207 protein-coding genes, 2 tRNA genes and 2 pseudogenes (2 of these 211 running past the window's edge) are annotated in these 229,056 nt (G+C 66.1%); 108 read left to right on the top strand and 103 right to left on the bottom strand.

The features are described 5' to 3' along the window. Positions 1–381 carry the 5' portion of a CAP domain-containing protein gene (locus SPHN_RS08820; protein WP_248522757.1) on the bottom strand. The gene continues 177 nt to the left of window position 1, outside the view, so the window shows 381 of its 558 coding nt (coding positions 1–381); the start codon lies at positions 379–381; its stop codon lies beyond the left edge, outside the window. A gap of 43 nt (positions 382–424) precedes the next feature. On the opposite strand from SPHN_RS08820, the gene hemW reads away from it, so the two are divergent. The 8 genes from hemW (at position 425) to SPHN_RS08780 (ending at position 9,320) form a co-directional block, all read left to right on the top strand. Next, positions 425–1,597, top strand: coding sequence for a radical SAM family heme chaperone HemW (gene hemW, locus SPHN_RS08815; protein ID WP_248522980.1), 1,173 nt, complete (start codon positions 425–427; stop codon positions 1,595–1,597). Between the two features lie 99 nt (positions 1,598–1,696). Then, positions 1,697–2,422 carry a peptidylprolyl isomerase gene (locus tag SPHN_RS08810; protein ID WP_248522756.1) on the top strand — a complete coding sequence of 242 codons (726 nt, stop codon included), beginning with the start codon at positions 1,697–1,699 and terminating at the stop codon, positions 2,420–2,422. A 7-nt stretch (positions 2,423–2,429) separates the two neighbouring features. Further along, positions 2,430–3,455 carry a tRNA preQ1(34) S-adenosylmethionine ribosyltransferase-isomerase QueA gene (gene queA / locus SPHN_RS08805; RefSeq protein ID WP_248522755.1) on the top strand — a complete coding sequence of 342 codons (1,026 nt, stop codon included), beginning with the start codon at positions 2,430–2,432 and terminating at the stop codon, positions 3,453–3,455. An 8-nt stretch (positions 3,456–3,463) separates the two neighbouring features. Continuing rightward, a complete protein-coding gene (locus SPHN_RS08800; RefSeq protein WP_248522754.1) occupies positions 3,464–3,919 on the top strand; it encodes an EF-hand domain-containing protein in 456 nt (151 codons plus the stop codon). 1 nt (position 3,920) lies between these two features. Further along, positions 3,921–5,072, top strand: a complete 1,152-nt coding sequence (gene tgt, locus SPHN_RS08795) for a tRNA guanosine(34) transglycosylase Tgt (protein ID WP_248522753.1) — start codon at positions 3,921–3,923, stop codon at positions 5,070–5,072. Continuing rightward, positions 5,069–5,266, top strand: coding sequence for a hypothetical protein (locus SPHN_RS08790; protein WP_197978314.1), 198 nt, complete (start codon positions 5,069–5,071; stop codon positions 5,264–5,266). The genes tgt and SPHN_RS08790 overlap by 4 nt, the downstream gene beginning before the upstream one ends. Before the next feature lie 8 nt (positions 5,267–5,274). Beyond that, positions 5,275–8,100: a M16 family metallopeptidase gene (locus tag SPHN_RS08785; RefSeq protein WP_248522752.1), complete on the top strand. Its 2,826-nt coding sequence runs from the start codon at positions 5,275–5,277 to the stop codon at positions 8,098–8,100. Positions 8,101–8,336: 236 nt separating this feature from the next. Continuing rightward, complete coding sequence (locus tag SPHN_RS08780) at positions 8,337–9,320, top strand: cell wall hydrolase (RefSeq protein ID WP_248522751.1); 984 nt, start codon at positions 8,337–8,339, stop codon at positions 9,318–9,320. Between the two features lie 630 nt (positions 9,321–9,950). On the opposite strand, the gene SPHN_RS08775 is transcribed toward SPHN_RS08780, so the two are convergent. From SPHN_RS08775 to SPHN_RS08755, 5 genes are all read right to left on the bottom strand, one after another. Then, entirely contained in the window at positions 9,951–10,181 is a 231-nt protein-coding gene (locus SPHN_RS08775) for a hypothetical protein (protein ID WP_056060610.1), read from the bottom strand. A 102-nt stretch (positions 10,182–10,283) separates the two neighbouring features. Next, a complete protein-coding gene (locus SPHN_RS08770) occupies positions 10,284–10,496 on the bottom strand; it encodes a cold-shock protein (RefSeq protein WP_031394996.1) in 213 nt (70 codons plus the stop codon). Between the two features lie 278 nt (positions 10,497–10,774). Continuing rightward, positions 10,775–11,188, bottom strand: a complete 414-nt coding sequence (locus SPHN_RS08765) for a glycine zipper 2TM domain-containing protein (protein WP_248522750.1) — start codon at positions 11,186–11,188, stop codon at positions 10,775–10,777. Between the two features lie 77 nt (positions 11,189–11,265). After that, positions 11,266–11,721, bottom strand: coding sequence for a DUF3597 domain-containing protein (locus tag SPHN_RS08760; RefSeq protein WP_248522749.1), 456 nt, complete (start codon positions 11,719–11,721; stop codon positions 11,266–11,268). 231 nt (positions 11,722–11,952) lie between these two features. Continuing rightward, positions 11,953–12,285 (bottom strand): hypothetical protein, encoded by a 333-nt coding sequence (locus SPHN_RS08755; protein ID WP_248522748.1) that lies wholly within the window; start codon positions 12,283–12,285, stop codon positions 11,953–11,955. A gap of 105 nt (positions 12,286–12,390) precedes the next feature. On the opposite strand from SPHN_RS08755, the gene SPHN_RS08750 reads away from it, so the two are divergent. Together SPHN_RS08750 and SPHN_RS08745 are read left to right on the top strand one after the other, a co-directional pair. Further along, positions 12,391–12,624, top strand: coding sequence for a DUF433 domain-containing protein (locus tag SPHN_RS08750; RefSeq protein ID WP_248522747.1), 234 nt, complete (start codon positions 12,391–12,393; stop codon positions 12,622–12,624). A gap of 59 nt (positions 12,625–12,683) precedes the next feature. Continuing rightward, positions 12,684–12,944, top strand: a pseudogene (locus SPHN_RS08745) (DUF5615 family PIN-like protein); the annotation flags it as partial. A 64-nt stretch (positions 12,945–13,008) separates the two neighbouring features. Here the strand turns inward: SPHN_RS08745 and relB are convergent. The 4 genes from relB to uvrA all read right to left on the bottom strand — a co-directional run bounded on the left by relB (position 13,009) and on the right by uvrA (position 17,574). After that, on the bottom strand, positions 13,009–13,185 hold the full coding sequence (relB, locus tag SPHN_RS08740; protein WP_248522744.1) for a type II toxin-antitoxin system RelB family antitoxin: 177 nt from the start codon (positions 13,183–13,185) through the stop codon (positions 13,009–13,011). An 82-nt stretch (positions 13,186–13,267) separates the two neighbouring features. Further along, positions 13,268–13,687, bottom strand: a complete 420-nt coding sequence (locus tag SPHN_RS08735) for a hypothetical protein (protein WP_248522743.1) — start codon at positions 13,685–13,687, stop codon at positions 13,268–13,270. Between the two features lie 35 nt (positions 13,688–13,722). After that, entirely contained in the window at positions 13,723–14,625 is a 903-nt protein-coding gene (locus SPHN_RS08730; RefSeq protein WP_248522742.1) for a hypothetical protein, read from the bottom strand. Between the two features lie 51 nt (positions 14,626–14,676). Further along, complete coding sequence (gene uvrA / locus SPHN_RS08725; protein WP_248522741.1) at positions 14,677–17,574, bottom strand: excinuclease ABC subunit UvrA; 2,898 nt, start codon at positions 17,572–17,574, stop codon at positions 14,677–14,679. A gap of 104 nt (positions 17,575–17,678) precedes the next feature. Between uvrA and SPHN_RS08720 the strand changes: the two genes are divergently transcribed. From SPHN_RS08720 to SPHN_RS08700, 5 genes are all read left to right on the top strand, one after another. Then, the gene (locus SPHN_RS08720; RefSeq protein WP_248522740.1) at positions 17,679–18,305 is read left to right on the top strand and encodes a hypothetical protein; all 627 of its coding nucleotides are present in this window, start codon (positions 17,679–17,681) and stop codon (positions 18,303–18,305) included. Positions 18,306–18,574: 269 nt separating this feature from the next. Beyond that, positions 18,575–18,763, top strand: a complete 189-nt coding sequence (locus SPHN_RS08715; RefSeq protein ID WP_248522739.1) for a hypothetical protein — start codon at positions 18,575–18,577, stop codon at positions 18,761–18,763. A gap of 100 nt (positions 18,764–18,863) precedes the next feature. After that, positions 18,864–19,154: a hypothetical protein gene (locus SPHN_RS08710; RefSeq protein ID WP_248522738.1), complete on the top strand. Its 291-nt coding sequence runs from the start codon at positions 18,864–18,866 to the stop codon at positions 19,152–19,154. Then, positions 19,144–19,497: a hypothetical protein gene (locus SPHN_RS08705; RefSeq protein WP_248522737.1), complete on the top strand. Its 354-nt coding sequence runs from the start codon at positions 19,144–19,146 to the stop codon at positions 19,495–19,497. Before SPHN_RS08710 ends, SPHN_RS08705 begins: the two co-directional genes overlap by 11 nt. Further along, positions 19,484–20,389, top strand: coding sequence for an aldo/keto reductase (locus SPHN_RS08700; RefSeq protein WP_248522736.1), 906 nt, complete (start codon positions 19,484–19,486; stop codon positions 20,387–20,389). The genes SPHN_RS08705 and SPHN_RS08700 overlap by 14 nt, the downstream gene beginning before the upstream one ends. A 28-nt stretch (positions 20,390–20,417) precedes the next feature. On the opposite strand, the gene SPHN_RS18510 is transcribed toward SPHN_RS08700, so the two are convergent. The 13 genes from SPHN_RS18510 to SPHN_RS08635 form a co-directional block, all read right to left on the bottom strand. After that, on the bottom strand, positions 20,418–21,572 hold the full coding sequence (locus tag SPHN_RS18510) for a GGDEF domain-containing protein (protein WP_248522735.1): 1,155 nt from the start codon (positions 21,570–21,572) through the stop codon (positions 20,418–20,420). A gap of 430 nt (positions 21,573–22,002) precedes the next feature. Beyond that, positions 22,003–23,397, bottom strand: coding sequence for a dihydrolipoyl dehydrogenase (gene lpdA / locus SPHN_RS08690; protein ID WP_248522734.1), 1,395 nt, complete (start codon positions 23,395–23,397; stop codon positions 22,003–22,005). Then, the gene (locus SPHN_RS18585) at positions 23,390–23,752 is read right to left on the bottom strand and encodes a DUF5615 family PIN-like protein (protein WP_353460642.1); all 363 of its coding nucleotides are present in this window, start codon (positions 23,750–23,752) and stop codon (positions 23,390–23,392) included. Before SPHN_RS18585 ends, lpdA begins: the two co-directional genes overlap by 8 nt. Positions 23,753–23,757: 5 nt before the next feature. Further along, positions 23,758–24,000: a DUF433 domain-containing protein gene (locus SPHN_RS08680; RefSeq protein ID WP_147079310.1), complete on the bottom strand. Its 243-nt coding sequence runs from the start codon at positions 23,998–24,000 to the stop codon at positions 23,758–23,760. Positions 24,001–24,007: 7 nt separating this feature from the next. Further along, a complete protein-coding gene (gene odhB / locus SPHN_RS08675; protein WP_248522732.1) occupies positions 24,008–25,258 on the bottom strand; it encodes a 2-oxoglutarate dehydrogenase complex dihydrolipoyllysine-residue succinyltransferase in 1,251 nt (416 codons plus the stop codon). A gap of 120 nt (positions 25,259–25,378) precedes the next feature. Further along, entirely contained in the window at positions 25,379–28,315 is a 2,937-nt protein-coding gene (locus SPHN_RS08670) for a 2-oxoglutarate dehydrogenase E1 component (RefSeq protein WP_248522731.1), read from the bottom strand. Between the two features lie 116 nt (positions 28,316–28,431). Beyond that, positions 28,432–29,316 carry a succinate--CoA ligase subunit alpha gene (gene sucD / locus SPHN_RS08665; RefSeq protein ID WP_056047458.1) on the bottom strand — a complete coding sequence of 295 codons (885 nt, stop codon included), beginning with the start codon at positions 29,314–29,316 and terminating at the stop codon, positions 28,432–28,434. Between the two features lie 54 nt (positions 29,317–29,370). Then, positions 29,371–29,667 (bottom strand): GIY-YIG nuclease family protein, encoded by a 297-nt coding sequence (locus tag SPHN_RS08660; RefSeq protein WP_248522730.1) that lies wholly within the window; start codon positions 29,665–29,667, stop codon positions 29,371–29,373. 75 nt (positions 29,668–29,742) lie between these two features. After that, complete coding sequence (gene mdh / locus SPHN_RS08655) at positions 29,743–30,714, bottom strand: malate dehydrogenase (RefSeq protein ID WP_248522729.1); 972 nt, start codon at positions 30,712–30,714, stop codon at positions 29,743–29,745. 230 nt (positions 30,715–30,944) lie between these two features. Further along, positions 30,945–32,036 carry a cell division protein ZapE gene (zapE, locus tag SPHN_RS08650; RefSeq protein ID WP_248522728.1) on the bottom strand — a complete coding sequence of 364 codons (1,092 nt, stop codon included), beginning with the start codon at positions 32,034–32,036 and terminating at the stop codon, positions 30,945–30,947. A 122-nt stretch (positions 32,037–32,158) separates the two neighbouring features. Then, positions 32,159–32,635: a PaaI family thioesterase gene (locus SPHN_RS08645; RefSeq protein ID WP_248522726.1), complete on the bottom strand. Its 477-nt coding sequence runs from the start codon at positions 32,633–32,635 to the stop codon at positions 32,159–32,161. A gap of 196 nt (positions 32,636–32,831) precedes the next feature. Then, on the bottom strand, positions 32,832–33,626 hold the full coding sequence (locus SPHN_RS08640) for a succinate dehydrogenase iron-sulfur subunit (RefSeq protein WP_248522725.1): 795 nt from the start codon (positions 33,624–33,626) through the stop codon (positions 32,832–32,834). A 133-nt stretch (positions 33,627–33,759) separates the two neighbouring features. Next, a complete protein-coding gene (locus tag SPHN_RS08635) occupies positions 33,760–34,341 on the bottom strand; it encodes a ClpP family protease (RefSeq protein WP_248522724.1) in 582 nt (193 codons plus the stop codon). Between the two features lie 99 nt (positions 34,342–34,440). On the opposite strand from SPHN_RS08635, the gene SPHN_RS08630 reads away from it, so the two are divergent. Both SPHN_RS08630 and SPHN_RS08625 read left to right on the top strand, forming a co-directional pair. Then, positions 34,441–34,689, top strand: a complete 249-nt coding sequence (locus SPHN_RS08630; protein ID WP_248522723.1) for a type II toxin-antitoxin system Phd/YefM family antitoxin — start codon at positions 34,441–34,443, stop codon at positions 34,687–34,689. After that, positions 34,676–34,969 (top strand): type II toxin-antitoxin system RelE family toxin, encoded by a 294-nt coding sequence (locus SPHN_RS08625; RefSeq protein WP_282580500.1) that lies wholly within the window; start codon positions 34,676–34,678, stop codon positions 34,967–34,969. Before SPHN_RS08630 ends, SPHN_RS08625 begins: the two co-directional genes overlap by 14 nt. Before the next feature lie 103 nt (positions 34,970–35,072). Here SPHN_RS08625 and SPHN_RS08620 read toward each other — a convergent pair whose 3' ends face one another. Genes SPHN_RS08620 through sdhC form a run of 4 tightly spaced genes read right to left on the bottom strand, consistent with a single transcriptional unit; the run spans position 35,073 to position 37,946 of the window. Then, positions 35,073–35,348 carry a hypothetical protein gene (locus tag SPHN_RS08620; protein ID WP_248522722.1) on the bottom strand — a complete coding sequence of 92 codons (276 nt, stop codon included), beginning with the start codon at positions 35,346–35,348 and terminating at the stop codon, positions 35,073–35,075. Further along, complete coding sequence (gene sdhA, locus SPHN_RS08615) at positions 35,348–37,150, bottom strand: succinate dehydrogenase flavoprotein subunit (protein ID WP_056016680.1); 1,803 nt, start codon at positions 37,148–37,150, stop codon at positions 35,348–35,350. The genes SPHN_RS08620 and sdhA overlap by 1 nt, the downstream gene beginning before the upstream one ends. Further along, a complete protein-coding gene (gene sdhD / locus SPHN_RS08610; RefSeq protein ID WP_248522721.1) occupies positions 37,150–37,536 on the bottom strand; it encodes a succinate dehydrogenase, hydrophobic membrane anchor protein in 387 nt (128 codons plus the stop codon). The genes sdhA and sdhD overlap by 1 nt, the downstream gene beginning before the upstream one ends. After that, on the bottom strand, positions 37,536–37,946 hold the full coding sequence (gene sdhC, locus SPHN_RS08605) for a succinate dehydrogenase, cytochrome b556 subunit (protein WP_282580499.1): 411 nt from the start codon (positions 37,944–37,946) through the stop codon (positions 37,536–37,538). Before sdhC ends, sdhD begins: the two co-directional genes overlap by 1 nt. 309 nt (positions 37,947–38,255) lie before the next feature. Between sdhC and SPHN_RS08600 the strand changes: the two genes are divergently transcribed. Both SPHN_RS08600 and SPHN_RS08595 read left to right on the top strand, forming a co-directional pair. Further along, entirely contained in the window at positions 38,256–39,599 is a 1,344-nt protein-coding gene (locus SPHN_RS08600) for a methyl-accepting chemotaxis protein (RefSeq protein ID WP_248522977.1), read from the top strand. Between the two features lie 20 nt (positions 39,600–39,619). Then, a complete protein-coding gene (locus SPHN_RS08595) occupies positions 39,620–41,062 on the top strand; it encodes a methyl-accepting chemotaxis protein (protein WP_248522720.1) in 1,443 nt (480 codons plus the stop codon). Positions 41,063–41,083: 21 nt separating this feature from the next. On the opposite strand, the gene SPHN_RS08590 is transcribed toward SPHN_RS08595, so the two are convergent. After that, complete coding sequence (locus tag SPHN_RS08590; RefSeq protein WP_248522719.1) at positions 41,084–42,178, bottom strand: GNAT family N-acetyltransferase; 1,095 nt, start codon at positions 42,176–42,178, stop codon at positions 41,084–41,086. A 92-nt stretch (positions 42,179–42,270) separates the two neighbouring features. On the opposite strand from SPHN_RS08590, the gene SPHN_RS08585 reads away from it, so the two are divergent. After that, positions 42,271–42,729, top strand: a complete 459-nt coding sequence (locus SPHN_RS08585; RefSeq protein WP_093398747.1) for a DUF2721 domain-containing protein — start codon at positions 42,271–42,273, stop codon at positions 42,727–42,729. Continuing rightward, a complete protein-coding gene (locus tag SPHN_RS08580) occupies positions 42,726–43,115 on the top strand; it encodes a DUF4345 domain-containing protein (protein WP_248522718.1) in 390 nt (129 codons plus the stop codon). The genes SPHN_RS08585 and SPHN_RS08580 overlap by 4 nt, the downstream gene beginning before the upstream one ends. Before the next feature lie 140 nt (positions 43,116–43,255). Here the strand turns inward: SPHN_RS08580 and SPHN_RS08575 are convergent, their stop codons facing one another. Then, a complete protein-coding gene (locus SPHN_RS08575) occupies positions 43,256–44,836 on the bottom strand; it encodes an amidase (protein WP_248522717.1) in 1,581 nt (526 codons plus the stop codon). 119 nt (positions 44,837–44,955) lie between these two features. Between SPHN_RS08575 and SPHN_RS08570 the strand changes: the two genes are divergently transcribed. Next, positions 44,956–46,125, top strand: coding sequence for an MBL fold metallo-hydrolase (locus tag SPHN_RS08570; RefSeq protein ID WP_248522976.1), 1,170 nt, complete (start codon positions 44,956–44,958; stop codon positions 46,123–46,125). A 149-nt stretch (positions 46,126–46,274) separates the two neighbouring features. On the opposite strand, the gene SPHN_RS08565 is transcribed toward SPHN_RS08570, so the two are convergent. After that, entirely contained in the window at positions 46,275–46,661 is a 387-nt protein-coding gene (locus SPHN_RS08565) for a VOC family protein (protein ID WP_248522716.1), read from the bottom strand. Between the two features lie 160 nt (positions 46,662–46,821). Continuing rightward, a complete protein-coding gene (locus SPHN_RS08560) occupies positions 46,822–47,652 on the bottom strand; it encodes a ferredoxin--NADP reductase (protein WP_282580498.1) in 831 nt (276 codons plus the stop codon). 363 nt (positions 47,653–48,015) lie between these two features. On the opposite strand from SPHN_RS08560, the gene uvrB reads away from it, so the two are divergent. The 3 genes from uvrB (at position 48,016) to SPHN_RS08545 (ending at position 50,852) form a co-directional block, all read left to right on the top strand. After that, a complete protein-coding gene (gene uvrB, locus SPHN_RS08555; RefSeq protein WP_248522715.1) occupies positions 48,016–50,214 on the top strand; it encodes an excinuclease ABC subunit UvrB in 2,199 nt (732 codons plus the stop codon). A gap of 64 nt (positions 50,215–50,278) precedes the next feature. Continuing rightward, positions 50,279–50,560, top strand: a complete 282-nt coding sequence (locus SPHN_RS08550) for a type II toxin-antitoxin system RelE/ParE family toxin (protein WP_248522714.1) — start codon at positions 50,279–50,281, stop codon at positions 50,558–50,560. After that, positions 50,535–50,852, top strand: a complete 318-nt coding sequence (locus tag SPHN_RS08545; protein ID WP_248522713.1) for a HigA family addiction module antitoxin — start codon at positions 50,535–50,537, stop codon at positions 50,850–50,852. Before SPHN_RS08550 ends, SPHN_RS08545 begins: the two co-directional genes overlap by 26 nt. On the opposite strand, the gene SPHN_RS08540 is transcribed toward SPHN_RS08545, so the two are convergent. Then, entirely contained in the window at positions 50,849–51,226 is a 378-nt protein-coding gene (locus tag SPHN_RS08540) for a PRC-barrel domain-containing protein (RefSeq protein WP_248522712.1), read from the bottom strand. The genes SPHN_RS08545 and SPHN_RS08540 overlap by 4 nt on opposite strands. Positions 51,227–51,338: 112 nt before the next feature. Here SPHN_RS08540 and SPHN_RS08535 point away from each other — a divergent pair, with 112 nt between their 5' ends. Beyond that, positions 51,339–51,920, top strand: a complete 582-nt coding sequence (locus SPHN_RS08535; RefSeq protein WP_248522711.1) for a hypothetical protein — start codon at positions 51,339–51,341, stop codon at positions 51,918–51,920. Positions 51,921–52,744: 824 nt separating this feature from the next. Here SPHN_RS08535 and SPHN_RS08530 read toward each other — a convergent pair. The 4 genes from SPHN_RS08530 to SPHN_RS08515 all read right to left on the bottom strand — a co-directional run bounded on the left by SPHN_RS08530 (position 52,745) and on the right by SPHN_RS08515 (position 55,951). Next, the gene (locus tag SPHN_RS08530) at positions 52,745–53,251 is read right to left on the bottom strand and encodes a DUF2501 domain-containing protein (protein WP_248522710.1); all 507 of its coding nucleotides are present in this window, start codon (positions 53,249–53,251) and stop codon (positions 52,745–52,747) included. A 67-nt stretch (positions 53,252–53,318) separates the two neighbouring features. Then, positions 53,319–53,993 (bottom strand): hypothetical protein, encoded by a 675-nt coding sequence (locus SPHN_RS08525; protein WP_248522709.1) that lies wholly within the window; start codon positions 53,991–53,993, stop codon positions 53,319–53,321. Beyond that, complete coding sequence (locus tag SPHN_RS08520; RefSeq protein WP_248522708.1) at positions 53,990–55,507, bottom strand: fumarate hydratase; 1,518 nt, start codon at positions 55,505–55,507, stop codon at positions 53,990–53,992. Before SPHN_RS08520 ends, SPHN_RS08525 begins: the two co-directional genes overlap by 4 nt. A 108-nt stretch (positions 55,508–55,615) precedes the next feature. Then, positions 55,616–55,951, bottom strand: coding sequence for a hypothetical protein (locus tag SPHN_RS08515; RefSeq protein ID WP_248522707.1), 336 nt, complete (start codon positions 55,949–55,951; stop codon positions 55,616–55,618). A 127-nt stretch (positions 55,952–56,078) separates the two neighbouring features. Between SPHN_RS08515 and SPHN_RS08510 the strand changes: the two genes are divergently transcribed. Further along, positions 56,079–56,783 (top strand): NAD-dependent deacylase, encoded by a 705-nt coding sequence (locus SPHN_RS08510; RefSeq protein WP_248522706.1) that lies wholly within the window; start codon positions 56,079–56,081, stop codon positions 56,781–56,783. A gap of 125 nt (positions 56,784–56,908) precedes the next feature. On the opposite strand, the gene era is transcribed toward SPHN_RS08510, so the two are convergent. The 3 genes from era to lepB form a co-directional block, all read right to left on the bottom strand. Beyond that, positions 56,909–57,832, bottom strand: a complete 924-nt coding sequence (gene era, locus SPHN_RS08505; RefSeq protein WP_248522705.1) for a GTPase Era — start codon at positions 57,830–57,832, stop codon at positions 56,909–56,911. 278 nt (positions 57,833–58,110) lie between these two features. After that, positions 58,111–58,773, bottom strand: coding sequence for a ribonuclease III (rnc, locus tag SPHN_RS08500; protein ID WP_248522704.1), 663 nt, complete (start codon positions 58,771–58,773; stop codon positions 58,111–58,113). Further along, the gene (gene lepB / locus SPHN_RS08495; protein WP_248522703.1) at positions 58,770–59,579 is read right to left on the bottom strand and encodes a signal peptidase I; all 810 of its coding nucleotides are present in this window, start codon (positions 59,577–59,579) and stop codon (positions 58,770–58,772) included. Before lepB ends, rnc begins: the two co-directional genes overlap by 4 nt. A 125-nt stretch (positions 59,580–59,704) precedes the next feature. Between lepB and pgi the strand changes: the two genes are divergently transcribed. From pgi to SPHN_RS08475, 4 genes are all read left to right on the top strand, one after another. Next, complete coding sequence (gene pgi / locus SPHN_RS08490) at positions 59,705–61,195, top strand: glucose-6-phosphate isomerase (RefSeq protein ID WP_248522702.1); 1,491 nt, start codon at positions 59,705–59,707, stop codon at positions 61,193–61,195. Between the two features lie 289 nt (positions 61,196–61,484). Continuing rightward, positions 61,485–61,862, top strand: coding sequence for a DUF4174 domain-containing protein (locus SPHN_RS08485; RefSeq protein ID WP_248522701.1), 378 nt, complete (start codon positions 61,485–61,487; stop codon positions 61,860–61,862). Between the two features lie 106 nt (positions 61,863–61,968). Next, positions 61,969–63,324 carry a glutathione-disulfide reductase gene (gene gorA / locus SPHN_RS08480; RefSeq protein WP_248522700.1) on the top strand — a complete coding sequence of 452 codons (1,356 nt, stop codon included), beginning with the start codon at positions 61,969–61,971 and terminating at the stop codon, positions 63,322–63,324. 73 nt (positions 63,325–63,397) lie between these two features. Further along, entirely contained in the window at positions 63,398–64,594 is a 1,197-nt protein-coding gene (locus tag SPHN_RS08475; protein ID WP_248522699.1) for a thiolase family protein, read from the top strand. 119 nt (positions 64,595–64,713) lie between these two features. Here SPHN_RS08475 and SPHN_RS08470 read toward each other — a convergent pair whose 3' ends face one another. The 5 genes from SPHN_RS08470 to SPHN_RS08450 all read right to left on the bottom strand — a co-directional run bounded on the left by SPHN_RS08470 (position 64,714) and on the right by SPHN_RS08450 (position 71,736). Further along, positions 64,714–66,300, bottom strand: coding sequence for a hypothetical protein (locus SPHN_RS08470; protein WP_248522698.1), 1,587 nt, complete (start codon positions 66,298–66,300; stop codon positions 64,714–64,716). A gap of 253 nt (positions 66,301–66,553) precedes the next feature. Then, positions 66,554–67,933, bottom strand: a complete 1,380-nt coding sequence (locus SPHN_RS08465; protein ID WP_248522697.1) for a dihydrolipoamide acetyltransferase family protein — start codon at positions 67,931–67,933, stop codon at positions 66,554–66,556. Then, the gene (locus SPHN_RS08460) at positions 67,933–68,940 is read right to left on the bottom strand and encodes an alpha-ketoacid dehydrogenase subunit beta (protein WP_248522974.1); all 1,008 of its coding nucleotides are present in this window, start codon (positions 68,938–68,940) and stop codon (positions 67,933–67,935) included. Before SPHN_RS08460 ends, SPHN_RS08465 begins: the two co-directional genes overlap by 1 nt. Before the next feature lie 244 nt (positions 68,941–69,184). After that, a complete protein-coding gene (locus SPHN_RS08455; protein ID WP_248522973.1) occupies positions 69,185–70,474 on the bottom strand; it encodes a thiamine pyrophosphate-dependent enzyme in 1,290 nt (429 codons plus the stop codon). A 233-nt stretch (positions 70,475–70,707) separates the two neighbouring features. Beyond that, positions 70,708–71,736: a fumarylacetoacetate hydrolase family protein gene (locus SPHN_RS08450; RefSeq protein WP_248522696.1), complete on the bottom strand. Its 1,029-nt coding sequence runs from the start codon at positions 71,734–71,736 to the stop codon at positions 70,708–70,710. A 150-nt stretch (positions 71,737–71,886) separates the two neighbouring features. Here SPHN_RS08450 and SPHN_RS08445 point away from each other — a divergent pair, with 150 nt between their 5' ends. The 4 genes from SPHN_RS08445 (at position 71,887) to SPHN_RS08430 (ending at position 75,071) form a co-directional block, all read left to right on the top strand. Beyond that, positions 71,887–72,177 (top strand): DUF6894 family protein, encoded by a 291-nt coding sequence (locus tag SPHN_RS08445; protein WP_248522695.1) that lies wholly within the window; start codon positions 71,887–71,889, stop codon positions 72,175–72,177. Positions 72,178–72,362: 185 nt separating this feature from the next. Then, the gene (locus tag SPHN_RS08440; RefSeq protein ID WP_248522694.1) at positions 72,363–73,091 is read left to right on the top strand and encodes a Crp/Fnr family transcriptional regulator; all 729 of its coding nucleotides are present in this window, start codon (positions 72,363–72,365) and stop codon (positions 73,089–73,091) included. A gap of 225 nt (positions 73,092–73,316) precedes the next feature. Beyond that, complete coding sequence (locus SPHN_RS08435; protein ID WP_248522693.1) at positions 73,317–74,750, top strand: DEAD/DEAH box helicase; 1,434 nt, start codon at positions 73,317–73,319, stop codon at positions 74,748–74,750. Between the two features lie 54 nt (positions 74,751–74,804). Next, complete coding sequence (locus tag SPHN_RS08430; RefSeq protein ID WP_248522692.1) at positions 74,805–75,071, top strand: hypothetical protein; 267 nt, start codon at positions 74,805–74,807, stop codon at positions 75,069–75,071. 74 nt (positions 75,072–75,145) lie between these two features. Here the strand turns inward: SPHN_RS08430 and SPHN_RS08425 are convergent, their stop codons facing one another. The 5 genes and pseudogenes from SPHN_RS08425 to SPHN_RS08405 all read right to left on the bottom strand — a co-directional run bounded on the left by SPHN_RS08425 (position 75,146) and on the right by SPHN_RS08405 (position 79,061). Beyond that, positions 75,146–75,820, bottom strand: a complete 675-nt coding sequence (locus SPHN_RS08425) for a nitroreductase (RefSeq protein ID WP_248522691.1) — start codon at positions 75,818–75,820, stop codon at positions 75,146–75,148. 204 nt (positions 75,821–76,024) lie between these two features. Continuing rightward, positions 76,025–77,338, bottom strand: a complete 1,314-nt coding sequence (gene hslU / locus SPHN_RS08420; protein ID WP_248522690.1) for an ATP-dependent protease ATPase subunit HslU — start codon at positions 77,336–77,338, stop codon at positions 76,025–76,027. Between the two features lie 117 nt (positions 77,339–77,455). Further along, the gene (gene hslV, locus SPHN_RS08415; protein WP_056053053.1) at positions 77,456–77,998 is read right to left on the bottom strand and encodes an ATP-dependent protease subunit HslV; all 543 of its coding nucleotides are present in this window, start codon (positions 77,996–77,998) and stop codon (positions 77,456–77,458) included. Between the two features lie 190 nt (positions 77,999–78,188). Then, a pseudogene (locus SPHN_RS08410) lies at positions 78,189–78,416 on the bottom strand (3TM-type holin); the annotation flags it as partial. 108 nt (positions 78,417–78,524) lie between these two features. Then, positions 78,525–79,061 carry a glycoside hydrolase family 108 protein gene (locus SPHN_RS08405; protein WP_248522689.1) on the bottom strand — a complete coding sequence of 179 codons (537 nt, stop codon included), beginning with the start codon at positions 79,059–79,061 and terminating at the stop codon, positions 78,525–78,527. Between the two features lie 521 nt (positions 79,062–79,582). On the opposite strand from SPHN_RS08405, the gene SPHN_RS08400 reads away from it, so the two are divergent. The 8 genes from SPHN_RS08400 (at position 79,583) to SPHN_RS08365 (ending at position 90,615) form a co-directional block, all read left to right on the top strand. Beyond that, positions 79,583–81,865, top strand: a complete 2,283-nt coding sequence (locus SPHN_RS08400; RefSeq protein WP_248522688.1) for an NADP-dependent malic enzyme — start codon at positions 79,583–79,585, stop codon at positions 81,863–81,865. A 692-nt stretch (positions 81,866–82,557) separates the two neighbouring features. After that, positions 82,558–83,178 carry a sugar transferase gene (locus SPHN_RS08395; protein WP_248522687.1) on the top strand — a complete coding sequence of 207 codons (621 nt, stop codon included), beginning with the start codon at positions 82,558–82,560 and terminating at the stop codon, positions 83,176–83,178. 104 nt (positions 83,179–83,282) lie between these two features. Beyond that, complete coding sequence (locus tag SPHN_RS08390; protein ID WP_248522686.1) at positions 83,283–84,410, top strand: glycosyltransferase family 4 protein; 1,128 nt, start codon at positions 83,283–83,285, stop codon at positions 84,408–84,410. Further along, a complete protein-coding gene (locus SPHN_RS08385) occupies positions 84,407–85,543 on the top strand; it encodes a glycosyltransferase family 4 protein (RefSeq protein WP_248522685.1) in 1,137 nt (378 codons plus the stop codon). The genes SPHN_RS08390 and SPHN_RS08385 overlap by 4 nt, the downstream gene beginning before the upstream one ends. Beyond that, positions 85,540–86,571, top strand: a complete 1,032-nt coding sequence (locus SPHN_RS08380) for a glycosyltransferase family 2 protein (protein ID WP_248522684.1) — start codon at positions 85,540–85,542, stop codon at positions 86,569–86,571. Before SPHN_RS08385 ends, SPHN_RS08380 begins: the two co-directional genes overlap by 4 nt. Continuing rightward, on the top strand, positions 86,568–87,140 hold the full coding sequence (locus tag SPHN_RS08375; RefSeq protein ID WP_248522683.1) for a polysaccharide biosynthesis/export family protein: 573 nt from the start codon (positions 86,568–86,570) through the stop codon (positions 87,138–87,140). Before SPHN_RS08380 ends, SPHN_RS08375 begins: the two co-directional genes overlap by 4 nt. Before the next feature lie 68 nt (positions 87,141–87,208). Then, entirely contained in the window at positions 87,209–88,450 is a 1,242-nt protein-coding gene (locus SPHN_RS08370; protein ID WP_248522682.1) for an outer membrane beta-barrel protein, read from the top strand. A 5-nt stretch (positions 88,451–88,455) separates the two neighbouring features. After that, entirely contained in the window at positions 88,456–90,615 is a 2,160-nt protein-coding gene (locus SPHN_RS08365) for a GumC family protein (RefSeq protein WP_248522681.1), read from the top strand. Positions 90,616–90,628: 13 nt separating this feature from the next. Here the strand turns inward: SPHN_RS08365 and SPHN_RS08360 are convergent, their stop codons facing one another. Continuing rightward, positions 90,629–91,540 (bottom strand): glycoside hydrolase family 26 protein, encoded by a 912-nt coding sequence (locus SPHN_RS08360; RefSeq protein WP_248522680.1) that lies wholly within the window; start codon positions 91,538–91,540, stop codon positions 90,629–90,631. Between the two features lie 215 nt (positions 91,541–91,755). Here SPHN_RS08360 and SPHN_RS08355 point away from each other — a divergent pair, with 215 nt between their 5' ends. Then, positions 91,756–93,051 (top strand): hypothetical protein, encoded by a 1,296-nt coding sequence (locus SPHN_RS08355; protein ID WP_248522679.1) that lies wholly within the window; start codon positions 91,756–91,758, stop codon positions 93,049–93,051. On the opposite strand, the gene SPHN_RS08350 is transcribed toward SPHN_RS08355, so the two are convergent. Then, the gene (locus tag SPHN_RS08350; protein WP_248522678.1) at positions 93,035–93,265 is read right to left on the bottom strand and encodes a hypothetical protein; all 231 of its coding nucleotides are present in this window, start codon (positions 93,263–93,265) and stop codon (positions 93,035–93,037) included. The two genes, SPHN_RS08355 and SPHN_RS08350, sit on opposite strands and share 17 nt — an antisense overlap. Positions 93,266–93,410: 145 nt before the next feature. After that, positions 93,411–94,391, bottom strand: a complete 981-nt coding sequence (locus tag SPHN_RS08345; RefSeq protein WP_248522677.1) for a glycosyltransferase family 2 protein — start codon at positions 94,389–94,391, stop codon at positions 93,411–93,413. A gap of 50 nt (positions 94,392–94,441) precedes the next feature. Here SPHN_RS08345 and SPHN_RS08340 point away from each other — a divergent pair, with 50 nt between their 5' ends. Beyond that, positions 94,442–95,419 (top strand): glycosyltransferase family 2 protein, encoded by a 978-nt coding sequence (locus SPHN_RS08340; protein ID WP_248522676.1) that lies wholly within the window; start codon positions 94,442–94,444, stop codon positions 95,417–95,419. Beyond that, positions 95,416–96,954, top strand: a complete 1,539-nt coding sequence (locus tag SPHN_RS08335; protein WP_248522675.1) for a lipopolysaccharide biosynthesis protein — start codon at positions 95,416–95,418, stop codon at positions 96,952–96,954. Before SPHN_RS08340 ends, SPHN_RS08335 begins: the two co-directional genes overlap by 4 nt. On the opposite strand, the gene SPHN_RS08330 is transcribed toward SPHN_RS08335, so the two are convergent. Continuing rightward, on the bottom strand, positions 96,951–97,967 hold the full coding sequence (locus SPHN_RS08330) for a polysaccharide pyruvyl transferase family protein (RefSeq protein ID WP_248522674.1): 1,017 nt from the start codon (positions 97,965–97,967) through the stop codon (positions 96,951–96,953). The genes SPHN_RS08335 and SPHN_RS08330 overlap by 4 nt on opposite strands. A 508-nt stretch (positions 97,968–98,475) precedes the next feature. Here SPHN_RS08330 and SPHN_RS08325 point away from each other — a divergent pair. After that, positions 98,476–99,480: an acyltransferase family protein gene (locus SPHN_RS08325; RefSeq protein WP_248522673.1), complete on the top strand. Its 1,005-nt coding sequence runs from the start codon at positions 98,476–98,478 to the stop codon at positions 99,478–99,480. A gap of 125 nt (positions 99,481–99,605) precedes the next feature. Here the strand turns inward: SPHN_RS08325 and SPHN_RS08320 are convergent. After that, positions 99,606–99,682 (bottom strand) — tRNA-Pro (locus SPHN_RS08320). Between the two features lie 125 nt (positions 99,683–99,807). Between SPHN_RS08320 and yajC the strand changes: the two genes are divergently transcribed. Genes yajC through SPHN_RS08300 form a run of 4 tightly spaced genes read left to right on the top strand, consistent with a single transcriptional unit; the run spans position 99,808 to position 103,246 of the window. Continuing rightward, positions 99,808–100,278 (top strand): preprotein translocase subunit YajC, encoded by a 471-nt coding sequence (gene yajC, locus SPHN_RS08315; RefSeq protein WP_248522672.1) that lies wholly within the window; start codon positions 99,808–99,810, stop codon positions 100,276–100,278. Continuing rightward, positions 100,278–101,882, top strand: coding sequence for a protein translocase subunit SecD (secD, locus tag SPHN_RS08310; protein ID WP_248522671.1), 1,605 nt, complete (start codon positions 100,278–100,280; stop codon positions 101,880–101,882). The genes yajC and secD overlap by 1 nt, the downstream gene beginning before the upstream one ends. A 14-nt stretch (positions 101,883–101,896) precedes the next feature. Then, entirely contained in the window at positions 101,897–102,871 is a 975-nt protein-coding gene (gene secF, locus SPHN_RS08305; RefSeq protein WP_248522670.1) for a protein translocase subunit SecF, read from the top strand. Then, positions 102,872–103,246, top strand: a complete 375-nt coding sequence (locus SPHN_RS08300) for an Mth938-like domain-containing protein (RefSeq protein WP_248522669.1) — start codon at positions 102,872–102,874, stop codon at positions 103,244–103,246. 145 nt (positions 103,247–103,391) lie between these two features. Here SPHN_RS08300 and SPHN_RS08295 read toward each other — a convergent pair whose 3' ends face one another. Then, positions 103,392–104,567 carry a glycosyltransferase gene (locus SPHN_RS08295; RefSeq protein ID WP_248522668.1) on the bottom strand — a complete coding sequence of 392 codons (1,176 nt, stop codon included), beginning with the start codon at positions 104,565–104,567 and terminating at the stop codon, positions 103,392–103,394. Positions 104,568–104,877: 310 nt separating this feature from the next. Beyond that, positions 104,878–105,702, bottom strand: coding sequence for a class I mannose-6-phosphate isomerase (locus tag SPHN_RS08290; protein ID WP_248522667.1), 825 nt, complete (start codon positions 105,700–105,702; stop codon positions 104,878–104,880). A gap of 146 nt (positions 105,703–105,848) precedes the next feature. Here SPHN_RS08290 and SPHN_RS08285 point away from each other — a divergent pair, with 146 nt between their 5' ends. Next, positions 105,849–106,811 (top strand): outer membrane protein assembly factor BamD, encoded by a 963-nt coding sequence (locus tag SPHN_RS08285; RefSeq protein ID WP_248522666.1) that lies wholly within the window; start codon positions 105,849–105,851, stop codon positions 106,809–106,811. 83 nt (positions 106,812–106,894) lie between these two features. Then, positions 106,895–108,559, top strand: coding sequence for a DNA repair protein RecN (recN, locus tag SPHN_RS08280; protein ID WP_248522665.1), 1,665 nt, complete (start codon positions 106,895–106,897; stop codon positions 108,557–108,559). A gap of 164 nt (positions 108,560–108,723) precedes the next feature. On the opposite strand, the gene SPHN_RS08275 is transcribed toward recN, so the two are convergent. Continuing rightward, positions 108,724–109,503: a class II aldolase/adducin family protein gene (locus SPHN_RS08275; RefSeq protein ID WP_248522664.1), complete on the bottom strand. Its 780-nt coding sequence runs from the start codon at positions 109,501–109,503 to the stop codon at positions 108,724–108,726. A gap of 97 nt (positions 109,504–109,600) precedes the next feature. Between SPHN_RS08275 and SPHN_RS08270 the strand changes: the two genes are divergently transcribed. Next, entirely contained in the window at positions 109,601–110,269 is a 669-nt protein-coding gene (locus SPHN_RS08270) for a Crp/Fnr family transcriptional regulator (protein WP_248522663.1), read from the top strand. A 156-nt stretch (positions 110,270–110,425) separates the two neighbouring features. Here SPHN_RS08270 and SPHN_RS08265 read toward each other — a convergent pair whose 3' ends face one another. Continuing rightward, the gene (locus tag SPHN_RS08265; RefSeq protein WP_248522662.1) at positions 110,426–111,409 is read right to left on the bottom strand and encodes an SDR family oxidoreductase; all 984 of its coding nucleotides are present in this window, start codon (positions 111,407–111,409) and stop codon (positions 110,426–110,428) included. 115 nt (positions 111,410–111,524) lie between these two features. On the opposite strand from SPHN_RS08265, the gene ligA reads away from it, so the two are divergent. The 6 genes from ligA (at position 111,525) to SPHN_RS08235 (ending at position 122,730) form a co-directional block, all read left to right on the top strand. Next, entirely contained in the window at positions 111,525–113,705 is a 2,181-nt protein-coding gene (gene ligA / locus SPHN_RS08260; protein WP_248522661.1) for an NAD-dependent DNA ligase LigA, read from the top strand. Positions 113,706–113,916: 211 nt separating this feature from the next. After that, positions 113,917–117,216, top strand: coding sequence for a TonB-dependent receptor (locus tag SPHN_RS08255; protein ID WP_248522660.1), 3,300 nt, complete (start codon positions 113,917–113,919; stop codon positions 117,214–117,216). Positions 117,217–117,352: 136 nt separating this feature from the next. Beyond that, positions 117,353–118,483, top strand: coding sequence for a sensor histidine kinase (locus tag SPHN_RS08250; RefSeq protein ID WP_248522659.1), 1,131 nt, complete (start codon positions 117,353–117,355; stop codon positions 118,481–118,483). Beyond that, on the top strand, positions 118,480–119,277 hold the full coding sequence (locus SPHN_RS08245) for a LytR/AlgR family response regulator transcription factor (RefSeq protein WP_031393111.1): 798 nt from the start codon (positions 118,480–118,482) through the stop codon (positions 119,275–119,277). Before SPHN_RS08250 ends, SPHN_RS08245 begins: the two co-directional genes overlap by 4 nt. Positions 119,278–119,471: 194 nt before the next feature. Continuing rightward, positions 119,472–120,488, top strand: coding sequence for a cell wall hydrolase (locus tag SPHN_RS08240; RefSeq protein WP_248522658.1), 1,017 nt, complete (start codon positions 119,472–119,474; stop codon positions 120,486–120,488). Positions 120,489–120,861: 373 nt separating this feature from the next. Continuing rightward, complete coding sequence (locus tag SPHN_RS08235) at positions 120,862–122,730, top strand: ABC-F family ATP-binding cassette domain-containing protein (RefSeq protein WP_248522657.1); 1,869 nt, start codon at positions 120,862–120,864, stop codon at positions 122,728–122,730. A gap of 150 nt (positions 122,731–122,880) precedes the next feature. Here SPHN_RS08235 and SPHN_RS08230 read toward each other — a convergent pair whose 3' ends face one another. Both SPHN_RS08230 and SPHN_RS08225 read right to left on the bottom strand, forming a co-directional pair. After that, positions 122,881–123,198 carry a DUF3297 family protein gene (locus tag SPHN_RS08230; RefSeq protein ID WP_248522656.1) on the bottom strand — a complete coding sequence of 106 codons (318 nt, stop codon included), beginning with the start codon at positions 123,196–123,198 and terminating at the stop codon, positions 122,881–122,883. A 108-nt stretch (positions 123,199–123,306) separates the two neighbouring features. Further along, on the bottom strand, positions 123,307–123,699 hold the full coding sequence (locus SPHN_RS08225; RefSeq protein WP_248522655.1) for a hypothetical protein: 393 nt from the start codon (positions 123,697–123,699) through the stop codon (positions 123,307–123,309). 209 nt (positions 123,700–123,908) lie between these two features. Between SPHN_RS08225 and SPHN_RS08220 the strand changes: the two genes are divergently transcribed. Further along, a complete protein-coding gene (locus SPHN_RS08220) occupies positions 123,909–124,586 on the top strand; it encodes a L,D-transpeptidase family protein (RefSeq protein ID WP_248522654.1) in 678 nt (225 codons plus the stop codon). Positions 124,587–124,719: 133 nt separating this feature from the next. Next, positions 124,720–125,712 (top strand): GGDEF domain-containing protein, encoded by a 993-nt coding sequence (locus tag SPHN_RS08215; RefSeq protein WP_248522653.1) that lies wholly within the window; start codon positions 124,720–124,722, stop codon positions 125,710–125,712. A 301-nt stretch (positions 125,713–126,013) separates the two neighbouring features. Here SPHN_RS08215 and typA read toward each other — a convergent pair whose 3' ends face one another. The 3 genes from typA to SPHN_RS08200 form a co-directional block, all read right to left on the bottom strand. After that, on the bottom strand, positions 126,014–127,858 hold the full coding sequence (typA, locus tag SPHN_RS08210) for a translational GTPase TypA (RefSeq protein WP_056674093.1): 1,845 nt from the start codon (positions 127,856–127,858) through the stop codon (positions 126,014–126,016). Between the two features lie 197 nt (positions 127,859–128,055). After that, positions 128,056–129,021 (bottom strand): hypothetical protein, encoded by a 966-nt coding sequence (locus SPHN_RS08205; protein WP_248522652.1) that lies wholly within the window; start codon positions 129,019–129,021, stop codon positions 128,056–128,058. Positions 129,022–129,459: 438 nt separating this feature from the next. After that, positions 129,460–130,473: a zinc-binding alcohol dehydrogenase family protein gene (locus SPHN_RS08200; RefSeq protein WP_248522651.1), complete on the bottom strand. Its 1,014-nt coding sequence runs from the start codon at positions 130,471–130,473 to the stop codon at positions 129,460–129,462. A 148-nt stretch (positions 130,474–130,621) separates the two neighbouring features. Between SPHN_RS08200 and SPHN_RS08195 the strand changes: the two genes are divergently transcribed. Further along, the gene (locus tag SPHN_RS08195; RefSeq protein ID WP_248522650.1) at positions 130,622–131,833 is read left to right on the top strand and encodes a toxic anion resistance protein; all 1,212 of its coding nucleotides are present in this window, start codon (positions 130,622–130,624) and stop codon (positions 131,831–131,833) included. A 5-nt stretch (positions 131,834–131,838) separates the two neighbouring features. Next, positions 131,839–132,546: a hypothetical protein gene (locus SPHN_RS08190; protein ID WP_248522649.1), complete on the top strand. Its 708-nt coding sequence runs from the start codon at positions 131,839–131,841 to the stop codon at positions 132,544–132,546. Between the two features lie 353 nt (positions 132,547–132,899). On the opposite strand, the gene SPHN_RS08185 is transcribed toward SPHN_RS08190, so the two are convergent. From SPHN_RS08185 to ubiA, 4 genes are all read right to left on the bottom strand, one after another. After that, a complete protein-coding gene (locus SPHN_RS08185) occupies positions 132,900–133,739 on the bottom strand; it encodes a hypothetical protein (protein ID WP_248522648.1) in 840 nt (279 codons plus the stop codon). Between the two features lie 424 nt (positions 133,740–134,163). Then, on the bottom strand, positions 134,164–134,928 hold the full coding sequence (locus tag SPHN_RS08180; protein ID WP_248522972.1) for a 3'(2'),5'-bisphosphate nucleotidase CysQ: 765 nt from the start codon (positions 134,926–134,928) through the stop codon (positions 134,164–134,166). Between the two features lie 46 nt (positions 134,929–134,974). After that, on the bottom strand, positions 134,975–136,321 hold the full coding sequence (locus tag SPHN_RS08175) for a TldD/PmbA family protein (protein ID WP_248522647.1): 1,347 nt from the start codon (positions 136,319–136,321) through the stop codon (positions 134,975–134,977). 9 nt (positions 136,322–136,330) lie between these two features. Continuing rightward, a complete protein-coding gene (gene ubiA, locus SPHN_RS08170; protein WP_248522646.1) occupies positions 136,331–137,272 on the bottom strand; it encodes a 4-hydroxybenzoate octaprenyltransferase in 942 nt (313 codons plus the stop codon). Between the two features lie 82 nt (positions 137,273–137,354). Here ubiA and SPHN_RS08165 point away from each other — a divergent pair, with 82 nt between their 5' ends. The 3 genes from SPHN_RS08165 to SPHN_RS08155 all read left to right on the top strand — a co-directional run bounded on the left by SPHN_RS08165 (position 137,355) and on the right by SPHN_RS08155 (position 139,988). Next, complete coding sequence (locus SPHN_RS08165; RefSeq protein WP_248522645.1) at positions 137,355–137,516, top strand: hypothetical protein; 162 nt, start codon at positions 137,355–137,357, stop codon at positions 137,514–137,516. 237 nt (positions 137,517–137,753) lie between these two features. Then, a complete protein-coding gene (locus SPHN_RS08160) occupies positions 137,754–138,524 on the top strand; it encodes a 16S rRNA (uracil(1498)-N(3))-methyltransferase (protein ID WP_248522644.1) in 771 nt (256 codons plus the stop codon). Positions 138,525–138,614: 90 nt separating this feature from the next. Continuing rightward, on the top strand, positions 138,615–139,988 hold the full coding sequence (locus SPHN_RS08155; protein ID WP_248522643.1) for a glutamate--cysteine ligase: 1,374 nt from the start codon (positions 138,615–138,617) through the stop codon (positions 139,986–139,988). A 113-nt stretch (positions 139,989–140,101) separates the two neighbouring features. Here the strand turns inward: SPHN_RS08155 and SPHN_RS08150 are convergent, their stop codons facing one another. Beyond that, positions 140,102–141,409 carry a methyltransferase family protein gene (locus tag SPHN_RS08150; protein WP_248522642.1) on the bottom strand — a complete coding sequence of 436 codons (1,308 nt, stop codon included), beginning with the start codon at positions 141,407–141,409 and terminating at the stop codon, positions 140,102–140,104. A gap of 118 nt (positions 141,410–141,527) precedes the next feature. Between SPHN_RS08150 and SPHN_RS08145 the strand changes: the two genes are divergently transcribed. Next, positions 141,528–141,601: transfer RNA gene (locus SPHN_RS08145), tRNA-Gly, on the top strand. Positions 141,602–141,637: 36 nt separating this feature from the next. On the opposite strand, the gene SPHN_RS08140 is transcribed toward SPHN_RS08145, so the two are convergent. The 6 genes from SPHN_RS08140 to groES all read right to left on the bottom strand — a co-directional run bounded on the left by SPHN_RS08140 (position 141,638) and on the right by groES (position 146,736). After that, entirely contained in the window at positions 141,638–142,093 is a 456-nt protein-coding gene (locus SPHN_RS08140) for a winged helix DNA-binding protein (protein WP_248522641.1), read from the bottom strand. A 22-nt stretch (positions 142,094–142,115) separates the two neighbouring features. After that, positions 142,116–142,574 carry a hypothetical protein gene (locus SPHN_RS08135; protein ID WP_248522640.1) on the bottom strand — a complete coding sequence of 153 codons (459 nt, stop codon included), beginning with the start codon at positions 142,572–142,574 and terminating at the stop codon, positions 142,116–142,118. Between the two features lie 43 nt (positions 142,575–142,617). Beyond that, positions 142,618–143,646, bottom strand: a complete 1,029-nt coding sequence (locus SPHN_RS08130) for a sigma factor-like helix-turn-helix DNA-binding protein (protein ID WP_248522639.1) — start codon at positions 143,644–143,646, stop codon at positions 142,618–142,620. A gap of 291 nt (positions 143,647–143,937) precedes the next feature. After that, on the bottom strand, positions 143,938–144,507 hold the full coding sequence (locus SPHN_RS08125; RefSeq protein WP_282580497.1) for a Uma2 family endonuclease: 570 nt from the start codon (positions 144,505–144,507) through the stop codon (positions 143,938–143,940). Positions 144,508–144,705: 198 nt separating this feature from the next. Then, positions 144,706–146,349 (bottom strand): chaperonin GroEL, encoded by a 1,644-nt coding sequence (gene groL, locus SPHN_RS08120; RefSeq protein ID WP_248522637.1) that lies wholly within the window; start codon positions 146,347–146,349, stop codon positions 144,706–144,708. Positions 146,350–146,448: 99 nt separating this feature from the next. Beyond that, positions 146,449–146,736, bottom strand: coding sequence for a co-chaperone GroES (gene groES / locus SPHN_RS08115; protein ID WP_056052039.1), 288 nt, complete (start codon positions 146,734–146,736; stop codon positions 146,449–146,451). A 502-nt stretch (positions 146,737–147,238) separates the two neighbouring features. Here groES and sppA point away from each other — a divergent pair. Both sppA and SPHN_RS08105 read left to right on the top strand, forming a co-directional pair. Continuing rightward, a complete protein-coding gene (sppA, locus tag SPHN_RS08110; RefSeq protein ID WP_248522636.1) occupies positions 147,239–149,185 on the top strand; it encodes a signal peptide peptidase SppA in 1,947 nt (648 codons plus the stop codon). Beyond that, positions 149,185–149,769 (top strand): GNAT family N-acetyltransferase, encoded by a 585-nt coding sequence (locus SPHN_RS08105; RefSeq protein WP_248522635.1) that lies wholly within the window; start codon positions 149,185–149,187, stop codon positions 149,767–149,769. Before sppA ends, SPHN_RS08105 begins: the two co-directional genes overlap by 1 nt. Before the next feature lie 252 nt (positions 149,770–150,021). Here SPHN_RS08105 and SPHN_RS08100 read toward each other — a convergent pair whose 3' ends face one another. Continuing rightward, entirely contained in the window at positions 150,022–150,660 is a 639-nt protein-coding gene (locus SPHN_RS08100) for a trimeric intracellular cation channel family protein (RefSeq protein ID WP_187503526.1), read from the bottom strand. Positions 150,661–150,868: 208 nt separating this feature from the next. Between SPHN_RS08100 and SPHN_RS08095 the strand changes: the two genes are divergently transcribed. The 3 genes from SPHN_RS08095 to SPHN_RS08085 all read left to right on the top strand — a co-directional run bounded on the left by SPHN_RS08095 (position 150,869) and on the right by SPHN_RS08085 (position 152,422). After that, positions 150,869–151,174 carry a glycine zipper 2TM domain-containing protein gene (locus SPHN_RS08095; RefSeq protein ID WP_131583811.1) on the top strand — a complete coding sequence of 102 codons (306 nt, stop codon included), beginning with the start codon at positions 150,869–150,871 and terminating at the stop codon, positions 151,172–151,174. A gap of 107 nt (positions 151,175–151,281) precedes the next feature. After that, on the top strand, positions 151,282–151,710 hold the full coding sequence (locus tag SPHN_RS08090) for an OsmC family protein (protein ID WP_248522634.1): 429 nt from the start codon (positions 151,282–151,284) through the stop codon (positions 151,708–151,710). Positions 151,711–151,822: 112 nt separating this feature from the next. Continuing rightward, positions 151,823–152,422 carry a glycine zipper 2TM domain-containing protein gene (locus SPHN_RS08085; protein WP_248522633.1) on the top strand — a complete coding sequence of 200 codons (600 nt, stop codon included), beginning with the start codon at positions 151,823–151,825 and terminating at the stop codon, positions 152,420–152,422. A gap of 80 nt (positions 152,423–152,502) precedes the next feature. On the opposite strand, the gene SPHN_RS08080 is transcribed toward SPHN_RS08085, so the two are convergent. After that, complete coding sequence (locus SPHN_RS08080; RefSeq protein WP_056052052.1) at positions 152,503–152,724, bottom strand: hypothetical protein; 222 nt, start codon at positions 152,722–152,724, stop codon at positions 152,503–152,505. Positions 152,725–152,958: 234 nt separating this feature from the next. Here SPHN_RS08080 and SPHN_RS08075 point away from each other — a divergent pair, with 234 nt between their 5' ends. The 6 genes from SPHN_RS08075 to SPHN_RS08050 all read left to right on the top strand — a co-directional run bounded on the left by SPHN_RS08075 (position 152,959) and on the right by SPHN_RS08050 (position 157,733). After that, positions 152,959–153,687 (top strand): hypothetical protein, encoded by a 729-nt coding sequence (locus tag SPHN_RS08075; protein WP_248522632.1) that lies wholly within the window; start codon positions 152,959–152,961, stop codon positions 153,685–153,687. A 300-nt stretch (positions 153,688–153,987) separates the two neighbouring features. Further along, on the top strand, positions 153,988–154,362 hold the full coding sequence (gene crcB, locus SPHN_RS08070; RefSeq protein WP_248522631.1) for a fluoride efflux transporter CrcB: 375 nt from the start codon (positions 153,988–153,990) through the stop codon (positions 154,360–154,362). Beyond that, positions 154,359–155,675, top strand: coding sequence for an RluA family pseudouridine synthase (locus tag SPHN_RS08065; RefSeq protein ID WP_248522630.1), 1,317 nt, complete (start codon positions 154,359–154,361; stop codon positions 155,673–155,675). Before crcB ends, SPHN_RS08065 begins: the two co-directional genes overlap by 4 nt. 486 nt (positions 155,676–156,161) lie before the next feature. Beyond that, positions 156,162–156,821: an HAD-IA family hydrolase gene (locus SPHN_RS08060; RefSeq protein WP_248522629.1), complete on the top strand. Its 660-nt coding sequence runs from the start codon at positions 156,162–156,164 to the stop codon at positions 156,819–156,821. Then, positions 156,818–157,033, top strand: coding sequence for a hypothetical protein (locus SPHN_RS08055; protein ID WP_248522628.1), 216 nt, complete (start codon positions 156,818–156,820; stop codon positions 157,031–157,033). The genes SPHN_RS08060 and SPHN_RS08055 overlap by 4 nt, the downstream gene beginning before the upstream one ends. Before the next feature lie 13 nt (positions 157,034–157,046). After that, on the top strand, positions 157,047–157,733 hold the full coding sequence (locus SPHN_RS08050; protein ID WP_248522627.1) for an ATP12 family chaperone protein: 687 nt from the start codon (positions 157,047–157,049) through the stop codon (positions 157,731–157,733). 119 nt (positions 157,734–157,852) lie between these two features. Here SPHN_RS08050 and gmk read toward each other — a convergent pair whose 3' ends face one another. From gmk to SPHN_RS08025, 5 genes are all read right to left on the bottom strand, one after another. Further along, a complete protein-coding gene (gmk, locus tag SPHN_RS08045; protein WP_248522626.1) occupies positions 157,853–158,503 on the bottom strand; it encodes a guanylate kinase in 651 nt (216 codons plus the stop codon). Between the two features lie 72 nt (positions 158,504–158,575). Beyond that, positions 158,576–158,776, bottom strand: coding sequence for a hypothetical protein (locus SPHN_RS08040; protein WP_128453992.1), 201 nt, complete (start codon positions 158,774–158,776; stop codon positions 158,576–158,578). Then, a complete protein-coding gene (locus SPHN_RS08035) occupies positions 158,773–158,985 on the bottom strand; it encodes a hypothetical protein (RefSeq protein WP_248522625.1) in 213 nt (70 codons plus the stop codon). Before SPHN_RS08035 ends, SPHN_RS08040 begins: the two co-directional genes overlap by 4 nt. Positions 158,986–159,091: 106 nt before the next feature. Beyond that, positions 159,092–160,483 carry a class II fumarate hydratase gene (gene fumC / locus SPHN_RS08030; RefSeq protein ID WP_248522624.1) on the bottom strand — a complete coding sequence of 464 codons (1,392 nt, stop codon included), beginning with the start codon at positions 160,481–160,483 and terminating at the stop codon, positions 159,092–159,094. A 184-nt stretch (positions 160,484–160,667) separates the two neighbouring features. Next, a complete protein-coding gene (locus SPHN_RS08025; protein ID WP_056489744.1) occupies positions 160,668–161,153 on the bottom strand; it encodes an SspB family protein in 486 nt (161 codons plus the stop codon). A 71-nt stretch (positions 161,154–161,224) separates the two neighbouring features. Between SPHN_RS08025 and hisB the strand changes: the two genes are divergently transcribed. The 8 genes from hisB (at position 161,225) to SPHN_RS07985 (ending at position 167,054) form a co-directional block, all read left to right on the top strand. After that, positions 161,225–161,812 (top strand): imidazoleglycerol-phosphate dehydratase HisB, encoded by a 588-nt coding sequence (hisB, locus tag SPHN_RS08020; protein WP_248522623.1) that lies wholly within the window; start codon positions 161,225–161,227, stop codon positions 161,810–161,812. 163 nt (positions 161,813–161,975) lie between these two features. Further along, a complete protein-coding gene (gene hisH / locus SPHN_RS08015) occupies positions 161,976–162,581 on the top strand; it encodes an imidazole glycerol phosphate synthase subunit HisH (protein WP_248522622.1) in 606 nt (201 codons plus the stop codon). Further along, entirely contained in the window at positions 162,578–163,315 is a 738-nt protein-coding gene (gene hisA, locus SPHN_RS08010; protein WP_248522621.1) for a 1-(5-phosphoribosyl)-5-[(5-phosphoribosylamino)methylideneamino]imidazole-4-carboxamide isomerase, read from the top strand. Before hisH ends, hisA begins: the two co-directional genes overlap by 4 nt. Before the next feature lie 238 nt (positions 163,316–163,553). Continuing rightward, on the top strand, positions 163,554–164,327 hold the full coding sequence (gene hisF, locus SPHN_RS08005) for an imidazole glycerol phosphate synthase subunit HisF (protein WP_248522620.1): 774 nt from the start codon (positions 163,554–163,556) through the stop codon (positions 164,325–164,327). Positions 164,328–164,332: 5 nt separating this feature from the next. Beyond that, complete coding sequence (locus SPHN_RS08000; RefSeq protein ID WP_248522619.1) at positions 164,333–164,542, top strand: hypothetical protein; 210 nt, start codon at positions 164,333–164,335, stop codon at positions 164,540–164,542. Between the two features lie 32 nt (positions 164,543–164,574). Then, complete coding sequence (locus SPHN_RS07995; RefSeq protein ID WP_248522618.1) at positions 164,575–164,895, top strand: phosphoribosyl-ATP diphosphatase; 321 nt, start codon at positions 164,575–164,577, stop codon at positions 164,893–164,895. Positions 164,896–165,010: 115 nt separating this feature from the next. Next, positions 165,011–165,388, top strand: a complete 378-nt coding sequence (locus SPHN_RS07990; protein ID WP_187504988.1) for a histidine triad nucleotide-binding protein — start codon at positions 165,011–165,013, stop codon at positions 165,386–165,388. A 112-nt stretch (positions 165,389–165,500) separates the two neighbouring features. Beyond that, positions 165,501–167,054 (top strand): amino acid permease, encoded by a 1,554-nt coding sequence (locus SPHN_RS07985; RefSeq protein ID WP_248522617.1) that lies wholly within the window; start codon positions 165,501–165,503, stop codon positions 167,052–167,054. Positions 167,055–167,185: 131 nt separating this feature from the next. Here the strand turns inward: SPHN_RS07985 and SPHN_RS07980 are convergent, their stop codons facing one another. Further along, positions 167,186–168,184, bottom strand: coding sequence for an adenosine kinase (locus tag SPHN_RS07980; RefSeq protein WP_248522616.1), 999 nt, complete (start codon positions 168,182–168,184; stop codon positions 167,186–167,188). Between the two features lie 552 nt (positions 168,185–168,736). Between SPHN_RS07980 and SPHN_RS07975 the strand changes: the two genes are divergently transcribed. Continuing rightward, positions 168,737–169,426, top strand: coding sequence for an EI24 domain-containing protein (locus SPHN_RS07975; RefSeq protein ID WP_248522615.1), 690 nt, complete (start codon positions 168,737–168,739; stop codon positions 169,424–169,426). Beyond that, on the top strand, positions 169,423–169,794 hold the full coding sequence (locus SPHN_RS07970; protein WP_248522614.1) for a hypothetical protein: 372 nt from the start codon (positions 169,423–169,425) through the stop codon (positions 169,792–169,794). Before SPHN_RS07975 ends, SPHN_RS07970 begins: the two co-directional genes overlap by 4 nt. A 38-nt stretch (positions 169,795–169,832) precedes the next feature. Here the strand turns inward: SPHN_RS07970 and SPHN_RS07965 are convergent, their stop codons facing one another. The 6 genes from SPHN_RS07965 to queG all read right to left on the bottom strand — a co-directional run bounded on the left by SPHN_RS07965 (position 169,833) and on the right by queG (position 186,630). Continuing rightward, complete coding sequence (locus SPHN_RS07965) at positions 169,833–170,318, bottom strand: MarR family winged helix-turn-helix transcriptional regulator (protein WP_248522613.1); 486 nt, start codon at positions 170,316–170,318, stop codon at positions 169,833–169,835. Positions 170,319–170,382: 64 nt separating this feature from the next. After that, positions 170,383–171,570: an HlyD family type I secretion periplasmic adaptor subunit gene (locus tag SPHN_RS07960; protein WP_248522612.1), complete on the bottom strand. Its 1,188-nt coding sequence runs from the start codon at positions 171,568–171,570 to the stop codon at positions 170,383–170,385. Next, positions 171,567–173,711, bottom strand: coding sequence for a type I secretion system permease/ATPase (locus SPHN_RS07955; RefSeq protein ID WP_248522611.1), 2,145 nt, complete (start codon positions 173,709–173,711; stop codon positions 171,567–171,569). The genes SPHN_RS07960 and SPHN_RS07955 overlap by 4 nt, the downstream gene beginning before the upstream one ends. Then, on the bottom strand, positions 173,708–175,069 hold the full coding sequence (locus tag SPHN_RS07950; protein ID WP_248522610.1) for a TolC family protein: 1,362 nt from the start codon (positions 175,067–175,069) through the stop codon (positions 173,708–173,710). Before SPHN_RS07950 ends, SPHN_RS07955 begins: the two co-directional genes overlap by 4 nt. 113 nt (positions 175,070–175,182) lie before the next feature. Beyond that, positions 175,183–185,106, bottom strand: a complete 9,924-nt coding sequence (locus tag SPHN_RS07945) for a BapA/Bap/LapF family large adhesin (protein ID WP_248522609.1) — start codon at positions 185,104–185,106, stop codon at positions 175,183–175,185. Between the two features lie 369 nt (positions 185,107–185,475). Next, the gene (gene queG / locus SPHN_RS07940) at positions 185,476–186,630 is read right to left on the bottom strand and encodes a tRNA epoxyqueuosine(34) reductase QueG (RefSeq protein ID WP_248522608.1); all 1,155 of its coding nucleotides are present in this window, start codon (positions 186,628–186,630) and stop codon (positions 185,476–185,478) included. Positions 186,631–186,674: 44 nt separating this feature from the next. Between queG and SPHN_RS07935 the strand changes: the two genes are divergently transcribed. The 4 genes from SPHN_RS07935 (at position 186,675) to msrB (ending at position 190,832) form a co-directional block, all read left to right on the top strand. Continuing rightward, positions 186,675–187,601, top strand: a complete 927-nt coding sequence (locus SPHN_RS07935) for an ABC transporter ATP-binding protein (RefSeq protein ID WP_248522607.1) — start codon at positions 186,675–186,677, stop codon at positions 187,599–187,601. Continuing rightward, a complete protein-coding gene (locus SPHN_RS07930; RefSeq protein ID WP_248522606.1) occupies positions 187,598–188,833 on the top strand; it encodes an ABC transporter permease in 1,236 nt (411 codons plus the stop codon). The genes SPHN_RS07935 and SPHN_RS07930 overlap by 4 nt, the downstream gene beginning before the upstream one ends. A gap of 209 nt (positions 188,834–189,042) precedes the next feature. Then, on the top strand, positions 189,043–190,281 hold the full coding sequence (locus tag SPHN_RS07925; RefSeq protein ID WP_248522605.1) for a cytochrome P450: 1,239 nt from the start codon (positions 189,043–189,045) through the stop codon (positions 190,279–190,281). Between the two features lie 62 nt (positions 190,282–190,343). Further along, positions 190,344–190,832, top strand: coding sequence for a peptide-methionine (R)-S-oxide reductase MsrB (msrB, locus tag SPHN_RS07920; protein ID WP_248522604.1), 489 nt, complete (start codon positions 190,344–190,346; stop codon positions 190,830–190,832). Positions 190,833–191,222: 390 nt separating this feature from the next. Here msrB and SPHN_RS07915 read toward each other — a convergent pair whose 3' ends face one another. The 4 genes from SPHN_RS07915 to SPHN_RS07900 all read right to left on the bottom strand — a co-directional run bounded on the left by SPHN_RS07915 (position 191,223) and on the right by SPHN_RS07900 (position 196,362). Further along, positions 191,223–191,840, bottom strand: coding sequence for a CHAP domain-containing protein (locus SPHN_RS07915; RefSeq protein WP_248522603.1), 618 nt, complete (start codon positions 191,838–191,840; stop codon positions 191,223–191,225). Positions 191,841–191,976: 136 nt separating this feature from the next. Continuing rightward, positions 191,977–193,854 (bottom strand): M1 family metallopeptidase, encoded by a 1,878-nt coding sequence (locus SPHN_RS07910; RefSeq protein WP_248522602.1) that lies wholly within the window; start codon positions 193,852–193,854, stop codon positions 191,977–191,979. Between the two features lie 250 nt (positions 193,855–194,104). Then, on the bottom strand, positions 194,105–195,538 hold the full coding sequence (locus SPHN_RS07905; RefSeq protein WP_248522601.1) for an MFS transporter: 1,434 nt from the start codon (positions 195,536–195,538) through the stop codon (positions 194,105–194,107). Then, complete coding sequence (locus SPHN_RS07900) at positions 195,535–196,362, bottom strand: SDR family NAD(P)-dependent oxidoreductase (RefSeq protein WP_248522600.1); 828 nt, start codon at positions 196,360–196,362, stop codon at positions 195,535–195,537. The genes SPHN_RS07905 and SPHN_RS07900 overlap by 4 nt, the downstream gene beginning before the upstream one ends. A gap of 132 nt (positions 196,363–196,494) precedes the next feature. Here SPHN_RS07900 and SPHN_RS07895 point away from each other — a divergent pair, with 132 nt between their 5' ends. Then, complete coding sequence (locus tag SPHN_RS07895) at positions 196,495–197,283, top strand: SDR family oxidoreductase (RefSeq protein ID WP_248522599.1); 789 nt, start codon at positions 196,495–196,497, stop codon at positions 197,281–197,283. Positions 197,284–197,439: 156 nt separating this feature from the next. On the opposite strand, the gene SPHN_RS07890 is transcribed toward SPHN_RS07895, so the two are convergent. Beyond that, the gene (locus tag SPHN_RS07890) at positions 197,440–199,695 is read right to left on the bottom strand and encodes an NADP-dependent malic enzyme (RefSeq protein ID WP_060526371.1); all 2,256 of its coding nucleotides are present in this window, start codon (positions 199,693–199,695) and stop codon (positions 197,440–197,442) included. A gap of 295 nt (positions 199,696–199,990) precedes the next feature. Here SPHN_RS07890 and mutS point away from each other — a divergent pair, with 295 nt between their 5' ends. Together mutS and SPHN_RS07880 are read left to right on the top strand one after the other, a co-directional pair. After that, complete coding sequence (gene mutS / locus SPHN_RS07885; protein WP_248522971.1) at positions 199,991–202,570, top strand: DNA mismatch repair protein MutS; 2,580 nt, start codon at positions 199,991–199,993, stop codon at positions 202,568–202,570. A 206-nt stretch (positions 202,571–202,776) separates the two neighbouring features. Beyond that, positions 202,777–203,745 (top strand): cation diffusion facilitator family transporter, encoded by a 969-nt coding sequence (locus SPHN_RS07880; protein ID WP_248522598.1) that lies wholly within the window; start codon positions 202,777–202,779, stop codon positions 203,743–203,745. 25 nt (positions 203,746–203,770) lie between these two features. Here SPHN_RS07880 and SPHN_RS07875 read toward each other — a convergent pair whose 3' ends face one another. Beyond that, the gene (locus SPHN_RS07875; protein WP_248522597.1) at positions 203,771–204,460 is read right to left on the bottom strand and encodes a hypothetical protein; all 690 of its coding nucleotides are present in this window, start codon (positions 204,458–204,460) and stop codon (positions 203,771–203,773) included. Between the two features lie 81 nt (positions 204,461–204,541). On the opposite strand from SPHN_RS07875, the gene SPHN_RS07870 reads away from it, so the two are divergent. Beyond that, positions 204,542–204,961: a glycine zipper 2TM domain-containing protein gene (locus SPHN_RS07870; protein WP_248522596.1), complete on the top strand. Its 420-nt coding sequence runs from the start codon at positions 204,542–204,544 to the stop codon at positions 204,959–204,961. Positions 204,962–205,132: 171 nt separating this feature from the next. On the opposite strand, the gene SPHN_RS07865 is transcribed toward SPHN_RS07870, so the two are convergent. After that, positions 205,133–206,161, bottom strand: a complete 1,029-nt coding sequence (locus SPHN_RS07865) for a polyprenyl synthetase family protein (RefSeq protein ID WP_248522595.1) — start codon at positions 206,159–206,161, stop codon at positions 205,133–205,135. A gap of 109 nt (positions 206,162–206,270) precedes the next feature. Between SPHN_RS07865 and SPHN_RS07860 the strand changes: the two genes are divergently transcribed. The 11 genes from SPHN_RS07860 (at position 206,271) to SPHN_RS07810 (ending at position 218,326) form a co-directional block, all read left to right on the top strand. After that, a complete protein-coding gene (locus tag SPHN_RS07860; RefSeq protein WP_248522594.1) occupies positions 206,271–206,558 on the top strand; it encodes a chorismate mutase in 288 nt (95 codons plus the stop codon). A gap of 305 nt (positions 206,559–206,863) precedes the next feature. Further along, positions 206,864–207,577, top strand: a complete 714-nt coding sequence (locus SPHN_RS07855) for a virulence factor (protein WP_248522593.1) — start codon at positions 206,864–206,866, stop codon at positions 207,575–207,577. Positions 207,578–207,587: 10 nt separating this feature from the next. Then, complete coding sequence (locus SPHN_RS07850; protein WP_248522592.1) at positions 207,588–208,004, top strand: DUF2147 domain-containing protein; 417 nt, start codon at positions 207,588–207,590, stop codon at positions 208,002–208,004. Continuing rightward, positions 207,989–210,583 (top strand): bifunctional lysylphosphatidylglycerol flippase/synthetase MprF, encoded by a 2,595-nt coding sequence (mprF, locus tag SPHN_RS07845; RefSeq protein ID WP_248522591.1) that lies wholly within the window; start codon positions 207,989–207,991, stop codon positions 210,581–210,583. The genes SPHN_RS07850 and mprF overlap by 16 nt, the downstream gene beginning before the upstream one ends. Positions 210,584–210,753: 170 nt before the next feature. Beyond that, positions 210,754–211,413, top strand: coding sequence for a dTMP kinase (locus SPHN_RS07840; protein ID WP_248522590.1), 660 nt, complete (start codon positions 210,754–210,756; stop codon positions 211,411–211,413). 202 nt (positions 211,414–211,615) lie between these two features. Beyond that, a complete protein-coding gene (locus SPHN_RS07835; protein WP_248522589.1) occupies positions 211,616–212,068 on the top strand; it encodes a MarR family winged helix-turn-helix transcriptional regulator in 453 nt (150 codons plus the stop codon). 10 nt (positions 212,069–212,078) lie between these two features. Continuing rightward, complete coding sequence (locus SPHN_RS07830) at positions 212,079–214,136, top strand: FUSC family protein (RefSeq protein WP_248522588.1); 2,058 nt, start codon at positions 212,079–212,081, stop codon at positions 214,134–214,136. Beyond that, the gene (locus SPHN_RS07825) at positions 214,133–214,339 is read left to right on the top strand and encodes a DUF1656 domain-containing protein (protein WP_248522587.1); all 207 of its coding nucleotides are present in this window, start codon (positions 214,133–214,135) and stop codon (positions 214,337–214,339) included. Before SPHN_RS07830 ends, SPHN_RS07825 begins: the two co-directional genes overlap by 4 nt. Next, entirely contained in the window at positions 214,339–215,238 is a 900-nt protein-coding gene (locus SPHN_RS07820) for an efflux RND transporter periplasmic adaptor subunit (RefSeq protein ID WP_248522970.1), read from the top strand. Before SPHN_RS07825 ends, SPHN_RS07820 begins: the two co-directional genes overlap by 1 nt. A 116-nt stretch (positions 215,239–215,354) precedes the next feature. Beyond that, the gene (locus SPHN_RS07815; RefSeq protein ID WP_248522586.1) at positions 215,355–216,776 is read left to right on the top strand and encodes an efflux transporter outer membrane subunit; all 1,422 of its coding nucleotides are present in this window, start codon (positions 215,355–215,357) and stop codon (positions 216,774–216,776) included. Beyond that, complete coding sequence (locus SPHN_RS07810; RefSeq protein WP_248522585.1) at positions 216,773–218,326, top strand: MFS transporter; 1,554 nt, start codon at positions 216,773–216,775, stop codon at positions 218,324–218,326. Before SPHN_RS07815 ends, SPHN_RS07810 begins: the two co-directional genes overlap by 4 nt. 44 nt (positions 218,327–218,370) lie before the next feature. Here SPHN_RS07810 and mdoH read toward each other — a convergent pair whose 3' ends face one another. The 8 genes from mdoH to kdpA all read right to left on the bottom strand — a co-directional run. Further along, positions 218,371–220,179, bottom strand: coding sequence for a glucans biosynthesis glucosyltransferase MdoH (mdoH, locus tag SPHN_RS07805; RefSeq protein ID WP_248522584.1), 1,809 nt, complete (start codon positions 220,177–220,179; stop codon positions 218,371–218,373). Continuing rightward, positions 220,179–221,672, bottom strand: a complete 1,494-nt coding sequence (locus SPHN_RS07800; protein ID WP_248522583.1) for a glucan biosynthesis protein — start codon at positions 221,670–221,672, stop codon at positions 220,179–220,181. Before SPHN_RS07800 ends, mdoH begins: the two co-directional genes overlap by 1 nt. Before the next feature lie 87 nt (positions 221,673–221,759). Beyond that, entirely contained in the window at positions 221,760–222,005 is a 246-nt protein-coding gene (locus SPHN_RS07795; RefSeq protein ID WP_248522582.1) for a hypothetical protein, read from the bottom strand. Positions 222,006–222,281: 276 nt separating this feature from the next. Continuing rightward, the gene (locus SPHN_RS07790; RefSeq protein ID WP_248522581.1) at positions 222,282–222,971 is read right to left on the bottom strand and encodes a response regulator transcription factor; all 690 of its coding nucleotides are present in this window, start codon (positions 222,969–222,971) and stop codon (positions 222,282–222,284) included. After that, on the bottom strand, positions 222,968–225,628 hold the full coding sequence (locus tag SPHN_RS07785; RefSeq protein ID WP_248522580.1) for a sensor histidine kinase: 2,661 nt from the start codon (positions 225,626–225,628) through the stop codon (positions 222,968–222,970). The genes SPHN_RS07790 and SPHN_RS07785 overlap by 4 nt, the downstream gene beginning before the upstream one ends. Continuing rightward, positions 225,625–226,206 carry a potassium-transporting ATPase subunit KdpC gene (kdpC, locus tag SPHN_RS07780; protein ID WP_248522579.1) on the bottom strand — a complete coding sequence of 194 codons (582 nt, stop codon included), beginning with the start codon at positions 226,204–226,206 and terminating at the stop codon, positions 225,625–225,627. Before kdpC ends, SPHN_RS07785 begins: the two co-directional genes overlap by 4 nt. Positions 226,207–226,468: 262 nt before the next feature. Beyond that, on the bottom strand, positions 226,469–228,499 hold the full coding sequence (gene kdpB / locus SPHN_RS07775) for a potassium-transporting ATPase subunit KdpB (protein ID WP_248522578.1): 2,031 nt from the start codon (positions 228,497–228,499) through the stop codon (positions 226,469–226,471). Between the two features lie 14 nt (positions 228,500–228,513). Continuing rightward, positions 228,514–229,056: the 3' end of a potassium-transporting ATPase subunit KdpA gene (kdpA, locus tag SPHN_RS07770; RefSeq protein WP_248522577.1), read on the bottom strand. The gene runs 1,161 nt beyond the window's last position; only the last 543 of its 1,704 coding nucleotides appear in the window; the start codon falls outside the window, past its right edge; it ends in the stop codon at positions 228,514–228,516.

Genomic DNA, 229,056 nt, shown 5'->3' with positions numbered 1-229,056 from the left:
GTTGGTAAAATCGCGCTTCTCGGCGACCCAGTGGCCGATCATCTCGCGATAGGCATAGGCATAGCGCGTGCCGGTCCACAAATTCTCGCCTTCGCGGCTCATGCCCTGCGGTTGCGGGGCGTGCGCGAATTTCCGCGTGCGCGCCATCTCCTCGGCATAGGCGCGCGCGGTGGTCGCCAGCGTGTCGCTCCAGGTCAGCGGCGCGACGCCGACGGCAGCGCGCGCAGCGTTGTGGCCGTCCATCATCGCTGCCTTGAGCAGGCTCGCACCACGCGGGGCCGGCGCCATCGATTCGCGCGGCTCGACGACTCGCTCGGGCCCCTGCGCGCAGCCTGCCAGCATCAGCGCCCCGGCGATCGCCAAACCCATCCGTGCCGTCATTGCGCTTCCTTCGGCCGCCCCGTGCGACCATATGCGCGAGATAATGCTCGCCACCGAAACACCAAGCCCCATCCCCCATCAAGCGGGCGATCTCGCGCTCTACGTCCATTGGCCGTTCTGCGTGTCGAAATGCCCGTATTGCGACTTCAACAGCCATGTCCGCGACGAGGTGGACCAGGCAGCCTGGCGCGCCGCGCTGCTGACCGATCTCGACTGTGAAGCGCGCGTGCTGCCGGGGCGGAAGTTGCAGTCGATCTTCTTCGGGGGTGGCACGCCGTCGCTGATGCCGCCCGAAACCGTCGCGGCCGTGCTGAATGCGGCGGAGAAGGCGTGGGGGTTCGCCGAGGGGATCGAGATCACGCTGGAGGCGAATCCGTCCTCGGTCGAGGCGGCACGGTTCGCCGATCTGGCCAGCGCAGGCGTGAACCGCGTGTCGCTCGGGCTGCAGTCGCTCGATGACGAGGCGCTGAAGTTCCTCGGCCGCGCGCATGACGTAAACGAGGGACAGGCGGCGCTCGCGACCGCGCAGAGCGTCTTTCCCCGCGTCAGTTTCGACCTGATCTATGCGCTCCCCGGCCAGCGGCTCGACGACTGGCGCGCAGAACTCGCGCGTGCGCTCAGCCTGGGGACGGAACATCTCTCGCTGTATCAGCTGACGATCGAGGCCGGCACGCGGTTCGCGACCGAGGCGCTCGCGGGGCGGATCGTGATCCCGGACGGCGATTCGGCGGCGGACCTGTTCGAGGCGACGCGCGCCGACACCGCGGCGGCAGGCTTGCCCGCATACGAGACGTCGAACCACGCGCGGCCGGGGTCGGAGAGCCGCCACAATCTCGCGTACTGGCGGTACCAGGATTATGCCGGGATCGGCCCGGGCGCGCATGGCCGCCGGGGCGGGCTGGCGACGGTGCGACGCAAGAAGCCGGAGAACTGGCTGGCCGCGGTCGACCGCAACGGCCACGGGATGGAAGTCGAGGACCCGCTGACGCCATCGACTCGCGCGACGGAGGCTTTGCTGATGGGATTGCGGCTCGCGGAAGGGGTCGATCTGGACCGGATCACGGCGCTGAACGCGGGTATCGTGCCGGTCGATCTGACCGCGGTGGCGCGACTCGAGACGCTCGGACTGATCGCACACACGCCGGGGCGCCTGCGGGTTACCGAGGCTGGGGCGTTGCTGCTCGACGCGATCCTGCCGGAGATCGTGACGGCCTGACGCGCCGTTCGCACCCGCACGTTCAGATTGGCGCAAGCGGGGATTTGCTCTAAGTGGCGGCAGCCTGGTTGCGCCGGGCCTCTTGCGAGTGGGAATTTGATGCGCTTTTTCGCCGGTATGTTCGCGTTGCTCGGGTGCCTTGTCGCGGTGCCGGCGGGCGCCGCGCAAAACAAGGAAGTCGCGGCGCCTGCCGTTCGCGCGACCCCGCCCCTGACAACGGATACACAGAATCTGCTGCTGCTCGACCTGTCGACCGGCGGCCGCGTGACGATATGGCTGCGGCCCGACGTCGCGCCGCTGATGGTCGAGCGGATCAAGACGCTGACCCGCCAGCATTTCTATGACGGCCTAGCGTTCCACCGCGTGATCGACGGCTTCATGGCGCAGGGCGGCGATCCCAAGGGCGACGGCACGGGCGGCTCGACGCTTCCCGACGTGAAGGCCGAGTTCAATTACCTGCCGCATGTTCGCGGGGCCGTCTCGGCAGCGCGGTCGGAGAAAGAGGACAGCGCGAACAGCCAGTTCTTCATCGTCTTCCAGCCGCGCCTCAGCCTCGACAAGAAATACACGGTGTTCGGTCGCGTGATCGACGGAATGCAGTATGTCGACGCGATCGTCCGCGGAGAGCCGCCCGCGAACCCGTCGCGAATCCTGCATGCGTATATCGCCGCGGACAATCCTCCGGCATATGTCGCGGGTCCTCCTGCCCCGGCGCTGGGTGCACCGGTGACGTTGCCGGGGACGGCTTCGGGTCCGGACGCGGCCAAGCCCAAGCTCGCGCCGGCCCGCAAGGCGCCGGTCAAAAAGGCTCCTGCAAAGAAGTGACCTCGCGTTGAACGTCGACCTTTTCGACTTCGACCTGCCGACCGACAACATCGCGCTCCGCCCCGCGGCGCCGCGCGATGCTGCGCGGATGTTGGTGCTCGAAGGTGACACGACCCGGGATGCGGGCGTGTCGGATCTGCCGTCGCTGCTGCGACGCGGCGATCTGCTCGTGTTCAACGATACGCGCGTGATCCCGGCGCAGCTCGACGGCCGCCGCGGCGATGCGAAGATCGGCGCGACGCTGCACAAGCGCGAGGGACCGCGGCGCTGGCGCGCGTTCATCCGCAACGCAAGGCGGCTACGCGATGGCGACGTGATCGCGTTCGGCAATGGCGTCAGCGCGGCGGCGGTCGATCGCGAGGACGACGGGAGTTACGCGCTGGTGTTCGCGGGCGACGAGCCGGTCGAGCTGTTGCTGGAACGCGCGGGCCACATGCCCCTGCCCCCGTATATCGCCGGCAAGCGCCCGACCGACGAACGCGATGCGGACGATTACCAGACGATGTTCGCGTCCGAGCCGGGTGCGGTGGCGGCTCCGACGGCGGCGCTGCATTTCACGCCGAAGCTGATGGCGGCGCTTGAGGCCGCGGGTATCGAGCATGCGACGCTTACCCTGCATGTCGGCGCGGGCACGTTCCTTCCCGTGAAGGCGACCGACACGACCGAGCACAAGATGCACGCCGAATGGGGTCGGATCGATGCCGCGACTGCCGACCGGCTGAACGCCGTGCGCGCTGGGGGTGGCCGTGTGATCGCGGTCGGGACTACGTCGCTACGGTTGATCGAGAGCGCGACCGGCGAAGACGACGTGATCCGTCCATTCGATAGCGACACCGCGATCTTCATCACGCCGGGCTATCGGTTCCGCGGGATCGATGGGTTGATGACCAATTTCCATCTGCCGCGCTCGACGTTGTTCATGCTGGTGTCGGCGCTGATGGGGCGCGAGCGGATGCAGGCGGCGTATGCGCATGCGATCGCTGAAAAGTATCGCTTCTACAGCTATGGCGACGCCTCGCTTCTGCTGCCATGACTGGCGGCATGCTGCTCGCCTTCGCTTTGCTCCAGGCTATTATCGCTGCCCCGCCGCCCGCGGGGACGCCACAGCCGCCTGCAACGATCTTCGCCGAGCCCGCGGCCATGTTCATCGCCGCTTGCGATGCGAATGGCGATGGCCGCGTGACGCAGGCCGAGCTGACCGCGTGTGTCGCGCGGAGCTATGCCACCGCCGAGGGCGCGGCGACGGGATCGATCGGGTACATCGCCTATGCCGATTGGGCGCAGGCTTGGCTCGGCGACCGTAACGCGTTGCCGAGCCCGTTCGAGGTCGATCGCGACGGCGACAATCGGATCACACTCGCTGAACTTCAGGCGCGGTTCGCGCAATTCTTCGCAAGGTTCGACCGCGACAAGGATGGCGTGCTGACCCGCGCCGAACTCATCACCATCCGCGGCGCGCCGGTCGGCGATCGCTACGGCATCCGCAAGAAAAAGTAATATGACCACCCGTCCCCGCTTCGACTTCACCATATTCGCCACCGACGGCAAGGCTCGCACCGGCGTCATCGCGATGCAGCGCGGCGACATCCGCACGCCCGCCTTCATGCCAGTCGGCACCGCGGCGACCGTGAAGGGGATGAAGCCCGCCGACGTTGTAGCTGCGGGCGCCGACATCATCCTCGGCAACACCTATCACCTGATGCTGCGGCCGGGTGCGGAACGGGTCGCGCGGCTCGGCGGGCTGCATGCGTTTTCGGGCTGGTCGAAGCCGATCCTGACCGATTCCGGCGGCTATCAGGTTATGAGCCTCGCCGATCTGACCAAGCGCTCCGAGGAGGGGGTGTCGTTCAAGTCGCATCTCGACGGCACGCGACATCTGCTTAGCCCGGAGCGGTCGATCGAGATCCAGCGATTGCTCGGCTCGAACATCGTGATGGCGTTCGACGAACTGGTGCCGACGACCTCGACGCGCGAGGTGCAGGCGGCGGCGATGGAGCGGTCGATGCGCTGGGCCAAGCGATCACGCACGGCGTTCGATGCGGGCGAAGCGCATGCCGAGAACAATGCGATCTTCGGGATCCAACAGGGCGCGCTGAACGAGGGTTTCCGCAAGTCGTCGGCGGATGCGCTGATCGATATCGGCTTCGACGGCTATGCTGTCGGCGGGCTGGCGGTCGGCGAGGGCCAGGAGGCTATGTTCGGATGCCTCGACTTTGCGCCGGGGCAGTTGCCGGTCGACAAACCGCGCTATCTGATGGGGGTCGGCAAGCCGGACGACATCGTCGGCGCGGTCGAGCGCGGGATCGACATGTTCGACTGTGTGATGCCGACTAGGTCGGGGCGCACCGGCCAGGCGTTCACGCGGACCGGGCCGATCAACATCCGCAACGCCAAGTTCGCCGAGGATATGGGGCCGCTCGACCCCGCCTGCCCCTGCCCCGTCTGCGCGACCTGGGGCCGGGCGTATCTGCATCACCTCGTCCGGTCGGGCGAAATGCTTGGCGCAATGCTCATGACGGAGCATAACATCTGGTTCTACGAAACGCTGATGGCGGACCTGCGGGCGGCGATCGCCGCGGGGACGCTGACGCAGTTCGCGAATGATTTCCGTGGCGTGTATGCCCGGAAGAGTGAAGGAGAGCCCAAGTGACCATCAAGATCGACAGCGATACCCCGAACGAGATCCTCGCCGCCGCGAAGGAGGCCAAGCTGCAGGCCGAAGCCGCCGCGCACAACGCCGCCGAGAAAGCCAAGAGTTGGCCGCTCGCGAAGATCGGCCTGGGCGTCGGCATCGGCTCGGCGGCGATTGCGGGCGCGGTGCTGTTCGCGAACCGCAACAAGTAAGGACCTCCATGCGCCACCTCCGCTCCGCTCTGCTGCTGACCGCGGCATGTCTTCCCGTGGCGGCGGTGGCGCAGACCGCTCCCGCACAAGTTTCGGTCAAGCCGATCGCCTATACCGAGCGTACGCTGCCCAATGGCCTGCGCGTCTATGCGATCCGCGATACCGGCACGCCGAACGTGTCGGTGCAGGTCTGGTACGACGTCGGCTCGAAGGACGACCCCAAGGGCAAGTCCGGGTTCGCGCACATGTTCGAACATCTCATGTTCAAGTCGACGCGCAACCTCGTGTCGGAGCAGATGGACCGGCTGACCGAGGACGTCGGCGGGTATAACAACGCGTCGACCAACGACGACTACACCAATTATTACGAGGTGATCCCCGCCAACCACCTCCAGCGGCTCCTGTTCGCGGAGGCCGACCGGATGGCGAGCCTCGTCGTCGAGCCCAAGAGCTTCGGGTCCGAGCGCGACGTCGTGAAGGAGGAACTGCGCCAGCGGACGCTCGCCCAGCCGTACGGCAAGCTGTTCTCGATCTATTATCCTGAGCTCGCCTATCAGGTTCATCCCTATGCGCGGCCGGGGATCGGCAGCCTGGAGAATCTGGAAGCTGCCGGGATCGACGACGTCCGTGCGTTTCATGCGACCTATTATCGGCCCGACAACGCGATCCTCGTCGTGTCAGGCAATTTCGACCCGGCGCAGCTGAACGGCTGGGTCGACCAGTATTTCGGGGGGATCAAGAAGCCGACCGCGGCGATCCCGCGCGTGACGGTAGCGGAGCCCGCGCGGACCAAGGCCGTCACGCGGACGGTGTACGAGCCGAACACGCCGTTGCCCGCGGTGCTGGTCAGCTATCACCTGCCGCCGGATCGCGACGCCGACATTCCCGCGCTGATGGTGCTGAAGGCGGTGCTGGCGACGGGCGAGAGTTCGCGACTGTACGAAAGCGTCGTGTACCGCGATCAGCTCGCGCAGTCGGCCGAGGCCTTCCTCGATACCAAGCAGGCGACCGGTAACATGGTCGTCTACGCCATCCTCGCCGGCGGCAAGACGGTCGAGGCGGGCGAAACCGCGTTGAAGCGCGAGATCGCCCGGTTCCGCGATACGCCGGTGACCGCCGCCGAACTGGCCGAGGCCAAGAACGAGATCCTGACCCAGTCGATCCAGTCGCGCGAGACCGCCGAGGGCAAGGCGAGCACGCTGGCCGCCGCCGTGCTGGTCGACGGTGATCCACAAGCAGCGGACAACCAACTTGCAGCGATTACACGGGTAACGGCGGCGGATATCCAGCGCGTGGCGCGGAAATATCTAGGCGAGGGCCAGTCGGCGACGATCCGGTACATGCCGCTTGCCGCCAAGCCCGCCGCCGGCGTTGCAGATACGATCGCGGTAGCGCCGACCGTGCAGGTTGCCGACCTGAAGGCACCTGCGAACATCGCAATCGTGACGCCCGCGCCTGAGGGGCAGCGCGTCCAGCCACCCGCGCCGAGCGCGCCGATATCACCGACGATCCCGCAGCCGGTCGAGGTTCGTCTCGCCAACGGCATGCGGCTGGTCACGGTAGAGCGGCACGACCTGCCGATCGTTACCGCGTATCTGGTGACCGCGGGCGGCGCGGCGACCGATCCGGCGAACCGCGCAGGGGTCAGCAGTCTGTCGGCGGAGTTGCTCACCAAGGGCACGAAGACGCGCTCGGCAACGCAGATCGCGCGGGCAATCGAGGGGCTTGGCGGCGCGATTGGCAGTTCGGCGGGGAGCGATGGCGCAGCGGTCGACGTGACCGTGAAGTCGGACCAGCTCGCACCAGCGATGGCGATCCTCGCGGATGTCGCGATCAACCCGGCGTTTGCGTCAGAGGAGATCGAGCGTGCGCGGACACAACAGATCGACGCGGTAACGCTGGCGTTGAAGGATCCGGCGCAGGTCGCAGGGCTCGTTGCGGATCGGGCCGTCCTCGGCGCGTCGCCTTATGGCGCACCGAACGGAGGCACGCCGTTGTCGCTCAAGGCGATCACGCGAAACGACATTACCGCGGCGTATGCGCGGAGTTTCCAGCCGGGTCAGGCGACGCTGATCATGGTCGGCGACGTCACCGCAGCGCAGGCGAAGACGCTTGCCGAGGCACAGTTCGGCGGGTGGACGTCGGGCAGCGTCGTGGCGGCCACGGCGCCCCAGGTCACCTACCCCAAGCCTCGGGTGATCGTCGTCGACATGCCCGAAGCGGGTCAGGCGGGCGTCGTGGTGGCGCGGCCAGCGATCGCGCGGAACGATCCGCGCTATTATCCTCTGGCGGTCGGCAACACGGTGCTGGGCGGCGGCTTCTCGTCGCGGCTGAACCAGGAAATCCGGATCACGCGCGGGCTGGCCTATGGCGCAGGCAGCGGGCTCGATGCGGGCAAGACGCAGGGCACGGTCGCGGCGCGGACGCAGACCAAGAACCCGACCGCCGCCGAAGTGGTGACGCTGATCGCCGCCGAGATGACGCGGATGGGGTCTGCCCCCGTCCCTGCCGCTGAACTCGATACGCGCAAGGCGGTGCTGGTCGGCAATTTCGGGCGCGGAATCGAGACGACGTCGGGGGTTGCCGGGATCCTCGGGGCGTATGTCCAGAACGGCGTGCCGCTGGGTGAACTGCAGCGCTACACCGGCGCGGTCGGCGCGGTCGATCCCGCGTCGGTGCAGGCAGCTGCGGTCGTGTTGCTCGACCCGAAGGCGGCCAGCATCGTCGTGGTCGGCGACGCCAAGCAGTTCATCGAACCGCTGCGCAAGGCCTATCCGAACGTGGAATTGATCCCCGAGGCCGCATTGAAGCTGGATACCGCAACCTTACGGTAAGCCATCGCTGCTAAGCCGATCCGTGACCCGACAAGGCGAGGTTCGCCAACGGCGGCAGATGGAGGGCCGGGAGCAATCGGCAATCGGTATCGTCCCGTGGTGGCACGATCGAAATCCGGGCGCGATCGGATCGCGGAAATCGGCTATCGATCAGCGTTGTCTGGCGCATGAGCATTCCGCTCATCCACACGATATGAGGTAGCAGCGTGCGCGTTCGGGTGCGAACAGTTCGGCTTATGCGCCGCATTTGGTTGGCGATGATGGCCACAGTGCTGGTGATCGGCGCAGGCATCTCTGCGCACGCAACACTCCGCGTCATCTCCGCGCGCAATGCGGCACGGGACCAAGCGATGGTCGCGGCCGAAGCGCGCGGGGTGTCGAGCCACGTGTCGTCCACCGATCAGGAAACCGCGGCGCCGGCGGCTGGCGTGACGGGGACAATCGACCTGCCCGATCTGCCGATCCCCGCGGGTGCGATCCTGGATGCGGGCGTCGTGCCGGCGCGACCGTTCTCGATGGCAGGCGCGTCGGCGCTCGACCGCGACCGTGCGCTGCAGTGCCTTACCGCCGCGATCTATTATGAGGCCGCGTCCGAGTCCGACGCCGGGCAACAGGCGGTGGCGCAGGTCATCCTCAATCGCGCGCGCCACCCGGCGTTCCCGGGGACAGTGTGCGGCGTGGTATATCAGGGATCGGAGCATGCAGGCTGCCAGTTCAGCTTCGCCTGCGACGGTGCGCTCGCCCATATGCCGGCGCGAGCAGCGTGGGTGCGCGCGGCGCGCGCGGCGGGGATGGCGCTGGCGGGCTATGTCTATGCGCCGGTCGGGCTGGCCACGCATTATCACACCTATGCGGTGACGCCGGCGTGGAACCGGGCGCTGGTCATGACCGACGTGGTCGGCGCGCATTTCTTCCATCGATGGAAGGGGTATTGGGGCACGTCCGCCGCGTTCAATCAGCGCTATGCGGGCGGCGAGCCGGTGCCGGGGCCGCATATGACCTTGCCCCCAGTCGCGCCGCCGACACCGCAGATGATCGCTACGGCTGGGGCAGCGGCGGGGGCAGCGGCGGTCGCCGTTCCGGTGCCGGTCGCGCCGGTGGTGCTCGCGGAGGTTAAGCCGGTGTCTGCCAAGCCAGCCGTGCCGGTCGTGACGGATATGTTACCACCGGAATCGCAGATTCTCGATCGGTGGAAGGATTCGGGGAAGCCGTTGAAATAGGCTCCGGTATCGGGCCTGTACCTTTCTTGCCCTGCCGCTGCCGGTTGGAAAATTGTCCCTTGCTCTGACGCGAGCACCGGTTGGATCAGGGCGGGCGAAGAGTTTTTGCGCGCGGAGGCGCGGAGGACGCGGAGATGGTGCGCTCGGGGCCCCTACCCGACTTGCATGGGCAGATCGACTTTGGATTTGGTCTTCCGACCCGCTGTGACTCGGCATTGTGCAGGACCTTCAGCCATGCGCGGAGTACCTCCAGTCTAGAACCGACAGAGCGCGTCACATCTCAGTGTCATTCCCGCGCAGGCGGAGATCCCTGTTGGCAAGACTCGGCGAACAGTGCGGGACATCTGAGGATATGGGTCCCCGCCTCCGCGGGGATGACCAGGGATCGTAAAGTTGCTCAGGCTCCTTGTGGCAGCGCAGCGCTAAAGCCGTGCAACTTCGCAATATGTAGAATGCCGAAGCGCCGGTGTTCGATCACGGGCGGCTCGGCTGAAATCTCCGCGCTCTCTGCGTCTCCGCGCGAACCCCTTCATCTTTGACCGAGGTCCAATACATCGAAGCGCAAGAAAAAACCCGAGCGCATCGCTGCACTCGGGTTTCATTAAATGCGATCTGTCGTCGACGGTTCGCCTATTCGGCGGGGACCATCGACGGGGTGCCGATCATCATGCGTTCGCCACCGGGGGGGGCGGCTTCGCGCGCGGCGCGGAGGATCTGGGTGCGTTCTGCGCGCGAGGCCATGTCGTCCCAGGCCTTTTCGGCGCGGCGGCAGCGATCGCGGACGTTGTCGAGGAGGGCAGCATCGCCGTTGCGACGCTCTTCATCAGCGCGGGCCCGGTAAAATTCTGGATTATCGGCCATGCTGGTGCGCTCCTGCGAGAGAATTAGATAGAGTTGGTGCGGCGATCCGAAGACCGCCGCACCGCAACCGAGATCAGGCGGCGGATTTCTCCGCCAGCGAGATCAATCGGCTGGCTGGAGGTTCACGGCCGACTGCTTGCCGCGCTTGTCGGGCTCGAGCTCGTAGGTGACGCGCTGGTTCTGGTTCAGCGTCGGCATGCCGGCGCGCTCGACTGCGGTGATGTGCACGAATGCATCATTGCCGCCGCCATCCGGCGCGATGAAGCCATAGCCCTTGTCGGCGTTGAAAAACTTGACGGTTCCGGTGATAGCCATGAAGTGGCTCCTTCTTAGTAGAGAGTAACCCGACGTTCGGGCGACCCGTGCCGCGGAGCAGGGAAAGAAGGAGAAAGGTGCCGCAAAGCGCCAAGAACCGTCGATATGCGACTGTAGCTGAGCCCTATATGGGCCAAGATCGCCGTAATTGCAAATCTCGCCGGTAAAATGGGTCAAGAACTGCGTCGATTACCGCCCATAATATTTTCGCGCGAACCGTGTCGGGCGATCAGAATTCAAAACGACCGGCGCCGATATTTCGGCGCCGGTCGAGGACTTTAGCGGCAGCGCGTGTCGTTGCCGGAGCGATCGACCGCACGCCCGGCGAGCGCACCGCCAGCCGCACCCAGGACGGTACCGAGCAAGCCGGAGCCGCCCGGTGCGATGACGTTGCCCAGCACCCCGCCCGCGACTCCGCCGACGATCAGCCCGGTGGTACCGTCGTTGCGGCGGCAGTAATACCGGCCGTCGTTGCCGCGATAGACGCGTTCGTTGCGCGACAGGCGGCGCTCGCGATAGCGGCGGTCGTCGCGATAATAGCGCCCCGCATCGTAGCTGCCATAGGCAGGATCCGGGCGATTATAGTCGTAGGAACGATAGCGCGGGTCGACGCCGTAGCGGCTGCCTCCGTCGCCGACGCAGCCGGCAACCAGGGTAGAGGCGGCCAGCAGGCCCAGCATCGCAACGCGCATTTCGTGTCCTTTCAGAAGGTTGATACTGACAACGTAATGATCGGCGTCGACCTTTGGTTGCCGACGCCGATTGAGGCTCAGTCCTTGAGGTTGGCGGGCACGGTGCCGCCGTTCTTCTCGAGCTCGCGCATCACCGCCTTGATCAGCCACATGTTCATTTCCGCGCTGCCGTCCTTGGCGCCGGTATAGCCGAGCTCGGTGGCAAGTTCCTTGCGGTTATCGAGGCTCGAATCGAGATCGAGCAGCTTCATCAGGTCGACGATCGAGGTGCGCCAGTTGAGATCGACGCCCTTCTTCGCTGCGATGCCCGAGAGCACGGCCTCGACGTCGACCGCCGGGGCGGGTGCGGCGGGTGCAGCCTGCGGGGTCGGCGCGGCGGTGGTCGGCGCTGGCTGGGCGGCGGTAGTCTGCGGCGCTGGGGTCTGCGGCGTAGGGGTCGGGGCGGCGTCCGCCTTGGGCGTGCCGAAATGCCCGCTGCCAAGCGGACCCTTCTCACCGAAGATAGCGGACTTGATCTTGCTGAAGATGCTCATGGGGGTCTCCGTCGTGTAAGAGTCTGACGGCGGGAGAACGCCCGGTGTGGGATTTGGGTGCAGGCTCCGCGACGGGTGACGACGGAACGTCGGGGCGCTGCGATCTGCCCGGTCAAGATCGGGGGCAAGATTGGACGCCGGGGCGGGCGCAGGACGAGGCTCCAAGTCCAGCTCGGCGCCGCGGAGGGAATGAGGCCCCGCCCCGCCCCGCCCCGCCCTGCCCCGCCCGCCTCAGCCGAGCGTCGAACCGCGATCCGCGGCGAACGACGGCGCCGGACCGGTGGCGGGACGCAGCGCCTCGCGCTCGGCCTTGGTGGGGACAGCGGTCGGATCGGGACGGAAGGCCTCCGGCGCGCGATCGTCCGCACCGGGGCGCGGCTTGTCGAGCGCGAGATCGGGCGCCGCATGCTCGGCGGGGTTCTTCTTCGAGCGCAGGAAGACCGCGAGCAACGCCCCGCCCAGCCCGATCGCCGCGGCGCCAATCGAGAGTGCGTTGCGGCCGAACGTTTTTGGCTTCGGCTTCGGGTTGGACTGGTGGGGATGGCGATGGTCGAAATTGGGCATGGGGTTCGTCCGGTGTTGTTGGCTCGGGAGACTCAACGGGTCGGGACGCTGGGGTGTTCCGCTGACAGGCTTGACGCTAGGACCTGTCCGTCGCACCTTCTCGCCATGGCGCTCGCCGGCTTTCCCCGCATCTCGATAGACCCCGGCGTTTGCGGCGGTCGGCCCGTTGTCACGGGCACGCGTGTTCGGGTTACCGACGTTCTCGAAATGCTGGCGGGCGGCGCGGTTATCTCGGAGATCGTTGCCGACTTTCCCTATCTCAGCGAAGCCGATGTGCAGGCGACATTGCGCTATGCGGCAGCGACGACCGATCATCCGGTGGTGCTGGCCGCCGAATGAAGTTCCTCTTGGATGCGCAGCTACCTCCGGCCTTATGCAGGTGGTAGCGAGATCGGGGCGAGGACGCGACGCATGTTTCGGAGATCGAGATGCTTGCCGCGAGCGATCGCGCCATCGCCGCTCGTGCCGAGGCCGACGCATCGGTGCTGGTTAGCAAGGACGACGATTTCGTCTATCTCCGGCACCCGGACCGGTTCGCTCTGGTGTGGCTGCGCTGCGGCAACGCGTCCAATCGCGCGTTACTCGCATGGCTTGAGCCGCGATGGGATCAGGTCGCGATGCTACTTCGGAACGGCGAACGGCTCGTGGAAGTTCGCTGAGAGGCTAAGGTCTAGGACAAGGAAAGCCGCCGCGTCGCTTTATCCGTCCAGACGAGCGGCAGCGTCAACGCGGCTTATGTTTGTCGAGGATCGCCTGCGCCATTGCCATTACCTCAGCGTGTGGGATGCTGGGTGTGTCCGAAGCCATCGCACGCTCGACCTTGGCGCGGAACCACACATCATACGCGGCAGCATCCTCGCTGGTCGCGAACTCCGACTCGATGGGGGTTAGAGCGGGCATGCACACAAGCTTATCGATTTGCTTCGGTGAGGGAAAGGGCACCCCCAATCGAACCGCGAGCCTTGAGTGGTCAGCACAGATTCTAAGATGCCTTTACCGCAATTATCTGCGTCATCACCCACGTAAATTTAGCAATCAATATAAACATCAGGGCTATCAAAAAGGTGTTTGCCGAGATCAGAACCTGGCTACATGCTAAAGAAGCACCACCAACCATTATTGCAAAACTCCACATGGAGCTTACAAGTAGACAAACAAGCGTGAATGAAAAGATGCTCCACATTTGAGTCCGCGACTTGCTTTCGCGCAATATTCTAAATTTTTCTGAGTCGATAGCCGAAAATACAAAAGCCACAGTGGCAGATACTAACCCAAGAAGCGAGACAGAGGCACTGAACGACTCTTTGGCCACATCTGCCATTCGATCGCTTGTAACCGCCATCAGCACGTAGCCACTATTGAATGATAGATATGAAACCAATGTGATGATCGCAGCCACCATCAGATCGGCAGCCTTTTGGTATCGCCAATAAAGATTTACGACCATGGCTCGTTTGCCGTCACTGCCCCCGCAAACTTGTGCTTGTTATCGTGGTATGATTTCTGAAGAACCCTAAAAGCGTCGTCAGTTGATATCGCCTTAAACCTCGAATCGAGCCTTGCAAAATATTCGACGCTTATCAGATATTCTTCCAACAGATCGAGTGGCTTGCGCTGCTCCCCCGACCTTCCGGTAACCTTAAGCTTCGCAAAGCTTTCCCTGCTAGATGGATTGGCGAAGAGCCTTCTGGCCAAAGATTTCAGGCCATCATCTTTGCCTCTAACAGACTTTAAGACAATCTGACTCTTTTTTACATTCCCCGCTTTCTGACAAGCCTTGAAAGCCGCTCCAATATTAGGATCTCCTTCGGCAATAAGATCAGCATCAGATGTCAGTGCTTCCAACTCCAAAATTGTAACGCTTTCAAAATTCTCCAACTCTTCCATAACGTTTCTCTGGAAAAGCGGCATAAACCTTGGAGCTGATGGAAGGTTAATCCCGCCCTTGAACATCAAATACTGCCCAAGACGCCTGAGCCTTGGTGCATCTTGGTTAAATTCGGCAGCGACAATCCCATCCGCGAATATAACGATGTGACTCCAATCCATTAAACCTGCGTTTTTCTCCAACGCGAGAGGAGTAATTGACCCTTCACGTTCGACCAATGGAAGATTGTCACGCCGTATTCGAGCAAACTGGATTTTAATGGGATAAGTGACGCTTGAGACGAAAACGGCCAAGACGGTATCATCACCAGACGTTGCTTGGTACCGACCTTGATCGTTGAATGGCAAACCCGCGATATGAGCGACGACGGATTCGAGTTTATCGGCAAACTCCGCGTGATCTGCCAAACGAAAGAAATACACTTTACGCGAGACTTTAGACAAAAGCGTCATACGCACTCCCCTTAAAGACAAGGGAACTCATCACGCTTTATCTGTCAATCCTTACTCCACGTTCGCCACCCGCTTCTCCAGCAACGGCGCCAGATACTTCCCCGTAAAGCTGCCCTTGGCCTTCGCGACCTTCTCCGGCGTGCCTTCGGCGACGATCTCGCCGCCCTTGACGCCGCCTTCGGGGCCTAGGTCCAGCACCCAGTCGGCCGTCTTGATGACGTCGAGATTGTGTTCGATCACGACGACCGTGTTGCCCTGCTCGACCAGCGCGTGGAGGACTTCCAACAATTTCCGCACATCCTCGAAGTGGAGCCCGGTGGTGGGTTCGTCTAGGATATACAGCGTGTTGCCGGTGGCGCGGCGCGAGAGTTCCTTGGCGAGCTTGACGCGTTGCGCTTCGCCGCCCGAGAGCGTCGTCGCCTGCTGGCCGACCTTGACGTAGCCGAGGCCGACCTCGACCAGCATCGCCATCTTGTCGCGGATCGGGGGGACCGCCTTGAAGAACTCGGCGGCGTCCTCGACCGTCATGTCGAGCACGTCGGCGATCGAATGGCCCTTGAACTTCACCTCGAGCGTCTCGCGATTGTAGCGCGCGCCGTGGCAGACGTCGCAGGTGACGTAGACGTCGGGGAGGAAGTGCATCTCGATCTTGAGCACGCCGTCGCCCTGGCACGCCTCGCAGCGGCCGCCCTTGACGTTGAAGCTGAAGCGGCCGGGCTTGTAGCCGCGCGCCTGCGATTCCGGCAGGCCGGCGAACCAGTCGCGGATCTGCGTGAAGCTGCCAGTGTAGGTGGCAGGGTTGCTGCGCGGGGTGCGGCCGATAGGCGACTGATCGATGTCGATGACCTTGTCGAGATACTGGAGGCCGGTGATCTTGTCGTGCTTGCCCTGGACGATGCGCGCGCCGTTCAGCTCGCGTGCGGCGGCGGCGTAGAGCGTGTCGATCGTGAAGCTCGACTTGCCCGAGCCGGAGACGCCGGTGATGCAGGTGAAGGTGCCGAGCGGCAGGCTGGCGGTGACGCCGCGCAGATTGTTGGCGACCGCGTTGTGGACGGTGAGCTTCTTGCCGTTGCCCTTCCGGCGCGTGGTGGGGACGGGAACTTCGCGCGTGCCGTTGAGATAGTCGGCGGTGATGCTGCCCTTCGACTTGAGGATCTGCTTCAGCGTGCCCTGCGCGACGACCTGGCCGCCGCGGACGCCCGCGCCCGGGCCCATGTCGATGATGTAGTCGGCGGTGCGGATAGCGTCCTCGTCATGCTCGACGACGAGCACGGTGTTGCCGAGATCGCGCAGACGGCGGAGCGTCTTGAGGAGCATGTCGTTGTCGCGCTGGTGCAGGCCGATCGAGGGCTCGTCGAGAACGTAGAGCACGCCGGACAGGCCGCTGCCGATCTGGCTCGCGAGGCGGATGCGCTGGGACTCGCCGCCTGACAGGGTGCCGGAGGTGCGGTCGAGGTTGAGGTAATCTAGGCCGACGTTGTTGAGGAAGCCGAGGCGCTCGACGATCTCCTTGAGGATGCGCTCGGCGATCGCGTTCTGCTGGTCGCCGAGGTGCTGCGGCATGTCGGTGAAGAACTGGAGCGCGTCGACCACGGACAGGTGGGTTGCGTACGAAATGTCCTTCATTGCGATCTTGACCGCGAGCGCTTCGGGTTTCAGGCGCGCGCCGCCGCAGACTTCGCAGGGAGCGGCGGACTGGTACTTGCTGAGCTCCTCGCGCATCCAGGCGGAGTCGGTCTGGAGCATGCGGCGGTTGAGGTTGCCGATGACGCCTTCGAACGGCTTCGAAACGTCGTATTTCTTCTTGCCGTCGATGAAGGTGAGCGTGACGGGCTTGCCCTTCGAGCCGTGCAGGATGACGCTCTGGACCTCCGGCGGGAGTTGGCCCCACGGCGTCTCGATGTCGAACTCGAACTCGCGCGCGAGGCTGCCGAGGACCTGCATGTAATAGGGCGACGGCGGGTTGGATTTCGCCCAGGGGACGACCGCGCCCTTCTTGATGCTGAGCATGTGGTTGGGGACGACGAGGTCTTCGTCGAACAGCAATTTCTCGCCGAGGCCGTCGCAGGCCGGGCATGCACCCTGGGGGGCGTTGAACGAGAACAGGCGCGGCTCGATCTCGGAGATGGTGAAGCCGCTGACCGGGCAGGCGAATTTCTCGGAGAAGACGATGCGGCCGTCGGGGGCGTTGTTGCCGAGGATTTCGGACTTGGGGGTGTGCGGCTCGACCGGGTCGGCGGGGTCGACATAGGCGAGGCCGTCGGCGAGTTTCAGCGCGGTTTCGAAGCTTTCCGCGAGGCGCGTGGCGATTTCGCCACCGACGACCAGGCGATCGACGACGACTTCGATATCGTGCTTGTACTTCTTGTCGAGCGCGGGGGCTTCGTCGATGTCGTGGATCTCGCCGTCGATGCGGACGCGTGCGAAGCCGGCCTTCTGCCACTCGGCGAGTTCCTTGCGGTACTCGCCTTTCCGACCACGGACGACGGGGGCGAGCAGGTACAGCCGCGTGCCTTCGGGGAGCGCCATCACGCGGTCGACCATCTGGCTGACGGTCTGCGCCGCAATGGGTTCGCCGGTGGCGGGGGAGTACGGGATGCCGACGCGCGCCCAGAGCAGGCGCATGTAATCGTAGATTTCGGTTACGGTGGCGACGGTGGAGCGCGGGTTGCGGCTCGTGGTCTTCTGCTCGATCGAGATCGCGGGCGAGAGGCCCTCGATATGGTCGACATCGGGCTTCTGCATCAGTTCGAGGAACTGGCGAGCGTAGGCGGAGAGGCTCTCGACGTAGCGACGCTGGCCCTCGGCGTAGATCGTGTCGAACGCGAGTGAGGACTTGCCTGACCCAGAGAGCCCGGTGATCACCGTCAGCGTGTCGCGGGGGATGTCGATGTCGACGTCCTTGAGGTTGTGTTCACGCGCGCCGCGTACGGAAATCTTGGTCAGCATGGGGCGAAGTGTTCCATATTTGTTCGGGTGCGGCAAGCCTGTCGAGGCGCGCTTCGGTCGAGTGCAGAGATGGGTAACGCGGGTCCCGACCGAAAGGGGGCATTGTGGCGCGGCTCGACGATACTTACATGGTGTATTGGATAGACAATACAGCGTTGGAACGTGACATGGGCAAGAAGAAGGACGAGCGGAAACGGCGCGAGCGCGAGGCCGAACAGCGGCCGGTGAGCGCGCACGGATGTGCCGGCGACAACGCGCATGACGCTCGTAAAGACAGCGGAAAGAAGAATGCCGGGCACACGCATGACGCGCCGACGCCCTTTGCCGGAATTGCGGCGGCGGTCGCCCGTCAATTGGCGACGCCAGCGGGGCGTCAGGTGGTCGCGGCCGGACTGACGATGGCTGCCGCCGCCATCTCCCGACAGGATATGAAGAGTGCCGACCGCGCGGCGCGCCCTGCTGCGCCGGAGCCGCATGTGTCACCGGAAACGCCGGCATCCCCGAAGGCCGTAGCTCCGGAGACTGTATCGCCGGAAGCTGTATCGCCGGAAGCTGGCGCAAAGCCTTCGACGGACCAGCCCACCCCCAGTCCCTATGCGGGCGACACGCCGGAACCACCGCGGGGCGAATTGCCCCCCGAGATGGCCAAGGTGATGGGCGCGGTCACGGCAGGCCTGGAAACGCTGTTCGCAGGGTTCGGCAAGCCACGAAACGGCCCGCCCAAAAACTGACAGGCCTGGGCGCGCGCATTCGGCGCATGGGAAACGGTGTTGCATCCATGCTGGTGGCAATCGCCGCGGGTCCGTGCAGCCTCGTTATCCCACGCCGAGACTGACGCGCCTCAACGGCCGGCATCATCAGGCCCGCATCATTCGCAGGTGCATCATCCGATTCGGACTTGGGTGAGTTGGACACCGCGACTTGGGCGGGCCTAGCGTTTGCTCGGGGACACACATGGACAGACTTCATGCGGCTCCTCCAAGCGAACGGAGTATCTGCCATGTCTACCGAGAAAAAGGTCTGCGGCGTCGAAAGCCTGTCCGCCGAAATCAAGACACTCGCCGATAGCGCGGGCGCGTTGCACACGCAGCTCAACCGCAAGGCGGTATGCGGCGTCGAAAGCCTATCGGCCGAGATCAAGTCGGCGGTCGAGGGCCTCGCCGCGCTGCATGCCAAGGCCACCCGCTGACCACCGACCGATGACTTCGCGTCGCTCACCCCGCCTTGCCCTTGATAGGTCCCGGGAGGCGCGGGCGACGCGACCCTCTTAAAATGCATCGGAGGCGGTGATGACCCGAGCGATCAAGGCCGTGACGTTGACCGATACGCAATTGCGGATGCTCGATATCGGCGCGCCGGTAATCGTGTCGTGCGAGACACTGACCGGCGAAACCGTGGCGGTCCGGTTGCAGACGCGCGTACTCTTCGACGATACCGCGAACGATCCAGCGACCAGCCAGACCATCGCCGACCCCGGCGCCGTCGCCGACGACGGCGCCGCCATCAGCCCCGCTGCGGGCTGGACGACCCACGGCGCGTATGTCGCGGTGATGCCGGCGGGGGTGGATTATGGCAGCTAGGACGCTCGCGCTCGACCAGATGTACCGCGTACTGCGCGGGTTGCCGGGTACGATGACGCTGCGGATGCCGGACGGGCCGGAGTATATGCTGACCGTCGTCAATCCCAATGCGCCTGCCAATCGGTGCCAGGAAACGCTGGGCCTGTCGGTCACGCTGGAGGGGCCGGTGGGATCGGCCGATGCCACGACTATCACGATCGCGCTGCGCGAGCAGGATCTGACGACCTTGCGGACGGGGGCGCCGCTGCCCCTCGTGTTTGGCGCAATCCAGGTCAGCTTGCGCTCCAACCCCGGCGGGCACCTCGTGGATCTCGGCGAGGACTTGGCGCATGCCGCTCACTGAGCCCGTCGCCGTCGCCGCCGTCGCCGCCGTCGCCACGGCCATCCCGCGACCGCTGGGCCGTACGGGTCTAAATGTGTTTCCGGTCGGTCTGGGGGCGATGGCGCTTTCCATGCCGGGCGCGCTCGAGGCGGACGATGCGCCGGCGGCGGTGGTCCGCGCGGCGCTGGATGCCGGGGTGAATTTCATCGACACCGCCAATGTCTATTGTCCCATCGACGCGATCGGCGCGAACGAGCGACTGCTACGCGACACGCTGCGGGCGCTGGGTATCCGCGACGTCGTGATCGCCACAAAGGGCGGCGTCGACCGGGTCCGGCGCAAGGTCGATGCCAGCCCGGCATTCCTGCGCGCCTCCTGCATCGCCAGCCTGGTTGCCCTGGGATGCCGTGCGATCACGCTGTACCAGCTACATGCGGTCGACGATGACGTCCCGCTGGAGGACTCGATCGGCGAGCTTGCGCGGTTGCAGGCAGAAGGCAAGATCGTCCATCTCGGGATCTGCAACGCGACCGCGGACGAGCTTGCGCGCGCGCAGCGGACGGCCAGGATCGAGACTCTGCAGAACGCATGCAATCCATGGCAGGCCGAGGATTACACCAACGGCACGCTGGACGCATGCGTGGCGCAGGGGATCAGCTATATTCCGCACAGCGTGGTCGGCGGCGCGGGCCGGCAGGCCGCGGTCGCTACGGTGCCGGCAATCGCGGCGATCGCGCAACGCTACGGCGTTTCCGCGCAGGCCGTCGTCGTCGCGTGGCATCTTGCGATGGGTCCCAGCGTCATACCAATTCCAGGCGCAAGCCGGGTCGCCTCGATCGTGTCGAGCGCCGCATCGGTCGGACTGACGCTGACCGCCGCCGAAGTGCGCTCGATCACCGCAGTCGGATCTTAAGCCCTGCCCAGGATCAGGCTGGCCGGGATCAGGCTGCCTGATCATAGGCGGCGGATTTGCCGCGGTCGGCTTTTGCACCATACATGGCCTGGTCGGCACGGGCGATCAGATCGGCGATCGGCGTAGCGGCATCCGCCTCGACGACGCCGATGCTGACCGTGGCCGCGGAGGCGGCTGGACCGTATTGCGCCATGGTCTGTGCGAACTGATCGGCGATCCGCGTGGCGATGGCTCGCGCCTGCGCGATCGGCGTGGCTGGCAGCAGGCAGACGAACTCGTCGCCGCCCCATCGTGCGACATGGCCCTGCTCGCCGAGCGCTTTGCGTGCGATGTCGGCGAGCATGCGTAGCGCGGTATCGCCAGCCGCGTGGCCGTGGGAATCGTTGAGCGCCTTGAACCGATCGACGTCGAGCATCATGATCGAGGCCGGTTGGCGGTCGGCTGCATGCCCTGCAAGTTTGCGCGCGACGCGGTCGAGCCCCGCGCGGTTGAGGGCACCGGTCAGCCAGTCCCGCTCCATCTGGTTTCGCAGCGCGTTCTGGCCGCGCTCGGCCTGAAGGATCAGCAGCGAGAAGGTGCGGAAGATGATGAAGGCGATCTGGCCCGCGGCAAGCCAGGCACCGAGGCCGTCGTGCATGCCGGTCAGCTGCGTGCCGATCCGGTCGTGATAGGCGAGCCAGGCACGGCCGAGGAACAGCGGCACGGTGATCGCGAACAGCGTGGCGACGATCCAGCCGGTTTGCAGCGACTCCCTCCGCGCGAGGCGTAGCGCGGCGATCACGACGACGATGTCGAAGCTTGCTCGGACGACGCTGAGATAAGCGACCCGGAAGGGAAAATGCGCCGGGTCGTCGCTGACGACCAGCGGGGCGGCAAGAAGAACGGCGATGCCGAGCAGCGGCGCCAGGCGGGCTTCCGGGCGTGCGAACCGGAGCACGGCGCCAGCGATCAGCGCGTAGCCCACCACCGCAGCGGGGTTGCCGGTGTTGGGCGCCCAGGTGATGCCGATACTGTCGTTCAGGACCGCCATCATCGTACCGAACCCGACGACGAGATGGCCGCCGCCCCACAGGAGCGCCCATCTGCCGAACCGGCCGGTCGCGACAGGAATAAGGTGGACGAACCCCGCGACCAGCATGCCGAGCGCAGCGACCACGTAAAGGGTAGTGAGATCGAGCGCCACGGACACCTGCTTGTTCGGTCGTTACGTGGCCTAATAGGCTGGCTTTGCTAAGGAATCGTTTGAGCACGGCGGGCTGACCCCAGTTTTCCGGGTTGGGTAATTCAGCATGTTGTGCCTGGTCCGTCATGAACCTGCGTTCCGACGTTCGCCGGGATACCGGATAGGAGTGGGCGTAGCGGACGAGACTTGAGAGGTACGCGGTTAGGACGTTTCCGGGACGCTAATGCGAGATCGCGGATGGCCCCAGCGCGGCGCTTCGGCCGGCAAACGCAGAGAGAGCGCCGATGGATGCTCCACTGACGCCCTCTCAGATTCACTTGGTCGCGGATGTCAGGTCTCGCTTGGCCGGACAGAGGCAAAGCCCCTGTCGTCGGACGGCGCTGGAGCGCCGCCGGCCGGGCAAGCCCTTTAGATCCATATCTAGCTCTTGCTAGATATGGATCGGCTTGCCCTGCACCGCCATCGCCGCCTCTTTAAGTGCCTCGGCATGCGTCGGATGCGCATGGCAGGTGTAGGCGATGTCCTCGCTGGTTGCACCGAATTCCATCGCGATGGCGGCTTCGGCGATCAGCGTTCCCGCCAGCGACGAGACGATCCAGACGCCGAGGACGCGGTCGGTCTTGGCGTCGGCGATGATCTTCACGAAGCCGTCGGTGTCACGGTTGGTCTTGGCGCGGCTGTTCGCGGCGAAGGGGAACTTGCCGACCTTGATCTCGGTCTTTTCCTTCGCCGCTTCTTCGGTGAGGCCGACGCCGGCGATCTCGGGCATCGTGTAGACGACGCTCGGGATGACGTCCTCGTTGACGATTCCAGTCTGGCCGGCGATGTTTTCCGCGACTGCGACGCCCTCGTCCTCGGCCTTGTGTGCGAGCATCAGACCGGGGATGCAGTCGCCGATCGCCCAGACGCCGTCGACCTTCGTGCGGAACGAGTGGTCGGTTTCGATCTGGCCGCGCTTGTTAAGCTCCAGGCCGATGGCTTCGAGGTTGAGGCCGTCGACGTTAGCCTTGCGCCCGATCGAGACGAGCACCGCGTCGGCGGTCAGCGTCTCGGACGCGCCACCGGCGGCAGGCTCGACGGTGACGGTCGCGACGCCGTTGTCGACGGTCACGCCGGTGACCTTGGTCGAGAGCTTCAGCTCCATGCCCTGCTTCTTGAAGAGCTTGGCGCTCTCACGACGGACTTCGCCGTCGAAACCGGGGAGGATCTGGTCGACGAACTCGACGACGGTGACCTTCGCGCCGAGACGACGCCAGACGCTGCCGAGTTCGAGGCCGATCACGCCACCGCCGATGACGACCATATGCTCGGGGACCTTGGGAATCTCGAGCGCGCCGGTGCTGTCGACGACGGTCTTCTGATCGACCGTGACGCCGGGGAGCGGCATGACCGACGAGCCGGTAGCGATGACGATGTTCTTCGCGGTGACCTTCTGGCCGGCGACATCCACCGTATGTGCGTCCTGGAACGCGGCCTTGCCCTTGAGCCACGTCACCTTGTTCTTCTTGAACAGGAATTCTACGCCGCCGGTCAGTTCCTTGACGGCCTTGGCCTTCTCGGCGTGCATCTGGTCGAGGTTCAGGGTGACGCCGGCGAACTCGACGCCGAACTTCGTCATGTGGCCGCCCTTGGCTTCCTCATACAGTTCGGACGAATGCAGCAACGCCTTGGACGGGATGCAGCCGACGTTGAGGCAGGTGCCGCCGAGCGTCTCGCGCGATTCGGCGCAGGCGGTGCGCAGGCCGAGCTGCGCGGCGCGGATCGCCGCGACGTAACCGCCGGGGCCCGCACCGATCACGAGGACGTCATAGTCGTAGTCAGCCATTGTCTTTGCTCTTCGCTGGGAGGGGAACAGCGCGGTCACGCTTCGTCCCGATGACAGTCATATGGCCATTGCACGCCTCGAATTCGAGGAGCGGCAACAACCGCGGAAGGATGTGTTCGACGTGGTCCGGCTCGAACCGGACATAGATGATGCCGGGCGGCGGGGTCGCTTGCTTCAGGAAAACCAGTTCACCGAAATCACGATCACACGTAATGAGAAAGCGATCGTCGGCGACCGCATGCGCGAGAATGATATCGTCTTTCTCGTCGGGTAAAATGACGGCAGCACGTACGACATCGTGTCCGGCTGTACTCAGAACGCGAGCGATGCGGCTACCGATGTTCGCATCGCACATCAGCCTCAAGCCGCGCGTGCCCGACCGATCGCGACATAGCTTTCGTCGTGCATGAGATCTGCGGCAAACAAGGCGGCGGCGCGGAGGTGCTCGGAAAGCACCCCCGGATATTCTTCCGCGATCTGGTCATAAGACCAACCCGCACCGACCAGCTTCAGGACGCGTTCCACGGTATAGCGCGTACCCCGAAAAACGGGCTTGCCGCCCATGATCCCGGGGTCCGAGTGAATGTGGTCGCGCCAGTCCATTGCTACCTCACAGGTCGATAAGAATCCGCGTCGGATCCTCGATAGCATTTTTCAGCGCGACGAGGAACGTCACGGCTTCGCGGCCGTCGATCAGGCGGTGGTCGTAGCTGAGCGCGAGGTACATCATCGGGCGGATGACGATCTCGCCGTTCACGACGACCGGGCGCTCCTCGATGCGGTGGAGGCCCAGCACGGCGGACTGCGGCGGATTGATGATCGGGGTCGACATCAGCGAGCCGAACACGCCGCCGTTCGAGATCGTGAAGGTGCCGCCCTTCATCTCGTCCATCTTGAGCGCGCCTTCCTTCGCGCGCTTGCCGAAGTCGCCGATCGTCTTCTCGATCGTCGCGACCGACATCTGGTCGGCGTCACGGATCACGGGGACGACGAGGCCGCCCGGCGACGACACCGCGACCGAGATGTCGGCGTAATCGTGATAGACGATGTCGTCGCCGTCGATCGATGCGTTGACCGACGGGATGTCGCGCAGCGCCATCGTCGCGGCCTTCACGAAGAAGCCCATGAAGCCCAACCGGACGCCGTGCTTCTTCTCGAACAGGTCCTTGTACTTGGCGCGCGCCTCGATCACCGCGGTCATGTCGACGTCGTTGAACGTCGTCAGCATCGCGGCGGTGTTCTGCGCTTCCTTGAGGCGCTTGGCGATCGTCTGGCGGAGGCGCGTCATGCGCACGCGCTCTTCGCCGCGACCCGATGCGGCGGCGGGGGCTGCTGCCGGAGCGGGCGCTGCGGCGGGAGCAGGCGCTGGCTTGCTCGACGCGGCGGCGGTCACGTCTTCCTTGGTGATTCTACCGTCGCGGCCGGTGCCCTTAACGGTGCCCGGGTCGACGCCGTGCTCGAGCACGGCGCGGCGCACCGACGGGGAGAGTGCGGCGGGCGAGTCGCTGGTGCCGGCGCCGGGCTGGTCGCCGTAGCCTGCGCCGGACTCGTCCTTGGCGGCGGGAGCAGCGGGGGTTGCCGTCGCAGCAGGTGCGGGCGCAGGAGCCGACGCGGCGGCGCCGTCACCCGAGTCGATCGTGGCGAGCATCGCGCCGACCTGCACGGTGTCACCGACGGCGACGGCGTGCTGGCCCATGACGCCGGCGACCGGCGACGGGACCTCGACCGAGACCTTGTCGGTCTCGAGGCTGGCGATCGGCTCGTCGACCGCGACGGGGTCGCCGGGCTGCTTCAGCCACTCGCCGAGGGTGGCTTCGGTGATCGATTCACCCAGGACGGGGACGGTGACTTCGGTTGCCATGTTCTATCTTCCTATCGTTCCCCGGCGAAGGCCGGGGCCCAGGTGGGAAAGCTTATCTTCAGCTACTGACGTCCCCCAACTGGGCCCCGGCCTTCGCCGGGGAACAGCAAGGGGACGGTGTTACGATGCGCGGGTGCGGCGGATTTCGTCGCGGACGTTGTGGCCGAGTGCGTCGGCGACGAGCGCGCCCTGCTCGGCCTGGTGACGCTTCATCAGCCCGGTCGCGGGCGACGCCGACGCGTTGCGCCCGGCATAGCGCGCGCGCTTCACAGGTGAGTTCACCGTCGCCAGCGCCTCCTCGATCAGTGGCTCGACGAAGAACCAATAGCCGTTGTTCTTCGGCTCTTCCTGCGCCCAGACGATCTCTTCGAGGTTCGGCATCCGCGCGACGCGTTCGGCGATCGGCTCGCCCGGGAAGGGATAGAGCTGCTCGACGCGAACGATCTGGGTGTCCGTGTCGCCGTGGGCATCGCGTGCCTCGATCAGGTCGTACGCGACCTTGCCGGTGCACAGCACGAGCCGCTTCGTATCGACGTCCGCCGCACCGTTGGTGTCGGACAGGAGACGACGGAAGTGGCTGTCGCCCTGGAAATCCTCGGCGTTCGACACGGCCAGCTTGTGCCGCAACAACGACTTGGGCGTCATCACGATCAGCGGCTTGCGGAAGTTGCGGTGCATCTGCCGGCGGAGCAGGTGGAAATAGTTCGCCGGGCTGGTGCAGTTCGCGACCTGGATGTTGTCGTCGGCGCACGACTGAAGGAAACGCTCGGGACGCGCCGAGCTGTGCTCAGGCCCCTGCCCTTCATAGCCGTGCGGGAGCAGCATCACGAGGCCGTTGGCGCGGAGCCACTTCGACTCACCGGACGTGATGAACTGATCGATCATGATCTGCGCGCCGTTGACGAAATCACCGAACTGCGCCTCCCAGAGGACCAGCGTCTTCGGATCGGCGAGCGCGTAGCCGTACTCGAACCCGAGCACGCCGTACTCGCTGAGCGGGCTGTCGAGCACTTCGAAGCGACCGTGTTCGATTTCCTGCAACGGCACGTACTTATGCTCGTCGGTCTGGTCGACCCAGACCGCGTGGCGCTGCGAGAAGGTGCCGCGGCCCGAATCCTGGCCGGACAGGCGGACGCCGTACCCTTCCGAGAGCAGGCCGCCGAATGCGAGCGCTTCGCCGGTCGCCCAGTCGAAGCCCTTGCCCGACTTGAACATCTCGCGCTTGGCATCGATTACGCGGTTGAGCGTCTTGTGGATCTTCACGCTGTCGGGGATCGTGGTCAGCGTACGGCCGAGCGAGTCGAACAGCTTCTGGCTGAGACCGGTCTCGACGTTGCGCCGCGCGGAACCGCCATCGGTCGGCGCGCTGAGGCCGGTCCAGCGACCGCCGAACCAGTCGGCTTTGTTGGGCTTGTACGACGACCCGGCTTCGAACTCGCCCTCGAGACGGAGCGTGAATTCCTTCACGTTCTCGTCGATCCAGGGCTGGTCGATCACGCCTTCCTTGATCAGGCGATCGCCGTACACCGAGCTGACGCCCGGGTGCTTGCGGATGATGTCGTACATCAGCGGCTGCGTGAAGGACGGCTCGTCGCCCTCGTTATGGCCGAAGCGGCGATAGCACCACATGTCGATGACGATGTCGCGGTGGAACTTCTGGCGGAATTCCATCGCCATCTTGGTCGCGAAGGTGACCGCCTCGGGATCGTCGCCGTTGACGTGGAAGACCGGCGCCTGAACGCCCTTGGCGACGTCCGACGGGTAGGGCGACGAGCGCGCGAACTGCGGCGAGGTCGTGAAGCCGACCTGGTTGTTGATGATGAAGTGGACGCAGCCGCCGGTGTTGTAGCCGCGGATTCCCGAGAAGCCGAGGCACTCCCAGACGATCCCCTGCCCGGCGAACGCGGCGTCGCCGTGGATCAGCACGGGCAAGCTCGCGACGTGATCCTTGAGGTCGTTGTTGAGCGTCTGGATCGCGCGAGTCTTGCCGAGCACGACCGGGTCGGCGGCTTCGAGATGCGACGGGTTGGCGACGAGGCTCATGTGAACCTTGTGACCGTCGAACTCGCGATCGGTACTGGTGCCGAGGTGATATTTCACGTCGCCCGAACCGCCGATGTCGTCGGGATTGGCCGAACCGCCGGCGAATTCGTGGAAGATCACGCGCAACGGCTTGGCCATCACGTTGGCGAGCACGTTGAGGCGACCGCGGTGCGCCATGCCGATGACGAGCTCGCGCACGCCCATCTGGCCGCCATACTTGATCACGCTTTCGAGCGCGGGGATCATCGATTCGCCGCCGTCGAGGCCGAAGCGCTTCGTGCCGACATACTTCTTGCCGAGGAATTTCTCCCACTGCTCGGCCTGGATCACCTTGGTGAGGATCGCCTTCTTGCCGTCGGTGGAGAATTCGATCGCCTTGTCCTGGCCTTCCATGCGCTCCTGGAGGAAGCGGCGCTCCTCGACGTCGGAGATGTGCATGTATTCGAGGCCGACATTGCCGCAGTAATTCTTGCGCAACGTGTCGACGAGCTCGCGGATCGAGACCCATTCGAAGCCCATCGTGCCGCCGAGATAGACCTTCCGATCGATGTCGGCGTCGGAGAAGCCGTGATATTCGGTCTTCAGATCCTCGGGCATCTCGCGCTTCGACAGGCCGAGCGGGTCGAGATTGGCGGCGAGATGGCCACGGACGCGGTAGGTGCGGACGAGCAGCTGCGCGCGGATCGCATCGGCGGCGGCCTTGGCGATCTCTTCCTTCGAGACGGGCGCGGGTGCCGCTGCGGCGGGGGCGGGCTTGCCGCCCTTTGCGGGCTTGGGCGCGGGCTCCATCTGGGTGGGATCGAGCGCTGCGGTCAGGTCGTCCGTGGTGGTGAGCGGCCAGCGGGCGCTCTCCCAGCTCGGGCCCTGCGCGGAACCTTCGAGACCCTCAAAGAACGCGCGCCAACCGGATTCGACCGAGGCCGGGTCCGCGTTGAACTTGGCGTAGAGCGTCTCCACGAACGCCGGGCTGACGCCGGCTGCGATATCGCTGAAATCCTGGCCTTCGTAGCCCATCGTTCTCGTCCTAGCCGCTAAGAATTTCGTCATCCCGGGCTCGCCCCGGGACCCAGAGTTACGGGCGGCGCGCTGGCGACCCTGGATCCCGGGTCAAGCCCGGGATGACGATATGTTCAGCCCTTCAACACGCTCAGTAGCGTCTCGCCGAGCAGGCTGGGGCTTTCCGAGACCTTGATCCCGGCAGCTTCCATCGCCGCGATCTTGCTCTCCGCGTCGCCCTTGCCGCCCGACACGATCGCGCCGGCATGGCCCATGCGGCGCCCCGGAGGTGCCGTACGACCGGCGATGAAGCCTGCCATCGGCTTCGACCGACCGCGCTTGGCTTCGTCGCGGAGGAACTGTGCCGCCTGCTCTTCTGCGTCGCCGCCGATTTCGCCGATCATGATGATCGACTGGGTTTCGTCGTCGGCCAGGAACAGCTCGAGCACGTCGATGAAGTTCGTGCCGTTGACCGGATCGCCACCGATGCCAACCGCGGTCGTCTGACCGAGACCTGCGTTCGACGTCTGGAACACCGCCTCATAGGTGAGCGTGCCTGAACGGCTGACAACGCCGACCGAGCCCTTCTTGAAGATCGAGCCGGGCATGATGCCGATCTTGCACTCACCGGGGGTCAGCACGCCGGGGCAGTTCGGGCCGATCAGGCGCGACTTGGAGCCCGACAGCGCGCGCTTGACCTTGACCATGTCGAGCACCGGAATGCCCTCGGTGATCGCGACGATCAGCTCGATCTCGGCGTCGATCGCCTCGAGGATAGAATCGGCGGCGAAGGGGGGCGGCACGTAGATGACCGACGCGGTCGCGCCGGTCATCGCCTTGGCTTCGGCGACGGTGTTGTAGACGGGGAGGTCGAGGTGGGTCGTGCCGCCCTTGCCGGGCGTGACGCCACCGACCATCTGCGTGCCGTATTCCAGCGCCATCTTGGTGTGGAAGCTGCCGGTTTCGCCGGTCATGCCCTGGGTGATGACCTTGGTGTTCTTGTCGACGAGGATGCTCATCTTGTCTCGTTCCTTACCACCCCGGCGAAGGCCGGGGCCCAATTGAGAAAGCGGTCATGGTCGTGCGATGCGATCGTAAAGGTCGTCCCAAGTGGGATTGAAACCGTTGATCTCACGCAGTTTCCAGTCTCGTTTCCACTCCTTCATGTGCAGCTCACGCTGCCGGGCGGCTTCCCAACTACCGGCCAACTCATACCAGACGAGCAGCTTGCAGTCGTATTTCTTCGTGAACCCGGCGACGACGGCGTTGCGGTGTTCCCACACGCGCTTCGCCAGGTTCAACGTCGAGCCGAGGTAGATCGTGCCATTATATCCGCTGGCCATGATGTAGACGAACGCTTGTTCTTCCATCAGCGGGGACTTCCCAATTGGGCCCCGGCCTTCGCCGGGGTGGTGCGATCCTTACCTCACCTCAAATCAGTTCAATTACTCAAATCGGTTCAGCGAACCATCGATACCCTTGCAGGCCACGATCAGTTCCTTGACCGCGTCGACCGAGACCTGGAGGTTGCCCTTGGCCTCGTCGTCGAGCTTGATCTCGACGATCCTCTCGACGCCACCAGCCCCGATCACCACCGGCACGCCGACGTACAGATCGGTAAGGCCGTACTCGCCCGAAACATACGCCGCCGCGGGCAGCACGCGCTTCTGGTCGTACAGATACGCCTCGGCCATCGCGATGCCGCTGGTCGCCGGTGCGTAATACGCCGAGCCCGTCTTCAGCAGCGCGACGATCTCGCCGCCGCCGCCGCGCGTGCGCTTGACGATCGCGTCGATCTTTTCCTGGCTCGACATGCCCATCGCGATGAGATCGGGAACCGGGATGCCCGACACGGTCGAGTAGCTGATGACCGGGACCATCGTGTCGCCGTGGCCGCCGAGCACGAAGCTAGTGACGTCCTTGACCGAGACCTTGAACTCGTCGGCGAGGAAGTGGCTGAAGCGTGCCGAGTCGAGAACGCCGGCCATGCCGACCACCATGTGGTGCGGCAGGCCTGAGAACTCGCGGAGCGCCCACACCATCGCGTCGAGCGGGTTGGTGATGCAGATCACGAACGCGTCGGGTGCGTTGGCCTTGATGCCCTCGCCGACGGCCTTCATGACCTTAAGGTTGATGCCGAGCAGGTCGTCGCGGCTCATTCCGGGCTTCCGTGCGACACCGGCGGTGACGATGATGACGTCCGCGCCGGCGATGTCGGCATAGTCGTTCGAGCCGGTGATCTGCGAGTCGAAGCCCTCGACCGGGCCGCACTGCGACAGGTCGAGCGCCTTGCCCTGGGGGATGCCCTCGGCCACGTCGAACAGGACGATATCGCCAAGGCCCTTGAGTGCTGCGAGGTGCGCGAGCGTGCCGCCGATGTTACCGGCGCCGATCAGCGCGATCTTCTTGCGAGCCATTCCAATCCGTCTCCGTCTGATGTGCGGGGTGATTGGTGACGCCGGTTACGCGCATTATGGCGCTACGGCAACCGTTAAAAGGACAAAAGCGGGTTGTTATTGCGATTGGTTCTCATGTGCAATAAGCTTTGCCGGCTTCGTCATCCTGACGAAAGTCAGGACCCAGGATACCAAACGCAGCATTCGTGGCTCTGGGTCCTGACTTTCGTCAGGATGACCGGAGGGGTCGGTCAGAGGTGGCCTTCCGCCAAATATTCCTCGGAGCGCATCTCTTCCAAACGGCTGATCGTGCGGTCGAACTCGAACCTGCCGTCGCCACTCTGGTAAAGGTCGCCGGGTTGCGCATCCGCAGCCGCAAGCAACTTCACCTTGTGCTCGTACAGCGCGTCGATCAGCGCCACGAACCGTGCCGCCTCGTTGCGGTTCTCCGGCCCGAGCTTAGGGATGCCGACGAGGATGACGGTGTGGAATTTCCGCGCGATGGCGAGGTAGTCGGCCACTCCCCTCGCCTCGCCGCACAGCTTCTTGAAACTGAACACCGCGACGCCCTTGAGCGATTTCGGCACCCGCAGCGTGCGGCCCTGCACCACGAGGTCTTCGGCGGGGACGTGCTCGCTGTCGTCGGTCGAGAAGTCGGTGAGGCGGAAGAACGCGGCGGAGAGCTGCGCGGTCGCCTCGGGGCCATTGGGGACGAGCCAGGTGTCCTGGCTGCCGAGACGATCGCGGCGATAGTCGACCGGGCCGTTGAGCGGGAGCACGTCGAGGCGGTGTTCGATCGTCGCGATGAAGGGCAGGAAATGCTCGCGGTTGAGGCCGTTCTTGTAGAGATCGGACGGCGGCCGGTTCGAGGTGGTGACGATCGTCACGCCGGAATCGAGCAGCGAGGTCACCAGCCGCGACAGGATCATCGCGTCGGGGCTGTTGGTGACCATCATCTCGTCGAACGCGAGCAGGCGGGTCTCGTCGGCGATTGCGGCGGCGACGGGGACGATCGGGTCGCCGACTTCCTTGCGACGCTCGGCGGCGATGCGCGCGTGGACCTCGAGCATGAACTCGCCGAAGTGGACGCGGCGCTTCTTTTCGACGGGCGCGTTCGCGAAGAACAGGTCCATGAGCATGGACTTGCCGCGACCGACCCCGCCCCAGAGGTAGACGCCGCGGGGGTCCGGTTTCTTCGAGAAGCGCGCGAAGAAGCCGGTGGACTTGGGGATGCCGAGTTCGGTGGCGAGGGTGTTGAGGCGGCCGGCGGCGGCGGCTTGTTCGGGGTCGGGACGGAGTTCGCCTGAGGCTACGAGGGCTTCGTAGGCTTTGAGGACGGTCACTTCGCCACCCCTGCACCACCCCGGCGGAGGCCGGGGCCCAATATGGAAGGTTTTGATAATGGAGCGGGGCGCTTCAACAATGATCGTGTCCCAATTGGGCCCCGGCCTTCGCCGGGGTGGTATTAGGTGGCGGTGTCAGCCTTTGGGGGCTTGCCGGACGGCTTGCGGATCGTGGCCGAGAAGGCGGCGATCTTGTTCTCGTCGTCGCCTTGCACCACCAAGCCCCGCAGGAACAAGAGGCGGCCGGTTTCCTTGAGCACCTCGACCTGCGCCTCGATCGGCTCGCCGACGCGGCCGCCGCCGATGAACTGGGTGTTGAGATCGAGCGTCACCGCGGTGCCGGCGGTGATCAGGCCGAAGCCTCTTGCGGCCGCGAACAGGGCTACGTCGATGAACGCGAGGAGCGCTCCGCCGTGGACGTTGTTCTGGAGGTTGGAGTGGCGATGCTCGGGGGTGATGCGGACGCGGACAGTGTGGCCGTCGACGCGGTAGAGCATGGGGCCGAGGAGGGTGTTGAAGCGCGTCGGGTCGGAGAGCGACCAGCTGCGCCAGCCGGGGTTGGCTGGGTCTTCGGCTTCGAGGAAATGGGGTTGGGTCAAAGATGTTTCCTTGAAACCCTTTCCCCGTTCATCCTGAGCGAAGTCGAAGGATCTTGGGAATGTCATCCCCCGCCCCGAGCGGGTGCTTCGACTTCGCTCAGCACGAACGGGAGGGGGGAGCGGCACCGGAGGGGGAAGCGGATTGAGGCGGGGAAGAAGGGGGCGGGCGTAAAACACACCCCCCTCCACCAAAGGATCAGACGATCCGTTCGGCTTCCATCTTCTTGATCTCGGCGATCGCCTTGGCGGGGTTCAGGCCCTTGGGGCACGCGTTCGCGCAGTTCATGATGGTGTGGCAGCGATACAGGCGGAACGGATCCTCAAGTTCGTCGAGGCGCTCGCCGGTCATCTCGTCGCGGCTGTCGGCGAGCCAGCGATAGGCCTGCAACAGGATCGCCGGCCCCAAGAACTTGTCCGCGTTCCACCAGTAGCTCGGGCACGAGGTCGAGCAGCAGGCGCACAGGATGCACTCGTACAGACCGTCGAGCTTCGAGCGATCTTCCGGCGACTGGAGGCGTTCCTTGCCCGAGGGTGGCGGGGTGACGGTCTGCAGCCACGGCTTGATCGACGAATATTGCGCGTAGAAATGCGTGAAGTCGGGGACCAGGTCCTTGATCACGTCCATGTGCGGCAGCGGGGTGATCTGGACCTCGCCCTTGCAATCCTCGATCGCGGTCGTGCAGGCGAGGCCGTTCTTGCCGTTGATGTTCATCGAGCACGACCCGCAAATGCCCTCGCGGCACGAGCGGCGGAAGGTAAGCGAGGAATCCTGCTCGCTCTTCATCTTGATCAGCGCGTCGAGCACCATCGGGCCGGTGTCATTCAGATCGAGCTCGAAATTATCGTAGCGCGGGTTCTCGCCCGAATCCGGATCGTAGCGATACACCTTGAACGATTTCAGACGCTTGCTGTCCCCCGAACCCTGGCTGGTCGAGGCGTGCTTGACGCCCTTCTTGACGACGCTGTTTTTCGGGAGCGAGAATTCGGCCATTGCGAGCGGTCCGTCCGTGGTGTGTTTATAGGTTGTGGAAGCCGATACATGACACGGGCCCCGCTCGCAAATGCTTAGCTTCGCGGGTGCAACATGGGTCACCCACGCTGCCGCGTCGCCTGCTCCCTAGGGCTTAGATGATATCGAGGATAAGGCCGAGGTCGCGGGCTTCCTCGGCTTCGATGTACCAGTTGGAGGGGGCCTTCTTCTTCAGCTCCTCGAGCGATACCTTCGAGCCCTGGACGATCGCGCGAAAGCCTTCCTCCTGGATATTGATCGAATCCTCGATCTCGTGGAGCTTAGCCTTGAGCGCGTAGGACAGCGTGTTGAGCGGGCCGTTGAGCTCGATCGTGCTCTGCATCTGGCGCTCGTGGATCATGATGCGGCTGCCGCGCGTCAGGAAACGGCTGTCGACCGGGAAGGCGGACATGAACGTCGCCCCGGCGGAGTAGACCGCGACCTTGCCGAGGAAGAGCGTCTCGCGGTCGGTGTATTCGCGGAGCAGGCGGATGTTGTCGCCCATCGCGCGCGCGACTTCGGGGTCGCCGCCGAGCGTGGTGATCGAGACGACCAGCGGGCCTTCGGTGGGGGCGGCGACGAGTTGCGACTTAAAGGTGTCGTACATCGCGTCGTCGACGGGGCCGTGGAGGTGGACGTGGGGGGCGGCGAGCAACGGGTAGTTGCGGGCGTTCGAAGCGGGGGATGTGTCGGTCATGCCGCGGCTAACTTCTGCGGGGGGAGTGGGTTCCGAGCTGGTTGCTGCATATCAGCACAGTGATTTGGTGAGACCTGTTTGACGTGCTATAAAACGGTCATGATCGAGACCATTCATGCCGGCGCGACGGTTAGCATCAGCGACCTGAAGAAGAACCCGTCCGGCGTCATCGAGGCCGCAGGCGGGTTTCCGGTGGCGGTACTCAATCGCAATACGCCTGCGGCGTATCTCGTCCCGGCTGCGGCTTGGGAAGAGTTGATGGACCGGTTGGAGGACGTCGAACTGGCTGAGTTGGTACGCGCGCGTGCTGAGGAAGTGCCGGTCGCGGTGTCGCTTGGCGATCTATAGCCTCGCATTCCTGCCGAGTGCGCTGCGGGAATGGGAGAAGCTGGGTGCCAATGTTCGTGAGCAACTCAAGGCGAAGCTGACCGAGCGGTTGGGCGAACCGCATATTGCGAGCGCACGGCTAAACGGGATGACCGGCTGCTACAAGATCAAGTTGCGGGCTGCGGGGTATCGGTTGGTGTACCGGGTCGATGACGGCCTCGTGACGGTGATCGTCGTGGCGGTCGGGCGGCGGGATCGTAATCTGGTTTACAAGATCGCGGCGGGTCGGGTCGAGCGGTAGCAAATCGGTCGCAGCCAGTTGTTCTCCTGCGAACGCAGGAGTCGAGGGTTAAGGAGCGCGGCGTTTGTGATCCTGGACTCCTGCGTTCGCAGTAGAACGGGACTTAGTTTACCTGTTTGGCCGAACGCTTGTGCTGGAGGATCCAGCCTACCAGTCCGCCGGGGACTCCGCCTACCAGCGAAAACAGGGCGTAAAAGGTTATTGCGATCTTTTGGGGTTCTTCGCCTACGCCTCGGGTTTCGATCCCGAAGACGTAGATCGCGGTCAGGATCGCGACGACCGCCGGCCACAAAAACCCGGCAATCATCGGCTGGAAACGCGTCAAGAGCCCCACCGCGACCGGCACAAAGAACCCGATCGCGATGATGGCCCAGATCATCAATATACCCGCTTCTTGGGCTTGATGTAGTCGACGTCGTCGGTGAGCGTATAGTCGTGCACCGGGCGGAAATCGATCTTGGTTTCGCCGCCCTTGCCGCCCCAGCCGTTGAAGGTGGTGATGGTGTGCTTCATCCAGTTGGCGTCGTCGCGCTCGGGGAAATCCTCGTGCATGTGCGCGCCGCGCGACTCGGTGCGGTTGGCCGCCGAATTCATCGTGACGACGGCTTGGCCGATCAGATTGTCGAGCTCCATCGTCTCGACCAGATCGGTGTTCCAGATCATGCTGCGATCCTTCACGGCGACGTCGGTCATCCGGTTGTAGATCCCGGCCATCTTCTCGACGCCCTGGTTCAGCAGTTCGGTGTCGCGGAACACGGCACAATGCTTCTGCATGGTCTGCTGCATGTCGAGACGGATCTGCGCGGTCGGCGACCCGCCGCTCGCATTGCGGAAATGATCGAGACGCGTGAGCGCCAGATCTTCCGAACCCTTGGGCAGCGGCGCGTGCGCGGTGCCGGGCTTCAGCGTGTCCTTGATGCGCAGGCCGGTCGCGCGGCCGAACACCACGAGATCGATCAGGCTGTTCGAGCCGAGGCGGTTGGCACCGTGGACCGAGACGCACGCCGCCTCACCGACTGCGAACAGGCCGGGGACGACCGCGTCGGGGTTGCCGTCGACGAGGTTGACGACCTCGCCGTGGAAGTTGGTCGGGATGCCGCCCATGTTGTAATGCACCGTCGGCGTGACGGGCAGCGGCTGGCGCGTGAGATCGACGCCGGCGAAGACTTTCCCGGTCTCGGTGATGCCCGGCAGGCGCTCGGCGAGCACCTTGGGATCGATGTGATCGAGGTGCAGGAAGATGTGGTCGCCGTTCTTGCCGACGCCGCGGCCTTCGCGCATTTCGAGCGCCATCGAGCGGCTGACGACGTCGCGCGAGGCGAGGTCCTTCGCCGACGGGGCATAGCGCTCCATGAAGCGCTCGCCCTCGGAGTTGGTCAGGTAACCGCCCTCACCGCGTGCGCCCTCGGTGATGAGCACGCCCGCGCCGTAGATGCCGGTCGGGTGGAACTGGACGAACTCCATGTCCTGCAACGGCAGGCCGGCGCGGAGCACCATAGCGTTGCCGTCGCCGGTGCAGGTGTGCGCCGAGGTCGCCGAGAAATAGACGCGGCCATAGCCGCCGGTGGCGAGCACGGTCTGGTGGCTGCGGAAGCGGTGGATCGAACCGTCTTCCATGCACAGCGCGATGACGCCGCGGCAGACGCCGTTTTCCATGATCAGGTCGAGTGCGAAATACTCGACGAAGAAGTCCGTATTGTACTTCAGGCTCTGCTGGTACAGCGCGTGGAGCATCGCGTGGCCGGTACGGTCGGCGGCGGCGGCGGTGCGCTGGACCGGAGGCCCCTCGCCCATGTTCTGCATGTGGCCGCCGAACGGACGCTGATAGATCGTGCCGTTCTCGTTACGGCTGAACGGCATGCCGGCATGTTCGAGCTCGTAGACCGCCTGCGGGGCTTCGCGGCACAGATACTCGATCGCGTCCTGGTCGCCGAGCCAGTCGGACCCCTTGACGGTGTCGAACATGTGCCAGGTCCAGTGATCCGGTGAGTTGTTGCCGAGCGACGCGGCGATGCCACCCTGCGCTGCAACGGTGTGCGAACGGGTCGGGAAGACCTTCGTGATGCACGCGGTCTTCAGGCCGCTCTCGGCGATGCCCATCGTGGCGCGCAGGCCGGAACCGCCGGCACCGACGACGACCGCATCATAGGTATGATCGATGATCTTGTAGGCAGCTGACATTACGCAGGGGCTCCGGAGAAGGCGACCTTCAGGATCGCGAACAGGGCGATACCGCCCAGCGTGAAGGTGAACAGGTTGAGGAGGATCATCGTCACGACACGGCTTTCACCGTGCATGTAATCCTCGATCACGACCTGAAGACCGAGACGGAAGTGATAGAACACCGACAGGATCAGCAGCGCCATCGGCACCGCGACCCAGGCCGATTCCAGCCACAGATGGATCGCAGCGTAATCATAGCCGGGCATCCGCGCGACCGAGATCATCAGCCACAGCATGAGGAACAGGTTGGCGCCCGCCGTCAGGCGTTGCTGCCACCAGTGATGCGCGCCGTGTTTCGCGCTGCCGAGGCCGCGGACGCGACCGATTGCCGTACCCGAACCCATTACTTGATCCCCATGTAGAGCCAGAACACGACCGTCAACGCGACCGAGGCGACCATCGTCGCGAGCGCGCCCATCTTGTTCCGCTTCAGTTCGTAGCCGGCACCGGTGTCGAGCACGAAGTGGCGGATGCCGGTCATCATGTGCTGGAACAGCGACAGCGTCAGGCCAACCGCGATGACGTAGCCGAGGATATTGAGGCCGCCGGTATCGGTCGTGAACACGTCGACGAACGTCGCATACGCCTGATCGCCCGATGCGATCGCGGCGAGCCACCAGACGAGCAGCAGGCTGCCGACGGTCGCCATCCCGCTGCCGGTCGCGCGGTGCAGGATCGAGACCAGCATGTGCGGGCCCCATTTATAGACCTGCAGATGGGGAGAAAGCGGGCGTGCCGGGTTGCGCGATGCCAAGGGCGGAGTCCTCGAACCAGAAGATGACGAACCAAAATTATCTTGGTCCACAATATATAGATCGGGCGACCTATTAGCCACCACGTGCTGCGATGCAACCCATTGGGCGCGGTCCGATAACCCATGACACCGCAAACCGTGCTGCTGCCCGAGCCACGATGCCGGACGGAATTACCGGACGGGCCGGATGCGAAATGATTTCGCGCGAAGGCCGCAGTGCGATCGATCTCTAACCCGGCCTTAAGACATAGGCTGTAGCGCCGGATGCGCATACCCGATCCGGAGTCCATCGTCTTGACCACCACCGACCTGCCGGTTCCCGGCGCGATTGCGGCCTCTGTCGACCTCGCGGCACGGCTGCGGGTTTTCGACTTCGACGGATCGCTCAGCAACGCGAGCCGCGAAGTCTGGGCGGCGCTGGCCCCCGAGATCACGCATGTCTCGAAGGCGTATTGGGAGCAGTGGCTGCGCTGTTTCTCCGACGAGCGGATCTGGGCACCGCACGAGACCGAGCAGATGATCGAGGTCGGCTGCACGTTCCTGCGCAATCGCTTCCTCGATACGAGCGGGCGCGCCTGGATCGAGTCGGTCGAGCGCTCCGTCGCCGCGGCCTATGTCGCCGGTGTGTCGCCGATGGCGCTGCTGTCGATGATCAGCGCGAGCGACCGTGCCGCGCTGGAGGTGCTGATGCGGCGGGTCGACCGGTCGGATGTCAAGCTGCCGGTCTATATCGACACGCTGATGCGGCTGTCCGCGCTGGAAGGCGAGATCACCGTCGCGATCTACAATGCGTACAGCACGCATTCGGCGCGGGTGGCGCGCGATACGCTGGCGGCGGAGTTCCGCGACGGGATCGCGGCGATGGTGGAGACCGCGACCGACGAGGGCCATATGCTCCGCGAACAGGCGATGCGCAGCTCGGCGTCGACGCGCGCGGTGCTGGGCAAGGCGAGCGAAGTCGCCGCCGCCGCCGAACAATCCGCGGTGGCGATGCGCGAGGCCGCGCAGACCGCCGCCGGGCTGATCCGCGCGATCGAGGATGCGCGCACCGAAGTGGAAGCAGCCGCCGAGATCGCCAACCGCGCGTCCGCGCAGGCGGGCCAGGCGGTCGGCATGTCCGAGACGCTGAGCGATCATGCCAAGTCGATCGAGTCGATCCTCGGCCTGATCCGCGACATCGCCGGGCAAACCAACCTGCTCGCGCTAAACGCGACGATCGAGGCGGCGCGGGCGGGCGATGCCGGGCGCGGCTTCGCGGTGGTGGCGCAGGAAGTGAAGAGCCTCGCCAACCAGACCGCACGCGCGACCGACGACATCGCCGCGAAGATCGCCGCGATCCAGTCGGCGACGCGCTCGACCGTCGAGACAAACGCGTCGATCAAGTCGACCGTGGCCGAGGTGCAGGAGAGCGCCGACCGGATCCGCTACGCGATGGAAGCGCAGGCGCAGACGGTGACCGCGATCACCGCGGCGGTCGACGAGACCGCGCTGGCGGCGGATTCGATGTCGACCACGATCGCCGCGATCCGCGAGGATACCGAGACAGTCGCGACCGAGATCGACGGCGTCGGCCGTGGCTTCGACGTGCTGGATACGCGGCTGGGCAATCTCAAGAACAGCGCGGGCGATTTCGTCGCGAAGGTCGCTGCATAACGGACCCTCAGGAGGGGGCGATGATCGAGCATCAGGAGAGGATTTCCAGTCCACCCGTCCAAGACGGGGGGCAGCCTGCCGGTTCCGAAAGGACACGTGAAGGCGCGCGCACGCCGGCCCGAAACTGGGGCGGCGACCAGCGACCGCTGCGCGAACGCATTCACGATTACGACTGGGACGGCCTGATCGAGCCGGCCTGTGCGACGCTCAGCGCGCTGCTCGGACCAGCCGATCGCCATGAGATCGCCGAGACGTTCTGGCGGCATTACCTCTCGCTGGAATCGGCACGGCACATCGAGCGACATTTCACGCCCGAGGTGCTCGAACACCGGATCGCATCGAGCGCGCAGTATGTCCGGCTGAAATACATCTCGCCCAACGACGATGCGTGGAAGGCGATGGCGATCCGCCATGCCGAGGATTCGCATCGCTCGGGCATCCCCCTGCCCGCGCTGCTCTCGTCGCTGGCGTTTGCGCATAGCGTGACGCTCAACGTGATCTCCAACCGGCTGGGCGCGGACATGGCGGCGATGCGGACTCTCAGCGACGTGGTGCAGCGGCTGGCGCTGATCGAGGCGGACATCATGGCCTCGCATCTCGGCGCGAGCGATGCGGAGGCCGCGCGGGTCGAACGACAGGCGCGCGCGACCGAGTTCCGGGGCAGCATCGCGGCATCGATCGAGCATACCGCTGCACTGGGCGCGCGGATCCGGGTGCAGGCGACGGGCGCATCGGCATCGACCCGCGGCATGCTGTGCAAGGCGAGCGAAGTCGCGACGGCGGCCGAGCAGTCCGCGGTGGCGATGCGCGAGGCGGCGCAGACCACCGCCGGGCTGATCCGCGCAATCGAGGATGCGCGCATCGAAGTCGAGGCCGCCGCCGCCATCGCCGACCGTGCCTGTACGCAGACCGGCGAGGCGGTTGGCGTGTCCGAGGCGCTGAGCGAGCATGCCAAGTCGATCGAATCGATCCTCGGGCTGATCCGCAGCATCGCCGGGCAGACCAACCTGCTGGCGCTGAACGCGACGATCGAAGCAGCGCGGGCGGGCGATGCCGGGCGCGGCTTCGCCGTGGTCGCGCAGGAGGTAAAATCGCTCGCCAGCCAGACCGCGCGGGCGACGGACGACATCGCCGCCAAGATCGCCGCGATCCAGTCGGCGACGGCGGCGACCGTCGCGACGAATGCGGGGATCAAGGCGACGGTGACCGAGGTGCAGCACAGCGCCGACCGAATCCGTCATGCGATGGAGGCACAGGCGCGCACCGTCACCGCGATCACCGCTGCGGTCGACGAGACGGCGCTGGCGGCGGATTCGATGTCGACGACGATCGCGACCATTCGCGCGAACACCGAGGCGGTGGCGACCGAGATCGACGAGCTGGGACATGCGTTCGGCGACGTCGACGATCAGCTCGGGGTGCTGCGCGGCGCGGCGGATGGGTTCTCGGCTAGCGTGGCCTGAGCCGCACGGACATGATGCGCGTCAACCGCGCCGCTGACTGCTGCGCCGCCATATCCAGCCAAGCAGGCGACCGGCGAGCGCCGGCAGGCCGGGGCGCAGCAGCAGCCAGTCGCGGATCGGCGCGTCGATCGTCGCGCCGATGACCTGCTTGTAGCCGCTGTCGCCGGCGCCCCAGTCGACCCGGCGAATGCCACGCGCCTGCGCCGCGACCAGGTTACGCCAGTAGAGCAGCTTGCCGGGAGAATGCTTGGCGAAGCGTGGGTCGTAGCTGTTGGCGACCGCGTACAGCAGTTCGCCAGTGTCGATATCGAACGAGAAGGCGGCGGGCCTATCGTCGACCGTCAGCAGCGCGGCGCGGAACATCGCGGCAAGCACCGGATCGGCGACCGCAGCCTGCCAGAAGGCGAGATGTCCGTCGGCGGTGAACTTCATGCCGGTACGATCGGTGTCGTGCGCGATCCAGCTCGTCTGCTCGACCGCGCCGAGATCGGCGAACGCGGCGGGCCAGTCCGCACCCGACAGGAAGCGCCAATCGGGTACGCCGTGTTCGACAAGGTGCTTTTCGTGGAAGCGGTTCTTGCGCAGCGTCGAGGTGCGTGGCCAGGGCTGTCCGTCTTTCGCAAGGGGTACGTCTAGCGACCAGCTATCGCCGATGGTGCGATCGATCGCGGTCCAGCCTTGCGCGCGGGCAGCGACGATCAGCGCGCTGGCGGCGGGATCATTGTCGTGGACCGGGCCGATTCTGAGGCCGCTCGCATGGCGCGCCAGTGTCGACAGTGCGGTCTTCAGCGCAGGCTCGCCGGCTTCGAGCGCGAGGCCGAAGCTGCGGAACGGCCAGTAGCAGCCGGGGATCGCCGCCATCCCGAACATACGCGGACCCAGCGGCACGAACGGCAGCGTCAGGACCGGCGCGTCGTCCTGCTCGACCACCAGCGTCCGCGCCTGTCCGCCATAGGCGGCGAGCGCGGCGGCGTACCAGCCGAAGCGCAGGAAGCGGTGGCTGTGCGCGCCCCGCTCCGCGACGATGTCGATCGCGGCGGCAAGCCCCTCGACCACGTCGCCGCGGACGTTGGGCGGCAGCCGGACGAAGTCGGCCAGGAGCATCGGCTTGGACATGGACCGCTAGATACCGCGCGGAAGGTTACGATTGCATGCTGTTTTGCAATCGCCCCCTTTTGCAATCGGCCATTCCCCATCATGGTGGCGGCATGCCGATCATTCCCGCCATCTCGACCATCGCCCAGACGATCCAGCTCTCGCTCGCGCCGGTGTTCATGCTCGCCGGGATCGGCCAGTTGCTGAACGTGCTCGCGGGACGCCTGTCGCGGGTCATCGACCGGGCGCGGAAACTGGAGCAGTTGCACCCAAATTTCTCGGCGGCCGACCGGACCCGCTATGGCTGGGAGTTGCGATTGCTCGACCGGCGGATGACGATCATCAACGCCGCGTTGTTCCTGGCGGTGTCGAGCGCGATCATGACTTGCGTGCTGATCGCGCTGCTGTTCATCGCCGAGCTGGCCAAGCTGCATTTCGGCACCGCGGTGGCGCTGTGCTTCATCCTCGCGATGATCCTGCTGATCGCGGCGCTGGTATCCTTTATTTTCGAGGTCCGAATGTCGTTGCGGGCCTTCCGGATCCGGCCGGAATTGCTGAAGGACCTGTCGTGATCGAGAAGCGCCTGTTGCAGGCAGTGATCGCAGTCGCGTGCCTGTTGCCGCTGATCGTCGGCGGCCAGGGCGTGCTGCACGGGCCGGCGCCGTTCGGGCATCTGACCGATGTGCCGCGCGATCTGGACAGCCATTTCCGGTATATCTCGGGGATATTCTTCGCGACCGGCCTCGGGTTTCTGAGCTGTATTCCGGATGTCGAGCGGAAGGGGGCGCGGTTTCGGTTGCTGGGCGGGCTCATTTTCGTCGGCGGCGTATCGCGGGGGATCTCGCTGCTGGCGGTCGGCGTACCGTCGCAGGGGCACGTGCTGGGGCTGGGTATGGAGACGGTGGTCGTGCCCTTGCTGATGCTATGGCAGTGGAATTTCGCCAAGCGAGCACGCTGACCTAACGATCCTCCCCCGCCAGGGGGAGGTGGCTGGCTCTTGCCAGACGGAAGGGGGCGGAAAGGAGCAACCGCCGTTCCGTGTCCTCCCCCTCCGTCACCTGCGGTGCCACCTCCCCCTTGCGGGGGAGGATCGTAAGGTCAGCGAGCTGCCTCCAAGCCAGGGCCGGCGTCTGCCGAGGGTAGGTAGCGCGGCGCAACCCGCGCCCTCGCCCTCTGCTCATACGCATACCCCGCACCCAGCACCGCCGCGTCCCCGTATTTCGTCGCGATGAACGACAGGCCGACCGGCAACCCGCGCACCAACCCCATCGGCACCGTCAGGTTCGGATAGCCCGCAACAGCTGGCAGCCCGCTCGAACTCGGGCCGCCATATTGATCGCCGTACACCGGGTCGCTGAGCCAGGCCGCGCCATAGGTCGGCTCGACCAATACCGTCGCCCCTGCCGCCTTGAGCATCGCGTCGATCCCCTCCGCGCCCGCCAGCCGCAGAGATTTCGCACGCGCCGCCTTGTACGCCGGGTCGTTCAACCCCTTGGTCTTGGCCGCAGCCTCGAACGTCTCCTGCGCGAAGAACGGCATTTCCGTTGCCGCATTGGCCGCGTTGAACGCGATGACCTGATCGAGCGTGCGCGTGCGGACCGTGGCGGGGGTGGTCGCGAGATAGGTGTCGAGGTCGGCCTTCAGCTCGGTCTGGAGCACCAGCAGTTCCGCCTCGCCGAGCCCGTCGAGCTTGGGCTGTTTCACCTCGACCAGCACCGCCCCCGCCGCCTTCAGCACGTCGAGCGCGGCCTGGTATTTCGCTGCAAGGTCCGCGGTCATCTCCGGCCGGATCACGCCAATGCGCAGCCCGGAGAGTGCGCTCGTCGACAGCCCGGCCGCATAGTCGCGCTTGTACGCGCCCGCCCCCGCGGTCGCCGCGTCCGCCGGATCGGCAGCTATCATCGCAGAGAACAGCGTCGCCACGTCGCGGACGCTGCGCGCCATCGGGCCGGGCGTATCCTGGCTGTGGCTGATCGGGACGACGTGCATGCGGCTGACGAGGCCGAGCGTGGGCTTCAACCCGACCAGCCCGTTGAGCGACGACGGACACACCACCGAGCCATCGGTCTCGGTCCCGATCGCCGCCGCCGCAAAGCTCGCCGCGATCGCCGCGCCCGACCCGCTCGACGACCCGCAGGCGGTCCGGTCGAGCGCATAGGGATTTTTCACTAACCCGCCCACCGCGCTCCAGCCGCTCATCGAGCGGGTCGAGCGGATGTTCGCCCATTCGCTGAGATTGGTCTTGCCCAGGATCACCGCCCCCGCCGCACGCAGCTGCGCGACCACGGGCGCATCGCGTCGCGTCAAATTGTCTTTCAGCGCCAAGCTGCCCGCCGTGGTCGGCATCGCGTCGGCGGTCTCGACATTGTCCTTGATCAGCACGGGCACGCCGTGGAGTGGACCGCGCATGCGCCCGGCCTTGTGCTCGGCGTCGAGCGCCTTCGCCTGCGCGAGTGCATCGGGGTTGAGCGCGATCACGCTGCGTAGCGTCGGACCGGTGCGGTCCATCGCCGCGATCCGTGCGAGATAGGCGCGGACGAGATCGACGCTGCTCGCCTTGCCTGACGCCAACATCGCCTGAAGCTGGTCGATCGACTGTTCCTCGACCGCGATCGTTTTGGCCTGCGCCGCCGCTGGAATGGCAGTCGCGAGCAATAGCCCGATGATATATTTACGCATTTTCCGATTCCCCTTTGCCGGAAGGCTATCGGGGTTGCGCGCCCGCGCCAAGCGGGCTGAACGATGCTCGATACGATGCGTTACGGATCGGCAACGGATAGGGGAACGGCGTGCGTCAGGTGTTGAAGTTCGTCGGGGGCGTCGTGCTGCTGGCGATCGTGGTTGTCGCGCTGGCGGTGACGATCGTGCCGCGCTTCCTCGACCGCATCTATTACCGCGGACCGACGACCGGCCATTTCGACGGCGCGCGCTTCGCCAATCCCGACAACGACGCGGATACACAGCAAATCCAACCGGCAGGCAGTGGCGGCGGCCGCGCGGGCTTTTTCTGGCGCTATTTCACCGGCGGCGATGGGCGGCCGGGTTGGCCCAAATCGGTGGCGGTGCAGCGGATCGCGCCCCCGGCCCGTGTTCAGGGGCAGCGGATGGTCGTGACGTGGGTCGGGCATGCTAGTGTGCTGGTCCAGACGCAGGGGCTCAACATCCTCACCGATCCGGTCTGGGCGGAGACGGCCGGGCCGCTTGGCGCAGGGCCACATCGCGTCGCCGAGCCGGGGATCGCGTTCGATGCGCTGCCAAAAATCGATCTCGTGCTGGTCAGCCACAATCATTACGACCATCTCGACAAGGTGACGCTGCAACGCCTCTGGCAGCGCGATCGGCCGCGGATCGTCACCAGTCTGGGCAATGACAGCGTGATCGGCCAGACCGGGGCGGCGGCGACCGCGCTCGACTGGGGGCAGCGGGTGGCGATCAAGCCGGGTGTCGCCGTAACCGTGACGCGCAACCATCATTGGGGCAGCCGCTGGTTTACCGATCGCAACCGCGCGCTGTGGTCGAGCTTCGTCGTGACCTTGCCGGGCGGCAACGTGTTCTTTGCGGGCGATACCGGAATGGGCGACGGTCAGTGGCCGGTCGAGGCGGCGGCGCTGGGGCCGATCCGGCTGGCGCTGATCCCGATCGGTGCGTTCCGGTTCGTCGATGGGCAGATGGAGTCGGGGAGTCATATCGGGCCGGTCGATGCGGTCGAAGTGTATCGCCGGCTCGGCGCGGCGCACGCGATCCCGATCCACTGGGGGACGTTCCGGCTGTCGTTCGAAGGGTATGATACGCCGCCGAAACTGCTGGCGGCGGCGATGCGGTGTACCGGGCAGACCGGGTTCGCGCCGGTGGCTATCGGGCGGCCGGTGGAGGTTGCTGGGTATGCGAAGCCGGCGGCGGTAACGCCGATGGCGCGGGCGGCCTTGCTGAAGTGCCTAGATACGCCGGAGGTTCGCGCTTTGCGGTAGTCGAGATCGCTCGCCCGTCACCTCCCCGGCGGAGGCCGGGGTCCAGTTGGGGGACGTTGCTGACGGGGCACGGCCCGCTGTTACTGCTACCTTTCCAACTGGGCCCCGGCCTCCGCCGGGGTGGTCTCTCCCTCAATCGTGCCCGCCACTCACCCCATCTTGAACACGCAAAGCTTGTTGCCGTCCGGATCGCGGAAATAGGCGCCGTAGAACCCCATCTGCTCGGGCCCGCGCGACCCCGGACCACCCTCGTCCGCGCCGCCTAGTTCGATCGCTTTGGCGTAGACCTGATCGACCTGCTCGCGCGTATCGGCCGACAAGGCGACCATCGTGCCGTTGCCGGCGGTCGCGGCCTGCCCGTCATACGGCTTGCCGATCGCCAGCATCGGCGTCCTTGCGCCGGCGCCATAGAAGGTCAGTTTTCGCTCGTCGGGCATCTGCATGAGCCGCTTGCCGCCGACCGTCGCGAACAGCGCGTCGTAGAAGGTCAGCGCCGAGTCGATATCGTTGGTGCCGAGCGTTGCGTAACCGATCATGGGTCTCTCCTCTTTGTTTAAGGCGAGTATCACGGGCTTGAGCGAGAGACGCAACTAACCGTTCCCCCGCGTAGGCGGGGGTCCAGGCCCGAACCCTCCCGGCATTCGACGGTGATGTAATCCTTGGGCCCCCGCGTTCGCGGGGGAACAGTTGAGTAGGTCAGCCGACGAACGCGCGCTCGATCACGAACGTACCCGGCTTCGAATTCGCGCCTTCCTCGAAGCCCTGCGCCTCGAGCATCACCGCGAATTCCTTGATCATCTCGGTCGAGCCGCACAGCATCGCCCGGTCGGTTTCGGGATTGAGCTTCTGCTCGCCGCGCACCGGGTGGCCGAACAGCGAGGCATCCTCGATCAACGCGCCGATCCGTCGCGTGGTGCGGAACGGCTCGCGCGTGACGGTCGGGATATAGTGGAACTGCGTCTGCGCCTCATCGGCGATCAGCGGATCCTCCGCCAGCAGCCCAACCATCTCGTCATGATAGGCGAGATCGCTCACCCGCCGCACGCTGTGCACGACGATCACCTGCTCATACGCCGCATACACGTCGGGATCGCGCATCAGGCTGAGGAACGGCGCGAGGCCGGTGCCGGTCGAGAACATGAACAGCCGCTTCCCCGGCAGCAGCGCGTCGAGCACCAGCGTGCCGGTCGGCTTCTTGCCGAGATACACTTCGTCGCCGGGCTGGATCAGCTGGAGCTTCGAGGTGAGCGGGCCATCCTCGACCTTGATCGACAGGAACTCGAGCTCCTCCGAATAATGCGGCGACGCGATCGAATAAGCGCGCATGATCGGCTTGCCGCCCTCCTGGGGGAGGCCGATCATCACGAACTCGCCCGAGCGGAAGCGGAAGGTCGACGGCCGCTCGATCGCGAAGCTGAACAGATGTTCGTTCCAGTGACGCACCCACAGCACCTTGGCGTTGAGGAACGCGGGGGTCTCGGGGATCAGCACGGGCGGGCGCGTTGCTTCGATCATCGGGGCGGTCATGCGTCTATTCCTTCGGCCGCGCAGAATCGCGCTGGCGGGTCAATGCTTGCGAAACGGTCGCAGTATTGGTGTCGGGGGAATGGGTCAACAACAGCTAAACTTGGCCTTGCCCAAACAGCCCCTAGCCCGCGACAGTCGACCTTAAGCAATCCTCCCCCGCCAGGGGGAGGTGGCGCCGAAGGCGTCGGAGGGGGAGGACACGGAACAGCCGTTGCGCCTGCCTCCCCCTCCGTCTGGCAAGTGCCAGCCACCTCCCCCTGGCGGGGGAGAATCCTTTGAAGGTCGATCCGCCTTGCGCCGCCTCCTCCGCGGAAGATCGCGAGCCGTTGCCGACCGACCGCATGTTCCCCATATTCCCCCACGATGGCCATTCAGATCCGCACCAGTCTCGCCGAGCCCGAAACCGGCGAAAGCTTCGTCCCGCACCGCCCCACCGCACGCCCGAACAAGGTCGAGGGGGGCAAGGCGTTCAAGCTCGTCAGCGAGTATGAACCCGCGGGTGACCAGCCCACTGCGATCGCCGAACTCGTTTCCGCGATCGGCGACGGCGAGAAGGATCAGGTGCTGCTCGGCGTCACCGGCTCGGGCAAGACCTTCACGATGGCCAGCGTCATCAACCGCGTCCAGCGCCCCGCGCTGATCCTCGCGCCGAACAAGATTCTGGCGGCGCAGCTCTACGGCGAGATGAAGTCGTTCTTCCCCGAGAACGCAGTCGAATATTTCGTCAGCTATTACGATTATTACCAGCCCGAAGCCTATGTCGCGCGCTCGGACACGTACATCGAGAAGGAGTCGTCGACCAACGAGTCGATCGACCGGATGCGGCATTCCGCTACCCGTGCGCTGCTCGAACGCGACGACGTGATCATCGTCGCGTCGGTGTCGTGCCTGTACGGCATCGGCTCGGTCGAGACCTATTCGGCGATGATCTTCGACCTGAAGAAGGGCACGACCGTCGACCAGCGCGAGATCGTGCGGAAGCTCGTCGCGCTCCAGTACAAGCGCAACGACGCGGCGTTCCAGCGCGGCAATTTCCGCGTGAAGGGCGACACGCTCGAAATCTTCCCGTCGCATTACGAGGACAGCGCGTGGCGCATCTCGTTCTTCGGCGACGATATCGAGGAGATCACCGAGTTCGATCCGCTGACCGGCAAGAAGGTCGCGTCGCTGAACTCGGTGCGGGTGTACGCAAACTCGCATTACGTGACGCCTGGCCCGACGCTCAAGCAGGCGGGCGAGGCGATCAAGCACGAGCTGGCCGAGCGGCTGAAGGAGCTGGTGCTGGAAGGCAAGTTGCTCGAGGCGCAGCGGCTTGAGCAGCGGACGAACTTCGATCTCGAGATGATCGCGGCGACCGGGTCCTGCGCGGGGATCGAGAATTACAGTCGCTTCCTCACCGGTCGCATGCCGGGTGAGCCGCCACCCACTTTGTTCGAATATCTCCCCGACAACGCGCTGCTGTTCGTCGACGAGAGCCACGTCACGATCGGCCAGATCAACGGCATGTCACGCGGCGATCACCGTCGCAAACTGACGCTCGCCGAATACGGCTTCCGCCTGCCGAGTGCGATCGACAACCGACCACTCCGCTTCAACGAATGGGACGCGATGCGCCCGCCGACCACCTATGTCTCGGCGACGCCGGGCAGCTGGGAGATGGAGCAGACCGGCGGCGTGTTCGCCGAACAGGTCATCCGCCCGACCGGGCTGATCGATCCGCCCGTCGAGATCAAGCCCGTCGAGGAACAGGTCCAGGACCTGATCGTCGAGGTCGGCAAGACGACCGCGCTCGGCTATCGCACGCTCGTCACCACGCTGACCAAGCGGATGGCAGAGGACCTGACCGAGTACATGCATGAGGCCGGGATCAAGGTCCGCTACATGCACAGCGACGTCGAGACACTGGAACGTATCGAGCTGATCCGCGACCTGCGGCTCGGCGTGTACGACGTGCTGATCGGCATCAACCTGTTGCGCGAAGGGCTCGACATCCCCGAGTGCGGGCTGGTCGCGATCCTCGATGCGGACAAGGAGGGCTTCCTGCGCTCCGAGACGTCGCTGATCCAGACGATCGGCCGCGCCGCGCGCAACGTCGACGGCCGCGTGATCCTGTACGCCGACCGCGTCACCGGATCGATGGAGCGCGCGATGAACGAGACGTCGCGCCGTCGCGAGAAACAGGTCGCGTACAACATTGAGCACGGCATCACGCCGACGACGATCCGCCGCAACATCGGCGACATCATCGCCCACGTGGCGTCGCAGGATCAGGTGACGATCCCGATCGACGAAGACCGTCCGCACATGGTCGGGCATAACCTTCGCGCCTACATCGAGGATCTCGAAAAGCAGATGCGCAAGGCTGCTAGCGATCTGGAGTTCGAAACCGCCGGTCGACTGCGCGACGAAATCCGGCAGTTGGAGAACGAGGAACTGGGCCTGCCGGCGGATCAGCAGAAAGCGCCGGTCATGGGGCGGTCGAACGAGGGCAAGCCGGGAACCCGAAAGACGCGCTACGGGAAGAGTCAGAAGATGCGGATGGGTGGTTCGCGATCGCGGTAGCCTTGCGTGCTTGCGCTTGCCGCTGAACACTAACGGATCACCTATGCCTAATTGATGGTGCCTTATGATCCGCAGCTTTCATGACAACGAAACTGAGCGCGTCTGGCTCCGGCAGCGAAGCCGCCGATTCCCTCCAGATATCCTACATCGAGCTGTCAACCGATTAAGGTTGCTCGATGCTGCAGAAACGCTCGACGATGTTCGCTTTCCGCCAGGCAATCGCCTTCATGCCTTGACTGACGACCGCACCGGTCAGCATTCCATTTCCATCAATATGCAATGGCGTGTATGCTTCGTCTGGCGCGATGGAGGTGCCGAGCGTGTCGAAATCACAGACTATCACTGAGAGTGACTGGATCGAGAACGATCACGCCGGAGAATTACTGGCGAGTGAATTCATGGAGCCGCTAGGCCTTAGATCGGTAGATCTGGCAGCTGCCATCGACGTTTCGCAGTCGCGGATCGAAGCGCTGATTAGTGGAAACGTCCCGGTCGACGGCGAACTTGACCTGCGACTGACGCGGTACTTCAGACTGTCGGAGGGTTTTTTTCTCCGACTGCAAAATCAGTATGAGCTTTTAGAGGCCAAGCGCGCCTTGAATGGCGCGCTCGACCGGATCGTTCCCCGCGCGGCTTAGCCGACGACGAGGTCTTCGCTGCTCGACCCGTAATAGCTAGCGACGCGGTCGGCATAAGCCTGGTCGAAGACCGGTGCGTTGTTTGACCAGCTCGGGCCGCCTTCGAGGACGCGCTTGTCGATCGTGACGACGTAGAGGTCGCGGACCGCGTCGAACTGGAGCAGCGCGAACGGCAGCGGGTAGAAGCTCTTGCCCATGCCGAGAAAGCCGCCGAGGCTCAGCACGGCGTGCGTGACGCGGCCGGTGCCCTTGTGGACCATGAACGCGTGGACCGAGCCGACATTGTCGCCATCGCGGCTCTCGACCTTCATCGTGCCGGAAATGTTCGACTGGACGAGTAGCTGGGTCGGGGTCTGGGCGGCGGTGTCGGACATGAAATTTCTCCTGATATCTTCCGTCGCTGAACCGGTACCACCGTGCGGCGGTTCCCGCCTAGAGTGCTTCGTCGTACTTGAGCGACCGCCGGGCGTGCCGCATAGCGATACGATGCGCACTCCGTCCCCCCACCTCGTCGGCTTGCGATCGCTTGCCAGCCCCCTCGCCCTGGCAAGACTTGCCGGTCTGGCGACGCTTGTATCGATCGCCGGCTGCGTTCCGCCACCGCGGGTCGAAGCGCCGCCGCCGCCGCGCACCGTCGCGCCGACCCCCGCGCCGGCACCGCGCCCGGCACCGATCGCCGCAGACTGGCGCGATTGGCCGTATTCGCCGGGGACCTGGGTGTATCGCCGCGACGCCCGCGGCTCGATCGCGCTGTTCGGACCCGCCAATGCGGACGCCTCGCTGACGTTGCGCTGCGACACGGCGACGCGTCAGATTTACCTCGCACGCGCGGGCAGCACGCCGACTCCGCTGACGATCCGCACGTCGAGCGCGACCCGCGCCGTGTCCGTCCAGCCGACCGGTGGCACGCCGCCCTATGTCGCCGCCGCGCTGATGCCGAACGACTCGTTGCTGGAGGCGATGGGGTTCAGTCGCGGGCGGTTCGTCGTCCAGCAGGCCGGGCTGCCACCGCTTGTCGTACCCGCCTGGGCCGAGATCGAGCGCGTGACCGAGGATTGTCGCGCCTGATATCGACCCCGTTGTCGACGAGACGACAGTCGTACAGGATCGGCCGAAAACTTCCGTAAAACAAGGCTTGTATCACGAGGCGGGTCGGCACACATTGCGGTTGCGGTCAGGCTTGGCCGCGTTGTTTCAACAAGCGAAAGGAGGTGATCCGATGTCTCATGGTTCAGCAGTGAGTTCGGTTCGGTTCGTTCGGGGGACGCACCGCTAACGCCGCCGGTCCGCGTGGGGAGTATCCTCTCCCAGTCAACACGCGGGTCATAGGATAAGCGGTACGCATGGTCCTCCGGGCTGGAGCTCTCCGGCCGCTGACCATGTCAGGAGGTTGTCGGGTCGTCGGGAGACGATCCGGCAGCCTCTTTTCATTTGTGCCGTGTTTGGTTGGTTGGCGGTGATCGATCCAACCGCCATTGACGACGACGTTGTGTGAACCGACGACGGTCGCCGTCGTCGAAGCTACCTCGCCTTTTCCTAGCTGACGATATTGGCAGGCGCAGGCTGAGCGGGTGACCAACCCCTGCGCCGCGCCCGTAGCCACTGGTGTTCCGCCTTAACGGCCAGAACCCGAAACTCGAGCGCGCATCGAGCCAGCGCTGAAGCAGTCGAAGACGCGAAAACATCCCACGCCCACATCGTCATCCTGACGAAAGTCAGGACCCAGGGCCGCATAGGGCAGTACCCTATTACTCTGAATCCTGACTTTCGTCAGGATGACGTGAGATATGAGACATTGGAACGGGAACGACGGAGGGACTGGCTTATGCCCCCATCTCCATCTGCCGCGCGCGTTGCGCAACGGCCGCCCTTAGCCCGCGATTGCCCCCCCCCTACAGGAACGCTTTCGCCCGATTGAGCACGATGCTGCACATCCGCGTCTTTACCTGCCCGCCCAGATCGTCGAGCGAGAACGCCTGTCCGTTCGGAGCCTGCACCTCGCCTTGCTGTCCGGCGGCATAGCCCGGCGAGGTCTGCACGCCCTGCCGACCGGTCAGACGCTGAAGGATCGACTGCGCGCCGGTGGCCGGCGCATTCGTCGAGCCACCCGCTCGTGCCGCGCCATTTCGTCCGCCCGTCAGTGCGCCGAGCGCTCCACCCTGGCCGAGCAGATTGTTCTTCAGGCAATAGCCTAGCAGACCGGCGGCATTGCCGGCGCCGATCGATCCGACGCTCGGCAACGCACCACCGAGCAAGCCGCCCAGTCCGCCGAGACCGCCGAGTCCGCCCAGGTCCCCAAGCCCGTTTTGCGTCGACGCCCCCTGTGGCGCGCTGGTCTGGGCCGATGCGGAAGTTGCGAGGGCAAAGGCTGCCACGAGGGCAATCGCTGTCTTGGGCATGATAGGTTTCTCCGATAAGGTCGGGTTACCAACGGGACTGGCGGGGCTGCGTTCCGAAACGGCTTGTTCAGCGACCCGCGAACAGCGCGTCGACCGATCCGCCATTGGCGTGCAACGCGGCCGCCACCCGTCGACGGGCATCGAAATATACCAAGGGCGACGCGCTCGGATCGGTCTTGCGAAGGCGGGCGGCATCCGCGTCGGTCAGGCTGCTCTCGCGCGCGACATGATCGGCATATCCCTCCGTCTGCCAGGTCGGCAGCATCGCGCTGCGCAGTTCGCCGACGTGGTTGGCGATCATGATGTGCGTCGTCTCGTGCGCGATCACGCCGGACAGTGTGCGGGTGTTGCCGATCGCCCGAACGTTCGTCACGCGGTCGACGCCGATGTCGCTGCGATTGACCACGATCGCCGAGCTGAACGGACGGCGGAAGGCGAAGGCTCCGGGCGACTGGATTGCAAGGAGCCGCCAGCGCCAGCCACCGTCCGTGAGGAACAGCGATCGATCGAGCGGACCGGTGTAGATCGGACTGGCGCGCACCAATCCCTCCGCACGCGCCAGTTCGCTGCCGATCCGCGGATCGATCGGGCGCTCGGCATAGACGGTGACGGTGCCGATCCGCTGCTCGTACGGAAACGCCAGCAACTGCGGCGCATAGATAACCGCGACGGCCAGCAGAAGGAGGACGGACAGGGTCCACCGGACGGGCCCTTGCCCCCTTCTGCGGGCGCGTATCGTCATGCCGGTGTCAGCAGCCCCTCACGCTTGATCTTCTCGCGCCAGACGAGCGGCGCGAGCTGGTGGACGTTCTCGCCCGCGGAATCGACGGCGACGGTCACCGGGAAATCGGCGACCTCGAACTCGTAGATCGCTTCCATGCCGAGATCCTCGAAGCCGACGACCTTCGAGCCCTTGATCGCGCGGGCGACGAGATAGGCCGCGCCGCCGACCGCCATCAGATAGGCGGACTTGCGTTCGGCGATCGCCTTGGTCGCGTCCGCGCCGCGCTCGGCCTTGCCGACCATTGCCAACAAACCCTGGTCGAGCATCATGCGGGTGAACTTGTCCATGCGGGTCGCGGTCGTCGGGCCGGCGGGGCCGACCACCTCGTCGCCGACCGGATCGACCGGGCCGACATAATAGATCACGCGACCCGCGAAATCGACCGGGAGCGGCTCGCCCTTCGCCAACATGTCGGCGATCCGCTTGTGCGCGGCGTCGCGCCCGGTGAGCATCTTGCCGTTGAGCAGCAGGCGATCCCCGTGTTTCCAGGTCTGCACGATTTCGGGCGTCAGCGTGTCGAGATCGACGCGGATCGCGGCCTTGTCGGGCGTCCAGTTGACGTCGGGCCATTCCTCCAGCTTCGGCGCCTCGAGATAGACAGGACCCGAGCCATCGAGCACGAAATGCGCGTGGCGCGTGGCGGCACAGTTCGGGATCATCGCAACCGGCTTCGACGCGGCGTGCGTCGGCCAGTCGAAGATCTTCACGTCGAGGATGGTGGACAGCCCGCCCAGGCCCTGCGCGCCGATGCCGAGCGCGTTGACCTTGTCGTAGATCTCGATCCGCAGCGCCTCGATGTCGTTCTTCGGCCCGCGCGCCTTCAGCTGCGCCATGTCGATCGAGCCCATCAGCGACTGCTTGGCGAGGATCATCGACTTCTCGGCGGTGCCACCGATGCCGATCCCGAGCATGCCGGGCGGGCACCAGCCCGCGCCCATCTGCGGGATCATTTCCAGCACCCAATCGACGATCGAATCGCTTGGGTTCATCATCTTGAACTTCGACTTGTTCTCGCTGCCGCCGCCCTTCGCCGCGACGTCGATCGAGACGGTGTTGCCGGGCACCATCTCGACATGCATCACGCTCGGCGTGTTGTCCTTGGTGTTGCGGCGGGTGAAGGCGGGGTCGGCGAGGATCGACGCGCGCAGCTTGTTCTCGGGGTTGAGATACGCCTTTCGCACGCCTTCATCGACGACCTCCTGCAGGCTGCGGGTCGACTCAAGACGGCAATCCTGGCCCCATTTGACGAAGATCGTGACGATTCCCGTGTCCTGGCAGATCGGGCGGTGGCCCTCCGCGCACATCCGGCTGTTGGTGAGGATCTGCGCGATCGCATCCTTGGCGGCGGGGCTCTGCTCGGCCTCGTAGGCGACGCCCAAGGCGCGGATGTAGTCCATCGGGTGGTAGTAGCTGATGAACTGGAGCGCGTCGGCGACGCTTTCGATCAGGTCGGCTTCGGTGATGACGGTCATGCAGCGCCTTTACGGATACAGGTTTGCAGGCGTCTTAGCGGCGATCGTGCGATTTATGAAGACGGGGTGCGGGCGCACGGCGGATGATCGGCGATCGCCCGGCTCGCATCACGCTGCCCTAGCACGTGCCGCCAACAAAGCGGTCAGCGCAGACACCGCTGCGAGAGGGATGCTCAACAGGCACGCCATCGCCAAGCCAATCGCCCAGGATGCTGCAGCCCCGGTATTCCACCACATGACCGGAAGTTGGGCCAACGAAAGACCGACGCCCGCGGTCCAACCGCGCCGCCTCAGCGCGGTGCCGCTGATCGCCGCCAATCCAAAAGCCACGGGATACCAGACATGCCAATAGCCGTCCGCGTCCCAGGGCTCCTTTGCGCCGGTTATCTGCGATACGCACTGCCAGTAGAGGATGCCGCCTGCAAACAGGGACAGAAACTTCACGCTATGCCTGCTCATCGGCCTGCCCTCCCACGCGATGTCTTCCCACACGATCGCGCCGACGCCAATGCGCCCGTGTGCCCTGGGAGCTTCACTTCCAGTCCCGAGCCGGGCTGCCTATGCTGCGGTCATGCATGACATAAAAAACATCCTGGTTCTGACCGGGGCCGGGATTTCGGCGGAAAGCGGGATTGCGACGTTTCGGGGGCCGGGTGGGCTTTGGGAGGGGCACCGGGTCGAGGATGTCTGCACGCCCGAGGCGCTCGCGGCGGATCCGGAGTTGGTGCACCGGTTTTACGATCTGCGGCGGGCGGCTCTGGCGGGGGTGGAGCCTAATGCTGCACACCGGGCGCTGGCGCGGCTGGATGCGGGTTGGGACGGCGAGTTGCTGATCGTCACGCAGAATGTCGACGACCTGCATGAGCGGGCGGGGGCGACGCGGATGCTGCATATGCATGGCGAGTTGTTGTCGGCGCTGTGTGCTGTTTGTGGAGCGCGGGAGGCTTGGGCGGGGGTGCTGCCCGAGGGGGCGGTTTGCGGCGCGTGCGGTTCGGCGTCGCTTCGGCCGGACATCGTGTTCTTTGGGGAGATGCCGTACCAGATGGAGCGGATCGAGGCGGCTTTGGCGCGGGCGGATCTTCTCGTTTCGGTGGGGACTTCGGGGGCGGTGTATCCGGCGGCGGGGTTCGTGCAGACCGCGGCGTATCATGGCGCGCGGACGCTGGAGCTAAACCTGGATCCTTCGATGGGGAGCGTGTTCTTCGAGGAGACGCGGATCGGGGCGGCTGGGGTGCTGGTGCCGGCGTGGGTGGAAGGGATTTTGTCGGACGCCTGATCCTACCCCACAAGGTGGGGTGGCAGCCCGAAGGATGACGGGGGGGGGGTCGCCGTATCTAGAGCGGGTCACCCCTCCGTCTGGCTGCGCCAGCCACCTCTCCTTGCAGGGGAGGATCAGGGGCATCAGTCCACCCAGTCCAGGCCCATGTCGCGGTAGATTTCGCGGTCTTCGTCCCAGCCGGGTTTTACCTTTACGTGCAGATATAGGTGGACGGGCTTGCCGGTGATCGACGCGAGTTCGATGCGTGAGCGGGCGCCGATTTCCTTGATGCGGACGCCGCCCTTGCCCAGCACGATCGCGCGCTGGGTCGGGCGCTCGACGAGGATCTGCTGGTGGATCTCGAGGCTGCCGTCCTGCCGTTCGATATACTGCTCGGTCTCGATCGTGCTCGCATACGGAAGTTCGGCGTGGAGCTGGAGATAGAGCTGCTCGCGCGTGACCTCGGACGCCAGCGCGCGCTCGGTCGAGTCGGAGACCTGGTCCTCGGGGTAGTGCCACGGGCCTTCGGGCATCGCCTTGGCGAGCTCGGTCTTGAAGTGAGCGAGGCCGTCGCCGGTGCCGGCGCTGATGAAGAACGTCTCCGCGAAGGGGAGCAGTGCGTTCAGTTTCTCGGCGTGGATCAGCAGCTTGGTCTTGTCGGCGAGATCGACCTTGTTGAGGATCAGCCAGATCGGCTCGGTGCGACCGACCAGCGACTCGACGATCGTCGTGACCTTACCGCCGATCCCGCCCTTGGCGTCGACCACCAGTGCGATGATGTCGGAGCCTTCCGCGCCACCCCAGGCGGCGGCGACCATCGCGCGGTCGAAGCGGCGCTTGGGCTCGAAGATGCCGGGGGTATCGACGAGCAGGATCTGCGTGTCGGCCTCGATGGCGACGCCCATCAGCTTGGCGCGCGTCGTCTGCGCCTTGGGGCTGACGATCGCGACCTTCTGGCCGACGAGCGCGTTGACGAGCGTCGACTTGCCCGCGTTAGGCGCGCCGACGATGGCGACTAGGCCGCAATGCTTGGGGGCGGAGATTTCAGGCGTGGTAGGTTCGGTCACTTAGGCTCTTTTCGGCATCGGGATATTCGGGTCGATCATACAGACAAAACGCCCTCGCGTCATTCCCGCCGAACTGCGGCCTCACTCGCCGGCGCGTCGGGCGCAGTCCGAGAAGAAAGAGTTTGTTCGCGCAGAGGCGCAGAGGACGCAGAGATGAAGGGAATGAGGGTCGCACCCGCTGAACCAAACGCCGCCGAATAATCGGTGTCTTGCCGGGCACGACCTTGCCCCGATCGAACCATCTCCGCGTCCTCTGCGCCTCTGCGCGAAAAATCCTTCTAGCCGAGCTTCTCCAACAGAGCCTTGGCCGCTGCGGTTTCGGCTTCCTGTTTGCTGGAGCCGGTCGCGGTGGCTTCGGCGAGTTTGCCGATCGAGACCAGCATCGTGAATTTTGGGGCATGGCCGGGGCCGGTGCGTTCGACGATGGTGTATTCGGGGGGCTTGCGGTTGTGCGCGGCGGCCCATTCCTGGAGGGCGGACTTCGGATGTTGCGGGGCTTTGGCGCCGGCCTGGACGCGGTCACCCCAGGCGCCGCGGACGAAGGCGCGGGCGGCGTCGAGGCCGGCTTCGCGGTACCATGCGCCGATCAGCGCCTCCATCACGTCGCCGAGCACGTTGTCGCTGTCGCTGGCGCCGTCGTCGCGTGCTTGCTTGCCGAGTTTGAGGTGCGGGCGGACGCCGAGTTCGCGCGCGACGTCGGCGCAGACCGGGCCGGTGACGAGCGCGTTGAGGCGTTTCGACAGCGAGCCCTCGGGGTCGGTTGCGAACAGTTCGTACAGCCACTCGGCGATGATGAGGCCGAGGACGCGGTCGCCGAGGAATTCCAGTCGCTCGTAGTTCGCGGCGGCCTGGCTGCCGTGGGTCAGCGCGCGCTCATAGGGGGCGAGATTGGTCGGTGTGCGGCCGAAGAGCGTCTTCAGCCAGCCGGCTAGGTCGCTCAAAAGCCTTCCCCGATGCGGCTCCAGCGGGCGGCGCTGACCCAGGTCCAGGGCTTGAACCATTCGGCGTCGCCGTCGGTCGAGAAAAAGTTGACGACCGCCTTGCCCTCGACATTCTCGAGCGGGACATAGCCCATGCCGCTCGGCGCGGGGAAGCGGCTGTCGCCGCTATCGTCGCGGTTGTCGCCCATCACGAAAATGTGACCGGCGGGGATCGTGTAGAGCCCGGTGTCGTCGCGGTCGGGGAGTTCGGCCTGATCGAGGACTTCGTAGCTGCGGCCGCCCGGCAGCGTTTCGCGGAAGCGGGGGTAGCGACAGATTTGCACGTTCGCGACGACGTCGACGAACGGCGCGCCGCATTTCTCGGCGTTGAAATTGGCGGTGAGCGGGATCGTGAAGTCGGCGATGCGCTGCTTCGGGATCGCCTTGCCGTTGAGGTAGACGATGCCCTGGCGCATCTGGATCGTCTCGCCGGGCAGGCCGATGACGCGCTTGATGACGTCGTGGTCGAGCACTTCGGGTGCGCGGAAGACGACGACGTCGCCGCGCGCCGGCGTGCTGCCGAAGATGCGGCCGGGGATCAACGGCACGCCGGCGGGCAGCGACCAGCGCGAGTATCCGTAGTTCCACTTCGAGACGAACAGATAGTCGCCGATCAGGAGCCGGGGCAGCATCGACTCGGAGGGGATGCTGAACGGCGCGAAGATGAAGCTGCGCAGGATCAGCACGACCAGCGCGAGCTTCAGCAGGAAGCGAAAGGTCTCGCTCGTTTCAGACCGCTTGGGTTTCGTCTTCACGTCATTTGCCATGCGCGCGGGTTTGCGCAGACGGCGCGCGTCGTCAAGCGTATGCGGGATACCTGTCACCGAAAGAGCGTTGTCGCGGTCTCGCGCTTGCAGCATGAACGGCGCGCACGTCTATTCGGAGAAGTAGCATGACCGCCGACTGGTCCAAGATCGAAGCCCTGCCCGCCACCAAGCTGACCGACCTGTTCGCGCAGGATTCGGAGCGCCTCTCCAAGCTGAGCCTCGACGTCGCGGGCATCCATTTCGACTGGTCGAAGACGCATCTGACGACGGACATGGTCACCGCGTTCGAAGAGATGGCGAAGGCGCAGGACCTCGCGGGCAAGCGCCAGGCGATGTTCTCGGGCGAGATCGTCAATGTCACCGAGGGCCGCGCGGTCGAGCACACCGCCGAGCGCGGCGAGGGCAAGCCCGAGAGCGTCGCGATCGCGCAGGCAAGCCACGCGCGGATGCGGACGCTGATCGATGCGATCGAGGCGGATGCGCTGGGTCCGGTCCGGCATATCCTGCACGTCGGGATCGGCGGATCGGCGCTGGGGCCGCAATTGCTGGTCGATGCGCTGGGGCGTGACGACAAGCGCTACGACGTCGGCATCGTCGCCAATGTCGACGGCGTCGCGCTGGAGGACATGTTCGCGAAGTTCGATCCGGCGGCGACGTTGCTGGTGGTCGCGTCGAAGACCTTCACCACGACCGAGACTCTGATGAACGCCGAAAGCGTCCTGCAATGGATGACCGAGCATAATGTCGAGGATCCTTACGGGCGCGTGATCGCGCTGACCGCGGCGCCCGAGAAGGCGATGGAATGGGGCGTCGACGAGACGCGCATCCTGCCGTTCGCGGAGAGCGTCGGCGGGCGGTATTCGCTGTGGTCGACGATCGGATTCCCGGCGGCGATCGGGCTTGGCTGGGACCGGTTCGAGGAACTGCTGGAGGGCGCGGCCGAGATGGATCGCCACTTCCGCCTCGCCGCGCTGCATGAGAACGCGCCCGCGCTCGCGGCCTTCGCCGACCTGTATTACACGCAGGTTCGCGGGGCAGAGACGCGCGCGACGTTCGCGTATGACGAGCGGTTGCGGTTGCTGCCGAGCTATCTCCAGCAGCTGGAGATGGAGTCGAACGGCAAGTCGGTGACCGCGGACGGCGAGCCGCTTGGACGGCCGTCGGCGGCGATCACCTGGGGTGGGGTCGGCACCGAGGCGCAGCACGCGGTGTTCCAGTTGCTGCATCAGGGCACGCATCTGGTGCCGGTCGAGTTCGTCGCGTCGATCGAGCCGGGCGATACGCTGCCCGACGAGCATCACCGTGCGCTGTTGCTGAATGCGTTCGCGCAGGGGGCGGCGTTGATGGCGGGCAAGCAGGTCGAGGACCCGGCGCGCAGTTATTCGGGCGATCGGCCGTCGTCGACGCTGCTGCTCGACGATCTGGATGCACGGACTCTGGGGGCGCTGATCGCGTTTTACGAGCACCGGGTGTTCGTGAACGGCGTGCTGCTGGGGATTAATTCGTTCGACCAGTTCGGGGTGGAACTGGGGAAGGAAATGGCGAAGGCTGCGGAGAAGGGCGGGCAGACGTTCGATCCTTCGACGGACGATCTGATCAAGCGCGCGTTTGGGTGATTTCTGGGGTGGGGGCTATCTGCCCCACCCCACTCCACCACCCCGGTGTAGGCCGGGGCCCAATTGGGTGAACGGCGACGCATCGAACGCGAGCCTTTCCAATTGGGCCCCGGCCTTCGCCGAGGTGGTAGGAAGGGAGGGGGCGTTTGGGTAACGTGACTCTTTTTCTGTTCCCTTGCGAACGCGGGGGGCCAGGATACCACGCGCGGCGCTCGTGACCCTGGGCTCCCGCTTTCGCGGGAGAACAATAGCTCGCGGGAGACAACAGAAGGTTGCGCGTTACTCTTAGATGCCCCTTCTTCTTGCCGTAGCGCTCGCCGCCTCCCCTACCCTCGCTCAAATGAAGTGGGAGCGGCGCGTATTGATCGTAGCCGCGCCATCCGAGCAAGATACTTTGCTCGCCGAACAACGCCGCATCCTTGTGAGCTGGAAGGCTAACAGCGATGACCGCGACCTCACGATCGTCGAAGTCATCGGCGACCGGGTTCGTGGCGCGGGCGACACGGCCGCTTCGATCCGCCGCAAATACCGTCTTCCCTCCCCTTTTACCGCGATCCTGATCGGCAAGGACGGGGGCGAGAAACTGCGCAGCGCGAAGCCCTTCCCCGCCGCCGTTCTCGAGCAGACGATCGACGCGATGCCGATGCGCAGGGCCGGTCAGCGATAGAGCCGACCGATCAGCGTGATCGCCGCGCCGGGGTTGTGGCGTCGCGCGCCCTGCCCCAGATGGCATGCAAAGCCGCTCGGCGGCGCGTGACCTGCAAGGACTGCCTGTGACCGATACCCAATTCGACTATGACCTCTTCGTCATCGGTGCAGGCTCGGGCGGTACGCGCGCCTCACGTGTTGCCGCTGCGCACGGCGCACGCGTCGCGGTCGCGGAGGAATACCGCGTCGGCGGCACCTGCGTCATCCGGGGCTGCGTGCCCAAGAAGCTGCTGATCTATGGTGCGCATTTCGCCGAGGACCTGAAAGATGCCAAGCGGTTCGGCTGGCAGGTGCCCGACGACTGCGCGTTCAGCTGGCCCACGTTGCGCGACAACGTCATGGAGGAGGTCGACCGGATCAACGGCGCGTACACGACCACGCTGCAGAACAACCATGTCGACATCATCCACCAGCGCGCGGTCGTCTCCGGGCCCAACGAAGTTACGCTCGCCGACGGCAGCGTGAAGACGGCCGCGAAGATCCTGATCGCGGTCGGCGCGCATCCGCTGACCCCCGAGTTCCCCGGCTCGGAACACGGCATCACTTCGAACGAGGTCTTCCATCTCGACGACGTGCCGAAGCGCGTGCTGATTGCCGGCGCGGGCTATATCGCCAACGAGTTCGCCGGGATCTTCCACCAGTTCGGGGCGCACGTCACTTTGGTCAACCGCACCGACGTGATCCTGCGCGGCTATGACGAATCGATCCGCGACCGGTTGCTCCAGATCTCGATGAGCAAGGGCATCGATTTCCGCTTCAACGCCGCGTTCGAAAGCATCGAGAAGGATACGGACGGGTGTCTCACCGTCCGTATGAGCGGGCATGAGCCGATCACCGTCGACCTCGTGATGTTCGCGACCGGGCGCCTGCCGAACACCAAGGGGCTGGGCCTCGAAACCGCGGGTGTCGAGATGGACGCGGCGGGCGCGGTGATCGTCGACGAGGACAACCGGTCGAGCTGCGACTCGATCTTCGCGGTCGGCGACGTCACCAACCGGATCCAGCTGACCCCGGTCGCGATCCGCGAGGGGCAAGCGTTCGCAGATACCTTCTTCGGCGGCAAGCCGACGCGGGTCGACTATGCCAACGTCCCCGCCGCGGTGTTCAGCCACCCGCCGATGGCCGGCGTCGGCATGACCGAGTCGCAGGCCAAGCAGGCGCTCGGTTCGGTGAAGGTCTATACGTCCGACTTCCGCCCGATGAAGAACGTGCTGGCGGGCCGCAACGAGCGCTCGCTGTACAAGATGATCTGCGATGGCGAGACCGACCGCGTCGTCGGCATCCATATGATCGGGCCGGACTGTCCCGAGATCCTGCAATCGGCCGCAGTGGCGGTAAAGGCCGGGCTGACCAAGGCCGATTTCGACGCAACGGTCGCGTTGCATCCGACGATGGCCGAAGAGCTTGTCCTGATGAAGTGAGACCTTCGGGCTTTGCGTTGTAGGGAACGACGCGGTAGATCGGGCGCATACCCGATCCTCGAAAGGTTCCAGCATGCGTGAAGCCGCCATCGTCTCGACCGCCCGTACCGCTATCGGCAAGGCGTACCGCGGCGCGTTCAACGCCACCGAGGCGCCGGTGCTGGCGGGCCATGTGATGAACGCGGTGGTCGAGCGTGCCGGGATCGACCCGGCGCGGATCGACGAGGTGTTCTGGGGCGTCGGCAACCAATGGGGTACGCAGGGCGGGAATGCCGGGCGGATGGCGATCTTCGCGGGTGGGCTGCCCGAGTCGGTACCGGCGTTCACGCTCGATCGGAAGTGCGGATCGGGGCTGACTGCGGTGGCGCTCGCGGCGCGGACGATCATCTGCGACGAGGCGGACGTCGCACTGGCGGGCGGGATGGAGTCGATCAGCTACACCGTCACGAAGGACGCGCCGCGCTACGTCAATGCTTGCGTGATCGCCAAGGAGCCGGCGGCCTATATCCCGATGATCGAGACTGCGGAGATCGTCGCGGAGAAATACGGGATCAGCCGCGAGGCGCAGGACGCATACGCCGCGATGAGCCAGCAGCGTGCCGCCGCCGGGCTCGCAAGCGGGGCGTTCGCCGAGGAGATCGTGCCGATCACCGTCGAGAAGGCACTCTACGACAAGCAAGGCGCGCATGCCGGGATCGAGAGCGTCACCTTGTCGCAGGACGAAGGCATTCGCGCAGGGACGACGCTGGAGGGCCTGCGGGGCTTGAAGACGGTGTGGCCGGGCGGCGAATTCTCCGGCCCGGGGTCGAGCGTCACCGCGGGCAATGCGAGCCAGTTGTCGGACGGCGCGTCGGCGCAGTTGCTGATGGACCGCAGGACCGCGGAGGCCGAGGGCAAGGACATCCTCGGCATCTATCGCGGGTTCCAGGCGGCGGGGTGCAGTCCGGCGGAAATGGGGATCGGTCCCGTGTTCGCCATCCCGAAGCTGCTCGAGCGTGCAGGCCTGTCGGTAGGCGATATCGGGCTTTGGGAGCTGAACGAGGCGTTTGCGTCGCAATGCCTGTATTGCCGCGATTTTCTCGGGATCGATCCGGAGAAGTATAACGTCAATGGCGGCGCGATCGCCGTCGGGCATCCCTTTGGCATGACCGGATCGCGGCTGGTCGGGCATGCGCTGATCGAGGGGCGCAAGCGCGGCGTGCGTTATGTGGTGGTGTCGATGTGCACGGCCGGCGGGATGGGCGCCGCGGGGTTGTTCGAGATCGTCTGAACCCCGAACTCCGTCGAGAACCCAAACCGGCCGCCACGATCGGCTGGCGCTGGTTCACGGCACAATATGCGGGGTGACGAACGATCTGTCGCCACCCCGCACACGGATTCAGGTTCCGCTCAAGCTTGCGAAACGCCCAGCGGGAACGTCTGCGCTGCCAAAACCGGCACCGTCTGGTTTGCAACCGGAATAGTCTGCCCCTGCGATCCTGCGGCAGGCGGCGTCAAGGTCAGCGAAAAGCCCGTGCCCGACGACGATTGCGACGCACTGGCCGTGTAGGTATCGACGCTCGACCCGCCCAGCGGGATAAACCCGAACAGACTGACGGAGACGCTGGTATGCGTCGATAGCCAAGACGAGAAGCTGGCATATTCTCCTTGGGCGAAGTCGACGGTGATCGTCGGATAGCCCGACACGACGAGTGCCTTGATATAGGCGAGCCCGTCGGCGCCGAGCGTGATCCCGCCGGGTATCGCATTCACGAACGTGAAACCCGATTCCGCCGCAGCAGAGCCGGCCTGAAGATTGCTCCAGGCCTGGTTCAAGATCGGCTCGTAGAACCAGCCGGTCGTCGGCACCGCCGTTCCCTGATAACCGGTCGGAAAGAACGGAATGATCGTCACCCCGGGATATACCATGGTTATCGTCATGGACGAGCCAGACCCCTGCTGGGCCGCGACGTCGCCCTTGAACGAAGTGCCTGCGCTGATGTTGAGCAAAGCGCCGCCAAAGCTCAACCCCGCAGAACCCTGGAACGCGACGTTGTACGAACTGCTCTGCGTCTTCTGCGCCGTGAACGACAGCGTGGCTTTCTGACTGACGTTGTTGAGATCCTGAAGGATCGCGCTCGTCGTCATATTGCTCGAATAGCCGAGCGCTGGTCCGGCACTGGGCGGGTTGAATAGCGAGATGCCGCCATTTGTGGTGTTGGGCGTCAGGTTGTTCTTGATCTGCTGCAGGGTATAATTGCCGAGCGACTGCATATCGAACAGTCGAACGGCACCTCCCAGCGCATTGAGATAGGCGACGATCGCCTGGATGACCGGCTGTGCGCTTGGCGGCGCGTATTGCAACAGCATGCGCAGATTGGCCGCGCCCTGCATCGTCGTCAGGGAAAGCCCCGGCAGGCCCTTCGCGATACCGGCCCATTGGATACCGGCGGCATACAGCACGATATAGTCGATCGGCTGCGTGATATACGGGTTGATCGCCTGCGCCGCCGTCATCTGCGCCGCGGTCGGGGCACCATAGACGCCGATATAAGCGGTAACGACCGAGGTCGCCTGGGTCTGACTGTTCGTCATGGCCGTTTGCTGCACGGCGTTATCGGCCGCACTGAACTGCCAGGCGATACCGTTGATCAGTTGCTGATACATCAGCGCCAGCGTGCCCTGTCCGGCGATCTGAACCGTATCCGCCTGCGTCTCGCTCGGCGTCACCGCCCCCGAGATATAGTTATAGGTCAACTGGTTGACGTTGATCCCGTCGGTCCACGACCAGTTGAAATCGCCGTTATACTCAACCGGCACGAGCGTCGCGGCGACCGTGCTGCCCAATACGGTTGCCGCCTGTTCGCGCAACTGCGTGATATAGCTGGCGGCAAGCTCTGCCTGGCCATTGGCATCGTCGAATCCTTCGGCCGCATAGAGCGATGATGCGCGGCCACCGGCTTTCAGGGCCATGGGCGATTGGCGTCGTTCGGTCATCTCGGGTCTCCTGTCTGAGGATACGCACGGGCACACACCGACCACCTCCCGACATTACGGCGAGGCGATCAGCGACAGAGTCCTGACTGAATGGAGCTAGGCTTGCCCTGCGAGTATGCGCTCGAGGTTCCGTGCGTCACGCCCGTCTGCGTCCGAGACGGTTGCGGTTAACCTCAGAATGGTCCGGATCGACGGTAACCGAAGCGATCGTGGCCAACGGCATGATCGCTTCGGTATTTCAGTTGGCCGTCGCTCAGTCGGCGAAGAGGAGGACGGGGGTTTCCAGATATTTCTTGAGGCCCTGGACGAAGCTGGCCGCGTCCCAGCCGTCGACGACACGGTGGTCGCAGCTGATCGACAGGTTCATCAGTTTCGCACGGACGACTTCGTCGCCCCCTCTTCCATTATCGCGGAAGACGGGGCGTTCGACGATCTTGTTGGGGCCGATGATCGCGACCTCGGGGCGGTTGATGACTGGGGTGGTCGCGATGCCGCCGAGGGGGCCGAGCGAGGTTACCGTGATCGTGCCGCCGCCCATTTCGCTGGGGGCGAGCTTGCCGGCGCGGGCTGCTTCGGCGAGCCGCGTGATCTCGGTCGCGAGCTGCCAGACGTTGCGGTCCTGTGCGTTGCGGATCACGGGGACGGTAAGCCCTGCGTCGGTCTGCGCGGCCATGCCGAGGTGGATGCTGCCGTGCCGCGTCACCACGCCCGCCTCGTCATCGTAGCGCGCGTTCAGCATCGGGAAGTCGGGGATTGTCTTGCAGATCGCGACGATCATCAGCGGGAGCATCGTCAGCTTGGGGCGGCCACCGCGGTTGGCGTTGAGGTCGGCGCGCATCGCTTCGAGGGCGGTGACCTCGATCTCGTCGACATAGGTGAAGTGCGGGATCGCGCGCTTGGATGCGGCCATGTTCTCGGCGATGCGACGACGCATGCCGATGACCTTGATGGGCTGGTCTTCGCGGGCGCGGCTGACGTGCGGGGGGTGGTAGCCCTCGCCCGAGCCGTAGCGGAGATAGGCGTCTAGGTCGGCGTGGCGGACGCGGTCGGAGTCGGTTTTGACCGAGGCGAGGTCGATGCCGAGGTCGCGGGCGCGGGCGCGGACTGCGGGAGACGCTAGCGCGTGAGACTTCTGCTCGGTCTCAGCCGCAGGAACGGCATGCGCCTTCTGCTCCCTCTCCCCTGCGGGGAGAGGGCTGGGGTGAGGGGCTGGAGCAGTTGCCGGCGTTTCCGCCTGGGGCTGCCCCTCACCCCGACCCTCTCCCCGGAGGGGAGAGGGAGTTGCCTCAACCACCTCTTCGACGCCTGGGTTCTCCGCCTCATACTGCTCGGCGGTTTCGGCCTGCGCCGACGTCTGCGGGGCAGCGACGACTTCGTCAGCAACATCCACCGCGTCAGTCTCGATCACCACGAGCGCGGCGCCGATCGACACCTGGTCGCCGACTTCGCCCGCGAGTTCGACGACGACACCGGTCACCGGCGATTCCATCTCGACGGTGGCCTTGTCGGTCATCATGTCGGCGATCGGCGAGTCCTCCTCGACGCGGTCGCCGATGGCGACGTGCCATGCGACGATCTCGGCTTCGGAGATGCCTTCGCCGATGTCCGGCAGCTTGAAGGTGAAGCGGGCCATTATGCGTCCTTCATGATCTTTTTCAGGGCTTCGCCGATGCGGACGGGCCCTGGGAAATACGCCCATTCGAGGCTGTGCGGGTATGGCGTGTCGAACCCGGTCACGCGCTCGATCGGCGCCTCGAGATGGTAGAAACAGCGTTCCTGGACGATCGCCGACAGCTCCGCGCCGAAGCCGCTGGTGCGAGTCGCCTCGTGGACGATCATGCAGCGGCCGGTCTTCTTCACCGACGCCTCGATCGTCTCGATATCGAGCGGCACGAGCGTGCGCAGGTCGATGATCTCGGCGTCGATCCCTGCCTCGGCGACCACGGCCGTGCAGACATGCACCATCGTGCCGTAAGCGAGGATCGTGAGCGCCTCGCCCGCGCGGACGATCTTCGCCTTGCCGAGCTCGATCTTGTAGTACCCGGTCGGGACTGCGCCGGCCGGATGCTTCGACCAGTTCTGCGAGGGGCGATCCCAATAGCCGTCGAACGGGCCGTTGTAGATGCGCTTGGGTTCGAAGAAGAGCGTCGGATCATTGTCCTCGATCGCGGCGATCAGCAGGCCCTTCGCGTCGTAGGGCGTCGACGGAATGACCGTCTTGATCCCCGACATATGCGTGAAGAGCCCCTCCGGCGACTGGCTGTGCGTCTGGCCGCCGAAGATGCCGCCGCCGAACGGCGAGCGCACCGTGATCGGCGAGGTGAACTCGCCGGCGGAGCGGTAGCGGAGACGCGCGGCTTCGGACACGAGCTGGTCGAGCGCGGGGTAGATATAATCCGCGAACTGGATCTCGGGGACGGGACGCAGGCCGTAGGCACCCATCCCGACCGCGACGCCGATGATCCCGCATTCGGTGATCGGGGTGTCGAACACGCGGGTCTTGCCGTGCTTCGCCTGGAGCCCGGCGGTCGCGCGGAACACGCCGCCGAAATAGCCGACGTCCTCGCCCATGACGATCACGTCCGGGTCGCGCTCCATCATGATGTCCATGGCGGAGTTGATCGCCTGGATCATGTTCATGCGGGTGGTGGGTTCGGTATCTGCGTGGCTCGACGAGGCCGCTTCCGCTGCCTCGGTTGCGTCCGACCCACGTGTTGCTGTCACGTCGCTCATACAAACACCTTCGTCACCCCAGCGAAAGCTGGGGTCTCATGCCGCGAGGGCACGCTCGATAACCGGGATATCCCAGCTTTCGCTGGGATGACGGATGGGGGTGGAGCGACGCGGGGGAGCGGGCAGGCACACGTCGTGGACATCAACGCGCTCATGCCTTGATATCCCATGGGCGGCCGCTCGCGGATTCCTCGTCGAGCATCTGCTGGCGTTGCTCCTTCAGATGCCAAGGCAGTTCCTCGAACACGCCGTCGAACAACGATTCGAGCGGCTGGTGGAGGCCGTGGCCGAGGATGCCATTCTTCTCGGCTTCCTTCTGCGCCGCCTTGACCTGCTCGGCGAGTTCCTTGTCCTGCGCAGCGTGGCGGTCGTCGTCCCATTCGCCGATCGCGATGAGGTGGTCTTTGAGGCGCTTGATCGGATCGCCGAGCGGCCAGGCATTGGGTTCGCCTTCGCTGCGATACTGGCCGGGATCGTCCGAGGTCGAATGGCCTTCCGCGCGATAGGTGAAGTGCTCGATCAGCGTCGGGCCCTGGTTGGTGCGGGCGCGCTCGGCGGCCCATTCGGTCGCGGCGTAGACCGCGAGCGCGTCGTTGCCGTCGACCCGGAGCCCCGCGATGCCGTAGCCGACCGCGCGCGCCGCGAAGGTCGTCGCCTCGGCGCCGGCGAACCCGGAGAAGCTGGAGATCGCCCACTGGTTGTTGACGATGTTGAAGATCACAGGCGCGCGGTAAACCGTCGCGAAGGTCAGCGCCGAGTGGAAGTCGCCCTCAGCGGTCGAGCCCTCGCCGCACCAGGTCGCCGCAATGCGCGTGTCGCCCTTGGCGGCGGACGCCATCGCCCAGCCGACGGCCTGTGGGTATTGCGTCGTAAGGTTGCCCGAGATCGAGAAGAAGCCGGCTTCCTTGACCGAGTACATGATCGGCAGCTGCTTGCCGCCGAGCCTGTCGGCCGTGTTCGAATAGATCTGGTTCATCATGTCGACGAGGCTCCAGCCTCGCGCGATCAACAGACCCTGCTGGCGATAGGAGGGGAAGCACATGTCCTCGTAATCGAGCGCATACGCCGCCGCGACCGCGACCGCCTCCTCGCCGAGCGCCTTCATGTAGAAGCTGGTCTTGCCCTGGCGTTGCGCGCGAAACATGCGCTCGTCGAACGCGCGGAGCAGTGCCATGCTGCGCAACATCCGGCGCATCACGTCGGGCGACAGCTTGGGATCCCACGGCCCGACCGCATTGCCGTCGTCGTCGAGCACGCGGACCAGGGTGTAGGCGAGATCGATGAAGTCGGACGCCTTGTCCGCGGTATCGGGGCGGCGCGCCTCGCCGGCGGGCGGCACGTCGACTTCGGCGAAGTCCACCGCGTCGCCGGGGCGGAACTTCGGCTCGGGGATATGCAACGTGAGCGGTTGCAAATTGGCGCGCGGATGCTCGCTTGCCATCGTCATTCCATCTCCATGAGGCCGCTGTGACCGCGGAACACTCTTACCGAAGCGTGTTATTAAATTTCAACAGCGATTGCGAGGGGATTTTCGGGCTTACGATGGCCGGGTGGAAATTACGGGCCGGCCGAAACACTTACGCAGGCCATTCCGCCAACTCCTTGTTCTCCCGCGAAGGCGGGAGCCCAGACTGGGTCCCCGCCTTCGCGGGGAAACAAGGAGGAGCGGGCTATCTATTCAACGGTCTGTTCAATCACGCCGAAGATCGGGTGGCGCTTGTCGTCCTCCGCCCAAATTCGCACGACGTCGCCCTTTTTGAGGAACGGCGTGATCGGTTTGCCGCCCTGGATCGTCTCGATCGTGCGGACTTCGGCGAGGCAGGAATAGCCGACGCCGCCCTCGCCGATCGACTTGCCGGGGCCGCCATCGGGGCCGCGGTTCGAGACGGTGCCCGAGCCGACGATCGTGCCTGCGCCGAGTTTCCGCGTCTTGGCCGCGTGCGCGACCAGCGTGCCGAAATCGAACGTCATATCCTCCCCGGCTTCCGCGCGACCGAGCGGCTGGCCATTGAGATCGACCATCAGTTTTCGGTGCAGCTTGCCGTCCTGCCACCAGTCGCCGAGCGCGTCGGGGGTCACGAACACCGGCGAAAAGGCACTCGCCGGCTTCGACTGGAAGAAACCGAAGCCCTTGCCGAGTTCGCCGGGGATCAGGTTGCGCAGGCTAACGTCGTTGGTCAGCCCGACGAGCAGGATCGCCGCGAGCGCCTCGTCACGAGTCGCGCCCATCGGCACGTCGCCCGTCACGACGACGACCTCGCCCTCCATGTCGCAGCCCCACGCCTCGTCGCCGAGCGGGATCGGATCGCGGGGCCCAAGGAAACCGTCCGAGCCGCCCTGATACATCAGCGGATCGTGCCAGAAGCTGTCGGGCATCTCCGCCGCACGCGCCTGCCGGACCAGCGCGACGTGATTCACATACGCCGAACCGTCGGCCCATTGATACGCACGCGGAAGCGGCGACTCGGCGTCATGCTCGTGAAAGCGCCGCATCGGGATCATCTCGTGTTCGAGATCGGTCGACAGGTTCCTGAGATCGAGCGACAGCCGATCCCAGTCGTCGAGCGCGGCCTGCAACGTCGGCGCGATATGGCTCGCATCGGCATACCATGCGAGATCGTTCGAGACGACGACGAGCTTGCCGTCTCGTCCGCGCTCTCGTCCCTTGATGGCATCGGGATGCTTCAGGCTGGCCAGTTTCATGCGGCTGATCCTCTATTGTTTGCACGCATCCTACGCTCGCGACGCAGTTCAAGTCGAGCATGCACCGTGCACAGAAACTGATTTTGGTAAGAGCGGAGCGATTGACGGCCTGTTATTGTCGAGCTTGCGTAACGGTTGAGGAAGTCGAGCATGCCCAGATACTTCTTCGACATCGACAACCACAAACCCGTCAATGACGACGACGGCACCGATCTGGCGAACGACGAAGAAGCGCGCGTCCAGGCGGTCATCTTCGCGGGCGATTATCTTAGCGACCATCCGGCCATCGCACGCCACGGCGCGCACTTTAGCGTCGCGGTGCGAAACGACCGGGGACGAGTTCTGCTGGCTGTCGCCGTCATGATCGACGAGGCCGGCGACGAGGTCGGCGACGCGCCCGGCAACACCTCCAGCAGCGCACCTGCCTCACCGCACGTCTGAACCCATGCCGCGGGGCGCCTTCGACCGGCCACGCTGGCAGAATAATCACACTCACAATGTAACATGGGTTTTGTCGGACCGCTCAATCCTGGGATAAGGTGCACGGCCCGGCGACGCGCTATCCCAGAGAGGGTGACAGCGAGAAACGAGTGCTCCTGCCCTGGATGCGGAGAGTGCACGTGGATATGTCCACCGTGACTGAACAGGTTATTCGGAAGTTCGAGTCGCGGATGGAACTGCGGGCGGACGATCGCGCCCAGATTGCCGCCTTGCCGTTCAAGATGCGGACGATCGATGCGTCGACCTATATGCTGCGCGAGGGCCAGCGTCCGACGCGGTGCGCGTTCATCCTTGATGGCCTCGCCTATCGGCAGAAGCTGACCCCCAATGGCGAGCGCGAGATCGTATCGATCCTGATGCCCGGCGAGTTCGTCGACCTGCAGAACCTGTTCCTCAACGAATCCGATCACGACATCCAGGCACTGACCCGGCTGACGCTGGCCGAGGTGCCGATCCCGGCGCTGCGCCTGTTCGTCGAATCATGCCCGGCGGCGGGCCAGGCGTTGTGGATCGATGCGCTGGTCGAGGCATCGATCCACCGCGAGTGGCTGCTGAATGTCGGAAGGCGCAATGCCCGCAGCCGGCTGGCGCACCTGCTGTGCGAATTCTCCGTGCGGTTCAGGAATTCGGCGCTGGTCGGCGGTATGGCCTATGAGTTGCCGATGACGCAGGAACAGCTCGGCGATGCGCTCGGGCTGACCCCGGTGCACGTCAACCGCGTACTGAAATCGCTTGAAACCGATGGGCTGATCGCGCGGAAAAAGCGTCAGGTCAGCGTGGTCGATTGGCCCGGGCTGCGCGATGCGGCCGAGTTCAACGAGCGCTATCTGCACCTCGATCAGATCCGTGGCTGACCCTGCGGCGGCGCGCTGACCCGCGCCGAAGGTTGACTTTTCGACGGCGATACGTCAGAGGGCCGCCATCGAAGCGTAATGCAGCGTGATTGGACCTTTACAGGTCTTGGCTCCGCCTCGGTCGTTTCCAACGGGCTTCCCTTTTCACGCGGGGTGTCAAAACACCACCGCCCCTCGCGCGTCCTTGTGTGGATTCGCGAGCCCGGCACATTTGAGAGACTCTACATGTCATTTGCAAACCTCGGCCTTGCCGAGCCCCTCGTCCGCGCGCTGGAAGCCAAGGGCTATACCGAGCCGACGCCGATCCAGGCGCAGTCGATCCCGATCCTGCTCGAGGGCGGCGACCTGCTCGGCATCGCGCAGACCGGCACCGGCAAGACCGCGGCGTTCGTGCTGCCGTCGATCCAGCGGCTGACCGAAAACCAGAAGCGCGTCCTGCCGACGCATTGCCGCATGCTGGTGCTTGCACCGACGCGCGAACTCGCCAGCCAGATCGCCGACAGCGCCCGCGCCTACGGCCAGTTCAGCAAGATGTCGGTGACCACCGTGTTCGGCGGCACCAGCATCAACAAGAACCGCCAGGACCTGAGCCGCGGCGTCGACATCCTCGTCGCCACGCCGGGCCGCCTGATCGACCTGATCGAGCAGGGCTTCTGCAACCTGTCGATGATCGAGATCCTCGTGCTCGACGAAGCCGACCAGATGATGGACTTGGGCTTCATCCACGCGCTGAAGAAGATCGTCCGCATGCTCCCGAAGAAGCGCCAGACGCTGTTCTTCTCGGCGACGATGCCGGTCGCGATCCGCGAGCTGGCCAGCCAGTTCCTGCTCGACCCGAAGACGGTGTCGGTGAAGCCGGCCGCGACGACTGCCGAGCGCGTCGACCAGTATGTCACCTTCTGCAACCAGTCGGAGAAGCAGGCGCTGCTGACGATCACGCTGGCCGATCCTGCGATCGACCGTGCGCTCGTATTCACGCGCACCAAGCATGGCGCCGACCGCGTCGTGAAGCTGCTCGCGGGCAACGGCATCGCGTCGAACGCGATTCACGGCAACAAGAGCCAGGGCCAGCGCGAGCGCGCACTCGGCGAGTTCAAGCAGGGCAAGGTCAAGGTCCTGATCGCGACCGACATCGCCGCCCGCGGCATCGACGTCTCGGGCGTCAGCCACGTCATCAACTTCGAGCTGCCGAACGTCGCAGAGCAGTATGTCCACCGCATCGGCCGTACCGCGCGTGCGGGCGCGAGCGGCATCGCCGTCGCGTTCTGCGCGGATGACGAGAAGGCGTACCTGCGCGACATCGAGCGGATCACCCGCCAGAAGGTGACGGTCCAGCCGCTGCCGGCGGATTTCGTCAATCTGTCGAACCAGATCAAGCAGACGCGCGTCAAGACGATGGGTGCCGATCCCGAAGTCCGGATCGATCGTCCGCGCGATCCGGCACGTCCGCGCGCGACGCATTCGGCCAACCCCACCGGTAGCAACGGCCGCAGCTATGCGGGTGCGAGCCGTGGCGGCCAGGGCGGCGGCGGACGTCCCCAGGGCGGTGGGCGTCCCGGTGGCCAGGGCGGCGGCGGTCGTCCGGCTGGCGGCGGGCGTCCTGCCGGCGGCGGCAACCGCGGACCGGCACGCGGCGCAGGCTCGGGCCCGGCGCGCTAAGCCTCTCGTTCGCCTCGCGGGTTTGCTGTATGCCGACCCGCGAGGAGAGCGAACATGGACGTTTCCACGACCCCCGTTGCCGAACGCGTCGCGCGCGTGCTGGCGGGACAGCGGATCAGTTGCAACGCGGGCGGCGATGCCGAATCGGCGTCGCGGCTGATCGACGATGCCTGGCCCGATTACCTGCCCGATGCGCTCGCCGTACTGAAGACGTTGCGCGAACCCGACAAGGCGATGGCCGCTGCGGGTGATCCGGCGATTTGGGAAGCGATGATCCTCGCGGGGATCAAGGGCGCCAAGCCGGTGACGGTGATTCTGTAGTCCCGTCATCCTGACGAAAGTCAGGATCCAGAGCCATAAGGGCGGCCCTCCGTTACCCTGGGTCCTGACTTTCGTCAGGATGACGGCTGGATAGTCGTCAACCATTCCGCCTCGTCTGCGCGCTCGGTGCGCAGCGCGTTGACCGGGGCGGTCTTGTCCTCGTAGCCGATCGCCATGCCGCAGAAGAGCATGCGGTCTTCCGGTATCCCGAGAAACGTCCCAACCGTTTCCGGATACATCGCCCAGCATTCCTGCGGGCAGGTGGCAAGGCCAGCGTCCACCGCGAGCAGCATTAGGTTTTGCAGGTACATGCCAAGGTCCGACCATTGGGGCGGGCCCATGCGCTTGTCGACCGTGCAGAAATACGCGGCCGGGGCCCCGAAGAATGCGAAGTTTAGGGCGAACCATTCTTGGCGCGCAGCCTTGTCGTCGCGGGGGATGCCGATGTGGGCGTACATCGCTTCGCCGACGGCGTAGCGTCGGTCCCGGTAGGGGGCGGTGAGGTCTTTCGGGTAGATGTCGTAGGCTGGGGTTTCGGTGGCGCCGGTTGCGATCTTTTCGGCCATTATTGCCTTGAGGCGGGCCAGCGGTTCGCCTTGGACTATGGCAATGTGCCAGGGCTGGAGGTTGCCGCCGGTTGCTGCTCGCGATGCTTTTACGGCCAGGTCGTGTAGCAGAAGCGGGTCGACGGGGATGTCGAGGAAGCATCGGACGGATCGGCGAGCGGCTATGGCTTCGGTCACGTCCATGATCTTCTCCTGACGGCGCCCATAACGAAAATTATCCGACGTCTATCGTAACAATCAATCCTCCCCCGCCAGGGGGAGGTGGCTGGCCCTTGCCAGACGGAGAGGGAGGAAAGGGGTCACGTCCGTTGCGTGTCCTCCCCCTCGGTCACCTTTGGCGCCACCTCCCCTGGCGTGGGGAGGATACAAAACCGACCGGTGTCCTGCCTACAGCACGAAGCGGCTGAGGTCCGTGTTGCGCGCGATTTCCTTTAACTGGCTGTCGACATACGCGCCGTCGATGACGAGGTTCGAGCCGCCGCGATCCTCCGCGTTGTAGCTTACCTCCTCCAGCAGCTTTTCCATCACCGTCTGCAAACGCCGCGCGCCGATGTTCTCGATCTCGGCATTCACTTCGGCAGCGATGCGCGCGATCGCGGCGATGCCGTCTTCGGTGAACTCGATGCCGACGCCTTCGGTCGCGATCAGCGCCTTGTATTGCAGCGGCAGCGACGCCTTGGTGTCGGACAGGATCGCGACGAAATCGGCTTCGGTGAGGCCCTTGAGCTCGACGCGGATCGGCAGGCGGCCCTGGAGTTCGGGGAGCAGATCGCTCGGCTTGGCAACGTGGAACGCACCCGAGGCGATGAAGAGGATGTGGTCGGTCTTCATCGGGCCGTACTTGGTCGCGACCGTCGTGCCTTCGATCAGCGGCAGCAGGTCACGCTGAACGCCTTCGCGGCTGATCGAGCCGCCGCGGCCGTCGCTGACCGCGATCTTGTCGATCTCGTCGAGGAAGACGATGCCGTTGGCTTCCGCATCGGCCAGCGCCGCACGGCTGACCTCGTCCTGGTCGAGGCGCTTGTCGGCCTCTTCCTCGACGAGCTTGTCCCACGCCGCGTGGACCGTGAGTTTGCGGCGCTTGAGCTGCTGGCCACCGCCAAACGACTTCATCATCTCGCCGAGATTGATCATCTGCGGCGCGCCGCCGGGGATGTCGAACGGCATGGCCGGGGCCTGCTCGATCTCGATCTCGACTTCGGCGTTGTTGAGGTGGCCATCGAGGAAGCGCTGCTTGAAGCTCTCGCGCGTCGCCTCGCTGGCGTTCTTGCCGGTGAGCGCGTCGAGCAGGCGGGACATTGCGGCCTCCTCGGCCTTGTCCTTGACGGCGACGCGGCGGCGTTCCTTTTCGAGGCGAATGGCTTCCTCGACGAGGTCGCGGGCGATCTGTTCGACGTCGCGGCCGACATAGCCGACCTCGGTGAACTTGGTCGCCTCGACCTTCACGAACGGCGCGTCGGCGAGTTTCGCGAGGCGGCGGCTGATCTCGGTCTTGCCGCAGCCGGTCGGTCCGATCATCAGGATGTTCTTGGGCGTGACCTCGTCGCGGAGGTCTTCGCTGAGCTGCTGGCGGCGCCAGCGGTTGCGCATGGCGACGGCGACCGCGCGTTTTGCAGCGGCCTGGCCGATGATGTGGGCGTCGAGTGCGGCGACGATCTGTTTAGGAGACAGGGCTGCCTTGGAGGTGAGCTGGTCGTTCATGGCTTCCAATTCGTCATCCCAGCGAAAGCTGGGATCTCGTGCCGCGAGGGCACGCTCTAAAACGGGGAGACCCCAGCGTGCGCTGGGGTGACGGGATTTAGGCGGCGCGTTTTCGCATCAGGTCGTGCTGTCCATCGTTTCGACCGTGAGGCGGTCGTTGGTGTAGACGCAGAGTTCGGAGGCGATGTGCATTGCCTTGCGACAGAGGACCTCCGCATCGGTCTCGTATTCGACCAGCGCGCGGGCCGCGGCCAGGGCGTAGTTTCCGCCGGAGCCGATCGCGGCGACGCCGTTTTCGGGTTCGAGGACGTCGCCGTTACCGGTGAGGATCAGCGTAACGTCCTTGTCGGCGACGATCATCATCGCTTCGAGGTTGCGGAGGAACTTGTCGGTGCGCCAGTCCTTGGCGAGTTCGACCGCGGCGCGCAGAAGCTGGCCCTGATGCGCTTCGAGTTTGCGCTCGAGGCGCTCGAACAGCGTGAAGGCGTCCGCGGTCGCGCCGGCGAATCCGCCGATGACGCTGCCGTCACCAAGGCGGCGCACTTTCCGCGCGTTGGGTTTCATGACGGTCTGGCCCATCGAGACCTGGCCGTCGCCGATGACGACGACCTTGCCGCCGCGGCGGACCGAGAGGATGGTGGTGCCGTGCCATGTCGGCATGGCGTGGGGGTCGTTGCTCATGCCAGCGATGTAGGGTTTGGTTTTGGGGGTGCAACGGTCGGACCGCCACGGCACGACCGCTTATCGCGCGCCCTCCCCGTCATCCTGACGAAAGTCAGGATCCAGGGTAACGCAGGTTGACGTCCTCGGCTCTGGATCCTGACTTTCGTCAGGATGACGGAGGGGGAGGTTAGCGCCCCTTCCCCCATTCCCTGGCCACCGTGTAGCCGAGATAGCCGGTCCCGAAGAGTGCGTAGAGCGGTTCGGGAATCGCGTTGAGGTACGCCGCCATGCCTGCCGCGATGGCCTGCGCCATTTGTGGCCTGACTGCGGCGATCAGGCCGGCGGGAATCGCGCCGAGCAGCAGTGTGTACATGACGTAGAGGAAGGTCGGCCGGGCTCTGCTGACCCAAAGGTCGGCCGGGACGGGATCGGGTGCTGGATCAAGGGGTTGCGGGGTCATTGGCTGCCTCCGGCAAAAGTGAAGTATAGAAAGTATAGACGCTGGCAGCGTTTCGCAGGGGCGTCAGGTACGGTTGGCGAGCCAGCCGTAGAGGAAGGCTTCGTTGGCGGGGCGGGTCTCGGCGAGGGCGACGTAGCGTTCGCCCTGGAGGGCTTCGATCGCTTTCAGGAGCACGGTTTCGCCGCCTGGTTTTCGGCGGGCGAGGAAAGCATCGAGTGCGGCTAATGTTGCTGGACCGATGCGCCCGTCCAGGGTCATGTCGGGGTAGTCGGAGGCGCCCCGGTTCAGCGCGTTGAGGGCGCGTTGGAGGAAGGTGGCGGCCACGCTGGGCCCCATGTTGACACCGGTGTCGAAGAGTTCTTCGGCGATTTTGGGGGCGCGGGGGGCGATCTGATCGAAGGCGGGGCGGGTCCAGTAGAGGCGGCTGTAAATGTCTTTGGCCTTCGCGCGGGGGAAATTGCGCATGTCTCCGGGGTAGCCGTTGGTGCGGGCTACGGCTTGCGTGATGCCGTAGCGGGTGGGGCCGCCTCGGTCTGCGGGGTGGTTGGTGTAGCCGCCTTCGCGGTCGATTACGGCGTCGATTAGGGCGTGGATGGTCATGGTTGGCTCCCCGGGTTTTGTCGGGGGGAGCGAACCATATTGGTTCGTTGTAGGACAGGAGATTTGTGGAATCGCCGATTTTCGATCCTCCCCCGCAAGGGGGAGGTGGCCGGCACTTGCCGGACGGAGGGGGCGGGAAGCGAACACGTATGTTGCGTGGCCCTCCCCCTCCGTCACCGTCGGTGCCACCTCCCCCTGGCGGGGTAGGATCGTGGAGGGTTCGTCCTCCTCTGCCCCCCCGGCGGAGACCAGGGTCCAATTTGAGGGGCGGTGGTAACGAAGGACCGCGCTTAGTTATGTCCGACGTTCCAATTGAGCCCCGGCCTTCGCCGGGGGGGCCTCTGATGGGTGGTGGCCTGATAGGTGACGCTGCCCCCTGCCCCCCAACCAAACCGACGCTACGTCCGCGCGGGGTTGGCGGATCGCCTCCCCTGCGGCTATGCGCTCCCTTGAACAGTCGCCGCGAGCTTTGCTTGCGCGCTCAACCCGGTCGCCGCCGCGGCCGACAGGTTAGGAAGACCATGGAAGACGATTTCCGCAAGGCCGCGCTCGATTATCACCGCTATCCGAAGCCCGGTAAGCTCTCGGTCGAGGCGACCAAGCGGATGGCGACCCAGCGCGATCTGGCGCTCGCCTATTCGCCGGGCGTCGCCGCTGCGTGCGAGGAGATCGCCGCCGATCCGGACAAGGCGCGGGATTATACCGCGCGGGGCAATCTGGTCGCGGTCATCACCAACGGGACCGCGGTTCTGGGCCTTGGCGCGATCGGGGCGCTGGCGTCGAAGCCGGTGATGGAGGGCAAGGCGGTGCTCTTCAAGAAGTTCGCGGGGATCGACTGTTTCGACATCGAGATCGATCAGCTCGACCCGCAGGCGTTCATCGAAGCCGTGCGCGTGCTCGAGCCGACGTTCGGCGGGATCAATCTCGAGGACATCAAGGCGCCCGAATGCTTCGAGATCGAGACGAAGCTGCGCGAGGTGATGAACATCCCGGTGTTCCACGACGACCAGCACGGTACCGCAATCGTGTGTGCCGCCGCGGTCCGCAACGTTCTCGAACTGCGCGGCAAGCGGCTCGACCAGATGAAGCTGGTGACGTCGGGCGCGGGCGCGGCGGCGCTGGCGACGGTCGACCTGCTGGTGTCGATGGGGCTCAACCCCGAGAACGTGACGCTGACCGATATCGCCGGCGTCGTGCATGCCGATCGCGGCGACGTGATGCCGCCGAACATGGCGCGCTATGCCCGCAAGACGAACGCGCGGACGTTGCCGGACGTGCTGGAGGGAGCGGATATCTTCCTCGGCCTGTCGGCACCACGCGTGCTGAAGCAGGAGTGGCTGCATCTGCTGGCGCCCGATCCGTTGATTCTGGCGCTGGCGAACCCGGAGCCCGAGATCCAGCCGGCGCTGGTGCATGCGACGCGGCCCGATGCGATCATCGCGACCGGGCGTTCGGATTTCCCGAACCAGGTCAACAACGTGCTGTGCTTCCCGTTCATCTTCCGCGGGGCGCTCGACGTCGGCGCGACCGAGATCAACGAGGCGATGAAAGTGGCAGCGGTCGACGCGATCGCGGCCTTGGCGCGGGCTACGGCGTCCGACGTGGTCGTTACCGCCTATGGCGGCGCGACGCCGGTGTTCGGGCCGACCTACATCATCCCGAAGCCGTTCGATCCGCGGCTGATCCTGCACGTCGCGCCAGCGGTCGCTAAGGCGGCGATGGATTCGGGCGTGGCGACGCGGCCGATCGAGGATTTCGACGCGTATCTGCGTGATCTCGAAGTGTTCGTGTATCGCTCGGGCCAGCTGATGCGGCCGATCTTCGCGCGCGCCAAGCAGGCGGGGCGCTCGATCGCGTATGGCGAGGGCGAGGACCCGCGGACGCTGCGCGCGGTGCAGACGGTAATTGACGAGGGCATCGGTCGGCCGGTGCTCATCGGACGGCGCGAGGTGATCGCCGAAAAGATCGAATCGAGCGGTCTGCGCATGACGATCGGCACGGACGTCGAGGTGCTCGATCCGGCTACCGATCGTGAGGTCTTCGAGCCGTTGCTGGCGGGCTATAGCGCGCTGGTCGGCCGTCGCGGCACACCGCCGGACAGCGCCGAGCGGGCGCTGCGGACGCGGCCCAGCGTGGCGGCGGCGATGCTGTTGCGCGAAGGACGCGTCGATGCGGCCTTGTGTGGCGGGATCGGCGACTGGTGGACGCAGATGACGTACGTCATGCCGCTGCTGCCGCGGATGCCGGGCGTGTCGCGGCTGTATGCGATGTCGGCGGTGATCCTGCGGACGGGCAGCCTGTTCTTCTGTGATACGCACGTGACGGTCGATCCGACCGCCGAGCAGATCGCCGAGATGACGATGCTCGCGGCCGAAGCGGTCCGCGCGTTCGCGATCGAGCCGAAGGCCGCGTTGCTGTCGCATTCGAGCTTCGGTGCGTCGCGGTCGCCGTCCGCGCAGAAGATGCGCGCAGGCCATGCGTTGCTCAAGGACATCGCGCCGGAGTTCGAGTTCGACGGCGAGATGCACGGCGATGCGGCTCTGTCCGAGGCGCTGCGGCGGCGGCTGGTCGGGGATAGCCCGCTGACCGGGTCGGCAAATCTGCTGGTGATGCCCAATATCGACGCGGCGAACATCGCGGTGTCGCTGCTGTCGGCCTCGACCGAATCGGCGCCGATGGGGCCGATGCTGCTGGGGCTCGCCAAGCCGCTGCAGATGCTGGTGCCGAGCGTGACCGCGCGCGGGATCGTCAACCTCAGCGCGATCGCCGTGGGTCAGGCCGCGACGGTGAGCGAGACGGCCTGAAGGCGGTTCCGCGCTAGGACAAAGGGCCCGGGATGACGCTGCGCGCAGCGGTCGTGATCCCGGGCTGCCCCCCACGCGGCCTGCTACATAAGGCGATGACCACGATCGGTGCGCGACGTCGAACATCACCGTCGATACGGCGTTGCGACAGCGTGTCGAAAGCTCGCTGCGATCGGATGATAGCGGTTCATGACGTCGCCGGAGCAGGCGAGATGAGCGATTCGGATCCTGCTGGCGGTTTCGGATACGCATCGCGGATTGCGCCGCGGCGAGCGCGCCGTGCCAATTCCCTGCCAGTACGGCTCGACCACGCCGATTTCGCCGTATTTTTCAGGATAATCAAGCGATTAGCCTTCTATCGAAATACTACGACTGCTCCAGAATATGGTTAATTCAGCGCACGACGCTTCAAACGATCGCAAGTAAGGCCACCTCCCTACTGCTCTACTGACAACATTGTTCAGCGCCTTACGCTCCCAAGTTCATGCTGCAATGCGGTAGATAGAGGTAAAGGTGAGATAGCGGGCGCTCAATACGCTAGCCAACCGCTAGCACCTCTGCGATATTGCAGTGCGACAACAAACAGCAGTCAATGAGGTGCGGCCATGACATTTTATGGCAATGTACGCACTCGCGTTAGAGTGCACTCGGGACCTGATGCCTCGAGTAAGTCGGCAAGCAACTTCAGTGTCATGCGGAAGGTCGATGGCAACCTGTCGCGGCTGGTCGACATTATCTTCTCCACCAGCGCGTTGCTCGTGTTTTTGCCCGTCATGGTACTGCTTTGTATAGCGATTTCTCTGCAGGACGGGGGTTCTCCGGTGTTCATCCATCGGCGCATCGGTCGCGGCGGCCGGATGTTTCCGTGCCTTAAACTGCGCACGATGGTCCGCGACTCCGAAGTGAGGCTGCGCCGACATCTTGAACAGAATCCTGAAGCGCAGGCCGAATGGGCGCTCGATCAGAAGTTGCGCAATGACCCGAGGATCACCCCTCTCGGGCGTTTTCTCCGCAAGTCGAGCCTCGACGAACTGCCGCAGCTGATCAATGTCGTCTGGGGCCATATGAGTATGGTCGGTCCGCGACCGATCGTACCGGCCGAAGTCGAGCGGTACGGCCGGTACATGCAATTCTACTGCACCATGCGTCCCGGCATCACCGGGTTGTGGCAGGTCAGTGGCCGCAACGACATCAGCTATCGGCGACGCGTGGCGATGGACACGATCTACAGCCGGACGCGCTGGGTGGGTGGCGATATCTGGATCATGGTCCGCACCGTGCCGGCAGTTTTTGCCAGCAAGGGGTCGTTCTGAGCACCGCCGCGCCCCCCGCTCGCCAGGATCTCGTCCGAGATTTCCCTCTCCACCTCGACGCTGCGGCCGACGATCGCGCAGACCACCGCGCGATACGATCGGTGTTGCTCGTCGATCCCTCGCTGTTCACTGCGCCGTACGACGCGGCGCTGTCGAACGGCTTGCAGGCCAATGCGATCCGACCGAACTGGGCGACGCGCGCGTTGCGTCCGATGGAGGAGGATCTGCTCGCAGCGATCCCGACATTGCCCTTCTTCTATCCGTACACGGATGGGCCAAGGCGTCGGGTCGGATCGGTATGGCGCGCACTGAAGGGTGTCGAGCATGCCGTCGGACTGCGGCGTCTCCAGCGGGAGGCGGCGCGTTTCGACCTCGTCCACTTTCAGTGGGCGGCATTGCCGATGCTCGATCTGCGTGCAGTCCGCCGTATCCGGCGGACCCGCCCGGTGATCCTGACGGTCCACGATATCGAGCCGTTCAACGGTCGCCCGGTCAGCGCTGCGCAACGCAGCGGCTACACCGCCATCTTGGCGGCGTTCGATCGGCTGATCGTGCACACCGAGCAGGGACGCGATGCGCTGGTCGCGCGTGGGTTGCGCGAGGATCGGGTCCACGTCGTGCCGCACGGCGTCCTGCCGTTGCGCGCGGCGGCGCCCGAGCCTCGCGTCGAGCCGCGTCGCTGGCGGATCGTGCTGTTCGGACGGATGCAGGCGTATAAGGGCGTCGACCTGCTCGTCGAAGCGCTCGGCCTGATCGACCCGCAGGTCCGCGATCGCCTCGAGGTGATCGTCGCCGGCGAAGTCCAGATCCCGATCGAGCCCATTCTGGCCCGCGCCAGGGAACTGGACCTCGGCGCCGCCTTTACCGTGCGTGCCGGACGACTGTCCGAAGATGCGATGGCTGGCTTGCTCCGGAGCGCCGACGCGTTCGTCTTCCCCTACCGGACGATCGATGCGAGCGGTGTGCTGCATCTGGTGGCAGACCTCGACCGCTGGCTGATCGCGAGCGACATCGGCGCGTTTCGGACGATGATCGGTACCGGCGGTGCGGCAGGCGCCCTGGTGCCGCCCGCGGACCTTGGCGCACTGGCGGGCGCGATCATCGACTCGATCGGCCGACATCCGCGCACCGGACCCGCTACGGACATGCCCGACTGGACGCAGATCGGCGCACTGACCCGCACCGTCTACGAAGCTGCGCTGGCCGATCGCCGACCGGGCGCCGTATCATGAGCCGCTCCCTCCTGATCTTCCAGGACAGCCCGGACTTTGGCGGGCACGAAGCGATGTTCCTGCGGTTCCTGCCGGCACTCGTGCAGAGCGGTGAGTTCGACCGCATCGTCGTGCGGTATCCGACTGCCAACGCCAAGCTGGCCGAGCGCCTGCAACCCCATGTCTCGGATCGGTTCGAGGTGAGGCCCTGGGTCTTCACCAAGGCACGCGCCGAGCCCTATCTCGGAGGGTTCCGGCGGGCTTACGCGCGCGCGGCGCGGGATGCTTTCGCCGACCTGCGTCCCGCCACGACGTTGCTGTTGCAGGGACGCATCGAGAATTGCGTCGTTCCGCTGCTCGCGGCGCCCCGCGACGCTTTTGTCGTCAGCTATGTGCCGATGGCGCACGGCATGGCGGCGTTGGGTCGCAGCGCGGTACCCGGCGATTGGGTCCGCCGCCGGCTGTATCGTCGACCGGATCGCTTCATCGTGCCGAGCACCGCGGTCGTCGAGCAGGTTCGCGCCGCGGGTGGCAGCGCGCCCATCGTCGTGGCGGACAACATCGTCGCACCGCCGCCGGTGCCCGCGCGTGCGCAGGCCCGGGAGATGCTCGGACTCGATCCCGGTCCACGCGTCGCGCTGTTCCTCGGCCGCCTCGACGTACGACAAAAGGGATTGGATGCGCTGGCAGACGCGATCCGGCGGACCGCGGCGCGGCTCGGCGACTGGATCTTCCTGTTCGTCGGCTCGGGCGAGGGTGAAGCGGATATCGAGCGGCTGCGGCACGATCTCGCCGGTCAGGTCGACATTCGCTGTTCGCGGTGGACCGACACCCCCCATGCGACCCTGGCGGCGGCCGATCTGCTGCTGATGCCGTCGCGGTGGGAAGGCGTGCCGTTGGTGATGCTGGAGGCGATGACCTATCGCATCCCCATCCTGGCGTCGGACATAGACGTCTTCCAGTCCTATCTGCCGTCTGCCAATCGGGTCGACTTCGCGCATGTCGATCTTGCCGGCGCGATGGCGCGTGCCATCACGCCATCCGGTATCGCCGAGTATCGCAGCCATGTCGGTGCCCGTCTCAACGATACCGGCCTCGATCGTTCCAGCACGCGCTTCGTCGAGGCGTTACGACCGGAAAGCCGTGCAGCATGACCGCGACGGTCATCATTCCCACCCTGAACGAGATCGCCCATATCGAGGCGTTGCTCGACACGCTTCTGCGCGAACCGTCCTCCGTGGTCGGCGAGATCCTGGTCGCCGATGGCGGCAGCCGCGACGGCACGCGCGAATGCGTGGCCGATGTCGCCGATCGCGCGTCCCGCGTTCGGCTGATCGACAACCCAGAGCGCATTCAGGCTGCCGGCATGAATCGTGCGGCGGCGGCGGCCGATCCCCGCTTCGCCATCCTCGTTCGCGTCGACGCGCATGCGTCGTACCCACAGGACTATGTCGCGCGACTGCTGACGTCGCTCGCGACGAGCGGCGCGGACTCGGTCGTCGTCGGGCTTACGACGCGAGGGCATAGCCGCTTCCAGCGCGCGGTGGCGATCGCGCAGAACAGTCGCATCGGCACGGGCGGCTCGGCACACCGCATGGGTGGCGCATCGGGCTGGGTGGATCATGGTCATCACGCGGCCTTCCGTCGCACTCTGTTCGAGCAGGCGGGCGGGTACGACACCAGTTTCGAGGCGAACGAGGATGCCGAGCTCGATGCGCGGCTGCGGGCGCTGGACGGCCGGATCTGGCTCGATGCGACGATCCCGGTGATCTATTATCCACGGAACACGCTGCGCGGTCTTGCCAGGCAATATTTCCGCTATGGCTCGGGTCGCGCGCGTAACAGCCACAAACATGGCGAGCGGCTGCGCGTGCGACAGATGCTGCCTCCTGCGATCACGCTGGCGATCGGGTTCAGCCTGCTTGGCGCAACCCTGCTGCCCGCGCTTCTCGTCATCCCGCTGTCATATGGACTCGCCTTGCTTGCCGCCTCGGCCGTGTTCGCGGTCAAGGCGCGGTGGCTCGGCGCGCTCATGGCCGCACCGGCACTGGCGACGATGCACCTTGCATGGGGGGCGGGCTTCCTGAAGCGCAAGGTGCTCCAGTTTCGAACAAGGAAACCTATGATCGATACCGAGATTGAGCGCGTTCGTGGTGCCGAACGTGGCGGAGAGGCGATATGAACCGGCATGTCGCAAGGACATGGACGGCGGCCTTTGCGGCTGCGGTCTGGCTGACCGGCTGCACCCCCGATATCGCGCCGACTCCGGCCGGAGCACCGCCCGCCGCCGCCTATGTCTACCGGCTCGCGCCCGACGATCGACTGCGGATCAATGTCTACAACGAACCGGGTGTCACCGGCGAATATGCCGTCAACAGCGAAGGCGACATCTCGTTTCCGCTGGTCGGCATGATCAAGGCGCAGGGGCAGACGCTCGGCGAATTCTCGGCCACGCTGACGCAGACGCTTCAGGCGCGGTATTTCAAGAACGCGCATCTGGTGGTCGACCTGATCGCCTCGCGGCCGATCTACGTGCTCGGCGAAGTGAACAAGGCGGGCCAGTTCCCCTATCAATCGGGGATGACGGTGCTGGGTGCCGTCGCGACGGCGGGTGGCTTCACCTATCGCGCGAACCAGAAGACCGTGATGATCCGCCATACCGGACAGGCCGCCGAGCAACGCGAGCCGTTGACCGCGGACGTGATCGTACAGCCCGGCGATACCGTCCGGATCCGAGAGCGAAACTTCTAGCCGCCGTGTCCCGCCGTACACCGTCTTGGCTTCGTCACGCCGCTCGCACTGGCGTGCTGGGCAGTGCGATGGTGTGTCCACATCTGGTCCATGCCCAGGAGGCGCCGCTCTTGCCCGAGGAAAAGCCCCAGATCGACACACGCCATACAGCCGTACTCGAGCGCGTGCAGCCCGGCTATGTCGCGCCGGGAATCCCGCTCGGCGGTTTCCAGCTTGCGCCGTCGGTCGAGATCACCGGCCTCTACGACGACAATATCTTCGGTACGCAGGATGACAGGGTCACCGACGGCCTGCTGCGCATCCAGCCACGGGCGCAACTGCAGTCGCAATGGGCGCGCAACAGCCTCAGCCTCGATGCCAGAGGCAAGATCGACCGGTATCTGAACCGCAGCACCGAGAACGTCGCCGACTATTCGGTCACCGGCCGCGGCGTCTACGAATTCGATCACGCGACCGCATTGACGGCTGCGATCCGTGCCGAGGGCATTCACCAGTCGCGCCTGTCGCAGGACATCTTCTCGCAAACGATCAAGCCGATCTATTACACGCAGCAATCGGGCGCGATGCTGCTCGCGCATGATTTCAACAAGCTGCGACTCTCGGCGACGGCGCGCGTGGCCCGCTTCGATTTCCGCGACGGCCAACTCGCCGATGGCACGATCGCGGACTACCAGCCGAGCGACAATACCAGCTACCGCGTCGGCATGCGTGCGTCCTACGCGCAGACGCCGTCGATCGCGTGGTTCACCAGCGCGAGCTACAATGTCCGCCGGTTCCGGGTCGGCACGATCGAGACGCCCAAGCGCAATTCGGAAGGGTTCGAACTGCTCGCAGGCGTGAGTTTCGAGCCGGCCGCGCTGATCCGCGGCAGCATCGGCGTCGGCTATATCCAGCAGCGCTTCCGCCTGCCCTTCTACAATGATCTCGGTGGCCTCGGCTTCAACGCCACGGTGCAGTTCTTCCCGACCCAGCTAACGACCGTCACGATCAGGGGCAACCGATCGGTGCTCGACTCCGGCATTCCAGGCTCGGGCGGCTATCTGTCGACGCAGGGCAGCATCCAGGTCGATCACGAATGGCTGCGTCAACTGATCCTGTCCGCATCGATCGGATATCAGGACAGTCGCTTCAACAACCTCGATCGCACCGATGGTCGCATCAGCGCCAAGGCCAGCGCGACCTATCGTATCAACCGCTATGCCGGGCTCAAGTTCGGCCTCGAGCGGCTCGACCAATCCTCCAACGGCACTGATCGTTACCGCGCGTTCAAGGACAACCGCGCGACGATCGGCCTGACGCTGACAAGGTGAACGCCATGGACGACTTCCGCTCCGGCCAGACTGCCGAACCCCGTTCGAAGGGACGATTGGCCGCGACCATCGGCGATCCGATGGACAGCATCCGCCACGCATTCGCCGCGGTACGTCACCGGAAATGGCTCGCGATCGGGGTATTCGCGAGCGCGTTGGCACTGGTGCTGGCATACGGGTTCACGCGGACCAAGCTGTACACCGCGTCGGCGGGCATGGTGGTCAATTCGCGTGAGTTGAACGTGTCGGAGAAGGACAAGGAGGTCCTGCCCGGTCTGTCCACCGCCGAGACCGCGGTTGCGACCGAAGTCGAGATCATGCGCTCGTCCGCCGTCGCGCTCGGCACCGTCCGCGCGCTGAACCTCGTCGACAATCCGGTCTTCGCCGCAAGCCTCCCCAAGCTGCCCGGCACCGATCGGGAAACCGCGGCGACAGGCCTCGTGATCGGCGGGACCAAGATCATCCGCCCCGGCGAATCCAGCGTCGTCTCGATCGCCTATACGTCGTCGGACCCGATGCTGGCCAAGGCGGTCGCCGATCAGATCGGCCACCAGTATCTGGCCGTGAAGGAGAAGTCCCGCCGCGCCGCCGTCGAGCAGGTCGGCCGGGGGTTGGGCAACGAACTGGACAATTTGCGCATCCAATTGGAGGCCGCGGATACCGAGGTTGCCCGATACCGCGCCCAGCACGACCTGTTCGACAGCCAGGGCGCGACCTTCACGCAACAGGAATTGTCGCTCTACAAGCAACAGCAGGCCGCAGCGCAGGCCGCACTGGCTGATGCGCAGGCGAAACTCAGTACCGCGCGTGGGCAGACGCGCAAGGGTGACACCGGCGGTGTCGGCGCGGTGCTGCAATCCCCCGTCATCCAGCAGTTGCGCAATCAGCGCGCGGTGCTGGCGACCACCTATGCCGACATGCAGGGCCGCTATCAGCCCGACCACCCCGATCTGATCCGGACCAAGGACCAGCTCGACTCGCTCGACCGGGCGATCGGGGCGGAAACCAGCCGGCAGCTCGCCAATCTGAACGCCAACGCGCAGATCGCCCGCGACCAGGTCGCCAACGCCGCCGGTATCGTCGCGCGCACCACCGGCACCCTTGCCAACGACAACAACGCCTCGGTCCAGCTGTCGCAACTCCAGCGCAAGGCAGATGGCCTGCGCGCTACCTACCAGGCCCTGCTCGAGCGCAAGAACCTGATCAGCAGCCAGGCGCTTGTCGCCGATGAGGACGCGCGGATCTTTTCCCCGGCCGCGCTGCCGCAGCGACCGACGTCGCCCAACAAGCCGCTGATCCTGATGATCGGGCTGGTGCTGGCGACGATCGTCGCGGGTGCGGCGGTGTGGATCGCGGAAGCCTTCGATCGCAAGCTGATCTCGTCGGCGGACATCGAGCGAAAGCTTGGGCTGCCGCATATCGCCAATGTCCCGGAAATCGCGTCGATCGCACGGCCCGGAGAAGAGGGGATTTCGCCGATCGACTTCCCGGTGGAGCGTCCCCTGTCGCTCTACGCCGAGCAACTACGCGCCGTGCGGCTCGCGCTGGTACGCAATGGCCGTACCGGCATGACGAGTGTCGGCATAACCTCCGCACGGCCGAGTGAAGGCAAGACCACGCTCGCGATCTCGCTCGCGCGGACGTCGGCAATGGCGGGCAGCCGGACGTTGCTCGTGGATGCCGATATCCGTCGCGCATCCGTATCCCGGGTGATGGGTCTCCCGCCGCATGCCGGCATGGTGCAGGTGCTGCGCCGCACCGCGACGCTGGACGAGGCGCTGATCCACGACCCGGTGAGCGGCATGTACGTGCTGCCCGCTGGCGACACGACCGAGAATCGGCAGGATCTTTTCGCTGCGGCCAATATCGCTGCATTGCTGGCCGCGGCGGAAAAGCGCTTCGATCTGGTGATCTTCGATGCGGCGCCTGCCCTCGCTGTTACCGATGCCCGGCTGCTGCTCCGTCAGGTCGACGAGGTGCTCATGGTGCTGCGCTGGAACGATACGCCGAGCCAGACCGCGGCAGCGACTCTGAAGCGGATGCGCGCGCTCGACATCGAGCCGCTCGGCGTGATCGCAACCCGTGTCGACATGCGCGCGCTGGCTGCGTTCGGCCACGGCGATGTCGATCGCGATCACGCCGACTACGGGGCCTATTATGCCTAAGTCGGCTGGCCGATCACTGCGCGAACTCCGCCTTGTAGGCCGCCAGCGCCAGCGGGAATTTGCCCGCGGACATCGTGGCGTCGTAATCGGACGCGGTGAAATCCCAATAGCTTTCATAGGCGATACGGTGCGCGCGCATCCAGGCGGCCATGTTGTGGATGAACAGCGGATCGTCGCCATAGCCATGTCCGTCGGGTCGCGTGCCGGTGCCCCATTCGGGAACCACGATCGGCTTGCGATGCTCGGCCGCGAACCTCGCCAGCCAGTTCAGGCCGTAATTGGCGGTGAGATAGCCCTGCCAGCGGGTCGCCGGGTCGGTATCCTGCGGACGCCAGCTCTGGTTGTAGATATCGATACCGATCAGGTCGACGGCGTCGTCGCCGGGCCACAAGGATTGCGGCGTGTTCGTGCCGGTGCCGAGCGACGGATTCCATACGATCCGGAAATGCTGGCCCGGCACTGCGCGCAGCACGCCGACGACATGACGGAAGGCGCCGACGAACGACACCGGATCCTTTGCAGCCGACCAGGCATACCAGTTGCCGTTGAACTCCCAGCCAAGCCGCACGATCGTATCGGCGCGCCCCTTGGCTACGAGGAGTTCGCCGATCTTGCGGAATTCGGCGTCATATTCTCCCGCGGCGGCAGCACTCAGCGTACCGCCCTTGACGACGAGCGGTACACCGAGCGCAAGCCGAACGGGCTGGTTCTGCCAGCAGGTCAGCGCCCACTGCGCGCCGCTCTGCATCTGCGCCCAGCTTTCGGCCGACAGGAAGTCGGACACCCCATCGAGCTTGCGCCCCATCACGCCCTGATAGCGAGGCAGCCGATCCTTGCCGTCGCAGCCCGCACCCTTGTAGACGTACATCAACGGGTTGGCTCGCGCCGGGGTTGCGGCCAACGCGGTGGCAGCAAGGGCGATCATAACGGCAGTCCGGACCATGAGGCGGCGCTCCTGCCCGGCCGGAATGAGACGAGACACCGGCCGGCCGGGCGACGGCGGTGGCGATCGATCCTCTACCGGCCCACTCTCTGGCGGCCCTCGCGAAGCGTTACGCTCTCTCGCGCGCACGGCAAGATGTCGCGCCGCGCGACGCCCTGCGCGCGCGACGAGGCGAGTGGCGCGCGCGGGGTGGTGGCATGAGCACCGCACCGATCGTTCAGGACGAGGGTCTTCGATACCAGGCCTTGCGGGACGACGCCCTTGCGGACGACCAGGACCAGTCCGCGCGCAACAGCCGGATCTTCGTCCATGGTAGTTTGATCGCCTGCCTGATCCTGCAACGCTTCGGCGGGATGCCGGGGGGTAGCGCCTTGTTCATCAGCCTGCCGCTGTTCGCGCTGTTGCTCGGATGGGGGCTGGCCAGCGGCATCGCCACGTTACGCCCGCGCGGTATGGCGCTCTATTTCGTCTTCGCGGCGTGTACGTTGCTGTCGACGCTGATCGCGCTGACGACGCCGGATGGTCGGTTCGGCACCAGCGTCCCTTCGATGATCGCGATCCTGGTCACGTACAGCTTCACCATGGTCGGCCCGAGCGCGCGGTTCGACCGGACGACCGTCTTCCGGCTCTTCCTCGCCTATACCCGGTTCATCGCAGCGGCGGGGATCGTCCAATGGGCGGTGCAGTTTGTCGGCATCCGGATATTTTCGTTCATGGTGACCATGCCCGCGCTGAAACCGGTGCTGGTCGAGCCGCAGTTCAACTTCAATCCGATTCTGCACTACGGATCGACGATCCTGCGCTCCAACGGCTTCTTCCTGCTCGAGCCGAGCATGTTCTCGCAGACGCTCGTGATCGCGGTCGTCATCGATTATTTCATTCTCGGGCGGGTGAAATATCTGCCGCTGTACCTGGTCGCGTACATGCTGTCCTTCTCCGGCACCGGCGCGCTGTCGCTCGCGTTGGCGGTCCCGTTCTACGCCTGTCTGTCGGCGCGGAATTTCGGGCGCGTGGCGGGTTTTGCGATCGCCGGCGTGATCGCGCTGACGCTGGGGTCGATCGTCTTTCCCGAACAGGTTGGATCGATGCTCAGCCGGACCAACGAGCTGAGCTATTCGGGGTCGAGCGGCTATGCGCGCTTCATCGGCCCCTTCCTGCCGATCGCGGAGCTCAGCCACGAGGCGCGCATCCTGATCGGCTGGGGGCCGGGCGCGACCGAGCGCTACCTGTATTTCAAGGAAGGCACGGGCAATTCGATCGCCAAGCTGATCACCGATTACGGCGCGATCGGGATCACCGCGTTCCTGGCGATGTTCGCAGGCACGCTTTGGCGGCGGGAGACGGCGATCCTGTCCGTCCTGGCGCTCACCACCTTCATCATCGGGGGCGGCTATCTGTTGTTCACGCCGATGCTGGTGCTGCTGTTCCTGCTGTGCATCTGGGGCGGTACGGCACCAGACGATCTCGGGCTCAAGCTCAGGCCAGCCGGATGACGATCATCCAGAGGACGACCCCGACGACCCCGGCGATCGCCCATGCGGTGAACGAGATGCGCCGCCCTGCCGGCATGCGTGAGGATCCGGGCTCGACCGGGAACCGCGTATCGGCATCGGCGTGCCACGCCTCGGCCCGGTTCAGGGATTCGTGGCCGATCGGCTCGGGATGTCTCGGCTTGCCGCCTGCTCCCGTGGGGTCCTTGCCAATCATCCTGCCTCTCCGGCCATTACTCTATCTGGGTCAGACGAACCCGATCGTGGCACGTCATAGCTCAATGCCATACCGCGTCCGCTGGACCTTATGCGCCTACTGCCCCACTATAGGACATTGTCCGGTGTTGTGCATGTGGAATCGGTCAGGCCTGTATATCGGCCGCGACATCCTCGTCACGAAACCGCAGACGAGACACGATCACATGGTTCGTGTGCCGTTGCGCGATCGCCGCGAGGAAGGTCGCCGCCCGTTTCGGCAAGGGATCGAGCCGCAGCGACCCGAGCATAAGCCGACGCGCATCACGGAAGCGGCGCATCGTGAAATTGACGCGGCCGCATTCCCACATCTGACTGGCCCGCATCGTACGCTCCAGCTTGCGCCAGGCCTTGCCGGAAAAGCGTGCGCGGATCGTGGCATTGCCACCGATCGTATCGAGACAGGGCTGATGATTGGCCCAGTCGACCGAAAGACCACCCGACGAACTGCCCGGCCGTACCCGCAACGAGAACACTTCCGGCTCGGTACCGATGAACGCGAATTCGCCTTGCGCGGCGAGGCGGCACCAGAACTCCCAATCCTCGCTCAGCCGCAGCCGCGTATCGAACCCGCCAAGCCGGCGCGCCACCTCGGTCCGGATCAGGACGTGGCCGCCATTGGCGAGGAAGTTCTCGCGCAGCATCGGTTCCAGCACGTCGCCGTCGGGATAACGATGCAGCGCGAGCGGCTTTTGCCCTGGATAGAGCGCGCCGCCGGGCAGGATCTTCAGGAACGTGCCGAACGCCGCGACCGCTGTTTCGCGCGCATCCAGCATCGCGGCGAGCCGCGCAAAAGCGGTCGGATTGAGTACGTCGTCGCCGTCGAGGAACATCACGAACCGCCCCTTGGCGAGCGCCAGACCATGATTTCGTGCGGCCGAAACCCCGGCGTTGGTTTGCTGCACAAGCGAAATACGCGGGTCGACGAGCGTGCGAATTTCGTCCGCCGTCGCGTCGGTGGAGCCGTCGTCGACCACGATCGCCTGCCACGACCCGGTCGATTGGGCCACAATGGATGCCAGACAGGGCAGGACGAGCCCGGCCACGTTGTATGCCGGCACGATCACGGTAATTTCGGGGTTCGACATCATGCTCCTTTCGAGCAGCGATCCTGGAAACCCCCTTCAAGGGAGCTCGTATGATCCAGGCCAGCGTCATTATTCCGGCCTATAATGCAGCGCAGTATATCGAGGCGACAATCGCTTCTGCAATGCAGCAAGACCAGTGCGATCTTGAGATCATCGTGGTCGATGACCGATCGACCGATAACACCGCGGCCATCGTCGCGGAAATCTCGCGCGGCGATTCCCGCGTGTCGCTGCTCGCCTTGCCACGCAACGGCGGGCCGTCGGTTGCCCGCAATGCGGGAATAGCCGCGGCGCGGGGCGAGTGGATCGCGCTGCTCGATGCCGATGACAGTTTTGCGCCCACCCGCCTCGCGACGCTCATCGCCCTCGGCGAGACGAAACAGGCCGACATGGTGGCGGACAACCTTCTGCTGGTCGACGCAGTTGACGGGTCGCGGACGCCGATGCTCGCACCAGGATCGCTGACTGCACCCTGCATGATCGATCTGCCGGAGTTCATCGCGCGCAATATCTCGTCGCCGGACGCGCCGCGGACCAATTACGGGTTTTTGAAACCGTTGATGCGACGCGATTTCCTGATGCAGCACGGCCTGCGGTACGACGAGACGGTCCGGTTCGCCGAGGATTTCGCGCTGTACGTGGCTTGCCTTCGCGCAGGCGCCAGATGGTGGCTCCATCCCGACCCGTTATATCGCTATCTGGTGCGGCCGGACTCGTTGACGCAGATCCAGACCACCGGCGACCTCGATGCCTTGCGCCGTCGCCAACGGGCGCTGCTCGACGAAGCGCGCGCTAACTGCGACGCCCGGCTGGTGGCATTGCTGCGACGTCATCTGCGGACGGTCGACCGATGCTATTATTATCGCGGCTTTACCGACGAGGCCAAGGCGCGCCGCCCCCGTGCCGCGCTTCGTTACCTGTTCGCCAGCCCGAACAGCGTGCTGCTCGTCACGCAGGAAAGCGCGCGCCAATTGCCGCTGATCCTGCGCAAGGCGTTACGCGGCGGCTACAAGACAGTGGCGCGATGACCGACCGCATCCCCGCGTCCGGTTTGTCGCCGGAAGGCACCGGTCTCTCGTCGGAAGGCGCCGGTTTCTCGCCGAATGGCAACGCCACCGCGCTCAAGCGGCAATCCGCGGTTGGCGCCGCGGTGACGATGGGGAGCCAGGGCACCAAGTTCGTACTTCAGTTCGGGAGCCAGGTGGCGCTCGCCCGGCTGCTCCTGCCGACCGATTTCGGATTGCTGGCGATGGTCGGCCCCTTGGTGGCGGCCGCGCTCCTGCTCACCGACCTGGGCCTGTCGGCCGCCACGGTGCAGCGACCGACGATCAATCAGGTCGAACTGTCGAGTCTTTTCTGGCTCAACGTGCTGATCGGCTGTGCCCTCGCCGGCCTCGCGGTGGCCGCGGCACCGCTCGCGGCGATCTTCTACGCGACCCCCGCAGTGACCCCCGTGATGATGACGATGGCGGCCGCGCTGCTGCTGTCGAGCCTGTCCGCCCAGCATCTGGCGCTGCTCAACCGACGCATGCGGTTCGGAGCGATCGCGATGATCGAGGTCGGTGCGCTCGTCGCCGGGGTGATCGTCGGGGTCGGCGGTGCGCTTGCCGGGTTCGGCTATTGGTCGCTGGTCGCGATGCAGGTCACCAACGGCGCGGCGACGCTCGTCCTCGCCTGCGTGTTCTCGCGGTGGCGGCCGTCGCGACCCGGAATCTCACGCGACGCGCTGCATCTTTTGCGGTTCGGCGGGACGGTTACCGGCTATAATCTGCTCGGCTATCTCATCACCAACCTCGACAACATCCTGATCGGCGCGCGGTTCGGTGCAGGGCCGCTCGGCATCTACGATCGTGCCTACAAGCTGATGTTCCAGCCGCTGTGGCAGATGACAGCACCGGCAGCGCGTGTTGCCGTACCGTTGCTGTCCCGGCTGTCCAACGATGCCGCCGAGTATCGCGGCGCGTATCTGGCGATGCTCGGCGGCGTGCTCACGCTGACCACCCCCGGCATCCTGTGCGCGATCATCTTTGCCAAGCCGGTGATCCTGGTCCTGCTCGGCGAACGCTGGATCGAATCCGCCCCGACCTTTGCCTGGCTCGGCGTCGCGGCGCTCAGCCTGCAGTTGCGCCAGGCGGCATCCTGGCTGTTCGTCAGCCAGGGCCGTGCTCAGGAACAGTTGAAATGGGGCGGCCTGGGATCGGCCGCGGTCATTATCGGATATCTCATCGGTATCTTCTGGGGGCCGAAGGGGATCGCCATGTCGGCGGCGATCTCCAGCGCGGCGGTCCAGATTCCGATGATGTGGTGGGCGGTCACGCGGAGCGGCCCGGTGACCCGCGGCGATGCGATCCGGTTGATGATTCCGATCGCCGCCGCCACCGCGATCGCCGGCGGCCTGCTGACACTGGCCGCGTATGCGTTCGCCTGGGCCAGCCTGCCGATGCTCGCGCTTGCCGGCCTGCTGGCCTACGCGCTGTTCATCGGCGCACTGGCCCTTTTCCCGGGCGGACGTGCCCAATTGGTCAAGGCAGGGGGAATCGTCCGCCGGTTGCTGAAACGCTAGCCGCGGCGAACGTCCGTGATCAGCCCGGCGACGGCATACTGGAGTTGGTCGAGGCGACCGGCGAAGATGCCGTCGTCGCTCAGGTAACTCTGCCCGGCCGCCGCAGCCTTGAGGGCACCGCTCGCCGCCGCCAGCCGACGTCCGTCGAATTGCGTCGCCGCGACCTTCAGCAGGGCCTTGATCGCACCTGGCGCCTTGACCGCGTCGATCACCGCCGGCTCTTCGCGAAAGCGATCCTGAAACTCGGCGATCAGCGCCGCATCGTCGGCATCGGCAAAGTCGGCACGGGCGACGCTGCGCCCGCCGGCCTGGGTCAGGCGGCTGATCCGGTCATAGCGGAACGACTCGAGCCGCGTGGTCGGCGGAAGCGCGACCGGTCGGTAGGCCAGATCCAGCGAACCAGCCCAGTCACGCCATTTGAAGATACTGACCTCCGGCGAGATCATCACCGGAACCCAGGGGATGCGCAGCGTATCGGCGACGATCGCGCCGTGCATCGCCTCGGTCACGACCAGCTTGGCGCGGCCGTAACAGGCCAGGATCCTGTCGGGGGTCCATTGCGGATCGACGAAGGTCATGCCCGCGCGCTCTGCCGCCGCCTGCCAGTTGCTGTTAACCAGCGTCCTGTGATGCGGCATGAACAGGATTTCGTCGGGCCGTGCGGACCTGGGGACGAGATCGGGCAAGGCGGCCAGCAGCGCCGCACTGTCCGTTACCGCCGCGGCCGGGCGCCCGATCACGCTGGCGGTGAGCGGACCGCGGACCGCACAATAGGTCCAGCGCGCGTAATCGTCGGGCAATCGACCATAGGCAGCGCCCGATCCCATCACGAACACGCGCTTGCTTGCGGTTTCGACACCACGAAACCGTGCCTCGTCCAACAGACTACCGATGCCGACCAGCACCGTGTCCGGCGCCGATCGGACGTCTTCGGGCAAGACCCTGGGCCAGATCAATTCGTTCAGGTCGTCGCCAAAATTGCCGACGGCATCCTTGTAGTAGACGATGTGCATAGCTGTTCCTGTCTCAGTCGTCGGCGAACGCAGCCGGGATGCCGCCGAACGGGCGCGCAAGCCCGGTTCGCCAGCGACGATTATTGGTCCGCGTGGGTCGCGCAGAATTGATCCGTTGGGCATCGATCCGTGCGGCATTGATCCTCAGGGGGATCGATCCGCATGGGACCGGCGCACCGTACGCTTGCCACGCATGCCGCCCGGTTTGACGATACCTGCCAGAAGCGCGAAACGGCTTCCCAGCGTCGGCATTCGCCACGCGCATCGCCGCCAGCGATATGGTGGGTGCCTCGATCGGCAACCCGGGGGCGGAAACGTCGACCATATCGTTACTGCACCGCAACATTGTTCAGCGCGCAAGTCGTTTGCCGCCAGATCGGGACGTGTCGTGCAGCGTTCGCGTTTATCGCAGATCAACGTGGTTACTCGATGACTCGACCCGATCGGTGCGACGTTCCGAAGTCGAGACTGCGCCTGTCGCCGCCATCATGCGCTATGCTGCGCCGCAATGCAGCGTTTGTTCGGTCTTCAATATCTACGCGGCCTCGCTGCCTGCGCCGTGGTGGCCTATCACGCGGCGGATCGCGCGCAGCGTCCGTTCGCCGCAGGCGAAGCGGGCGTCGACCTGTTCTTCGTCCTCAGCGGTTTCCTGATGTGGGCGATTACCGACGAACACAGCCGCCCGCGCCAATTTCTGGTCGCTCGTGCCAAGCGGATCGTGCCGAGCTATTGGATCGTGACGTCGGTCATGCTCGCCGGTGCGATCGCCGGGCTGTTTCCCGCGGTCAGGCTGACGGTCACGCACGTCGTCACGTCCTATGCCTTCATGCCGTCGATCTCGCCGAGCAACGGTCAGGCGTGGCCGTTGCTCGTGCCCGGGTGGACGCTGAATTACGAAGCGGGGTTCTACCTGCTGTTCGGCGTGGCCCTATGCCTTCCCCGCAACGCCCAGCTGCGGTCGCTTACGGTCGCCCTGCTCGCACTCGCGGCGATCCATCCGTTGGTCGACGACGATCAGGTGGCACTGCACTTCTACTCGGACCCGCATATTCTCGAATTTCTCGGTGGATTGTGGCTGGCGCAACTGTGGCGAGGCCCGATGTTCGGTTACGCACGCATGGGCCCCGCATTGGCCGTGGCGACGCTGATACTCGGCGCGCTCGCGCTTGCTTTGCCCGCGGAATGGCCGAAGGCGGTCCGTTACGGCTTGCCGGCGCTGGCCAGCGTCGCAACGATACTGGCCTTTGAACGCACCCGGCACGGTATCCCCGAATTTGCGCCATTACGCCTGATGGGCGACGCGAGCTATTCGATCTATCTGTGGCACACGCTCGCCTTGTCGGTAACGACCAAAGCCACGGCGGGGCTGAACCTCGGCGCAGCGGCGATCCCGTTGCATTTCGTGGCCGGGATCGGGATCGGGCTGATCGCGTACGTGCTCGTCGAGAAACCGATGATGGGATATTTCCATCGACGGCATGATCGTCGGAAGGAGGCGCGCGTCGGCCGCTAGACCTCCCGCAGCCTTCGCCATCCGGCGGGCTGTCGGCGGAATTGACCTTTCGCAATGCCCGATCGCGCCATCGAGAAAACTCGACCGGCCGTGCTCGCTTGGGGTCCGCTACTGAATACATGAAATGGTCGGAGCGACAGGATTCGAACCTGCGACCCCCACACCCCCAGTGTGGTGCGCTACCAGGCTGCGCTACGCTCCGACCGAACGGATAGCCTTGCGGCGACCCGAGGGGGGCGCACTACGCGCCGCGCGCGCGGGATGCAAGTGCGAACGCAGCGTTGCGCCCGGTCGCATGACGCCAACGTCTCATCCTGTGGCGATCTGTTGCGCGAGGTTCCAAGCGATGATAGCGGGCGGACCAATGCGGGCGCGATGCGCGACGTCCTGCCCGACCCATCCTTCAAGCCGGACTTGGCCCTCAGCCAGCGCCGGCCCAGCCAGATACGGAACTCGATGTTCATCTCACCAGCTTATGCCCAGGCCGCAGACGGCGCCACGACGGCGGGGGGCGGGATCGCCTCGTTCCTGAGCCTCGCGCCGCTCTTCCTCGTGTTCGTCGTGTTCTATTTCCTGATGATCCGCCCGCAGCAAAAGCGCATGAAGGCGCTGCAGGCGTCGGTCGCCGCGGTGAAGAAGAACGACAGCGTCGTGACGTCGGGTGGGATCCTGGGCAAGGTGACCAAGGTCGAGGATAATGTCGTCGAGGTCGAGATCGCGCCGAACGTCCGCGTGCGGGTCGTCAAGGCGACGCTGACCGACATCACCAGCCCGAACACGAAGCCGGCCAACGACTGATGCTGGATTTTCCGCGCTGGAAGGTCGGGTCGATCATCGGGTTGCTGGCGGCATTGTGCCTGCTGGCGATCCCGAGTTTCCTCCCCGAGAGCACCACGAGCAAATGGGGCAGCATTCCCCATCCGCACATCAATCTCGGGCTCGATCTCGCCGGCGGCAGTTACCTGCTGCTCGAGGCGGATACCGCCGACCTCGCCGCGACGCGGATCGAGGCGATGCGCGACAGCGTGGCCGGTACGATGCGCAACGGGACGCCGCGGATCGAGATCGGCGACATTTCGACGCGTGGGGGCCAGCTGAGCTTCCTGCTGCGGGATCCGAGCCAGGTCGACGCGGCGCGCGAGCGCCTGCTGGCGATCACCGGCGGTGGCGCCGGGATGAGCGGGCAGCGCGAATGGGACATCAACGTCGTCGACACGAGCCGCTTCGTGCTCAAGCCGACCCAGGCCGGCCTGACCCAGGCGATCGACACGGCGATGAAGGACGCGACCGAAGTCGTCCGCCGCCGTATCGACGCGCTCGGCACCAAGGAGCCGACGATCATTCGCCAGGGCGCGACGCGGATCGTGGTGCAGGTGCCGGGCCTGAAGAACCCGCAGGCGTTGAAGGAGCTGATCGGCAAGACCGCCAAGCTCGAATTCAAGCTGGTCGACGAGACCGCGAACCCGGCCGACCTGGTCAAGGGCATCGCGCCGATCGGCAGCCAGGTTCTGCCGTATCCGGGCAATCCGCAGGGCGTGCCGTTCATCGCGGTCAAGCGCTCGGTGATCATCTCGGGCGATCAGCTCGCCGATGCGCGCCAGGAGTTCGAGCCGCAGACCAACGCGCCGCAGGTGGCGATCACGTTCGACGCGGTCGGCGGTCGTCGCTTTGCCAAGGTGACGACCGAGAACACCAACAAGCCCTTCGCGATCATCCTCGACAATTCGGTGATCTCCGCGCCGAACATCAACGAACCGATCCTTGGCGGTCGAGCATCGATCTCGGGCAACTTCACCGTGGAGTCGGCGAACGCGCTGGCGATCTCGCTGCGGTCGGGCAAATTGCCGGTCAACCTGAAGACGATCGCCGAAAGCACCGTCAGCCCTGATCTCGGCAAGGATTCGATCCGCGCCGGCGTGCTGGCGTCGATCGTCGCCGCACTGCTCGTGATCGTGTTCATGTTCGTGACCTATGGCCGGTTCGGCCTGTATGCGAACCTCGCGGTGGTCATCAACATCCTGGTCATCGTCGCCGTCATGGCGATGTTGAACGCGACGCTGACGCTGCCCGGGATTGCCGGGTTCGTGCTGACGATCGGTACCGCGGTGGATGCCAACGTGCTGATCAACGAGCGTATCCGCGAGGAGCGACGCCGCGGGCGTAGCGTCGTCCAGTCGGTCGAGCTCGGCTACAAGGAAGCGAGCCGCACGATCTTCGAGGCGAACGTGACCCACGCCATCACGGGCGTGATCATGCTGCTGCTCGGCTCGGGTCCGGTGAAGGGCTTCGCGGTCGTGCTGCTGATCGGGATCTGCACGTCGGTGTTCACCGCCGTCACGTTCACGCGGATGATGGTCGCGCTGTGGCTGCGGAAGAACCGCCCCACCACGATCAATATTTGAGGCGGGAGATAACCATGCGCCTGCTGAAACTCGTACCCGACAACACGAACCTCAAGTTCGTTAGCTTACGCAAATGGGCGTTCGGGCTTACTTTGATCCTTTCGCTTCTCGCTGCCGGCCTCGTCGCGTTCCGTGGCCTGAACATGGGCGTCGATTTCGTCGGCGGCGTGCTGATCGAACAGAACTTCGCGACGCCGCCCTCGATCGAAGCAGTCCGCACCGAAGTCGACCGGCTCGGCGTCGGCGAGGCCTCGATCCAGTCGTTCAGCGACCCCAGGACGCTGTCGATCCGACTGCCATTGCCTGAAAGCGGTGACGAAGGCGCAACCAACCGACTGGTGAAGAAGGTGTCGGACGACATCGTGGCGAAATTCCCGGGCTCGACTTTCTCGAAATACGACACGATCTCGGGTAAGGTCTCTGACGAACTGATCACCAAGGGTCTGCTGGCCGTCGGCCTCGCGATCCTTGGCATTGCGCTGTTCGCGGTGGTGCGGTTCGAGTGGCAGTTCGGCGTCTCGACTATCGTCGCGATCGTCCACGATCTGTTGATGACGCTCGGCTTCTTCGCGCTGATGCGGGATTATTTCGAGGTCGACCTGAACATCGTCGCGGCGGTGCTGACGATCATCTCCTACTCGATCAACGACAAGATCGTGATCGACGACCGTATCCGCGAGAATATGCGCCGGTACCGGAAAATGGACATGCGCGAGATCATCGACCTGTCGGTGAACGAGACGCTGCCGCGCACGGTGATGACCTCGGTGACGATCCTGCTCGCGCTGGTCGCGATGCTGGTGCTGGGCGGCCACGTGCTGCGCGGGTTCACCGCGGCGATGATCCTGGGTATCGTCGTCGGGACCTACTCGTCGATCTACGTGTCGTCGTCGCTGCTGATCACGCTGGGGCTTCGCGCCGATCCTGCACCGCGCAAGGGTGGCGTTCAGGACGGCGCCGAGCGGGTGGGTCCGAAGGTCGAGCGTTAAATGAGAATGGACCGCGAGAAGACCGATGGGCCGATGATCTCGGCGATCGGTCGGGCCGGGTTCAAGGTCGACGACGGCTATTATACAGCCTTGTCGATCAGTCCCGAGCGGGCGGATGGCTGGGAGCCGCCGGCGTTCGAGGCGCTGGGCGAGGCCGATGTCGCAGCATTGCTCGCGCTCGATCCGCCACCGGAGTTCCTGTTGCTGGGAACGGGTTCGGCGCTGCGCCAGCCTCCCCTCGCGTTCAAGCGCGCGGTCGAGGCACGCGGGATCGGGATCGAGGCGATGGACAGCCGCGCCGCTGCTCGCGCGTGGGCGGTGCTGCGCGGCGAAGGTCGCTGGATCGTGGCGGCGCTCTACCCTCTCGAAGGGTGAGCCGGGCCTCCCTATCCTCCCCCGCAAGGGGGAGGTGTCGGGCGCTTGCCTGACGGAGGGGGAGGAGAGGTGAATCCGCTGTTCCGTGTCCTCCCCCTCCGTCACCTTCGGTGCCACCTCCCCCTAGCGGGGGAGGATCGATCATTTATCGTTGATCCGCGACCAGCTTCGCGAGGTGCTCGTAGAGCGCGGCGGTGTTGGCTTCCCACGTGAACGGGGCGGCGACGGCGCGCGTTGCTGCTTGGGTCGGCGGGTCCGCAAGAAGATCGCCGATCGCAGCTGCGAACGCGAGCGGATCGCCGATCGTCACGCGGCCGGCATCGGGTGCGGTCACGACCTCGCGTGCGCCACCCGCATTGGTGATGACGATCGGCGTACCGCAGGCCAGCGACTCCACCCAGACGTTGGCAAGTCCTTCCGAACTGGAGGCCAGCGCGCCAACATCGGCAGCGGCGATCAATTGCGGCAAGTCTGCGTGCGGCACGGCGCCCAGCAGCCGGATGCGGTCGCCCACGCCGAGCCGGGCGATCAACGCTTCCAGGCTGGCGCGCGCGGGTCCGTGCCCGGCGATCAGGAGGGTGACCCCGGGTAACGCGGCGACCGCCTCGATGACGATGTCGTGGCCCTTGCGCGGCAGGAGTCCGCCGATGGCGATCACCAACGGACCACGGACATCGAGCTTGGCCTTGGCCGATGCACGGTCGTCGACGGGGCGGAAGCGGTCCTGGTCGACACCGGTATAATGGACCGTGATCCGCTCGGCGGGCATGCCGAGCGCAACCATGTCGGCCTTCATCGCCTTGCTGACCGCGAGCACGCCCGCGGCGCCCTGCCCGGCCCTGCGAACCTGAGCGGCGGTGGCAGGCGCCTCGCCCCAATGGTGGATGTCGGAGCCGCGCGCCTTGATCGAGACGGGGACGCCGTAGCGCCTGCCGAGCGCTACGGCGGCGGGGCCGTCGGGGAAGAAGAACGACGCGTCGATCACGTCGAACGCGAAGTCTGCACGGATCGCGTCGAGCACGGGCACGAGCGCGCGTTCCAGCGCGGCGGCGTGGTGGCGCCCTTTGGTGAACGGGAGCGCGGTGAAACGCGGGCGGTGGACATCGACGCCCTTCCAGGTTTCGCGCATCGGGAGGGTAGCGAGGCTGGCATAGTGGCCGATGCGGCGGAGGGGGCCCGGGGGTAGGCCGACCGGTGCTATTGCCACCAGCGACACGCCGGGGTGCGCGGCCAGGCCTAGCGTCTGGCGTTCGACGAAGACGCCGAAATTGAGGCGGGTCGCGTCGGGGAACAGCGTCGATAGGGTGAGGATGCGGAGCATGTCGCGGGGGTATAGCGGGGCGCGGGTTAATTGCGGGTGAGTTTGGGGGTGTTCCCCCCTAGCTTTCCACCCTGGCGGAGGTCGGGGCCCAATTGGAAAGGTGCAAAAAACAGGGTGCCGCGAGCTATTAGCAACGTTCCCCAACTGGGTCCCGGTCTTCACCGGGGTGGTTGCCCTCGGGAATGGCGCGCGTCCGAACCATAATGTTTCCCCGCGAAGGCGGGGACCCAGACTGGGCTCCCGCCTTCGCGGGAGAACACGGAGGAGTGGAACGGGCTCCCCCTCCCCCCTCGTTCGGTCTATCCCTTGCTCAAATCCGCTTTGCCAGGGGATACGCGAACAACACATCCGCATCCGCGCTCGTCGAGACCGTCTCGCTCCCCGTCATCGTCGCGCATTCGCCAGCCTTGAACGCGACGCCTGCGACATCGCCCGAGCCGGTGATCGGGATCACCCAGCCGGTGGTGCCCTCGGGCAAATTGACCACATGGTCGCCGCCCTTCCAGCGTTCGAGCACGAACTTCGGCCCCTCGACCATGATCGTGCGGCCCGTCTCGATCTCGATCGGCGGCGCGACAGGGACATACGGGGTCGGGTCGGCGACTTCGACACCGTCGTCGAGATGCAGTTCGCGATCGCTGCCGTAATCGTACAGGCGGTAGGTCGTCTCGGAGTTCTGCTGCACCTCGATCACGGTCAGACCGCCGCCGATCGCGTGAATCGTGTCGGACGCGCAATACATGAAGTCGCCAGGCTTAACCGGCTTCCAGTCGAGCTTGTCCTCGATCGTGCCGTCGATCGCCGAGGCACGCAGTTCGTCCTTCGACATCGGCTGCTTCGTGCCGACCGCGATCGTCGAGTCTGGCTCGGCGGCGAGGATCGTCCAGCACTCGTCCTTGCCGCGCGGCAGGCCGCGCTCATGCGCCTGGTCATCGTCGGGATGGACCTGCACGGACAGCTTTTCACTGGTGAACAGATACTTGATCAGCAGATCGGGCGTGGTGTTGCCGGGCTCCTGGAACCAGACTTCGCCGATCGGCGGCGAACCTGCGGCCGGATCCTCGAAACCGGGCCAGAGCGTGTCGCGACCCCAAGGCTTCTCGACGCGGTGGGTGTGCAACAATGTGGCCGGCATGACATGATCCTCGACGTGAATGGCGCTGCGAATGGCGAGCACCAACGCACGACTATTGCCGTGCGATCCGGCTCACGGAAAGGGGCAAGACCCGCCCGGCGAAAAGGATTGTTCGTGGCTATCCGCTTACGCTAAGGATCACGCCGATGCGTATCACCCAGTCTCGTGCCCTTGCGGTCACGCTCATCGCCGCGCTTGCGCTCCCCATGGCCGGTTGTGCGGGTGGCCGCGCCGCCAAGGGCGATCTGCCCTATGTCGCGCGCGATGTCGGCACGCTGTATTCGACCGCCAAGGCACGGCTCGATCAGGGGCGCTACAAGGAAGCGGCGCAGCTGTTCGACGAAGTCGAGCGCCAGCATCCCTATTCGATCTGGGCGCGCCGTGCGCAGATCATGTCGGCGTTCAGCTATTACCTCGCCAAGGACTACACCGCCTCGATCAGCTCGGCGCAGCGCTTCCTGGCGGTGCATCCGGGTAACCGCGACGCGCCCTACGCCTATTACCTGATCGCGCTCGGCTATTACGAACAGATCACCGACGTGACGCGCGACCAGAAGATCACGCGTCAGGCGCTCGATTCCCTCGGTGAGCTGATGCGCCGCTATCCCAATACGCGCTACGCGTCGGACGCGCGGCTGAAGATCGATCTGGTCAACGACCATCTCGCCGGCAAGGAGATGGAGATCGGGCGGTTCTACGAGACGCGCGGACAGTGGCTCGCGGCGAACGGCCGGTTCCGGACGGTGGTCGACAAGTTCCAGCAGACCACGCACACGCCGGAAGCTCTGATGCGGCTGACCGAGACGTATCTGCAGCTCGGCGTCCCGATCGAGGCCGAGAAGGCCGCCGCGGTGTTGGGACGCAACTATCCCGGCACCGACTGGTACGATCATGCCTACAAGCTGATGCAGGAACATCCGGTGAAACCGATCGCGCCGCTGGCACCGGGCGAACCGGTAGTGGCGTCGGGAACGGCCGGCACGCCGGGTACGGGTGTCCTCGAATTGCCCAAGGCAGCCGGCGACACCGACGGCTCCGCCGCCCGCGGGGTTTCGACCCCAGCACCGGTCGGTCCGGGCAGCGCGACACGGACCGGCCCTGGAAACTGATCGGCCCTGGGAACTGATTGCCGAACCTCGGGTGAGAACAATGGGGGATCAACTTCCCGTCCGGATCGTCTAAGACCCGCGGGATGCTGACCGATCTTTCCATTCGCGACGTGGTGCTGATCGAGGCGCTGGATCTGGGATTCGGCCAAGGACTCGGCGTGCTCACCGGCGAAACCGGGGCAGGCAAGTCGATCCTGCTCGATGCGCTGGGGCTCGCGCTGGGCGGACGTGGCGACAGCGGGCTGGTCCGTCATGGCGCCACGCAGGCCGTGGTGACCGCGACGTTCGACGCCCCTGCCCCCGATTCGCCGCTCGCGCTGCTGTTCGATGAGAACGGCGTGGAGATCGAGCGCGGCGAGCCGTTGATCGTGAAGCGCATCGTCAAGGCGGACGGCGGCAGTCGCGGGTTCGTCAACGACCAGCCGGCGTCGGCGGGGCTGCTGCGCGAGATGGCGCCGCATCTGGTCGAGATCCACGGCCAGCATGACGAGCGCGGGTTGCTGAATGCGCGCGGGCATCGCGCTTTGCTCGATATCTTCGGGCGGACCGAGCCTGGGGCTACGGCCAAGGCTTACGCCGGTTTTCGCGCGGCCGAGGCTGAACTCGCTGCGGCACGCGCGGATATCGAGACGGCGGCGCGGGATCGCGAATGGTTGGAGCACACCGTAGCCGAGCTGACGGCACTGGCACCCGTCGCGGGTGAGGAAGAGACGCTGGCGGATACGCGGCGCTCGATGCAGCGCGCGGAGAAGATCGCCGACGATCTGGCCGCGATCGACGATTTTCTCGAGGGCAAGGACGGCGGCATGGCGAAGCTGCGCCAGGCTGCGCGCGTGCTGGAACGGATCGCGGAGGATCATGTCGCGCTGGGCGAGGCGCTGGCAGCGGTCGACCGCGCGGTGATCGAGGCGTCGGTAGCCGAAGAGCAGTTGCGCGATGCGCGGGCGGAGCTGGCCTATGATCCGCGCGCGCTGGAGGATGACGAGGCGCGGTTGTTCGAGCTGCGGGCGATGGCGCGGAAGCATCGCGTGCAGCCGGACGATCTGGCGGCGCTGGCGGACGAGATGCGCGCGCGGCTGGAGCGGCTCGATGCGGGCGAAGGCGGAATTGCGGTGATCGAGGCGCGGGTGGCATCGGCGCGCAAGGCGTTTGACGTTGCCTCGGACGCACTGACCAAGCGCCGTCTGGCGGCGGCCAAGCGGCTCGATGTGGCGGTCGCAGGGGAATTGGCGCCGCTGAAGCTCGATGCGGCGCGGTTCCAGACCGTCGTCGCACCGCTCGGCGAAGAGGGCTGGTCGGCGGCGGGCAAGGACCGCGTCGAGTTCGAGATCTCGACCAATCCGGGCGCGCCGTTCGCAGCGCTGACCAAGATCGCGTCGGGCGGCGAATTGTCGCGGTTCATCCTCGCGCTGAAGGTGGCCTTGGCGGAAGAGGGCGGTGCGTCGACGATGGTGTTCGACGAGATCGACCGCGGCGTCGGCGGCGCGGTGGCGAGTGCGATCGGCGAACGTTTGGCGCGGCTGGCGCAGACCACGCAGCTGCTGGTGGTGACGCACAGTCCGCAGGTCGCGGCGCGCGGCGCAAAGCACCTGCTGATCGCCAAGAGCAGCGACGGGACGGTCACGCGGACCGGCGTGCGGGCGCTGTCCGAGGACGAACGCCGCGAAGAGATCGCGCGAATGCTGTCGGGCGCGCAGATTACGGATGAGGCGCGCGCGCAGGCGGAGCGGTTGCTCGAGCGGGCTTGAAGCGGAGCAAACGGTCGTTTGCGCACCCTTCCCCTCCCACTCCGGCGAAGGCCGGGGCCCAGTTGGGGGATGGTAGTTGGTAGATGCTGCGCTTCGTTACAGCAGCCTTGCCACCTGGGCCCCGGCCTTCGCCGGGGTGGCAGTTTTGCGGGCCCCGCTCCTGATCAATCGCGGTAGCTCGGGTCGATCCGGTCGAGTTTCCGCAGCAACGCCGGCCAGGCGAGACCGTCCGCCAGCATCCGCATGCCGGGACCGCTCGACTGGCCCTCGACCTTCTCTGCGACGCCCTGGTTGGGAGTGTTGAGATTCTCCCGACCGGCACTCAGCATCAGCACCTGCGCTTCGCACGCGCGCTCCAGAAAATACATGCGGAGGAACGCCTGCGGGATCGATTCGCCGACCGTCAGCGTGCCGTGGTTGCGCAGGATCATGCTGTGCTTGGTGCCGAGATCCTCGACCAGCCGCTCGCGCTCGTCGAGCTCGGTCGCGATACCTTCGAAGTCGTGATACGCGACGTCGTGCCCGGCGATCATCGCGGTCTGCGTGTGCGGGAGCAGCCCCTCCGCCATCGCCGACACCGCCTGGCCGTGCGGCGTATGCAGATGCAGCACCGCGACCGCGTCCTCGCGCGCGGCATGGACCGCCGAATGGATCACGAAGCCCGCACGGTTGACCGGCGCGGGCGTGTCCATGACCTTGTCGCCGTTCACGTCGATCTTGACCAACGACGACGCGGTGATCTCCTCGAACATGTGCGTGTAGGGGTTGATCAGGAAATGATGCTCGGGACCCGGCACGCGCGCCGACAGATGCGTGAAGATCAGGTCGTCCCAGCCGTAATGCGCGACGAGCCGATAGGCGGCGGCGAGGTCGACGCGGAGCGCCCATTCCTCGGGCGATACGAGATCGCGTATCGTCGGTTCGGTCCTGAGTGCGGTCGCCATCATCCATCTCCTATTATTATGGGCTTGGCATAGCATGGCGCAGGTCCCTGAAATGTCGCCAGATTGACAATCCCGGCGATCGGCCGACACTCTTGCGATGTCTTCGATCGATCATGCCCTGCTCGAATCCGACTCCTGGTTCGGTGCGGTGCCGGCCGAGCGGCGCGCGCTGTTGCTGGCGCAGGCGAGTGTGCGATCTGTCGCGGCGGGGACGCGGTTGTACGGCGTCGGCGACCCGCCCGATGGGCTGTGGGCGGTACTCGACGGGCAGGTCCGGCTGATCGGCTATCCCGCGGTCGGTGCCGAACTCGTGGTGCTGATGATGGGACCGGGAACCTGGTTCGGCGAGCTGTCGACGCTCGACGCCGGGCCGAGACCACATGACGCGGTCGCGTTCGGGCCGGCGCGCGTGCTGCATATCGGGATCGAGGCGTTCCGGCGGCTGGCGGGCGCCACGCCCGAATTATGGTGGGACATCGCGCTGCTGGCGTGCGCGCATCAACGCGCGTCGCTGGCGTTCATGATGAACACGCTGTCGCAACCGATCCCGGTGCGGCTGGCACGGACGTTGGCCGGCTTGGCGCGGGCGGCTGGCGGGACCAGCATCGAACTTCGCCAGGAGGATATCGCCGCGATGATCGGCGTGTCGCGACAGACGCTCAACAAGGCGTTGAAGGCGATGGAGCGCGAAGGAGTGATCGCGGTCGAGTATGCGCGGATCAAGGTGGTGGATGCAGACGGGCTGCGACGGCTGGGCACGGGCTGAGGCTTCACGCCTCATGAATACCACCCCGGCGGAGGCCGGGGCCCAATTGGGGGACGGTGGTAACGATGCACATTGCTCCGTTACTGCGACCTTTCCATTTGGGCCCCGGCCTTCGCCGGGGTGGAGTTGGAAGGATGGAGCGGTAGTGGCGCCCCCTTATAGCACCCCGCTGCCGCCCGTGGCCGCGAACGCGCTACCACTCGTAAAGCTCGTGCCCGTCTCCGCCAGCGTCACGAACAGCGATGCCAGTTCGGCGGGTTGGCCCGCGCGGCCGAGCGGGGTCTTCTGGCCGAACTCCCCCATCGTGCCGGGCAACTGGCCACCCGCGACCTGGAGCGGTGTCCAGACCGGGCCCGGCGCGACCATGTTGACGCGGATTCCCTTCTTGCCGAGCTGCTTCGCCAGCCCCTTGGTGAAGATCAGGATCGCGCCCTTGGTGGTTGCATAATCGAGCAGTTCCTCGCCCGGATCGACCGAGTTGACCGAGCCGGTGTTGATGATCGACGCGCCCGGCTTCATCAGCGGGATCGCCGCCTTGCAGAGGTGGAACATCGCATAGACGTTGGTCTTCATGGTCCGGTCGAACTGCTCGAAACTGATCTCGGCGATCGACGCCTTCGACTGCTGGTACGCGGCGTTGTTGACGAGGATGTCGAGCCCGCCGAGTTCACGCGCGGCGCGCGCGATCAGGTCGTTGCAAAATTTCGCGTCGGTCAGGTCGCCGGGGATCAGCACGACTTTCCGGCCCTCGGCGCGGAGCAGCTTCGCCACATCCTGCGCATCGGGCTCCTCGGTCGGGTAATAGTTGATTGCGACATCCGCACCTTCGCGCGAGAACGCGATGACCGCCGCGCGGCCTATCCCGGAATCACCACCGGTGACCAGCGCCTTGCGACCCGCCAAGCGTCCGGAGCCGCGATAGCTTGCCTCACCGCAATCCGGAACGGGGCGCATATCGCGCTGAAGTGCTGGCCATTTCTGGCGCTGTTCGGGGAAGGGCGTGGAAACGAAGCGCGTCTGCGGATCGGCGAGTGGCGCCTGCCCCGCCCCCGCCCCTTGCGCGAAAGCAGGCGCGGCAGCAGCGGCGAGGCCGGTGACGGCGGCGCCCTTGAAGAGATCTCGGCGGCTGGTGTCGGTCATGATGGCGCTTCCCGGAAAGATTGTCTTGGAATGTCAGCGCGCAAGTCGCGCGAATGTTCACGCCATCTTGATCCAGGTCTTGTCGAAAGACGCCCCCCTCCCCTAACCCGGCGCGATGACCGACCTTCCCGCGACCGAGACCGAAGCCGCCGCCGAGCTGGAGACGCTCGCCGCGCAGATCACGTATCACAACGCCCGCTATCATACCGACGACGCGCCCGAGATCAGCGATGCCGCGTATGACTCACTGGTGCGGCGCAATGCGGCGATCGAGGCGGCGTTTCCGGGGGCGGTTCGGAACGATTCGCCGAGCCGGACTGTGGGCGCGGCACCCGCCGGGCATCTGGCCAAGGTCGCGCATGCCAAGGCGATGATGAGCCTCGACAACGCGTTCGCGGACGAGGAGGTCGAGGAGTTCGTCGCGCGTGTGCGCCGCTTCCTGAAGCTGGCGGAGGAAGTGCCGGTGGCGCTGACCGCGGAGCCGAAGATCGACGGGCTGTCGTGTTCGCTGCGGTATGAGGACGGGCGGCTCGTGCAGGCGCTTACCCGGGGTGACGGACAGGTCGGCGAGGACGTCACCGCCAATGTCCGCACTATAAGCGACATCCCCACAACCTTGTTCTCCCGCGAAGGCGGGAGTCCAGACTGGGCTCCCGCCTTCGCGGGAGAACACGAGAGGGAGGGCATCCCTGCGATCTTCGAGGTTCGGGGCGAGGTGTATATGGCGAAGGACGACTTCGCCGCGCTCAATGCGCGCCTTCTCGCCGAGGCCGAGGATACGGGCAAGGAGGCGCGGCAGTTCGCCAATCCGCGCAACGCTGCCGCCGGATCGCTGCGGCAGAAGGATGCAAGCGTGACCGCGAGCCGGACGCTCCGGTTCCTGGCGCACGGCTGGGGCGAAGCCAGCGTCGTGCCGGGTGATACCCAGGCCGAGGTCGTCGACACGCTGCGCGGCTGGGGCTTCCCGATCGCCGAAGGGTTCGCGCGGGTCGAAGGGACGGCGGCGGCGCTCGACGTGTATCGGCGTATCGAGGCCGAGCGCGCCGACCTGCCGTTCGACATCGATGGCGTGGTCTACAAGGTCGATCGGCTAGACTGGCAGGCGCGGCTGGGTCAGGTCGCCAAAGCCCCACGCTGGGCGATCGCGCACAAATTCCCCGCCGAGCGCGCGCAGACGTTGCTCGAACGGATCGACATTCAGGTCGGCCGGACCGGCGCGATGACGCCCGTTGCGCGCCTCTCTCCCGTGACCGTCGGCGGCGTCGTCGTCACCAACGCGACCCTCCACAATGCCGACGAGATCGAGCGGCTCGGCGTGCGGCCGGGCGACCGCGTTCTCGTCCAGCGCGCCGGGGACGTGATCCCGCAAATCGTCGAGAACCTCACCCCGGACGCCGAGCGCGACGCTTGGATCTTCCCCCACACCTGCCCCGAATGCGCGTCGGCCGCCGAGCGCGAGGAGGGCGAGGTCGTCTATCGCTGCACCGGCGGGCTGATCTGCCCGGCGCAGCGGGTCGAGCGGCTGATCCACTTCGCCTCGCGCCACGCGTTCGACATCGGCGGGCTCGGCCAGACGCTGATCGAGGCGTTCTTCCGCGACGGGCTGATCGAGTCGCCCGCCGACATCTTCCGGCTGACCGAGGAGCAGCTCGCCGCGCGGAAGAAGGACGGGCGCGTGTGGGCGGCGAAGGTGATCGCGGCGATCGAGACCAAGCGGACCATCCCGCTCGACCGGTTCCTGTTCTCGCTCGGCATCCGCCACGTCGGCGAGATCACCGCGCGTGACCTTGCGCGACGCTATGTGTCGGCCAAGGCGCTGGGCTCGGTGTTGCGTCACGCGGTGTTCCTGCGCAGTCGGATCGAACCCGTGATCGGCGAACCCGAGCGCAAATTCGTGCTTCGTCGCGACAAGCTCCTGGTCGGTGCTATCGAGACTGCGGGGATCGGCCCCGAAGTCGCCAGCGCCATCGTCGGCTTCTGCGCCGAACCGCATAACCGCCGAGTCGTGTTCGACCTGTTGCGCGAAGTGACGCCCGCGGACGTCGTCCACGAGACCCGCGAATCGCCGGTGACCGGACGGATCCTCGTCTTCACCGGCAGCCTCGAAACGCTCAGCCGCGACGAGGCCAAGGCGCAGGCGGAGGCTTTGGGCGCGCGCGTCGCCGCGTCGGTATCGAGCAAGACCGGGCTCGTCATCGCCGGCCCCGGCGCCGGCTCGAAACTGAAGAAAGCCACCGAACTCGGGATCCGGGTGATCACCGAGGCCGAGTGGGCCGAGATCGTCGCCGCGAGCTGAGGCGGTTTGGGTGGGGCCGGATGGCATCGGTTCCATCGGGTCCGAAACGGTTTGGCTGCGTGGCTTTTTTGCAACGCGGCATGACCGAGTGTGTCTGTGACACTTCCGGACTCGCCAATGTCACATATCCGAAATATTCCCCGTGCAGGGCCGGATTAACACGACATGAAGTCGCGAAATCAGAGCCGCGGCTCAAAAGGGGTAATTACTGATGCGGAACAACCTTTTCCTGGGTGTGGCAGTCGTTGCGCTCGTCGCACCTGCCGCCGCCATGGCACAGGATACCACGGCGACGATTCGCGGTTCGGTGCAGTCCGCCGGCGCGCCCGTCAACGGCGCCACCGTCGTCATCACCAACGTTCCATCGGGTACGCGGTCGACCGCGACGACCGATGCCAGCGGGACGTTCGTCGTCACCGGCCTGCGCTCGGGCGGTCCGTTCACCGTCGACGTCACGTCGGCGCAGGGCAGCACCAGCGTCACCGACATCTTCACCGTCGTCGGCCAGCCCTTCGACCTGCCGATCGAACTCGCGGCAGGCGGCGACGCCACCAGCGACGAGATCGTCGTCACCGCATCGTCGATCCTCGGCGCCGGCACGTCGTCGGACGGCCCGCAGACGGTGCTCAGCGCGCGCGACATCAGCAAGGTCGCATCGGTCAACCGCGACATCCGCGACATCCAGCGCCGTGACCCCTTCGCCACGCTCGACCTGTCGAACAGCCGCGCCGTGTCGTTCGCCGGCAGCAACCCGCGCTTCAACCGCTTCTCGATCAACGGCGTGTCGGTCAGCGACAATTTCGGCCTGAATCCCGACGCCAGCCCGACCGCGCGCGGCCCGATCCCCTTCGACGCCATCGCGCAGGTCTCGGTCTCGATCGCACCGTATGATTTCCGCCAGGGCAATTTCCAGGGCGGCGCGATCGACGCGACGCTCGCCTCGGGCACCAATGATTTTCACGGCACCGGCTTCTATTCGCAGAACACCGATGGCCTGTACGGCGAGAAGATCGGGTCGTTCACGCGTCCTGCGACGAGCTTCAAATCCGAAACCTACGGTGCGACGCTGTCGGGCCCGATCATCAAGGACAAGCTGTTCTTCATGGTCTCTGCCGAGCGCAACACCGAAGCGCGCCCGCTGACGGTCGCTTCGCCGGCGCAGGTGCCATTCGGCCAGGGCAGCTTCCTGACGACGGCACAGGTCGACAACGTCGCCAACATCGCCCAGTCGGTCTATGGCTATGACGCGGGCGAGATCCTGTCGATTGCGCGGCAGAAGGACGAGAAGATCGTCGGCAAGCTCGACTGGAACATCACCGATGGCCAGAAGCTCGCACTGTCCTACGTCAACGCGTTCGACTCGTTCGTCGTCAGCGGCAGCAACTCGCAGTCGGTCACGACACCGGGCTTCTCGCTCGACTCGAACGGCTATGAACTCGGCGAATTGCTCCGCGCCGGTATCGCGCAGCTGAACTCGGACTGGTCCGACACGTTCTCGACCGAAGTCCGTGGTACGTACAAGAAGTATACCCGCACGCGCGATCCGCTGCGCGGCAATGATTTTGCACAGTTCCGTGTCTGCCTCGACCCAACCTCAGTCGGCACTGGCGGCCAGGCCCAGTCGTGCAGCACCGGCACCCCGGTCATCGCCTTCGGACCGGATGCCTCGAGCCAGTCGAACACCTTCGCGACCGAAACATTCGGTGGGTCGGCGTTGGCCAATGTCACGGTCGGCGACCACAGCATTCGCCTGCTCGGCGAATTCTCGCGCGTGACGATCAAGAACCTCTTCCTGCAGAATTCCGCCGGCGCGTATTATTTCGACTCGCTTGCCGATTTCCAGGCCCGTCGCGCGAACCAGGTCGTCTATCAGGACGCCGTGTCGCTCAACACCGACGATGCCGCAGCGGACTTCGGGTATCAGCAGTACACCTTCGGCGTGCAGGACAATTGGCGCGTCAGCGATACGCTGAACCTGACCTATGGCGCGCGCTACGACCTGTACGACATGCAGAGCCGCATCCCGTATAACGCCAACTTCCAGAACCGCGTCGGTTTTGCGAACACCAAGAACTTCAAGGGCCTGGGCGCGTTCCAGCCGCGTATCAGCTTCGACTTCAAGCCGCCGATCTCGCGTCTGAAGCTGCGTGGCGGTGCCGGCATCTTCGCAGGCGGCGCACCTGACGTGTACCTGTCGAACAGCTTCTCGAACACCGGCATCGTGACCAACTCCGTGACCGTCAACCGGACCCTGAGCGGCGCGTCGGCCTACAACCAGCCGGTCGCTGTAGGTGATGCCGCGCTCAACAACGTCAACGGCAGCGCAATTCCGACGGCGCTCGCGAATTATCTGTCGACCAACGTTGGTTCGCTTAGCACGGCCCCGGTCAATGCGATCGACCCGAGCTTCGATATTCCTTCAACGCTGAAGGCGACGTTCTCCGCAGATTATGATCTGTTCGGAATCGAGTTCGGCGCAGACTATATCTACTCGAAGGTCATCCAGCAGGTTCAGTTCAGCGACGCCCGCTCAGTGGTGATCGGCCGCCTGCCCGATGGCCGTCCACGGTATGGCGCGCGGACCAACGCCGGCGGGATCAGCGTCGTCGATCCGAACACGGATATCGTGCTGGGGAACACCAGCCGCGGCCGCGGTCATGTGTGGGACGTTCGTGCCTCCAAGACCTTCGACTGGGGCCTGTCGCTTGGCGGCAGTTACACTTGGCAGGACGTGAAGGACGCGACGCCGGCCACGTCGTCGACCGCACTGTCCAACTATGGCAATGCGGCGATGCTCGATCCGAACTTCGCGGCATATGGCCGGTCGAACGACGAGACCCGCTGGGCGTTCAAGTATAACATCGGCTTCGATCACGCGTTCTTTGGCGACTATCGTACCGCGATCCAGCTATTCGGCGAGACGCGTGCAGGTCGCAACTACAGCTTCACGATGATCGATCAGACCGGTGGCACCAGCACGCGGAGCGCAGTGTTCGGCACGTTGTCGAACAACGGTCGCTATCTGCTGTACGTGCCGACCGGCGCAAGCGATCCGATCGTCAGCTATGACAGCGAAGCAACGCGGACTTCGCTCGAGGGTCTGATCAATAGCACCGAGCTGAAGGATTATCGCGGCAAGATCGCGAACCGCAACATCGCACGTAGCCGCGCCTTCACGCGTATCGATCTTCATCTCGAACAGCAGGTTCCGACCTTTCTCGGCGGATCGCGCGTGACGATCTTCGGTGATATCGAGAACCTTCCGAACCTGCTCAACAGCAAATGGGGTGGTCTGCGCCAGCTCGCCTTCCCATCGACCGCTTCGGTGGTGCAGGTGCAGTGCCTTGCTGCCGCAACGCCGACCGGGACCACGGGTGTTGCCGCCACCAATGCTGGTCAGGCATGTGCGCAGTATCGCTACTCGTCGTTCCGCGAACCGAGCACCGCAGTTTCGCCGGTGTTCAACGGTTCGCTCTACCTGATCCGTATCGGCGCACGCTTCACGTTCTAAGCATCACGCCAGCCATCGGGTCGATCCAGGCCGCCGTTCCTTTCGGGGAGCGGCGGCCTTTTTCGTTCGAGACCGCATCCTGTCCGTGACGCTCGCTTTTGCGCACATCGCCGCCCGCGTGTAAGACCGCAGGCCGATGGCTCACTCTCCTGCCCCGCTCCCCGGCCAAACCCGGCGCCTGCCCTTCACCGCGCGACCGTTCTTCGAGAACAAGGCGCGCGCGTTCTGGATCCTGCAGGCGGTCGGGTGGAGCGGGTACCTGCTGTTGCGCGGGGTGGTGTCGATCTCGAACGGGCTGTCGCTCGACGGGGTGATCCCGGTGATCGTCGAGGCGATTGTCGGCTATTGCATCACGCTGCTGCTCTCGACGATGTACGGCCAGTATCGCCAGATGAACCGGCTGGTCGGGATCTTCCTGACGATCGCGACCCTCGCCGCAGCGACGTTCCTGTACGCGGTGCTCGACGCGTTCACCTTCTCGTTCATCGCGACCGCGACGCCAGGGGTGACACTGACGCGATTACTCGGCTCTGTGTATGTCACCTTCACGGTGCTGTTCGGCTGGTCGGCGCTGTATTTCGGAATCAACTTCTACCTGATCGTCGAGCAACAGATCGACCAGATGGAGCATCTCGAGAACCAGGCGTCGTCGGCGCAGCTGGCGATGCTGCGCTATCAGCTGAACCCGCATTTCCTGTTCAACACGTTGAACTCGATCTCGACGCTGGTGCTGCTGAAACAGACCGAACGGGCGAATGCGATGCTGAGCCGGCTGTCGTCGTTCCTGCGCTATACGCTGGCCAACGAGCCGACCGCGCACGTTACCGTCGCGCAGGAGGTGGACCAGCTGAAGCTGTATCTGGAGATCGAGAAGATGCGCTTCGAAGATCGGATGCGACCCAAATTCGACATCGATCCGCGCGCCGAACGCGCCCGGCTGCCCTCGCTGCTGCTGCAACCTTTGGTCGAAAACGCGATCAAATACGCCGTCACCCCGCAGGAAGAAGGCGCCGATATCTGCGTCGAAGTGCGGCTCGCCGGGGAACGCGTGCAGATCGCCGTATCCGACACGGGTCCGGGCTTGATCGAGGGGCGGATCGGGTCAAGCCATTCGACAGGCGTCGGGCTCGCTAATATTAGAGACAGGTTGGCTCAGGCATATGGGCCCGACCATCGTTTCGAAACGCGCTCCACGCCCGCTGGCGGATTCTCGGTCGAGATCGAAATTCCGTATCAGCTTGAAGACGTGAACAGAGAGGCCGCATGACCATCCGTACCATTCTCGTCGACGACGAGCCGCTGGCGATCCAGGGGCTGGAACTCCGACTCCAGGCCCATGAAGACGTCGAGATCATTGAAAAATGCTCGAACGGCCGCGAGGCGATTCGCGCGATCAAGACGCACAAGCCCGACCTGGTCTTCCTCGATATCCAGATGCCGGGGTTCGACGGGTTCTCCGTCGTGCAGGGCCTGATGGAGGTCGAGCCGCCGCTGTTCGTGTTCGTCACCGCGTATTCGGATCATGCCTTGCGGGCGTTCGAGGCGCAGGCGGTCGATTATCTGATGAAGCCGGTCGAGGAATCGCGGCTGGCCGATACTATCGAGCGGGTTCGGCAGCGACTGTCCGAAAAGCGCGGGGTCGAGGAGGTCGATCGGTTGCGCGAAGTGCTCGCCGATGTCGCGCCGGATGCGGCGGCGGACATGCCGGACGGCGATGCGGTGTCGGCGAACCGCTTCGAAAAGCTCATCAACATCAAGGATCGCGGGCAGATCTTCCGCGTCGATGTCGACACGATCGAGCGGATCGACGCGGCCGGCGATTACATGTGCATCTATACCGGCGACAACACGCTGATCCTGCGTGAGACTATGAAGGATCTGGAGAAGCGGTTGGATCCAAGGCGGTTCCAGCGCGTGCATCGGTCGACGATCGTGAACCTTGACCTGGTGAAGCAGGTCAAGCCGCATACCAATGGCGAATGCTTCCTGGTGCTGAACTCGGGGGCGAGCGTGAAGGTTTCGCGGTCGTATCGCGATGTGGTGGCGCGGTTCGTTCATTGAGGCTGACGCTTCCCGATCTCAAGCGCGCGACAAGTTAGGGCCACCCGTCATCCCGGCGAAAGCCGGGACCTCGCCGTTCCAAGGGTGCCCTTGCCGTACGAGGTCCCGACTTTCGTCGGGATGACGGGGGTCCGCTTCGTTAGTGAGCGCACCCCATTAACCAGTCCCTAAACCCCTCGGCCTAGACCGGGGGGATGAAGACGTCGGGTTACGGCCTGTATCCGCATGCGTTGATTAGCCTGCCTGCGTTGGTGATGGCGACGTCGTGCGTGCCAGCGGATCGACCCGCGGCAATTGCGCGGGTCCAGCCCGAGCGGAACTCCCGCGCGCTACTGAGCCGGATGGCGTTGCATGTGCCGGACGACATCTCGGCGAAGATTGCAACGGCTGCGCCTGATGCATCGTTTGCGGCAGCGGCTCCTTCGGTTGCACCGCCCTTTCTAACCTCACAGTCGGTCGATGACGCGAGCCGTGCGGCCGACTGCCTGACCGCCGCCGTGTATTACGAGGCACGGTCGCAATCGGAGGATGGCCAGCGGGCGGTGGCGCAGGTGGTGTTGAACCGGGTGCGTGACCGGGCTTTTCCGAACAGCGTTTGCGGGGTCGTGTATCAGGGCGCGGAGCGGCGTACGGGGTGCCAGTTCAGCTTCACCTGCGATGGCTCGATGAACCGTTCGCGGGAGGTTGGGGCCTGGGACCGGGCGCGTGCGGTTGCTGCGGCGGCGCTTGCCGGAAGCGTTTACGCGCCGGTCGGGGCAGCGACGTCGTTTCACACGACCAGCATCCTGCCGTGGTGGGCGTCGAGCCTGGCGCGGATTACGACGGTCGGGGCGCATGTGTTTTATCGCTGGCAGAGGGCGCTGGAGCGGGCGCTGACGTTTCGGCAGGCTTATGCCGGGGTGGAGCCTGGGGTTCGGGGTGTTGGTTTGCCGAGCGGTGGTGGCGTGGCGGTGGCCGCGGCGCAGGTTGCTGGCGTTTCGGTGCATTATGGGAATCGCGATGATGTTGCGGACTCGGGTGCGGTGCCGGCTGATGTGCTGCACGGGGTGACGGTGCACCGGGGGGTGCCGCGTTCTGGCTCGACCATGCCGGGTGCTGTGGTTGTGCAGACGAGGTTGGTTTCTGGAGTGCGGATTCATGTCGGGGGGCGGGCTGCTGTGATGCTCGGCAACGGTGAAAGCGCCGACGCGGTCGTTTCGGACGAAACCTGACCTACCCACAGCACCACCCCGGCGGAGGCCGGGGCCCAATTGGAAAGGTGGTCGTAACGGGGCGCCGTCCATCGGTAACGACGTTCCCCAATTGGGCCCCGGCCTCCGCCGGGGTGGTGGCATATATTACCGACGGATCCGCGCTCGATCCTCCCCCGCAAGGTGCAGGTGGCTGGCGCTTGCCAGACGGAGGGGGAGGTTAGAGACGGCCGCTGTTCCGTATCCTCCCCCTCCGTCGCCTTCGGCGCCACCTCCCCCTAGCGGGGGAGGATTCAGAAAGAACGTCGGATCCGGGATCAGCCCGCGATCGACCTGCATACGCGCCCTTCCCCTCCCCTCGCAAAACCATGCTGCATCTGCTAACGGCAACCCCATGCTGAACCTGAACAATATCACGGTGCGCCTGGGCGGACGCGTTATCCTCGATGGCGCCACCGCCGCGTTGCCGCCGGGCTCGCGCGTCGGGCTGATCGGGCGCAACGGCGCCGGCAAGTCGACGATGGTGCGCGTGATCGCAGGACAGCTCGAGCCCGACGACGGCTCGGCCGACATGCCGAAGGGCGCGCGGATCGGCTACCTCGCGCAGGAAGCGCCGCACGGCGTGAAGACGCCGTTCGAGACCGTGCTCGAAGCCGATCTGGAGCGCGCCGCGCTGATGATCGAGAGCGAGACGAGCGCGGATCCCGACCGGCTCGGCGACGTGTACGAGCGGTTGATCGCGATCGACGCCTACACCGCGCCCGCACGCGCCGCGCAGATCCTGCTCGGCCTCGGCTTCGACGAGGACATGCAGGCGCGCACGCTCGACAGCTTCTCGGGCGGCTGGAAGATGCGCGTCGCGCTCGCTGCGCTGCTGTTCTCGCAGCCGGACCTGCTGCTGCTCGACGAGCCTTCAAACCATCTCGATCTCGAGGCGGTGATGTGGCTCGAGGACTTCCTCAAGGGCTATAAGGCGACGATCGTGGTGGTCAGCCACGAGCGCGATTTCCTCAACAACGTGGTCGATCACATCCTGCATCTGCAGGGCGGCAAGATCACGCTGTATCCGGGTGGCTACGACGCGTTCGAGCGCCAGCGTGCCGAGCGGCTTGCGCAGATCGAGGCGGCACGCGCCAACCAGGCGGTGCAGCGCGAGAAGCTCCAGGAATATATCGCCAAGAATTCCGCGCGCGCCTCGACCGCGAAGCAGGCACAGTCGCGGCAGAAGATGCTGTCGAAGATGCAGCCTATCGCGGAGAGCTATAACGATCCGACGTTGTCGTTCGGCTTCCCGAATCCGACCGAGCTGCGCCCGCCGTTGATCACGCTCGACATGGCGACGGTGGGCTATGCCGACGTGCCGATCCTGAAGCGGCTCAACATGCGGCTCGATCCCGATGACCGGGTCGCGCTGCTCGGGCGCAACGGCAACGGCAAGACCACGCTCGCGCGGCTGCTGGCGGCGCAGTTGACGCCGATGGACGGCGAGATGTCGTCGTCGGGCAAGATGAAGGTGGGGTATTTCACGCAGTATCAGGTCGAGGAACTCGATCCGACCGATTCGCCGATCGAGCATATGTCGCATCTGATGAAGGGCGCGACGCCGGCTGCGGTGCGCGCGCAGTTGGGGCGGTTCGGGTTCTCCGGCGACAAGGCGACGACCCGGGTCGGCAAGCTTTCGGGCGGCGAACGCGCGCGTCTGGCGCTGGCCTTGATCACGCGGGATGCGCCGCATCTGCTGATCCTCGATGAGCCTACCAACCATCTGGACGTCGATGCGCGCGAGGCTTTGGTGCAGGCGCTGAACGCCTATACCGGCGCCGTCGTGCTGGTCAGCCATGACCGGCACATGCTGGAGCTTACTGCGGATCGGCTGGTGCTGGTCGACGACGGGACGGCGAAGGAATTCGACGGCAGCCTCGACGATTACATCGCGTTCGTCCTGAAGGGCGATGGCGGCAAGGGCGATGCGGCGTCGAAAGCCGACAAGAAGGCGGGCAAGAAGGCCGCGGCCGAGGCGAAGAGCAACGACGCGGCTTTGCGGAAGGCTCTGCGCGAGATCGAGGAGCAGACCGCGAAGTTCACCAAGGAGCGTAACGCTCTGGATCGCGCGATGGTCGATCCGGCGAACGCGGAGCCGCGGTTTTCGCGGATGTCGATGGGGGATCTGAGCAAGCGTCGCGCGGAAGTGCATGCGAAGCTGGAGGTTAGCGAGGCGAAGTGGCTGGAGGCTAGTGAGGCTTTGGAGGGCGTGGAGGCTTAAGCCACGTCTAAGCCTGGGCTCCCCCCGCCCCCGTTATCCCAGCGAAAGCTGGGATCTCCCCGTTCGGAGTCGCGCCGTCCGCCAACCGGGATACCCCAGCTTTCGCTGGGGTGACGGAATTTGGCTGCGGTGACTGCTTGGGAGGCTGGCTCAGCCCTCGTCTTCGTCCGTCGCCGCCGGACGCTCGAACCAGGCCTCAACCGGCCCAACCAGCTTGAGCGTCAGGGGATTGCCGTTGCGATCCACCTTCTTGCCGAGCGCGACTCGAATCCAGCCTTCCGAGATGCAATATTCCTCGACGTCGTGGCGGACCTTGTCCTTGAACCGGATGCCGATGCCGCGCTCGAGCAGCTCCTGCTGGAAGAACGGGCTGCGCTGGTTGATCGAGAGGCGATCGGGGGGCGTGTCGCCGGTTGCGGCCGGGGTGGCGGCGGCTTCGGTCTCGAGGGTGTTGGGCGTGTCGGTCATGGTCGCGCGTCTAGCGGCAAGCGCCCGCCCCGCGCCAGAAAAAAGGCACCTGACGCAAAAGAGGCGCCGGGAATCCTCCCGACGCCTCCCTGCGATCGTTCGATCGGATCAGCTGCAGACCTGCACCGATACCCGGTCGCCGTAATAGGGGTCGACCCGCCACTCGTTCCAGCACCGCGGACGATAATCCTCGCGGTAGTAGGTGCGTACCGGCGGGTTGTAATAGGCCACCGGCGGTGGGGCGTAGTAGCCACCATTGTAATAACCGCGGTCGTAATAGCGGTTGCGGTTGTTGCTGCTGGCGATCGCTGCGCCGACGCCCAGGCCCAGGATACCGCCGAGTACGGCTGCGCCGGCTGCGTTACCGCCGCCACGATGACCGTGCCAGCCGCGACCATAGCCGCCGCGACCCCAACGCTGTGCATCGGCCGGTACCGCGGCTGTCAGCGCGGTCGCTGCAAGGGCTACCCCCAAACCTGCCTTCTTCAAAAATCCGTTCATCTTCCGAACTCCGTTACTGATTACGCCCGGTCCGCCTGGGACAAACGCATAAGTGTCCGACCGTGTTTCAGGCCCTAGGCGATTCGGCCTGAACTGGTTCGGAACGGGTTGTTAACCCACGGTATAGCTGGGGGAGAGGGTCCCGGGCGGGGACTCAGGCGCGTGCACCCGGTTGGGTATTGTTCACGAATATCGGCTAGAGTTGTGGGATGCGCAAAACCATGACGACGCGAGCGATCGCTTTTGCCGTTCTTGGCGGAAGTGCGGTGCTGATCGGCGGGCTGGCCTTGTCGGGATCGCCGGTGATGGTGCGCGCGACGGAAGCGCCTGTGCAGGTGGTCAAGGCGCAGGTCGCGCCGCCTGCCCCTAAACCTTCGACTGTCTTCGCCCCTGTCATCGCCGCCGCGGCGGAGCCGGACGAGGGGTATGTCGTGAAGCGGGTGCTGGATGTGCCCGAGCCGCTGCGCCACGGCGCCTATTACTGGGATACGGAAGGCGTGCCCGAGGGGCCGATCGTAATCACCGTCGATCTGGTCGCGCAGACCTTGTCGATTTTTCGCGCCGGGTACGAGATCGGGACGGCTGCGGTGATCTATGGCGCGGACGAGAAACCGACGCCGCTGGGGGTGTTCAAGATCACCCAAAAGGACGCGCATCATGTGTCGAACCTCTACGGCGCGCCGATGCCGTACATGCTGCGGCTTACCAATGACGGGATTTCGATCCATGGCAGCGCGTTGATGGAGGGGAAATATGCCACGCATGGTTGCGTCGGGGTGCCGACCGCGTTTGCCAAGCTGATCTTCGGACAGGTGAAGCTCGGCGACCGCGTGATCGTCACGAGTGGCGAGATGTTGGCGCGCGGCGGGCGGATCACTGCTGCTTGAGGCGGGCGAACCGTGATCGGTCTACCTTGTAAGCAACTAACACCCAAACTCGTTGTATCGCCATTCGCTCTTAACGGTTGAGCGAATATTCTCCTGCCATGGCAAAACGGGGCGGGCGAAACAGGCTCAAGGCATGACGACGACGATCGATATCTGGTCGCCGACGACGTCTGGAGAAACATTCGACAAGGCGGCGCTGATCGAACGCGCACTCGCGCTGGCGGGAATGGGAGCCTGGAGCTGCGATCTGGCGGATTCCTCGCTGCTGTGGACCGCAGGGATCTACGACCTCTTCGGGCTGCCCGCGGACAAGCGGGTCGATCGGCGCGAGACCGTCTCTATGTACGCCGAGGAATCACGCGAGACGATGGAACGGGCACGCGCTCAGGCGATTGCGGATGCCGGGACGAGCGGCGACGCCAAGCAGGGCCGGTTTTCGGTCGATGCGGAGATCGTTCGGACCGATGGCACGCGGCGGTGGATGCGACTGACCGGCAATGTCATGGTCGAAGGCGGGCGGGCGCGTCGGCTTTATGGGCTCAAGCAGGACATCACCGAGGAGAAGCTGCGCTGGGAGGCGATGCGGCAGCTTGCCGAGCATGACGCGCTGACCGGGCTTGCGAGCCGCGCGGTGTTCCAGAGCCGGTTCCTCGATGCGCCCGCGGGCGGGTCCGGATTCGTGCCGCTGGGGGCGCTGATCCTGTTCGACGTGGATGGCTTCAAGCAGGTCAACGACCGATTTGGGCATGCCGCCGGCGATGCGTGCCTGCGGGTGGTGGCGAAGCGGCTGGCGGCGGGGTTTCCCGATGCGCCGATGATCGCGCGGATCGGTGGCGACGAGTTTGCGGTGCTGGTCGGCGCAGAAACGCTGGGCGCGGCGCTCGAACTGCGACTCGCTGCGGCACTGGCCGATCTGCGGATGCCGATCGCGTGGGCGGGCGAGATTCTGCGGGTTGGTGCGTCGGCGGGGATCGCGGCGGCGGGCGATGCCTACGCCTATGATGCGGAGGCGATGTTCGCGGTGGCGGATGCGGCGTTGTACGCGGCGAAGACGGCGGGGCGGAACACGTTCCGGGTCGGGGCACCGGGTGGCGGGGTTAAGCGGGTGATGCGGCTGATCGGGTGATTTTGCGATCCTCCCCCGTCAGGGGGAGGTGGCGCCGAAGGTGACGGAGGGGGAGGGCACGGGACCGAGGTTGCCCTTACCGCCCCCTCCGACTGGCAAGCGCCAGCCACCCCCCCTGGCGGGGGAGGATCGAAGGAGGCCCCCTTCGCCTAGGTTTCAGCACAAACAAAAAGGGCCGGAGGTTTCCCCCCGACCCTTCTGCATTTCTGGCCCAGCGCGCCGCGGCAAAGCCGCGTCGTCGGACCTCGCCTGAGCGAGACCGGCCGAGCTTGTAAGCTTGGCCGGCTTCGCCGTGTCAGGCTTACGCGCTCTGCTTAGCCCGGCTAGCCCGCTTGCGCTCGTTCGCATCCAGGAAGCGCTTGCGCAGGCGGATCGACTTCGGCGTGACTTCGACCATCTCGTCGTCGTCGATGTAGGCGATCGCCTGCTCCAGCGTCGCACGCTTCGGCGGGGACAGGCGGACTTGGTCGTCCTTGCCGCCCGAGGCGCGGAAGTTGGTCAGCGCCTTGGTCTTCATCGGGTTGACCTCGAGGTCGTCCGGCTTGGCGTTCTCGCCGACGATCATGCCCTCATAGAGTGCCTCGCCGTGGCCCACGAACAGGATGCCGCGCTCTTCGAGCGGACCCAGTGCGTAGTTGTTCGCCTCGCCCGAACCGTTCGAGATCAGCACGCCGTTCTTGCGGCCTTCGATCTGGCCCTTGTGCGGACCATACTTCTCGAACAGCCGGTTCATGATCCCCGTGCCGCGCGTGTCGGACAGGAACTCACCATGATAGCCGATCATCCCGCGGCTCGGCGCCGAGAAGGTGATGCGGGTCTTGCCACCGGTCGACGGACGCATGTCGGTCATCTCGGCCTTACGGATGTTCATCTTCTCGACGACGGTGCCCGAATGCTCCTCGTCGACGTCGATGATGACGGTCTCGTACGGCTCGGTCTTCTTGCCGTCCTCGTCCTCGCCGAACAGCACGCGCGGACGCGAGATGCCGAGCTCGAAGCCTTCGCGGCGCATCGTCTCGATCAGCACGCCCAGCTGAAGCTCGCCACGACCGGCGACTTCGAAGCTGTCCTTGTCGGCCGCCTCGGTCACCTTCACGGCGACGTTCGACTCGGCTTCGCGGAACAGGCGCTCGCGGATCATGCGCGACGTCACCTTGGTGCCCTCGCGGCCCGCCATCGGCGAATCGTTCACGGCAAAACGCATCGACAGCGTGGGGGGATCGATCGGCTGCGCGTGCAGCGGTTCGGTCACCGTGATGTCGGCGATCGTGTCGGCGACCGTGGCCACCGAAAGCCCTGCGAGCGAGATGATGTCGCCGGCCTTGGCTTCGTCGACCGGCACGCGGTCGAGACCGCGGAACGACATGATCTTGGACGCACGACCCGTCTCGATGATCTTGCCGTCATTATCGAGCGCGTGAATCGCCTGGTTGGTCTTCACGGTACCCGAATTGACGCGACCGGTGAGGACGCGGCCGAGGAACGGATCGCGGTCGAGCAGCGTGACGAGGAAGGTGAACGGCACGCCGGCGACTTCCACGGCGGGAGGCGGCACGTGCTTCACGATCGTCTCGAACATCGGGATCAGCGTGCCTTCGCGCGCGTCCATGTCGGTCGAGGCATAGCCGTTGCGGCCCGATGCGTAGAGCACGGGGAAATCGAGCTGGTCGTCGTTCGCGTCGAGCGACACGAAGAGGTCGAACACTTCGTCGAGCACTTCCTGGATGCGCGCGTCGTTACGATCGACCTTGTTGACGACGACGATCGGCTTCAGGCCGAGTGCCAGCGCCTTGCCGGTGACGAACTTGGTCTGCGGCATCGCGCCTTCCGACGAATCGACCAGCAGGACGACGCCGTCGACCATCGACAGGATGCGCTCGACTTCGCCGCCGAAATCGGCGTGGCCGGGCGTGTCGACGATGTTGATGCGGATGCTCTCGGACTCGCCGGGAGGGGTCCAGTCGACCGAGGTCGGCTTGGCGAGAATGGTGATGCCACGCTCTTTTTCGAGGTCGTTCGAATCCATTGCGCGCTCTTCGACGCGCTGGTTGTCGCGGAAGGTGCCGGACTGGCGGAAGAGCTGGTCGACCAGCGTCGTCTTGCCGTGATCGACGTGCGCAATGATCGCCACGTTGCGGAGGCTCATGAATGTATTCTCTTGAAACGAGGAACGGGGTTGGCGCGCGCCATAGCGTAATTGTTGCGCCGCGGGAAGAGTGGGTGGTGTTCGGGTCCTCCGCACCCCTCCCGTCATCCTGACGAAAGTCAGGACCCAGGGTAACAGAACGCAGCTTTTCTTGGCTCTGGGTCCTGACTTTCGTCAGGATGACGGAGCGTTTGCGGTCATCGGCGCCTGTATGGTCCGGCGGCGAGAATGACCCGAGGATCGCGGACCGCCAGCATCGCTCTCAATGCGGCGTGTTTGTCGGGCGCGGCGGCGTAATAACGCTGCCAGATCCGCAGGCCCATCCAATAGCCGAGTTCGGGTGGCCAGCCTGTGGGCGGCGTGGAGTAGTTGCCGATCCAACGCGCATAGGCCTTGGCTTCGGGCGAGCCTTCCTCGGGGTCGTCTTGGTCGGTGAGCTTGCGAGTGAGCGCGATGTCGGCCTGCATCTGGCGCCAGAGTTCCGCCTCGCGCGGGGCGGCCCAGGCAGCGCGCGCGGCGTCCGGTTCCTCGCCGGTGACGAGTTGCGCGATGAAGTCGGCCGCGCCCTCGACGAGGATCGCGGTTAGCAACGGGTCGCGGGCGAGCGTCATGCCGGCGTCCTGCTGGAAGGAATGTACCGTCTCGTGTGCGAAGAAATGGCGCAGCGTCTGGCGGAGTTTCTCGGGCGTGGGCGACATGCGGCAGAGCACTTCGAGGCCGAGGACCTGCGCGCCGGGACCTGCAGTGCCGCCGGAATTGCCCGCGCCGAAGACTATATAGACTTGGGGCAGCTTCACGTCGGGGAGCGCGCCGTGGAGGCCGAGATAGATCGCGCGGAGATCGTCGGTGGCTGCCTTGGCGGCGGGGAGACAGGTCTTGATCGCCTGTGCGTAGCGGGTCGGGTTGGCGGCGATCGCGCGCGCGAGCGTGTCGGCGTCGACGATCCGGCCGGGGGTGAAGACGCCGATCCCAAAACTGCCCTTGTCGAGATAGTCGCGTTTCAGTTGTGCGGCGGTGGGTTTGCCTTTGGTCTTGGCGAAGAGGGTCGCGAAGCGGTCGGCGTCCTCGGTGTGGATCGTGGCGGTTAGCGGGTCCGCTGGCGGGGGATGATTCGTGGCGGCCGCGGGGAGGAGGGCGAGCGCGAGGATCAGCGGGCGGAGCATGGTGTAGAGTATCGCGTGTTTGCCGGGACGCCAGAGGGGATATCGCAATCCTCCCCCGCAAGGGGGAGGTGTCGCCGAAGGTGACGGAGGGGGAGGACACTGAGCAGGCGTGGTGGCTTGCCTCCCCCTCCGTCAGGCGAAAGCCTGCCACCTCCCCTTGCGGGGGAGGATCGTGAGGTGGCGGCGACCTGCAACGCTCCGCAATCCATTTTATTCACCCCGGTGGAGGCCGGGGCCCAGTTGGGAAGGTGGCAATAACGACGTGCCGCCGTCCGTTAGCAACGTCCCCCAATTGGACCCCGGCCTTCGCCGGGGTGGTGCACACCCTTGCAAGTCATCCCCGCGGAGGCGGGGACCCATATTCTCAGGAGGCTGGCGACTTTATCTCTCGGCTTGCCAGTAGGGATTCCCGCCTGCGCAGGGAGGACTAGGGCGGTGTCAGAATCCCTCGAGCACGATCTTCCCCTTGGCCGTATGGGTCTCGATCCGCTCGTGCGCCCGCCGCAAATTCACCGCATCGATCTTCCCGAAATTCTCCGCAAGCGTCGTCCGGATCGTCCCCGCATCGACCAACGCCGCGACCTCGTCGAGCAACCTGCCCTGCTCGCCCATATCCGCGGTCTGGAACAGCGAGCGCGTGTACATCAGCTCCCAGTGGACCGAGATCGACTTCTGTTTCAGCGGCGCGATGTCGAGCGTCTTGGGATCGTCGATCAGCGCCAGGCGGCCCTGCGGCGCGAGCAGCGTGGCGATCTCGGTAATGTGCTCGTCGGTATGCGTCGTCGAGAACACATACGCCGGCGCGCCAAGCCCGAGCGCATCGACCTGCTCAGCGAGCGGCTTGCGGTGGTCGATCACGTGATGCGCGCCGAAATCCTCAACCCAGCCGCGCGTCTCGTCGCGCGACGCGGTGGCGATCACGGTCAGGTCAGTGAGCTGCCGCGCGAGCTGGATCGTGATCGATCCTACCCCGCCGGCACCGCCGATGATCAGGATCGCGTTGGCCGCACCGGGCACGGGTTTGCGCACGTCGAGGCGGTCGAACAGCGTCTCCCACGCGGTGATCGAGGTCAGCGGGAGCGCCGCCGCCTGCGCCCAATCGAGCGACTGCGGCTTGTGGCCGACGATCCGTTCGTCGACGAGGTGGTATTCGGCATTGGTGCCGGGCCGGTCGATCGCGCCAGCGTAGAACACCGCGTCGCCGACCGCGAACTTGGTCACGTCCGGGCCGACCGCGACGACGATACCCGCCGCGTCCCAGCCGAGCACCTGCGGCTTGCCATCCGGATCGGCGCGGTTCTGGCGGACCTTGGTGTCGACCGGGTTGACCGACACCGCCTTCACCTCGACGAGCAGGTCGCGGCCGGTCGCTTCGGGCTTGGCGATGTCGAGATCGACGAGCGACTGCAGATCGTCGATCGGAAGCGACTGGGTATAGCCGATGGCGCGCATGCTGGAACTCCTGTGATGTCGGCCCCAAGCTGTCGACGCCGTCCCTTGGTTTCAAGGCGCGGTTGGCAAGAGCGGTGTGTTATCTATATATGCCACTTGAACGCGGGACGGGTTGCAGCCACCATGTCCCATCGAACGGAGATAACGCATGGCGACGACACCCGAGACGCTGAACGAAGAGCCGGGCCTAGTGCTGACCCCGCCCGATCCGGTGCCGACCGTGGCCGCCTCAAAGGCCGCCGGGCTGGTGCCGGTCGACGCCGGCGTTAAGTCGCAGCTGGAGGAGCGCGTGTCGGGGTTCGTCACCGATCTCGTCGCGCAGGACGTCAACTCGCCCGAATTCGGCAAGCGCGTCGACGCGATCACCGCGATGGGCGCGAAGGAAATCCGCGAGGCGGCGGGGCAATCGAACCGCTTCCTCGATCGCCCAGTCAAGGCGATGGATCAGGAGACCGGCGTCGGCAAGGACCTCGCCGAGCTGCGCCGCGTCGTCGAGGATCTCGATCCCGGCAAGAAGGGCAACCTCACCGCGCCGCAGAAGCTGTTCGGGATCATCCCGTTCGGTGGCAAGATGCGCAATTATTTCGACGGCTATAAATCGTCGCAGACGCACATCGCACAGATCCTGAAGAGCCTCGGCTCGGGCAAGGACGAGCTGCTGATGGACAATGCCGCGATCGATACCGAACGCGCGAACCTGTGGGCGGCGATGGGTCGGCTCGAGCAGATGATCCATCTGTCGAAGACGATGGACGCCAAGCTGGAGGACGTCGCCAACGAGCTCGACCACAGCGATCCCGCCAAGGCCAAGGCGATCCGCGAGACCGCGCTGTTCTACACGCGCCAGCGGACGCAGGACCTGCTGACGCAGATGGCGGTGACCGTGCAGGGCTATCTCGCGCTCGATCTGGTCAAGAAGAACAATGTCGAGCTGGTGAAGGGCGTTGATCGCGCGTCGACCACGACCGTCTCGGCGCTGCGCACCGCGGTGACGGTGGCGCAGGCGCTGACCAACCAGAAGCTGGTGCTGGAGCAGATCACCGCGCTCAACACGACGACCGCGAACATCATCGATTCGACCGGCAAGCTGCTCAAATCGCAGACCGCGCAGATCCACGAGCAGGCCGCGTCGGCGACGATCCCGCTGGAGACGCTGCAACGCGCGTTCCAGAATATCTACGACACGATGGACGCGATCGACGTGTTCAAGCTGAAGGCGCTTGATTCGATGAAAGTGACGGTCGGCGCGTTGTCGAACGAGGTCGACAAATCGCGCGGGTATATCGCGCGTGCTGAAGGGGCCACCCAAGGCCAGCTCGGCGGACCTTCCGCCAGCCCGTTCAAGCTGGAGGCGATGTAACCCTCGTGAGCGAAGTCGACGACGCCATCGCCAGCGCCCGCGCCTCCTGGTCGCGCATTTCCGACGACCGGACGGGCACCGTCATCGCACGCGTGCCATCGCGGGGCCGGGCAAGGCAGACGCAGGCGATCGGCAAGCGGCTGACCCGGATCGCGGTCGCCGACGTGGCGATCCTGATCGCGGCGATGGTGATCGGCTGGATCGTGCCGCTCGGGATAGGTGGCGCGATGCTGGTGATGGCACTGCTGGTCGCCGCCACGGTGCTATTCGCGGTCTGGCCAGCGGAACGCGCACCGACACCCGAGCGCCTCGCCGCAGTCGACATCCGCGCCCTCCCCGCGCAGACCGAACGCTGGCTGGAGGCACAGCGCCCCGCCCTCCCCGCGCCGGCGATGACTTTGGTCGACAAGATCGGCCTGCGCCTCGAAACGCTGACGCCGCAACTCGCGACGCTCGACGCAAACACGCAGGAAGCGGTCGACGTGCGCAAACTGATCGGCGAACAATTGCCCGCCTTCGTCAAGGATTACGAAAAGGTCCCGGCATCGCTGCGCACTACGCCACGCAACGGCCGCACGCCCGACGCCGAACTGGTCGACGGGCTGAAACTGATCGAACAGGAAATCGGCGAAATGACCGCGCGCCTGGCACAGAGCGATCTCGACAATCTGTCGACGCGAGGGCGCTTCCTGGAGATGAAGTACAAGGAGTGAGCCGGTGAAACGCACCCGGCTCAGCGTCTGCCGCCGCAAGGCGCGCTTCGTGTCGGCGGCTGATGCGCTGGTGGTGGCGGGAGTCGGACGCGTACCGCTCAAAGTGTATCGGTGCGACCGTTGTGGCCAGTTTCATTTGACCAGCAGGACAAAGGGCAAAGGCGTTGGATCGCGAGAACATTAGTTTTCGTACAATGACGGCTATCTGCGCTGTCGTCGGCGCCGCCTAGGGCGGACGTTGCTTCAGATGTGATGCTGCGACCGTAATGTGGGCCGGGAGCTGCCGGGCAGCTTTGGGACTCGACCGGGCGAAAGCAGACGCCGGTTCGGGTGGGCTGATTGATGCTTCTAGCCTAGGTCACCCTTTTTGTCGCATCGGGATCGCGAACGGCGCTGAAAAGCTTCCAGCAAAAGATGGTTTCGGCACCGCAGGAGCAATGCGAGCGTGCTATCTCGTTCACTCTCATTTTATCGAGGGGCGCCTTCGGGAACCGGCGTTCCTCGCCGCACTTACAGGTTAAATAGACCGCCCGGACCCCGAAATTGATGTTGTCGCCCTCGATTTCGACCTCGTAGCTTTCGTTGCAGGCTGGGTTGATGCAATGGACGACCTTGCCGGCCGACAGCTGCTCGGAGCGGCGCTTGACGAGTTGACCGCATTCGCAGGTGAACGAGACACCAGGACCGAAGCCGTTCGAAGTCATGGTTCCGGTCGCAATCCGTTCGAGCTCGATCAGCGCCTGCTCGACCTTGGTGCGGATCGCGCCGGCGCTGCCAAATTGCGTAACACCGACATCGCTCGATTTTGGCAACGAGACATGCAGCGCGGTATTCGAAAGGGCATTCCAGAGCTTGGCGAGGCGCGCGCCATTGAAGCCCTGCTGCGTTCCGACCGGAACATAATCCTTTTTCGTCAGGTCTTCGCCTTCCACGGCGGGCTGGGTGCTGATGCTTAGCGTGTAGGTGGAGGCGACATGCGGATCGACATCCTCTGTGAGGAGCTTGATCACGAGATGCGGCTGCCAGCGGCGAACCTCCTCGTGCGATATATAGTCGTGCGCTCGCGCCAGCCGGTCATAGCAGATACGCTCGATGGCAAGGCGGCACTCGAGCGCGGCATAGGTCAGCGAGCGGTCCGACCCGTCAGCCAGATGCCGTTTGATGGTGTCGATTGTGTCGTGAAAGTCGATCATGGCCTCGTAACATAGACGCGCACCCTACACGAGCACCAGCTACCGCGCCTTGGAACCGAGTTAGTCTTTGCGCTCGTAAGCGGGCTTTCGGCAATCCTCCCAATTCCGTCATCCTGACGAAAGTCAGGATCCAGAGTTTCGGACGGCACCGCTCGTTGCTCTGGATCCCGGATCAAGTCCGGGATGACGCGCGGGAGGGGCACATCATATTATTCTTCATCCCTGCCATTTTGCTTCCGCCCAATCGTAGACATTCGCCTAGGAAGCCTCGCATCAGGCATGACAGCGCCCATCGACTGCGGCCGGACCTTCATCGGTCCTGTAATCGCAGGAATAATTCTGATCGTCCTCTTTCGCGGCTATGTGCTCTTCGCGTGGCTAGCAGACGACGTTTGACGTCCGCTTTCCTTCCCAATGATCGTCGTCACCCCAGCACTGTGCGCGCCCGGTGCGCTAACCGCTCGACGGCTGCGGCATGAATTCCCGGGATGCAGGCCAGCACCCCAAACGCCTGCGGCCGTGGTTTGTTGAACACCAGCGGCGCGCCCAGCGCGTCGCTCACCGTCGCCCCCGCCTCGCTCGCGACCAGCACGGCCGCGGCGATGTCCCATTCGTTGCCCCAACGGAGGGTGGCGACGAGGTCCGCTTCGTCGGCGGCGACCATGGCGATGCGGAGTGCGATCGAGTTGGGTTTGTGGACCATGACGAGGTCGCGGTCGGCTTTGGGGAGGGCGTCGACGGGGGTGCGGCTGCCGGCGAATTCGGTGCGGGTGCCGGTCTGGAGCGCCACGCCGTTGCGGGTGGCGCCCTGTCCGACCACGGCGCGCCAGTGCTCGTCGCGCGTGGGGGCGTCGAGGATGCCGATCACCGGGCGGCCGCGGTCGACCAGCGCGATCGAAACGCACCAGCCGGGCCGCGCGCGGATATAGTCGCGCGTGCCGTCGATCGGGTCGACCACCCAGAGCAGGTCGTGCGCGAGGCGGTCGCCGTTGTCGGCGGTTTCCTCGGACAGCCAGCCGGCTTCGGGCAGCAGGGTCGACAGGCGGGACTTGAGCATCCGGTCGATCGCGATGTCGAGCTCGCAGACCGGGCTACCGGGGGTCTTTTCCCAGCGCTGGAAATCGGTGTCGAAGCGGTCGTGCGCCATCGCGCCGGCCTCCATGGCGATCTTCGCGACGGCGTCGGCCATCGCGCGCAGCCATTCCGGCGACCGTTCCGGCCCGCGGCGGCGCGGATCAGCCACTCGCCACCGTCATGCCCTCCACGCGCAGGGTCGGCACGTTGACGCCGTAGCGGAATTCGAGATCGTTGGCGGGCGTCATCGCGAGGAACATGTCCTTCACGTTGCCCGCGATCGTGAACTCCGCGACCGGCGTGGTGATCTGGCCGTTCTCGATGCGGAAGCCTGCCGCGCCGCGGCTGTAGTCGCCAGTCACGCCGTTCGCGCCGCCGCCCATCAGTTCGGTGACGTAGACGCCCGATTCGATGTCGGCGATCAGCGTTTCGAGCGGGACATGGCCCGGCTCCATGAACACGTTGCTGGTCGCCACGCCGGGGCCGCCGCCGACACCGCGGGCGGCGTGGCCGGTGGGTTCGAGGCCGAGCTGGCGAGCCGAAGCGGAATCGAGCAGCCAGCGTTCGAGCATGCCGTCCTCGATGATGTCGCTCGGCGAAACGGGCAGCCCCTCGCCGTCGAACGGGCGCGAGCGCAGGCCGTGCGGGCGGTGCGGATCGTCGCGGATGGTGATGCCGTGCGCGAACACCTGGCTGCCGAGTGAGTCGAGCAGGAAGCTGGTTTTCCGCGTGATCGCCTGCCCCGAGATCGCGCCGAGCATGTGGCCGACCAGCGATCCACCGACGCGGCGGTCGTAGACGATCGTGGTCGGACCGCTGGTCAGGCGGCCGGGGTTGAGGCGGGCGACGGCCTGCTCGCCGGCGCGGCGGCCGATTGCTTCGGGCGATTCGAGATGCGCGCGGAGGCGGGCGCTGCTGTGCGCGTAGTCGCGCTGCATGCCGCCGCCCTCGCCCGCCAGGACGCTGGCCGAGACACCGTAGCCGGTCGCGGCATAGGCGCCGGCGAACCCGTGGCTGGTGGCGAGCGCCCAGACACTGCGCGAGGCGCTCGCGCCGCCGCCTTCGCTGTTCGAGACGCCGGGGACCGCGCGGGCGGCGTCCTCGGCTTCGAGGGCTGCGTCGCGGAGTTGCTCGGGGCTGGCTTCGCCGCCGTCGTCCAGACCGAGCATCGGGATGATGCCGTGGAGCAGGCGATCGGCGGGGGCGAGACCGGCCCAGGGGTCTTCCGGTGCCTCGCGTGCCATCGCCACCGCTCGCTCGACCAGCGCATCCATAGCCGCGGTCGACAGGTCGGAGGTGGAGACGCTGGCGGAGCGCTGGCCGACGAACACACGCAGGCCGAGATCCTCGCTTTCGGAACGGCCTATATCCTCGAGCTTGCCGAGACGGATCGACACGTCGAGCGCGGCGTCGGCGGCAAAGACCGCATCGGCGGCGTCGGCGCCCGCCGCCTTCGCGCGCTGGACGATGTCGTGGGCGCGGTCGCGGGCTTGGTCTGGGGTCAGCATATCAGCGAGTTAGGGATGCAGGCTCGTGCCGACAACCACGCACGCGAGGAACATCAGCAGTCCGGCGAACCGGTTGGCGCGGAACCGGGCGAGCGCGGCGGTGCCTGCGCCCTCGTGCGTGTCGGGTTTGAGGGTCGCGACCTGCCACGTGAGGTGGAGCGCGACGGGGACGAGCGCGGCGACCGCGAGCGGGTCGGGGCGGACTTGCCAGAAGGCTGCGGCCCATAAGGCGACGGCAGCGACGTAGAAGGCGCCGACGCCGGCCTTTACATGGGCGCCCATGCGGAGTGCGGACGAGCGGATGCCGATCATCGCATCGTCCTCACGGTCTTGGAGCGCGTAGATCGTGTCGTAGCCGATCACCCACGCGATCGAACCGGCGTAGAGCAGCCACATCGGCGTTTCGAGCGCGCCGGCGATATCGCTCCAGCCGACCAGAAGCGCCCAGGAGAAGACGATGCCGAGCCACGCCTGCGGCCACCAGGTGATGCGCTTCATAAACGGGTAGGCGGCGACGGGGGCGAGGCTGGCGAGCGCGACGATCGCGGCGAAAAAGGTGAGTTGCAGCAGGACGGCGAACCCGATCAGGCAGAGCGCGACGAGCCAGACCCAGGCGAGCTTTATCGAGACGAGGCCGCTCGGGATCGGCCGGGCGCGGGTGCGCGCGACCTGCGCGTCGAGATCGCGGTCGACGATGTCGTTGAACACGCAGCCTGCGCCGCGCATCGCGATGCTGCCGAGGAGGAGCCAAAGGATCATGTCCCAGCGCTGCACCGCGCCACCGGCGAGCGCGACGCCCCAGGCGCCGGGCCAGAACAGCAGCCACCAGCCGATCGGGCGGTCGAAGCGGGCAAGCAGCGCCAGGCCACGGAGGGTGGGCGGGAGGCTACCGACCAGCCCTCGGTGCTCGCTGTCGGGGACGATTTCCGCGTGGCTCGGCTGGGTCTGCATGCAGGGGGCGTAGGAAGACGGGGTTTGGCGCGCAAGCCTTTGCCGGCTACCGGTAAGGCGTGTCGCGTGTGGAGCCTCTTTTGTGATCGGCCTTTCGGTCGCGGTCGGCCGCTTCGTCGAGGCGTTGTTCTGGGGTATTTTCCGCGTCGCGGGGGCGGTTGCCGGGGTGTTGATCCTCGGCGTCGTGGTTTTGGTTGTTGCGTGGGTGGTGGCGCGGAAGATGTGGGTGCGGCGCAAACGCTGAACGCCGCTTCCCGGAGAGGCCCCTCCTAAAATCCTCCCCGGCACGGGGAGGGGGACCGTTCGCCATCGGCGAAGGGTGGAGGGGGATCACCGCGAGCGTTCCGCTGGTAGCGGAGAGCCTCGCAAGTGCCGCTTCTGTTAACGCCCCGGACGCCGCCGTTAACTTCGCGGAAGCCCCCCTCCACCAGCTGCGCTGGTCCCCCTCCCCGTGCCGGGGAGGATTTGCTAGAGGCGAGTTATGCCCGCAACCCCCGCCTGGCCGCCGCAATCCACGCCGCGCCTTTTCGTCGATCGCCTCCTCGCGCACGGCCCGCTCCACATCGACGGCCCCGCCGCGCATTATCTCGCAGGCGTGATGCGTATGAAGATCGGCGATCCGGTGAAGCTGTTCGACGATCGCACCGGCGAATGGCTCGGCGTCGCGTCGAGCGTCGGCAAGCGCGACCTCGTGCTCGACGTCACCGAATTGCTGCGACCGCGCGAGGACGTGCCTGATCTATGGCTGTGCGCTGCACCGCTCAAGAAGAGCCGGGTCGACTGGATGGCGGAGAAGGCGTGCGAGCTCGGCGTCGCGCGCCTGCAGCCCGTCGTCACGCGCCGCACCATCGTCGACAAGCCCAATACCGAGCGGCTGCGCACGCAGATGATCGAGGCGGCCGAGCAATGCGGGCGCACCGCGCTGCCCGAGGTGACCGAACCGGTGAAGTTTGCCGCATTGCTCCGCGACTGGCCTGAAGACCGCGCGCTGTTCTTCGCCGACGAGACCGGCGGCGTGCCCGCTCTGGAGGCGATGCGCACGCGGCCCGGCCCGGCGGCGATCCTGATCGGGCCTGAGGGTGGCTTCGATGCCGACGAGCGCGAGGCGATCCGCGCGCATCCGCAAGCGGTTGGAATCGGGCTCGGGCCGCGCATCCTGCGAGCGGAAACCGCGGCGGGCGCTGCGGTCGCGTTGTGGATGGCGGCGGCGGGCGACTGGCGCGGCAACGAGGCGGGCGGCGGGGACAGATAAGGGGGCGGGATAACGGGCTGCGGCGCAATACCTACCGATTGGTCCGAATCCCCTCTAGCGGGCACGTTCATCGCCGCGTAAGGCGCGGCGATGACGACGATTCCAGCGCCTAAAAAGACCAGCCCGACGATCGAGTCGCGCGACCAGTTGATCGCTAGCTTCGCGGGCGGCGAGAAGCCGAAGGATGCGTGGCGGATCGGCACCGAGCATGAGAAGTTCGTCTATGCGAACGGCGATCACCATGCGCCTTCGTATGACGAGCCGAGCGGCATCCGCGCGCTGCTCGGCGAGCTGGAGCAATATGGCTGGAAGCCGGTCATGGAGGGCGGAAACGCGATCGCCATGTCGGGTCCCGACGGCAGCATCAGCCTGGAGCCCGCGGGCCAATTCGAACTCTCCGGCGCGCCGCTCGATAGCCTGCACGAGACCTGCGCCGAGACCGGGCGTCATCTGGAGCAGGTGAAGGCCGCAGGCGAGAAGCTCGGCATCGGCTTCCTCGGGCTCGGCATGTGGCCGGACAAGACGCGTGCCGAACTGCCGACGATGCCCAAGGGGCGCTATGCGATCATGCTGCGGCACATGCCGCGCGTCGGCAGCATGGGCCTCGACATGATGCTGCGAACCTGCACGATCCAGGTGAACCTGGATTACGCGTCCGAGGCGGACATGGTGAAGAAATTCCGCGTCGGGCTGGCGCTCCAGCCGCTCGCGACCGCGCTGTTGGCGAACTCGCCGTTCACCGAAGGCAAGCCCAACGGCATGCTCTCGTATCGCAGCCATATCTGGTCGGACACGGATCCACACCGCACGGGCATGCTGCCGTTCGTGTTCGAGGATGGCTTCGGCTATGAGCGCTACGCCGAGTACGCGCTCGATGTGCCGATGTACTTCGTCTACCGCGACGGGAAATATATCGACGCCGCCGGGCTATCGTTCCGCGACTTCCTGAAGGGCGAATTGTCGGTGTTGCCGGGGGAAAAGCCGACGCTCGACGACTGGACCGATCATCTCTCGACCGCGTTCCCCGAGGTTCGGTTGAAGACGTTCCTCGAGATGCGCGGTGCCGATGGCGGGCCGTGGAACCGGATCTGTGCGCTGCCGGCCTTGTGGGTCGGGCTGCTGTACGATCAGGGTGCGCTCGATGCGGCGTGGGATCTGGTCAAGGACTGGACGATCGACGAGCGTCAGGCGCTGCGCGATGCGGTGCCGAAGCTGGGGCTGGACGCGCCGATCGCGGGCGGCGGCAAGCTGCGCGACATCGCGGGCCAAGCGCTCGACATTGCCGGGGCCGGGCTGACGGCGCGGGCGCGGTTCAACCGGGCTGGCGACAACGAAAGCGGCTTCCTCGATCCGCTGCGTGAGATCGTTCGCAGCGGCAAGGTGCCGGCGGAGGTGTTGCTTGAGAAGTATCACGGGGCCTGGGGTGGCGACGTCTCGAAGGTGTACGACGAATCGAGCTTCTAACTCGCTTGTCGCTTCGGGCGTGCGGTAGCCGACCACCTCATCCGTCATCCTGACGAAAGTCAGGATCCAGCGTTACGAACGCCGCCATTCGTGGCTCTGGGCCCGGACTTTCGTCAGGGTGACGGCTTGGATGTGGTCGCCTCCCCTTGCCCCCGCAGCTTCGCGAAGAAGCGCGGCACTAGGCCGTTGCGGGACATCCAGTCGAAATAGACGCGGTAGTCCGGGTCGAGCTTCAGGTGTCGCTCCTCTGTCTTGGCGCGCCAGTAATACACGCCACTGACCGCTGCCATCAGCAGCGTCGCGCGCGCCGCGTCGACCATGCTGCCGAGCGTCAGGACCGGGATCGTCGAGATCCACCAGAACAGGTTCTTTGACAGATAGGCCGGATGACGCGAGATCGCATACGGCCCGTGTGTCAGGATGCCGCGGTTGGTGAGGTTCGAAAAGCGGAGGCCGAACGCCATTGTCGCCCACGCATAGATCGCGGTCAGTCCGACCAGCACCGCACCGATCAGGGTCAGCAGGATTGGATGGCCCTGAAACCAGTAGGCCCAGTCCGACGTGCCGGGATGGTAATCGAGCGGGCCGCCCGTGGTCATGAGAATGAACGGCGGATAGCACATCAGCGCGGGCATCCACGCCGCCGCGAACGGATTGGCGCTGCGGATGTGTGAATCGAGGGGGCGGAAGGTGAGAAGATAGCCGACCGTTGCGAACGCCACGTCGATCAGGAACATCAGCGTCACCAGCCAACTCGCCAACGCGACCGGATCGCGGAGCACGGATGCGACATCGCCGCGGACGAAGTCGCCGAACCCCGGCGGGACGATCGCGAGCATGAAGGCGAGGAAGAAGGTCTTCACGCCCCACGCGCGCAGATGGCCATAGATCGCCTCATGGTCGACGCCCGCCTGCCCCGTCATCCAAGCCCCGAGATGCCACGCGCCGTCACGCGGCTCGACCAGATAGCGGTCGATCCAGAGCACGTATGGGATGGAGGCGACGAACAGGATCGGTGCGGCATTGGTGAAGCACCACATCGCGAACGCGAAATTGCCCTGCCAGTAGAAACGTCCGGCGCCATAAATCACCGCGATCGCTGCCCAAGTTGCCCATAGCCCGGCCAGCTTGGTCAAACTGAGGTCCAACGTATCACGCCAGGGGTTGCCCGCAGACCAGTCGATACCAGTACTTGTGCTCAGATGGACTTTATCGACGAGCAGCGACCAGACGATCATCGGTGCGCCGCACGCGGCGACGTTGATCAGCGCCGAATAGGGCCCGTCCATGCCGAAATGCCGCGCGATGCCGATCCAGGCGAGCACGCCGGCGAGCCCGGCCAAGCCGGCGCCGTGGCTGACCGCCGACTTCGGTCGGGGATCAGTCGTGGCAGGAACGGCAATCGCTGGGTCGTGATCCATGCCGGCGGCCTAGCGCAATAAGGTAATGAAGGCATGAAGCATGTTTGGGTGCGACCACACGGACGCTTGCGCAGTGCGCTCTGCGACGCTAGTTCCACCGCTCGCTCAAGCGTGCCGGGCGGGTATAGTACAATGGTAGTACAGCAGCCTTCCAAGCTGAATACACGGGTTCGATTCCCGTTACCCGCTCCAATTAGTCCCGTTCGCGACACCCCATACGGAAAATCTTCACGGCGTCGTCAGGCGGCTCAACAACGTCGCCATGCGCCGCTGACCCGACACCGTCAGCTGTACGTGCGAACGGCGACCGTCGCGTTCGTCGCGCGTGCGTTCGACCAGTCCGGCGTCCTGCAGGATCGATAGATAGCGCAACGCGGTGGCGGAAGGCGACCGGGCACCGATACAGACCGCCGATACGCTGAGCCGGCGCCCCTCGTGATCCGAGATGAACAAGTCGAGCAGGATGTCCCAGGCGGGTTCGGAAAAGAGCGTTCCGCCAAGAAGCGTATCCCGCAACTGGCGCACTTCGTACAGGCGCCGCGCGACCTGCACGAGTATTGCCTGCGACGGTAGCGTAGGATGCCCGACGTTCCGCGGCAGTGAGATCGGCATAGCGACGATCTGGCTCCCCGGTGGGGCGATGAGCGGCGCCAGCACCGGCGCGGTGGAGAGTGCGTGGTTCATGAGCCTCTTTTCCGAAAAGCGATTAGCCGAGCGTCGGGTCCTGCCGACTCCAGTCGAGATCCCAGCCGCGCGCCCGGATCCGTTGCGAATGCCTGAGCGTGCCGATCACGAGCACCAGGACGATGGGATAACTCCACGCGGCCGCGAGCACGGCATAGACGAGCCGAATGACGTCGGGACTGACCGCCTTTGCCAGATGCGCGCCTGATCCCAACGCATGCAGCGCCGTCACCCAGGCCGGCCAAAACCGATCGGCATGCAACGTGATCGCGATCATCGTCGCCAACAACAGCAGATCGACGATCATCACGCCGATTTCCAACCCCGAGAAGAGCGAGGGAATATCCCGTTGGAGGATACCGGTCGACGCTGCCGCTATAAGCAACGCCAAGCCGGTCAGCCGTTCCGGCGCTCCCCCACGCCACAGCGCGTAGCCGGACGCGGCCAGTTGAATTGCATAAAACGCCCAGACTCGATCCAACGCATAGCTCCCAAACCGGCGAGGTTGGACCGAAACCGGTCGTTCAGGCGACTGCTGCCAAGCGGGGTGGAGCGTCGCCCAGCGAAATTCCGCCAAGCACACCCTCGTTGGGCGGACATTCCGCCGTATCGCCATAGCCGTAGAACTGGCCCAGCCCGATGTCGTGACGGACATCGATCAGCGCCCGGTGCGCTTCGACGAAGCGCTGACGCGCATTGATCATATCGAACGATGCCTGCGAGACCATTTGCAACGCCGCCGTGCCCGTCCCCACCGGAAGGTTGGCGGCTACACGCTGCTGTAACAGCGTCGACACGCATGATGCCGCCAACATAGCCGCCTGGTCGACCGCAGCCTCCGCCTTCAAGAATATCGTCGTCACCGCATTGGTGGCGTCGCGTCGCTGTCTCAGCATCGAAACTCTCCCCGTTGGCGCCGGCGTTACGGCACCGTGCATGGGAGCCGTGTTCCCCCGGTTCGCTCGCAACAGGCTGGTCAGCGTCATTGCCATGTTCACGATCGCCATCGACGTGACAGCGATCAGGCCCATGAGTCCGATCAGTCTGACGAGCCGGTCGCCGACCGAAACCCGGTTGCGCGCCTCTCCCATCGAACCACTGCCCTGGGACAGTCCCAGGAAGCGGCGAACAAGCCCCCACGGCCCGGTCGCCGCACTGTCTGCCCGGACAATTGGGGGATTGGGAATGTCGAATGGTTCGGATGGGAGACGTTCGTATGCCGCGGGCGGCGCATCGGAACGGCCTGCACCGCCGTCTCGCCGACCGCCTGGTCCCGGTCTTGCCCCCCCCCAGCCAGACGCCCCGCCGGCTCCCCCGTCGGCTGTCCCGTCAAATGTCACCGGGCTACCGTGCTCATGCTGCTGAAGACGGCGCGCAGCCTCGAACCGAGTGCCAACGCCAAGAACCTGGACCGCACGCTCGATCCGCTTGTCGATCGCCGAAGGCGACACGTTGAATTGTGCCGCGATCTCCTTCGAATTGTGATGCGTCAGCACCAGTCGCAGGCAGGCGCGCTGGGCCTCGGTCAACTGCTCGATGCGTTCTGCGGTCATGGCGCGATGGTAGCGCGAACTCGCCTGGGTTGCACCTTTCACTTGCATCAAGATGCACGCTCTGCGGGACGATCGCGCAGGGTGCTGAGATTGGAGGAAAGTCCCGGTGCCAGACAGCCAGATCGCGCTCGATGTGGGAACAAACTGACCGGACTATGGCTCGCGTCGCCCAGCGCGATCGCCTGGAAGCCGGCGTTCGCATGTGATGGCGTGGCTCTTGGGACATCCTATCGCGCCGCTGGCGACACTCCCTGCAGCCCTTGAGAAAGTCCGATAAAGAAATGGCAGGCGTTAGTCCCGGGCGAAGATTTCGGCGTGCGGGATGGTGAGATCGAGTGACGGCAAAAGGACATCGGCACGGTCCGGAAGCCAGTCGTCGGTCCAGCCGCCGCTCGGCGTGCGCCGGACGAGGCGGATGCGTTCGTCGGTCGGGTCGACCAGTACGATCTCGCGAGTGCCGTCGAGCTGGCGGTACTCCTCGAGCTTGACCTTCTGGTCGTAGGAGGAGGTTGACGGCGAAAGCACTTCGAACACGACCTGTGGGTCGCCGAGAAGCTTCTTGCGGTCGTTGCCAGGGGCCGAAGGGTTGTTGCAGTAGATGCTGAGGTCGGGAAATCGTATCGACCGCTCGCCGGTGCGGGTGGCGAAGTTGGAGCCGTAGGGGCGGCAGCCGGTGCCACGGAGCTTGGGGTGGAAATATGCCAGAAGATTGGCGGCAATACGGGCGTGAACCTCGTTTCCACCCGCCATGATGTAGATCAGTCCGTCTTCGAGCTCGGCCTTCGCGCCGCCGAAATCCATGTCGAGGAATTCATCGACTTCGACTCGGCGATAGGCGGGATCTAGACGGACTGCAGCCATGGGTGGCAGGGTATACCCTTCGGGCGGACAAACAAAGGACCGGGGATTGCTCCCCGGCCCTTTGCTTTGGTCGTCTGTTTGGAACGGAGGACCGGTGAAGCCGGCCCTTTTCGTCGGACGGGACTGGTGGCTTCGCCGCCAGCCCGCCGGCCGTTCTGATCTTGTGTCCGGGCCAGCCTTCGCTGGCCCGGTCCAAGATCAGAAGTCCATGCCGCCCATGCCGCCCATGCCGCCGCCGCCCATGGGCATGGCGGGCTTGTCTTCGGCCATTTCGCTCACGGCCGCTTCGGTCGTGATCAGGAGGCCTGCGACCGATGCTGCGTTCTGCAGCGCGGTGCGGACGACCTTGGTCGGATCGATCACGCCGGCTTCCACCAGGTTCTCGTAGGTGTCGGTCGCGGCGTTGAAGCCGATCGACGTGTCGTTGCCGTCGAGCAGCTTGCCCGAAACCACCGCACCGTCATGACCTGCGTTCTGCGCGATCTGGCGAACCAGAGCCGTCAGCGATTTCCGCACGATATCGATACCGCGCGTCTGGTCCTCGTTCGCACCGGTCAGGCCGTCGAGGGCCTTGGTCGCGTACAGCAACGCCGTACCACCACCGGGGACGATGCCCTCTTCGACGGCTGCGCGGGTTGCGTGCAGCGCGTCGTCGACGCGGTCCTTGCGCTCCTTGACCTCAACCTCGGACGAACCACCGACCTTGATGACGGCAACGCCGCCGGCAAGCTTGGCGAGACGCTCCTGAAGCTTCTCCTTGTCGTAGTCGCTGGTCGTGTTCTCGATCTGCTGGCGGATCGCTTCGGTGCGGCCCTTGATCGTGTCGTGATCGCCAGCACCGTCGACGATAACGGTGTTGTCCTTGTCGATCGTGACGCGCTTAGCGGTGCCGAGCATGCCGAGCGTGACGGTCTCGAGCTTGATGCCGAGGTCTTCCGAGATCATCTCGCCCTTGGTCAGGATCGCGATGTCCTCGAGCATCGCCTTGCGACGATCGCCGAAGCCCGGTGCCTTGACCGCTGCGACCTTCAGGCCGCCGCGCAGCTTGTTGACGACGAGCGTGGCGAGAGCCTCACCCTCGATGTCCTCGGCGATGATCAGGAGCGGACGACCCGACTGAACGACGGCTTCCAGGATCGGGAGCATCGCCTGCAGGTTCGACAGCTTCTTCTCGTGGATCAGGATGTAGGGATCCTGAAGCTCGACCGACATCTTCTCGGGGTTGGTGATGAAGTACGGCGACAGATAGCCGCGGTCGAACTGCATGCCTTCGACGACGTCGAGCTCGAATTCGAGACCCTTGGCTTCCTCGACGGTGATCACGCCTTCCTTGCCGACCTTCTCCATGGCTTCGGCGATCTTCTCGCCGACTTCACGGTCGCCGTTTGCCGAGATGATGCCGACCTGCGCCACTTCCTTCGAACCCGAAACGGGCTTCGAACGTGCCTTGACGTCCTCGACGACCTTGACGACGGCGAGATCGATGCCCCGCTTCAGATCCATCGGGTTCATGCCCGCTGCGACCGACTTCATGCCTTCACGGACGATCGCCTGAGCGAGGACTGTTGCAGTGGTCGTGCCGTCACCGGCGATGTCGTTGGTCTTCGAGGCCACTTCGCGCAGCATCTGCGCACCCATGTTCTCGAACTTGTCCTTGAGCTCGATCTCCTTGGCGACGGTGACGCCGTCCTTGGTGATGCGCGGTGCGCCGAAGCTCTTGTCGATGACGACGTTGCGGCCCTTGGGGCCCAAGGTCACCTTGACCGCGTCGGCGAGGATGTCGACGCCGCGGAGGATGCGCTCACGCGCGTCACGACCGAATTTCACGTCCTTGGAAGCCATGTCAGCTGCCCTTTCAGAATTTTTGCGTCACCCCAGCGAACGCTGGGGTCTTGCAGTAATTGGGAGACCCCAGCTTCCGCTGGGGTGACGAGAAGGTGGTTAGCCGACGATCCCAAGGATGTCGGATTCCTTCATGATCAGCAGGTCTTCGCCGTCGACCTTGACCTCGGTGCCCGACCACTTGCCGAACAGGATCTTGTCGCCGGTCTTGACGTCGAGCGGGGTGATCGTGCCATTCTCGGCGCGGGTGCCGGTGCCGATGGCGACGACTTCGCCTTCCTGCGGCTTTTCCTTGGCGGTGTCGGGGATGATGATGCCGCCAGCCGTCTTCTCTTCGGCTTCGAGGCGCTTCACCAGCACGCGATCATGCAATGGACGAAAGTTCATGGGATCCATGTCCTTTTGGGATTGTGACAGATTTCTGGCACTCGGGGATCCCGAGTGCCAACGGACGGCATATGTGCCTCGGGGTGCGGCATGTCAAAGGTTCCGGGAGTGAAATTTTTTCGGGCGGGCGTGGTATTCGGGCATCGTGGCTAAAGGGGGTGGTGGACCGCACTGCTAACGCCCGGCCGTTCTCCTGCGCACGCAGGAGTCCAGGATTACGGAGGGCGGCGCTTGGTATCCTGTGGTATCCTGGGCTCCTGCGTTCGCAGGAGAACTGGGGTGGGGCGACTCCCCTTCTGCTCCCCTTCCGCTTGCGGGAGGGGTCGGGGGAGGGGCTTTTTCGGGCGGGGCGTTTGGGGCACGCCCCTCCCCTAACCCCTCCCGCAAGGTGGAGGGGAATGCTGTAGCGCCCAGACGCAGGTGCGTGGGCTCGAACGCGTCTGTGTTGGCCCCGTAACACAGGCCATTTACCTCCGTCCGCGCATGCTCTAGCTCTCCTCCCATGACCGATACCGCAGCGCCGTCCTACGCCCCCTCCTATGTCGACCCTGCCCGCCCCCCGCGGCGGAAATGGCGGCTCGTCCGGGGCGTGTGGAAGTTCCTCGTGGCGATCAAGGACGCGCTCGTCCTGATCGCGATGCTGTTGTTCTTCGGGCTGATCTTCGCGGCGCTCAACGCGCGGCAGAGCACGACGGCGATCAAGGACGGCGCGCTGGTGCTCGACCTCAATGGCTCGATCGTCGAGCAGCCCGAGGAGCAGGCCGCGTTCGCCGCGCTGTCGGGGCAGAACACGACTCGCCAGTTCCGCCTGCGCGACGTGGTCCGCTCGATCGACACGGCGAGAACCGATGCGCGGGTGAAGGTCGTCGTGCTCGATCTCGACAGCTTCGGTGGCGCCTATCCCGCGGCGCTGGGCGAAGTCGGCGACGCGCTCGCGCGGGTGCGGGCGAGCGGCAAGCCGGTGCTCGCCTATGCGACCGCGTACACCGATGGCGGCTACCGCCTCGCGGCGAATGCGAGCGAGATCTGGGTCAATCCGCTGGGCGGCACGATCTTCATGGGGCCAGGCGGCAACCAGCTCTATTACAAGGGCCTGATCGACAAGCTCGGCGTCAACGCGCACGTCTACCGCGTCGGCCGCTACAAGTCGTTCGTCGAGCCCTACACGCGCGCCGACCAGAGCGAGGACGCCAAGGCGGCGAGCACCGCGCTGTACGGCACGTTGTTCTCGCAGTGGCGCGAGGCCGTCGCCAAGGCACGGCCCAAGGCGCAGATCGCGCAGTTCATGAGCGCGCCCGACAAAGTGATCATCGCCGCGAACGGCAACATCGCGCAGGCCAATCTGCGTGCCGGCATCGTCGACAAGCTCGGCGACCGGACCGCGTTCGGGCGACGCGTCGCGGAGATCGCCGGGTCCGACGACAAGAAGCCGGCGGGCAATTTCAACACGATCAAATACGACGCCTGGGTGAAGGCGAACCCGCTGCCGACGGCAGGCGACGCGATCGGCGTGCTGACGATCGCCGGCGAGATCGTCGACGGCGAGAGCGGCCCCGGCAAGGCGGCGGGCAAGACGATCGAGAAGGCGGTGCTCGACGGGCTTGCCAAGAAGGATCTGAAGGCACTGGTCGTGCGCGTCGATTCGCCGGGCGGCTCGGTGCTGGCGTCGGAGCAGATACGGCTCGCGATCCTGGAGGCCAAGCGGCAGAAGCTGCCGATCGTGGTGTCGATGGGCGGTCTGGCGGCGAGCGGCGGTTACTGGGTGTCTACGCCGGCGGACGTGATCTTCGCCGAGCCCGGCACGATCACCGGATCGATCGGCATCTTCGGCGTGATCCCGACCTTCGAGAACGCACTCGCCAAGATCGGCGTGACCAGCGACGGCGTGAAGACGACGCCGCTGTCGGGCCAGCCCGATATCGTCGGCGGCACCACGCCGATGTTCGACGCGATCGCGCAGGCCGGCATCGAGAATGGCTATCGCGAATTCATCAGCCGCGTCGCCGCGTCGCGGAAGATGACGCCGGCGCGGGTCGACGCGATCGGCCAGGGCCGCGTCTGGGATGGCGGCACCGCACGGCAGATCGGGCTGGTCGACCGGTTCGGAACGCTCAAGGACGCGATCGATGAGGCGGCCAAGCGTGCGAAGCTCGATCCGGCGAAGGTGCACCCCGAGTATCTGGAGAAGAAGCCGGGCTTCCTCGCGACGATCGCGCAGGATTTCAACAAGGACGGCAGCGATGAGGATTCGGGCGGCGGCGATGCATTCGCGCACGTCGCGGCGGATCGTCGCCAGATGCTCGCGCAGGCGGTCGGCGACATGAAGCGGCTGGCGACGTCGGGCTCGATCCAGGCGCGCTGCCTGGAGTGTGGCGGGATGGGGCCGACGACGGCGGGGATCGGCGATGCGAAGCTGCTTGACCTGTTGCTGGCGCGGATCGGCTTCTGATGGTGGCCACTTCGGGCAATGGCGGCGGGATCGTGATCCGGGCCGCGCGGCCCGAGGATGCCGCGCCGATCGCCGCGATCTATGCGCCGCACGTGCTGGTCGGGACGGTATCGTTCGAGACCGTCGCGCCGGATGCACGGCAGATGCGCGCGCGGATGGCGGCGTCGGACGGGCTGTACCCGTGGCTGGTCGCGACGGTCGGGCCCGAAGGCGGCGTGCTGGCGTACGCCTATGCGTCGGCGTTCCACAAGCGCGAGGCTTACCGGTTCGCGTGCGAGACCACGGTGTATGTCGCGGATGCGGCGCAGCGCCAGGGCGCGGGACGGCTGTTGTACGAGGCGCTGATCGATACGCTGCGGGCCCAGGGGTTCACGCAGGCGATCGGGGCGATTGCGTTGCCGAACGATTCGTCGATCAAGCTGCACGAGGCGGTCGGGTTTCGCCGCGCGGGGGTGTATCGCGAAGTGGGGTACAAGAACGGGCAGTGGATCGATGTGGGGCACTGGCAGTGCGAGTTGAACGAGCCTGCGGTGCCGCCGGTCGAGCCGAAGCGGTTTGCGGATGTGGGGGTTGTGCGGGGGTAGGCGCTGTCGTGATTGGCGGTGCGATGCCGGTAGGGCAACCACCCCGGCGGAGGCCGGGGCCCAATTGGTGCGTCCGGAGTAACTCGGCGTAGCGCCCCGTTGGCAATGTTGCCCAATTGGGCCCCGGCCTTCGCCGGGGTGGTTTTGAGTTGGGGATGGATGTGGCGTGGGGCGCCCCTCTCGTTCTCCGGCGAAGGCGGGAACCCAGAGTCCCCGCCTTCGCGGGGACACATGCTTTTAGAGAATGCGGGGTTAGCGACGGCCGCCGTAGGACGGCAGTGCCAAATGGTAGCGGATCGCGGCGGCGCGCAAGGTGAAGCCCGCGCTGGCGGCGATCACCGCGGACCAGGCGTTGGGAACGCCTAGCAGCACCAGCCCGACATAGCTCGCCGCCGCCAGTGCCGCCGCGGTGACGTAAAGCTCCGGGCGCATCAGGATCGAGGGTTCGCCGGCCAGCACATCGCGGATGATGCCGCCGACGCAGGCGGTCATCACGCCCATCAGCGCGGCGGGGACCGGGGGCACGCCGTAGCCGAGCGCCTTGGCCGCGCCGTACACCGCATACGCCGCCAGCCCGACCGCATCAAACCAGCCAAGCGCCTCCTCGCGCCACCAGCGGCCCGGCGTCGTCCAGATCAGCAGCGCCATCACCAGGCATACGCTGGCGGCGCGCGCGTCGCGGATCCAGAACACCGGCGCGCCGATCAGCAGGTCGCGCACCGTGCCGCCGCCGACGCCGGTGATCAGCGCGAAGAAGACGACCGTCACGAAGGTCTGGTCGCGTTTCGCGGCGGCCAGCGCGCCCGAGGCGGCAAACACCGCGAGCCCCGCGATATCGAACCACGGCCCGGTCGCGGGCAGGACGGGCGGGATCAGCGTGTGCGGAAGCATCCCCAGCGACTTAGCGAAACATCGCGGATCGGTAACCCGGCTTTTTCCATAGAGCCCGTCATGTGGCCGATCCGGGGCATTTCCACGCCCACCCCCCGATCGCCGCGGAACCAAACGCATCGATGAACGCGACGTTGTTTTCGGTTCATGCAACTCGCCGTATAGTCACATCGTTACACCACCAGATCAATTCACTAGGGAGTTAAACATGCGTAAGTTCATCCTGGCACTCGGCTGCAGCGCGATGGTCCTGCCGACCGTCCTGATCCCGGTTTCGGCCGCAGACGCCCGCGATCGTCGCGAATGGCGTGGTCGTGACGGCCGCGTCTACTGCAAGAAGTCGAACGGCACGACCGGCACGATCATCGGCGGCGTCGGTGGCGCCCTGCTCGGCCGTACCGTCGACACCCGCGGCGACCGCACGGTCGGCACGCTGGGCGGCGCAGTCCTCGGTGGCCTCGCCGGCCGCGCGATCGACAAGGGCACCAGCAACAACAATCGTCGTTGCCGCTAAAAGAACGCTACTAAAAAAACCGCGCCGCCATTTTGCGGGTGGTGCGTTGAAGACGGGCGTCGTGGGGAACCACGGCGCCTTTTTTCATGTCCCGAAAGGACCCCATCATGACCACACGCAGCGGTTCGGCAAAATATGAAGGTCTCGGCAAGAGCGGCAAGGGCCATGTCTCGACACAGTCGGGCGTGTTGTCCGACAGCCCTTACGGTTTCAACACGCGGTTCGATAACGAGCCCGGCACCAATCCCGAGGAACTGATCGCGGCGGCGCATGCATCGTGCTTCACGATGGCGCTGAGTTTCGCGCTCGCGGGCAAGGGTTACGAGGCAGGCACGCTGGAGACGACCGCGAAGGTGACGCTCGACAAGGACCGCGACGGGTTCAAGATCACCAAGTCGGCGCTGACGCTGAATGCCAAGGTCGACGGCATTTCGAAGGAAGAGTTCGAGGCAATCGCCGCGGATGCCAAGGCGAACTGCCCGGTGTCGAAGGTGCTCGACGCCGAGATCACGCTGGAGCATAATCTTGCCGCCTAAAAGCGCCTGATCTCAGATACCTGTCGGCCGGCTGAATGCGACGTAGTTTGCGGTTCACGCAACCCCCGCATCGGCCGGCCGTTCAGCATGCACAGCATTTGGGAGAGAGATCATGCGTATTGCCATATTGTCGGCAGCCCTTGCCGCCACCGCGTTCGGCGCAATTCCGGTCGGCGCGCAGTCGACCGTCCGGGGCGCCAATCGCGAGTACAACAACGAAGTCCGCGACGCGCAGCGCGACTATCGCCGCGACCTCCGCAATGCGGACTCACGGGGTGACGTGCGTGATGCACGGCGCGAATATCGAGAAGACGTGCGTGACGCACGGCAGGATCGCCGGGGCGATGTTCGCGACATCCGCCAGGACCGCCGCAATGACGGGCGCAACTGGCAACAGTATCGCGGCTACGACTATAACCGCTTCGAGCGGGGTCAGCGTGGCTATCTCGCCGACCGCTATTACCGCGACGGGCGTTATTACCAGGAGCGTCGCCTCGGCCGGAACGACCGCATCTATCGCGGCGGTAACGGACGCTATTATTGCCGTCGCAACGACGGGACGACGGGGCTGATCGTAGGCGGTCTAGCCGGCGGCGCGCTCGGCAACATCATCTCGAGCGGTGGTTCGCAGTTGCTCGGCACGCTGATCGGTGCGGGCGGTGGCGCGGTGCTGGGGTCGTCGATCGACCGGGGCAACGTGCGCTGCCGTTGAGGGCTGACTTATAACCCTCCCCCGCCGGGGGAGTGTTTAGGCATTGAAACGGCCCGGTGGAAACGCCGGGCCGTTTTGCGTCAGATGATGCCGCCGCCGAGGCTCAGGCGGAGCGCGAAGATGATGATCAAGACGATGTTGAGGTTGCGCCCACCGCTGCTCGACGAGAGCGCGCCGACTGCGGCCCCGACGATCCCGATCGGGATGACGAGCCAGTTCATCCAGCCCAGCAGCGGGATGAAGGCGACGAGGCCGAGCACCAGGGTGACGAGGCCGATGAGGATCGAGACGATGTTCAACATCAGCAGAACATGGCGGGTCGGACCGGTTCGGGCAAGACTTGCCGGATCCTTACGATCCTCCCCCGCCAGGGGGAGGTGTCGCCGAAGGTGACGGAGGGGGAGGATGCGGGACACAGGTTGGCGCGTGCCTCCCCCTCCGTCTGGCAAGCGCCAGCCACCTCCCCCTGGCGGGGGAGGATCGGAGGTGAGCGGAAAACGCTTTCTTCACCGTCTTTCGCGCATAGGATGCGGGTAATGACCTTTCCCCTGCGCTCCGCCCTGCTCCTCCCGCTCGCGCTGGCCGCCTGCAACCGGTCCTCGACCGACCAGCAGGATCTCAACAGCCTCGATGCCGAGCTGACCAATGGCGCGGTGCGCGATCCGGCGCTGACGTCGGCGCTGGGCGGGCAGATCATGGTCGACCCTCGGTTGACCCAATCGTCCAACACCGATGCGGTACGGCCACCGACGCGCCCCGAGGGCGGCGCGGTGCCGCCCGAGGGTCCGCTGAAGGCCGATCCGGTCGACCCGAAGACGTTGCAGCGCGCGCCGGCGCCGTCGAACGATTGCCCCGAGTGCAAGACGGCGAACGGCGCGCTGACGCTGGGCGCGCTGGCGGAACGGCAAGGGACGCCGGACGCGGGGGCGTGTGCGCAGAAGATCGGCTATTCGGCGGGGTGGGCGAACCAGTTGCCGGCGGACCTGCCGCTGTATCCGGCGGCGCGGCTGACCGAGGCTGCGGGGGCGGATCGCGACGGGTGTCGCTTACGCGTGGTGAGTTTCGCGAGTGCTGCGCCGATGCAGAAGATGCTCGACTGGTATTTCACGAAGGCGACCGCGGCGGGGTATTCGGCCGGGCACAGCACGGACGGCAAGCAGCATGTGCTGGGCGGGGTTCGGGGGAACGACGCGTATGTGGTGTATGTGACGGCGCGGGCCAGTGGCGGGAGCGATGTCGATATGGTTTCCAACGCCGGGCGGTGAGCTGTTTCCGCGATTCCGTTTACCCAGGCACCACCCCGGCGGAGGCCGGGGCCCAATTGGGGGACGCCGCTAACGGAGCGCAGCGTTCGATTACGCCAGCCTCTCCAATTGGGCCCCGGCCTTCGCCGGGGTGGTGCCGATTGGGGGTCACTCCGCCTGCCCTCTCCTTGTTCTCCCGCGAAGGCGGGAGTCCAGGCTGGGTTCCCGCCTTCGCGGGGAAACAAATAGCTCCCGCGAGGGTGCATAGCCCCCTCCCAACCGCACCTTTCCGTTTTCCCCGATTCACGCTAGGGCGCGGGGATGCTTCCCCTTCTCTACGTCATGGTCGGTGGTGCGGTCGGTTCCGGCGCGCGCTATCTGGCGGGTAGCGCGACGACCGCGCTGCTCGGGCCGGACTATCCCTTCGGGACGCTGGCGGTGAACATCGTCGGCGGGTTGCTGATGGGCGTGCTGGTCGGCGTGCTGGCGCGGAACGACGCGTCGGAGCACTGGCGCCTGCTGCTCGCGGTTGGCGTGCTTGGGGGATTTACGACCTTTTCGGCGTTCTCGCTGGAGGTCGTCACGATGATCGAACGCGGCGCATTCGGCGTCGCGTTCGGGTATGTTTTGGTGTCGGTGATCGGTTCGGTCGCCGCGTTGTTCGCGGGTCTCTCCGCAGTAAGGGCCGTCGCATGACTGCGGGCAAAAGCGATAGCGATATGGGTTTCCGCGAGTTCAACGTCGGGTTCGACGATGACGGCATCCGGCTCGATCGGTGGTTCAAGCGGCATCTGCCCGAGACGAGCTACACGACGGTGGCGATGTGGGCGCGCACCGGGCAGCTCCGCGTCGACGGCGCGCGCGCGACCCCGGGCGACCGGATCGCCGCGGGCCAGATGCTCCGCGTGCCACCGCCCGAAGCCGACAAAGCCACCGCCGACGTCGACAAGCCCAAGCGCGTCCGCGAACGCGTGATCCTGTCGGACGAAGAAACCGAACTCGCGCAAGGCATGGTCATCCACAAGGATTTCCAAGCGTTCGTGCTGAACAAGCCGCCGGGTCTGGCAACGCAGGGCGGGACCAAGACGACGCAGCATGTCGACGGGCTGCTCGATGCGCTCCAGTACGACAATGAGGGGCGTCCGAAGCTGGTCCACCGGCTCGACAAGGATACGTCCGGCGCACTGCTGGTGGCGCGGACGTCGCGTGCGGCGGCATTCTTTGCGAAGGCGTTTTCGGGGCGGACCGCGCGGAAAGTCTATTGGGCGCTGGTGGTCGACGTGCCGTCGATCGAGGACGGCATGATCGAGCTGCCGATCGCGAAGCAGCCCGGCACCGGCGGCGAGAAGATGCACGTCGACGAAGCCGAGGGCGCGCCTGCCCGCACCCGCTACCGCGTGATCGAGCTTGCCGGCAACCGCGCGGCGTGGGTCGAGTTGCAGCCGTTCACCGGCCGCACGCACCAGTTGCGCGTGCACATGGCGGCGATCGGGCATCCGATCGTTGGCGACGGCAAGTACGGCGGCGCAGCGGCGTTCCTGACCGGCGGGATCTCGCGGAAGATGCATCTGCATGCGCGGCGGATCAAGGTGGATCATCCCGATGGCGGGTCGATCGACGTGACCGCCGAGCTGCCGACGCATTTCGCCGAGAGCCTGAAGCAGTTGGGCTTCGAGGAGAAGCTGGGCGATGACCTGGTGCTCGACGAGAAGACCGCGCCGACGCGCGAGCAGATGAAGTCGCGGGCGAAGGCGCATGCGAAGTCTGTTCGGAAAGAGCGCAAGGGTGAGCGGCGTGGGCGTGGGGTTGTCGAGGAGAAGAAGCCGGGCGCCAAGCCGGGTGCGCCCAGGACGGGTGCGCCGAAGACGGGGGGCCCCAGGACGGGGGCCGGGTCGAAGTTCGGCGCACCGCGGAGTGGACCTCGGGTTGAAGGCGCCAAGCCGGCCGGGCGGGGTCGTCCGGGTGGTGCCGGGAAGCCTGGGCCGCGGAGTGGTCCTGGGACCCGGTGATCTGAGGCCTGCCGGCTGACGCGTGCCCTCGCCCTTCCCACGGCCAAGCGGCCGCGGGCCCCTTCCCTCTCCCCCGAGGGGAGAGGGAGAGCGACGATGGATAAGGTAAGGGTTTAAACGCATGCACCACCCCGGCGGAGGCCGGGGCCCAATTGGGAAGGTCGGCATAATGGAGCGCTTTCCTCCGTTAGCGACGTCCCCCAATTGGGCCCCGGCCTTCGCCGGGGTGGATTGGTTGGACGCAGCTTATCAGCACAGGCTGTTCCCCCGCGAAGGCGGGGGTCCAGGAGTCAGGGGCGCTGTCGGTACTTAGCTGGGCCCCCGCGTCCGCGGGGGAACATGGGTGGTGCGGTTGCGCTAACGCTTTGCATCTAGCTCACGGCCACGGCTCATGCCTCATGGCTCCCAGCCCCTAGCCCCCGGTTTGACGTTCCCCTTCCGCACCCCATGATCTACGACGCCACCCATGTGTTTCCGGAAAACTCCATGACCCGTCTTGCCGTGTTCGATTGCGACGGAACGCTCGTCGACAGCCAGGCGAATATCTGCGTCGCGTGCGAGCGCGCGTTCGAGGGCGCCAAACTGATCCCGCCGCCGCGCGCGGACATTCGGCGGATCGTGGGCTTGAGCCTCGTTGAGGCGATGCAGGTCTTGTTGCCGCAAGCGGACGAGGCGCTGCACCGGTCGCTCGCCACCGACTACAAGAACGCGTTCCATGCGATGCGGGCGAGTGGCGAGTTGGCCGACGAACCGCTGTTCGACGGGATCGCCGAGGTCCTCGGGACGCTGGCCGACGACGGCTGGCTGCTCGGCGTGGCGACGGGCAAGTCCGATCGGGGCCTCGCGCATATCCTCGCGGCGCACGGGATCACCGAGCGGTTCGTGACGCTGCAGACCGCGGACCGGCATCCGTCGAAGCCCGATCCGGCGATGCTGCTCGCGGCGATCGCCGAGGCGGGCGCGAGCGCGGAGACGACCGCGATGATCGGGGACACGAGCTTCGACATGGCGATGGCGCGCGCGGCAGGTGTGCGCGCGGTCGGAGTTGCTTGGGGGTATCACGACGTGCACGAGCTTTCCGACGCAGGTGCGGATGTCGTTGCGACCGCGATGCCGGACCTGCTGCACATGGTGGCGCGGCCATGACCGAGGCAGACAAATTGGCGCAACGGCGCTGGATGGTGCTCGTCGGGATCCGGCTGGCAGGCGTGGCCGGGGCATTGCTCGGGCTGATTTTGGTGGCGCGCGCGCATGACTTTGCACCGAAAATCCTGGGCGTAGCGATCGTATTGTCGGCGCTGGTGATGATCGGACTCGTCCCGCGCAGCCTGGCACATCGCTGGCGGACGCTCGAATGAATGGAATGGGCGCATGAAGCGGTTCTGGAAAGAGGTCGCGATCGATGCCGACCGGGTGGTGACGCTCGACCGCAAGCCGGTGCGGACGCCCGGGCGGCGGCCGCTGGCGTTGCCGAGCGATGCGCTGGCCGAGGCGGTCGCGGAGGAATGGCGCGCGGTCGGCGAGACGATCGATCCGCGGACGATGCCGCTGACCGGGCTCGCCAATGCAGCGACCGATCCGATCGCTAACGATCCGACGCAGTTCGCCGCGCGGCTGGCGGCGTATGGCGAGAGCGACCTGCTCTGTTACCGCGCCGACGGCCCGCCGCCGCTGGTCGAGCGGCAGGCGGCGACGTGGGATCCGCTGCTGGCCTGGGCGCGGGGTCGGTATGACGTGACGTTCGCGGTAACCACCGGCGTTATGCACGTCGCACAACCCGACGCGACGATCGCGCGGCTTTATGAAGCGGTCGCAGCGTATGACAATTTTCGGCTGGCCGGATTGTCGCCGGTGGTGACGCTGACCGGGTCACTGGTGATCGGGCTGGCGCTGATCGAGGGCGAAATCGATGCCGACACGGCTTGGGGCGCGGCGGGGATCGACGAGGACTGGTCGGTCGAGATGTGGGGCGAGGACTGGCAGGCGACTCAGTTGCGCGAATTGAAGCGCAAGGAGTTCGGAGTCGGGGTAGAGTTTCTGGGGCTGCTTCAGCTTTAGGAGCTTACCCAACCCCTCCAAGTCCGTCACCCCAGCGAAAGCTGGGGTATCCCGATTGGCGAGTGCTGCGACCCGGATCGGGGAGATCCCAGCTTTTGCTGGGATGACGGTTGGAAGGACTAACGGGTCAGGCGACGGATGAAGCCGATGAGGCCGGTCTGGCGCGAGCGTTTCAGGCGTTCCGCGGCCAGGATCGTCTTCACGCCACGGATGCAGCTGTCGACGTCGTCGTTGACCAGCACGTAGTCGTAACCGTCCCAGTGACTCACCTCGTTGGCCGCGCGCGACATGCGGGCCTCGATCACTTCGGTCGAATCGGTGCCGCGGCTGGTGAGTCTCCGGTGGAGCTCTTCCATCGACGGCGGGAAGATGAAGACGCGGACGACGTCGCCGCCGGCTATCTGGAACAGCTGTTGCGCGCCCTGCCAGTCGATGTCGAACAGCACATCCTTGCCGGCGGCGAGCATCTCCTCGACCTGCGCGCGCGGGGTACCGTAGCGGTGGTTGAAGACGTGCGCCCATTCGAGGAACTCGTCCTTCGCGACCATGTCGCGAAAGCCCTCTAGGTCGGTGAAATGGTAATCCTTGCCGTCGACTTCGCCGGGTCGCATCGACCGGGTTGTTACCGAGACCGACATCTCCAGCTCGTGCTCGTCCGCGAGCAATCTGCGCGCAATGGTCGACTTGCCGGCACCGGATGGCGAGGACAGGACGAACAGGACTCCGCGGCGACGGAAACCATGCGGGTCGGACGGAAGTGTGTGGGGCATGCGCGCCCTTGCCGCGGACTGCGCATGGGCGTCAACCCATGCGCAGTCCGCGCGTGTCATTCTAAAGGCGGATCAGTAGCCCGTCTTGCGCGCCTTGTTGCGGTCATACGCCTTCTTGGCCGCGTAGCCGCCGCCGAGGATCATGCCGAGCGGGCCCATGCGGCGCATCAGGCCCATCGCCACCACGCCCTTCACTGCGCCAGAGGCGCCGCCCGAGCCGTTGCGACGACCCATCTCGCGGCCGACCAATGCGCTGATAATACGTCCGATCATGATTTCACCTCTCCGAAAACCTGGTCCTTGAGTTCCGCTGCACCGCGCAGCACTGCCCAGCCGATCGCGTAGGTCACGGCCATGGGCACGACGATCTTGAGTACGTTGGCGGTGATCGCACCGATGATCGCGCCGTCCGCGTTGCCGTCGTCGCCGCTGAGCGAGTCGATGCCTGCGCCGATCAGCGCGCCTATGGTCGTTGCGCCCACGTAATTTCTCCTGTCCGTGTGGCGGGTTAGCGCGCGAAAGGCGTTTGGGTTCCCGACCTGACTAAACCCCCACCCCGTCATCCTGACGAGAGCGAGTGCGGGGATGTCAGCGGCCGAGCATCGATTCGGGTTTGACGACTCGGTCGAAGGTTTCCGCGTCGACTAGGCCGAGGGCGAGCCCGGCTTCCTTGAGGGTCAGGCCTTCGGCATGCGCGTATTTAGCGATCTTCGCGGCGGCGTCGTAGCCAATCTCGGGGGCGAGCGCGGTCACCAGCATCAGCGAGCTGTCGAGCAGTTCGGCGATGCGGCCGCGGTTCGGTTCGATACCGTCGACGCAGCGCTCCGCGAACCCTTCCATTGCGGTCGCGAGCAGGTCGATCGAGCGGAGCACGTTGGCGCCGATCAACGGCTTGAACACGTTCAGCTCGAGATCGCCCTGCATTCCGCCGACGGTGACCGCGACGTGGTTCCCCATCACCTGTCCGGCGACCATCGTCAGCATCTCGCACTGGGTGGGATTGACCTTGCCCGGCATGATCGAACTGCCGGGCTCGTTCGCGGGCAGATCGATCTCGCCGAAGCCGCAGCGCGGGCCCGAGCCGAGCAGGCGGATGTCGTTGGCGATCTTGGTCAACGCGACGGCAAGCGTGTTGAGCGTGCCCGACAGGTGGACGAGCGGGTCGTTCGACGCGAGCGCTTCGAAGCTGTTCTCGGCGGGCATGAACGGATGGCCGGTGATCTCGGACAGCGTGCGGCAGAAGTCCTCGGCGAACCCCTTGGGCGCGTTCAGGCCGGTGCCGACCGCGGTGCCGCCTTGTGCCAGCCGGTTGGTGCCGTGACTGATGCCCGGCTCGATACGGCGACCGCAGCGATAGACCTGGTTCGCGTACGCCGAGAATTCCTGGCCGAGCGTCAGCGGCGTCGCATCCTGGAGGTGGGTGCGGCCGATCTTGACGATGCCGTCCCACGCGTCGGCCTTGGCTTGCAGCGAATCCTTCAGCCGGTCGAGCGCGGGAAAAAGTCGGCGCGTGGCGGCGAGCGAGGCGGCGATGTGGAGCGCGGTGGGGAAGCTGTCGTTGGAGGACTGGCTCATGTTGACGTGGTCGTTAGGATGGACGGGCGACTTGCCGCCGCGGGTGCCGGTGAGGACTTCGTTGGCGCGGCCGGCGATGACCTCGTTGACGTTCATGTTCGACTGCGTGCCGCTGCCGGTCTGCCAGATGACGAGCGGGAACTGGTCGTCGAGCTTGCCGTCGATGACTTCCTGCGCGGCGGAGTCGATGGCTTGGGCGATCTTTTCGTCGAGGCCGTGGGCGCGGTTCACGCGGGCGGCGGCCTGTTTGACGAGGGCGAGCGCGTGGACGATCTCGATCGGCATGCGTTCGCGGGTGGCGAAGGGGAAGTTCTCGATCGAGCGCTCGGTCTGCGCGCCCCAATAGGCGTCGGCGGGGACTTCGATCGGGCCGATCGTGTCGGTTTCTGTGCGGGTCTGGGTCATGCGGGGTCAACCTTCCGTAGCGTGCTCGGGATCCCTCGCCCCTTCGGGGAGAGGGAGGGAGGAGCCGCAGGCGACGGAAGGGTGAGGGGCTTTGGGGAAAGCTGCCCTCGCCTCACTCCCCTCTCCCTTCCCACCCAAGGGCGGCGGGCCCGTTCCCTCTCCCCGTAGGGGCGAGGGAGTTTGGTTACTTTTTCCGCTTGAAATCCACCGCGACGACGTTCGAGCCATCTTCGATCGGGACCGCGGTAGGGCCGTCGTTCTCCGCTTCGTCATGGTCGCCGAGTGCGTCTTCCGCACCCTCCTGCGCCTGGAAGCGGAGCTCGAAGCTGACCGCAGGATCCTGGAACGCGGTGATCGCCGAGTACGGGATCACCAGCTTCGACGGGACTTGGTTGAAGCTGAGCCCGATCGAGAAGCGCTCGTCGTCGACGATCAAGTCCCAATACCGGTTCTGCATGACGATCGTCATCTCGTCCGGGAAACGCTCGATCAGCCGCTTGGGGATGTCGACGCCGGGCGCCTGCGTCTTGAAGGTGATGTAGAAATGATGCTCGCCGGGAAGCCCGCCGGCCTCAGCGACGGAGCCGAGCACGCGGCCGACGACGGCACGCAGGGCTTCTTGCACGATCTCGTCGTACGGAATCAGGCTATCGGGCAGTCCATCGGTCATTCCCCTTGGGTAGCGTCATTCGATTGGCGGTCAAGATTGCATGCGTCGTGGCGCACGTTATGGGAGGTGGCATGCGCACCGCCACGATTACCCGCTCCACCGCCGAGACGGCGATCGACGTCACCGTGAACCTCGATGGGACCGGCGTGTACGACGTCGAGACCGGGGTCGGTTTCTTCGATCACATGCTCGAACAATTGTCGCGCCACTCGCTGATCGACCTCCGCGTGCGGACCAAGGGCGATCTGCATATCGACGAGCATCACACGGTGGAGGACACCGGCATCGCGATCGGGCAGGCATTCGCGCAGGCGCTCGGCGACAAGCGCGGTATCGTGCGGTACGGCGATGCGCTCTCGCCGATGGACGAGACGCTCACGCGGGTGGCTCTGGATATTTCCGGGCGGCCCTGGCTGGTGTGGAAGGATCTGTTTTCGCAGAAGCGCTTGGGCGGCATGGATACGGAAATGTTCGAGCATTTCTTCCACAGCTTCGCGCAGGCGGCCGGCATCACGCTGCACGTCGAGACGCTGTACGGGTCGAACAACCACCACATCGCCGAGGCGGCGTTCAAGGGTGTTGCGCGGGCGCTCCGGACGGCGATCGAGATCGATCCGCGCAAGGCCGATGCGATCCCGTCGACCAAGGGGATCCTCTGATGCTCCCCTCCCGCTTGCGGGAGGGGTCGGGGGAAGGCCTGGCCTCGATCGTCGGCGCCCCGAAGTCCGTCACCCCAGCGGAAGCTGGGGTATCCCCGTTACGACGAGACCCCAGCTTCCGCTGGGGTGACGGACTTCTTGTTCCTGGTCGCGGAGACACCGCATGACGCTAGCGCTGATCGATTACGGCGCGGGGAATTTGCACTCGGTCGAGAACGCGCTGCGGACGGCGGGGTGTGTCGATCTGGTCGTTACGTCGGACGCCGATGTGGTCGCCAAGGCCGAGCGGATCGTGCTGCCGGGCGTTGGCGCGTATGGCGCGTGTGCGGCGGCGTTGCGTGCGGTGCCGGGGATGGTCGAGGCGCTGAACCGACGGGTTCGCGACGAGGGCACGCCGTTTCTCGGGATCTGCGTCGGCATGCAGTTGATGGCCGAGGCCGGCGAGGAGATGGGAACGCATGCCGGACTCGGCTGGGTGCCCGGGCGCGTGCGGCGGTTGGAACCGGGTACGATGGAGGCCAAGGTGCCGCATATGGGCTGGAACGACGTCGTTCCGTCCGTCGCGCACCCGCTGATCGAGCCAGGCGAGGCGTATTTCCTGCATAGCTTTGCCTTTGAGGGCGCCGACGTGCTCGCGACGACCGACCATGCTGGCGCGGTCACCGCGGCGATCGGTCGCGACACGATGATCGGCGTGCAGTTTCATCCTGAGAAAAGCCAGCGCTACGGCCTGGCATTGCTCGAACGTTTCCTGGAGTGGCGGCCGTGAGCCTGATTATCTTTCCCGCGATCGACCTCAAGGCGGGTCAGGTGGTGCGTCTCGCCGAGGGCGATATGGACCGCGCGACCGTGTACGGCGACGATCCGGCGGCGCAGGCGATGCTGTTCGCCGAGGCTGGCGCGGAGCATCTGCATGTGGTCGATCTCGACGGCGCGTTCGCGGGGGCTTCGGTCAATGGCGACGCGGTGCGGTCGATTGTGGCGCAGTTTCCGGGGCATGTGCAGCTTGGCGGCGGGATCCGGACGCGGGCCAGCGTTGAGGGCTGGTTCGATCTGGGCGTGTCGCGCGTCGTGATCGGGACGGCGGCGCTGGAGGATCCGGAATTCGTGCGGGGCGTGGCGAGGGATTTTCCGGGCGGGATCGTCGTGGCGGTCGACGCGAAGGACGGGATGGTCGCGACCAAGGGTTGGGCGGATGTTTCGACGACGACCGCGGTCGATCTCGCGCGGCGGTTCGAGGATGCGGGGGTGGCGTCGTTGCTGTTCACCGATGTCGGGCGCGACGGGATGCTGAAGGGGTGCAACGTCGACGCTACCGTCGACCTGGCGCGGGCGGTGGACATTCCGGTGATCGCCAGCGGTGGCGTGAAGGGGATCGCCGAGATTCACGTGCTGGCTTTGCATGTGCGGGACGGGGTCGAGGGCGTGATTACCGGGCGGGCGTTGTACGACGGCCGGCTCGATCTTGCGGCGGCGTTGAGTGTGGCGAAGGCAGCAGGATGATTCACGCGGAGACGCGGAGACGCGGAGGAAGCGAGAGCTGTTCGCGCAGAGACGCAGAGAGCGCGGAGGCAGTGCGCGGCAGCATTCACTGTTTCCTCACTGGCGACAGAAATCCGCCCGCCCCGCCGCGCCCCTTCTTCTCTGCGTCCTCTGCGCCTCTGCGCGAAAAATTCTTAGCGGCTTTGCCGCGTCTCCGCGTCTCCGCGTCTCCGCGTGAACCAATTCTTCGGCGCGTCGCATGACGGTTCGTGCGCGCGTGATCCCGTGTCTCGATGTCGCCGATGGCCGCGTCGTGAAGGGCGTGAACTTCGTCGAGTTGCGTGATGCGGGCGATCCGGTCGAGCAGGCGCGGGCGTACGATGCGGCCGGGGCGGACGAGTTGTGCTTCCTCGATATCGGGGCGAGCCATGAAGGCCGCGGGACCATCCTCGACGTGGTGCGGCGTACGGCGGCGGTGTGTTTCATGCCTTTGACGGTCGGTGGCGGTGTGCGGACGGCGGACGATGCGCGCGCGCTGTTGCTGGCGGGAGCGGACAAGGTGGCGGTCAATTCGGCGGCGGTCGAGCGGCCGGAACTGGTCGCGGATATCGCCGAGCGGTTCGGCAGCCAGTGCTGTGTCGCGTCGGTCGATGCGCGCAGGTCCGGCGAGGGCTGGGAAGTGTTCACGCATGGCGGCCGGCGCGCGACCGGAATCGATGCGATCGCGCATGCCTTGAAGCTCGCCGAGCTTGGCGCTGGCGAGCTGCTCGTCACGTCGATGGACCGCGACGGGACTCGCAGCGGCTACGACCTTGAGCTGATCCGGGCGATTTCGGACCGGGTGAGCGTGCCCGTCGTTGCGAGCGGCGGGGTCGGCGGGCTCGACGATCTGGTGGCGGGTATCCGCGACGGGCATGCGAGCGCGGTGCTGGCGGCGTCGATCTTTCACTTCGGGCAGGCGTCGATCGGCGACGCGCATGCCGCGCTGGCCGCGGCGGGGATCCCGGTGCGGACGCCGGTTCGCGCGGCCTGACGGGCGTGTCGGCGCTCGCCATACTCGCGGTCGAATCAGGGCATAGCGGCGTCGCGCATCCGCCAACCGGGTTGGCGATGTCGGACGTCGTGCTGTTCGTGTTCGCGGCGATCGGCGTTTGGCTGGTGCGCCGGGCTTTGCGCAAGCGGTTCATCGAGGCCCGTCGACGCAACCTGGCCGAACGTGAAGCAGCGGGTCCACCCAAGAAGGATTGACCCGCCTGCCCTGCTGCGTCAGCACGCCGCGGATGGCAGACCCTGTATTCGACCGCCTCGAAGCGACCATCCGCGCGCGCCGCGATGCGCCCGCCGACACCAGCTATACCGCCACCCTGTTCGCCAAGGGCCGACCGAAGATCGCGCAGAAACTGGGCGAGGAAGCCGTCGAGACGGTGATCGCCGCGTGCTCGGGCGACGAGACGAGCATCGTGCCGGAAGCGGCGGATCTGATGTTCCACCTCGCCGTGTTGCTGGCGGATGCGGGGCTGAGTCTGGACGATGTGCGTGCCGAGTTGGAACGGCGCGAGGGTGTCGGCGGGCTGGTCGAGAAGGCGGGTCGAGCGGGCTGACTTGACCCCCTTCCGCTTGCGGGAGGGGTCGGGGGAGGGCATGACGCTCACGCTCCGCCGGGATCGGGAAGGCAAGCCCCTCCCCTAACCCCTCCCGCAAGCGGAAGGGGGATTTATGCCGATCGACGCCACCCAGCCCTATGACGACCAGAACATCTTCGCGAAGATCCTGCGCGGCGAGATCCCGTCGAAGCGCGTCTACGAGGACGACTTCGCGATCGCGTTCCACGACATCAACCCGCAGGCGCCGACGCACCTGCTCGTGATCCCCAAGGGTGCGTACGTGTCGTGGGACGATTTCTCGGCGCGGGCGCCCGATGCCGAGATCGCCGGGTTCATCCGCGCGGTCGGTACCGTGGCGCGCGCCGCCGGGCTGGTCGAGCCGGGCTATCGCCTGCTCGCCAACATCGGCCGGGACGGGCACCAGGAGGTGCCGCACCTGCACGTTCATGTCTTCGGCGGCCGCCCGCTCGGGCCGATGCTCGCGCAATAGCGCAGCTTTCCGCCACTAAAGGATTGCACGTAATAAAATTGCCATTAGGCTCGCCGGCTTGAGCAAGGGGGCCATGTTGACCCGGCCCTCGTCATCCCCGGGGGGTACCGAATTGATTTTTGGTCGCGTAAAATCGCTGGACGCCATTCTGGCGACGGCGGAGAAGAAATCGCTCCACCGATCGCTGGGTGCGTTCCAGCTTACCCTGTTCGGCATCGGCTGCGTGATCGGAACAGGTATCTTCGCCCTAACGGCCGCAGGCGCTCAAAAGGCCGGGCCGGGCTTGATGCTGGCCTTTGCCATCGCTGGCGCGATCTGCATCGTAGCAGCGCTATGCTATGCAGAAATCGCGTCGATGATCCCTGTCGCCGGTTCTGCCTACACCTATACCTATGCGGTCATGGGCGAATTGCTGGCGTGGACGGTCGGCTGGGCCCTCGTCCTCGAATATGCCGTCGCTGCTTCCGCCGTGGCGGTGACGTGGTCGGACTATTTCCAGGGGACGGTGCTACGAGAATTTCTCGGCATACATCTGCCGACATGGCTCGGTGCCGGTCCGCTCGCGCTGGGCGGCTCGCCAGGCGGATTCGTCAATCTGCCCGCGATCGTCATCGCGATGGGCATCACGGCCTTGCTGATCGTCGGCACCACCGAGAGCGCACGGCTGAACACCGTGCTGGTCGCGATCAAGGTGACCGCGCTGACCGCGTTCATCATCCTTACGCTGCCCGTCGTCGATACTGCCCGCTTTAATCCCTTCCTGCCTGCGGGTGTGTTCGGGGGGTTCGGCACAGGGGTAGGCGCGGTGGGCGCTGCAGCGACGATTTTCTTCGCCTATGTCGGCTTCGACGCAGTCTCGACCGCAGCGGAGGAAACGAAGAACCCGCAGCGCAATGTACCGATCGGACTGATCGCCTCGTTACTATTCTGCACGGTCTTCTACATACTCGTCGCGGCGGGTGCGATCGGCACGATCGGTGGCCAGCCGATCATGGGACCGAACGGCATCCCCTTCCCCGCCGGATCCGAGGAACTCGCCCGTCAGTGCGCGTTGCCGCAATATGGCGAGGCGCTGGTCTGCTCGAAAGAGGCGTTGGCGCATGTCCTGCGCGTGATCGGATTTAGTACGGTCGGGAACATGTTGGGTATCGCCGCCTTCGTGGCACTACCTTCGGTCATCCTCGTCTTGATGTTCGGCCAGACGCGAATTTTCTTCGTCATGAGCCGTGACGGACTGCTGCCGGAAGTGCTCAGCCGAGTTCATCCGCGCTTCAAGACGCCACATATCGTTACCGCGATTACCGGTACGGCGGTGGCCCTCGCTGCGGCATTCCTACCCGTCGGGCAACTGGCCGACATCGCCAATGCCGGTACGCTTTACGCCTTCATGATGGTGGCGATCGCGGTGCTGATCCTACGGCGCACCGAACCCGACCGGAAGCGCGCGTTCCGAACGCCTGCGATCTGGCTGGTAGCCCCAGCAACGATCGCTGGCTGCGTCTTTCTGTTCTTCAACCTGCCATCCGCGGCGATGCTGGTTCTGCCGCTATGGGGCGCGGCCGGCTTGGTGCTCTATTTCCTTTATGGTCGCCGCATGAGCTATCTCGGTCGTGGGATGACGGATGGTGGCGAAGACATCGACATAATACCGCCGGGCTCGCACTGAGGCCGGACGCGAAAAGGGCCGCGGGAGGAAACTCCCGCGGCCCTTTTTTTGTGCCTCGTGTCCATGCGTGTTCTCCCGCGAAGGCGGGAGCCCATGCTGGGTCCCCGCCTTCGCGGGGAAACAAGCTTACGTCAGCCGATGTGCTTGCCGGCGAGCGCCTTCATGTCGACCATCGGGCGGGCGCCGACATGGCTGATGATCTCGGCCGCGCAGACCGCGCCGAGTTTCAGCGACGCGTGCAGGTCGTAGCCCTGCGCCTGGCCGTGGAGGAAGCCCGCCGCGAACAGGTCGCCGGCGCCGGTGGTGTCGACGACCTTGGCGATCGGCTCGGCCTTCACCTCGGCGCGGTTGCCGTTCTGGAGCGCGCAGGCGCCGTGCTCGCCGCGGGTGACGACCAAAGTCGGGACCTGTGCCGAGATCTTGGCGACTGCTGCGTCGAAGTCGTCCGTCTCGGCGAGCGCGGCGAGTTCGCTCTCGTTGGCGAACAGGATGTCGATCAGGCCGTCGCTCAGCAACTGGCGGAAATCGCCGCCGTGGCGCGAGATGCAGAACACGTCGCTGAGCGTGAACGCGACCTTCCGCCCCGCATCGCGTGCGCAATCGATCGCGGCGCGCATCGCGGCGCGCGGCTCTTCGGGATCCCAGAGATAGCCTTCGAGATACAGGATCGCGCTGTCGGCGATCATCGCGGTGTCGATTGCGGCGGCGGGGAGGAACTGCCCTGCGCCGAGGAAGGTGTTCATCGTGCGCTGGCCGTCGGGCGTCACGAAGATCAGGCAGCGGCCGGTGGTCGGGTCGCCGGGACGGACCGGGGTGGCGAACTCGATGCCGATGCTGCGGACGTCATGCGCGAAGACCTGGCCGAGCTGGTCGTCGGCGACCTGGCCGATGAACCCGCATTTGCCGCCGAGCGCGGCGATGCCGGCGACGGTGTTGGCGGCCGAACCACCGGAGATTTCCATGCCCGGGCCCATCTTGGCGTAGAGCGCGTCGGCTTCTTCCGAGGAGAACATGAGCTGCATCGAGCCCTTGGCGACGCCGATCTCCGCGATGAACGCGTCGTCGGCGGTAGCAAGGATGTCGACGATGGCATTGCCGATCGCGACGACGTCGTAGGTTGGGTTGGGCAAGGGGCGCACTCCGGGCGGGCGGGAAAACGCTTGCCGTAAATGGCGGGGGGGATTGGTGCAACTGGTGTGGGGGGCACGTGCGGACGCGGCCAACGCCATCGAGACCGTTGGAACAGATGTCGTCTGCCGTCTAGCTACCACCCCGGCGGAGGCCGGGGCCCAATTGGAAAGGTGGTAGTAACGGAGCGCCGCGTCACGTCATCGGCGTCCCCCAATTGGGCCCCGGCCTCCGCCGGGGTGGTGGTCTTGGTTGCTATGTTCCGCGATCTACTCAATTCCAGCGGTCACGGCGTTCACTTCTGTACAGCAGGTGGTGGTCGATCCAGGCGCCCGTTGCAGCCACATCGCCCGTTCTGTTCCCTCGCGAACGCGGGGGTCCAGGGTCTCGGGCAGTGTGCTTGGTTCAGATGGGCCCCCGCATCCGCGGGGGGACGGGTCATGCGTTCTTTCAAAGATCGCGCTTTCAGAAAATCGCGCTTCAGAAATCGCGCGCACCTTCCAAAATCCCGGAGCTTCGTTGACCTTGCGCCGCCCCCGCGTCATCCCGTCCACATGATCCGCGCCCTCCTCCTCTCGCTCCGGCAGCTCACCGATCCACCCGTACTCCGCGTGTTCGTGAAGTCGATGGCGGTGACGTTGTTTGTGTTCGCCGTAGCGGGCGTCGGTGTGTGGTGGGGCACGCAGGCCGCACTGGCCGCGTGGCTCGGCTGGCATGCCGACGGGCTCGCCGCGGCGTTCGCGCTGTTCGTCACGATCCTCGCATTGTGGCTGCTGTTTCGCGCCGTCGCGATTGCGGTCGTCGGGATCTTCGCGGACGAGGTCGTCGAAGCCGTCGAATCGCGGCATTACCCCGACGCGCTGAAGACCGCGCGACCGGTGCCGTTCGCGCGCAGCCTCGCGACGGGCCTCCGCTCCGCCGCCCGCGTCGTGCTCGTCAACCTGCTGATGCTGCCGGTTTACATCGCGCTGCTCGTCACCGGTGTCGGCACCGCCGCGGCGTTCTTCGTCGTCAATGGCTGGCTGCTCGGGCGCGATCTCGGCGACATGGTGGCGGCGCGGCATATGGACGCCGCGGCGATGCGGGGCTGGCGTGCGACGACCAAAGGGGGCCGGTTCATGCTGGGGCTTGCGAACACCGGGCTGTTCGTGGTTCCGATCCTCAACATCGCCGCGCCCATGCTGGGCGCCGCGATGGCGACGCATTATTTCCACAGCCAGTATCTTCGCAAGGGCCGAGCATGACGCGATTGACGACGATAGGGATCGCGCTGGCTCTTAGCGCTGGCCTCGCCGGTTGTGCGGCCCCGGTCGCCAAGCCCGCGGTCGGCCGCCCCGCAATCCCCTATACGAGCGTCGGCCTGGAACGCGTGCTGGGCCAGGATGCCGCTGCACTGACCAGGTTGTTCGGCCAACCCGACGCCGACGTCCGTGAAGGCAATGCCCGCAAACTCCAGTTCCAGAGCGGGATCTGCGTGCTCGATGCGTATCTGTATCCCAAGGGATCGGACGCCCCCCGCGTCACCTATCTCGACGCGCGCGAGCCCGACGGCAGCACGATCGACCGGGCCAGTTGCGTGGCGGCACTGACGCGACGCGAAGGGGGCCGTTAGCAGCGGCTTGGGCGGCTGAGGGTCCCGCTCCAACGCGTCTATTTCGACGACAGCTTGCTCAATCCCGGTTGGAAGGATTGCGGTTCGCTCGGGCGCAAACTGCTATTGTCGGCGCTCGCGTCGAACAGATGATCCAGCATGGCGGCCATGGCAGCCTGCCCCTTGGCCGTTATCCCGATATGAACGCGACGATGATCGACCGGGTCGGGATGGCGGATCAGTAACGCCGCCTGCTGGAGACGATCGATCCGTCGCATCGCGCTGGCGGCGCTTTCCCCCGACATCAGGATCAGGTCCTTGACGTGCAACCGCTCGCCGGTGCCGACGGCGATGAACAGGTCGATCATCATGTCCCACGCGGGATCGACCAGCAGATCGTGCGGGAGGAACGCGCTCATCGTCGCGCGCAGCCGGCGAGCTTGGCGCGCGCGCGCGAGGAGCGCTGGCGAGATCGGGACGATGCCGGCGGCCCTGTCGCGCCGCGTTGCCAGATCGACGGCACCATCCGAACGCGGCGAATTCATGACTCAACGCTCCCATACTCGAACTGAAACCGTGCCGGCGCTGCCAAGGCTTGCATGATCCTGTTCACCGCTCCCTCAGCGCTTCCTGCGCGCGATTGAGCGGCTTGAGCAGGTACTGGAGGACGGTCTTGCTGCCGGTATGGATGTCGACGGTCGCGACCATGCCCGGGGTGATCGGGAATGTGCGCCCGGCCTTGTTGGTCAGCGAATCCGACTTGGACTGCACGAACACCCGGTAATAGAGGATCTCGGGTTTCACCTCGTCGCGGATCGTGTCCGGCGAGATGCTCGTCACCGTCCCTTCGAGCCCGCCGTAAACCGAATAATCGTAGGCGGTGACCTTGACGCTCGCCTGCTGGCCGGGGCGGATAAAGGCGATGTCGCGCGGCTGGATCCGCGCCTCGATCAACAGGCGTTCGTCGAGCGGGACGATCTCCATGATCTTGCCGTTCGGGGGCACGACGCCGCCGATCGTCGAGATCTCGATATTCTTCACCACCCCGCGCACCGGCGAGCGCAAGGTCAACCGCTGGAGCGTGTCGGACCGCCCGCGCACCACCGGCGCCAGCGAGTCGACCTGTTCGGTGACCTTGGCGAGATCCTGCCGCGCCTCGACCATGTATTGCGAGCGGAGATCGGCCTTCTTCAGCTCCAGGTCGGCGCGCTGGCGTTGCAGGCGCAGGACTTCGACGTTGCTGGCCGCACCGACCGCGATCAGCGACTGGCCGATCGCCACTTCGCGGCCGATCAGTTGGAGCGACTCGTCGATCAGGCCAAGCGACGATTGCAGGCTGCGTCGGCGGGTCTCGTACAGCCGCGTCTCGGCGGCCTTGAGGTCCGGATACGGCGCGAGTTCGCTCGGGAACTGCAACGGCGTGCCGTTGGCCTCCGACCGCAACCGCGCCGCACTGGCCAGCGCCGCACGGTATTTCGCAGCGCTTTCATCGACCGTCGAACCAGCCTGGGTGGGATCGAGCTGGGCGAGCAACTGTCCCGGCTTGACGATATCGTCCTGCCGCACGAGCAATTTGGCCAGAATACCGCCCTCTAGCGATTGCAGCACCTGTTCGCGACTGGTCGGAACGACGCGCGCCTCGCCGGTCGCCACCTCGTCGAGATCGGCGAGCCATGCCCAGAGCAGCGCTGCTGCGAACAACGCCGCGAGTACCCATACGAGACGCGTGGCCGAGGTCAGCCGCGCTTCGCCCTCGCCGCCGAACAGATGGTCGTCTTCGGCCGTGATGGTGGTCATGCTGCAGCACTCCGCGTTCCGCGCATCGTCGCGAGCACCTGATCCTTGGGCCCGTCGAGAATGATCTTGCCGTTGTCGATGACGATGATCCGATCGACGATGTCGAGCATCCGCATCCGGTGCGTGGCTACGACGATCGTCCGCGTCCGGCTCCATTGCCCGAGCCGATGGATGAAGTGGCGCTCGGTGCCCTCGTCCATCGCCGCGGTCGGTTCGTCGAGCAAAGCGACCATCGGTTGCCGCAGCAACAGCCGTGCGAGCAGCAACGCCTGCACCTGCCCGCCGGACAGGCCTAGCCCGCCCTCCTGCACGACATGACCGAGCCCGTCCCGCAACCGGCGCACCATGCCCTCCGCGCCGACCATCGCGAGAATTTCGACGATCTCGGCATCGGACGCCGAGGGTGCGCCGAGCGTCAGGTTCTCGCGCAACGTCCCGTGGAATAGCCGGCTGTTCTGCGTCAGCAGGCCGATGTCGCGGCGCACGTCGGCGGGATCGATCTGGTGCAGCGCCAGCCCGTCGAGCAGGACTTCGCCGGATACCGGTTGCAGCATGCCCGACAGGCCCTGCAGCAGCGTCGATTTGCCCGCACCGTTGCGACCGAGCAGCGCGATCCGCTCACCCGCGGCGATGTCGAGACTGACGACCGACAGCGCTGGCGGCGCGTTGGGATCGGCATAGGTGAACACGCCCGACCGGATCGTGAAATCGCCCGTCACCGCCGGCAACGGAATGCGGTGGTCGCTGTCCGCGCTGTCGACGGGGAGCGCCATGATCTGGTTCAAGCTGCCCATCGCGACACGGGCATGCTGCAACCGGCCGAGCAACTGCGTCACCTGCGCCATCGGTGCCATCATTCGCGAGCCGAGGATCGAGGTGGCGACGAGCACGCCCGTCGTGATGTCGCCGGCGATCACCAGCGGCGCACCGACGAAGATGATCGCCGCATAGACCCCGTTCTGCACGCTCTGCGTCCATACCGAGAGACCGTTGGTCACGCCGCGCAACCGCAGTTGCGCTTCGCCGGCGACCGCGTTGTAGTGGTTCCACTGATGGTGAAAGCGTTCCTCCGCCTGGAGCGCCTTGATGTCCTCGATCCCCTGAACCGCCTCGACGAGCATCGCGTTGCGCAGCGAGGATTCACGCATCGATTCGGTCGCGAGCACCCGCAGGCGGCGTTGCGAGAGCAGTCCCGGCAGCAACAGCAGGACCAGCGCGCCGAGCGGCACCAGTGCGAGCGCTCCACCGATGTACCAGAGCACCGCGAGGAACAGCAGGAAGAAGGGCATGTCCGCCACCGTCGCGACCGTGGTCGACGTCAGCAGGTCGCGCACCTGATCCAGATCGCGCAGCTGCGAGATGAACGTGCCGGTCGACGCCGGCCGTGCGCGGTTGCGGACGCGCAGGGCATGGCCGAACACGCGGTCCGATATGCGCAGGTCGGCGCGCTTGCCGAGCACGTCGACGATGTTGGTGCGCAGCCGCCGCAGCGCGAAGTCGAAGCCGATCGCGATCAGCACGCCCAGGAACAGGATGGTCAGCGTCGGGATCGATCCCGCCGGTACCACCCGGTCATAGACCTGCATCGAGAACAGGACACCTGCGAGTCCCAAGCAGTTCGTCACCACCGACGCGACCATGACATGGCCGTAGGACGGCGCATCGCGCATCAGGATCTGCCGCAGCCAGTGATCCTGGAACGGGCGAATATAGGTATCGACGCGCATGTCGGGCGCGGAACGGGACGGACGCGGGATGACGAACCCGGTCGCCGACTCCATCAGTTCGGCAAGCGTCAGACGGGTCTGGCCACCACGATCGCCAGGCAGCGTCAGACGGACCTGGTCGTCGGCATCGATTCCTTCGATCAGCGCGATCTCACCGTCGGCAAAGCGCACGATCGCGGGCAGCCGCCAGCTCGTCAGGCGCATCGCGCGCGGGGTGTCGAACCGGACCGTCAGGCCGGTCGCGCGGCCGAGCGTCCGTATCCGGGTCTCGTCGTCGCCGCCCAGATCCCATTGCACCGCCAGCCGGGCGCGCTGTTCGGACACCGGCAGACGGTAGTGGCGCGCCACCCGGCCAAACAATTCCAGCCAGCTGTCGATCGCCATGCCCGGCGCCGCGGCAAGCGCGGCCGTCACAGCGTCACCCCGCGCAACGTCGTGCCCGAGAGGCCGAATGCATCGCGCATCCGCCCCGACAGGAACAGGCAATCGACCTGAAGCCGGCGCAGATCCTGCGTCGTATTGATCGCCTCGAAGCGAACCTGCTGGAGTTCCTGTTCGGCGTTCAGCAGATCGACGAGCGTCCGCGTGCCCATCTCCAGATACTGGATCCGGTAGAGGCGATTGGTCTCGCGCATGTTGCCTTGCCGCGAGACCAGCGTGTCGATGACGCGGGTGAGGCTTTCGATCTGTTGCTGCGCCTCGGCCATGCCCTGGCTGGTATCGAGCCGCGCGCGCCGTGCGCTCGCCTCGGCCGCATCGCGTTCGAACCCCGCACCACGCAGACGCGCTTTCGTGACACCGCCGGCAAAGACATTGCTGGAGACGCGCAGGCCGAAATTATAGATGCTGCGCTGGCCGAACGGCGAGGCGACGTCGCTGGACGCGTCGCCGCCGAGCGACACGGTGGGATAGCGATCGGCGCGGCTCCGCCGGACCGCCGCGTCGGCTCGGTCCACCAAAGCGTCGGCGACCATCACCGACGGCACCGTGTTCCATTCGGGCATCGGCCTGGAGCAACTGCGCATCAGCCAGTCCGGTACGTCGGGCGCGACCGCGGCCGGTGGCGCGTCGCGATTGAGCAGATAGGCAAGGTTGCTCGTCCACCGTCGTTTCGATGCCTCGATCTGGGTCAGCGTGGCGCTCGCCGCCTCGACCCGTGCCTCTGCCTGAAGCGCGTCCGACTGCGTTGCCGCGCCCATCTTCGAACGCTGTCCGACCAACGCGCTGATCTGTTCGATCCGCGACGCCTGATCCAGCGCGACGGTGTGCAGCGCCGTCGCACGCTGTAGCTCGATCACGGCATAGGCGCTTTCGCGTATCAGCGTGTCGACTGCGAGCAACAGCTCGGCCCGCCCGCCGCGAGTCCCTGCACGTGCCGCTGCGACGTCGCTCGACACCTTGCCGAAATCATAGAGCATCTGGGATGCGCCGACCTGCGGCCGCGGGCGCCATGTTCCCGAGACACGGCTGTCATAGCCGCTTCCGAGCCCGGTGCTGACGGTTGGAAGATACCCCGCGCGGGCGGCAGCGATCTCTTCGCCGCGGGCGCTGAGTATGCCCGCCGCCTCGATGACCGACGGATGCCATGCCACCGCTTCCTTGGCGGCTTCGGTCAGGGTCAGGGGCGACGTCCGGTCAGCCGTCGTTACCGGCGTCATGTCCGACGCCGGCCCGATCCCCTTGTCTGCCGCCTTGCCGATACCGCCCAGGCCCATCGACATCATGCCGCTCAGGGCAAGTATCGATCGTACGTATCGTGGGCTGTATTGCATGGGTACCGGGTCCTCTGCGTTGAACACACAGAAGACCCGGTACCTTTAATAAAATGTATAAGGCCAGTGCCTTTATGTTATTGAGATCATTATATTAAATCCGTTCTGATTTCTTAAAAAACAGAATTGGCATTGGTACCGAACCGGTCTGGATCTTCCGGCGCGACGATATAGTCGAGCGGATCGACCACCGCGGGCATCGCGACATCGACGGCGAAACTTGGATGCCCCGCATCGCCCACGCCGTCCAACGCGGTGGTTTCTTCGGGCGGGAGATAGTTCGCCAGGACGCTTTCCAACTCGCCCTGCCCCTCGAACACCTCGTAGATCGCACGGCCGATCGCGCTGCCGTCATCCGCGACCGCGACCGATGCGTCTGCGTCGAGCCCAGGCGCCAGGAACGCATCCAAGGCGATGACGTCGATTTCGCTGCCGGCGGCTTGGCTGGCAAAGATCGCCGCCGCCGTGCCGTCCGCGGGCACATCGATCGTCACGGTCAGCGTGGACGTTGCCACGGTACCGTCGGGCTGGACCAACTGGTAGGTGAACGTGTCGAAGAGATCGACCGCCGAGTAACCGAGCGTTGCGCTGGGTCGATAGAGATAATCCCCCGTTTCGTCGATCGTCAGCGTCCCGTGCTGTCCGGTCAACACGACCTCGGTATCGCCGATCTCAGTGAAGCCGGTACCCGAATCCACCCGGATCCCCGCGAACGACGTATTCGCGGTGTCGTTGTCGAGCAGGTTGCCCTCTGCCGTCGCCACGCTGCCGAGCGTGAACTGGTCGAGGAACGTCGTCGTTGCCCCGACCGATACGGTGGTCGCGAACGATCCTGCCGCTGCGCTGCTCGATATGGTGTACGTGTATCGCCCGGCCGGGAGATCCTCGACGGTGAACACGGTGCCGGTACCAATCGGCAGCCCGACAACGGCGATCTGCGTCACTTGTTCGACCACGGCGCCCGCTGCGTTGCGCACGGTCAGCGTGTAGTTCGGCAAGACGGACAGGCCGGGTGCGCGAACGGCGGTGATGGAGATGTCCGACACGGTGTTTGCTGCCACCGTGAAGGCACTACCGCCGGCTCCCGTCGAAAGGAGGCCCAACGGGCCTGACGAGTTGAACGAGAACGCGGTCGTCGGCGCCGTCGTTGTCACGACGTTGTCGTACGTCACGGCCGCGACCGCCACGTCCGCGGCGGCCACCGGCGCACCGGTGATGTCGGGGCTGCCGATCGCGATCGACAGGGTGGCGCTCTCAAGCTCGCCATCGGTCGGATCGCGAAGCGTGTAGGTGAACGTATCGGTCTCCCCGATCGCTAGTGCATTGGTATCCGGCGTGTAGGTATAGCTGCCGTCCAGATTGATCACCAGCGTACCCCAGGCGCCATCGACGACGGTGCCGTTGGCCGTTACCGCAGTAGGCACGCCGTTGACGGTCACGCTGTCCACTTGCGTGCCCGGTCCGACGATATCGACTGCGCCGCCTGCCCCCGGATCGGCGATGACGTTGCCCGACACGGCGGCAGGAACCACACCGGCGACGGCCGTAAAATCTGCATCCACACCGGCGACAGCGAGGCTACCGAGCAGCCCGACGCCCGCCGCGCCCGCAAACGTCAGGAACGCCCGGTATTCGCCCGGGCCCAGTGTTTCGGTTGCAACCAGATTATCGTCGAGCAGCCGGATATCGAGCAGCGAGGCATTGCCCGGTCCGTCGACCGCGACCCAATTGGTCCCGTCGAAGCGCTGCACGACGACGGAATAGCCACTGGCGGCGCCGATATCGAGCAAGGCGTTGTAGGTGAAGACCGCATCGAGGCTGTGCCCGTCCTCCACCGTAAACCGGACGTCGGGCACCGACAGCACCTCAGCCTGCAGATCGACGACGCCGAGCGCGACGAGTGCCACATACGCCGCACTGCCAAAGTCCACCGCCGAGGTCGCCGGGACCAGATCGATCGATGCCGTGTTGCTGTTGTCGAACGCGTCGATGTCGAACGGCGCGATGACAGTGCCCGGCAACGAAGGATTGCCTGCCGCATCCGTCTGAGTCACCGCAAGCGTCACCCCGCTGACCTGGGCCGGGACCAGCGTGACGGTGAAGTTCCCGTCCGCATCGACCAGTCCATTCCCAAGCGAGGCACCGCCAGTGCCGCGAACATCCACGCGTGCACCGGGCTCGCCGATACCCGTCACCGTCGTCCCGTCTCCTGTAATCAGCAGTGCCGTCGGGGCGTCGGGAGCGGTCAGATCGGGTGCGACCGCGGTGGCCGGATCGGAAACGTTGCCGGCATCGTCGCGCTGCGTCGCCTCCAGTGTCTCGCCGTTGCGCTGCGGCTCGGCGAGCGTGACCTGATACGACCCATTGCTCCCGACGACCGCAGTCCCGATCGCCACGCCGTCGCGGGTGATCGTCACCGTAGCGCCCGGCTCGCCCAAGCCCGTCACGATGTCACCACCGGCGCCGACGTCGATGCTCGGCGCGGCGGGTGCGGTGAGGTCGGGTGCGATCGCGGGAACGGGCGGCGACTCGTTGCCCACCCCATCGGACTGTACCACGCTCAGCACTTCGCCGTTGCGCTGCGCGATGTCGAGCAGCGCCGTATAGGTGCCGTCCACGCCAACCTCAGCGGTCCCGATGACATCCCCCGCAGGGCCGCGCACGGTGATCGCGGCGCCGGCGACGCCGGTACCGACGACCGCGTCGCCCTCGGCGGAGACGGTGGCGGTCGGCGAGAACGGTGCCGTATCGTCGGGTGCGACCACGGTTGTCGGCAGCGACGTGTTGTTCGCACGGTCGGTCTGCGTGACCGTCAGCGACTGGCTGTCGGTCTGCGGTGCCGACAGCGCTACCGCGTAGCTGCCGCCTGGAGCAACGATCGCCGTGCCCAGCAGTCCGTCGGGACCGGTGACCTGGACGGTCGCACCCGGCTCACCGGTGCCGGTAACGAACCCGCCATTCGCCGAGACGACCGCGGTCGGTGCAGCCGGCGCCGTGATGTCGGGGGCCAATACCGACGACGGCTCGGATACGTTGTTGGCGGCATCCGCCTGCCGCACGCTGAGCAACTCGCCATCGGCCTGAGCCGGGGTCAGCGGTGCGCGGTAGGTACCGTCCGCGCCTACCGTAACCGAGCCGATCGTATCGCCGCCGGGGGCGGTGATCGTCAGGAATGCGCCGGGTTCGCCGGTGCCGCTGACGCTGGTACCGCCCGCGGCGACGATCGCCGTCGGTGCCGTCGGCGCGGTGATGTCGGGTGCCAGGATGCCGGTGGGCAACGAGTCATTGCCGGCCGGATCGATCTGGATCACGGTAAGCGCCTGGCCATTGGCCTGGGCCGGCGACAGCGGCACGGTGAAGGTGTTGTCCGCGCCGACGACCGCCGTGCCGACAAGGCCGTTCGGACCGCTGACGCTGACCGTCGCGCCAGCCTCTCCCGTCCCGGTCACGATCGTGCCGTTGGCATCGATCGTCGCCGCCGGGGCCGCCGGTGCCGTGATGTCCGGAGCCACGGCCGAGACCGGTGGCGAGACATTGCCCTCGGCATCGGCCTGCGTCGCGGTGAACGCTTCACCGTTCAGACTCGGTGGATCCAGATCCGTCGTATAGGTGCCGTCCGGTTCAACCGCGATCGACCCGATCGTAACGCCACCGGGTCCGACGAGCGTGACGGTAGCGCCGGGCTCGCCGGTGCCGCTCGCACTCGCGCCATCGTCGGCGATCACCAGTGTCGGGATCGCCGGTGCCGTCAGGTCGGGTGCCGTGGCCGTGACCGGCGGCGAGATGTTGCCGCCGCCGTCGGTCTGCGTCGCGGACAGGACCTCGCCGTTCAGTTGCGGCGTGCCGAGCGTCGCGGAGTAGGTGCCGTCAGCCGCGATCGTGGCGACTCCGATTACGGCGCCGGCCGGATTGGTCACGACGATCCGTGCACCGGCTTCGCCCGTGCCGGTTACGACCCTGCCATCGTCGGAGACGAGCGCGGTCGGTGCCAGCGGCGTGGTGAAGTCCGGGGCAATGGTGGACGCCGGGCCCGACACGTTGCCGGTCGGGTCAGTCTGCGTTGCGGTCAGCGTTTCGCCATTGATCTGCGGATCGCCGAGCGTGATCGTGTACGTACCGTCTCCGGCGACCGGAACCGTGCCGATGGGCGTGCCGTCCGGCCCGGTGATCGTCAGCGTCGCACCGGGCTCACCCGTACCGCTGACGACGGTGCCATCGTCGTTGATCGCGATGGTCGGGGCAACCGGTGCCGTGAGGTCCGGTGCCAGTGCCGTAGCGGCGGGCGACGGGTTACCGGTCGGATCCGCCTGAACTACGCTCAGCGTCTCGCCATTGACCTGCGCAGGGGTCAGCGTCGCAGTGTAGGCACCGTCCGCGCCGACGATTGCCGTCGCCACCACGGCGCCGCCGGGCGCAGTGACCGTCACGGTTGCTCCCGCTTCGCCCGTGCCGGTGACCGCAGTGCCGGTGTCGTTGACGTCTGCCGTCGGAAGCGCGGGTGCGGTCAGGTCCGGCGCGGTGGCCGACACGGGCAGTCCGGCATTGCCGCTTGAGTCGACCTGCGTTGCGCTCAGGACCTCGCCATTGGTCTGCGCCGGAGCCAGCGCAGCGATGTAATTGCCGTCTGGGCCGACGACGGCGGTGCCGATCGCGAGCCCGTCAGGATCACGAATCGTCACCGTCGCGCCGATCTGACCGGCACCCGTGACGGTCGTTCCATCATCCGACACGTCCGCAGTAAGGCCGACGGGTGCATCGAAGTCGGGTGCCGCCGCCGTGACGGGTGGCGATGCGTTGCCCGCAGGATCGTTCTGGACGGCACTCAGCAGCTCGCCGTCGATCCGTGCCGGATCTAGCGCCAGCGTGTAGGTGCCGTCGTCCGCGACGACGGCCGTACCGATCGTGCTGCCGTCCGGGTTGCGCACGGTCACGGTTGCGCCGGGCTCGCCGGTACCGGTCGCGGCCGCACCGTCGAGCGTGATCGCAAGCGTCGGTGCGGCTGGTGCGGTGATATCCGGTGCAGTTACCAGAGTCGGCAGCGAGGCATTGCCGGCGGCGTCCACCTGGATCGCTTCGAGCAGCTCGCCATTGGCCTGCGCCGGTGCGAGCGTCGCGCTATAGCTCGCATCGGCCGCCACGATGGCGGTGGCGATGGTTGCGCCGTCAGGACCGATGATCGAGACTGTCGCTCCGGGCTCGCCGGTGCCCGTAACTTGCGTCCCGTCATCGGAGACCGTCACGACCGGCGCTGCGGGCGCGGTGATGTCGGATGCCGCCACGTTGGCGGGTGGCGAGACATTGCCCGCCACGTCCGCCTGCGTGACGCTCAGCACCTCGCCATTGGTCTGCGGCGAACCCAGCGTTGCGGCATAGAAGCCGCCCGCGTCCACGATCGCCGTGCCCAGCGGCGTGCCGTCGGCAGCGCGCACGGTGATCGTCGCGCCCGCCTCGCCCGTTCCGGTGACGACGGTACCCGTTACATCGAGCGCCGCCGTCGGTGCGATCGGTGCGGTCAGGTCGGGTGCGACCGCGGTTGCCGGCGGCGATATGTCGCCGTCTGCTTCGGTCTGCGTCACGCGGACGATCTCGCCGTCGATCCGCGGCGGCGCAAGCGCGACGCTGTAGCTGCCATCGGGGTTGGCGATGCCCGTGGCGATCACTTCGCCATCGGCATCGTAGACCGTGATCGCGGCGCCGCCGATCGCGGTGCCCGTCACGGTCGCACCATCGACGCCGACGGCCGCACTTGGCGCGTCGGGATCGGTATCCGCGACCAGATCGGGCGCCGTCGCCGTGGCGGGCAGCGAGATGTTGCCCGCGGCATCGATCTGCCGGACGGCAAGCACTTCACCATCGACCTGCGCCGACGACAGCGTCGCCGTGTAGGTCCCATCAGGCGCAACCGTGGCGTTCCCGATAACCGCACCCAGCGGATCGCGGATGACGATCGCGGCCCCGACCTCGCCGGTACCGGTGACGCTGAGGCCATCCTCACCGACCGTCGCCGCAGGGGCGGCAGGTGCGGTGAGGTCGGACGCGATCAACTGCGTGGGAACCGAGGTGTTGCCGGCCGGATCGGTCTGCACGACGTCGAGCGACTGGCTATCGATCTGCGGCGTGGCGAGGACCACCGTGTAGACGCCCCGCTCGTCGACGACCGTGGTACCGAGTTCGGCGCCGCCGGCATCGCGAACCGAGACGGTCGCGCCGGCTTCGCCGGTACCGGTCACGATCGTGCCGGATGGGTCGAGCACGGCATTCGGCGCCGGCGGCGCAGTGATATCGGGCGCCGTCAGGGCAAGCGGTGGCGATACATTGCCGGCCGGATCGCTCTGCACGACGCTGAGCGCCTCGCCATTTGCCTGTGCGGGCGTGAGGATGACCTCGAAGCTGCCATCCGCCGCGACGATCGTGGTGCCGATCGTCGCTCCGGCGGCATCGACGATGACGATGCGGGCGCCGGCCTCCCCCGTGCCAGATACAGCCGTGCCGTCACCGTTGATCGTCGCGTCCACCTGCGCGGGCACGGTGAAATCGGGCGCGACCGCCGTGGCGATGCCGGAGACGTTGCCGGCGGCATCAGCCTGGGTCGCGCTGAGGGTTTCTCCGTTGACCTGCGCCGGGCTCAGCAGCGCCGTATACGTGCCGCCGGCCTCGATCAGGGCCATGCCGATCACGGCCCCTGCGGGATCGGTGATCGTGACGGTCGCGCCCGGCTCGCCGGTGCCCGTCACGGCCGTGCCATCGTCGTTGACGACCACCGCCGGCGCGGCGGGTGCGGTCACGTCGGCTGCGACTACGCTGGCCGGCGCGGAGGTATTGCCGGCGGCATCGGCCTGCGCCACCGACAGCGTCTCGCCGTTGGTCTGCGGCGTGTCGAGCGTGACGACGTAACTGCCGCCGGCACCGACCGCGGCGGACCCGATGACCGCGCCACCCGGGGCAGTGACCGTGACGATCGCGCCGGGTTCACCGGTCCCTGCGATCAAGCCGCCGTCGTCGGACAGCGTCGCGGTCGGCGTGCCGGGCGCAGTGATATCCGGTGCGAGCGCGTCGACAGGCGTCGATACGTTGCCCGCCGCGTCGGTCAGCGTGACGGACACCGTCTCGCCATTGGCCTGCGGCGGCGCGAGCGGCACCGAATAGGTCCCGTCGGCCGCGACAACCGCACTGCCGATCACGGCACCACCGGCATCGCGCACCGTGACGACGGCGCCCGCCTCGCCGGCACCGGCGACCGCGCTACCATCGGGCGCAACACTGGCGGAGGGCGCATCGGGCGCGACGAAGTCCGGGGCGGCAAGACTGGCGGGTGGCGAAACATTGCCGGCCGCGTCGGCCTGCGTCACCAAGACGGTACCGCCGGCATCCTGTATCGGATCGAGTGTGATGGCGAAATCACCGCGCGGATTCGCGGTTGCGGTGCCCAGCACGGTCCCATCGGCGGCGCGCACAGTGATTGCAGCCCCCGCCTCGGCGCTGCCGGTCACCACGGCACCGGTCGGATCGAGCGTCGCGACCGGTGCTTCCGGCGCGGTCAGATCGGGGGCGACCGCAAAGGCGGGGGGCGACACATCGCCGTCCGCGTCGGATTGCGTGACACCGATCGTCTCGCCGTCGATGCGCGGCGGCGCGAGCGCAACGGTATAGCTGCCGTCCGCCGCTGCGACGCCGGTACCGACGATCGTTCCGTCGGCATCGTACACGATGATCGCAGCACCCGCGACCGCGACGCCGGTTATCGCCGTGCCGTCGGCGACGACCGTAGCGGTCGGCGCGTCGGGCGCGTCGTCCGGAACCAGATCGGGCGCAATGGCCGTCGCGATGGGCGATACGTTGCCCGCGGCATCGGCCTGACGCACCGTCAGAACCTCGCCATCGACCTGCGCAGGCGTGAGCGCCGCACTATAGGTCCCGTCCGCGCCAACCACGGCGGTCGCGATGACGGCGCCGACCGGGCTGCGGATCGTGACGGTCGCGCCGGCCTCGCCCGAGCCGCTGATGCTGGTGCCGTCTCCGCCGACGATGCCGGTCGGTGCAAGCGGCGCGGTGAGGTCGGGAGCGACCAGCGTGGACGCCGGCGATGTGTTTCCGGCGGAATCCGCCTGCGTGACGGACAGCGTCTCGCCGTTCCCCTGCACCGCGCCGAGCGGGATCGCATAATTGCCCTGCGCATCGACCGTCCCGGTACCGAGCACGGTGCCGTCGACGCCGCGGACCGTGACGCTGGCGCCGGGCTCGCCCGAGCCGCTGACGATGGTGCCGCTGGCGTCGAGCGTCGCAACGGGTGCCGGCGGTGCCGTGACATCGGGCGCGACCAGCGACAGCGGCGGCGCTGCATTGCCTGCCGCATCGAACTGCGTCGCGGTCAGTTGCTCGCCATTCGCCTGCGCCGGGGTCAGCGCCGCGCTATAGCTGCCATCCGCCGCCACCGTCGCGGTGGCGATCACCGCGCCGGTCGCGTCCGCGAAGACGATCCGCGCACCAGGCTCGCCGGTCCCGGCAACCGAGGTCCCGTCGGCGCTGATCGTCGCGGTCGGCTGGGCCGGTGCGGTGAAGTCGGGTGCGATCGTGCTGGCCGTGCCGGAGGCATTGCCGGCAGCATCGGTCTGGCGGGCTTCGATCACCTCGCCATCAACCTGGGGTGCCGAAAGAATGGCGCTGTAGCTGCCATCGGCGGCGACCGTCACCGTCGCGAGCGTCGCGCCGGCCGGATCGGTGATGACGACTTGCGCACCCGGCTCGCCGGTACCGCTGACCTGCGTTCCGGAGGCATCGATCGTGATCGTCGGCGGCGCCGGCGCGGTGAGATCGGGCGTACCGAGATCGACGGACGGCGAGACATTGCCGGCCGGATCGGTCTGGACGACGGACACTGTCGTGCCGTCGACCTGTGCCGGCACGAGGGTCGCGGTATAGCTGCCGTCGGGCGCGACGATGACGGTGGCAATCACCACGCCGGTCGCATCGCGAACGGTAACGGTGGCGCCCGGCTCGCCACGACCGGTGATCTGCGCACCGTCGTCAGCAATCGTCGCAGTCGGTGCGGTGGGCGCGGTCAGATCGGGCGTGGCAGCGGACACGGGCGCGGAGACATTGCCCGCAGCGTCGGTCTGTACGACGGAAACGGGTGCGCCATCGACGCTCGGTACGGCGAGGGTCACGGTGTAGGTTCCGTCGGCCGCGACGACCGCGGTCCCGATCACTACTCCTGCGGCATTGGTGACCGTGACCGTCGCGCCCGGTTCGCCGCGACCCGTGATGATCGTGCCGGTCGCATCGACCGTCGCGCTGGGCGCCGCGGGTGCCGTCAGATCGGGGGTAGCGACGGTCGTTCCGCCGGAAACGTTCCCGGCCGGATCGGTCTGCGTGACCACGATGGGGTCGCCCTTGATCTGCGGCGCGGTCAGCGTGACCGAATATGTACCATCGGCGCCGACGACGCCGGTGCCGATGACGGCGCCGCTGGCATCGCGCACCTGAATGGTCGCGCCAGCCTCGCCGGTGCCGCTCAACACCGCGCCGTCGCCGCGAACGGTCGCGGTCGGCGTCGTCGGAGGCGTCGTGTCGGGCGTGACTCCGGTGCCCGGTCCGGGATTAGGCTGATCGGACCGATCATCGTCGCCGCCACCGCCGGCTGCAACCGCAGCCAGACCGGCAGCCCCGGCGACACCCGCGAGGATCGCCGGCAGCGCAAGCGACGATCCGCCGCCCGAGGCGGTCGTCAGATCGTCAAGGTCCTCGATCAGCGAATACCTGGCTGGTGTGTTCGTCGTGCGCGCCAACCACTGCGTGCCATCGGGTTCACGCAGCACGAGGTCGTGAGGAATGGCAGCGTTGTCGAGATAGAAGTCGACGACCCGGACCTGCTCGCCATTGGCCAGCCTGACGACGAGATCCTGGCCCTGCCGTTCGAACCCGGCGACGTCGGCGCGAGCGATATCCAGCCGGACGATGCTTGGTCCACCGAGATTGATGGTATCCGTGGAAACCTGGCTGACGGTGCCGGTGGCCTTCGAGATCACGTCCACGTTCATCGCTGTTTCCTCTTCGGTGTCGTTGCATCGGATCGCCGCTCGATCGCGATTGACGATCGGCGGCGACAGTTTTCCTCGATGGCTGAACGGAGGAGTTCGCTGCGGCGATGCTTCAGTTCCGATATCGGAACCAATTCCCGTTTTGATCGTGCGACGATGGTATTCGGGTGCAGGAAAAGGGCACGCGAGCGTTGAACCGTTGTAGATCGCAGCGCCTTCGGGAGGGTGCATATTCTACCACCCGGTGGCGGTCTGCGGAATCGTGAATCCTCGGTTTCACGCGCGAAACAGGGTGCTGCGAAGGATCTCGCCAGCGGCGGCTGCTCGCCTCCTGCCTGCCGTTTGAACAGATATTCCCGCGCAGAAAGACTACGCTAGCGGATCACCGGCGACACGGGTGTTCCACTCGTCGATGACGTCCTGATCCTTTTCCCTGCTCGCATATTGGAGCCGGGCGCCGAGGAAGCGCGTGCGGTTCAGTCGCGCTAAAGCCCATATTGCAGCGCCGCGGACCAATGTCGCCGCGTCGTCGAGCAGCTTGACGACCGGTTCGATCAGCGCTGGATCACCACTGTTGCCGGCTGCGATCAGCGCGTTGCGGATCATCCGGTCGCGGCCGATGCGCTTGATGGGGGAGCCGGCGAAGACCGTGCGGAAGGTGGCGTCGTCGAGCGCGAGGATGTCGGCCAGTTCCGGTGCGACCAGTTCGGCGCGGGGGTGGAAGGCTAGGTTCGCGTTGGCCGAGGCGGCGAACTTGTTCCAGGGGCAGACGGCGAGGCAGTCGTCGCAGCCGTAGATGCGGTTGCCGATCGCGGCGCGGAACTCGTGCGGGATCGGGCCGGCATGCTCGATGGTCAGGTAGGAAATGCAGCGGCGGGCATCGAGTTGATAGGGCGCGGGGAAGGCGGCGGTCGGGCATGCGGTCTGGCAGGCGTCGCAACTGCCGCAGGTGTCGACGCCGCCGCGGTCCGGTTCCAGGTCCAGCGTCGTGTAGATCGCGCCGAGGAACAGCCAGCTGCCATGCTCGCGGCTGACGAGGTTGGTGTGCTTGCCTTGCCAGCCGAGACCCGCGGCTTCGGCGAGCGGCTTCTCCATCACCGGCGCGGTGTCGACGAACACTTTCAGGTCGAACGGCGGCAAATCGCGCCCGGCTTCCTGGGCCAACCACCGGCCGAGTGCCTTCAATTGGCGTTTCACGACGTCGTGATAATCGGGGCCCTGCGCATAGACCGAGATGCGCCCTACCCCGCCTTCGTCCGCCAGCCGCAGCGGATCGTTCTTCGGCGCGTAGCTCATGCCGAGCGCGATCACGCTGCGGACTTCGGGCCAAAGGCCGGCGGGGCTCTCGCGGTGATGCTTGCGCTCCTCCATCCAGATCATGTCGCCGTGGCGGCCGTCCGCGAGCCATTGGTGGAGGCGTTCGCCCGCGCGTGGTGCAGCATCGGCGTCCGCGATCCCGCAGGCGGCAAAACCCAATTCGGCCGCTTTGGCCTTAAGTCGGTGTTCCAGCTTGTCTTGCGCCACGTCCGACCGCTACCACGACGTCACCCTCGGGAGGAAGATTGCGCGTGAACGATGAATGGGCGGTCACCGCGAGCGGGCTCGTGAAGCGGTTCGGCGACCGGCGCGTGGTCGACGGGGTCGACATCATGGTGCCGCGCGGCTCGGTGTACGGCGTGCTCGGGCCCAACGGCGCGGGCAAGACGACGACGCTGCGCATGCTGCTCGGGATCATCGAGCCCGACGAGGGTAGCCGCACGCTGCTCGGCTATGACAATCCGCGCGATGCGAGCGACCGGGTCGGCTATCTGCCCGAGGAACGCGGGCTGTATCCAGCGATGAAGGCGCGCGAGGCGATCGCGTTCCTGGGGGCTCTGCGTGGGCTCGACTGGAAGACCGGCCGCGAGCGTGCGGTGGTACTGATGGAGGCCGCCGGCCTTGGCCATGCGGTCGACGAGAAGATCCGGAAATTGTCGAAGGGCATGGCGCAGCTGGTGCAGTTGCTCGGCTCGGTGGTGCATCAGCCCGATCTGCTCGTGCTGGACGAGCCGTTTTCGGGGCTCGATCCGGTCAACCAGGAGCGGCTCGAGGCGCTGATCCTCGCCGAGCGGGATCGCGGCGCGACGATCCTGTTCTCGACGCATATCATGAGCCATGCCGAACGGCTGTGCGACCGGCTGGCGATCATCGCCGGCGGCAAGCGGCGGTTCGAGGGGACGGTGGGCGACGCGCGGGGAATCCTGCCGCAGCGCGTCCACTATACGCCGCATCGGCCCGATCCGGCGATCCGCGGCGTGTTGCCGGCGGATGCGATGCCGGACGGCGATAGCTGGCGGTTCGAATTGCCGGGTGAAGGGATCGAGAGTTTGCTCGTGAGGTTGATCGACGCAGGGTACGGAATTTCGGGGCTGTCGATCGAGCGGCCGGGGCTGCACGAGGCGTTCGTCCGTATCGTCGGTCAGCATGGCGACGTCGCGAAGGTGCAGGCGGCATGACGCGCTTTCGTCGGACGCTCCGCCAGACCTTCACGATCGCGCGGCGCGACTTCATCGCCACGGTGTTCACGCCGATCTTCCTGCTGTTCCTGTTCGCGCCGGTCATCATGGGATCGTTCGGCGCGATCGGTGGGCTGGGCGCGGCGAGCGTCAGCGGCGGTGCGCAGGACAAGACGCGGATCATCGCGATCGTCCCCGCCGCGACATCGCGACCGATCGCCGAAGCCGATACGCGATTGCGCGGGATGTTCCGCGAGGACGAGGCACCGCCGGCGCTGACCACCGTCGCGCCGTTGGCCGATCCGGCGGCGCAGGCGCGTGCGGCGTTCGAAACGAAGGATATCGACGCGTCGGCGGTGATCTATGGTTCGCTCGACGCGCCGCAGATCCTGTATGGCCCGCGCGGAAAGCGCTCTGCGGACTATCTCGGGTTGCTGGCGCAGACGACGCTGGCGGCGGAGAAGCTCGGCGGCACGCTGCCCGCGATCGCCGCGACCAAGACGCAGATCACGCGCTCGACCACCTCGGTCGGTGGCCAGCATCAATCCGCCTTCTTCGCGGTGTTCGGGATCTTCTTCCTGACCTTGTTCCTGTCGGGGCAGGTCGTCGGCACGATGGCCGAAGAGCGCAACAACAAGGTGATCGAAGTGCTCGCCGCCGCGGTGCCGCTGGAATCGGTGTTCTTCGGCAAGCTGATCGGGATGTTCGGCGTCGCGGTGCTGTTCGTCGCGTTCTGGGGCACCGTCGTCACGCAGATCACGACATTGATGCCGGCGGGCGCGGCGGCGGCGCTGGGCGACCTGGCGCCGGCAGTCGGCGGTCCGATGTTTGCGCTGCTGTTCGCCGCGTATTTCAGCATGGCGTATCTGCTGCTCGGGTCCGTGTTCCTCGGCGTCGGGGCGCAGGCCTCGACGATGCGCGAGATCCAGATGCTATCGTTGCCGATCACGATCCTGCAGGTCGCGATGTTCGGGCTGTCGTCGGCGGCGGTCTCGCTGCCGGGAAGCTGGATCGCGACGGTTGCCGAGCTGTTCCCGCTGTCGTCGCCGTTCGCGATGGCCGGACGGGCGGCGAACTCCGCCGAACTGTTGCCGCATGTCGCGGCGCTGGCGTGGCAGGCCTTGTGGGTGACGATCTTCATCACGGTCGGGGCGCGGCTGTTCCGGCGGGGGGTGCTGCAATCGGGCAGCGCGCGGCCGTTCTGGCGGCGCAAGACAAAGGCGGCGGCTTAGGTTTTGCAAATCCTCCCCCGCCAGGGGGAGGTGGCTGGCGCTTGCCAGACGGAGGGGGAGGAAAGGGTAACCTCTGTTGCGTGTCCTCCCCCTCCGTCGCCTTCGGCGCCACCTCCCCCTTGCGGAGGAGGATCTCTCGGTTACGGCCCAACCCTATTGACATAGGTGTCAGCAAAGCCTTTCCTGTGGCAAAATACGGGAGAGAGACGATGGCGACTCTGGTGAGAGACGTGGCGCAACACGCGGTCGATCCGCTCGATGTGAGCCGTGCCGAACTGTACCGCGACGATGTGTGGCAGGCGCCTTTCAAGACGCTGCGGGCCGAGTCGCCGGTCCATTATGTCGAGCATTCCGACTATGGGCCGTACTGGTCCGTCTCGAGCTACAAGGGCATCGTCGAGGTCGAATCGCTCCCCGACCTCTATTCGTCCGAAGCCGGCGGCATAACGATCGCCGATTTCGTCGCCGAGCGCGATGTCCGCATGCCGATGTTCATCGCGCGTGACCGCCCCGTGCACACCGGCCAGCGCCGCACCGTCGCGCCTGCCTTCACCCCAAGCGAGATGACGCGGATGTCGGGCGATATCCGCCGGCGGACGGCAGACATGCTCGACAGCCTGCCGTGGAACACGCGCTTCGACTGGGTGGATACCGTCGCGATCGAACTGACCACGCAAATGCTCGCGATCCTGTTCGATTTTCCGTGGGCCGATCGCCGTAAGCTGACGCTGTGGTCGGATTGGGCAGGCGACATCGAAATCGTGAAGAACGAGGAACTGCGCGCGCAGCGGCTCGCCCACATGTTCGAATGCGGTTCGTATTTCAAAGGGTTATGGGACGCGAAGATCGATAAGCCGCCGACGCCCGACCTCATCTCGATGATGATTCATTCGGACGCGATGAGCCACATGGATCACAACGAATTTATCGGTAATCTCATCCTGCTGATCGTCGGCGGCAACGACACCACGCGCAATTCGATGTCCGCGCTGGCGTATGGCCTGGACAAATTTCCGGACTCGCGCGCGAAGCTGGAGGCAGACCCGACGCTGATCCTCAATGCGGTGAGCGAGATTCTCCGCTGGCAGACCCCGCTCGCGCACATGCGCCGGACCGCAACGGCGGACGCGGAGCTGATGGGGCAGCACATCAAGGCGGGCGACAAGCTGGCGCTCTGGTATATCTCGGCGAACCGCGACGAGAGCGTGTTCGGGGACGATGCGGACGCGATCGTGGTGGATCGGCCGAACGCGCGGCGGCATCTGGCGTTCGGCCACAGCATCCACCGCTGCGTCGGCGCCCGGCTCGCCGAGATGCAGATCGCGATCCTGCTCGAGGAGATGGCTGCGCGGCGGATGCGGATCAACGTGCTCGCCGAACCTACGCGGGTCGCGGCGTGCTTCGTGCACGGGTATCGCACGCTGCCGGTGGAAATCAGCAGATACTGAGGTTTGGCGTCACCTTATCGGTTCGTTCGCGCGTACCTATATCTCGAACCATGGAGACCGATATGACCCAGGACCGCCGCGCTTTTCTTACGCTTGCCGGTGCGGCTGTCGCCGGCTTTGCCTTGTGGGGGTGTTCGTCGCAGCCTGCGCAGGCGGCGGAGCGGTTCGAGGTTACGCTGACCGATGCGCAGTGGCGCAAAAAGCTGTCGCCGGATGCGTATAACGTCCTTCGGAAGGAAGGCACGGAGCGGCCCTATTCGAGCCCGTTGAATGGCGAGCATCGCGCGGGGATATTTTCCTGCGGCGGGTGCGCGTTGCCGAACTTCTCGTCGAAGACCAAGTTCGAGAGCGGGACCGGGTGGCCGAGCTTCTGGCAGCCGCTGCCGAACGCGGTGCGGACGCGGGTGGATTCGACGCTGGGGATGGCGCGGACCGAGGTGCATTGCCGGCGGTGTGGCGGGCATCTCGGGCACGTGTTCGACGATGGGCCGAAGCCGACTGGCAAGCGGTACTGCATGAATGGCGATGCGCTTACGTTCAAGGCGGCTTGAGGGCGCTCACCCTCGGGCCATTCGCTCCATTTTACTTAGGCTTGTGTCCCCGCGAAGGCGGGGACCCAGACTGGACCCCGCCTTCGCGGGAGAACAAGAGGGTAAGCTGCCCGGCGCGCTGTTTTTGCCCCCCCGGCGAAGGCCGGGGTGCAATTGGGAAGCGTTGCTAATCGAAGGCCGCGCTTCGTTACTGCGACCTCACAAATTGGGCCCCGGCCTTCGCCGGGGAGGTGTGCTTTTTGGGTAGGTTGGAGTGCTGAACTAATCGGAGGTGATCAGTAACCGGGCAGCAACCTGGGGGCGATCAGCAGCGAAACACTCGACTACTGTGATGTCGGAGCCGGTCAGGAATGCCGCAGCGAGCCCCGCACCCCGCCCCAAAGGCAAACCTCAGTTCGCCTCGTTCACCAGCGTGAAGATGCCGCGGGGGTCGGTCGGGCCGTGCTGGATCGTTGCGAGCTGCGCGGCGTTGGCACGCTGCGTTGCGGTGATGGTGCGGGTGGCGCTGGCCATCTGGTACGAGGGCTGCACGTCGAGCGTATCGCCGGCGGGTGCGTGGCCCGAATAGATGAAGCCCTTGGTCGGGTACACCGAGGTGCCGAGGTCGCCCTGCGGACCGTACCAGACCTTGACCTTGCTCCAGTCGCCGGCGTCGGAAACGTCGATCGCGAGGACGTTGGTCTCGACGGCGCCGGGGCGCGACCAGTTGGCGTGGGTGAGAAGGACTTCGCGGTCGCTGACGACCTTCGAGACCATCGCGACATGGCCGACGCGCATCCGCGAGGTCGGCGAGAAAGCGAGGACCGAACCGGCCTTAGGGCTGTGGCCGCGCTCGTAGCGGCCAGCGGCCTGATCCCACCAAGTGTTTGCGTTGCCGCGGATTTCGATCCCCGAAACCGAGCGGGCGAACGTGACACACTGCCAGAACTGGGCTGCTGCCGGTGTGGCCGTCATCAGGCCGCACGATACCACCAGCGCAAAACGCGCTGCTAACGCCTTGAAATTCATCGAGACCCCCCGGCCAAAACCCGTTCGTCACAGTCTGGCTACGGGAGGTTCGAATTAATTGAAACCCGGTCGGGAACCATATCCGACGAAGCGTGTTACCGCGCCGACCAACGCCCGAAACAGGGCCTCGTCAGGCTCAGTTCATGAGTTTCCAGCCGGTTATGCGGTCCACGGTGACCTGCGTGACCGCATGATAGCCCGGCCGCGCCTTGCCGTAGATGTCCATCGCCAGCTTGTGACCCCAGTCGCCCGAGTCCATCATCTGCTGGAACAGCGGCGCGACGAACTTGCGCCTCCCCTGCGAGGTCAGGAACTGCTCGGCCGAGGCGTCGGCGGGCGCATAGTGATTGGCAAGCGCGAGTTGCAGCCAGGCGAAGCGGATTTCCGAATTGCCGGTGGTGTTCCAGCCGAACGCGTCGTCGAGCGTCTTCAACCGCTCGGCCGGGAGTTTGCGCGGAAGCTGCGTGATGAAGCGCGTGATCTCCTGCGTGGTCGCCTTGCCCGGAACGCCCGACACCGGCCCACCGGCTCCATAGGCCTTGGCCGCCGCATCGACCGCAGGGAATGCGGCAGACGTCACATGGACTGCGTTCGCCGGAATACCGGGTTGGTACACCCACGTGTCGACGCCGATCGTCTTCGCCTCGGCGGGGGTCAGCAGCTTCGATTTCAGGTCGGCGAGGAAGCCGGCGCTGGTCTGCGGCTGGACGGCGTGGCGGTCGAAATAGCTGCGGAGATATGCGTCCCACCGCGCGCGGCCGACCTGCTTTTCGATCGTGCGGAGGAAGGCCGCGCCCTTGTCGTAGGCGATCTGCGTCATGCCGTCGTCGGGATCGCGCGATGCGTCGAGATCGAGGTGGAGTTGCGTGTCCTTCGCGGCGGGGCCACCGGCGTCCTTCACCGCCGCGAGCATGTCGGTCCAGGCGAGGTCGGCCTCCATGTCGGCGCGGCGCTTGCCGTAGAGCGCCTCCATGATCCGGTTCTCGAAATAGCTGGTAAAGCCTTCGTTGAGCCAGAAATCGTCCCAGGTCGCGTTGGTGACGAGGTTGCCCGACCAGCTGTGCGCGAGTTCGTGTGCGATCAGCGAGACGAGACTGCGGTCGCCGGCGATCGCGGTCGGCGTGGCGAAGGTGAGCGTCGGGTTTTCCATGCCGCCGAACGGGAACGACGGCGGCAGGACCAGCACGTCGTAGCGGCCCCATCGATACGGGCCGTACAGCCCTTCGGCGGCGGCGACGAACTTCTCGAGCTCGCCAAATTCATACGCGGCCTTGGGCAAGGTCGCGGGTTCGGCCCAGATGCCGGTGCGCGAGCCGGTCGACTTGAACGCGATGTCGCCGACCGCGAGCGCGATCAGGTACGGTGCGACAGGCTTGTCCATCTTGTATTCGAACGTGCAGCGGTCCGCCGCGCAAGTCGGCTTGCCAGTCGCGAGTCCGCTCATCACCGCGGTGAGCTGCTTGGGGACGGCGATCTTTGCCTCCCAGGTCTGGCGGATGCCGGGCGAGTCCTGCGTCGGGATCCAGCTGCGGTTGAGGATTGCCTCGCCCTGGCTGAACAGGAAGGGCTGTTTCTTGCCGGCGGTCTGCGCAGGGGTGAGCCATTGCAGCGCCTTGGCGTCGGGCGACGAGGCGTAGGCGATGCGGATTTTCTTCGCGCCGTTGAGCGTGACGGTCAGCGGCGCGCCGTGGATCTTGTCGACCGCGCCGACTTCGTAGGGGAGCGGCTTACCGGTAGCGTCGGTGATGTTGACGATCTTCAGGCCGTTGTCGTCGAGGACGAGCTTGGCGCCTGGCTTTGCGAGGACGTCGAGCGTGGCGATGCCCCGGATGACGTGGGTGTCGAAGTCGGCGGCGAGATCGAGCGCGACGTGCGTGACGCGGGCTTCGGCGGGGCGGGCGTAGCTGTGCGGATCGCGTGCGTCGGGCGTGGTGAGGATCGGCGCGATCGTCTGTGCGACGGCAGGGGATGCGAGGACGAGGCTAAGGGCGGTGGCTAGTGCGGGGATGCGCATGGGAACTCCGATGTCGCCGTTCCTCGATATCGGGACGGCCAAGCGTCGGTCCTACCGTGGTGTCCCTGGCGCTGGAAGGGACCTGATTACGGCGGGTGTGTTTACAGGCTGCACCAAACAAATCCCGTCATCCTGACGAAAGTCAGGATCCAGAGCCGTAAAGGACAACCATTCATCACTCTGGATCCTGACTTTCGTCAGGATGACGGTGGGATGTGTGGAGATCGCTCCACCCTCCGTTTCATCCCCCTCAGCTTTCGCGAACCGGTGTCGTTGCCAGCCTCGCCAGCCGTGCTTCATGTTCCACCCGCCCGAACGGAAACCGTGAGAAAAAGAACGCAGAGACGCAGGCGAGCGCGATGTAGAGCCCCGCGTAGATCAGCGTGAGGCGGTCGATCGTCCCCACCGGAACCGTCCCCGGCGTAGCCTTGGCCGGGAAGCCCGCCACCGCGAGGATCATGCCGGCGAAGAATATCCCGATCCCGCTCGTGCATTTCTGGACGAAGAACGAGCCGGCGAAGAACACGCCCTCCGACCTTCGTCCCGTCTTCGCCTCCGAATCCTCGACCACGTCCGCCATCATCGACGCGCCGAGGATGAACCCGGTCACGTTCGACGCGGTGCCTAGAATGAAGAACCCGAACAGCGTCGGCAGCAGCATGGACTCGCCGACCTCCGGAAACACGCCGAGCATGCGCAGCCAATAGGGCGAGGTGTTGAGCGCCGCACCGCATAACACCGCGGTCATCGCCGCCTTGGGCTTGCTGGCAGATTTTCCGAGCCGGGGCGCCGCCAGGAACGCGAGAAAGACGCCCGAAAACAACGCGATGGTCAGATATACGAAGGTCGGGCCCTTGAAGCCCCATACGTAAATATAGAGGTAATTCGACATCGCGTAGCTGATGCCCTGGATCGTGTAGGCGCAGACGCCTGCCGCCATCAGGATCGCGAAGGCGCGGTTCTTCACCGTTTCGCGCAGTTCGGCGAAGGAATCGCGCAAGGTCTGCCGGGCGATCGGGGCGTGGGGGAGATTCTTGATCTCGTGGTGCGTGCCGAGCGCCGACACGAGGATCGCGACGCCGATGAGCAGCGCGCCCGCGAGCGCGAAGCCGCTGTAACCGGCGCGGTTGAGCAGACCGTTGGGGAACGCGGCGGTGGGCGCGAGGAAATATTTGTACGCGGACAGCAGCATCAGCAGACCGCCGACCCAGCCGAACAGATAGCGATACGCCATGATCCGCGTGCGCTCGTCATAGCCGGAGGTGAGTTCCGGGGTCAGCGCAACCGAGGGGACCTCGTAGCAACTCACCGCAGTGCGCACGAGCACCGCCATCGCGAACAGCCAGACCAGCGTCTGCGGTTCCGACATCACCGACGGCGGATTCCACAGCAGCAGCCAGCCGACCATGATCGGCAGCGCGGAGGCGTACATCCACGGATGCCGCCTGCCCCATTTGGTCCGCGTGCGATCGGAGAAGAAACCGACCGCGGGGTCGACGAACGCATCGATCAGCAGCGCCATCATGATGACGAGACCGACGGTGGCGGAGGGCAGCCCGACGACCTGGTTGTAGAACAACAGCAGAAACGTGCCGAACCCGGCGTCCTTCACCCCGTAGGCGACCGCGCCAAAGCCGTAGCTCGCCATCGTGCCGTTCGAGAGGCGGCGACCCGGAGCGGTCATTTCAGTTTGTCGAGAATTGCGAACAGCGAGGGTTGCGCCGGGTCCCAGCTCGGCCGCGTACCGATCGTCATGCCGCCATCCACGAGGATGTGCGTGCCGGTGATGAAGCTCGCATCGTCGCTGGCGAGGAACGCGACCGCGGCGGCGATGTCGTCGCCGGTGCCGGGGCGGCGGATCGGCTGCGCGTCGGCGGCGATGTGCGCGATCATCGCGTCGGCCTTGGTGGTCTTGTCGGCGTCGAGCTCGAGCGTGCGCGTGAAAATGTTGGTGACGATGAAGCCGGGTACGACCGCGTTCACGCGGATCCTGTGCTGCGCGAGATCGGCGGCGGCTTGCTTGGTGAGGTGGAGCACGCCGGCCTTGGCGGTGGAGTAAGCGGTCGGCGCGTAGCCGGTGCCGAGCGCGGATACCGACGAGGTGTTGACGATCGCGCCACCGCCGCGCTTGGCCATGAGCGGTGCTGCGTAGCGGATGCCGAGTGCGACCGAGCGGAGGAGGAGCGCCTGGGTGCGGTCCCAATCCTCCGGGCTGATCTCGCCGATCGGATCGCGTGAGCCGCCGGCGCCGGCGTTGTTGAACAGGATGTCGAGCCCGCCTGCATCGTCGGCGGTCTGCATCAGCGCCTCGATATCGCCGGCCTGGAGGACGTCGGCACGCTGGAAGATGATGCGCCCGCCGGATGCGTCGGCGAGCGCATGGCCACCGGCTTCGTCGATGTCGCCGATCAGGACGGTGGCGCCTTCGTCGGCGAGTCGGAGCGCGGTCGCCCGGCCGATGCCGGACGCGCCGCCGGTCACGACGGCACGCTTGCCTGAAAACCTCACACGCACTCTCCTGCTCTTTTTTGCGAGCATAGTATGGCTTCTGCACTCGTCAATGATGGCGCGTTCGAAAAACGGGTTTGCGGCAGAGCACGGGCGGCGATACCAAGCGGCCAAACATTTGGAGGATGCGTGATGGATACGACCAACCTGTTCCGGCTCGACGGCCGCGTCGCGCTGATCACCGGCGGCAGCCGCGGGATCGGCAAGATGATCGCCGCCGGCTTCATCGCGCAGGGGGCGAAGGTGTATATCTCTTCGCGGAAAGCCGATGTCTGCGAGGCGGCCGCCGCGGAACTCGGGCCGAACTGCATCGCGCTGCCGCAGGACGTCTCGACGGTGGCGGGGTGCAAGGCGTTGGCCGCGCAGTTCGCCGAGCATGAGGGGAAGCTCGATATCCTGGTGAACAATGCGGGCGCGGCGTGGGGCGTGCCGTTCGAGGAGTTTTCGGAGATCGGCTGGGACAAGGTCATGGACCTGAACGTGAAGTCGCCGTTCTTCCTGACACAGGCGCTGCATGCCGCGCTGAAGGCTTCGGGATCGCGCGCAAAGCCTGCGAAGGTTATCAACATCACGTCGATCGACGGGCAGCGGCTGAACCCGTGGGAGACGTACAGCTATCATGCGTCGAAATCGGCGCTGATCTATTTGACGAAGCGGATGGCGGCGCGGCTGGTGACGGATTCGATCAACGTCACCTCGATCGCGCCGGGGGCGTTCGCGAGCGACATGAACAAGGCGGCGCGCGATCATGGGGATGCGGTGGCGCAGGGGATCCCGGCGAAGCGCGTCGGGGTGGACGAGGATATGGCTGGGGCGGCGATTTATCTGGCAAGCCGCGCGGGGGATTATGTGATTGGGGAGACGATCACGGTGGATGGTGGGCTGGTGCATGCGTCGTTGGGGACAAGCATCGACGCCTGAGCCAATTCCCTCGCCCCTCCGGGGAGAGGGAGGGAGGAGCGCTTGCGACGGAAGGGAGAGGGGCGGTTGGGATCAGCCGTCCCGAGCCTCACTCCCCTCTCCCTTCCCACGGCAAGCGCCGCGGGCCCCTTCCCTCTCCCCGTAGGGGCGAGGGAGTTAGCGGGCTATGCCGCCGGCAGCGAGCACGGCCAGGGTTACGAGTTCGCTCGCCGTGCTGGTCATCGGGGCTACCTGGACGGGCTTTTCCATGCCGATCAGCATGGGGCCGATGACCGAGTCCCCGCCTAGTTCTCGGAGCAGCTTGGCCGAGATGTGCGCGGACTGGAGCCCCGGCATGATCAGCACGTTCGCCGGCCCAGACAGCCGCGCGAAGGGGTAGTTCGCCAACTGCTTCGGATTCAACGCGACGTCGGGCGCCATCTCGCCCTCGTACTCGAAGCCGACCTTCCGCCCGTCGAGCACCGTCACCGCGTCGCGGATGTTGTCGAGCCACTCCCCCTTCGGATTGCCGAAGTTCGAATAACTGAGGAACGCGACGCGCGGCTCGTGACCCATCCGCCGCGCGACCGCCGCGGTCTGTTCGGCGAAGTCCGCCAGCTGCTCGGCGGTCGGGCGTTCGTTGACCGTCGTGTCCGCGATGAACACGGTGTGGCTCTGGCCGACCAGCAGGTGGATGCCGAACGGCGTCTTGCCCGCAGCCGGATCGATCACGCGATAAATCTGGCGCATCGTCTCGCCGTACGTCCGCGTGATGCCGGTGATCATCGCGTCGCCTTCGCCGAGCTGGAGCAGCAGCGCGCCGAAGATGTTGCGGTCCTGGTTGACCATCCGCTCGCAATCGCGGCGCAGATACCCGCGGCGCTGGAGGCGGGAATACAGAAAGTCGACCATCCGCGGCACCAGCGGCGAGACGCGGCTGTTGTGAAGTTCGAAGCTCTCCGGGTCGGTGACGCCCAAGGCGCGCAACCGGTCGGGCACGTCGTCGCGACCGACCAGCACCGGCGTGCCATACCCGCCTTCCTTGAACGCGATCGCGGCGCGAAGGACGACTTCCTCCTCGCCCTCCGCGAAGATCACGCGCTTCGGGTGCGCGCGCGCGCCTTCATAGGCCATCGACAGGACCGAGGTGGTCGGGTTGAGGCGTGCTCTCAACGAGTGCCGATACGCTTCGATGTCGAGGATCGGCTTGGTGGCGACGCCCGAGGCCATCGCGGCCTTCGCGACCGCGACGGGGACGACTTCCATCAGCCGCGGATCGAACGGCGCAGGGATGATGTACGCCGGGCCGAAGCTGTGGCTGACGCCGTACGCCGCGGCGACTTCCTCCGGCACGCGTTCGCGCGCCAACTCTGCGATCGCGTTGGCGGCGGCGATCTTCATCGCGTCGTTGATGCCGGTCGCGCGGACATCAAGCGCACCGCGGAAGATGAAGGGGAAGCCTAGCACATTGTTGACCTGGTTCGGATAATCCGAGCGGCCGGTCGCGACGATCGCATCGGGGCGCGCGGCCATCGCGAGTTCGGGGCGGATTTCGGGCTCGGGATTGGCCATCGCGAAGATGATCGGCGCGGGCGCCATGTCCTTGACCATCTCCGGCGTCAGCGAGCCCGCCGCGGAGAGCCCGAGGAACACGTCGGCGCCGACCAGCGCCTCGGTCAGCGTGCGCGTCTCGGTGATCGCGGCATGCGCCGACTTCCACTGGTCGACGCCCTCGCGGCCCTGGTAGATCACACCCTTGCGATCGCAGAGGATGACGTTGTCGCCGCGCACGCCCATCGCCTTCACGAGTTCGGTGCAGGCGATCGCCGCGGCACCCGCGCCGTTGACGACGATCTTGACCTCAGAGAGTTTGCGCCCCGTCAGCAGGCACGCGTTGATCAGGCCGGCGGCGGTAATGATCGCGGTGCCGTGCTGGTCGTCATGGAAGACCGGGATGTTCATCCGCTCGCGCAGCGCCTGCTCGATGATGAAGCATTCGGGCGCCTTGATGTCCTCGAGGTTGATCCCGCCGAAGGTCGGCTCCATCAGCTCGACCGCGTCGATGAAGCGGTTCACGTCCTCGGTCTTCAGCTCGATATCGATCGCGTCGACGTCGGCGAAGCGCTTGAAGAGCACCGCCTTGCCTTCCATCACCGGCTTGCTGGCGAGCGGCCCGAGATTGCCCATGCCGAGGATCGCGGTGCCGTTCGAGATGACCGCGACGAGGTTTCCCTTGGCGGTGTAATCGTAGACGGTGGCGGGATCGTCGTAGATCGCCTGCACCGGCACCGCGACGCCGGGCGAATAGGCGAGCGCGAGATCGCGCTGCGTCGCCATCGGCTTCGACGCGATGATCTCGATCTTCCCCGGACGGCCTTCCGAATGGAAGAGCAAGGCTTCGCGTTCGGAGAATTGCAGCGTTTCGTCGGACATGGGCGGGCCTCGCGCGGTCGTTAGGTTTGGAGGACCTTCTAGGCAGGTGGTCCGCGTTCGTCACCCCGGACACTTCGCCCTAGCGAGGGCGCGATCGAACTCCCTTCTCCCCCTCGGGGAGAAGGTGGCGCGCAGCGACGGATGAGGGGCGGTTGGGGTGCGCGCCCGAGCCTCACTCCCCCTCACCCTCCCACGCTTTGCGCGGGCCCCTCCCTCTCCCCTGAGGGGAGAGGGGTTTTATGGGGCGCGGCTTTTCGCTACCCGCACCGTGATGTCGCACCCCGCCCCTACCCCCATGATGACGCAGTATCTCGGCCTGAAGGCGGAGGCGCAGGATTGCTTGCTGTTCTACCGGATGGGCGATTTTTTCGAACTGTTCATGGACGATGCGCGGACCGCTGCGGCGGTGCTCGACATCGCGCTGACCGCGCGCGGCGAGCATGAGGGCAAGCCGATCCCGATGTGCGGCGTGCCGGTGCACGCGGCGACGGTGTACCTGCAACGGCTGATCAAGGCGGGGCACCGCGTCGCGATCGCCGAGCAGGTCGAGAGCCCGGCGGAAGCCAAAGCGCGCGGGGGCTCGAAGGCACTCGTCGCGCGGGCGATCGTGCGAGTGGTGACGGCGGGGACGCTGACCGAGGAGGCGTTGCTCGACGCGCGCTCGGACAATTGGTGCGTGGCGATCGGCGAGGCGGGCGGGTCGGTGGCGATCGCCGCGGCGGACGTGTCGACAGGGCGGTTCGAGATCGTTGAGGTTGCGGGCGATGCGGTCGAGGCGGAACTGGCGCGGCTTGGCGCGGCCGAGGTTGTCGCGTCGGAGGCTAGCGCTTTCGAGGAGTCGGCGACGACGCTGCGGCCGAAGACGGACTTCGACAGCGGGGCTGGCGAGGCTCGGCTGAAGCGAGTGTACGGCGTAGCGACGCTCGATGGATTTGGGCAGTTCGGGCGCGCGGGGCTGGCCGCGGCGGGCGGGCTGGTCGCGTATCTGGAGCATAATGCGAAGGGCGCGATGCCCTTTCTTCGACCGCCGCGGATCGGGCGGGCGGCGGAGACGATGGCGATCGACGCGGCGACGCGGGAGAGCCTGGAGCTGACCTGCACGACCGGTGGCGTGCGGAAGGGGAGCCTGCTCGATGCGGTCGACCGGACTGTCACCGGGGCCGGTGCGCGGTTGCTGGGGGCGGATCTCGGCGCGCCGTTGATGGACAAGGCAGCGATCGACGCGCGGCTCGATCTGGTACGGCTGTTCCATGACGACCAGGCGGCGCGGGAGAAGTTGCGGTCGACCCTGCGCGCTCTGCCGGACATCGGCCGCGCGCTCGGGCGGCTCGCGGCGGGGCGTGGTGGTCCGCGCGATCTGGGGCAGTTGCGCGACGGGCTGGACGGTGCATGGAGCCTCGGCGAGCGGCTCGACGGCATCGTTGACCCGCCGGTGCTGCTCCGGGACGTCGCGCCAAGATTGCGCGGACACGGCGCGCTGATCGACCTGCTCAAGCGCGCGCTGGTGCCGTCGCCGCCGATCGAGGCGTCCGATGGCGGCTATATCGCAGCGGGCTATGACGCGGCGCTCGACGACCTGCGCGACGCAGGCGCGGGCGGCAGGCGGGCGATCGCCGCGCTCGAGGCGGAGTTCCGCACCGCGACCGGCGTTACCGCGCTGAAGATCCGCCACAACGGCGTGCTCGGCTATCATGTCGAAGTGCCTGCGCGCGCGGCGGATCCGTTGATGAAGCCGGAGAGCGGCTTCACGCATCGCCAGACTCTAGCCGGCGTCGTCCGGTTCAACACGCCCGCCCTTCACGAGGTCGCGGCGAAGGTGTCGCAGTCGGGCGCGCATGCGTTGGCGGCAGAGGCGGCGCATCTCGAGGAACTGACCGCGCAGGCCTTGGCAGGGCGCGAGGCGATTGCGGCGACGGCGGATGCGCTCGCGCGGCTCGACGTCGCGGCTGGGCTGGCGGAGCGCGCGGCGGAAGGCGCCTGGACGCGGCCTTCGCTGGTCGATCATGCGTGCTTCGATATCGAGGGCGGCCGGCATCCGGTGGTCGAGGCGGCGGTGGCCAAGTCGGGCGACCGGTTCGTCGCCAACGACTGCAACCTTTCAGAAAGTTCACGGCTGTGGCTTGTCACCGGCCCGAACATGGGCGGTAAATCGACCTTCCTCCGCCAGAACGCACTGATCGCCGTGCTGGCGCAGGCGGGATCGTATGTGCCCGCGACCAAGGCCACCCTGGGGCTGGTCGATCGGCTGTTCAGCCGGGTCGGCGCGTCGGACAACCTCGCGCGTGGCCGCTCCACCTTCATGGTCGAGATGGTCGAGACCGCGGCGATCCTCGCGCAGGCGACGCCGCGCTCGTTCGTGATCCTCGACGAGGTCGGCCGTGGTACGTCGACGTATGACGGGCTCGCGATCGCGTGGGCGGTGGTCGAGGCGATCCATGAGGACAATCGCTGCCGCTGCCTGTTCGCGACGCATTACCACGAGCTGACGCGGCTTGCCGAACGCTGCGAGGCGCTGTCGCTGCATCACGTCCGCGCACGCGAGTGGAAGGGCGAGCTGGTACTGCTCCACGAGCTCGCGGACGGGCCAGCGGATCGGAGCTATGGCCTCGCTGTCGCGCGACTGGCGGGGATGTCGCCGGTGACGGTGGCGCGCGCGAAGGCGGTGCTGGCGAAGCTCGAAGCCGGGCGCGCGAAGACCGGGGGGATCGCGGCGGGGTTGGACGACCTGCCCTTGTTCGCGGCGGCAGCGCAGGTCGAGGAGGTGGCGTGCGATGTGCTGCGCGAGGATCTGGCGAAACTCGATATCGATGCGATGAGTCCGCGGGATGCGCTTGAGGCGCTCTATCGGTTGAAGGCCTTAGCCAACGAGGGGTGATCCCTTCCCCCGTCATGCCGGGCTCGTTCCGGCATCCACTGTTCCGCACATCCGGGAGACTAGAGTGTGCGGGCCGGTGGGCCCCGGCCTCCGCCGGGGGTGACGGATTGAGGGAAGCAAGGCGCAACCGACTAAGAATGCGCGCGTCCTAGTATCTCACGATACGGCGATGCTAGGCGGCGGCCGGATTTAGCGGAGCGCGGGCCTTGGGCGGACATCATCACGGGCATTCACATGATCACGGCCACTCGCACGCGGGCCATGGCGGAGCCCACTCCCACGGCGGCCACAGCCACGCGCCCGCCTCGTTCGACCGTGCGTTCGCGATCGGGATCGGGCTCAACATCGCCTTCGTCGCGGTCGAGGCGGTCGTCGGGCTGCGGATCGACTCGGTCGCGCTGCTCGCCGACGCCGGCCACAATCTGTCCGACGTGTTGGGCCTCGTCGTCGCCTGGGGCGGAACGATGCTCGCGCGCACGGCACCGACCAAGCGCTTCACCTACGGGCTGAAGGGCTCGACGATCCTCGCCGCGCTGACCAACGCGCTGCTGCTGCTCGTCGCGCTCGGCGCGATCGTACTCGAGGCTTCGCAGCGCTTCTCCGATCCCGCCCCCACCGCCGGCCTCACCGTCTCGATGGTCGCGGGCGTCGGCATCGCCGTCAACGCGATCACCGCCTGGATGTTCGCACGCGGGCGCAAAGGCGACGTCAACATCCGCGGCGCGTATCTGCACATGGCGGCCGACGCGCTGGTATCGGCGGGCGTGGTGATCGCCGGCCTCGTGATCTGGCGCACCGGCCTCACTTGGATCGACCCGGCGGTTAGCATCGTCATCGCCGTCCTCATCTTCTGGCAGACCTGGGGCCTGTTGCGCGAAACCGTCGAGATGGCGCTGTCGGCGGTGCCGCGCGGGATCGCGTTCGACGATGTCGACGAGGCGCTGTGCAGCCTGCCCGGCGTCCGCGAAATCCATGACCTCCACATCTGGCCGATGAGCACCACCGAACCCGTCCTCACAGCGCATCTGGTGATGCCCGGCGGCCATCCCGGCGATCACTTCCTGAGCGATGCAAGGACGATGCTGCACGACAAGTTCGGGATCGGCCATGCGACCTTGCAGGTCGAGACGGGTGCCGGCCACGACTGTTCGATGGCAAGCCCGGACAAGGTCTGATGCGCGCTTCGAACGACGCGACGCTTTAGACGAAGTGGAAATCGGCCTTTGCGCGGCTGGTTTCCCCTTCCAGTGCCTGATCGCGATAAGGTCCCTCGCGGTCGACCCAGTGCAGGAAGAGATGCGCCGACCAGCCGTTCGGGTTCGGCGTCATGCGACCGTGGCGGTGATGCACGCCCTGGTAGAGAACCGCATCGCCAACCTCCATCGTGATCGCGGCATGCGGCTCCTTGCCGAAGTCATCGGTAACGCGTGCGCTCGGATCGGTTCGCTGCGTGCCGACCTCAAGATCCCACGGCGCACCGTCGCTGTAGTCGAGCGTCAGCGAGAGGCTGTGTTCGCACGCCAGCCGATCCGAATGCACCATACAGACGTCACCCTCGCGGTAGACCCGGAAGTAATCATAGGTCGGTAACAGTTCGCGTCCGACGAGCTGGCTGACGATCGGCGTCAGCCCCCAGAGAAACTGCAGCATCGGCGGATATTGTCGGCCATAGACTTCGAACGCGGGGCGCTTGAGCAGATTGGGATGCTGCGTGACCGTGCTCAGGTCGACACTCGCCAATCCGAGATCCTGTTTCAACCGGCGGAGGAATGCATCGGTTACCTCTACCGGTACAAGTCCTTGAATATGCGCGAACCCGTGATCGCTATAGCTGCCTTCGACCTTCATGCGGCGAGGGCTATCGACCAGCGCGGATCGTTGCAAGCCCATGCGCCGGTCCGGATGCCGTGCACCGGAATGAACTTTATCGGCATGATGCAGGTTATCCTTGCACAGATCAGGAGTGAATTCATGAAGAAGCATCTTATCGCCGCGCTGATGTCCGTCGCTGTTGCGGCCCCGGCGATGATGCCGACGGCAGCAACCGCGCAGCGTAACGACGATCGTCGTGACCGCAACGATCGCAACGACCGCCGCGGAAACGATCGCAACTGGCGTGGTGACGATCGCAACTGGGATCCGTCGCGCAGCTATCAGAACGGCAATTATCGCGAGCGTCGCCTTGGCCGCAACGACCGTATCTATCGTGGCAAGGATGGTCGTGCGTATTGCAAGCGCAATGACGGCACGACCGGTCTGGTGATCGGCGCCCTGGGTGGCGGTGTGCTGGCGAACCTGATCGGTGGCGGTACGCTCGGTACGCTGGCGGGTGCCGGTGGTGGCGCGTTGCTCGGCCGGTCGGTCGATCGCGGCAACGTGAAGTGCCGCTGAGCCTTTAACCGGGTTTAAGAATGACGACGGCGGCCGAGCGATCGGCCGCCGTTTTTATGTCTGGATGAGCGCGCTTCACGATCCCGTTCCAAGCCCGTTCGTGCTGAGCGAAGTCGAAGCACCTGCGCGTTGGACGGACCCTTCGACTTCGCTCGGGCCGAACGGAAGTGTTCAGTAGGCGCGCGCTACCGCGAATTCGACGGCCTCGACCATCGCGTCCTTGGCGTCCCCGTTCGCGAAGCCGCCGATCGAGTCGATCGCGCGCTGGCCATAATGGCGGGCCCTCGCGAACGTGTCGTCGATCGCGCGGGTCGAGCGGATTAGGCGAACCGCGTGTTGCAGGTCGGCGTCGCTGTCGCGGCGTCCTTCGACCGCGTCCTTCCAGAATGCGCGATCCTCGGCCGAGCCGCGCGCATACGCCAGGATCACGGGGAGCGTCATTTTCCCCTCGCGGAAGTCGTCGCCCGCGTCCTTGCCCATCGTGTCCGCGTCCGAGACGTAATCGATCGCATCGTCGACCAGCTGGAACGCGATGCCGAGGTTGCGGCCATACGCGTCGAGCGCGGCTTCCTCCGCTTCGGGACGCTCGGCGACGACCGCCGAAATCCGGCAGGCCGCGGCGAACAGCGCGGCGGTCTTCGCGCCGATGATGTCGAGGTAGCGCTCCTCGCCGAGATCGACGCGGCGCGCGGCGGTGAGCTGGTTCACCTCGCCCTCGGCGATCACCGCGCTGGTCGAGGACAGGATTTTGAGCGCCTTGAGGCTACCGGCCTCGACCATCAGTTCGAAGCTGCGACTGAACAGGAAATCGCCGACCAGCACGCTTGCCGGGTTGCCCCAGATGATGTTGGCGGTGCGCTTGCCCCGGCGCAGGTCCGAGCCGTCGACGACGTCGTCGTGGAGCAAAGTCGCGGTGTGAATGAACTCGACCGCGGCGGCGAGCAGGTGATGCTGCGTCCCCGAATAGTCGATCAGCCGCGCACTCGCGAGCGTCAGCATCGGCCGCATCCGCTTGCCGCCGCCAGCAATCAGGTGACCGGCCAGTTCGGGGATCAGCGGGATTTCCGACTCCATCCGGCCGCGGATCACCGCATTGACCTGGTCCATATCGCCGGTGACGAGCTTGACCATCGGGTCCAGCGAGGGCTGTGACTCGGGATTGGGACGTAGGGTTTCGAGGCGGTGGACGGTGGCGCTCATCTCTCCGAGCCTCTGACGCCTATGCCCCTGCAAAGCAACCCTTGGTGCCCCTTGCCGTTCGCGACCCATGCCCGCAAAAGGCGCGCCGAACCAACGAAAGGGTGCGTGGATGGCTGACGATCTGCTCAACGGATACCGCCAGAGCATCGACAATATCGATGCGGCGCTGATCCACATGCTCGCCGAGCGCTTCAAGGTGACCCAGGCGGTCGGCCGGCACAAGGCTACGCACGGCCTGCCGCCGGCCGATCCCGGCCGCGAGGAACGCCAGATCGCGCGATTGCGGCATCTGGCGGCGGAGGCACAGCTCGACCCCGAGTTTTCGGAGAAATTCCTGCGCTTCATCATCGACGAGGTGATTCGGCATCATGAGCGGTTGGCGCACGATCCGGATTGACGGGCGGGGCAATCAGCCAGGCGTAGAGAATATCTACCCCTCAAGCTTACCGCTTTGACGAATTTGACGCCCTCAACCAAAGTTACCACCCCGGCGAAGGCCGGGGCCCAATTGGGGGGCGGCGATAACGGGGCACAGAGCGCTGTTACTACCACCTTTCCAATTGGGCCCCGGCCTTCGCCGGGGTGGGGCCTCTCAGTCCGGCATTTCAGCACGGGGCGGAATACAGCGCAGAGCAGCAGGGTGACGAAAACGTCATCCCTGCTCCACCTGCCGATCATCCGACTTGGCGCAATCGGTTGCGAATGACGTGGTTTCGACGATCGTTGCTCGCTTTTGCCGTGCTCGCAATCGGCGCGACCGGTTTCATGGGCTGGCTCGGCTATTTCGGTGGCCCGCTGTTCACCGACGTCTCCGCCATCACGACCCCGGCAAAGTCCCGCCGCCCGTTCGCCGCGGTCCTGCTGACCGGCGATCTCGGCTACAAGATCGGCATGGCGCCGCAGATCGCGCGGCGGCTAGCGGCGGACGGCGTGCCGGTGGTCGCGGTCAACACGCTCACCTATCTGCGCCGGACGCGCACGCCGGCGGACATCACGACGCTGATCGCCCGCGCCGAACAGCGGGCGCTGCGGTTCGGGCAGACCGACCGGGTCGTGCTGATCGGCCAGTCGTTTGGCGCGGACATGCTGCACGTCGGACTGGTCGACCTCGCCCCCGACCTGCGCGCGAAGATCGCCAAGGTCGCGCTGATCGTGCCCGAGAACACCGTCCAGTTCCGCGCGTCCCCGAACGAAGTGTTCGATTACTGGACGCCGACCACCGATGCGCTGCCGACCGCACGCCGTCTCACCTGGGCGCCGCTGCTGTGCGTGCAGGGCGTCGAAGAGGCCGAGAGCCTGTGTCCGTTGCTGACCCAGGCCAATGCACGGCGGGTCGCCCTGCCCGGCGGACACCCGCTTCACCGCGACGCCGATGCGCTCTACGACGTGCTATCGCGGTTCGTATTCGCGGATTGAGGATCGACCGATGGTTGCTGCACTGATGGCGCTCGCGATGGCCGCGGGCAGCCCCGCTCCCGCTTCCCCCGCTCCGACTTTCCCGGTGGAAGGCGTCTGGCATAATCCGAAGAACAGCGTCGCGGTGAAGACCGGTGCCTGCCCCGACAAGACCGGCGGCAGCAAACTCTGCGGCTGGGTCGTTCGCGCCGACGACGGGGCACAGGCCGACGCGCGCGATGGCGGCACGCCCAAGCTAATCGGCACGGCATTGCTCCGCGAATACCGCCCGAACGGTCGCAATCGATGGTCCGGGCAGATCTTCGTGCCCGACATGGGGCGCACCTTCGGATCGACGCTGACGCTGGTCGACGCGAACACGATCGACGTGAAGGGGTGCCTGATCGGCGGCTTCCTGTGCAAGACGCAGACGTGGCGACGCGGTTGACGCGGGTAGCCCGGATCCGCGACTTGGCCCGGATCCGCGACTGGATCGCGCATCGCCGCGGCACGCTGATCGCGCTCGCGGTACTGGTGGTCGCGGTGCTCGGCTTCGCGGCGATCCACAAGCTCACCGCGGAGATCCGCCTGTCGGAGGTCCGCGCGGCGTTCGCGGCACTCGGCTGGCCCGAATTGTCCGCGTCGATCGCGCTGACGATCGTCAGCTACATCGCGCTCACCTTCTACGACACGATCGCGCTCCGGGTGATCGGCCACCCGCTGCCGTGGCGCACCGCGGCGGTCGCCTCGTTCACCAGCTACACGATCAGCCACAATCTCGGCCTCGCGATGCTGACCGGCGGCTCCGCGCGCTACCGGGTCTACAGTCGCGCTGGCCTCGACGAAGCCGCCGTCGCGCGCGTCGTCCTGATCGCCGGCGTGACGTTCTGGGCGGGCGTGATCACCGTCGCCTGCCTGTCGATGGCGCTGCATCCCGGCATGCTGCCGATCGTCCGCTGGACCATGCCGCCGCTGCTGGAGCGATCGATCGGCATCGCGATCCCGCTGGCGATGCTGGCGATCGTCCTGCGGTATCGCCGCGGCGGGGCGATCGGGCTGTTCGGCTGGCGCCTGCCCTTGCCCAATGCACGGCAGGCGCTGGCGCTCGTGCTGGTCTCGACGGTCGACCTCGCCGCGGCGAGCGCAGCGCTGTTCGTGCTGTTGCCGGGTGCCTCGCCCGATCTCTATCCGGTGCTGTTCCTCGGCTATGCGGTGGCGATCGTGGTCGCGTTGATCAGCCATGTGCCGGGCGGGCTCGGCGTGTTCGAGGCGGTGATCATCGCGACGATGCCGCAGAACAACGCGACGATCCTCGCAGCCCTGCTCGCCTATCGGATCATCTATTACGTCGCGCCGCTGATCCTGGCGGCGGTATTGCTCGCGTTTCACGAGGGCCGGCAATGGCGCCGTCGCGACCGCACCGCCGTACAGGAGCGTCGCGGCACCGATCCACTGGCGATCGCGCTGCCGCTGGCGCCGTTGCTGCTGGGCGTGCTGGTCTTCCTGTGCGGCGCGATGCTGCTCGTCTCGGGCGCGCTGCCCGCCGCGCCGGGCCGGATGGACATACTGGCGAGCGTCCTGCCGCTGCCGATCAGCGAGATGGCGCATGTCGCGGCGAGCCTCGTCGGCGTCATGCTGCTGTTCGTCGCGCTCGGGCTGTACCGGCGGCTCGACGGTGCGTTCTGGGCGGCGCGGTTGTTGCTGGTCGCGGGGACGCTGCTGTCGATCGCCAAGGGCCTCGATTACGAGGAGGCGACCGTGCTCGTGCTCACCGCCGCCGCGCTGCAATGGACACGGGCGGCCTTCTATCGCCGGACGCGGCTGACCGCGGAGCCGCTGTCGCCCAAATGGCTGGTCGGGGTCGGCGCCGCGATCGGCCTGTCGGTGCTGATCGGCTTCTTCGCCTATCGCCATGTCGGCTATTCGAGTGATCTGTGGTGGCGGTTCGAGACAGACGCGAACGCCTCGCGCTTCCTGCGCACCAGCCTGGCGGTCGGGCTGTTGCTGATCGGCGCGGCGATCTGGCGGCTGTTCGCGGCCGCACCCGTGCCGATGGTCCACGACGAACTGCCGCGCGACGTCGCCGAGGCGGCGCTCGCGCATGCCGACCGCACCGACGCGATGCTGGCCTTTACCGGCGACAAGCGGTTCCTGGTGTCGGACAGCGGCGACGCGTTCCTGATGTACCAGGTGAAGGGCGCGAGCTGGATCGTGATCGGCGATCCGGTCGGCCCTGCGGAGGCGTGGTCCGAACTTCTCTGGGCGATCCGCGCGCGCGCCGATGCCGCGCAGGGCCGGCTGCTGCTGTACCAGATCGGCCTCAGGATCGTGCCGATCGCGATCGAGATGGGACTGAAGCTCGTCAAATACGGCGAGGAAGCCACCGTCGAGCTGGAGGGCTTCACGCTCGACACGCCCGACATGCGCAGCGTGCGCAAGGCGAGCCGCGTCGCCGAGCGCGCCGGCGCCGAGTTCGCGGTCATCCCCGCCGCCGAGATGCCCGCGATCATGCCCGAATTGCACACGATCTCCGAATGGTGGCTGGCCGACAAGAACCACGCCGAGAAGCGGTTCAGCGTCGGCCGGTTCGAGCCGGAGTATATGGCGAAGTTCGACTGCGCGGTGGTGCGGATCGACGGGCGCATCGTCGCCTTCGCCAATGTCTGGGGCACGCCGAACAAGCAGGAGCTGTCGGTCGACCTGATGCGCCACGCCGAGTCGATGCCGCAGGGGGGCATGGATTTCCTGTTCACGCGGCTGATGCTGTGGGGCCACGAGCATGGCTATCGCACTTTCTCGCTCGGGATGGCACCGCTGTCCGGGATCGAGGCGCGGCGGCTGTCGCCGACCTGGTCGAAGGTCGCCGCGTTCCTGTTCCGCCACGGCGAGCGCTTCTACGGGTTCGCCGGCCTGCGCGCCTACAAGGAGAAGTTCCGCCCGAACTGGACGCCGCGCTACATCGCCTCGCCAGGCGGCACTTCGTTGCTGCGCGGTCTGATCGATTTGCAGGCTTTGGTGAGCCGGTAAGACGTCCCCGCACACACCTACGTCACCCCGGACTGGTTCCGGGGTCCACCGTTCCGCGAACCGAATCCATCGATTGTGCGGCACCGTGGATGCCGGAACCAGTCCGGCATGACGAGGATCACGACGAAGATTGCTTTAAACCCGATATCGATCTGTCCTAGGGCTCCCCCATGAGCTTCCTCCTGGCAATCGAAGGCGCCGACGGCGCGGGCAAGGCCACCGCTTCGGCATTAGTCGTCGAGCAATTGCGCGTCGCCGGCCGCACCGCCGACGTCGTGTCGTTCCCGCGCTATACCGAGACGGTCGGCGGCTGGGCGCTCGGCGCGATGTTGGCGGGGACGCTGCCGCGCGGCACGTCGCCAAAGGCGGCGGCGGTGCTGTACGCGCTCGACCGGATGGAGTCGCGCGATCACCTGCTGGCGACGATGGCGGCGAACGACATCGTGGTGTTCGATCGCTACATCGCCTCGAACATGGCGTATCAGGCGGCGCAGGTCCCAGCGGACGAGGCCGATGCGATGATGGCGTGGATCGCCGACCTGGAGACGGGGTCGTTCGCGCTGCCCAAGCCCGACCTGTCGGTCTATCTGGACACGCCCGCCGAGATCGCCCGCGGACTCATCCTGAAGAAGCGCAAGCGGTCGTACACCGACGATGCGTTCGACGCCTACGAAGCGGATACCGGGCTGCAGGACCGGGTCAGGACCAACTACACCGCGATAGCGAAGGCTGGGTTGCTCGGACGGTGGGCGACCGTTTCGACCGTAGCGGACGGTGCGTCGCGGTTACCGGCAGAGATCGCCGCGGAGATCGTCGCGCTGCTCGACTGACCCGCGCCGTCCGATCAGTCGCTCCGCCGCACCCCCGTCATCCTGACGAAAGTCAGGACCCAGGGTAATGGAACGCGGCCCTGCTTTGCTCTGGGTCCTGACTTTCGTCAGGATGACGGAGGTGGCGCAAGCCTTCCTAACTTTTTTGTCATCTACGGATTCCGCATTGCAGCATAAGTAAACGCCATTACTTAGCACGCTAATGACTTCCTCCCGTGCCGCTCTCGAATCCTCCTACGCCCGCACCCTGCTGCCGCTCGCCCGCCTGTGGCGCCAGGCGGCGGATCGGGCGCTCAGCGACATGTGCGTATCCGCATCGTCGGGATGGGCGCTGGTCCAGGTCGGCCGGCTCGGCGACGACGTGCGCCAGACCGATCTCGCCACCCAGCTCGACGTGACTCAGGCCTCGCTCGTCCGCTCGATCGACCATATGACCGCCGCCGGCCTCGTCGAGCGCCGGCGCGATCCCGCCGATGCGCGCGTCAGCCGAATCCGCCTGACCGACCGCGGCCGCACGCTCGTCACCACGATCGAGGCGAAGTTCACCACCCTGCGCCACGAAATGCTCGAAGGCGTCACCGACGACGACCTCGCCACCGCCCTGCGCGTGGCGGAGCAACTCGGCGCGCGGTTCATGGCGGATCGCGCGCGATGAGCCGGCCCCGATGATCCTCGCCCAGTTCGGCGCGAAGGAAGCACTCTTCTCGGTCAAATGCCTGATCGCCGCGTTCCTCGCCTACTACATCGCACTCAGGATCGGCCTGACGCGGCCCTATTGGGCGGTGACGACGTCCTATATCGTCGCGCAACCGCTGGCCGGCGCGGTGCTGTCGAAGGCGGTGTTTCGCGTCGCGGGCACGGTGCTCGGCGCGATCGCCGCGGTCGTGCTCGTCCCCAACCTCGTCAATGCGCCCGAACTCCTGTCGCTCGGCCTCGCGCTATGGCTAGGGCTGTGCCTCTATATCTCGCTGCTCGACCGGACGCCGCGCGCCTACGTCTTCCTGCTCGCCGGCTATACCGCCAGTATCATCGGCTTCCCCTCGGTCGCGACCCCCGGCGCGGTGTTCACCACCGCGGCGCTGCGCGTGCAGGAGATCACGATCGGGATCCTCTGCGGCAGCCTGATCCACGGCCTCGTCTTCCCGCAGACCGTGACCGCCGCGCTGCTCGGCCGGATCGACGCGATCCTGGCGGACGCCGAGCGCTGGTCGCGCGATTCGCTGGCCGGCGAGTCCGACGCGCAGCTCGATCGCGACCGCCGCCGCCTCGCGCTCGATATCAACGAGCTGCATCAGCTTTCCATCCATCTGCCGTTCGACACCGCGCGCCTGCTGCCGCGCGTCCGGACGTTGCGCGCGTTGCAGGCCGAGCTGTCGATGTTGCTGCCCCTCGCAAGCGCGGTCGACGACCGGATCGTCGAGCTGAAGCGCGGCGCCGACGCCCCCCGTCCCGAGGCGCTCGCGCTGATCGAGGACGTCCGCGAGTGGCTGCGCGATCCGCCACCCGCCACCGAGCGAGGCGCAACCGCCGACGCGCTGATCGCCCGCGCGCGCGCCCTCGAGCCGCCGGTCGACGACACGCTGATCTGGCGCGATGCGTTGCGGTTGAGCCTGCTCGCCCGCCTCGGCGAGCTGGTCGACGCACACCGCAACGCCCGCGACCTGCGCGATCAGATGCGCTCGCCGTCGCGCACGCCCGTCACGCCCGCGGTCGCCCGCCTGCTCGCGCGCACCGCCAAGCGCCCGCTGCACCGCGACCGCGGCATCGCACTGCGCGCCGCCGCCGGCACGATCATGACGATCCTGCTGGGCTGCGCATTCTGGATCGGCACCGGCTGGTCGGACGGCGCAGGCGCGGTGCTGATCGCCGGCGTGTGTTGCGCGCTGTTCGGCAACAGCGACAATCCCGCGCCGGCGATCAAGGCGTTCTTCTACGGGACCATCCTGGGGCTGGTCGTGTCCGCGGTCTACGCCTTCGCGATCCTGCCGCGGGTGACCGATTTCGTGACGCTGGCCGCGGTCCTCGCACCCCCGATGCTGATCGGCGGGATGTTCCTCGCGCGGCCGTCGACCTTGCTCGTGACGCTCGGCGCGCTGCTTGGCGGGTTGAATACGGTCGGGCTGAACGACCGCTTCGGCGGCGGCTTCGACGCGTTCCTCAACGGCGGCATCTCGCAGCTGATCGGCACGCTGTTCGCGGTCGTCACGGTCGGCCTGTTCCAGACGATCGGCGCGGATACCAGCGCCCGGCGGCTGATCCGCGCAGGCTGGCGCGAACTGGCGACCCGCAGCGATTCGCCCGGCCGCCCCGACGCCGCCGGTTGGATCGCCCGGATGCTCGACCGCATCGGGCTGCTCGCGCCGCGGCTCGCATTGCAGGGGGAGGACCCCGGCAAGCCGTTGCTCGACGCGCTGACCGACCTGCGCGTCGGCGTCGCGGTAGGCGAATTGCGCCAGTTGCGGCTCGACGGCACGCCGAACGAAGCCGCGCTGATCACGCCGGTGCTCAAGGGGATCGGCGCGCATTACCGCGCGCTGCGCCCCAACGAGCCGGCGCCGCCCGAACCCGACCTGCTCGCCGGGATCGACACCGCGATGACCGGGTTCGCGACCAGCACGCCAGACCGTCACCGCACCAGCATACTCGCGCTGACCTCGCTGCGTCGCAACCTGTTCCCGTCGGCGCCGTCTTATCTGGCACCAGCGTACGGAGTGGCGGCATGACCGGCGAAATCTCGATCGGCGGCGTCTACCTGCCGAGCCTCCTGCTGCTCGCGGTCGCCGCGGTGATCCTCACCGGGATCGCCACGCGGCTGCTCGCCTTCGCCGGCGCCTATCGCGCGGTGACGTATCGACCGCTCGTCGATCTCGCGCTGTTCATCCTCATCCTCGGGCTGCTCGCCCTGCTGACCGGACCTTCCGCATGATGTCTGCCCGCCTCAAATCCCTGCTCGCCCCACTCGGTCGTTCCGCCGTCACGCTGATCATAGTCGCGCTCGCGGTGCTGGTCGCGCTGTGGCTGTGGAAGCGGTACGAGACCGATCCGTGGACGCGCGACGGGCATATCCGCGCCGACATCGTCCGCGTGACGCCCGACGTCGCCGGCCTCGTCACGCGGGTCGCGGTGCACGACAACGAGGCGGTCAAGCCCGGCGACGTACTATTCGTGGTCGATCGCCCGCGCTTCGAACTGACGCTGGCGCAGTCGGATGCCTCGATCGCGAGCGCCCGTGCGACGCTGTTGCAGGCCCGCCGCGAAGCGCAGCGCGATCTCGCTCTCGGCGATCTGGTGGCGAAGGAGACGCACGAGCAGAACGTCGCGCGTGTCGCGACAGCATCGGCTGCGCTGGCGCAAGCCCAGAGCGCACGCTCGACCGCCGCGCTCAACCTCGCCCGCACGACGGTGCGCGCGACGGTGCACGGGATCGTCACCAACCTCGATCTCCACCCCGGCGACTACATCGCGACCGGCGCGCAGGCGATGGCGCTCGTCGACACCGACTCGCTCCGCGTCGAGGGCTATTTCGAGGAAACCAAGCTCGGCAGCATCCATCTCGGCGACCCGGTGATCGTCCACCTGATGGGCGAACCGCAAGCGCTGCACGGCCGCGTCGACAGCATTGCGGCTGGGATCAACGACAGCGAGCGGACGAATACCACCAACCTGCTGCCGAACGTGAACCCGACCTTCAACTGGGTGCGCCTGGCGCAGCGCATCCCGGTGCGGGTGAAGCTGACCCAGGTACCGAAGGGGGTGCAACTGATCGTTGGCCGCACCGCGACGGTGACGGTCGAGCCAAGGGTCGCGGCGGGGACGACGGCATGATGCGCGCCTCCATCCGCCCCACCCCCCGCCGTCATCCTGACGAAAGTCAGGACCCAGGGTTACAAGCGACGTCCTGCGTGGCTCTGGGTCCTGACTTTCGTCAGGATGACGGAAGAGTGGGCACTGCTCACGTCGGTCGCCGCGGTATCGCAACGGTCATCGCCGTGCTCGCGCTCGCCGCCTGCACCACCGCCGGCCCGAACTACGCCCCCCCCGACCGCGCCGCCGTCAACAACCCCTCCGCCCAAGGCCAGTTCGACAGCGGCCACGAAAAGGCGTTCGTCGACACCCCGCTCCCCGATCACTGGTGGCAGCTCTACGGCGACCCCCGCCTCGACGGCTTCGTCACCGAAGCGCTCGCCGCCAACACCGACCTGCGCGCCGCCGATGCGAACCTCCGCCGCGCCGACGCGGTGGTCGCCGAAGTCGCCGCTGGCCGCACGCTGTCGACAATGCTCGGCGGCGGCACCTCGCTCGACCGGCCCTATACGACCGGCGGCAACCTCCCCGGTACGCTCGACTACAATCTCGGCATCACGCTCGCCTATCCGCTCGACCTCTCCGGCCGCATCCGTCGCGGGATCGAGGCGGCCCAAGGCGATGCGGAGGCCGTCGCCGCCGCGCGCGACAATGTCCGCGTCACCGTCGCCGCCGAAACCGCGCGCAGCTATGCCGCCGCGTGCACCGCCAACATGGTGCTCGCCGCCAACACCCGGATCCTCACGCTGCAACGCCAGACGCTCAGCGTCACGCAGCGCCTGCAACGCGGCGGCCGCGGCACCGCGTTCGACGTGACGCGCGCAAGAACCGCGGTCGACCAGAGCGAGGCGCTGATCCCGTCGCAGGTCGCGACGCGCACTGCCGCGCTCTACAGGCTCGCCACGCTGATGGGCCGCGCGCCCGCCGACTATCCGCAGGACGTCGCGACCTGCGCCAAGCCGCCCACGCTCACCCGCCCGCTCCCGATCGGCGACGGCAGCGCGCTGATCCGCCGCCGCCCCGATATCCGCGGTGCCGAGCGCTCGCTCGCCGCCGCGACCGCGCGGATCGGCGTCGCGACCGCCAACCTCTACCCACAAGTCAGCCTCGGCGGGTCGGCCGGGTTCACCGGGCCGGTGTCGTCGCTCGGCTCGGGCAACGCATTCCATCTCGGGCTCGGGCCGTTGATCAGCTGGAGCTTCCCCAACCGCCCGGTCGTCCGCGCGCAGATCGCCCAGGCCGGCGCGGCCGCGGACCAGGCGCTCGCGCAGTTTGACTCGACCACATTGGAAGCCCTCCGCCAGACCGAGACCGCACTGTCCGCCTATGCGCGCGAAGGCGACCGCAACGCCGCGCTCCGCCGTGCCCAATCAAGCGCCGCGCGCGCCGCGGACCAGGCCGGCACACTCTACCGCTTCGGCCGCACCGACTTCCTCTCGCTGCTGACCGCGCAGGCGGCGCTGACCACCGCGCAAGCGAACCTCGCCGCATCCGACGCGTTGCTCGTCGATCGCCAGGTCGACGTGTTCAAGGCGCTCGGCGGGGGGTGGCAGAGTTGAGGCTGCGTCGCCGCGGGCTGGCGTCGATCAACAGCGAAATCCGCGACGGCATCATGCCCGCCGCCGATACCATCGCGCGGGTGGCGAAGGACCCGGATGCGCTGCCGCACACCCCGAGCAACTACCGCGTCACCGCGCTGATCATCGCCTGCGCGCTGTTCATGGAGCAGATGGACTCGACCGTGCTCGCGACCGCGTTGCCGACGATGGCGCGCGATTTCGGCGTGCCGGCGACCAGCATGAGCTCGGCGCTGACCTCGTATCTGCTGGCGCTGGCGATCTTCATCCCGGCGAGCGGTCGCCTCGCGGACCGGTTCGGCTCGCGCACGATCTTCCGCGCGGCGATCCTGATCTTCGTCGGCGGATCGATGCTGTGCGGCCAGGCGACGAGCCTGCCGTTCATGATGTTTGCCCGCTTCCTGCAAGGGCTCGGCGGCGCGATGATGATCCCGATCGGCCGCCTCGTCCTGCTCCGCAGCGTCGCCAAGGAGGACATGGTCCAGGCGATGTCGTGGCTGATCATGCCCGCGCTGATCGGCCCGATCCTGGGCCCACCGGTCGGCGGCGCGATCGTCACCTATCTCGACTGGCGCTGGATCTTCTACCTCAACGTACCGATCGGGCTGCTCGGGGTGGTGCTGGTGACGCGCTACATCGGCGAGGTCCGCGAGGACAAACCGGCGCGTTTCGACGTCCCCGGCTTCATCCTGTCGGGCGTGTCGCTCGGCTGCCTGCTGTTCGGGTTCGAAATGACGAGCCGCACCGGCGAACTCGCGCGGGCCGTCGTGCTGATCGCGGTCGGGCTGGTCGCAGGCGTCGCCTACATCCACCATGCCAAGCATCGCAGTGACCCGATCCTCGATCTGTCGCTGATGCGTATCCCGACGTTCCGGCTATCGGTGATCGGCGGATCGCTGACCCGCATTACGCAGGGCGCGCAGCCGTTCCTGCTGCCGATGATGCTCCAATTGGGCTTCGGCATGACCGCGGCGGCGAGCGGCGCGATCGGTTCGCTGATGATGAAGAGCCTCGCACCGCGCGTGCTGCGCCGCTTCGGCTTCCGCAACAGCCTGATCGTCGGCGGCCTTTGCGCGAGCTCGGGCTGTGCGGTCGCCGGCCTGTTCCGCCCCGACTGGCCGATCCCGGTGATCTTCGGCGTGCTGATGATCTCGGGGTTTTTCATGTCGTTCCAGTTCTCGGCGTACAACACGATCGCGTATGACGAGATTCCGTCGTCGCGCATGAGCAGCGCGACCAGCTTCTACGCGACGTTCCAGCAGCTGATGCTGTCGCTCGGAATCTGCGTGGGGGCGGCGTCGCTGCATGTCGGGATGCTTGGCACAGGCGCGACCCGGCCGGCGCTGACGGACTTCACGCTGGCGTTCCTGGTGGTGACCGCGGTGTCGGCGTCGGCGACGATCTGGAACCGCCGGTTCGCGGTGGATGCCGGGGCGGAGCTGAGCGGGCACCGGGCCAAGTCGGCCGTCCTGGCCCCTATCGTCATCCTGACGAAAGTCAGGACCCAGAGCCACGAACGGCACCGCTTGTGATCCTGGGTCCTGACTTTCGTCAGGATGACGGAGTGCTCGGGGGGCTAGCCGCTATGCGCCGGCAGCGAAGGCCTCGACAGCACCGACACGTGCTCGCCTGGCTCCACGAACATCCCATGCGACTCCGCCCACTTCCCCGCCTTCTCGCTCGCCGTCAGCATCGTCAGGAACGGACTAAGCAACAGCCCCAAGGTCACCGGCGCAAGCCACGCCGCGGTGATCGGTGCGAACGGCGTCACCAGCAGCAGCGCCACCCCCACCCCGACATGCCAGCGATAGCGCGGCATCACGTCCGCCAGCGACAACTCATGCGCATCCCGGTTCTGCGGCGCCCAGCCGGACTTGCGCCCCATCAATATCCCGGCGAGATCCATCGTCTGCGTCAGCGCGATCACCGGCGCGGACAGCATCGAGAATGGCACGTCGACCAGCACCGACCGCACGATCCCCCGCCGCCCGCCGAACCCCGCGCGCCGCTCCGCATTCGAGATCGCCCAGACCATGCTCAGCAGCTTCGGCCCGAACAGCAGCAGCAGCGTGACCACCAGCACCTGCAGCGAGGTCTGCGCCTCGACGACGTTGCGCTCGCCGATCAGCGCCTGCACCACGCTCGTCGCGATCATCAGCAGCCACACCGGCGAGGTGATGAACGCCGACGCGCCCATCAGCAATTGCAGCCGGCTGACCCAGTGGAACCCCGACGAGGTCAGCAAGCTCAGATGCTGGATATTGCCCTGCGCCCAGCGCCGATCGCGCACCGCCGCGTCGATCAGCGTCGGCGGATATTCCTCGAACGTCTCCTCGGTCATCAGCATGTGCACGCGCCACCCGCGCCGTCGCAGCAACGCCGCCTCGACCATGTCGTGGCTCATGATGACGCCGCCGAACGGCGCGCGGCCGGGAAGGTCGGGCAGACCACAGCTCGCCGCGAACGCCTCGATCCGGATCATCGCGTTGTGGCCCCAGAAGGTCGCCTCCGAGCCCGACCACCAGACTAGACCTGCGGTCGAGATCGGGCCGTACAACCGACTGGCGAACTGCATCCAGCGCTGGAAGAACGTTACACCGTTGATCACCGCAGGCACGGTCTGGAGCAGCGCCACCGCCGGCCGCCGTTCGAGCACCTGCGCCATGCCGATGATCGTGTTGCCGCCCATCAGGCTGTCCGCGTCGAGCATCAGCATGTAGCGATAGCCGCCGCCGAACCGCCGGATCCACTCGGCCACGTTGCCCGGCTTGCGGCCGACGTTCACGGTCCGGCGCCGGTAATAGAGTGCGCAGTCGAGCGTCGGGGCGAGCCTCTGCCACGCGGCCACCTCGGCCGCCTCCGCCGCTTCGCCCGAGTCGCTCAGAATGAAGATATCGAACCGATCGGCGACGCCGCCAGCCGCGATCGCGCGCGCCATCCACGCGATCCGCTCGAACACCGCATCGATATCCTCGTTATGCACCGGCATCAGGATCGCGGTGCGGCCTTCGAGCGGTTCGGACTGGCGCGGTGTCGGCACGAACCCCGGATGTCCGCCGGTCATCAACAGCACGAAGCCGATCGCCGCGTTCATGAACCCGAACGCGATCCACGCGAACAACGGGAAGAACAGCGCCAGCAACACCGCATCCCACAGGCTCAGCCCGTCGGCGAGCAGCGATTCCTGCACCGCGGACGATGCCGCGGTGGCGAGCAGCCCGGTCATCAGGATGAGGATGATCCGGCGCGCAAGCATATCGTCGTTCGAGACGACCATGCCCGGCCCCGGCTCGGGCGCGGACCAGGGCGGCGGCGGCCCGTCGAAACGCTGCGGGAGCATCTCGATCGGCGACTCGCCCGGCATCATGGCGGGAAGGTCGGGCATCAGAAGATCGGCGTCAGCACGGTTTCGCTGAGCGCGCGACCGCCGCGCGTGAGGAACAGCCTGACGTCGGCGGGCCCCTGTGCGTCGGGGGCAATGTCAGCGGTAACGCGCCAGCGGTTGGTCTGGCCGACCACCGGATAGGCGGCGTTGGCGAGCACCTTCCCGCGGACGACGTCGATCTTCGCGGTCACGCCGCTCTGCCGGTCGAGCCCGGCAAGACCGTCGCCGATAAAGTCGACCACGAGCTTTCGCGCGCCCTTGACCGGCTCTGCGCCCGGTCGGCCAGCCACGCCCTGCCAGCAATCGACGACATGCGCGGTCGCGGCGACCGCGGTCGGATCGGTCGATTTCCATGACAGCGAATAATCGAACTGCAACCGCTGCCCTGCCTTGGCCGGTGCAGCGGGCGTCCAGAACGAGACGACGTTGTCGACCGTCTCGCTGTTGGTCGGGAACGCGTAAAGCATCACCGCGCCCTTGCCCCAGTCACCCTGCGGCTGGATCCACAGGTTGGGCCGGCGATCGTAGAACGCGCCGTCGTCCTGATAGTGATCGAAGTTCCGATCGCGCTGGATCAGCCCGAACCCCTTCGGCGCCTGATCCGCGAAGCTGTCCAGCGTATCGTGCGGCGGGTTGTTGAGCGGCCGCCAGATGCGCTCGCCCGCGCCGGTGAGCAGCGCCAGCCCGTCCGAATCGTGGATCTCGGGGCGCCAGTCGACCGCAGCGGCGCGGTTGCCTTCGCCGTACCAGAACATGCTGGTCGCAGGCGCGACGCCGAGCCGTTCGATGTCGCGACGGATGTTCAGGACCGACGAGACCTGCTGCTCGACCCCCGCGCCCGCGACGTGGCGCGACTGGAAGCGGTACGCGCCGGTGACGCTGGCGCCGTCCATCAGCGCGTAGATCGTGTACGCGTCGGCGCCGGTCCGCTCGATCCAGAATTCGGTGAAGTCGGGAAATTCCTCGCGGCCGGGCAGCCCGGTGTTGATCGCGAGCCCGCGCGCGGACAGACCGTATTGGTCCTGCGAACCGGCGGTGCGGAAATAGGACGCGCCCTGGAATGCCATCCAGTCGCTGGTCCCACCTGGCGCCATCGCGCGGAACCCGGCGATACCGAGCGCGGCGGCATGGCCCTCTTCAGCCTCGAACAGATCGCGCGAGAACGCGATGCGGCGTGCCTGCCCGTTCTCGACGACGTTGATCGCGACCGGCATCGGCGCATAGCGACCGAGCGGAAACAGGCGGATGCCGCCCGCCAGCGTCTTGTCGGCGCGGAAGCGGATGCTGCCGACCTTGTCGTAATCGATCGCGGCGGCGGCGGCGACCTTGGCGGGGGCCTGGTACGGCTTCGTTGCAAGCATTGCGGCGCGTTGCTGAAGCGTTTCCCACGAAAACGGCTCCGCCTTGCCGGGCGCTGCGCGCATCGCTGCGGCAGCCTGCGGGAGGACACCCAACAAACCCAGCGCGGTCATTACTTCGCGTCGACCGATCATGCAGAGCGCTCCCTCGTCATCATGCTGCAACGCGGTAGCATAAGGACATCGCGCGCGCGCGTCGACAGGTCCCGCCGAGGGCGCGCCTTACCGCGCGACGCGTCGCCAGCGGGCGCTGACCTGGACACGGTCGTGGATGTGGTGGCCGACGATGACCAGCACCGCGCCGCCACTTGCGCAGAGGAAGCCGATGGCGGCGAGCAGGATCGCGAGTGCGCCGGTTGGGGAGTGGAGACGCGCGAGCGTGTGGATCGCAGTAACGGCGATCGCGAGCGACAGGATGCCGCTCGCGCGGAGGCTGAGGTCGGTGCGAAGGCGGCGGAGGTCGGTCATGCGACGCTTCAGCTATCGCTCGCCGCATAAGCGTTCGAGATCGATTTTGCGGGGGAGCCATAGTGTTCGCGTAGTGCGCACCCCCGTCATCCCGGCGAAAGCCGGGACCTCGCGCGGCAGGGGCGACCTATGGCAGGGAGACTCCAGCTTTCGCTACTGCAGGGGGTTGGGCTTCATTACAGGCGGACCGCCCGCTTCCTTGTTCTCCCGCGAAGGCGGGAGCCCAGTCTGGATCCCCGCCTTCGCGGGGAAACAAGCTTTCTGCCTATGGAAATGTTAAGCGGCGACCAGCAGCCGGTACCCAATCCCGAGTTCGTTCGCGATGACCGTTCCAACGCCCCCCGTCCCTTCCAGCTTCTGCCGCAAATTCCGCACCACGATGCGGAGATATTCGATCCGGCGGTCATGATCGGTCGGCCACGCAGCCTCCAATATCCGCTGATGCGTCACGACCCGCCCCGGATGCGCGGCCAGCGCCGACAGCACGTCGAACTCCTTGCGCGTCAGATGCGCTTCCTCATCCCCGCGGCGGACCAACCGGTGCTCAAAATCGATCTCCACCCCATGCGCGCGCAATACCGTCGGCCGCGATGTCGCCTCGCCGCGCCCCCGCAACGCCACCCGCAACCGTGCGAGCAACTCCTCGGTATCGAACGGCTTGGTCACATAATCCTCCGCGCCGAGATCGAGCGCGGCCACCTTCTGGTCGGTCGCCTCGCGCGCGGACACGACGAGAATGATCGGATCGCCGAGCTTTTTCAGCAGCGGCACCAGTTCCAGCCCGTCGCGATCGGGCAACCCCAGGTCGAGCAGCACCGCAGTCAACGGCCGGCTCGCCGCGATCCGCAAAGCCTCGCGCGCGTCGACCGCCTCCTCGACGCCGTAGCCCGCGCGCTCCAGCGTGTTCTTCAACAACCGCCGGATGTGCAGTTCGTCGTCGACGATCAGGACCGTCTGCACGCTCATAGATTCGCTCCATCGGTGTCGCGGACGAGCAGGGCCACGGGGAAGCACAGGCTGAACTGCGCGCCCGTCAGGTCTTCGCGGTTGCTGGCTTCGACGCTCATCCCCATCGCTTCGGCGAACGCCTTGACGATCGCAAGCCCAAGTCCCGTGCCGCCGATCGCACGGTCGGAGCCTTCGAGGCGGCGGAACGTCTCGAACACCTCGTTCTCGCGGCCCGGTGGCAGGCCCGGTCCCTGGTCGATCACCGACAGCCGGAGCATGCCGAAGCGGTGCTCGGCACGCACGATGATCGGCGTGCCGGGATCGGCATAGCGCCCGGCATTGTCGAGCAGGTTGAGCAGGCAATGGTGGAGCAGTTGCGGATCGACGCGGACCAGAGGCAGGTTCGGCGCGACGTCGAGTTCGATCGCATGACCTTCCAGCACGCGCTTCGTATCGTGCACCGCGCCCGCCACCGCGTCGGTGAGGTCGGTCGGCTCCAGCCGCAACCGGAGCGCGCCAGCCTCGACCCGCGCCATGTCGAGCAGATTGCCGACGAACCGGTTGAGCCGCGCCGCCTCGCTCTCGATCGTCGCGATCAGTTCGGGCGTGACGCCGCGGTGCAGCTCCGCCGCCGCCGCCATCACCGACGTCAGCGGCGTGCGCAGGTCGTGGCTGACCGACGACAACAGCGCGGCGCGCAACCGATCGCGCTCGCGCACCGCATCGACATCGCGCATCTCGACCTCCAGCCGCGCGCGTTCGAGCACCAGCGACGCCTGGTCGACCAGACTCATCAGCAGCGGCAGCTGGTCCGACCGCACCGGATCGCCCCCTGCTTCCCGCGCGAGCCCCAGCACCGCCAGCGTCCGCTCGCCCGAGCGCAGCGGCTGAAAGAACCACTCCGACGCCGCCAGCGTGCCCGACCCGCGTCCGGCCGGCGCGCCGGTATCATAGGCCCATTGCGCGGCCGCCATCTCCATCGTCTCGAGCCGGTAATCCGCGCCGTTCGCGGCCTGCACCGCGAGGCCGGGGTCCTCCGCGACGAGAATCACCGTCCGTACGTCGAACAACCGACCGACTTCCTCGCAGATCGCGCGGGCCAGCGCGACCGGCTCGTTGAGCGACGTCAGTTGTCGCAGGAACCCGGCGAGCGCCGCGTTGGTCCGCGCGCTGGCGGCGGCGATATCGGCCTGCGCGCGGACCCGCGAGGTGAGCTGGCTGGTGACGAAGGCGATGCCGAGCAGCACGAGGATCGAGATGACGTTCTCGGGATTGTTGATCGTCAGCGTGCCGGTCGGTGGCAGGAAGAAGAAATTGTACGCGATCGACGAGGCGATCCCGGCGAAAAGTCCGGTGCGCAGGCCGAACAGGCTCGCCGCGGCCATCACCGGCAGCAGATAAAGCAGCGCGACATTGCCGAGGTTGAGGATGTGGAACAGCGCGCTCGCGACGCCGGTGACGCCCGCGACCATCGCGGTCGTCCAGGCATAGCCCGCCTTGCTACCCCAATCGCCGGTGCGCTTTCTGCCGGTCGGCGCCGCGGTACCCGCCTCCATCGGCAGGACATGGACCGCGATCCCCGGCGTCTCGCGGACGATCCGGTCGACGACCGAGCCGTGGCGCAGTTCGAACCAGCGCGAGCGGGCCGACTTGCCGACCACGAGTTGCGTCGCGCGCGCCTCGGCGGTGAAGGTCTTCAAGCCGTCGACCACAGACGTCGCGGGGACGGTCGCGACATCGCCACCGAGCTGCGTCGCGAGGTTGAAGACGGCGGCAAGCTGGCGGTGCTCGGCCTCGCCGAAGGTCTGCGCGCGCGGCGTCTCGATATACACCGCGGTCCAGGGCGCGTGCATCGCGTCGGCGATCCGCTTGGTCGCGCGGACGAGGCCGAGCGCGCCGGGCAGTTCGCTGATCGCGACGACGATCCGCTCGCCGCCCGCCCAGGTGCCGCCGACACCGAGCGCGCGGACGTGTTCGAGCATCTGCGCGTCGACGGCTTGCGCGGCGCGACGGAGCGCGAGTTCGCGTAACGCCGAGAGGTTCGACTTGGAGAAGAAATGCGAGAGGGCTCGGGTGGCCTCTTGGGGGAGGTACACTTTCCCCGCCTTCAACCGCTCGATCAGTTCGTCGGGCGGGATGTCGACGACTTCGATCTCGGCGGCCTCGACGATGCTGTCGGGAACGGTCTCGCGCACCCTGACGCGCGTGAACGAGGCGACGACGTCGTTGAGGCTCTCGATGTGCTGAATATTGATCGTCGAATAGACGTCGATGCCCGCGGCGAGCAGTTCCTCGACGTCCTGGTAGCGTTTCGGGTGGCGGCTGCCGGGGGCGTTGGTGTGGGCGAGTTCGTCGACGAGGACGAGCGTGGGGGCGCGTTCGAGGATCGCGTCGAGGTCCATCTCGTCGAGCGTGCGGCCTTCGTAGGGGATCGCCTTGCGCGGGACGATCTCGTGGCCGCGCGTGAGCGCTTCGGTCTCGACGCGGCCGTGCGTCTCGACCACGCCGATGACGATATCGACGCCCGCGCGACGGCGTTCGGCGCCTTCGGAGAGCATCTCGTAGGTTTTCCCGACACCGGGGGCGGCGCCGAGGAAGATCTTCAGACGGCCGCGACCCTCCTGCGACGCCTGTCGCAGAAGGGCCTCGGGAGATGGTCGTCCGTCGTCGTTCAACGTGCGCCGGTCGCGTCTAGCGCGCGGTTGAGGGTAAGGACGTTCACGCGTGGCTCGCCGAGGATGCCGAGCAGGGGGGCATCGACGTTAGCGGTGACGAGTGCGTGGACCTTGTCGGCGGGCAACCCGCGGATACGTGCGACGCGAGCGACCTGTGCGTAAGCTGATGCTGCCGACAGGTCTGGGTCGAGACCCGAACCCGATGCGGTGGCGAGATCGGCCGGGAGCGGCTCCGTCACGCCTTCTGCGCGACGCTTCGCGACGTCAGCCTTAGTGCGATCGACCAGCGCCTGGCTGGTCGGCCCGAGGTTCGAGCCCGACGACGCGAGGCCGTCATAGCCCTTGCCGGCGGCGGACGGCCGCGTCTGGAAATAGCGGTCGCTGGTGAACGCCTGCCCGACGACGGTCGAGCCGATCGCCTTGCCGTTAGCCATGACGAGGCTGCCGTTCGCCTGGGTTGGGAAGATGGCCTGTCCGATCCCGGTCATGGCGAGGGGATAGACGATCCCGAGCAGTAGCGCGAACAGGATCGTCATAACGAATGCGGGGCGGAGCGCGGAGGTGAAATCGGAGGTCATTGGATGCTTCCTTCTGCCGTCACCCCAGCGAACGCTGGGGTATCGTGCCGCGTACGGCGCACTTCGGGGAGGGAGACCCCAGCTTTCGCCGGGGTGACGGGGTTAGGTTGGGCGGCGGTGTTCCACCCGCTTCCGTCATGCCGGGCTAGTTCCGGCATCCACCGTTCTGCATAACCAAGGGCCGATGAGCGCGCGGAACGGTGGACCCCGGAACAAGTCCGGGGTGACGGAGGGGGTTGGGATGGCTGAGTGGCTGACGTCATCATGCCAGCCCCAGCGCGCCGACCAGAAGGTCGATCAGCTTGATCCCCACGAACGGCGCAATCAGCCCCCCCAGCCCATACACCGCGAGGTTCCGCGCGAGCAGCGGCCCCGCCGCCATCGGCTTATACGCCACACCCTTCAGCGCGAGCGGCACCAGCATCGGAATGATGATCGCGTTGAAGATGATCGCCGACAGGATCGCGCTTTCGGGCGACCCCAGCCGCATCACGTTGAGCACGCCCAGCCCCGGATAGAGCGCCACGAACATCGCCGGGATGATCGCGAAATACTTCGCGACGTCGTTCGCCACCGAGAAGGTCGTCAGCGCACCACGCGTCATCAGCAACTGCTTCCCCAGCCCCACGATCTCGATCAGCTTGGTCGGATCGCTGTCGAGGTCGACCATGTTGCCCGCCTCGCGCGCCGCCTGCGTGCCGGTGTTCATCGCCACGCCGACGTCGGCCTGCGCCAGAGCCGGTGCGTCGTTGGTGCCGTCGCCGCACATCGCGACCAGCCGCCCGCCCTGCTGTTCCTTGCGGATCAGGTCGAGCTTGTCCTCCGGCGTCGCCTGCGCGAGGAAATCGTCGACGCCCGCCTCGGCGGCGATCGCGGCGGCGGTGAGCGGGTTGTCGCCGGTGATCATCACCGTGCGGATGCCCATCGCGCGCAGCTCGCCGAAGCGCTCGCGGATGCCCGCCTTGACGACGTCCTTGAGAAAGATCGCCCCCAGCAAGCGCCCGTCCATCGCCACCGCCAGCGGGGTACCGCCAGCGCGCGCGATCTCGTCTGTAATCCGGCGCAGTTCGGTGGCGGCGGCGGTCGCCCCTGCCCCCGGATTGGCCTTCAGGATCGAATCGACCGCACCCTTCTGGATCAGCGCGCCATTGACCTTCACGCCCGAGATGCGCGTCTGCGCCGTGAACGGGATGACCTCCGCGTCACTCGGCAACGCGCTGGTCGTCACGCCGAACTTTTCGCGGGCCAGCACCACGATCGAGCGGCCCTCGGGCGTCTCGTCCGCAAGGCTGGCCAGCAACGCTGCCTCGGCCAGCTCCTCGTCGCGCGTGCCACCGACCGAGCGAAACTCGCTCGCCTGACGATCGCCGATCGTGATCGTGCCGGTCTTGTCGAGCAGCAGCACGTCGATATCGCCCGCCGCCTCGACCGCACGCCCGGACTTCGCCAGCACGTTGAACCGCACCAGACGGTCCATCCCCGCAATTCCTATCGCCGAGAGCAAGGCTGCGATCGTCGTCGGGATCAGCGTGATCAACAGCGCCGCCAGGATCGCGACCGGCACGCGGCCACCCGCATAGCTGGCGAACCCGGGGATCGTGCCGACCGCGATCAGGAAGATGATCGTCAGGCCGACGAGCAGCAGCGTGAGCGCGATCTCGTTCGGCGTCTTCTGCCGCTCGGCGCCCTCGACGAGTGCGATCATGCGGTCGAGAAAGCCTTCGCCGGGGTTGGCGGTGACCTTGACCCGGATCTCGTCGGAAATGACGCGCGTACCCGCGGTCACTGCCGAGCGATCGCCGCCCGCTTCGCGGATCACGGGTGCGCTCTCGCCGGTGATCGCGGCTTCGTTGACCGAGGCGACGCCCCAGACGACTTCGCCGTCCGCCGGGATCAGGTCGCCCATCGTCACCAGGACGATATCGCCCGAACGGAGCGCGCTGGCGGGGACGGATTCGACCTGGTCGCCCTTCATGCGGCGGGCGGTGAGTTCCGCCTTGGTCGCGCGCAACGACGCGGCCTGCGCCTTGCCGCGGCCTTCGGCGAGCGCTTCGGCGAAGGTGCCGAACAGCACCGTCAGCCACAGCCAGATCACCAGCTGGATCTTGAAGCCGACCGACAGCCCGTCGCCGCCGACGTTGACGAGGATCGTCAACAGCGTGGCGACCACCGCAGTGACGAACATCACCGGGTTGCGGATCAGCTGCCGGGGATCGAGTTTCCGGAAAGCGTCGCCGATCGCCGGGATGATCAAGTCGGCCGTGAACAGCGACTTGGTAGGGGTGCGTGCCATTTTGGCTTGTCCCGTCAGAAGGTTTTGCCGCTGATCATCGCGAGATGATCGGCGATGGGACCGAGCGCGAGGCTCGGCAGGAAGGTCAGGCCGCCGACGATCAGGATGATCCCGACCAGCAGGCCGACCCACAGCGCACCCGTCGTCGGGAACGAGCCCGTGCTTTCCGGCGTGTGCTTCTTGGCGGCGAGCGACCCGGCGATGGCGAGCATCGGCACGATGATGAAGAAGCGCCCGAGCCACATCGCGACCCCCAGCAACCCGTCATAATAGGGCGTCGCGGCGGTGAGACCCGCGAACGCCGAGCCGTTGTTCCCGACCCCGCTGGTGAAGGCGTAGAGGATCTCGGTGAACCCATGCGGCCCCTTGTTGAGCGGTCCTGCGAGCCCGGCGGGCAGCACGGCGCTGATCGCGGTAAAGCCGAGGATGACGAGCGGCAGGATCGCGATCGCCAGCACCGCGAGCTTCACTTCGCGGCTCTCGATCTTCTTGCCGACATATTCGGGCGTGCGGCCGACCATCAGGCCTGCGACGAACACGGCCAGGATGGCGAACAG

Source organism: Sphingomonas faeni (assembly GCF_023195535.1).
Taxonomy (GTDB): Bacteria; Pseudomonadota; Alphaproteobacteria; order Sphingomonadales; family Sphingomonadaceae; genus Sphingomonas; species Sphingomonas faeni_B.
This window is presented reverse-complemented; position numbering and strand designations above follow the sequence as displayed.

Bases quoted from the DNA above. Each gene is read 5' to 3' on its own strand.
- lepB (WP_248522703.1), bottom strand. From the start codon at position 59,579: ATGGCAAATGACGTGAAGACGAAACCCAAGCGGTCTGAAACGAGCGAG.
- SPHN_RS08780 (WP_248522751.1), top strand. From the start codon at position 8,337: ATGCGCCGCATTTGGTTGGCGATGATGGCCACAGTGCTGGTGATCGGC.
- SPHN_RS08185 (WP_248522648.1), bottom strand. From the start codon at position 133,739: ATGATCGACTTTCACGACACAATCGACACCATCAAACGGCATCTGGCT.
- SPHN_RS08680 (WP_147079310.1), bottom strand. From the start codon at position 24,000: ATGGACTGGCGCGACCACATTCACTCGGACCCCGGGATCATGGGCGGC.
- SPHN_RS08055 (WP_248522628.1), top strand. From the start codon at position 156,818: ATGACCGAGGCAGACAAATTGGCGCAACGGCGCTGGATGGTGCTCGTC.
- SPHN_RS07870 (WP_248522596.1), top strand. From the start codon at position 204,542: ATGAAGAAGCATCTTATCGCCGCGCTGATGTCCGTCGCTGTTGCGGCC.
- SPHN_RS07790 (WP_248522581.1), bottom strand. From the start codon at position 222,971: ATGAGCGTGCAGACGGTCCTGATCGTCGACGACGAACTGCACATCCGG.
- odhB (WP_248522732.1), bottom strand. From the start codon at position 25,258: ATGGCAACCGAAGTCACCGTCCCCGTCCTGGGTGAATCGATCACCGAA.
- kdpB (WP_248522578.1), bottom strand. From the start codon at position 228,499: ATGGCACGCACCCCTACCAAGTCGCTGTTCACGGCCGACTTGATCATC.
- SPHN_RS07930 (WP_248522606.1), top strand. From the start codon at position 187,598: ATGACGCGCTTTCGTCGGACGCTCCGCCAGACCTTCACGATCGCGCGG.
- SPHN_RS07910 (WP_248522602.1), bottom strand. From the start codon at position 193,854: ATGCGCATCCCCGCACTAGCCACCGCCCTTAGCCTCGTCCTCGCATCC.
- SPHN_RS08235 (WP_248522657.1), top strand. From the start codon at position 120,862: ATGCTGAACCTGAACAATATCACGGTGCGCCTGGGCGGACGCGTTATC.
- SPHN_RS08400 (WP_248522688.1), top strand. From the start codon at position 79,583: ATGGAAGACGATTTCCGCAAGGCCGCGCTCGATTATCACCGCTATCCG.
- groL (WP_248522637.1), bottom strand. From the start codon at position 146,349: ATGGCTTCCAAGGACGTGAAATTCGGTCGTGACGCGCGTGAGCGCATC.
- SPHN_RS08520 (WP_248522708.1), bottom strand. From the start codon at position 55,507: ATGACCGTCATCACCGAAGCCGACCTGATCGAAAGCGTCGCCGACGCG.
- SPHN_RS08710 (WP_248522738.1), top strand. From the start codon at position 18,864: ATGACCCGAGCGATCAAGGCCGTGACGTTGACCGATACGCAATTGCGG.
- SPHN_RS08065 (WP_248522630.1), top strand. From the start codon at position 154,359: ATGACTGCGGGCAAAAGCGATAGCGATATGGGTTTCCGCGAGTTCAAC.
- SPHN_RS08425 (WP_248522691.1), bottom strand. From the start codon at position 75,820: ATGGACGTGACCGAAGCCATAGCCGCTCGCCGATCCGTCCGATGCTTC.
- sdhA (WP_056016680.1), bottom strand. From the start codon at position 37,150: ATGTCAGCTGCCTACAAGATCATCGATCATACCTATGATGCGGTCGTC.
- SPHN_RS08510 (WP_248522706.1), top strand. From the start codon at position 56,079: ATGCATGACATAAAAAACATCCTGGTTCTGACCGGGGCCGGGATTTCG.
- SPHN_RS08535 (WP_248522711.1), top strand. From the start codon at position 51,339: ATGCGCACTCCGTCCCCCCACCTCGTCGGCTTGCGATCGCTTGCCAGC.
- SPHN_RS08250 (WP_248522659.1), top strand. From the start codon at position 117,353: ATGGCTCACTCTCCTGCCCCGCTCCCCGGCCAAACCCGGCGCCTGCCC.
- SPHN_RS08800 (WP_248522754.1), top strand. From the start codon at position 3,464: ATGCTGCTCGCCTTCGCTTTGCTCCAGGCTATTATCGCTGCCCCGCCG.
- lpdA (WP_248522734.1), bottom strand. From the start codon at position 23,397: ATGGCTGACTACGACTATGACGTCCTCGTGATCGGTGCGGGCCCCGGC.
- SPHN_RS07860 (WP_248522594.1), top strand. From the start codon at position 206,271: ATGGCTGACGATCTGCTCAACGGATACCGCCAGAGCATCGACAATATC.
- hisF (WP_248522620.1), top strand. From the start codon at position 163,554: ATGACGGTTCGTGCGCGCGTGATCCCGTGTCTCGATGTCGCCGATGGC.
- SPHN_RS08050 (WP_248522627.1), top strand. From the start codon at position 157,047: ATGAAGCGGTTCTGGAAAGAGGTCGCGATCGATGCCGACCGGGTGGTG.
- SPHN_RS08470 (WP_248522698.1), bottom strand. From the start codon at position 66,300: ATGACCGAACGACGCCAATCGCCCATGGCCCTGAAAGCCGGTGGCCGC.
- SPHN_RS08585 (WP_093398747.1), top strand. From the start codon at position 42,271: ATGCCGATCATTCCCGCCATCTCGACCATCGCCCAGACGATCCAGCTC.
- SPHN_RS07830 (WP_248522588.1), top strand. From the start codon at position 212,079: ATGATCCTCGCCCAGTTCGGCGCGAAGGAAGCACTCTTCTCGGTCAAA.
- SPHN_RS08125 (WP_282580497.1), bottom strand. From the start codon at position 144,507: ATGGCTGCAGTCCGTCTAGATCCCGCCTATCGCCGAGTCGAAGTCGAT.
- SPHN_RS08285 (WP_248522666.1), top strand. From the start codon at position 105,849: ATGCGTATCACCCAGTCTCGTGCCCTTGCGGTCACGCTCATCGCCGCG.
- SPHN_RS08755 (WP_248522748.1), bottom strand. From the start codon at position 12,285: ATGCCCAATTTCGACCATCGCCATCCCCACCAGTCCAACCCGAAGCCG.
- SPHN_RS07875 (WP_248522597.1), bottom strand. From the start codon at position 204,460: ATGGGCTTGCAACGATCCGCGCTGGTCGATAGCCCTCGCCGCATGAAG.
- SPHN_RS08105 (WP_248522635.1), top strand. From the start codon at position 149,185: ATGGTGGCCACTTCGGGCAATGGCGGCGGGATCGTGATCCGGGCCGCG.
- SPHN_RS08620 (WP_248522722.1), bottom strand. From the start codon at position 35,348: ATGATCTGGGCCATCATCGCGATCGGGTTCTTTGTGCCGGTCGCGGTG.
- mdoH (WP_248522584.1), bottom strand. From the start codon at position 220,179: ATGCCCGACCTTCCCGCCATGATGCCGGGCGAGTCGCCGATCGAGATG.
- SPHN_RS07945 (WP_248522609.1), bottom strand. From the start codon at position 185,106: ATGAACGTGGACGTGATCTCGAAGGCCACCGGCACCGTCAGCCAGGTT.
- SPHN_RS08255 (WP_248522660.1), top strand. From the start codon at position 113,917: ATGCGGAACAACCTTTTCCTGGGTGTGGCAGTCGTTGCGCTCGTCGCA.
- hslU (WP_248522690.1), bottom strand. From the start codon at position 77,338: ATGAACGACCAGCTCACCTCCAAGGCAGCCCTGTCTCCTAAACAGATC.
- sucD (WP_056047458.1), bottom strand. From the start codon at position 29,316: ATGAGCATCCTCGTCGACAAGAACACCAAGGTCATCACCCAGGGCATG.
- SPHN_RS08440 (WP_248522694.1), top strand. From the start codon at position 72,363: ATGTCCACCGTGACTGAACAGGTTATTCGGAAGTTCGAGTCGCGGATG.
- SPHN_RS08540 (WP_248522712.1), bottom strand. From the start codon at position 51,226: ATGTCCGACACCGCCGCCCAGACCCCGACCCAGCTACTCGTCCAGTCG.
- SPHN_RS08785 (WP_248522752.1), top strand. From the start codon at position 5,275: ATGCGCCACCTCCGCTCCGCTCTGCTGCTGACCGCGGCATGTCTTCCC.
- SPHN_RS08770 (WP_031394996.1), bottom strand. From the start codon at position 10,496: ATGGCTATCACCGGAACCGTCAAGTTTTTCAACGCCGACAAGGGCTAT.
- secF (WP_248522670.1), top strand. From the start codon at position 101,897: ATGCGCCTGCTGAAACTCGTACCCGACAACACGAACCTCAAGTTCGTT.
- SPHN_RS08530 (WP_248522710.1), bottom strand. From the start codon at position 53,251: ATGCCCAAGACAGCGATTGCCCTCGTGGCAGCCTTTGCCCTCGCAACT.
- SPHN_RS07820 (WP_248522970.1), top strand. From the start codon at position 214,339: ATGTCTGCCCGCCTCAAATCCCTGCTCGCCCCACTCGGTCGTTCCGCC.
- SPHN_RS07840 (WP_248522590.1), top strand. From the start codon at position 210,754: ATGAGCTTCCTCCTGGCAATCGAAGGCGCCGACGGCGCGGGCAAGGCC.
- SPHN_RS08360 (WP_248522680.1), bottom strand. From the start codon at position 91,540: ATGATCGCCCTTGCTGCCACCGCGTTGGCCGCAACCCCGGCGCGAGCC.
- SPHN_RS08455 (WP_248522973.1), bottom strand. From the start codon at position 70,474: ATGGCAAGCGAGCATCCGCGCGCCAATTTGCAACCGCTCACGTTGCAT.
- hslV (WP_056053053.1), bottom strand. From the start codon at position 77,998: ATGCCGACATGGCACGGCACCACCATCCTCTCGGTCCGCCGCGGCGGC.
- mdh (WP_248522729.1), bottom strand. From the start codon at position 30,714: ATGGCTCGCAAGAAGATCGCGCTGATCGGCGCCGGTAACATCGGCGGC.
- SPHN_RS07990 (WP_187504988.1), top strand. From the start codon at position 165,011: ATGCCGATCGACGCCACCCAGCCCTATGACGACCAGAACATCTTCGCG.
- fumC (WP_248522624.1), bottom strand. From the start codon at position 160,483: ATGACCCAGACCCGCACAGAAACCGACACGATCGGCCCGATCGAAGTC.
- SPHN_RS08430 (WP_248522692.1), top strand. From the start codon at position 74,805: ATGGACGTTTCCACGACCCCCGTTGCCGAACGCGTCGCGCGCGTGCTG.
- SPHN_RS08810 (WP_248522756.1), top strand. From the start codon at position 1,697: ATGCGCTTTTTCGCCGGTATGTTCGCGTTGCTCGGGTGCCTTGTCGCG.
- uvrA (WP_248522741.1), bottom strand. From the start codon at position 17,574: ATGCTGACCAAGATTTCCGTACGCGGCGCGCGTGAACACAACCTCAAG.
- SPHN_RS08595 (WP_248522720.1), top strand. From the start codon at position 39,620: ATGATCGAGCATCAGGAGAGGATTTCCAGTCCACCCGTCCAAGACGGG.
- SPHN_RS08215 (WP_248522653.1), top strand. From the start codon at position 124,720: ATGACGACGACGATCGATATCTGGTCGCCGACGACGTCTGGAGAAACA.
- SPHN_RS08245 (WP_031393111.1), top strand. From the start codon at position 118,480: ATGACCATCCGTACCATTCTCGTCGACGACGAGCCGCTGGCGATCCAG.
- SPHN_RS08750 (WP_248522747.1), top strand. From the start codon at position 12,391: ATGGCGCTCGCCGGCTTTCCCCGCATCTCGATAGACCCCGGCGTTTGC.
- SPHN_RS08180 (WP_248522972.1), bottom strand. From the start codon at position 134,928: ATGGCCGACGCCGTCGCGAAGATCGCCATGGAGGCCGGCGCGATGGCG.
- SPHN_RS08140 (WP_248522641.1), bottom strand. From the start codon at position 142,093: ATGAACCACGCACTCTCCACCGCGCCGGTGCTGGCGCCGCTCATCGCC.
- ubiA (WP_248522646.1), bottom strand. From the start codon at position 137,272: ATGCAGACCCAGCCGAGCCACGCGGAAATCGTCCCCGACAGCGAGCAC.
- SPHN_RS08660 (WP_248522730.1), bottom strand. From the start codon at position 29,667: ATGGAAGAACAAGCGTTCGTCTACATCATGGCCAGCGGATATAATGGC.
- SPHN_RS07865 (WP_248522595.1), bottom strand. From the start codon at position 206,161: ATGAGCGCCACCGTCCACCGCCTCGAAACCCTACGTCCCAATCCCGAG.
- SPHN_RS08160 (WP_248522644.1), top strand. From the start codon at position 137,754: ATGCCCGCAACCCCCGCCTGGCCGCCGCAATCCACGCCGCGCCTTTTC.
- SPHN_RS07855 (WP_248522593.1), top strand. From the start codon at position 206,864: ATGACGTGGTTTCGACGATCGTTGCTCGCTTTTGCCGTGCTCGCAATC.
- SPHN_RS08040 (WP_128453992.1), bottom strand. From the start codon at position 158,776: ATGATCGGACGTATTATCAGCGCATTGGTCGGCCGCGAGATGGGTCGT.
- SPHN_RS08370 (WP_248522682.1), top strand. From the start codon at position 87,209: ATGGTGTGTCCACATCTGGTCCATGCCCAGGAGGCGCCGCTCTTGCCC.
- SPHN_RS07835 (WP_248522589.1), top strand. From the start codon at position 211,616: ATGACTTCCTCCCGTGCCGCTCTCGAATCCTCCTACGCCCGCACCCTG.
- SPHN_RS08365 (WP_248522681.1), top strand. From the start codon at position 88,456: ATGGACGACTTCCGCTCCGGCCAGACTGCCGAACCCCGTTCGAAGGGA.
- SPHN_RS08345 (WP_248522677.1), bottom strand. From the start codon at position 94,391: ATGTCGAACCCCGAAATTACCGTGATCGTGCCGGCATACAACGTGGCC.
- SPHN_RS08385 (WP_248522685.1), top strand. From the start codon at position 84,407: ATGAGCCGCTCCCTCCTGATCTTCCAGGACAGCCCGGACTTTGGCGGG.
- SPHN_RS08445 (WP_248522695.1), top strand. From the start codon at position 71,887: ATGCCCAGATACTTCTTCGACATCGACAACCACAAACCCGTCAATGAC.
- SPHN_RS08760 (WP_248522749.1), bottom strand. From the start codon at position 11,721: ATGAGCATCTTCAGCAAGATCAAGTCCGCTATCTTCGGTGAGAAGGGT.
- SPHN_RS08380 (WP_248522684.1), top strand. From the start codon at position 85,540: ATGACCGCGACGGTCATCATTCCCACCCTGAACGAGATCGCCCATATC.
- groES (WP_056052039.1), bottom strand. From the start codon at position 146,736: ATGAACTTTCGTCCATTGCATGATCGCGTGCTGGTGAAGCGCCTCGAA.
- hisH (WP_248522622.1), top strand. From the start codon at position 161,976: ATGACGCTAGCGCTGATCGATTACGGCGCGGGGAATTTGCACTCGGTC.
- SPHN_RS08300 (WP_248522669.1), top strand. From the start codon at position 102,872: ATGAGAATGGACCGCGAGAAGACCGATGGGCCGATGATCTCGGCGATC.
- SPHN_RS08150 (WP_248522642.1), bottom strand. From the start codon at position 141,409: ATGGATCACGACCCAGCGATTGCCGTTCCTGCCACGACTGATCCCCGA.
- recN (WP_248522665.1), top strand. From the start codon at position 106,895: ATGCTGACCGATCTTTCCATTCGCGACGTGGTGCTGATCGAGGCGCTG.
- secD (WP_248522671.1), top strand. From the start codon at position 100,278: ATGCTGGATTTTCCGCGCTGGAAGGTCGGGTCGATCATCGGGTTGCTG.
- SPHN_RS08330 (WP_248522674.1), bottom strand. From the start codon at position 97,967: ATGCACATCGTCTACTACAAGGATGCCGTCGGCAATTTTGGCGACGAC.
- SPHN_RS08155 (WP_248522643.1), top strand. From the start codon at position 138,615: ATGACGACGATTCCAGCGCCTAAAAAGACCAGCCCGACGATCGAGTCG.
- SPHN_RS08375 (WP_248522683.1), top strand. From the start codon at position 86,568: ATGAACCGGCATGTCGCAAGGACATGGACGGCGGCCTTTGCGGCTGCG.
- hisB (WP_248522623.1), top strand. From the start codon at position 161,225: ATGCGCACCGCCACGATTACCCGCTCCACCGCCGAGACGGCGATCGAC.
- SPHN_RS08220 (WP_248522654.1), top strand. From the start codon at position 123,909: ATGCGCAAAACCATGACGACGCGAGCGATCGCTTTTGCCGTTCTTGGC.
- sdhD (WP_248522721.1), bottom strand. From the start codon at position 37,536: ATGGGTTCGGGTACGGCAATCGGTCGCGTCCGCGGCCTCGGCAGCGCG.
- SPHN_RS08265 (WP_248522662.1), bottom strand. From the start codon at position 111,409: ATGACCGACACCAGCCGCCGAGATCTCTTCAAGGGCGCCGCCGTCACC.
- SPHN_RS07915 (WP_248522603.1), bottom strand. From the start codon at position 191,840: ATGAATTTCAAGGCGTTAGCAGCGCGTTTTGCGCTGGTGGTATCGTGC.
- SPHN_RS08460 (WP_248522974.1), bottom strand. From the start codon at position 68,940: ATGAACATGATCCAGGCGATCAACTCCGCCATGGACATCATGATGGAG.
- SPHN_RS07960 (WP_248522612.1), bottom strand. From the start codon at position 171,570: ATGACCACCATCACGGCCGAAGACGACCATCTGTTCGGCGGCGAGGGC.
- SPHN_RS08730 (WP_248522742.1), bottom strand. From the start codon at position 14,625: ATGACGCTTTTGTCTAAAGTCTCGCGTAAAGTGTATTTCTTTCGTTTG.
- SPHN_RS08670 (WP_248522731.1), bottom strand. From the start codon at position 28,315: ATGGGCTACGAAGGCCAGGATTTCAGCGATATCGCAGCCGGCGTCAGC.
- SPHN_RS08175 (WP_248522647.1), bottom strand. From the start codon at position 136,321: ATGCTGACCCCAGACCAAGCCCGCGACCGCGCCCACGACATCGTCCAG.
- SPHN_RS08435 (WP_248522693.1), top strand. From the start codon at position 73,317: ATGTCATTTGCAAACCTCGGCCTTGCCGAGCCCCTCGTCCGCGCGCTG.
- sppA (WP_248522636.1), top strand. From the start codon at position 147,239: ATGACCGATACCGCAGCGCCGTCCTACGCCCCCTCCTATGTCGACCCT.
- SPHN_RS08525 (WP_248522709.1), bottom strand. From the start codon at position 53,993: ATGACGATACGCGCCCGCAGAAGGGGGCAAGGGCCCGTCCGGTGGACC.
- SPHN_RS08095 (WP_131583811.1), top strand. From the start codon at position 150,869: ATGCGTAAGTTCATCCTGGCACTCGGCTGCAGCGCGATGGTCCTGCCG.
- SPHN_RS08735 (WP_248522743.1), bottom strand. From the start codon at position 13,687: ATGGTGGCTGCGATCATCACATTGGTTTCATATCTATCATTCAATAGT.
- SPHN_RS08640 (WP_248522725.1), bottom strand. From the start codon at position 33,626: ATGGCCGAATTCTCGCTCCCGAAAAACAGCGTCGTCAAGAAGGGCGTC.
- SPHN_RS08195 (WP_248522650.1), top strand. From the start codon at position 130,622: ATGGCGACGACACCCGAGACGCTGAACGAAGAGCCGGGCCTAGTGCTG.
- SPHN_RS07965 (WP_248522613.1), bottom strand. From the start codon at position 170,318: ATGAATTCGCCGCGTTCGGATGGTGCCGTCGATCTGGCAACGCGGCGC.
- SPHN_RS08715 (WP_248522739.1), top strand. From the start codon at position 18,575: ATGTCTACCGAGAAAAAGGTCTGCGGCGTCGAAAGCCTGTCCGCCGAA.
- SPHN_RS08270 (WP_248522663.1), top strand. From the start codon at position 109,601: ATGTCTTCGATCGATCATGCCCTGCTCGAATCCGACTCCTGGTTCGGT.
- SPHN_RS07925 (WP_248522605.1), top strand. From the start codon at position 189,043: ATGGCGACTCTGGTGAGAGACGTGGCGCAACACGCGGTCGATCCGCTC.
- SPHN_RS08450 (WP_248522696.1), bottom strand. From the start codon at position 71,736: ATGAAACTGGCCAGCCTGAAGCATCCCGATGCCATCAAGGGACGAGAG.
- SPHN_RS18585 (WP_353460642.1), bottom strand. From the start codon at position 23,752: ATGTGCGATGCGAACATCGGTAGCCGCATCGCTCGCGTTCTGAGTACA.
- SPHN_RS07975 (WP_248522615.1), top strand. From the start codon at position 168,737: ATGATCCGCGCCCTCCTCCTCTCGCTCCGGCAGCTCACCGATCCACCC.
- uvrB (WP_248522715.1), top strand. From the start codon at position 48,016: ATGGCCATTCAGATCCGCACCAGTCTCGCCGAGCCCGAAACCGGCGAA.
- SPHN_RS07890 (WP_060526371.1), bottom strand. From the start codon at position 199,695: ATGTCCGACGAAACGCTGCAATTCTCCGAACGCGAAGCCTTGCTCTTC.
- SPHN_RS08765 (WP_248522750.1), bottom strand. From the start codon at position 11,188: ATGCGCGTTGCGATGCTGGGCCTGCTGGCCGCCTCTACCCTGGTTGCC.
- msrB (WP_248522604.1), top strand. From the start codon at position 190,344: ATGACCCAGGACCGCCGCGCTTTTCTTACGCTTGCCGGTGCGGCTGTC.
- ligA (WP_248522661.1), top strand. From the start codon at position 111,525: ATGACCGACCTTCCCGCGACCGAGACCGAAGCCGCCGCCGAGCTGGAG.
- SPHN_RS08355 (WP_248522679.1), top strand. From the start codon at position 91,756: ATGAGCACCGCACCGATCGTTCAGGACGAGGGTCTTCGATACCAGGCC.
- SPHN_RS08575 (WP_248522717.1), bottom strand. From the start codon at position 44,836: ATGCGTAAATATATCATCGGGCTATTGCTCGCGACTGCCATTCCAGCG.
- SPHN_RS08395 (WP_248522687.1), top strand. From the start codon at position 82,558: ATGCGGAAGGTCGATGGCAACCTGTCGCGGCTGGTCGACATTATCTTC.
- SPHN_RS08025 (WP_056489744.1), bottom strand. From the start codon at position 161,153: ATGACCGATGGACTGCCCGATAGCCTGATTCCGTACGACGAGATCGTG.
- SPHN_RS08075 (WP_248522632.1), top strand. From the start codon at position 152,959: ATGACCTTTCCCCTGCGCTCCGCCCTGCTCCTCCCGCTCGCGCTGGCC.
- SPHN_RS08200 (WP_248522651.1), bottom strand. From the start codon at position 130,473: ATGCGCGCCATCGGCTATACCCAGTCGCTTCCGATCGACGATCTGCAG.
- SPHN_RS08550 (WP_248522714.1), top strand. From the start codon at position 50,279: ATGATCCGCAGCTTTCATGACAACGAAACTGAGCGCGTCTGGCTCCGG.
- SPHN_RS08240 (WP_248522658.1), top strand. From the start codon at position 119,472: ATGAAGACGTCGGGTTACGGCCTGTATCCGCATGCGTTGATTAGCCTG.
- SPHN_RS08325 (WP_248522673.1), top strand. From the start codon at position 98,476: ATGCAGCGTTTGTTCGGTCTTCAATATCTACGCGGCCTCGCTGCCTGC.
- SPHN_RS07895 (WP_248522599.1), top strand. From the start codon at position 196,495: ATGGATACGACCAACCTGTTCCGGCTCGACGGCCGCGTCGCGCTGATC.
- crcB (WP_248522631.1), top strand. From the start codon at position 153,988: ATGCTTCCCCTTCTCTACGTCATGGTCGGTGGTGCGGTCGGTTCCGGC.
- SPHN_RS08590 (WP_248522719.1), bottom strand. From the start codon at position 42,178: ATGTCCAAGCCGATGCTCCTGGCCGACTTCGTCCGGCTGCCGCCCAAC.
- gmk (WP_248522626.1), bottom strand. From the start codon at position 158,503: ATGCCCCACACACTTCCGTCCGACCCGCATGGTTTCCGTCGCCGCGGA.
- SPHN_RS08080 (WP_056052052.1), bottom strand. From the start codon at position 152,724: ATGTTGAACATCGTCTCGATCCTCATCGGCCTCGTCACCCTGGTGCTC.
- SPHN_RS08630 (WP_248522723.1), top strand. From the start codon at position 34,441: ATGATCGAGACCATTCATGCCGGCGCGACGGTTAGCATCAGCGACCTG.
- SPHN_RS08060 (WP_248522629.1), top strand. From the start codon at position 156,162: ATGACCCGTCTTGCCGTGTTCGATTGCGACGGAACGCTCGTCGACAGC.
- typA (WP_056674093.1), bottom strand. From the start codon at position 127,858: ATGAGCCTCCGCAACGTGGCGATCATTGCGCACGTCGATCACGGCAAG.
- SPHN_RS08225 (WP_248522655.1), bottom strand. From the start codon at position 123,699: ATGAACGGATTTTTGAAGAAGGCAGGTTTGGGGGTAGCCCTTGCAGCG.
- SPHN_RS08485 (WP_248522701.1), top strand. From the start codon at position 61,485: ATGCCCCTTCTTCTTGCCGTAGCGCTCGCCGCCTCCCCTACCCTCGCT.
- kdpC (WP_248522579.1), bottom strand. From the start codon at position 226,206: ATGACCTCCGATTTCACCTCCGCGCTCCGCCCCGCATTCGTTATGACG.
- SPHN_RS08705 (WP_248522737.1), top strand. From the start codon at position 19,144: ATGGCAGCTAGGACGCTCGCGCTCGACCAGATGTACCGCGTACTGCGC.
- SPHN_RS08090 (WP_248522634.1), top strand. From the start codon at position 151,282: ATGACCACACGCAGCGGTTCGGCAAAATATGAAGGTCTCGGCAAGAGC.
- SPHN_RS07970 (WP_248522614.1), top strand. From the start codon at position 169,423: ATGACGCGATTGACGACGATAGGGATCGCGCTGGCTCTTAGCGCTGGC.
- SPHN_RS07950 (WP_248522610.1), bottom strand. From the start codon at position 175,069: ATGCAATACAGCCCACGATACGTACGATCGATACTTGCCCTGAGCGGC.
- SPHN_RS08635 (WP_248522724.1), bottom strand. From the start codon at position 34,341: ATGACCGACACATCCCCCGCTTCGAACGCCCGCAACTACCCGTTGCTC.
- SPHN_RS08475 (WP_248522699.1), top strand. From the start codon at position 63,398: ATGCGTGAAGCCGCCATCGTCTCGACCGCCCGTACCGCTATCGGCAAG.
- pgi (WP_248522702.1), top strand. From the start codon at position 59,705: ATGACCGCCGACTGGTCCAAGATCGAAGCCCTGCCCGCCACCAAGCTG.
- SPHN_RS08340 (WP_248522676.1), top strand. From the start codon at position 94,442: ATGATCCAGGCCAGCGTCATTATTCCGGCCTATAATGCAGCGCAGTAT.
- SPHN_RS08085 (WP_248522633.1), top strand. From the start codon at position 151,823: ATGCGTATTGCCATATTGTCGGCAGCCCTTGCCGCCACCGCGTTCGGC.
- SPHN_RS08775 (WP_056060610.1), bottom strand. From the start codon at position 10,181: ATGGCCGATAATCCAGAATTTTACCGGGCCCGCGCTGATGAAGAGCGT.
- tgt (WP_248522753.1), top strand. From the start codon at position 3,921: ATGACCACCCGTCCCCGCTTCGACTTCACCATATTCGCCACCGACGGC.
- SPHN_RS08700 (WP_248522736.1), top strand. From the start codon at position 19,484: ATGCCGCTCACTGAGCCCGTCGCCGTCGCCGCCGTCGCCGCCGTCGCC.
- SPHN_RS08465 (WP_248522697.1), bottom strand. From the start codon at position 67,933: ATGGCCCGCTTCACCTTCAAGCTGCCGGACATCGGCGAAGGCATCTCC.
- SPHN_RS08130 (WP_248522639.1), bottom strand. From the start codon at position 143,646: ATGACCGCAGAACGCATCGAGCAGTTGACCGAGGCCCAGCGCGCCTGC.
- SPHN_RS08295 (WP_248522668.1), bottom strand. From the start codon at position 104,567: ATGCTCCGCATCCTCACCCTATCGACGCTGTTCCCCGACGCGACCCGC.
- SPHN_RS07850 (WP_248522592.1), top strand. From the start codon at position 207,588: ATGGTTGCTGCACTGATGGCGCTCGCGATGGCCGCGGGCAGCCCCGCT.
- SPHN_RS08290 (WP_248522667.1), bottom strand. From the start codon at position 105,702: ATGCCGGCCACATTGTTGCACACCCACCGCGTCGAGAAGCCTTGGGGT.
- relB (WP_248522744.1), bottom strand. From the start codon at position 13,185: ATGCCCGCTCTAACCCCCATCGAGTCGGAGTTCGCGACCAGCGAGGAT.
- mutS (WP_248522971.1), top strand. From the start codon at position 199,991: ATGATGACGCAGTATCTCGGCCTGAAGGCGGAGGCGCAGGATTGCTTG.
- SPHN_RS07795 (WP_248522582.1), bottom strand. From the start codon at position 222,005: ATGACCGACCTCCGCCGCCTTCGCACCGACCTCAGCCTCCGCGCGAGC.
- hemW (WP_248522980.1), top strand. From the start codon at position 425: ATGCTCGCCACCGAAACACCAAGCCCCATCCCCCATCAAGCGGGCGAT.
- SPHN_RS07905 (WP_248522601.1), bottom strand. From the start codon at position 195,538: ATGACCGCTCCGGGTCGCCGCCTCTCGAACGGCACGATGGCGAGCTAC.
- SPHN_RS08405 (WP_248522689.1), bottom strand. From the start codon at position 79,061: ATGACCATCCACGCCCTAATCGACGCCGTAATCGACCGCGAAGGCGGC.
- SPHN_RS08205 (WP_248522652.1), bottom strand. From the start codon at position 129,021: ATGCTCCGCCCGCTGATCCTCGCGCTCGCCCTCCTCCCCGCGGCCGCC.
- SPHN_RS08565 (WP_248522716.1), bottom strand. From the start codon at position 46,661: ATGATCGGTTACGCAACGCTCGGCACCAACGATATCGACTCGGCGCTG.
- SPHN_RS07995 (WP_248522618.1), top strand. From the start codon at position 164,575: ATGGCAGACCCTGTATTCGACCGCCTCGAAGCGACCATCCGCGCGCGC.
- SPHN_RS08350 (WP_248522678.1), bottom strand. From the start codon at position 93,265: ATGATTGGCAAGGACCCCACGGGAGCAGGCGGCAAGCCGAGACATCCC.
- SPHN_RS07800 (WP_248522583.1), bottom strand. From the start codon at position 221,672: ATGATCGGTCGACGCGAAGTAATGACCGCGCTGGGTTTGTTGGGTGTC.
- SPHN_RS08560 (WP_282580498.1), bottom strand. From the start codon at position 47,652: ATGACCGCCCCGATGATCGAAGCAACGCGCCCGCCCGTGCTGATCCCC.
- SPHN_RS08335 (WP_248522675.1), top strand. From the start codon at position 95,416: ATGACCGACCGCATCCCCGCGTCCGGTTTGTCGCCGGAAGGCACCGGT.
- SPHN_RS07825 (WP_248522587.1), top strand. From the start codon at position 214,133: ATGACCGGCGAAATCTCGATCGGCGGCGTCTACCTGCCGAGCCTCCTG.
- SPHN_RS08100 (WP_187503526.1), bottom strand. From the start codon at position 150,660: ATGCTTCCGCACACGCTGATCCCGCCCGTCCTGCCCGCGACCGGGCCG.
- SPHN_RS08230 (WP_248522656.1), bottom strand. From the start codon at position 123,198: ATGACCGACACGCCCAACACCCTCGAGACCGAAGCCGCCGCCACCCCG.
- SPHN_RS08275 (WP_248522664.1), bottom strand. From the start codon at position 109,503: ATGGCGACCGCACTCAGGACCGAACCGACGATACGCGATCTCGTATCG.